The 230,686-nt window shown below is 41.8% G+C and carries 240 protein-coding genes, 4 tRNA genes, 2 pseudogenes, 3 riboswitches and 1 other annotated feature (2 of these 250 only partly in view); of the genes and pseudogenes, 154 read left to right on the plus strand and 92 right to left on the minus strand.

The genetic code is table 11. The annotated features are described in order from the left end of the window. Together ACFSMW_RS01770 and ACFSMW_RS01775 are read right to left on the minus strand one after the other, a co-directional pair. Positions 1-318 carry the 5' portion of a tryptophan transporter gene (locus tag ACFSMW_RS01770; protein WP_390352485.1) on the minus strand. Its footprint begins 201 nt before the window's first position, so 318 of the gene's 519 nt are visible here — the first part of the coding sequence; the start codon lies at positions 316-318; its stop codon lies beyond the left edge, outside the window. A 131-nt stretch (positions 319-449) separates the two neighbouring features. Continuing rightward, the gene (locus ACFSMW_RS01775) at positions 450-884 is read right to left on the minus strand and encodes an HIT family protein (RefSeq protein WP_390352486.1); all 435 of its coding nucleotides are present in this window, start codon (positions 882-884) and stop codon (positions 450-452) included. Positions 885-1,687: 803 nt separating this feature from the next. Between ACFSMW_RS01775 and ACFSMW_RS01780 the strand changes: the two genes are divergently transcribed. Together ACFSMW_RS01780 and ACFSMW_RS01785 are read left to right on the plus strand one after the other, a co-directional pair. Then, positions 1,688-2,431 (plus strand): ABC transporter ATP-binding protein, encoded by a 744-nt coding sequence (locus ACFSMW_RS01780; protein WP_390352488.1) that lies wholly within the window; start codon positions 1,688-1,690, stop codon positions 2,429-2,431. Beyond that, positions 2,424-3,644 (plus strand): ABC transporter permease, encoded by a 1,221-nt coding sequence (locus ACFSMW_RS01785; protein ID WP_390352490.1) that lies wholly within the window; start codon positions 2,424-2,426, stop codon positions 3,642-3,644. The genes ACFSMW_RS01780 and ACFSMW_RS01785 overlap by 8 nt, the downstream gene beginning before the upstream one ends. Before the next feature lie 301 nt (positions 3,645-3,945). Here the strand turns inward: ACFSMW_RS01785 and ACFSMW_RS01790 are convergent, their stop codons facing one another. Together ACFSMW_RS01790 and ACFSMW_RS01795 are read right to left on the minus strand one after the other, a co-directional pair. Beyond that, a complete protein-coding gene (locus tag ACFSMW_RS01790; protein ID WP_390352491.1) occupies positions 3,946-5,124 on the minus strand; it encodes a M20 family metallopeptidase in 1,179 nt (392 codons plus the stop codon). A 174-nt stretch (positions 5,125-5,298) separates the two neighbouring features. Then, positions 5,299-5,733: a ferritin-like domain-containing protein gene (locus ACFSMW_RS01795; protein WP_390352493.1), complete on the minus strand. Its 435-nt coding sequence runs from the start codon at positions 5,731-5,733 to the stop codon at positions 5,299-5,301. A gap of 206 nt (positions 5,734-5,939) precedes the next feature. On the opposite strand from ACFSMW_RS01795, the gene ACFSMW_RS01800 reads away from it, so the two are divergent. The 7 genes from ACFSMW_RS01800 to ACFSMW_RS01830 all read left to right on the plus strand — a co-directional run bounded on the left by ACFSMW_RS01800 (position 5,940) and on the right by ACFSMW_RS01830 (position 11,454). Beyond that, on the plus strand, positions 5,940-6,581 hold the full coding sequence (locus tag ACFSMW_RS01800; protein ID WP_390352495.1) for a phosphatase PAP2 family protein: 642 nt from the start codon (positions 5,940-5,942) through the stop codon (positions 6,579-6,581). Positions 6,582-6,668: 87 nt separating this feature from the next. Next, positions 6,669-7,925, plus strand: a complete 1,257-nt coding sequence (locus ACFSMW_RS01805; RefSeq protein ID WP_390352496.1) for an MFS transporter — start codon at positions 6,669-6,671, stop codon at positions 7,923-7,925. A gap of 2 nt (positions 7,926-7,927) precedes the next feature. Next, positions 7,928-8,707: a cell wall-active antibiotics response protein LiaF gene (gene liaF, locus ACFSMW_RS01810; protein ID WP_390352497.1), complete on the plus strand. Its 780-nt coding sequence runs from the start codon at positions 7,928-7,930 to the stop codon at positions 8,705-8,707. Positions 8,708-8,723: 16 nt separating this feature from the next. Next, positions 8,724-9,785, plus strand: coding sequence for a sensor histidine kinase (locus tag ACFSMW_RS01815; RefSeq protein WP_390352499.1), 1,062 nt, complete (start codon positions 8,724-8,726; stop codon positions 9,783-9,785). Continuing rightward, the gene (locus ACFSMW_RS01820; RefSeq protein ID WP_390352501.1) at positions 9,785-10,414 is read left to right on the plus strand and encodes a response regulator transcription factor; all 630 of its coding nucleotides are present in this window, start codon (positions 9,785-9,787) and stop codon (positions 10,412-10,414) included. Before ACFSMW_RS01815 ends, ACFSMW_RS01820 begins: the two co-directional genes overlap by 1 nt. Before the next feature lie 122 nt (positions 10,415-10,536). Continuing rightward, complete coding sequence (locus ACFSMW_RS01825) at positions 10,537-10,965, plus strand: disulfide oxidoreductase (RefSeq protein WP_390352502.1); 429 nt, start codon at positions 10,537-10,539, stop codon at positions 10,963-10,965. A 3-nt stretch (positions 10,966-10,968) separates the two neighbouring features. Further along, the gene (locus tag ACFSMW_RS01830; protein ID WP_390352504.1) at positions 10,969-11,454 is read left to right on the plus strand and encodes a thioredoxin family protein; all 486 of its coding nucleotides are present in this window, start codon (positions 10,969-10,971) and stop codon (positions 11,452-11,454) included. A 59-nt stretch (positions 11,455-11,513) separates the two neighbouring features. Here ACFSMW_RS01830 and ACFSMW_RS01835 read toward each other — a convergent pair whose 3' ends face one another. Further along, on the minus strand, positions 11,514-12,017 hold the full coding sequence (locus tag ACFSMW_RS01835; protein ID WP_390352506.1) for an antibiotic biosynthesis monooxygenase family protein: 504 nt from the start codon (positions 12,015-12,017) through the stop codon (positions 11,514-11,516). A 250-nt stretch (positions 12,018-12,267) separates the two neighbouring features. Between ACFSMW_RS01835 and ACFSMW_RS01840 the strand changes: the two genes are divergently transcribed. The 4 genes from ACFSMW_RS01840 (at position 12,268) to hemY (ending at position 18,046) form a co-directional block, all read left to right on the plus strand. Beyond that, the gene (locus ACFSMW_RS01840) at positions 12,268-14,442 is read left to right on the plus strand and encodes a transglycosylase domain-containing protein (RefSeq protein ID WP_390352508.1); all 2,175 of its coding nucleotides are present in this window, start codon (positions 12,268-12,270) and stop codon (positions 14,440-14,442) included. A gap of 204 nt (positions 14,443-14,646) precedes the next feature. Then, positions 14,647-15,681 (plus strand): uroporphyrinogen decarboxylase, encoded by a 1,035-nt coding sequence (hemE, locus tag ACFSMW_RS01845; RefSeq protein WP_390352510.1) that lies wholly within the window; start codon positions 14,647-14,649, stop codon positions 15,679-15,681. A 20-nt stretch (positions 15,682-15,701) separates the two neighbouring features. Beyond that, the gene (gene hemH / locus ACFSMW_RS01850; protein WP_390352512.1) at positions 15,702-16,640 is read left to right on the plus strand and encodes a ferrochelatase; all 939 of its coding nucleotides are present in this window, start codon (positions 15,702-15,704) and stop codon (positions 16,638-16,640) included. Next, complete coding sequence (gene hemY / locus ACFSMW_RS01855) at positions 16,637-18,046, plus strand: protoporphyrinogen oxidase (RefSeq protein WP_390352514.1); 1,410 nt, start codon at positions 16,637-16,639, stop codon at positions 18,044-18,046. The genes hemH and hemY overlap by 4 nt, the downstream gene beginning before the upstream one ends. 147 nt (positions 18,047-18,193) lie before the next feature. Here hemY and pepF (ACFSMW_RS01860) read toward each other — a convergent pair whose 3' ends face one another. After that, a complete protein-coding gene (pepF, locus tag ACFSMW_RS01860) occupies positions 18,194-19,996 on the minus strand; it encodes an oligoendopeptidase F (RefSeq protein ID WP_390352516.1) in 1,803 nt (600 codons plus the stop codon). A 161-nt stretch (positions 19,997-20,157) separates the two neighbouring features. After that, a complete protein-coding gene (gene yhfH / locus ACFSMW_RS01865; RefSeq protein WP_390352518.1) occupies positions 20,158-20,286 on the minus strand; it encodes a protein YhfH in 129 nt (42 codons plus the stop codon). Positions 20,287-20,500: 214 nt separating this feature from the next. Between yhfH and ACFSMW_RS01870 the strand changes: the two genes are divergently transcribed. From ACFSMW_RS01870 to ACFSMW_RS01880, 3 genes are all read left to right on the plus strand, one after another. Next, positions 20,501-21,496 carry a lipoate--protein ligase gene (locus ACFSMW_RS01870; protein ID WP_390352519.1) on the plus strand — a complete coding sequence of 332 codons (996 nt, stop codon included), beginning with the start codon at positions 20,501-20,503 and terminating at the stop codon, positions 21,494-21,496. 227 nt (positions 21,497-21,723) lie between these two features. After that, the gene (locus ACFSMW_RS01875; RefSeq protein WP_390352520.1) at positions 21,724-23,259 is read left to right on the plus strand and encodes a fatty acid--CoA ligase family protein; all 1,536 of its coding nucleotides are present in this window, start codon (positions 21,724-21,726) and stop codon (positions 23,257-23,259) included. Between the two features lie 343 nt (positions 23,260-23,602). Then, on the plus strand, positions 23,603-24,121 hold the full coding sequence (locus tag ACFSMW_RS01880; RefSeq protein WP_390352522.1) for a competence protein ComK: 519 nt from the start codon (positions 23,603-23,605) through the stop codon (positions 24,119-24,121). On the opposite strand, the gene ACFSMW_RS01885 is transcribed toward ACFSMW_RS01880, so the two are convergent. After that, positions 24,072-24,458: a YhjD family protein gene (locus ACFSMW_RS01885; RefSeq protein WP_390352524.1), complete on the minus strand. Its 387-nt coding sequence runs from the start codon at positions 24,456-24,458 to the stop codon at positions 24,072-24,074. The genes ACFSMW_RS01880 and ACFSMW_RS01885 overlap by 50 nt on opposite strands. Before the next feature lie 204 nt (positions 24,459-24,662). Between ACFSMW_RS01885 and ACFSMW_RS01890 the strand changes: the two genes are divergently transcribed. The 8 genes from ACFSMW_RS01890 to ACFSMW_RS01925 all read left to right on the plus strand — a co-directional run bounded on the left by ACFSMW_RS01890 (position 24,663) and on the right by ACFSMW_RS01925 (position 36,851). Beyond that, positions 24,663-25,337, plus strand: coding sequence for a TVP38/TMEM64 family protein (locus tag ACFSMW_RS01890; protein ID WP_390352525.1), 675 nt, complete (start codon positions 24,663-24,665; stop codon positions 25,335-25,337). Positions 25,338-25,705: 368 nt separating this feature from the next. Then, complete coding sequence (addB, locus tag ACFSMW_RS01895; RefSeq protein ID WP_390352526.1) at positions 25,706-29,197, plus strand: helicase-exonuclease AddAB subunit AddB; 3,492 nt, start codon at positions 25,706-25,708, stop codon at positions 29,195-29,197. 2 nt (positions 29,198-29,199) lie between these two features. After that, positions 29,200-32,916, plus strand: coding sequence for a helicase-exonuclease AddAB subunit AddA (gene addA, locus ACFSMW_RS01900; RefSeq protein ID WP_390353881.1), 3,717 nt, complete (start codon positions 29,200-29,202; stop codon positions 32,914-32,916). Positions 32,917-33,263: 347 nt separating this feature from the next. Continuing rightward, the gene (locus ACFSMW_RS01905; protein ID WP_390352528.1) at positions 33,264-33,410 is read left to right on the plus strand and encodes a hypothetical protein; all 147 of its coding nucleotides are present in this window, start codon (positions 33,264-33,266) and stop codon (positions 33,408-33,410) included. A gap of 21 nt (positions 33,411-33,431) precedes the next feature. Continuing rightward, positions 33,432-33,893, plus strand: coding sequence for a cytochrome c oxidase subunit II (locus ACFSMW_RS01910; protein WP_390352529.1), 462 nt, complete (start codon positions 33,432-33,434; stop codon positions 33,891-33,893). Between the two features lie 16 nt (positions 33,894-33,909). Next, positions 33,910-35,586, plus strand: a complete 1,677-nt coding sequence (locus ACFSMW_RS01915; RefSeq protein ID WP_390352531.1) for a cbb3-type cytochrome c oxidase subunit I — start codon at positions 33,910-33,912, stop codon at positions 35,584-35,586. A gap of 78 nt (positions 35,587-35,664) precedes the next feature. Next, positions 35,665-36,306 (plus strand): SCO family protein, encoded by a 642-nt coding sequence (locus tag ACFSMW_RS01920; protein WP_390352533.1) that lies wholly within the window; start codon positions 35,665-35,667, stop codon positions 36,304-36,306. Beyond that, complete coding sequence (locus tag ACFSMW_RS01925) at positions 36,294-36,851, plus strand: hypothetical protein (RefSeq protein ID WP_390352535.1); 558 nt, start codon at positions 36,294-36,296, stop codon at positions 36,849-36,851. Before ACFSMW_RS01920 ends, ACFSMW_RS01925 begins: the two co-directional genes overlap by 13 nt. Positions 36,852-36,905: 54 nt before the next feature. Here the strand turns inward: ACFSMW_RS01925 and ACFSMW_RS01930 are convergent, their stop codons facing one another. The 7 genes from ACFSMW_RS01930 to ACFSMW_RS01960 all read right to left on the minus strand — a co-directional run bounded on the left by ACFSMW_RS01930 (position 36,906) and on the right by ACFSMW_RS01960 (position 40,197). Further along, entirely contained in the window at positions 36,906-37,124 is a 219-nt protein-coding gene (locus tag ACFSMW_RS01930) for a spore germination protein (RefSeq protein ID WP_390352537.1), read from the minus strand. Positions 37,125-37,208: 84 nt separating this feature from the next. Further along, entirely contained in the window at positions 37,209-37,589 is a 381-nt protein-coding gene (locus tag ACFSMW_RS01935; RefSeq protein WP_390352539.1) for a spore germination protein GerPE, read from the minus strand. Further along, positions 37,579-37,842 carry a hypothetical protein gene (locus tag ACFSMW_RS01940; RefSeq protein ID WP_390352541.1) on the minus strand — a complete coding sequence of 88 codons (264 nt, stop codon included), beginning with the start codon at positions 37,840-37,842 and terminating at the stop codon, positions 37,579-37,581. The genes ACFSMW_RS01935 and ACFSMW_RS01940 overlap by 11 nt, the downstream gene beginning before the upstream one ends. Beyond that, the gene (gene gerPC / locus ACFSMW_RS01945) at positions 37,842-38,429 is read right to left on the minus strand and encodes a spore germination protein GerPC (RefSeq protein ID WP_390352542.1); all 588 of its coding nucleotides are present in this window, start codon (positions 38,427-38,429) and stop codon (positions 37,842-37,844) included. Before gerPC ends, ACFSMW_RS01940 begins: the two co-directional genes overlap by 1 nt. A 26-nt stretch (positions 38,430-38,455) precedes the next feature. Further along, a complete protein-coding gene (locus tag ACFSMW_RS01950; protein WP_390352544.1) occupies positions 38,456-38,671 on the minus strand; it encodes a spore germination protein GerPB in 216 nt (71 codons plus the stop codon). A 4-nt stretch (positions 38,672-38,675) separates the two neighbouring features. After that, the gene (locus tag ACFSMW_RS01955) at positions 38,676-38,894 is read right to left on the minus strand and encodes a spore germination protein (protein WP_390352546.1); all 219 of its coding nucleotides are present in this window, start codon (positions 38,892-38,894) and stop codon (positions 38,676-38,678) included. A 106-nt stretch (positions 38,895-39,000) separates the two neighbouring features. Beyond that, positions 39,001-40,197: an ornithine--oxo-acid transaminase gene (locus ACFSMW_RS01960; protein WP_390352547.1), complete on the minus strand. Its 1,197-nt coding sequence runs from the start codon at positions 40,195-40,197 to the stop codon at positions 39,001-39,003. Positions 40,198-40,513: 316 nt separating this feature from the next. Between ACFSMW_RS01960 and ACFSMW_RS01965 the strand changes: the two genes are divergently transcribed. Further along, entirely contained in the window at positions 40,514-40,885 is a 372-nt protein-coding gene (locus ACFSMW_RS01965; RefSeq protein ID WP_390352549.1) for a YisL family protein, read from the plus strand. Between the two features lie 256 nt (positions 40,886-41,141). Then, positions 41,142-42,647 carry an alpha-amylase family glycosyl hydrolase gene (locus ACFSMW_RS01970; protein WP_390352551.1) on the plus strand — a complete coding sequence of 502 codons (1,506 nt, stop codon included), beginning with the start codon at positions 41,142-41,144 and terminating at the stop codon, positions 42,645-42,647. Positions 42,648-42,658: 11 nt separating this feature from the next. On the opposite strand, the gene yppF is transcribed toward ACFSMW_RS01970, so the two are convergent. Next, positions 42,659-42,856, minus strand: a complete 198-nt coding sequence (yppF, locus tag ACFSMW_RS01975) for a YppF family protein (protein WP_390352553.1) — start codon at positions 42,854-42,856, stop codon at positions 42,659-42,661. Positions 42,857-43,025: 169 nt separating this feature from the next. Beyond that, positions 43,026-43,886 (minus strand): DegV family protein, encoded by an 861-nt coding sequence (locus ACFSMW_RS01980; protein WP_390352555.1) that lies wholly within the window; start codon positions 43,884-43,886, stop codon positions 43,026-43,028. Positions 43,887-44,112: 226 nt separating this feature from the next. Here ACFSMW_RS01980 and ACFSMW_RS01985 point away from each other — a divergent pair, with 226 nt between their 5' ends. Then, positions 44,113-44,955 carry a YitT family protein gene (locus ACFSMW_RS01985; protein WP_390352557.1) on the plus strand — a complete coding sequence of 281 codons (843 nt, stop codon included), beginning with the start codon at positions 44,113-44,115 and terminating at the stop codon, positions 44,953-44,955. A 56-nt stretch (positions 44,956-45,011) separates the two neighbouring features. Here the strand turns inward: ACFSMW_RS01985 and ACFSMW_RS01990 are convergent, their stop codons facing one another. The 4 genes from ACFSMW_RS01990 to ACFSMW_RS02005 all read right to left on the minus strand — a co-directional run bounded on the left by ACFSMW_RS01990 (position 45,012) and on the right by ACFSMW_RS02005 (position 46,790). Further along, the gene (locus ACFSMW_RS01990) at positions 45,012-45,275 is read right to left on the minus strand and encodes a NifU N-terminal domain-containing protein (protein ID WP_390352559.1); all 264 of its coding nucleotides are present in this window, start codon (positions 45,273-45,275) and stop codon (positions 45,012-45,014) included. Between the two features lie 222 nt (positions 45,276-45,497). Continuing rightward, the gene (locus ACFSMW_RS01995) at positions 45,498-45,695 is read right to left on the minus strand and encodes a DUF3813 family protein (protein ID WP_390352560.1); all 198 of its coding nucleotides are present in this window, start codon (positions 45,693-45,695) and stop codon (positions 45,498-45,500) included. After that, positions 45,696-45,845, minus strand: coding sequence for a hypothetical protein (locus ACFSMW_RS02000; protein WP_390352562.1), 150 nt, complete (start codon positions 45,843-45,845; stop codon positions 45,696-45,698). Between the two features lie 96 nt (positions 45,846-45,941). Next, the gene (locus ACFSMW_RS02005; RefSeq protein WP_390352565.1) at positions 45,942-46,790 is read right to left on the minus strand and encodes a Cof-type HAD-IIB family hydrolase; all 849 of its coding nucleotides are present in this window, start codon (positions 46,788-46,790) and stop codon (positions 45,942-45,944) included. Between the two features lie 125 nt (positions 46,791-46,915). Between ACFSMW_RS02005 and ACFSMW_RS02010 the strand changes: the two genes are divergently transcribed. From ACFSMW_RS02010 to moaD, 5 genes are all read left to right on the plus strand, one after another. After that, complete coding sequence (locus ACFSMW_RS02010; RefSeq protein WP_390352566.1) at positions 46,916-47,683, plus strand: alpha/beta fold hydrolase; 768 nt, start codon at positions 46,916-46,918, stop codon at positions 47,681-47,683. 80 nt (positions 47,684-47,763) lie between these two features. Then, entirely contained in the window at positions 47,764-48,075 is a 312-nt protein-coding gene (locus tag ACFSMW_RS02015; protein WP_390352568.1) for a metal-sulfur cluster assembly factor, read from the plus strand. Between the two features lie 107 nt (positions 48,076-48,182). Continuing rightward, complete coding sequence (gene mobB, locus ACFSMW_RS02020; protein ID WP_390352570.1) at positions 48,183-48,707, plus strand: molybdopterin-guanine dinucleotide biosynthesis protein B; 525 nt, start codon at positions 48,183-48,185, stop codon at positions 48,705-48,707. 122 nt (positions 48,708-48,829) lie between these two features. After that, the gene (locus ACFSMW_RS02025) at positions 48,830-49,303 is read left to right on the plus strand and encodes a molybdenum cofactor biosynthesis protein MoaE (RefSeq protein ID WP_390352572.1); all 474 of its coding nucleotides are present in this window, start codon (positions 48,830-48,832) and stop codon (positions 49,301-49,303) included. After that, positions 49,296-49,529 carry a molybdopterin converting factor subunit 1 gene (gene moaD / locus ACFSMW_RS02030; protein WP_390352574.1) on the plus strand — a complete coding sequence of 78 codons (234 nt, stop codon included), beginning with the start codon at positions 49,296-49,298 and terminating at the stop codon, positions 49,527-49,529. Before ACFSMW_RS02025 ends, moaD begins: the two co-directional genes overlap by 8 nt. A gap of 147 nt (positions 49,530-49,676) precedes the next feature. Here moaD and ACFSMW_RS02035 read toward each other — a convergent pair whose 3' ends face one another. Continuing rightward, entirely contained in the window at positions 49,677-50,369 is a 693-nt protein-coding gene (locus tag ACFSMW_RS02035) for a Crp/Fnr family transcriptional regulator (protein WP_390352576.1), read from the minus strand. A 183-nt stretch (positions 50,370-50,552) separates the two neighbouring features. Here ACFSMW_RS02035 and ACFSMW_RS02040 point away from each other — a divergent pair, with 183 nt between their 5' ends. Together ACFSMW_RS02040 and ACFSMW_RS02045 are read left to right on the plus strand one after the other, a co-directional pair. Next, positions 50,553-50,798 (plus strand): DUF2249 domain-containing protein, encoded by a 246-nt coding sequence (locus ACFSMW_RS02040; RefSeq protein ID WP_390352578.1) that lies wholly within the window; start codon positions 50,553-50,555, stop codon positions 50,796-50,798. 121 nt (positions 50,799-50,919) lie between these two features. After that, positions 50,920-52,053, plus strand: a complete 1,134-nt coding sequence (locus ACFSMW_RS02045) for a TIGR04053 family radical SAM/SPASM domain-containing protein (protein ID WP_390353883.1) — start codon at positions 50,920-50,922, stop codon at positions 52,051-52,053. Positions 52,054-52,131: 78 nt separating this feature from the next. Here the strand turns inward: ACFSMW_RS02045 and ACFSMW_RS02050 are convergent, their stop codons facing one another. Then, complete coding sequence (locus ACFSMW_RS02050) at positions 52,132-52,935, minus strand: undecaprenyl-diphosphate phosphatase (protein ID WP_390352579.1); 804 nt, start codon at positions 52,933-52,935, stop codon at positions 52,132-52,134. Between the two features lie 161 nt (positions 52,936-53,096). Here ACFSMW_RS02050 and ACFSMW_RS02055 point away from each other — a divergent pair, with 161 nt between their 5' ends. Beyond that, on the plus strand, positions 53,097-53,426 hold the full coding sequence (locus ACFSMW_RS02055) for a hypothetical protein (RefSeq protein ID WP_390352581.1): 330 nt from the start codon (positions 53,097-53,099) through the stop codon (positions 53,424-53,426). A 63-nt stretch (positions 53,427-53,489) separates the two neighbouring features. On the opposite strand, the gene ACFSMW_RS02060 is transcribed toward ACFSMW_RS02055, so the two are convergent. After that, the gene (locus ACFSMW_RS02060; protein WP_390352582.1) at positions 53,490-53,669 is read right to left on the minus strand and encodes a DUF2929 family protein; all 180 of its coding nucleotides are present in this window, start codon (positions 53,667-53,669) and stop codon (positions 53,490-53,492) included. A gap of 137 nt (positions 53,670-53,806) precedes the next feature. Here ACFSMW_RS02060 and ACFSMW_RS02065 point away from each other — a divergent pair, with 137 nt between their 5' ends. The 6 genes from ACFSMW_RS02065 (at position 53,807) to ACFSMW_RS02090 (ending at position 59,231) form a co-directional block, all read left to right on the plus strand. Then, a complete protein-coding gene (locus tag ACFSMW_RS02065; protein ID WP_390352584.1) occupies positions 53,807-54,430 on the plus strand; it encodes a hypothetical protein in 624 nt (207 codons plus the stop codon). A gap of 69 nt (positions 54,431-54,499) precedes the next feature. Beyond that, positions 54,500-55,492 (plus strand): DmpA family aminopeptidase, encoded by a 993-nt coding sequence (locus ACFSMW_RS02070; RefSeq protein WP_390352586.1) that lies wholly within the window; start codon positions 54,500-54,502, stop codon positions 55,490-55,492. Between the two features lie 109 nt (positions 55,493-55,601). Further along, positions 55,602-56,540 (plus strand): beta-ketoacyl-ACP synthase III, encoded by a 939-nt coding sequence (locus tag ACFSMW_RS02075; RefSeq protein ID WP_390352588.1) that lies wholly within the window; start codon positions 55,602-55,604, stop codon positions 56,538-56,540. A 156-nt stretch (positions 56,541-56,696) separates the two neighbouring features. Next, positions 56,697-57,938 (plus strand): beta-ketoacyl-ACP synthase II, encoded by a 1,242-nt coding sequence (gene fabF / locus ACFSMW_RS02080; protein WP_390352590.1) that lies wholly within the window; start codon positions 56,697-56,699, stop codon positions 57,936-57,938. 186 nt (positions 57,939-58,124) lie between these two features. After that, positions 58,125-58,331: a YuzI family membrane protein gene (locus ACFSMW_RS02085; protein ID WP_390352592.1), complete on the plus strand. Its 207-nt coding sequence runs from the start codon at positions 58,125-58,127 to the stop codon at positions 58,329-58,331. A 132-nt stretch (positions 58,332-58,463) separates the two neighbouring features. Continuing rightward, positions 58,464-59,231: a YjbA family protein gene (locus ACFSMW_RS02090; RefSeq protein ID WP_390352594.1), complete on the plus strand. Its 768-nt coding sequence runs from the start codon at positions 58,464-58,466 to the stop codon at positions 59,229-59,231. Between the two features lie 33 nt (positions 59,232-59,264). On the opposite strand, the gene trpS is transcribed toward ACFSMW_RS02090, so the two are convergent. Continuing rightward, positions 59,265-60,254, minus strand: coding sequence for a tryptophan--tRNA ligase (gene trpS, locus ACFSMW_RS02095; protein ID WP_390352595.1), 990 nt, complete (start codon positions 60,252-60,254; stop codon positions 59,265-59,267). Between the two features lie 73 nt (positions 60,255-60,327). After that, positions 60,328-60,509: a binding site (T-box leader), on the minus strand. A 252-nt stretch (positions 60,510-60,761) separates the two neighbouring features. Between trpS and ACFSMW_RS02100 the strand changes: the two genes are divergently transcribed. The 8 genes from ACFSMW_RS02100 (at position 60,762) to pepF (ACFSMW_RS02135) (ending at position 69,414) form a co-directional block, all read left to right on the plus strand. Beyond that, entirely contained in the window at positions 60,762-61,124 is a 363-nt protein-coding gene (locus tag ACFSMW_RS02100; RefSeq protein WP_390352597.1) for a rhodanese-like domain-containing protein, read from the plus strand. Between the two features lie 70 nt (positions 61,125-61,194). After that, positions 61,195-61,608 carry a DUF302 domain-containing protein gene (locus ACFSMW_RS02105; protein WP_390352599.1) on the plus strand — a complete coding sequence of 138 codons (414 nt, stop codon included), beginning with the start codon at positions 61,195-61,197 and terminating at the stop codon, positions 61,606-61,608. 238 nt (positions 61,609-61,846) lie between these two features. Continuing rightward, on the plus strand, positions 61,847-63,055 hold the full coding sequence (locus ACFSMW_RS02110; protein ID WP_390352600.1) for a putative glycoside hydrolase: 1,209 nt from the start codon (positions 61,847-61,849) through the stop codon (positions 63,053-63,055). A gap of 590 nt (positions 63,056-63,645) precedes the next feature. Continuing rightward, positions 63,646-64,239, plus strand: coding sequence for a GNAT family N-acetyltransferase (locus ACFSMW_RS02115; RefSeq protein WP_390352602.1), 594 nt, complete (start codon positions 63,646-63,648; stop codon positions 64,237-64,239). 386 nt (positions 64,240-64,625) lie between these two features. Next, entirely contained in the window at positions 64,626-65,021 is a 396-nt protein-coding gene (spxA, locus tag ACFSMW_RS02120) for a transcriptional regulator SpxA (protein ID WP_390352604.1), read from the plus strand. Positions 65,022-65,329: 308 nt separating this feature from the next. Next, on the plus strand, positions 65,330-66,001 hold the full coding sequence (mecA, locus tag ACFSMW_RS02125; protein WP_390352606.1) for an adaptor protein MecA: 672 nt from the start codon (positions 65,330-65,332) through the stop codon (positions 65,999-66,001). A 266-nt stretch (positions 66,002-66,267) separates the two neighbouring features. Next, complete coding sequence (locus ACFSMW_RS02130; RefSeq protein ID WP_390352607.1) at positions 66,268-67,434, plus strand: competence protein CoiA; 1,167 nt, start codon at positions 66,268-66,270, stop codon at positions 67,432-67,434. Positions 67,435-67,605: 171 nt separating this feature from the next. Continuing rightward, positions 67,606-69,414: an oligoendopeptidase F gene (gene pepF / locus ACFSMW_RS02135; protein WP_390352609.1), complete on the plus strand. Its 1,809-nt coding sequence runs from the start codon at positions 67,606-67,608 to the stop codon at positions 69,412-69,414. Positions 69,415-69,496: 82 nt separating this feature from the next. Here pepF (ACFSMW_RS02135) and ACFSMW_RS02140 read toward each other — a convergent pair whose 3' ends face one another. The 4 genes from ACFSMW_RS02140 to ACFSMW_RS02155 all read right to left on the minus strand — a co-directional run bounded on the left by ACFSMW_RS02140 (position 69,497) and on the right by ACFSMW_RS02155 (position 72,342). After that, entirely contained in the window at positions 69,497-69,676 is a 180-nt protein-coding gene (locus ACFSMW_RS02140; RefSeq protein ID WP_390352611.1) for a hypothetical protein, read from the minus strand. A 360-nt stretch (positions 69,677-70,036) separates the two neighbouring features. Then, a complete protein-coding gene (locus tag ACFSMW_RS02145) occupies positions 70,037-70,936 on the minus strand; it encodes a ClpXP adapter SpxH family protein (RefSeq protein WP_390352613.1) in 900 nt (299 codons plus the stop codon). Between the two features lie 18 nt (positions 70,937-70,954). Continuing rightward, positions 70,955-71,353: a globin domain-containing protein gene (locus ACFSMW_RS02150; RefSeq protein WP_390352615.1), complete on the minus strand. Its 399-nt coding sequence runs from the start codon at positions 71,351-71,353 to the stop codon at positions 70,955-70,957. A gap of 401 nt (positions 71,354-71,754) precedes the next feature. Next, positions 71,755-72,342: a CYTH domain-containing protein gene (locus tag ACFSMW_RS02155; RefSeq protein ID WP_390352617.1), complete on the minus strand. Its 588-nt coding sequence runs from the start codon at positions 72,340-72,342 to the stop codon at positions 71,755-71,757. A 287-nt stretch (positions 72,343-72,629) separates the two neighbouring features. On the opposite strand from ACFSMW_RS02155, the gene yjbM reads away from it, so the two are divergent. The 3 genes from yjbM to ACFSMW_RS02170 are packed head-to-tail and all read left to right on the plus strand — an operon-like array spanning position 72,630 to position 74,994. Continuing rightward, positions 72,630-73,262: a GTP diphosphokinase gene (gene yjbM, locus ACFSMW_RS02160; protein WP_390352618.1), complete on the plus strand. Its 633-nt coding sequence runs from the start codon at positions 72,630-72,632 to the stop codon at positions 73,260-73,262. 4 nt (positions 73,263-73,266) lie between these two features. Further along, positions 73,267-74,091 carry an NAD kinase gene (locus ACFSMW_RS02165; protein WP_390352620.1) on the plus strand — a complete coding sequence of 275 codons (825 nt, stop codon included), beginning with the start codon at positions 73,267-73,269 and terminating at the stop codon, positions 74,089-74,091. A 21-nt stretch (positions 74,092-74,112) separates the two neighbouring features. Then, positions 74,113-74,994, plus strand: coding sequence for an RluA family pseudouridine synthase (locus ACFSMW_RS02170; RefSeq protein WP_390352622.1), 882 nt, complete (start codon positions 74,113-74,115; stop codon positions 74,992-74,994). Between the two features lie 9 nt (positions 74,995-75,003). Here the strand turns inward: ACFSMW_RS02170 and prpE are convergent, their stop codons facing one another. Together prpE and ACFSMW_RS02180 are read right to left on the minus strand one after the other, a co-directional pair. Next, positions 75,004-75,744 (minus strand): bis(5'-nucleosyl)-tetraphosphatase PrpE, encoded by a 741-nt coding sequence (prpE, locus tag ACFSMW_RS02175; protein ID WP_390352624.1) that lies wholly within the window; start codon positions 75,742-75,744, stop codon positions 75,004-75,006. 91 nt (positions 75,745-75,835) lie between these two features. After that, positions 75,836-77,014 (minus strand): FtsW/RodA/SpoVE family cell cycle protein, encoded by a 1,179-nt coding sequence (locus ACFSMW_RS02180; RefSeq protein WP_390352626.1) that lies wholly within the window; start codon positions 77,012-77,014, stop codon positions 75,836-75,838. A gap of 403 nt (positions 77,015-77,417) precedes the next feature. On the opposite strand from ACFSMW_RS02180, the gene mgtE reads away from it, so the two are divergent. After that, positions 77,418-78,740, plus strand: a complete 1,323-nt coding sequence (gene mgtE / locus ACFSMW_RS02185) for a magnesium transporter (protein ID WP_390353885.1) — start codon at positions 77,418-77,420, stop codon at positions 78,738-78,740. Between the two features lie 213 nt (positions 78,741-78,953). Continuing rightward, positions 78,954-79,460: a CotO family spore coat protein gene (locus ACFSMW_RS02190; protein WP_390352628.1), complete on the plus strand. Its 507-nt coding sequence runs from the start codon at positions 78,954-78,956 to the stop codon at positions 79,458-79,460. A gap of 118 nt (positions 79,461-79,578) precedes the next feature. Here the strand turns inward: ACFSMW_RS02190 and ACFSMW_RS02195 are convergent, their stop codons facing one another. Beyond that, entirely contained in the window at positions 79,579-80,064 is a 486-nt protein-coding gene (locus ACFSMW_RS02195; protein WP_390352629.1) for a CotY/CotZ family spore coat protein, read from the minus strand. 202 nt (positions 80,065-80,266) lie between these two features. On the opposite strand from ACFSMW_RS02195, the gene ACFSMW_RS02200 reads away from it, so the two are divergent. The 3 genes from ACFSMW_RS02200 to ACFSMW_RS02210 all read left to right on the plus strand — a co-directional run bounded on the left by ACFSMW_RS02200 (position 80,267) and on the right by ACFSMW_RS02210 (position 81,345). Further along, complete coding sequence (locus ACFSMW_RS02200) at positions 80,267-80,605, plus strand: hypothetical protein (protein WP_390352630.1); 339 nt, start codon at positions 80,267-80,269, stop codon at positions 80,603-80,605. A gap of 153 nt (positions 80,606-80,758) precedes the next feature. Next, entirely contained in the window at positions 80,759-80,974 is a 216-nt protein-coding gene (locus ACFSMW_RS02205) for a hypothetical protein (protein WP_390352631.1), read from the plus strand. Positions 80,975-81,090: 116 nt separating this feature from the next. Beyond that, positions 81,091-81,345: a hypothetical protein gene (locus ACFSMW_RS02210; protein ID WP_390352633.1), complete on the plus strand. Its 255-nt coding sequence runs from the start codon at positions 81,091-81,093 to the stop codon at positions 81,343-81,345. Here ACFSMW_RS02210 and ACFSMW_RS02215 read toward each other — a convergent pair. From ACFSMW_RS02215 to ACFSMW_RS02230, 4 genes are all read right to left on the minus strand, one after another. Next, positions 81,342-82,064, minus strand: coding sequence for a DUF421 domain-containing protein (locus ACFSMW_RS02215; protein WP_390352635.1), 723 nt, complete (start codon positions 82,062-82,064; stop codon positions 81,342-81,344). The two genes, ACFSMW_RS02210 and ACFSMW_RS02215, sit on opposite strands and share 4 nt — an antisense overlap. Before the next feature lie 129 nt (positions 82,065-82,193). Continuing rightward, positions 82,194-82,643, minus strand: a complete 450-nt coding sequence (locus ACFSMW_RS02220; protein WP_390352637.1) for a GNAT family N-acetyltransferase — start codon at positions 82,641-82,643, stop codon at positions 82,194-82,196. Next, positions 82,640-83,158, minus strand: a complete 519-nt coding sequence (locus tag ACFSMW_RS02225) for a YjcG family protein (RefSeq protein WP_390352638.1) — start codon at positions 83,156-83,158, stop codon at positions 82,640-82,642. Before ACFSMW_RS02225 ends, ACFSMW_RS02220 begins: the two co-directional genes overlap by 4 nt. Positions 83,159-83,297: 139 nt before the next feature. Further along, complete coding sequence (locus ACFSMW_RS02230; RefSeq protein ID WP_390352640.1) at positions 83,298-84,029, minus strand: alpha/beta hydrolase; 732 nt, start codon at positions 84,027-84,029, stop codon at positions 83,298-83,300. A 219-nt stretch (positions 84,030-84,248) separates the two neighbouring features. Between ACFSMW_RS02230 and ACFSMW_RS02235 the strand changes: the two genes are divergently transcribed. Further along, entirely contained in the window at positions 84,249-85,001 is a 753-nt protein-coding gene (locus ACFSMW_RS02235) for an alpha/beta hydrolase (RefSeq protein WP_390352642.1), read from the plus strand. Positions 85,002-85,090: 89 nt separating this feature from the next. Here ACFSMW_RS02235 and ACFSMW_RS02240 read toward each other — a convergent pair whose 3' ends face one another. The 3 genes from ACFSMW_RS02240 to ACFSMW_RS02250 all read right to left on the minus strand — a co-directional run bounded on the left by ACFSMW_RS02240 (position 85,091) and on the right by ACFSMW_RS02250 (position 88,906). Then, positions 85,091-86,908, minus strand: a complete 1,818-nt coding sequence (locus tag ACFSMW_RS02240) for an ABC transporter ATP-binding protein (protein WP_390352644.1) — start codon at positions 86,906-86,908, stop codon at positions 85,091-85,093. Further along, on the minus strand, positions 86,898-88,628 hold the full coding sequence (locus ACFSMW_RS02245) for an ABC transporter ATP-binding protein (protein ID WP_390352646.1): 1,731 nt from the start codon (positions 88,626-88,628) through the stop codon (positions 86,898-86,900). The genes ACFSMW_RS02240 and ACFSMW_RS02245 overlap by 11 nt, the downstream gene beginning before the upstream one ends. A gap of 205 nt (positions 88,629-88,833) precedes the next feature. Continuing rightward, positions 88,834-88,906: transfer RNA gene (locus ACFSMW_RS02250), tRNA-Val, on the minus strand. Between the two features lie 553 nt (positions 88,907-89,459). On the opposite strand from ACFSMW_RS02250, the gene cspD reads away from it, so the two are divergent. The 9 genes and pseudogenes from cspD to ACFSMW_RS02295 all read left to right on the plus strand — a co-directional run. Next, positions 89,460-89,660, plus strand: a complete 201-nt coding sequence (cspD, locus tag ACFSMW_RS02255; RefSeq protein WP_390352648.1) for a cold-shock protein CspD — start codon at positions 89,460-89,462, stop codon at positions 89,658-89,660. A gap of 279 nt (positions 89,661-89,939) precedes the next feature. Continuing rightward, positions 89,940-90,500: a hypothetical protein gene (locus ACFSMW_RS02260; RefSeq protein WP_390352650.1), complete on the plus strand. Its 561-nt coding sequence runs from the start codon at positions 89,940-89,942 to the stop codon at positions 90,498-90,500. A gap of 302 nt (positions 90,501-90,802) precedes the next feature. Next, positions 90,803-91,138, plus strand: coding sequence for an ArsR/SmtB family transcription factor (locus tag ACFSMW_RS02265; protein WP_390352651.1), 336 nt, complete (start codon positions 90,803-90,805; stop codon positions 91,136-91,138). A gap of 41 nt (positions 91,139-91,179) precedes the next feature. Beyond that, a complete protein-coding gene (locus ACFSMW_RS02270; RefSeq protein ID WP_390352652.1) occupies positions 91,180-92,178 on the plus strand; it encodes an NADP-dependent oxidoreductase in 999 nt (332 codons plus the stop codon). Positions 92,179-92,613: 435 nt separating this feature from the next. Next, positions 92,614-93,135: a TetR/AcrR family transcriptional regulator gene (locus ACFSMW_RS02275; protein ID WP_390352654.1), complete on the plus strand. Its 522-nt coding sequence runs from the start codon at positions 92,614-92,616 to the stop codon at positions 93,133-93,135. Between the two features lie 69 nt (positions 93,136-93,204). Then, a complete protein-coding gene (locus ACFSMW_RS02280) occupies positions 93,205-94,170 on the plus strand; it encodes an SDR family NAD(P)-dependent oxidoreductase (protein ID WP_390352656.1) in 966 nt (321 codons plus the stop codon). Between the two features lie 293 nt (positions 94,171-94,463). Continuing rightward, a complete protein-coding gene (locus tag ACFSMW_RS02285) occupies positions 94,464-94,658 on the plus strand; it encodes a helix-turn-helix transcriptional regulator (RefSeq protein ID WP_390352657.1) in 195 nt (64 codons plus the stop codon). A 2-nt stretch (positions 94,659-94,660) separates the two neighbouring features. After that, complete coding sequence (locus ACFSMW_RS02290; RefSeq protein ID WP_390352658.1) at positions 94,661-95,116, plus strand: DUF3278 domain-containing protein; 456 nt, start codon at positions 94,661-94,663, stop codon at positions 95,114-95,116. Positions 95,117-95,342: 226 nt separating this feature from the next. After that, positions 95,343-95,720 (plus strand): annotated as a pseudogene (locus ACFSMW_RS02295) (GNAT family N-acetyltransferase); the annotation flags it as partial. Positions 95,721-95,814: 94 nt separating this feature from the next. On the opposite strand, the gene sda reads toward ACFSMW_RS02295, so the two are convergent. Beyond that, entirely contained in the window at positions 95,815-95,940 is a 126-nt protein-coding gene (sda, locus tag ACFSMW_RS02300) for a sporulation histidine kinase inhibitor Sda (RefSeq protein ID WP_390352660.1), read from the minus strand. Between the two features lie 169 nt (positions 95,941-96,109). Beyond that, entirely contained in the window at positions 96,110-96,670 is a 561-nt protein-coding gene (locus ACFSMW_RS02305; protein ID WP_390352662.1) for a CBO0543 family protein, read from the minus strand. Between the two features lie 186 nt (positions 96,671-96,856). Here ACFSMW_RS02305 and ACFSMW_RS02310 point away from each other — a divergent pair, with 186 nt between their 5' ends. Beyond that, complete coding sequence (locus ACFSMW_RS02310; RefSeq protein ID WP_390352664.1) at positions 96,857-97,312, plus strand: hypothetical protein; 456 nt, start codon at positions 96,857-96,859, stop codon at positions 97,310-97,312. A 254-nt stretch (positions 97,313-97,566) separates the two neighbouring features. On the opposite strand, the gene tatA is transcribed toward ACFSMW_RS02310, so the two are convergent. Continuing rightward, entirely contained in the window at positions 97,567-97,749 is a 183-nt protein-coding gene (tatA, locus tag ACFSMW_RS02315; protein WP_390352666.1) for a twin-arginine translocase TatA/TatE family subunit, read from the minus strand. A gap of 391 nt (positions 97,750-98,140) precedes the next feature. Here tatA and ACFSMW_RS02320 point away from each other — a divergent pair, with 391 nt between their 5' ends. Further along, complete coding sequence (locus tag ACFSMW_RS02320; RefSeq protein WP_390352667.1) at positions 98,141-98,380, plus strand: hypothetical protein; 240 nt, start codon at positions 98,141-98,143, stop codon at positions 98,378-98,380. Positions 98,381-98,655: 275 nt separating this feature from the next. After that, positions 98,656-99,168, plus strand: coding sequence for a DUF3189 family protein (locus ACFSMW_RS02325; protein WP_390352669.1), 513 nt, complete (start codon positions 98,656-98,658; stop codon positions 99,166-99,168). Positions 99,169-99,416: 248 nt separating this feature from the next. Here the strand turns inward: ACFSMW_RS02325 and ACFSMW_RS02330 are convergent, their stop codons facing one another. Beyond that, positions 99,417-100,016 carry a short chain dehydrogenase gene (locus ACFSMW_RS02330; protein WP_390352671.1) on the minus strand — a complete coding sequence of 200 codons (600 nt, stop codon included), beginning with the start codon at positions 100,014-100,016 and terminating at the stop codon, positions 99,417-99,419. Between the two features lie 188 nt (positions 100,017-100,204). Here ACFSMW_RS02330 and ACFSMW_RS02335 point away from each other — a divergent pair. Both ACFSMW_RS02335 and ACFSMW_RS02340 read left to right on the plus strand, forming a co-directional pair. Further along, positions 100,205-100,942, plus strand: a pseudogene (locus tag ACFSMW_RS02335) (helix-turn-helix domain-containing protein); the annotation flags it as partial. Between the two features lie 126 nt (positions 100,943-101,068). Continuing rightward, positions 101,069-101,551 (plus strand): GNAT family N-acetyltransferase, encoded by a 483-nt coding sequence (locus ACFSMW_RS02340; protein WP_390352672.1) that lies wholly within the window; start codon positions 101,069-101,071, stop codon positions 101,549-101,551. Positions 101,552-101,686: 135 nt separating this feature from the next. On the opposite strand, the gene def is transcribed toward ACFSMW_RS02340, so the two are convergent. Beyond that, positions 101,687-102,262 (minus strand): peptide deformylase, encoded by a 576-nt coding sequence (gene def, locus ACFSMW_RS02345; RefSeq protein WP_390352674.1) that lies wholly within the window; start codon positions 102,260-102,262, stop codon positions 101,687-101,689. Continuing rightward, on the minus strand, positions 102,255-102,446 hold the full coding sequence (locus ACFSMW_RS02350) for a helix-turn-helix transcriptional regulator (protein ID WP_390352676.1): 192 nt from the start codon (positions 102,444-102,446) through the stop codon (positions 102,255-102,257). The genes def and ACFSMW_RS02350 overlap by 8 nt, the downstream gene beginning before the upstream one ends. 153 nt (positions 102,447-102,599) lie before the next feature. Here ACFSMW_RS02350 and ACFSMW_RS02355 point away from each other — a divergent pair, with 153 nt between their 5' ends. Beyond that, positions 102,600-102,956, plus strand: coding sequence for an ASCH domain-containing protein (locus ACFSMW_RS02355; protein ID WP_390352678.1), 357 nt, complete (start codon positions 102,600-102,602; stop codon positions 102,954-102,956). Between the two features lie 239 nt (positions 102,957-103,195). Then, entirely contained in the window at positions 103,196-103,516 is a 321-nt protein-coding gene (locus tag ACFSMW_RS02360) for a YolD-like family protein (protein WP_390352680.1), read from the plus strand. Positions 103,517-103,853: 337 nt separating this feature from the next. Here ACFSMW_RS02360 and ACFSMW_RS02365 read toward each other — a convergent pair whose 3' ends face one another. Continuing rightward, positions 103,854-105,116 carry a cation:dicarboxylate symporter family transporter gene (locus tag ACFSMW_RS02365; RefSeq protein ID WP_390353887.1) on the minus strand — a complete coding sequence of 421 codons (1,263 nt, stop codon included), beginning with the start codon at positions 105,114-105,116 and terminating at the stop codon, positions 103,854-103,856. Positions 105,117-105,246: 130 nt separating this feature from the next. Further along, positions 105,247-105,403, minus strand: a riboswitch (cyclic di-AMP (ydaO/yuaA leader). A 268-nt stretch (positions 105,404-105,671) separates the two neighbouring features. Continuing rightward, entirely contained in the window at positions 105,672-107,072 is a 1,401-nt protein-coding gene (locus ACFSMW_RS02370) for an MFS transporter (protein WP_390352682.1), read from the minus strand. Positions 107,073-107,460: 388 nt separating this feature from the next. Here ACFSMW_RS02370 and ACFSMW_RS02375 point away from each other — a divergent pair, with 388 nt between their 5' ends. Then, entirely contained in the window at positions 107,461-107,724 is a 264-nt protein-coding gene (locus ACFSMW_RS02375; RefSeq protein ID WP_390352684.1) for a phage holin, read from the plus strand. 141 nt (positions 107,725-107,865) lie between these two features. On the opposite strand, the gene ACFSMW_RS02380 is transcribed toward ACFSMW_RS02375, so the two are convergent. Both ACFSMW_RS02380 and ACFSMW_RS02385 read right to left on the minus strand, forming a co-directional pair. Next, on the minus strand, positions 107,866-108,054 hold the full coding sequence (locus ACFSMW_RS02380) for a DUF8096 family protein (RefSeq protein WP_390352686.1): 189 nt from the start codon (positions 108,052-108,054) through the stop codon (positions 107,866-107,868). Positions 108,055-108,279: 225 nt separating this feature from the next. Then, a complete protein-coding gene (locus ACFSMW_RS02385) occupies positions 108,280-108,558 on the minus strand; it encodes a hypothetical protein (protein WP_390352688.1) in 279 nt (92 codons plus the stop codon). Between the two features lie 216 nt (positions 108,559-108,774). Here ACFSMW_RS02385 and ACFSMW_RS02390 point away from each other — a divergent pair, with 216 nt between their 5' ends. Both ACFSMW_RS02390 and ACFSMW_RS02395 read left to right on the plus strand, forming a co-directional pair. Next, positions 108,775-109,326, plus strand: a complete 552-nt coding sequence (locus tag ACFSMW_RS02390) for a histidine phosphatase family protein (RefSeq protein ID WP_390352690.1) — start codon at positions 108,775-108,777, stop codon at positions 109,324-109,326. A gap of 215 nt (positions 109,327-109,541) precedes the next feature. Next, positions 109,542-110,807, plus strand: a complete 1,266-nt coding sequence (locus ACFSMW_RS02395; RefSeq protein ID WP_390352692.1) for a dicarboxylate/amino acid:cation symporter — start codon at positions 109,542-109,544, stop codon at positions 110,805-110,807. Between the two features lie 55 nt (positions 110,808-110,862). On the opposite strand, the gene ACFSMW_RS02400 is transcribed toward ACFSMW_RS02395, so the two are convergent. Next, the gene (locus tag ACFSMW_RS02400) at positions 110,863-112,350 is read right to left on the minus strand and encodes a glycine betaine uptake BCCT transporter (RefSeq protein ID WP_390352694.1); all 1,488 of its coding nucleotides are present in this window, start codon (positions 112,348-112,350) and stop codon (positions 110,863-110,865) included. Positions 112,351-112,870: 520 nt separating this feature from the next. Here ACFSMW_RS02400 and ACFSMW_RS02405 point away from each other — a divergent pair. Beyond that, positions 112,871-114,208: a short-chain fatty acid transporter gene (locus ACFSMW_RS02405; protein WP_390352696.1), complete on the plus strand. Its 1,338-nt coding sequence runs from the start codon at positions 112,871-112,873 to the stop codon at positions 114,206-114,208. A 117-nt stretch (positions 114,209-114,325) separates the two neighbouring features. Here the strand turns inward: ACFSMW_RS02405 and ACFSMW_RS02410 are convergent, their stop codons facing one another. The 3 genes from ACFSMW_RS02410 to ACFSMW_RS02420 all read right to left on the minus strand — a co-directional run bounded on the left by ACFSMW_RS02410 (position 114,326) and on the right by ACFSMW_RS02420 (position 118,232). Then, positions 114,326-115,270, minus strand: coding sequence for a DMT family transporter (locus ACFSMW_RS02410; RefSeq protein WP_390352698.1), 945 nt, complete (start codon positions 115,268-115,270; stop codon positions 114,326-114,328). A gap of 150 nt (positions 115,271-115,420) precedes the next feature. Beyond that, entirely contained in the window at positions 115,421-117,340 is a 1,920-nt protein-coding gene (locus ACFSMW_RS02415) for a vWA domain-containing protein (protein ID WP_390352700.1), read from the minus strand. 16 nt (positions 117,341-117,356) lie between these two features. Beyond that, positions 117,357-118,232: an ATP-binding protein gene (locus ACFSMW_RS02420; protein ID WP_390352702.1), complete on the minus strand. Its 876-nt coding sequence runs from the start codon at positions 118,230-118,232 to the stop codon at positions 117,357-117,359. 220 nt (positions 118,233-118,452) lie between these two features. Between ACFSMW_RS02420 and ACFSMW_RS02425 the strand changes: the two genes are divergently transcribed. The 5 genes from ACFSMW_RS02425 (at position 118,453) to ACFSMW_RS02445 (ending at position 124,896) form a co-directional block, all read left to right on the plus strand. Then, positions 118,453-119,901, plus strand: a complete 1,449-nt coding sequence (locus tag ACFSMW_RS02425; protein WP_390352704.1) for a PTS mannitol transporter subunit IIBC — start codon at positions 118,453-118,455, stop codon at positions 119,899-119,901. Positions 119,902-120,041: 140 nt separating this feature from the next. Next, on the plus strand, positions 120,042-122,123 hold the full coding sequence (locus ACFSMW_RS02430) for a BglG family transcription antiterminator (RefSeq protein WP_390352706.1): 2,082 nt from the start codon (positions 120,042-120,044) through the stop codon (positions 122,121-122,123). 77 nt (positions 122,124-122,200) lie between these two features. Continuing rightward, positions 122,201-122,635 (plus strand): PTS mannitol transporter subunit IIA, encoded by a 435-nt coding sequence (locus tag ACFSMW_RS02435; protein WP_390352708.1) that lies wholly within the window; start codon positions 122,201-122,203, stop codon positions 122,633-122,635. Between the two features lies 1 nt (position 122,636). Beyond that, a complete protein-coding gene (locus ACFSMW_RS02440; protein WP_390352710.1) occupies positions 122,637-123,788 on the plus strand; it encodes a mannitol-1-phosphate 5-dehydrogenase in 1,152 nt (383 codons plus the stop codon). A 199-nt stretch (positions 123,789-123,987) separates the two neighbouring features. Next, positions 123,988-124,896, plus strand: a complete 909-nt coding sequence (locus ACFSMW_RS02445) for an EamA family transporter (protein ID WP_390352711.1) — start codon at positions 123,988-123,990, stop codon at positions 124,894-124,896. 90 nt (positions 124,897-124,986) lie between these two features. Here ACFSMW_RS02445 and ACFSMW_RS02450 read toward each other — a convergent pair whose 3' ends face one another. Together ACFSMW_RS02450 and ACFSMW_RS02455 are read right to left on the minus strand one after the other, a co-directional pair. After that, positions 124,987-125,274: a YxcD family protein gene (locus ACFSMW_RS02450; protein ID WP_390352712.1), complete on the minus strand. Its 288-nt coding sequence runs from the start codon at positions 125,272-125,274 to the stop codon at positions 124,987-124,989. Further along, positions 125,262-125,711 carry a hypothetical protein gene (locus ACFSMW_RS02455; protein ID WP_390352714.1) on the minus strand — a complete coding sequence of 150 codons (450 nt, stop codon included), beginning with the start codon at positions 125,709-125,711 and terminating at the stop codon, positions 125,262-125,264. The genes ACFSMW_RS02450 and ACFSMW_RS02455 overlap by 13 nt, the downstream gene beginning before the upstream one ends. A gap of 278 nt (positions 125,712-125,989) precedes the next feature. Here ACFSMW_RS02455 and ACFSMW_RS02460 point away from each other — a divergent pair, with 278 nt between their 5' ends. From ACFSMW_RS02460 to ACFSMW_RS02505, 10 genes are all read left to right on the plus strand, one after another. Beyond that, positions 125,990-127,327, plus strand: coding sequence for a C1 family peptidase (locus ACFSMW_RS02460; RefSeq protein ID WP_390353889.1), 1,338 nt, complete (start codon positions 125,990-125,992; stop codon positions 127,325-127,327). A gap of 224 nt (positions 127,328-127,551) precedes the next feature. After that, positions 127,552-127,623: transfer RNA gene (locus tag ACFSMW_RS02465), tRNA-Gly, on the plus strand. 6 nt (positions 127,624-127,629) lie between these two features. Further along, positions 127,630-127,706: transfer RNA gene (locus ACFSMW_RS02470), tRNA-Pro, on the plus strand. Between the two features lie 24 nt (positions 127,707-127,730). Further along, positions 127,731-127,803 (plus strand) — tRNA-Ala (locus ACFSMW_RS02475). A gap of 133 nt (positions 127,804-127,936) precedes the next feature. Further along, the gene (locus ACFSMW_RS02480) at positions 127,937-128,095 is read left to right on the plus strand and encodes a hypothetical protein (RefSeq protein ID WP_390352716.1); all 159 of its coding nucleotides are present in this window, start codon (positions 127,937-127,939) and stop codon (positions 128,093-128,095) included. Positions 128,096-128,322: 227 nt separating this feature from the next. Then, positions 128,323-129,600 carry a kynureninase gene (kynU, locus tag ACFSMW_RS02485; RefSeq protein WP_390353891.1) on the plus strand — a complete coding sequence of 426 codons (1,278 nt, stop codon included), beginning with the start codon at positions 128,323-128,325 and terminating at the stop codon, positions 129,598-129,600. A gap of 52 nt (positions 129,601-129,652) precedes the next feature. Continuing rightward, complete coding sequence (gene kynA, locus ACFSMW_RS02490; RefSeq protein ID WP_390352718.1) at positions 129,653-130,507, plus strand: tryptophan 2,3-dioxygenase; 855 nt, start codon at positions 129,653-129,655, stop codon at positions 130,505-130,507. A 103-nt stretch (positions 130,508-130,610) separates the two neighbouring features. Beyond that, positions 130,611-131,954, plus strand: coding sequence for a sodium-dependent transporter (locus ACFSMW_RS02495; RefSeq protein ID WP_390352720.1), 1,344 nt, complete (start codon positions 130,611-130,613; stop codon positions 131,952-131,954). Positions 131,955-131,973: 19 nt separating this feature from the next. Beyond that, positions 131,974-132,603, plus strand: coding sequence for an arylformamidase (gene kynB, locus ACFSMW_RS02500; protein ID WP_390352721.1), 630 nt, complete (start codon positions 131,974-131,976; stop codon positions 132,601-132,603). A gap of 424 nt (positions 132,604-133,027) precedes the next feature. Next, a complete protein-coding gene (locus ACFSMW_RS02505) occupies positions 133,028-134,473 on the plus strand; it encodes a nicotinate phosphoribosyltransferase (protein WP_390352723.1) in 1,446 nt (481 codons plus the stop codon). A gap of 61 nt (positions 134,474-134,534) precedes the next feature. Here ACFSMW_RS02505 and thiE read toward each other — a convergent pair whose 3' ends face one another. The 3 genes from thiE to thiW form a co-directional block, all read right to left on the minus strand. After that, positions 134,535-135,161, minus strand: a complete 627-nt coding sequence (gene thiE / locus ACFSMW_RS02510; protein WP_390352725.1) for a thiamine phosphate synthase — start codon at positions 135,159-135,161, stop codon at positions 134,535-134,537. Positions 135,162-135,268: 107 nt separating this feature from the next. After that, positions 135,269-136,099, minus strand: a complete 831-nt coding sequence (gene thiD / locus ACFSMW_RS02515; protein ID WP_390352727.1) for a bifunctional hydroxymethylpyrimidine kinase/phosphomethylpyrimidine kinase — start codon at positions 136,097-136,099, stop codon at positions 135,269-135,271. 175 nt (positions 136,100-136,274) lie between these two features. Continuing rightward, positions 136,275-136,766 (minus strand): energy coupling factor transporter S component ThiW, encoded by a 492-nt coding sequence (gene thiW, locus ACFSMW_RS02520; protein WP_390352729.1) that lies wholly within the window; start codon positions 136,764-136,766, stop codon positions 136,275-136,277. A 77-nt stretch (positions 136,767-136,843) separates the two neighbouring features. After that, positions 136,844-136,953, minus strand: a riboswitch (TPP riboswitch). 54 nt (positions 136,954-137,007) lie between these two features. Here thiW and ACFSMW_RS02525 point away from each other — a divergent pair. Beyond that, positions 137,008-137,712, plus strand: a complete 705-nt coding sequence (locus ACFSMW_RS02525; RefSeq protein WP_390352731.1) for a TolB family protein — start codon at positions 137,008-137,010, stop codon at positions 137,710-137,712. 185 nt (positions 137,713-137,897) lie between these two features. Next, positions 137,898-139,385, plus strand: a complete 1,488-nt coding sequence (putP, locus tag ACFSMW_RS02530) for a sodium/proline symporter PutP (protein WP_390352733.1) — start codon at positions 137,898-137,900, stop codon at positions 139,383-139,385. Positions 139,386-139,534: 149 nt separating this feature from the next. Here the strand turns inward: putP and ACFSMW_RS02535 are convergent, their stop codons facing one another. Further along, positions 139,535-140,404, minus strand: a complete 870-nt coding sequence (locus ACFSMW_RS02535) for an SDR family oxidoreductase (protein ID WP_390352735.1) — start codon at positions 140,402-140,404, stop codon at positions 139,535-139,537. Positions 140,405-140,545: 141 nt separating this feature from the next. On the opposite strand from ACFSMW_RS02535, the gene ACFSMW_RS02540 reads away from it, so the two are divergent. From ACFSMW_RS02540 to ACFSMW_RS02550, 3 genes are read left to right on the plus strand one after another with little or no spacing between them, the layout of a single operon-like run. Further along, entirely contained in the window at positions 140,546-141,085 is a 540-nt protein-coding gene (locus ACFSMW_RS02540) for an EndoU domain-containing protein (protein WP_390352737.1), read from the plus strand. A 12-nt stretch (positions 141,086-141,097) separates the two neighbouring features. Further along, positions 141,098-141,463 carry a hypothetical protein gene (locus ACFSMW_RS02545; protein WP_390352738.1) on the plus strand — a complete coding sequence of 122 codons (366 nt, stop codon included), beginning with the start codon at positions 141,098-141,100 and terminating at the stop codon, positions 141,461-141,463. Between the two features lie 20 nt (positions 141,464-141,483). Beyond that, the gene (locus ACFSMW_RS02550; RefSeq protein WP_390352740.1) at positions 141,484-142,101 is read left to right on the plus strand and encodes an NUDIX hydrolase; all 618 of its coding nucleotides are present in this window, start codon (positions 141,484-141,486) and stop codon (positions 142,099-142,101) included. 159 nt (positions 142,102-142,260) lie between these two features. Here the strand turns inward: ACFSMW_RS02550 and ACFSMW_RS02555 are convergent, their stop codons facing one another. After that, positions 142,261-143,286: a coiled-coil domain-containing protein gene (locus tag ACFSMW_RS02555; protein WP_390352741.1), complete on the minus strand. Its 1,026-nt coding sequence runs from the start codon at positions 143,284-143,286 to the stop codon at positions 142,261-142,263. Positions 143,287-143,612: 326 nt separating this feature from the next. On the opposite strand from ACFSMW_RS02555, the gene argC reads away from it, so the two are divergent. The 10 genes from argC to ACFSMW_RS02605 all read left to right on the plus strand — a co-directional run bounded on the left by argC (position 143,613) and on the right by ACFSMW_RS02605 (position 151,753). Next, positions 143,613-144,647, plus strand: coding sequence for an N-acetyl-gamma-glutamyl-phosphate reductase (argC, locus tag ACFSMW_RS02560; protein ID WP_390352745.1), 1,035 nt, complete (start codon positions 143,613-143,615; stop codon positions 144,645-144,647). A gap of 148 nt (positions 144,648-144,795) precedes the next feature. Continuing rightward, complete coding sequence (gene argJ, locus ACFSMW_RS02565) at positions 144,796-146,013, plus strand: bifunctional ornithine acetyltransferase/N-acetylglutamate synthase (protein WP_390352747.1); 1,218 nt, start codon at positions 144,796-144,798, stop codon at positions 146,011-146,013. A gap of 16 nt (positions 146,014-146,029) precedes the next feature. Beyond that, the gene (argB, locus tag ACFSMW_RS02570) at positions 146,030-146,806 is read left to right on the plus strand and encodes an acetylglutamate kinase (protein WP_390352749.1); all 777 of its coding nucleotides are present in this window, start codon (positions 146,030-146,032) and stop codon (positions 146,804-146,806) included. Beyond that, positions 146,807-147,964 carry an acetylornithine transaminase gene (locus tag ACFSMW_RS02575; RefSeq protein WP_390352750.1) on the plus strand — a complete coding sequence of 386 codons (1,158 nt, stop codon included), beginning with the start codon at positions 146,807-146,809 and terminating at the stop codon, positions 147,962-147,964. A 530-nt stretch (positions 147,965-148,494) separates the two neighbouring features. After that, complete coding sequence (locus ACFSMW_RS02580; protein WP_390352752.1) at positions 148,495-148,752, plus strand: metal-sensitive transcriptional regulator; 258 nt, start codon at positions 148,495-148,497, stop codon at positions 148,750-148,752. Between the two features lie 65 nt (positions 148,753-148,817). Then, complete coding sequence (locus tag ACFSMW_RS02585; protein ID WP_390352754.1) at positions 148,818-149,114, plus strand: rhodanese-like domain-containing protein; 297 nt, start codon at positions 148,818-148,820, stop codon at positions 149,112-149,114. A 25-nt stretch (positions 149,115-149,139) separates the two neighbouring features. Continuing rightward, on the plus strand, positions 149,140-149,538 hold the full coding sequence (locus tag ACFSMW_RS02590; RefSeq protein ID WP_390352755.1) for a DsrE/DsrF/DrsH-like family protein: 399 nt from the start codon (positions 149,140-149,142) through the stop codon (positions 149,536-149,538). Positions 149,539-149,553: 15 nt separating this feature from the next. Beyond that, the gene (locus ACFSMW_RS02595) at positions 149,554-150,684 is read left to right on the plus strand and encodes an MBL fold metallo-hydrolase (protein ID WP_390352756.1); all 1,131 of its coding nucleotides are present in this window, start codon (positions 149,554-149,556) and stop codon (positions 150,682-150,684) included. A gap of 16 nt (positions 150,685-150,700) precedes the next feature. Continuing rightward, a complete protein-coding gene (locus ACFSMW_RS02600) occupies positions 150,701-150,928 on the plus strand; it encodes a sulfurtransferase TusA family protein (protein WP_390352758.1) in 228 nt (75 codons plus the stop codon). Positions 150,929-150,967: 39 nt separating this feature from the next. Further along, a complete protein-coding gene (locus tag ACFSMW_RS02605; protein ID WP_390352760.1) occupies positions 150,968-151,753 on the plus strand; it encodes a sulfite exporter TauE/SafE family protein in 786 nt (261 codons plus the stop codon). A gap of 22 nt (positions 151,754-151,775) precedes the next feature. On the opposite strand, the gene ACFSMW_RS02610 is transcribed toward ACFSMW_RS02605, so the two are convergent. Continuing rightward, positions 151,776-152,252 carry a hypothetical protein gene (locus ACFSMW_RS02610; RefSeq protein ID WP_390352761.1) on the minus strand — a complete coding sequence of 159 codons (477 nt, stop codon included), beginning with the start codon at positions 152,250-152,252 and terminating at the stop codon, positions 151,776-151,778. Positions 152,253-152,329: 77 nt separating this feature from the next. Beyond that, positions 152,330-152,551, minus strand: coding sequence for a hypothetical protein (locus tag ACFSMW_RS02615; protein ID WP_390352763.1), 222 nt, complete (start codon positions 152,549-152,551; stop codon positions 152,330-152,332). Between the two features lie 123 nt (positions 152,552-152,674). On the opposite strand from ACFSMW_RS02615, the gene ACFSMW_RS02620 reads away from it, so the two are divergent. The 5 genes from ACFSMW_RS02620 (at position 152,675) to ACFSMW_RS02640 (ending at position 157,893) form a co-directional block, all read left to right on the plus strand. After that, positions 152,675-153,058: a YuzC family spore coat inner layer protein gene (locus ACFSMW_RS02620; RefSeq protein ID WP_390352765.1), complete on the plus strand. Its 384-nt coding sequence runs from the start codon at positions 152,675-152,677 to the stop codon at positions 153,056-153,058. Between the two features lie 84 nt (positions 153,059-153,142). Then, positions 153,143-153,595: a MarR family winged helix-turn-helix transcriptional regulator gene (locus ACFSMW_RS02625; protein ID WP_390352766.1), complete on the plus strand. Its 453-nt coding sequence runs from the start codon at positions 153,143-153,145 to the stop codon at positions 153,593-153,595. 242 nt (positions 153,596-153,837) lie between these two features. Next, a complete protein-coding gene (locus ACFSMW_RS02630; protein ID WP_390352768.1) occupies positions 153,838-154,443 on the plus strand; it encodes an alpha/beta hydrolase in 606 nt (201 codons plus the stop codon). A 300-nt stretch (positions 154,444-154,743) separates the two neighbouring features. Further along, a complete protein-coding gene (locus tag ACFSMW_RS02635) occupies positions 154,744-157,491 on the plus strand; it encodes a UPF0182 family membrane protein (RefSeq protein WP_390352769.1) in 2,748 nt (915 codons plus the stop codon). A gap of 159 nt (positions 157,492-157,650) precedes the next feature. Continuing rightward, positions 157,651-157,893: a PepSY domain-containing protein gene (locus tag ACFSMW_RS02640; RefSeq protein ID WP_390352771.1), complete on the plus strand. Its 243-nt coding sequence runs from the start codon at positions 157,651-157,653 to the stop codon at positions 157,891-157,893. Between the two features lie 46 nt (positions 157,894-157,939). On the opposite strand, the gene ACFSMW_RS02645 is transcribed toward ACFSMW_RS02640, so the two are convergent. Then, positions 157,940-159,193 carry a DNA polymerase IV gene (locus tag ACFSMW_RS02645; protein ID WP_390352773.1) on the minus strand — a complete coding sequence of 418 codons (1,254 nt, stop codon included), beginning with the start codon at positions 159,191-159,193 and terminating at the stop codon, positions 157,940-157,942. Positions 159,194-159,405: 212 nt separating this feature from the next. On the opposite strand from ACFSMW_RS02645, the gene ACFSMW_RS02650 reads away from it, so the two are divergent. The 3 genes from ACFSMW_RS02650 (at position 159,406) to ACFSMW_RS02660 (ending at position 163,378) form a co-directional block, all read left to right on the plus strand. Then, positions 159,406-160,569, plus strand: coding sequence for a hypothetical protein (locus ACFSMW_RS02650; protein WP_390352775.1), 1,164 nt, complete (start codon positions 159,406-159,408; stop codon positions 160,567-160,569). 101 nt (positions 160,570-160,670) lie between these two features. Further along, positions 160,671-161,912 carry a metal-dependent hydrolase family protein gene (locus ACFSMW_RS02655; protein ID WP_390352777.1) on the plus strand — a complete coding sequence of 414 codons (1,242 nt, stop codon included), beginning with the start codon at positions 160,671-160,673 and terminating at the stop codon, positions 161,910-161,912. A gap of 170 nt (positions 161,913-162,082) precedes the next feature. Next, on the plus strand, positions 162,083-163,378 hold the full coding sequence (locus ACFSMW_RS02660; RefSeq protein WP_390352779.1) for a M20 family metallo-hydrolase: 1,296 nt from the start codon (positions 162,083-162,085) through the stop codon (positions 163,376-163,378). A 90-nt stretch (positions 163,379-163,468) separates the two neighbouring features. Here the strand turns inward: ACFSMW_RS02660 and ACFSMW_RS02665 are convergent, their stop codons facing one another. Beyond that, complete coding sequence (locus ACFSMW_RS02665; protein ID WP_390353892.1) at positions 163,469-163,609, minus strand: YjcZ family sporulation protein; 141 nt, start codon at positions 163,607-163,609, stop codon at positions 163,469-163,471. Between the two features lie 494 nt (positions 163,610-164,103). Between ACFSMW_RS02665 and ACFSMW_RS02670 the strand changes: the two genes are divergently transcribed. Continuing rightward, complete coding sequence (locus ACFSMW_RS02670; RefSeq protein ID WP_390352781.1) at positions 164,104-164,346, plus strand: hypothetical protein; 243 nt, start codon at positions 164,104-164,106, stop codon at positions 164,344-164,346. Positions 164,347-164,638: 292 nt separating this feature from the next. On the opposite strand, the gene ACFSMW_RS02675 is transcribed toward ACFSMW_RS02670, so the two are convergent. The 3 genes from ACFSMW_RS02675 to ACFSMW_RS02685 form a co-directional block, all read right to left on the minus strand. Then, positions 164,639-164,785, minus strand: a complete 147-nt coding sequence (locus ACFSMW_RS02675) for a YjcZ family sporulation protein (protein ID WP_390352783.1) — start codon at positions 164,783-164,785, stop codon at positions 164,639-164,641. A 181-nt stretch (positions 164,786-164,966) separates the two neighbouring features. Further along, positions 164,967-165,071 carry a YjcZ family sporulation protein gene (locus ACFSMW_RS02680; protein ID WP_390352785.1) on the minus strand — a complete coding sequence of 35 codons (105 nt, stop codon included), beginning with the start codon at positions 165,069-165,071 and terminating at the stop codon, positions 164,967-164,969. Between the two features lie 216 nt (positions 165,072-165,287). Next, positions 165,288-166,064, minus strand: a complete 777-nt coding sequence (locus ACFSMW_RS02685) for a DUF2268 domain-containing putative Zn-dependent protease (RefSeq protein WP_390352787.1) — start codon at positions 166,062-166,064, stop codon at positions 165,288-165,290. Positions 166,065-166,343: 279 nt separating this feature from the next. Here ACFSMW_RS02685 and ACFSMW_RS02690 point away from each other — a divergent pair, with 279 nt between their 5' ends. The 3 genes from ACFSMW_RS02690 to ACFSMW_RS02700 all read left to right on the plus strand — a co-directional run bounded on the left by ACFSMW_RS02690 (position 166,344) and on the right by ACFSMW_RS02700 (position 167,931). Beyond that, positions 166,344-166,616, plus strand: a complete 273-nt coding sequence (locus tag ACFSMW_RS02690; protein ID WP_390353893.1) for a YppG family protein — start codon at positions 166,344-166,346, stop codon at positions 166,614-166,616. Between the two features lie 87 nt (positions 166,617-166,703). Next, complete coding sequence (locus ACFSMW_RS02695; RefSeq protein WP_390352789.1) at positions 166,704-167,414, plus strand: methyltransferase domain-containing protein; 711 nt, start codon at positions 166,704-166,706, stop codon at positions 167,412-167,414. Positions 167,415-167,487: 73 nt separating this feature from the next. Continuing rightward, positions 167,488-167,931 (plus strand): GNAT family N-acetyltransferase, encoded by a 444-nt coding sequence (locus ACFSMW_RS02700; RefSeq protein ID WP_390352791.1) that lies wholly within the window; start codon positions 167,488-167,490, stop codon positions 167,929-167,931. Between the two features lie 104 nt (positions 167,932-168,035). Here ACFSMW_RS02700 and ACFSMW_RS02705 read toward each other — a convergent pair whose 3' ends face one another. Then, the gene (locus ACFSMW_RS02705) at positions 168,036-168,479 is read right to left on the minus strand and encodes an Hsp20/alpha crystallin family protein (protein ID WP_390352793.1); all 444 of its coding nucleotides are present in this window, start codon (positions 168,477-168,479) and stop codon (positions 168,036-168,038) included. 144 nt (positions 168,480-168,623) lie between these two features. Between ACFSMW_RS02705 and coaW the strand changes: the two genes are divergently transcribed. Further along, a complete protein-coding gene (gene coaW, locus ACFSMW_RS02710) occupies positions 168,624-169,424 on the plus strand; it encodes a type II pantothenate kinase (protein WP_390352795.1) in 801 nt (266 codons plus the stop codon). A gap of 96 nt (positions 169,425-169,520) precedes the next feature. Here the strand turns inward: coaW and ACFSMW_RS02715 are convergent, their stop codons facing one another. The 3 genes from ACFSMW_RS02715 to ACFSMW_RS02725 form a co-directional block, all read right to left on the minus strand. Further along, on the minus strand, positions 169,521-171,491 hold the full coding sequence (locus ACFSMW_RS02715; RefSeq protein ID WP_390352797.1) for an acetate--CoA ligase: 1,971 nt from the start codon (positions 171,489-171,491) through the stop codon (positions 169,521-169,523). 551 nt (positions 171,492-172,042) lie between these two features. Then, positions 172,043-173,596 carry a flotillin family protein gene (locus ACFSMW_RS02720; protein ID WP_390352799.1) on the minus strand — a complete coding sequence of 518 codons (1,554 nt, stop codon included), beginning with the start codon at positions 173,594-173,596 and terminating at the stop codon, positions 172,043-172,045. A 47-nt stretch (positions 173,597-173,643) separates the two neighbouring features. Continuing rightward, positions 173,644-174,192: an NfeD family membrane protein gene (locus ACFSMW_RS02725; protein ID WP_390352801.1), complete on the minus strand. Its 549-nt coding sequence runs from the start codon at positions 174,190-174,192 to the stop codon at positions 173,644-173,646. Between the two features lie 233 nt (positions 174,193-174,425). On the opposite strand from ACFSMW_RS02725, the gene ACFSMW_RS02730 reads away from it, so the two are divergent. The 6 genes from ACFSMW_RS02730 (at position 174,426) to dacB (ending at position 182,694) form a co-directional block, all read left to right on the plus strand. Further along, positions 174,426-174,905 carry an RNA polymerase sigma factor gene (locus tag ACFSMW_RS02730; RefSeq protein WP_390352803.1) on the plus strand — a complete coding sequence of 160 codons (480 nt, stop codon included), beginning with the start codon at positions 174,426-174,428 and terminating at the stop codon, positions 174,903-174,905. 118 nt (positions 174,906-175,023) lie between these two features. Continuing rightward, complete coding sequence (gene rsiV / locus ACFSMW_RS02735) at positions 175,024-175,920, plus strand: anti-sigma-V factor RsiV (RefSeq protein ID WP_390352805.1); 897 nt, start codon at positions 175,024-175,026, stop codon at positions 175,918-175,920. Positions 175,921-176,241: 321 nt separating this feature from the next. After that, a complete protein-coding gene (locus tag ACFSMW_RS02740) occupies positions 176,242-176,769 on the plus strand; it encodes an STM3941 family protein (protein WP_390352807.1) in 528 nt (175 codons plus the stop codon). A 226-nt stretch (positions 176,770-176,995) separates the two neighbouring features. Continuing rightward, positions 176,996-178,705 carry a methyl-accepting chemotaxis protein gene (locus tag ACFSMW_RS02745; protein ID WP_390352808.1) on the plus strand — a complete coding sequence of 570 codons (1,710 nt, stop codon included), beginning with the start codon at positions 176,996-176,998 and terminating at the stop codon, positions 178,703-178,705. 382 nt (positions 178,706-179,087) lie between these two features. Beyond that, the gene (abc-f, locus tag ACFSMW_RS02750; RefSeq protein ID WP_390352810.1) at positions 179,088-180,659 is read left to right on the plus strand and encodes a ribosomal protection-like ABC-F family protein; all 1,572 of its coding nucleotides are present in this window, start codon (positions 179,088-179,090) and stop codon (positions 180,657-180,659) included. Positions 180,660-180,840: 181 nt separating this feature from the next. Continuing rightward, on the plus strand, positions 180,841-182,694 hold the full coding sequence (gene dacB, locus ACFSMW_RS02755) for a D-alanyl-D-alanine carboxypeptidase/D-alanyl-D-alanine endopeptidase (protein WP_390352812.1): 1,854 nt from the start codon (positions 180,841-180,843) through the stop codon (positions 182,692-182,694). A 38-nt stretch (positions 182,695-182,732) separates the two neighbouring features. Here dacB and ACFSMW_RS02760 read toward each other — a convergent pair whose 3' ends face one another. Next, complete coding sequence (locus ACFSMW_RS02760) at positions 182,733-183,206, minus strand: DinB family protein (RefSeq protein ID WP_390352814.1); 474 nt, start codon at positions 183,204-183,206, stop codon at positions 182,733-182,735. 678 nt (positions 183,207-183,884) lie between these two features. On the opposite strand from ACFSMW_RS02760, the gene ACFSMW_RS02765 reads away from it, so the two are divergent. Together ACFSMW_RS02765 and ACFSMW_RS02770 are read left to right on the plus strand one after the other, a co-directional pair. Next, positions 183,885-186,062 carry a type IA DNA topoisomerase gene (locus ACFSMW_RS02765; protein WP_390352816.1) on the plus strand — a complete coding sequence of 726 codons (2,178 nt, stop codon included), beginning with the start codon at positions 183,885-183,887 and terminating at the stop codon, positions 186,060-186,062. Positions 186,063-186,165: 103 nt separating this feature from the next. After that, positions 186,166-187,170: a DUF4097 family beta strand repeat-containing protein gene (locus ACFSMW_RS02770; protein WP_390352818.1), complete on the plus strand. Its 1,005-nt coding sequence runs from the start codon at positions 186,166-186,168 to the stop codon at positions 187,168-187,170. Between the two features lie 50 nt (positions 187,171-187,220). Here ACFSMW_RS02770 and ACFSMW_RS02775 read toward each other — a convergent pair whose 3' ends face one another. Then, positions 187,221-187,898, minus strand: coding sequence for a hypothetical protein (locus tag ACFSMW_RS02775; RefSeq protein ID WP_390352820.1), 678 nt, complete (start codon positions 187,896-187,898; stop codon positions 187,221-187,223). Between the two features lie 115 nt (positions 187,899-188,013). Here ACFSMW_RS02775 and ACFSMW_RS02780 point away from each other — a divergent pair, with 115 nt between their 5' ends. The 3 genes from ACFSMW_RS02780 to ACFSMW_RS02790 all read left to right on the plus strand — a co-directional run bounded on the left by ACFSMW_RS02780 (position 188,014) and on the right by ACFSMW_RS02790 (position 191,929). Further along, positions 188,014-188,763, plus strand: a complete 750-nt coding sequence (locus tag ACFSMW_RS02780) for a gluconate 2-dehydrogenase subunit 3 family protein (RefSeq protein ID WP_390352822.1) — start codon at positions 188,014-188,016, stop codon at positions 188,761-188,763. Positions 188,764-188,789: 26 nt separating this feature from the next. Further along, positions 188,790-190,505: a GMC family oxidoreductase gene (locus ACFSMW_RS02785; protein ID WP_390352824.1), complete on the plus strand. Its 1,716-nt coding sequence runs from the start codon at positions 188,790-188,792 to the stop codon at positions 190,503-190,505. Positions 190,506-190,996: 491 nt separating this feature from the next. Continuing rightward, on the plus strand, positions 190,997-191,929 hold the full coding sequence (locus ACFSMW_RS02790) for an LCP family protein (RefSeq protein ID WP_390352825.1): 933 nt from the start codon (positions 190,997-190,999) through the stop codon (positions 191,927-191,929). Between the two features lie 12 nt (positions 191,930-191,941). On the opposite strand, the gene ACFSMW_RS02795 is transcribed toward ACFSMW_RS02790, so the two are convergent. Further along, positions 191,942-192,598: a DNA-3-methyladenine glycosylase family protein gene (locus ACFSMW_RS02795; RefSeq protein WP_390352827.1), complete on the minus strand. Its 657-nt coding sequence runs from the start codon at positions 192,596-192,598 to the stop codon at positions 191,942-191,944. A gap of 98 nt (positions 192,599-192,696) precedes the next feature. Continuing rightward, positions 192,697-193,980, minus strand: coding sequence for a uracil permease (gene uraA, locus ACFSMW_RS02800; protein WP_390352828.1), 1,284 nt, complete (start codon positions 193,978-193,980; stop codon positions 192,697-192,699). A 505-nt stretch (positions 193,981-194,485) separates the two neighbouring features. Here uraA and ACFSMW_RS02805 point away from each other — a divergent pair. From ACFSMW_RS02805 to ACFSMW_RS02870, 14 genes are all read left to right on the plus strand, one after another. After that, positions 194,486-195,691 carry an NAD(P)/FAD-dependent oxidoreductase gene (locus ACFSMW_RS02805; protein WP_390352830.1) on the plus strand — a complete coding sequence of 402 codons (1,206 nt, stop codon included), beginning with the start codon at positions 194,486-194,488 and terminating at the stop codon, positions 195,689-195,691. A 326-nt stretch (positions 195,692-196,017) separates the two neighbouring features. Next, on the plus strand, positions 196,018-196,890 hold the full coding sequence (locus ACFSMW_RS02810; protein ID WP_390352832.1) for a VanW family protein: 873 nt from the start codon (positions 196,018-196,020) through the stop codon (positions 196,888-196,890). Between the two features lie 65 nt (positions 196,891-196,955). Next, positions 196,956-198,092 (plus strand): tetratricopeptide repeat protein, encoded by a 1,137-nt coding sequence (locus tag ACFSMW_RS02815; protein ID WP_390352833.1) that lies wholly within the window; start codon positions 196,956-196,958, stop codon positions 198,090-198,092. A gap of 107 nt (positions 198,093-198,199) precedes the next feature. Next, positions 198,200-199,990 carry a M3 family oligoendopeptidase gene (locus tag ACFSMW_RS02820; RefSeq protein WP_390352835.1) on the plus strand — a complete coding sequence of 597 codons (1,791 nt, stop codon included), beginning with the start codon at positions 198,200-198,202 and terminating at the stop codon, positions 199,988-199,990. A 69-nt stretch (positions 199,991-200,059) separates the two neighbouring features. Further along, positions 200,060-200,160: riboswitch (TPP riboswitch) on the plus strand. Between the two features lie 93 nt (positions 200,161-200,253). Further along, positions 200,254-200,832: an energy-coupled thiamine transporter ThiT gene (gene thiT / locus ACFSMW_RS02825; protein ID WP_390352836.1), complete on the plus strand. Its 579-nt coding sequence runs from the start codon at positions 200,254-200,256 to the stop codon at positions 200,830-200,832. A 151-nt stretch (positions 200,833-200,983) separates the two neighbouring features. Continuing rightward, positions 200,984-201,124 carry a hypothetical protein gene (locus tag ACFSMW_RS02830; RefSeq protein WP_390352838.1) on the plus strand — a complete coding sequence of 47 codons (141 nt, stop codon included), beginning with the start codon at positions 200,984-200,986 and terminating at the stop codon, positions 201,122-201,124. Positions 201,125-201,396: 272 nt separating this feature from the next. Next, a complete protein-coding gene (gene ybaK / locus ACFSMW_RS02835; protein WP_390353895.1) occupies positions 201,397-201,849 on the plus strand; it encodes a Cys-tRNA(Pro) deacylase in 453 nt (150 codons plus the stop codon). Between the two features lie 202 nt (positions 201,850-202,051). After that, positions 202,052-203,461 (plus strand): hypothetical protein, encoded by a 1,410-nt coding sequence (locus ACFSMW_RS02840; protein ID WP_390352840.1) that lies wholly within the window; start codon positions 202,052-202,054, stop codon positions 203,459-203,461. A gap of 235 nt (positions 203,462-203,696) precedes the next feature. Next, entirely contained in the window at positions 203,697-206,642 is a 2,946-nt protein-coding gene (fdhF, locus tag ACFSMW_RS02845; protein WP_390352842.1) for a formate dehydrogenase subunit alpha, read from the plus strand. Next, positions 206,635-207,099 (plus strand): helical membrane plugin domain-containing protein, encoded by a 465-nt coding sequence (locus tag ACFSMW_RS02850; protein WP_390352843.1) that lies wholly within the window; start codon positions 206,635-206,637, stop codon positions 207,097-207,099. Before fdhF ends, ACFSMW_RS02850 begins: the two co-directional genes overlap by 8 nt. 184 nt (positions 207,100-207,283) lie before the next feature. Continuing rightward, positions 207,284-209,017: a carbon starvation CstA family protein gene (locus tag ACFSMW_RS02855; protein WP_390352845.1), complete on the plus strand. Its 1,734-nt coding sequence runs from the start codon at positions 207,284-207,286 to the stop codon at positions 209,015-209,017. A gap of 70 nt (positions 209,018-209,087) precedes the next feature. Continuing rightward, the gene (locus ACFSMW_RS02860; protein ID WP_390352847.1) at positions 209,088-209,339 is read left to right on the plus strand and encodes a cory-CC-star protein; all 252 of its coding nucleotides are present in this window, start codon (positions 209,088-209,090) and stop codon (positions 209,337-209,339) included. 21 nt (positions 209,340-209,360) lie between these two features. Beyond that, positions 209,361-210,299 (plus strand): ArsA family ATPase, encoded by a 939-nt coding sequence (locus ACFSMW_RS02865; RefSeq protein ID WP_390352848.1) that lies wholly within the window; start codon positions 209,361-209,363, stop codon positions 210,297-210,299. A 1-nt stretch (position 210,300) separates the two neighbouring features. Continuing rightward, positions 210,301-211,281, plus strand: a complete 981-nt coding sequence (locus ACFSMW_RS02870; RefSeq protein ID WP_390352850.1) for a zinc-binding dehydrogenase — start codon at positions 210,301-210,303, stop codon at positions 211,279-211,281. A gap of 56 nt (positions 211,282-211,337) precedes the next feature. On the opposite strand, the gene ACFSMW_RS02875 is transcribed toward ACFSMW_RS02870, so the two are convergent. The 12 genes from ACFSMW_RS02875 to ACFSMW_RS02930 form a co-directional block, all read right to left on the minus strand. After that, positions 211,338-211,496, minus strand: coding sequence for a hypothetical protein (locus ACFSMW_RS02875; RefSeq protein ID WP_390352851.1), 159 nt, complete (start codon positions 211,494-211,496; stop codon positions 211,338-211,340). A gap of 1 nt (position 211,497) precedes the next feature. Next, on the minus strand, positions 211,498-212,766 hold the full coding sequence (locus ACFSMW_RS02880; protein ID WP_390352852.1) for a Ger(x)C family spore germination protein: 1,269 nt from the start codon (positions 212,764-212,766) through the stop codon (positions 211,498-211,500). Continuing rightward, a complete protein-coding gene (locus ACFSMW_RS02885) occupies positions 212,750-213,847 on the minus strand; it encodes a GerAB/ArcD/ProY family transporter (protein ID WP_390352853.1) in 1,098 nt (365 codons plus the stop codon). Before ACFSMW_RS02885 ends, ACFSMW_RS02880 begins: the two co-directional genes overlap by 17 nt. After that, positions 213,844-215,358 carry a spore germination protein gene (locus tag ACFSMW_RS02890; RefSeq protein WP_390352855.1) on the minus strand — a complete coding sequence of 505 codons (1,515 nt, stop codon included), beginning with the start codon at positions 215,356-215,358 and terminating at the stop codon, positions 213,844-213,846. The genes ACFSMW_RS02885 and ACFSMW_RS02890 overlap by 4 nt, the downstream gene beginning before the upstream one ends. Positions 215,359-215,431: 73 nt before the next feature. Next, on the minus strand, positions 215,432-216,289 hold the full coding sequence (locus ACFSMW_RS02895) for a DUF421 domain-containing protein (RefSeq protein WP_390352857.1): 858 nt from the start codon (positions 216,287-216,289) through the stop codon (positions 215,432-215,434). 34 nt (positions 216,290-216,323) lie between these two features. Beyond that, positions 216,324-216,521 (minus strand): DUF1657 domain-containing protein, encoded by a 198-nt coding sequence (locus ACFSMW_RS02900; RefSeq protein ID WP_390352859.1) that lies wholly within the window; start codon positions 216,519-216,521, stop codon positions 216,324-216,326. Between the two features lie 21 nt (positions 216,522-216,542). Then, positions 216,543-216,893 carry a stage V sporulation protein AE gene (gene spoVAE, locus ACFSMW_RS02905; RefSeq protein ID WP_390352861.1) on the minus strand — a complete coding sequence of 117 codons (351 nt, stop codon included), beginning with the start codon at positions 216,891-216,893 and terminating at the stop codon, positions 216,543-216,545. Beyond that, a complete protein-coding gene (gene spoVAD / locus ACFSMW_RS02910; RefSeq protein ID WP_390352863.1) occupies positions 216,890-217,906 on the minus strand; it encodes a stage V sporulation protein AD in 1,017 nt (338 codons plus the stop codon). The genes spoVAE and spoVAD overlap by 4 nt, the downstream gene beginning before the upstream one ends. Beyond that, on the minus strand, positions 217,906-218,385 hold the full coding sequence (gene spoVAC / locus ACFSMW_RS02915; protein ID WP_390352865.1) for a stage V sporulation protein AC: 480 nt from the start codon (positions 218,383-218,385) through the stop codon (positions 217,906-217,908). Before spoVAC ends, spoVAD begins: the two co-directional genes overlap by 1 nt. A 22-nt stretch (positions 218,386-218,407) precedes the next feature. Then, a complete protein-coding gene (locus ACFSMW_RS02920) occupies positions 218,408-218,872 on the minus strand; it encodes a YhcN/YlaJ family sporulation lipoprotein (protein ID WP_390352867.1) in 465 nt (154 codons plus the stop codon). A 104-nt stretch (positions 218,873-218,976) separates the two neighbouring features. Beyond that, positions 218,977-219,183 (minus strand): DUF1657 domain-containing protein, encoded by a 207-nt coding sequence (locus tag ACFSMW_RS02925; RefSeq protein ID WP_390352869.1) that lies wholly within the window; start codon positions 219,181-219,183, stop codon positions 218,977-218,979. Between the two features lie 140 nt (positions 219,184-219,323). After that, positions 219,324-219,509: a hypothetical protein gene (locus ACFSMW_RS02930; RefSeq protein WP_390352871.1), complete on the minus strand. Its 186-nt coding sequence runs from the start codon at positions 219,507-219,509 to the stop codon at positions 219,324-219,326. Between the two features lie 283 nt (positions 219,510-219,792). Between ACFSMW_RS02930 and ACFSMW_RS02935 the strand changes: the two genes are divergently transcribed. The 4 genes from ACFSMW_RS02935 to ACFSMW_RS02950 all read left to right on the plus strand — a co-directional run bounded on the left by ACFSMW_RS02935 (position 219,793) and on the right by ACFSMW_RS02950 (position 224,096). After that, positions 219,793-221,088 carry a molybdopterin molybdotransferase MoeA gene (locus ACFSMW_RS02935; RefSeq protein ID WP_390352872.1) on the plus strand — a complete coding sequence of 432 codons (1,296 nt, stop codon included), beginning with the start codon at positions 219,793-219,795 and terminating at the stop codon, positions 221,086-221,088. After that, positions 221,088-222,104, plus strand: coding sequence for a GTP 3',8-cyclase MoaA (gene moaA, locus ACFSMW_RS02940; protein WP_390352874.1), 1,017 nt, complete (start codon positions 221,088-221,090; stop codon positions 222,102-222,104). Before ACFSMW_RS02935 ends, moaA begins: the two co-directional genes overlap by 1 nt. Positions 222,105-222,168: 64 nt before the next feature. After that, positions 222,169-222,588: a YwpF family protein gene (locus ACFSMW_RS02945; protein WP_390352875.1), complete on the plus strand. Its 420-nt coding sequence runs from the start codon at positions 222,169-222,171 to the stop codon at positions 222,586-222,588. Between the two features lie 161 nt (positions 222,589-222,749). Beyond that, the gene (locus tag ACFSMW_RS02950) at positions 222,750-224,096 is read left to right on the plus strand and encodes a TrkH family potassium uptake protein (RefSeq protein WP_390352877.1); all 1,347 of its coding nucleotides are present in this window, start codon (positions 222,750-222,752) and stop codon (positions 224,094-224,096) included. A gap of 510 nt (positions 224,097-224,606) precedes the next feature. On the opposite strand, the gene lepB is transcribed toward ACFSMW_RS02950, so the two are convergent. Next, entirely contained in the window at positions 224,607-225,131 is a 525-nt protein-coding gene (gene lepB / locus ACFSMW_RS02955; RefSeq protein WP_390352879.1) for a signal peptidase I, read from the minus strand. Positions 225,132-225,474: 343 nt separating this feature from the next. On the opposite strand from lepB, the gene ACFSMW_RS02960 reads away from it, so the two are divergent. Together ACFSMW_RS02960 and ACFSMW_RS02965 are read left to right on the plus strand one after the other, a co-directional pair. Further along, on the plus strand, positions 225,475-225,645 hold the full coding sequence (locus ACFSMW_RS02960) for an aspartyl-phosphate phosphatase Spo0E family protein (protein ID WP_390353897.1): 171 nt from the start codon (positions 225,475-225,477) through the stop codon (positions 225,643-225,645). 128 nt (positions 225,646-225,773) lie between these two features. Beyond that, positions 225,774-225,929, plus strand: a complete 156-nt coding sequence (locus ACFSMW_RS02965) for an FbpB family small basic protein (protein WP_390352880.1) — start codon at positions 225,774-225,776, stop codon at positions 225,927-225,929. Between the two features lie 183 nt (positions 225,930-226,112). On the opposite strand, the gene ric is transcribed toward ACFSMW_RS02965, so the two are convergent. Next, positions 226,113-226,811, minus strand: a complete 699-nt coding sequence (gene ric / locus ACFSMW_RS02970; protein ID WP_390352882.1) for an iron-sulfur cluster repair di-iron protein — start codon at positions 226,809-226,811, stop codon at positions 226,113-226,115. Between the two features lie 176 nt (positions 226,812-226,987). Beyond that, positions 226,988-227,905 carry a DMT family transporter gene (locus ACFSMW_RS02975; protein ID WP_390352883.1) on the minus strand — a complete coding sequence of 306 codons (918 nt, stop codon included), beginning with the start codon at positions 227,903-227,905 and terminating at the stop codon, positions 226,988-226,990. A gap of 114 nt (positions 227,906-228,019) precedes the next feature. Between ACFSMW_RS02975 and ACFSMW_RS02980 the strand changes: the two genes are divergently transcribed. Further along, positions 228,020-228,349 (plus strand): hypothetical protein, encoded by a 330-nt coding sequence (locus tag ACFSMW_RS02980; protein WP_390352885.1) that lies wholly within the window; start codon positions 228,020-228,022, stop codon positions 228,347-228,349. Between the two features lie 52 nt (positions 228,350-228,401). Here the strand turns inward: ACFSMW_RS02980 and ACFSMW_RS02985 are convergent, their stop codons facing one another. Together ACFSMW_RS02985 and ACFSMW_RS02990 are read right to left on the minus strand one after the other, a co-directional pair. After that, positions 228,402-228,896 carry a YkyB family protein gene (locus ACFSMW_RS02985; RefSeq protein WP_390352886.1) on the minus strand — a complete coding sequence of 165 codons (495 nt, stop codon included), beginning with the start codon at positions 228,894-228,896 and terminating at the stop codon, positions 228,402-228,404. 105 nt (positions 228,897-229,001) lie between these two features. Then, entirely contained in the window at positions 229,002-229,850 is an 849-nt protein-coding gene (locus ACFSMW_RS02990) for a metallophosphoesterase (RefSeq protein WP_390352888.1), read from the minus strand. 158 nt (positions 229,851-230,008) lie between these two features. Between ACFSMW_RS02990 and fadH the strand changes: the two genes are divergently transcribed. Next, positions 230,009-230,686: the 5' portion of a 2,4-dienoyl-CoA reductase gene (gene fadH, locus ACFSMW_RS02995; protein WP_390352890.1), read on the plus strand. It continues 90 nt past the right edge of the window; the window shows 678 of its 768 coding nt (coding positions 1-678); the start codon lies at positions 230,009-230,011; its stop codon lies beyond the right edge, outside the window.

The following is a 230,686-nucleotide window of genomic DNA, read 5'->3' on the forward strand; positions in this document are numbered from 1 at the left end:
CACGGGTGCGGCAATATTGATATTGACAACATGCTTTAACATCAGAAATAATGCTAAAAATGCAAAAGCAGTAATAGGTTTATCGATCATGTTGGCAATTTGCCCGCCAGGTGCGTCTGTCGTCAAAGCGGAAATGACCCCTGTGGCAATCGCCAATACAATGACATATTTTGGTTTAGGAAAAAGCATAATCCCAAGAAACATCATGGAAAGCAGCATATCGGGCTTCATTCCAAACAACAACGGCGGCATAACCGCATGTAATACAGCACCAATGGCTACCAGTAATGACAAAATGACCAATACTCTTGTTTTCATATTCCATTCTCTCCTCTGCTCTGCTAAGCTCTTTCACTTCCAGCTGTACACTCACTGTCAACTGCAAAGTGTTTGAGTAATAGTATAACAAACTTTTCAGTTAATTGAAAGCATCAATCCAATTTTTTTCATCACTGTGGTACATTGTCATGGATATCTTTAGCAATTTGCTGAAGATCGTTCTGTGTGTATTCTTTTTCATGTATTGTCCAATTGGCGGAATAGCCATCACCTTTGCCGTATCTTGGAATCAAATGCATATGCAGATGAAATACTGACTGATCGGCAGGTGGTTCATTATTATTCAGCAAATTCATGCCAACAGGTTTGTATGTTTTTTTTATGGCATTGGCGATCTTCGGAATTCGGGCGAAAAATTCCTTTGCAACTTCGGCTGGCGTCTCATATATGTTTTTGGTATGTGTTTTTGGCACGACCAAAGTATGCCCTTTCGTAACCTGGCTTAAGTCGAGAAAAGCATACACATGCTCATCTTCATAAACTTTTGCTGATGGAATTTCGCCATTAATAATCTTGCAGAACACACAATCATCATGTTTTCCCATTCTTATCCATCCCTTCATGCTCTTTCTCTCATTGTAGGTTCTAAAGGATAGCCTGTCCAGTGAGGGGAAGGTACGTAATAAGGAAGACCAACCAAAACAAGCTGACCCAATAAGAGCCAGCTTGCAGGGAAGAAAGAGTCAAGTGCTAATGTCTTTTGTAAGTTGTTAAACGTTGCCTGCTTAACTGTCTACAAAAACCTTTTTGTCAGGATCTTAAAAAAGATTGCTGGCAAAAGGGTTTTCTCATTAGTTTTCTTTCGCAAACACCCCATTTGTTTTTAAAACAAATTTCATTGCAGTGATGGATACGCCAACACAAACACCTCATTTGTTTTGATACATTTGTGGTGAAGCAAATCATATCCTCTTTCTTCATTCATTATTGTGGCTCTTTATGCCATCATTTATACCAGTTTTTTTTTATTTGGTTTCATGTATTTTAAAAAGGAAGAAATGGCGAGGATGAGGTCACTTATTGTCATGACATTGTCTATTGATGGACTTCTCCTGTTCGTGCAAATTATTTCCTGTTACATAGGCAGCCCTGCTCGTCTATACGGAGATATCTTATTAGTTCTAATTTATCTTATTCTGGCGCTTGGCACTGTGTGATTGTCTAATCCTGTCGACAATGGCTTTCTGAATGGCTTTTGCCTGTGAAAGGTGTTAAAATTTGGGTACTTGGCGGTAAGGAAAGTATAATGTCGTTTCCTTTGACACAAGTGCAATTAGGCATTTGTCCACCTATAGTGGATGCCATTGTATGTTCAAAATAGATGAAAGCAAGCAGGGGGAGAACGTTTGTGGAACCTTTATTGCATATTGAAAATCTCGAAGGCGGATATACACATAAAAATGTTTTACACGGCATCTCATTTGATGTCCAGCCGAAAGAAATTGTCGGCTTGATCGGATTGAACGGAGCGGGAAAAAGTACAACTATTAAACATATCATCGGTCTGATGCAGCCAAAATCAGGGATAGTCTCGATTAACGGTAAAACATTGCAGCAGGATATGAAGGGGTATCGCAGCCAGTTGGCCTATATTCCTGAAATGCCGATATTATATGATGAACTTACCTTGTATGAACATTTGCGGCTTACGGCGATGGCCTATGAGATTCCCGAAGATATCTTTGAAAAAAGGTTAGAGAAGCTGACGAAAGAATTCCGAATGGAAAAACGGCTGCAGTGGTTTCCTGTCCATTTTTCAAAAGGGATGCGGCAAAAAGTGATGATCATGTGCGCATTTTTGATCGAACCACCGCTTTATATTGTGGATGAACCATTTGTCGGATTGGATCCGCTTGGCATTCAGTCTTATTTGCAGCTGATGAATGATATGAAAAAAGGTGGCTCGGGCATATTAATGTCAACCCATATTTTAGCAACGGCGGAGCGGTATTGTGACAGATTCATTATACTGCATGAAGGGAAGATCCGTGCAAAAGGTACATTGGAAGAACTGCGCAAGCAATTCGGTATGGCTGAAGCCACGCTGGACGAAATGTATGTCCAGCTGACAAAGGAAGATGGCCATGTTTGACGCTCGGGACTTTTTCAGAAAAAGATTTTCTGCCCATTTGAAAGAGACAAGCCGTTATCTGAAATACATATTCAATGGCCATATGGCTGTTGCGATGCTGTTTCTGGTTTCTGCTCTTGCCTTTTATTATCAGCGCTGGCTTGCTCAGCTGCCGGAAAATTTCCCTTCTGCTTTAATTATAGGTATTTTATTTGCTGCAGTGGCCAGCTACAGTCCTGTACGTACGATGCTGCAGGAAGCGGATTTAGTGTTCATTTTGCCTGCTGAGGATAAAATGGGAAGGTACTTCCAAAGTACGCTGATTTACAGTTTTGTAATCCAACTGTATCTAGTACTGCTTGTGGCCGCGGCATTAGGACCGCTATATTTCGCCACTTTTCCACAAAGGGAAGGTTCTGTTTATTTATTGATGCTGCTCGTGCTGCTCATTTTTAAAGTCTGGAACTTGTTGGCTAATTGGTGGATGCTGCAAATCAGGGACAAAAATGTCCGGGTTGCCGAACAGATTGTCCGATTCCTGCTGAATTTCGCCGTCTTTTATTTCGCATCAAAAGGAACGATGTTATTTGCAGGGATGGCCACAGTTTTATTCATTGGTCTGTTTCTGTGGGGGTGGTGGAATGCCAAACAGCAAACAGGGCTTAACTGGAATTTACTTGTGGAAAAAGATACTCATCGTATGCAGACGTTTTATCGGATTGCTAATATGTTTACAGATGTGCCGCATTTGAAAAACAGGGTAAAAAAACGCCAAGCACTCGTCCGCCTTGTCAGTGGAAAAATCCCGATGCAGCAAAAATCGACATTCGATTATTTGTACCGGATCACTTTCATCCGCAGTGGTGATTATTTTGGGATGTATGTGCGCCTGATCATTATCGGCGGTTTGGTTATGTATTATGTACCCAACTTTTGGATGAAAGTAATCTTCGCGATATTATTCTTGTATATGAGCATTTTTCAAATGATGACATTATATCAGCATCACCGCACGATCGTCTGGCTGGATATTTACCCGGTGGAAACGAAAATACGTCAGCAAGCATTGATGAAGTGGCTGTTGCAGTTGGCATTGCTTCAGCTAGTGATATTCACGGTACTGTTACTTCTATTGAAAGCATTTCTTGCCGGTGCAGTAGTGTTTGTCGGAGGAGCGGTTTTCGTTTTTGTGTTTATATTCGGGTATGTGAAACATAAAATTTCCGCGGTGTAACCAAAATAGGTCGGAGGCGGGAAGGTAATCCTTATACTTTTTTGTCTGCGGAGAATGAAGTGGAAAAAGTGAATATAAAAAGAATATTGAAGTTGATGAACTAAATCAGGGAGAAAATACTCCTTGTGTTATTAGAAATCCTTACTAAAAATCCAAAAAAGGAATTTTAGTGGGGATTTTAGTGTACAGAAAACCTATATCATAAAATAACCTTATATTTTCAGTGGCCTCAAAAAATCATAGAAGATTTTTTCTTATTTAACTAAAAGCAGCACAGACAACTAGCGTCTGCGCTGTTTTTTTAAACAGAATGTTTTTTTTGATAGGCCAGATATGCGCCAAATAGTGTTTTGGCCGCAATTGGCATGGCACGTTCATCGAAATCAAAATGCGGATGGTGATGCGGATAATGATTTCCTTCTTTTTGTGCTCCTGTAAAAAAGAAAGCACCCGGCTTTTCCAGCACGTAATAAGAAAAATCCTCTCCGCCCATCACAGGAGCCACATTTTCGACGTGGGCCACGCCGTCTACATCCTCTGCCGCACGTAATACAAGCGCTGCCTCTTCAGCATGGTTGATTAATGGCGGATATCCTTTTTCATAGTTGAACGTATATGTAACTCCATTCGCAAGACAGACACCTTTGACGATTTGTTCTATTTCTTTCATAATACCCTCCTGAGTGTCCTGTTTAAAGTAGCGAACAGTGCCGATTAAATTGGCCGTATCTGCGATGATATTGAAAGCATTGCCGGCAGTGAATTTACCAACTGTTACGACGGCGGTATCCAAGGGATCCATTTTTCTGCTGACAATCGTCTGCAGCTGAGTGACCAGTTGACTGCCTATCACCAGGGCATCTTTGGTTTCATGCGGGTATCCGCCGTGTCCACCTTGTCCTTGAATGGTAACTGCAAAACGGTCCGCTCCCGCCATAAAAGCTTCCTTAGAAGTTTGGACTGTGCCAAGTGGAGTCGTTGCCCAAAGATGGTTGCCAAAGACCACATCAACATCTTTCAGTGCCCCTGCTTCAATCATCGGCTTCGCACCACCTGGAGCATATTCTTCTGCATGCTGGTGGAGGAATATGATTGTGCCAGCTACTTCTTCTTGATGAGCCGCCAGTACCTTTGCTAGAACCAAAAGTGTTGCCGTGTGACCATCATGCCCACATGCGTGCATAACATTTGGGACTTGTGATTTATATGGGACATCCTTCACGTCTTGAATGGGCAATGCATCAAAGTCTGCGCGAAGTGCAACCGTTTTTCCTGGTTTGCCGCCTTTTAGTGTTGCGACCACTCCGTTGCCTCCTACCTTTGTCTGGTACGGTAAACCAAGTTGTTCATAAAAATCGGCAATATACGCTGCTGTTTGATACTCCTGAAAAGATAATTCAGGATGTTGATGCAAGTATCTGCGGATCTCAACCATTTCCGGATACAATGCATCTATCTCTTGCTGGATCTTCTTAAACAAACAAACCCCTCCCTCATTTTGTTCCATTATAATAGTTTCGTCGGAAAAATTCAGCTATTGTAAACTTGCGACAAATTTCTGTAGAGCAAAAGCATTGAATTTCTCGAAAAAATGATAAAACATGAAAAAAGCTGCCGGGAATCTTTGTCCCTAGCAGCTTCCTGTATTTGGAAATCATCCTAATCTTGCATCTTCCAATAAACGTTCAATTTCTTCTTTATGGTGTGTTTCGTCAGTGATCAAATCTTCCAGTTTGACGACAAGCTCAGTCATATGCAATGCTTCAGCTTGTTTTTTACGCTCTTCATAGCGAGTTATGGTGTCTTTTTCAGCTTGTAATGAAGCTTCCAGTAACTCCCTTACTTCTGTAGGCTGAGGAACCTCCGCCGATTCAGTGGTCGGGATGCCGCCAAGTGATTTGATTTTTTCAGATAAATAGAGGGCATGACCCAATTCATCATTGATTTCTGATTCAAAAAAAGGTTTTAAAGCACTGCGGTACAGTCCGCTGACTACGCTGGCGCTGTAAGTGTACTGAATTGCTGCTGCAAATTCATGAGCCAAATCTTCGTTCAAACCTTCAATTAATTTTTCCATATCTTTATCCATAGTATCCCGTCCTTTTTTCTTGTCTTCAGTATATCTATTCTAAAATTAATATTCCCCAACAAGTTCATTTGAAACCTTTTTTACAAGATTGCGGAAAGGAATGACTATACTTCTGATTTCGCATGCTATTGCGATTTTGAAAAAAGGCAGAACCAGAGCGAGAACTTCTCTGCTATAATGGTTACATTGTGAGAGGAGTATGTTTCATGGAACAAAAGAAATTTTGGAGCCGATTTTTGCTATTACTGGTTCCATTCTTGGTTTGCATCATTTGGGTGACTGAAATTAAAAGAGATTTTCTGCCATATACGGATCAACAAACTAGGTTTCTTGTCGACCAAGTGAAGGGAACAGGATTGTACGATTTCTTTCGTTTTGTAACGAATTTCGGTTCTACCTTTTTTATCTTGCCTTTGGTGATATGTATGGGGATTCTGTTGGTGTTAATGTATCGTGACTACTTGCAAGCAGTTGTGTTCGTTGGAGGGGTGCTATTTACATCTCTTATCAATACTGTTGTAAAGATAGCAGTCGCCCGCCAAAGGCCAAGTATCAATATTGGAGCAAATGCGGAAGGGTACAGTTTTCCCTCCGGCCACTCTGCAGTAGCGATCGTGTGCTATGGTTTGCTTACCTATTTTCTAATGAAAAAAGTAGCATCAATAACAGTGAGGCGCGTCGTCTTTGGAACAAGCATCTTGCTGGTTCTATTAATCGGGATAAGCCGTTATTTCATCAACGTTCATTATCTAACTGATATTTTAACCGGCTTTTTCCTTGGCGGTATGGTCTTCGTGGCGTCTAAACGTCTTTATGAAAAAAGTCAAATCCGGCGTTCTCGGTCTTGAGTCTGAATTAAAAGCATGCTGGGGATGGTGTTGCCGTTAGTTTCTGCGAGATAAAATGAAAACAGAAACTAGGAAGAGGTGACATCAATGGATACAACCATTAAACAGGGAAAAGCCATTGAAAAATTTTCACTCATGAAGAACCGTAATTATTTGTTTTTATTGCTAAGTGCCAGTTTTTCAGCTCCAGGGTATTATGTTTACTTGTTGGGCTGTGAATGGCTGATGCTTTCACTGAGCGACAACCGTTTCTATTTCGGAATGCTGTTTTTTGCAGCTGCAGTACCAAGATTATTATTTTTGACAACCGGGGGGCTGCTCGCAGACCGTATGAATAAACGTACCATTCTATTCATTTCCGATTTTTCCAGAGCATTGCTGATTGGTTTGCTGCTGTTGTTTTTATGGACAGATACGGTAACAAGCATTCATCTGATAGTGCTGGCAGCTTTGTTCGGCATCTCGGATGCATTCAGTTATCCAGCTTTGAATTCTATGGTACCAATGCTCTTGCCAGCTGAGCACTTACAGCGTGGTAATTCCATCATTCAAATGACTGGACAGATCAGCCCGATTCTTGGTCCGGCATTAGGAGGCAGTTTGATCGCTTTCATTGGATTCACAGGCGTTTTTACTACAGCTTTGGTAATGCTTTTTATTTCTGCCGTCACTGTGTTGCTGATACGTCTTCAAGAGGAAAAAGAGGTTATGGAAAAGACCCCCGCCTTTGTTGAACTGAAAGAAGGTTTTTCATATGCGCGAAAAAATAAGTTGGTCGTTTCTGTAATGGTCATGGCATTTTTCCTGAACTTCTTTTTTTCCGGTCCGCTTTCTATTGGCCTTCCAGTGATTGTGAAAGACGTATTCCATGGCACTGCAGGAAGTCTTGCAACGGTGGAAGTGTCTATGGGAATCGGTGCCTTAATTGGCGGAGCGATACTTGCAACTGTAACATTGAAAAAACCAGGTAAAGCCATGATCGCTGGATTGATTGCGCTCGGGGTCTTCTTTATGGTGGCTGGTTTCGCCGGTAATTTGTGGCATCTCGCAGCCCTCGTTGCATTGATGGCTTTAGTAACACAAATCGTCAACATTCCGTTGATGACCATGCTGCAGCAAACGACACCGAAGAAAATGCTTGGAAGAATGATGAGTTTTCTTATGACCGTTTCTACTGGTCTCGTTCCTGTATCATACGCAACTACAGCATTTTTACTGGCTACCGGCATTTCTATGCAAACCATTATCATCATCAGCGGAGTGGTTGTGACGCTGCTTGCAGTCTATCAATTAAAGAACAAAAGGCTGGTGGGCTTCACATTTGAAGGAGAAAGGAGGGGATAAAGATGCGCAAGGGGTTGGCAAATTATATCATCGCACTCATTTTGATCGGCATTGGTGTCATGTTAGTGCTGGAAAATATCGGTATTGCCACATTCAATATGAAATCAGCTTGGCTTTACCTTTACCCTGTTCTGTTTATTGTCATCGGGCTAAAGATGCTGATTGAACGGATGAGGTTTCGCGGTGGCAGCTGGATGGGTGGATCATTTCTGATTATCTTTGGAACGTTGCTTTTGCTTGACCGCTTTAACGTCATCGCTTTCACATTCGGGGATGTATTCAAGCTGTGGCCGCTGCTCATTGTTTACGTTGGATTTTTCTTTGTCCGAGGTAACGGCCTCATCATAAAATACAAGCAAAACGATCACCATGGAAAATATTATCAAAATACGACAATGCACGATGAAAACTATGGCAAAGGTTCTTTTTCCATGGTAGGAAATTTTGAGTACAATCAGCCGAATTGGAAGGTAGAGCCGATGAATCTAAGGAGTATGGCGGGAGATTTTTATCTTGATTTTTCCAAAGCCTTCATACCGGAAAAAAAGACGCCAATTCGCATCAACTCTCTTGCAGGCGACGTGCATATCCTTGTACCTGAAAATGTTGCTTTCAGAGTAGAAGCCTATGTAAAAGCGGGAGATATTGAAGTACTTGGTCAAACAGTCGATGGCATCGGCAGGTCCATGTTTTTTGAAACAAAAGATTTTGAAACAGCTGAACAAAAGCTTGATTTCTTCATCAAATTAAAAGCTGGATCGATTCGCATTGATCAGGTATAAAAAAGGGGGGAGAGGCATGTTCAGGCATATCAACGGTATTCGATATAGTTATATTCGTTCACATTTCTATGCCATGTTTATTACGACCGTCACCCTTTTGTCGGTTCTGCTTTCCATTTATGTGTTGTTTGAACCTACATGGCTTAGCGCTGCGAGTATTTTCGTCTTTATTAGTTTATATATTGTACTGACAGTCATCATTTCCATTTATGCTGGGTTTCGGTCGAGCGGCAACTTGAAATCGCGGCTTGATTCTTTGTCTGTGCTGATTACCCAATACGCCAACGGCAACTATGATTCCAGTATTTATACGGATAAGGAAGATGAGGTAACGAGGATAGTCAATGAGCTTAACGAACTGGGGGTTAAAATGCAAAACCAAGTCAAATCCATGCAACGCATGGCGGATGAAAAATCTGAATTTGCTAAATCTGCACACAAAACTGCAGTCATTGAGGAAAGGCAGCGTCTTGCGAGAGATCTACATGATGCTGTCAGCCAGCAACTATTCGCATTGACAATGATGTCTGAAGCAGCCCTGAAACAAATGGATCAAAATCCGCACATTGCTAAAGAGCAATTGCAGGAAGTAGCAGCGTCCGCCCTGCAAGCACAAACGGAAATGCGTGCATTACTGTTACATTTGCGTCCGGTTCACTTGTCGGGAGAACCGTTGACACACGGTGTGAAAAAGTTGATCAATGAATTGCGGCAAAAATGTCAAATCGATTTTCATCTATTATTGGATGATGCACTTGTTTTAAATGAAACGGTTGAAGAACATGTATTCCGCATCATTCAAGAATCGCTTTCCAATATACTGCGCCATGCGAAGGCAACGGATGTCAAACTGGAGCTTTACAAGCGGGAACATGAAGTTTTTGTGCACATTCGGGATAATGGGAAGGGTTTTGATACCACGAAAGACATAGATAAAAAAACATCCTATGGTTTGAAGACGATGCGGGAACGCAGTGAAGAATTGGGAGGCACCTTCACAATACGTTCCATCCCAGGGGAAGGAACATATATTGATATTCGAATTCCATATCAAGTAGAAGAAAGGGGAGTACGCTGATGATACATGTTGTGGTAGTAGATGATCACGAAATTGTGCGTAAAGGGATCATTGCTTATTTGCAGACAGATGATGAAATAGAAGTAGTCGGCCAGGCGGCCAGCGGCAATGCTGGGGCAGAAGAGGTGCTTGCCAAAAGACCGGATGTGGTATTGATGGATTTAATGATGGAGAACGGTACTGGCATTGATGCAACAAAACAAGTCATGGCAACACTGCCATCCTGCAAGATTATCATTCTTACAAGTTATTATGATGATGAACAGGTGTTTCCGGCCATTGAAGCTGGCGCATTCAGTTATATTTTAAAAACATCTTCCGCAGATGAAATCGTTACAGCGATCAAACAGGCATATCGCGGGCAGAATACGATCGAACCGAAAGTTGCCAGTAAGATGGTAAACCGGTTCCGCAATAATACACGGACACTCCACGATGATTTGACAGACAGAGAGATGGAGGTCCTTTTATGTATTGGCAATGGGATGACAAATCAGGAAATCAGCGAGAAACTGTATATTGGCATTAAGACGGTGAAGACGCATGTCAGCAATATATTATCGAAGCTGGAGGTCAATGATCGTACGCAAGCCGCGGTATATGTCCATAGAAATCAGTTGCTGCCATAGGGCGAGAACGCATTTGACAATCACATTATATAAGCTGGTTATTATTTGATAGTTTGTCTTTGTTTTTTTTATTCCCTCCTAGTATAATCAAAGCAGTACATAGAAATGGAGAGAAAAACCGTATGGAAAATGAACGAAAAAATGAAAATCCACTATTATTCATATGGGTCATCGCCTTGCTGGCTACTGCAGGAAGCTTGTATTTCTCCGAGATCAAAGGTTATGTGCCGTGTGAATTATGCTGGTATCAGCGTATTTTGATGTATCCATTGGTCATCATATATGGTGTTGCTTTATGGAAAAAACAGGTAGCGACCGCTTTGCCAGGTATCATATTAAGCGGGATCGGCATGTTTGTCTCCGCATATCATTATCTGGTTCAAAAATTGCCGGCACTGCATGAAGCGGGAAGCTCTTGTGGAATAGTCCCGTGCAATACAGAGTATATCAACATCGGCGGTTTCATTACGATACCATTTTTAGCAGGAGCAGCATTCATACTCATTTTTGCTACACATCTGATATTGCTTGTGAAGAACAGGAGGCATTAAATCTTGCAAAAAAAAATGATAGCCATCATAGCAGTCATTGTCGTATTATTGCTGGCGTTGTTTTTTGTAAATCAATATAAAAACAACAAGGCGATGGATGATAACGAGAATCCATATGGCAAGGAAAATTTAAAGCAATCGACTATTGATCAACTGGACGATCCGAATTATCAAAATCAGATCACCCCTGAGGAACTGCAAAAAAAGCTCGATAATAAAGAAGACATCACAGTTTATTTCTATAGCCCTGATTGTCCGCATTGTCAGCGAACAACACCAAAACTCGTTCCCCTGGCCAAAGAATTGAATGTGGATGTAAAAAAACTTAATATCCTGGAATTTGAAGAAGGATGGGAACAATTCGGCCATATTAGCGGGACGCCGACATTGATTCATTTTGAAAATGGCAAAGAGGTTGCAAGAATTGAAGGAGAACAAGATAAAGCATCCTTGAAGACATTTTTGGAGCAGGATGTATTGCATAAATGATATCCTCATGAAAAACATCCATCAGCACATGCTGATGGATGTTTTTTAGGGACAGATTGTCAATCCGTATTTTCTTCTTTTACCATATGATAGGTGCCTAAGAAAGGCTCATCAGCAAAATAGGCGGGTTTTTTGATAATCTGCTTGTCGTGAGCTGCTTTGAATTGTGGTGAGGCTTTCCAGTCTTCGAAATCTTTGGCAGAATTCCACTGTGTCAGCACGATGTATGTGTGGCCGCTGCACGGCTTCAACAAACGGAAAGCCTGAAACCCTGCTGCAGATTCAATATTTTCCTGGCGCTGCCTGAATTGTTCTTCAAATACAGGCTGTCCTTCTTCCATCACAGGAATGTTATTCATCGCTACGAAGCCTTCTTTCTTGATTTCTCCCTTCGTCAGCAATATCTCAAAATCTCTTCCTGATGAAAAAACACTGTTACCTTCGTCTTCATAATAAGCTAATGTGCCACCAGTACCCTGCATGTATATAAATTGAAGGTTGCGATGCTTTTCTGCGATTTTCTTTAATAATTCATATGATCCGGTTGTCATGAATGCTTTCATGATGATTCCCCTTCCAACATTTTACTTTTACCTGCTTACTACACAGATCGAATGGTATCTCTTAAAATATCTTACTCTCATTTATATCTTACCCGAAAATGATGGGAATTACTCCAGTGTGTTCACTGATTTGCTTGATAATGTATCGCTTTTGCTGTACAGAGATCTGTCGTATAATAGTTGGGTGAATGCAGGGATCAGATAGATATGAATGAAGACGTTTATTGCCGTTTCGTCAAGAGGTGAATAGATGAAAAAATACTGGAAAAAATGCTATGACTGGCAGGCTAAATACTCAAAAAAAGTAAAAATACCTATTGTTATTTTAGTTGCCATTATATGCTTCAGCATTGCAGGATATATGTTCATTTTATATGGTGGTGCGATAGTTGTCGAAAAAGACAAGATGATTCTTCCTGCAAAAACAACGGTGGAGACGACTGATGGGGAAATTTTAGGCGAGATATACCATCAAAATCGCAGTCTGACGGAGATAGAGGATATTCCGGAACACGTCCAACAGGCATTCATAGCTATCGAGGACAGAAGGTTTTTCCAGCATGGTGGTATTGATCTCAAATCGATTTCACGTGCGATATTCAAAGATATTATTGCCCGGGATAAAGTGGAGGGAGCAAGCACCATAACGCAGCAGGTTGTTAAAAATCTATTTCTGACAAACGATAAGACCTGGATGCGCAAAACAAAAGAAGCAATGGCTGCCCTCTATTTGGAAAGGCACTATAGCAAGAAGCAAATTTTGGAATTGTATTTGAATGATATTTATTTTGGCCAAGGCATTTATGGCATTGAAACAGCTGCACAGAAATATTTTTCGAAGCCGGCAAAATCACTGACAGTAGCTGAAGGTGCGTTATTGGCCGGCATGGTGAAGGGGCCTAACGGATATTCACCAGTTTCTCAGCCTGATAAGGCGTTGCAGCGCCGAAATGTCGTTTTAAAAGCGATGAGTGAATCGGGAATGCTCAGCACGAAAAAAAGATTGCAGGAGCAAGGCAAAACATTGGGACTCCATATGCAAAAAAATAAAGATAGACCATGGATGGACAGCTATATTGATCTGGTGATGAAAGAAGCTGCAGCCAACAATCAATTATCACTTGAGGAATTGAAGCGGGGCGGATATCGTATTATTGCAAACGTCGATGAGCAAATGCAAAAAATTGCTTATCAAGCTTTTCACCAAGATGAATATTTCCCTGGAAATACTGATGGAGTGCAGGGTGCGTTTGTTCTGACAAAGAACACATCGAACGAAATACTTGCTGTACTAGGAGGACGCCAATTTACATATGGCGATTTGAATCGTGCGGCCATTCAGAGACAGCCCGGTTCAACGATGAAACCGATTGCTGTATACGGTCCCGCACTGATGAACGATGCTTATCAGCCATATACGTTGCTGCCGGATCAGAAAATGGCGGTGAAAGGTTATACAGTGGGCAACAGTGATGGGAGGTATGATGGATATGTCTCCATGTATGAAGCGGTTATCCAATCGAAAAATATCGCGCCTGTATGGTTGCTAGACCAAGTTGGTATTGACAGGGCAAAAAGTTATTTGGATAAGATGGGCATCGATATTCCAGATAAAGGCTTGGCTATTGCACTTGGCGGGTTGAGCGAAGGAATTACCCCTTTGCAGGTCGCCGACGCTTACCACACATTTGCCAATCAAGGAACATATATCAAAAGCAGTGCGATTTCCAAGATTTTTGATCGGGATGGGCAGGCGATCTACCAATCTAAAATAAAGAAAAAACATGTGTTTAGCAAACAGGTCGCATGGGACATGACTACCATGCTGGAAACAACTGTTAAATCTGGGACGGCAAGTGCAGGAGACTTTTCCAAGGCGCTAGCTGGCAAGACTGGTACCACGCAGCATCCGCAAGCAAAAGGTAAAACAAAAGATGCATGGTTCGCAGGCTACACGCCAAATTTTACTGCTGTCATATGGATGGGGTATGACCATTCTGACAAACAGCATTATTTGCAAGGGGGCAGCAGTTATCCGACTGCCTTGACAAAACATATTTTGACTGAAATCAATAAACACCAAGATATGCAAGCTGCTTTTGATCAACCGGAAAATACAGAAGAGCTGCCAGAGCCAATTCATTTGCCGGAGATACGCGATTTGCGGGCAAATACATCTTTTGGCGGGTTTTCTATATTACAGGGAAAACTGTCTTGGGAAGGTTCAGATGATGACCGTGTCGTTTACCGCGTGTACCAAGAGACAGAAGGTATCCCCAATAAAGTTGGTGAAATCACTGGTAAGCATGAGTACACAATTAAAGGTTTTGACTTGCTTGGAGAGCGCCGTTATTTTATTGTTCCATACGATCCATTGACCAAATTGGAAGGAAAACGCTCAGAAATCGTAAAAATGTCATTTTGATTTGACAAATTCATGACAAACAAGTTGCATTGCTATACAGGTATGACAGAAATCGTTATAGTTAATAATTAGAATAATTATCATTTCATATTGATTGAAAGAAGATGATTCACAGTCTTGAAGGCACGGCTTTAATTCAGGCAAAGACATAAAAATGCTATTTTGGCTGAATGCTTTTAAACACAAAAAAGGGTGAACAATTCGATGAAGAAGACATTGAACGATACAATCATTCAGGCGTACCGCGGAGAACAAACAGGTTATGTTCCTGTTTGGTATATGAGACAAGCTGGTCGTTCCCAGCCTGAGTATCGCGAACTGAAGAAAAAATATTCGTTATTTGAAATTACACATCAGCCGGAGGTATGTGCTTATGTAACACGTTTGCCGGTGGAGAACTATGGCGTCGACGCTGCGATTTTATATAAGGACATCATGTCTCCGCTGCCCGCACTCGGAGTAGACGTGGAAATCAAGTCCGGGATCGGGCCGGTGATTCATAATCCCATTAAAACATTGGGTGATGTGGAAGAGCTTGGCGAAATTAATCCGGAGCGCGATGTACCATATGTGCTGGATACGATCCGTCTGCTGACGCAAGAACAACTGGACGTACCTTTGATCGGATTCAGCGGTGCTCCATTCACTTTAGCAAGCTATATGATTGAGGGAGGCCCTTCGAAAAACTATGCAAGAACCAAAGCGATGATGTACGCTCAGCCTGATGTCTGGTTTGCTTTGATGGAAAAGCTTGGAGATATGGTTATCGCTTATGTGGAAGCACAGGTTAATGCGGGTGCGGCTGCCATCCAGATTTTTGACTCATGGGTCGGTTCCCTGAACGCACATGATTACCGCAAGTATATCAAGCCTGTGATGTCACGCATCTGCTCAGAGGTCAGCAGACATCAGGTACCCGTTGTCCTGTTTGGTATTGGTGCAAGCCATCTCTTGCTTGAGTTTAATGATTTGCCGGTTGATGTAATTGGTTTGGATTGGCGCACATCTATTAAAGAAGCAAGGGAAATGGGCGTGACAAAAGTATTGCAGGGCAATTTGGATCCTGCTATTCTGCTTGCTGACCAGGATACTATTTTGTCAAAAGCAAAAGAGATACTTGACCAGTCATTAGCAGATGGTCGTCACGTGTTCAATCTTGGGCATGGAGTTACTCCGGACATACAACCGGAAACGCTGAAGAGACTGACAGATTTTATTCATTCCTATTCCAAACGATAAATTTTAAAGAGGTGCTCGAAATGGAAAAAAAGAAAATGGGATTATTAGTAATGGCATACGGAACGCCGTACAAAGAGGAAGATATTGAACGATACTATACGGATATCCGTCATGGACACAGACCTTCTGATGCACAACTGCAGGATCTGAAAGATCGCTATAAAGCAATCGGAGGGTTATCTCCACTTGCAAAAATAACCGAAGATCAAGCATACGGTCTGGAAGCCAAATTGAATGCCATGCAGGATCAATATGAATTCAAAGCATATATTGGGTTGAAACATATTGAGCCATACATTGAAGATGCTGTGAAGCAGATGGCAGCTGATGGATACAAAGATGCTGTCAGCATTGTACTTGCGCCGCATTATTCTTCATTTAGTGTAAAATCCTACAATACGAGAGCAGCGGAAGAAGCAGACAAACATGGCATCTCTGTCAAGTCGATTGAAAGCTGGTATAAAGAACCAGGCTTCATCAAATATTGGGCTGATCGCATCAACGGCGAATTCGCTAAAATGGACGATGCGGAACGTGAAAACGCCGTGTTGGTGGTTTCCGCCCACAGTCTGCCGGAGAAAATCCTGCAATATGGCGATCCATATCCGGAACAGTTGAAAGAAACCGCAAAAATGATTGCGGAAGAAGCAGGCATCACGAATTATGTCAACGGCTGGCAAAGTGAAGGAAATACACCTGATCCATGGATCGGCCCGGACGTCCAGGATTTGACTCGTGAACTTTATCATGAAAAAGGCTATCGATCTTTTGTTTATGCACCAGTTGGTTTTGTTGTCAACCACTTGGAAGTGCTATACGACAATGATTATGAGTGTAAAGTTGTTTGCGACGAGCTTGGTGCCAATTATTATCGCCCCGAAATGCCGAATGCAAAGCCTGAGTTCATTGCAGTGCTTGCAAATGCTGTGCTGAAAAAACTGGGCAGTGAAAAGGCATGAAAATGAAGAAAATCCTTATTGCAGGGGGCGGAATTACCGGACTGGCCACCGCTTACTACCTGCAAAAAAGCATGCAGGAAAACAATCTGCCGTATGAGATCAAATTGGTAGAAGCCAGCAACCGGCTTGGGGGGAAAGTTCAGACTGTTCGTCATGAGGACTTCGTGATTGAACGTGGCCCTGATTCTTTTTTGGAACGTAAGCAACCAATCATGCGTTTAATAGAATCACTAGGGATGAATGATCAGCTTGTACGCAATGCAACTGGGCAGTCTTATATCCTTGTGGATGGCAAGCTCCGAAAAATGCCGAAAGGGGCACATATGGGCGTGCCAACACAAATCAGGCCATTCCTGTTTTCCGGCATGTTTTCCACCAAAGGAAAGTTGCGTGCAGCCATGGACTATGTGCTGCCAAAAGGTAAAACTGGAGATCAGTCACTGGGAGGATTTTTCCGGCGTCGCTTTGGAGATGAGCTAGTAGAAAATTGTGTCGAACCTTTGCTTTCCGGGATTTACGCCGGTGACATCGATAACATGAGCTTGCTGGCAACTTTCCCTAATTTCTATACGCTCGAACAGGAACACCGTAGCTTGATTAAAGGCCTGAAGGAGTCGTCTACCGGCAGTAAAAAACAATTGAAAACAAAATCTTCTAAGAAGAAAGGTATGTTTCTGACGCTGCGAAACGGCCTTGAATCGATGATTGAAGAGCTAGAGAGCCAACTCGGCCAAGTCGATATTTCCTTGCGAACCAGCGTGGACCATGTGGAAAGAAAAGAACAAGGATATCATGTGTTGCTTAGTGATGGTACCGTTTATAAGGCGGATGCTATTGTCATGACCACACCACACTACACATTGCCGAAAATTTTCAGCCAGTATGATTATTTCCGGATGCTGGAAGAGGTACCATCAACATCTGTAGCTACGATTGCGATGGCCTTTGATGCAGCAGCCATCAAAAAAGACATGGACGGCACTGGTTTTGTCGTTTCGCGAAACAGTGACTATCGCATCACAGCCTGTACTTGGACGCATAAAAAATGGCCTAATGCCGCACCTGCCGGTAAAGCGCTGGTACGTTGCTATGTTGGGCGACCAGATGATCAGTCGGCAGTTGAACTGTCAGATAAGGAAATAATTGATGTTGTATTAAAAGATTTGAATAAAACGATGAAAATCAAGAAAAAACCGGAATTTTATGTGATTTCGCGCTGGAAAAATGCTATGCCGCAATATACTGTGGGACACATCGACCGGGTGAATCAAATTCGTAACGAATCAGCAATACAATTGCCGGGCATATTTTTCGCCGGCAGCTCCTTCGAAGGAATCGGCCTGCCAGATTGTATCGGCCAGGGCGAACAAGCTGTGGAAAGCGTACTTAATTACTTTCGAGATTGATTTTAAAGACGAGGCTGTCACTTTGTGGCAGCCTGTTTTCTTCTGGGGAAGAGCGGGCTTCGTTTGCAGAAGAATAATGCCTGAAATGAGTGTATACAAAGAGCCTCCATCCTGTATGGATAGAGGCATTAATGATCAACGAGCTATTTATTCGTAGCTTGCTCCCAATTCATCGACAAGTGACCCGACATGCGCAACGGCTTTACGGATGTTATTTGCATCGGTCATATCAATTCCGGCTTTTTTTATCAATTCGAGCGGCTTCAAGGTGCCCCCGGATTTCAGAACATCGAGCCAGCGATCTACTGCAGGCTGGCCTTCTTTGATGATTGCCTGCGAAGCGAGGGTGGATACAGTCAGTCCGGCTGAATATGTGTAAGGGTAAAGACCCATGTAATAGTGCGGCTGGCGCATCCATGTCAAGCCCGCCCCTTCATCAATTTTTACATCGTCTCCCCAGAAAGATTTTAAAACGTCGTAACGCTCTGCGCATAGCACATCTGCCGTCAAAGGGGTCCCGTTTTCAGCAAGGTTATAAACACGGCGTTGAAAGACACCTTCCAGTAAGTGTGTTACAAAATTGTGATAGTATGTGCCAAGTAATTGTGTGATAACCCATCGTTTTTTCTTTTTATCATCTGTCTGCATCAGATGGTTGGCTAGAAGCATTTCATTCATGGTCGATGGCGCCTCAATAAAATACGTGGATGGACGTGTGTTCATCAAGTTTTGGTTTTTGCCTGCCAGGTAAAAATGACCGGCATGTCCAAGTTCATGAGCAAGCACGAAGGCACCACGCATGGCATTGGTCCAGGTAATCAGGATATAAGGATGCGCACCATACGGACTGGAACAAAAAGCACCTGTGGCTTTTCCGATATTGTCAGCCCTGTCTACCCAACGTTCGGATAATGCTGTTTGAACCATGTCACTGTATTCACTTCCCATGATTTGCAATGCATCTTGTATGAGTTTCCCAGCGTCCTCAAAGGTTGTTTCTGGATTGTAAGAAGGATCCAGCGGCGCTTCTAAATCACAATAGCGGATTTCAGAGAGCCCCAATTTTTCCTTTTTCAGTTTTGCGAAACGACGCATATGTGGTGCCAGTTCTTCTCGAATGATATCAAGCTGGTTATGGTACATTTCCTTTGTCACCTGTTGTGAGTGAAGGAGCATGTCTGTCACAGAATCATAACCCCGCAGCTTTGCGATAGTGACCTGCCGTGTTACTTCTGTTGCGTAATTTGCTGCGATGGTGTTCTTGTATTGTTCGAATGTATGAATGAACGAATCATAGGCTGCCCGGCGTACAACCGTATCAGCAGAAATTTCATAACGATCTTCATATAGTGCAGCCGACATTGGCTGTTTTTTTCCATCACCATCCATAATATCATCAAATTGCATATCGGATGATTTGCTGCGTTCATAGAGCATATAAGGTGCATCATGGACCTCACTCAAAGCGGCCAGCACTTCTTCAACGTCGGGAGACAGTGTATAGGCTTTGTTTTCGAGCGTATCTGTAAGCATTTTGCTAAAGTGACGCAATTGTGGCTCTTCCTCCATAAAACGTTCGATTTGTGTCTTTGTTAGTGACAATAATTCATTTTGAACGAAGGCCAATTTAGCACCGATATTCGCCATAGCAGATGCAACTCTCGCTGAATCCCGCTGATTGGCAGAATCGCTGCCGTCCGCGCTGGAACGTAGGCTGGCATATGTAGCTGCAAGGATCAATCTGTTTTGATAGTTTTCCAAAGTTGTGAGGCCATCGCGTAAATTTTTTGCGTTTTCAGTTAATTTACCTTTAAAATGAGTGATTTGATTTACGTCCTTGATGACAGCATTCAATTCTTTTTCCCATTCCGTATGGCTGCTGAATAAAGCTGTCAGATCCCATTGTTGTTCTATTGGCACTTCAGAGCGTTTTTGTCTTGATGTTGGCATTTTGATTCCCCCTGCAAATTTATTTCGGTACACTAAATAAGTATAATATAATTTCAATTATAAAGATATCATTTTTTCGGTAAATTGATGCTGCTGCAGCATAAAAAAACAGCCAGTATGCACTAGCTGCTGTTGAAAGAAAGTTCGCCTACTAATGATGTTTATCTGGCTGGATGATCACATTCGTCACAGACATTGCCGTAGCAATCTGCTTTTTCATTAATTTCGTTACCACAAACTTTGCATTTCTTTTTTGGAAGATTTCTAAAAAACTCGAGCACGTTCTTCATAAAAATTCCTCCTTTAAAATGTGTGGTGATACAGAAGTTGTATTTCTTAATTGTATTATAACAACTGTTGAGATTATTGTATTACAACAGATGTTAAAATGTCAACCCTGTTTTAAAACAAAATTATCGACCTGTATCAGATAATCAATAATAATTGCTTGGCTTCCCCCTTTCCTATACACTAATAGTAGAAAAACGCAGGGGGTAAATTAAAATGAAGTTTATTGATAATCGGGGCATTACAGATCCGACCATCAATTTGGCGTTGGAAGAGTATGTACTTGAGAATTTTGGGGAAAAGGACACTTATTTGCTGTTCTATATCAATTCTCCTTCCATCATCATCGGCCGTAATCAAAATACGGTTGAGGAAATTAATACAGAATACGTTGATAGTAATCATATTAAAGTCGTTCGCCGGTTGTCAGGCGGGGGGGCAGTATACCATGATGAGGGTAATTTGAACTTCAGCTTCATTACCAAGGATGATGGCAACAGTTTCCAAAATTTCGCTAAGTTTACACAGCCTGTAGTGGAAGCGCTGAATAAGCTTGGGGTACCCGCGGAACTAAAAGGGCGCAATGACCTTGTAGCAGAAGGCCGAAAAATTTCCGGCAATGCCCAGTTTTCTACAAGGGGCCGTATGTTCAGTCATGGGACGCTCATGTATGATTCAGAAATTGAAAATGTAGTATCTGCATTGAATGTCAACAAAGCAAAAATCGAATCCAAAGGGATTAAATCAATACGCAGCCGGGTTGCAAACATTTCTGAATACATGGATGAGAAGCTCCCGATGGAACAATTCAAAGATATGATTTTACGCTATATCTTCGATGTGCAGAATGTAGCGGATGTACCTCGCTATGAATTGACCGAAGAGGACTGGAATAATGTAATGGCGCTGTCTGAAAAACGTTACCGCAACTGGGAATGGAATTATGGGAAATCCCCGTCTTTCAATTACCAGGAATCACATAAATTTCCAGCTGGATTAGTAGATGTACGCCTCAACGTAAAAAAAGGCATCATCGAAAATTGTAAAATTTATGGTGATTTCTTTGGGATAGGAGATGTCGGGTTCATTGAGGACAAGCTGGCAGGTGTTCGCCACGAGAGAAAAGCGATAGAAGTCGCTTTGCAGGATGTGGATATCCCGCATTATCTTGGGAAAATACCTAAAGAAGATTTTATCGGTTTATTATACTGATATAATTTTCACTCACTTGAAAGTAATTAAACAAAAGACCAAATCTTCAGCGGAGGTTTTGGTCTTTTTACTTACAGAAATCCTATTTTCTTTAATATTTTGTTATCGCTCCCTTGAAATGTTTGAAAAGTTACTATATACTGTAAAGCGTGTTAACAAATAGTCTCTTTTTGTACCAAAAATGAATGGTTATTCATTCATGTTCACCGTAAAGGGGGAATATTTTTATGAATCTATCCGATCAATTGTGTGAAACAGCAAGAAATCAGCCAGAAAAAACCGCTTATATCTTTGAAGATCGAGAAACCTCTTATGAAGAACTAGAAAGGTCTGTACGGCAATTTGCAGCACAATTACAAGCTTTAGGTTATAAGAAAGGAGACCATATCGCTCTTATTTTGGGGAATAGTCCGCATTTTATCATTGGTTTATACGGGGCGCTTCGGATTGGTGCTATTGTCATCCCTGTCAATCCGCTCTATACCCCCCATGAAATAACGTATATTCTTCAAAATGGGAACGTAAAGTTATTGCTGACAATGGATTTACTGGTGAAAAAAATGGATGCTATTATAGAAAAGCTTCCGCACTTGGAACATGTGATTATCTGCGAAACACGAAGTGATGCTGCATTTAGCCGCAAGTCCGATAAAATGAAATCGTTTACAAAAGTGATGCGGAATACTTCTGGTGAATTTATTCCTCCTGAAACAAAGAAAGAAGATGTTGCGCTGATTTTATACACATCTGGAACAACCGGGAAGCCAAAGGGCGCGATGCTGACACATAAAAATCTATTTTCGAATGCGAAGGATACAGCAGATTATTTACAGATATCAGGGCATGACAGGGTGATTGCCGCACTGCCGATGTTTCACGTTTTTTGTTTGACTGTTTCACTGAACGCGCCACTGATGAATGGCGGAACAGTATTGATTTTGCCGAAATTTTCACCGCAGGAATCGTTTCGACTGGCCAAGAAATTCAAAGCGACGATTTTTGCGGGGGTCCCGACAATGTATAATTATTTATTGCAAAGCGGTAAAGGATCAAAAGACGATCTGGCCTCTATCCGCCTATGCATTTCTGGAGGGGCAGCTATGCCTATTGCATTACTTGAAAACTTCGAAAAGGCATTTGATGTAATTGTTTCGGAAGGCTATGGGCTCTCTGAGGCTTCACCTGTAACCTGCTTCAATCCGCTTGACCGGCCGCGTAAGCCTGGTTCGATCGGAACGAATATCATGCATGTAGAAAATAAAGTAGTGGATGAATTTGGAGAAGAGCTTCCTCCCGGTGAAGTCGGCGAGCTGGTTGTTAAAGGGCCTAATGTCATGAAAGGCTACTATAAAATGCCGGAAGAAACGGCTAGCACGATCATCGACGGCTGGTTACATACTGGTGATATGGCGCGCATGGATGATGAAGGGTATTTTTACATTGTTGACCGCAAGAAGGATATGATTCTCGTAGGCGGTTATAATGTTTATCCGCGTGAGGTAGAAGAAGTACTGTTCAGCCATCCGCAAATAGCGGAAGCCGCAGTTATTGGTGTGCCTGATTCCAATAGCGGTGAGGCTGTACAAGCTTTTGTTGTTTCGAATGATGTGGAAATGACAGAGGATGAGGTGCTCATGTATTGCGGCAGTCATTTGGCGAAATATAAAATACCGACACATATCGTTTTCCTTGAGGAAATCCCTAAAAATACTACGGGAAAAATATTGCGCCGCAGTTTGCGGGAAGCAGTAAACGCCAGATGACTATCCCCTTTGGTTTTATCGAATGAATAGCGGCGTTTGCGTGTTGGACATCCGAAAAAAAGTGTGGGACAGACTCGTCCATGAGTAGCGCAAAACTGAATATTCCTTTCCACACTCCGGGTATCAATACACTCCCAGCAGGTTTTCCTGCTCCCGGCAGGTAAACAGTACCGTGGAGCAGCAGGGCCTGTGTTTTCCATTTGCAAAAAAATGCTGTGATATAGCGACAAGAAGGATAAATTGTTGGAAAAGTATTAATTTGGCTATACTTTTGGGGAGACATCTGGTAAATTAGTAAATAAGTCCTCTTTCTTTTCATTTAAACAATGAAAGGATGAACTAAATGATGAATACTTTCCAATCCTCATCGTATGAAATCACTCCTCTGACAATGGCTGTTATTGCCTGTGCGGACAAGCATGGTAAGACAGCAGCCCTGGCCCTGGAAGAACATGATGAATACAGTATCCGTTCCACCCCTAGCAAGTTGATCGACCAAGCCTGTAAATTTTTTGGCAGCAGCCTGAAAGGCAGGCAGGAAGGAACCAGGGATGTTTACGGTATCACGCATAAAGCCCCCGTCTCGATTGATCCCTTCAGCGGCATGTATTTCCTTCCAACCCTATCACCCACTAATCCCAATTGTTCGTGGATTGCCCATTCACATGTTAAGACATTATATAAAACAAAAAATGGCTGTGCAGAAGTGGAGTTCAGGAACAATCGCAGGGTTGTTTTTGACACCTCGTATGGCATCATGCTGAACCAGCTCGAACGTACGGCTCAATTTCGTTTTTTGCTGGAACATCGCATCAGACATTTGCAGCGGAGGTCTGATATGGTCGCTGAGCCTTTTGCATAAGTTCGCCCAGCAAGTCTTTTACTTTGCTACGAATGGCTGGATTAAAGTAATTACATTTTTCCTCCTTTCCTTGGCAGGTGAATAAATAGGATGTGAAGGATCCGTTCTGGTCAAGAGTTACCACCTGCATATGCATCGCTTGCATCTTTTTGCGGAGCAGCCGTCGTTCGTTAGTGGCCATTGTAATCATTTTTCCAATCAATTCAATGTAATTTTCTTTGATTTTCAGTGGTGATTTGCGAATATAGGCGCTATCCTGGTGCAACACGACAATAGCCATAGACAGAAAAAGGAAACGGTTGGCTATGTTCGCCTCTTCTTCGTTAAGCTGACGCATCTATATCCTCCTCCATGAATGGAACGTTTGTTCTATTATATACGAAACTGCAAAAAAAATACATGAATTATGAATGAATGAAAAGAAAGAGGCGCAGTTTGAAAATACTATCTGTTTTTTCAATTATGTTTTACAATGTATGGAGAGGTTTTCATTAGACAAAAATAGATAGAAAAGATGCTTTTGCCGTAAGGAGACGACCACATGTATGTGTTGAATATAATTGCAGATTTTCAGGTGATGATGGAGCAAGGAAAAATTGATGATTACATACAAGACCTGCTTGACCGTTACCAGAGTTTAGGACCATTGCCGGGGTTGCTGCTGCCATTCCTAGAAGCTTTTATCCCGGTTTTGCCGCTGTTCGTATTTGTATTTGCCAATGCGGCAGCCTATGGATTGTTTTTTGGGTTCATTTACTCTTGGGTGGGAGCTTCGCTTGGTGCAATGGGCGTTTTCTTTCTCATTCGGTATTTAGGCAAGAAATCATGGTTCAGAAGAATCAGGGAAAACAAGCAGGTACGCCGAATAACCCTATGGTTGGAAAAACATGGATTCGGCCCTTTATTCCTGCTTTTATGTTTTCCTTTTTCACCTTCCGCAATCATCAATGTTGTTGCCGGACTCTCAAAAATCAATTTCAAACAATTTGCCCTGGCTGTACTGCTGGGAAAAACAGTCATGATTTTTTCGATTGCCTACGTAGGTTCCAGCATTACATCTTTTGCAAAAAATCCTGTCAAAACTACCGTTATCGGAATATGTATTTTGCTATTTTGGATTTTCGGCAAATTTATTGAAAGAAGGCTGCAAAAAAATACAAAAATCGATTCAGGGGAGGTTCCATACCAAGATTGGCATCATACAAACAACAAATAACTATATGCGTACCCTGGTTTTTGCTAAAATAGTACATAAGGCAGTATCTTGTGGCGACACGTGCGAAAAAACAAGAAATACGTAAGCATGCGAAGATAAATGTCCGCTACGATAGATATGCTTTATGTGCTTTTTCTTTTCACTATTGGCCGGTCTTATTCAACTAGATCTGCTGCTGCATTTCAGAGGCCCTGTTTCAGGCCATTCTGACTGCATATACATCAATATAAGCGCGTCTATATAAAATTTCATGTCACTTGAAAGAAGCGTCTCAAGTGCGTAGAACAAATTACCATCTGTAAATGCATTGAAATAACACAGTTATGAGATAAAACCTTTAATCATTGGAAAAAGGGAGGAGAGTATTTATGGGAATACGGTTCGTCGTGGGAAGAGCGGGTACAGATAAAAATGCCTTTTTGACAGAAGAAATCAAGCAAAAATCGAAGGATGAACCGCAGGGACCGCCAATTTATTATCTTGTTCCAGAACAGATGACGTTTGATCAGGAATATGCATTATTTGGCGACCACGAATTCTGTGGCAGTATCCGTACGCAGGTATTCAGCTTTTCAAGGCTTGCTTGGCGTATTTTACAGGAAACGGGAGGGGCTACAAGGCAATTTATCAGTTCCATCGGTATTCAGATGATGTTACGGAAAATTATTGAACAAAAATCCGAAAAATGGCATATTTTTCAAAAGGCTACTGAAAAACAAGGTTTTCTTGAACAAGTTGAAAAAATGATCACGGAGTTCAAACGCTATCAAGTCACACCGGAGATTTTACAAATGCAGCTTGTCCATATGCAAGGCTTTGTACATAAAGAGCCGGGGGAACGAGCTCTGATTGAAAAGCTGGATGATTTGCTGTACATCTATGAAAAATTGAATCTCGCATTGGCCGGCAATTATATTGATAGTGAGGATCAACTGCAATTACTGGCGGAGAAGATTGGGCAGGCGGATTCATTGAAGCGGGCGGAAATTTATATAGCAGGTTTTCACCAGTTTACCCCTCAGGAGCTGGAAGTTGTGAAGGCTTTATTGAAGCAATGCCGTTGTGTGACAGTTGCTTTGACTACCGATATTGAAACACAAAGCCTGTCAGAGTTACATTTATTCCATCAAACGAGTGAAACGTATCATGCGCTTAAGCAGCTGGCAGAAGATAATGGGATAGCTGTGGAGGATACGGTCATTTTAGATACAAAACAAGGAAAGTTCATCAATCGTCCTTATTTTGCCCATTTGGAAGAAAATTTTGATACCCGCCCAGCTCCTGCGTACCGTGGGGATGTACCAATCAAAATCGCTGAAGCCGTTCATCCACGCGCTGAAGTGGAAGCAGCCGCACAAGAAATTGTCAGGCTAGTCCGGGAAAAAAAGTATCGTTTTCGGGACATTGTCGTTCTCAACCGTGAAGCCCCTACTTATCATGATTTGATTGCCACTATTTTCGGAGATTACGATATTCCGGTTTTTATTGATGAAAAACGGCCGATGATCCACCATCCATTGATCGAATTCATTCGCTCCGCCTTGGAGGCTGTTGAAGGAGATTGGCGTTATGATGCTGTTTTTCGTATGCTGAAAACAGGTTTTGTTCCTGCGGCGGATAAAAAATGTCCTTTAAACAGCGATGCTGTCGATGAGTTGGAGGACTATGTGCTGGAATATGGAATACGCGGCAGAAAACGTTGGTTTTCCGATGAACCTTGGGTTTTTCGTAGATTTCACGGATTTGACCAAAAAGCCCAAACTGACTCAGAAAAGAAGACACAGGAGCGGCTGAATATCTATCGGAAGCAGGTTTTACAAGGACTGAAAGAATTCGATGAAAATGTCAGAGGAAGAAAAACCATTGAAGAACGCTGTATCGCTATTTATACATTGCTGGAGAAAATCGATGTGCCACAGCGGCTTGAAACAATGCGCTCCGATTATGATGATGCGGGCGAGATTGAAAAAGGCAGAGAGCAGGAACAGGTGTGGAACGCACTGATTCAGCTCTTTGATGAAATCGTGGAAATGGCAGGAACTGAAAAAATATCATTGCATGATTTTGCGGCAATGCTAGAAGCCGGATTGGATACCTTGAAATTTGCCCATGTTCCGCCAAGCATGGATCACGTGATTGTTGGATCTCTGGAAAGGACGAGAATTGGCGATAAGAATTGTGCTTTTCTGCTCGGCGTCAATGAGGGAATCTGGCCCATGAAGCCGGCGACTGACAGTGTGATCAATGAACAGGAAAGAGAATTGCTCACATTGCAGGGAATGCAACTTGCTGATACGAGCAAGAGAAAGCTGTTGGATGATTGGTTCTATATGTACTTGGCACTGACCAGTGCAACTGATTATTTGTGGATCAGCTACCCTTTAAGTAATGAGGAAGGCAAAACGCTGTTGCCGTCCACATTGATCAGACGTGTTGGAGAATTATTCCCGGCTTGTGCAGAACATATTCTGATTCAAGATGCCGATGAACAACTGAATACGGAAAGATTCATCACGACGCCGACGAAAACAAGAGCTGCATTAACTGTACAGCTGGCGAGGCAGAGCAGGGGTTATCCGATCGAACCGGTCTGGTGGCATGTACTTAACTGGTATATCAGTAATCATGCAAAATACGGCTCAAGTTATACGGTATTGCAAAGCTTGTATTATAGAAATGAACCGGAAAATTTATCAAAAGAAACAATTGAAAAACTGTATCCAAAACAAATCAATACCAGTGTATCCCGGCTTGAGTCCTATTATCGATGTTCTTATCAGCATTTCGCCAAATATAGCTTGGGATTGTCAGAACGAAGAATGTACAAGCTGGATGCTCCGGATATAGGTCAGTTATTCCACGAAGCATTGAAAATGATAACGGAATGGGTGCAGCAGGAAGGCAGAGATTTCTCCGATTTGTCCAAAAAGGATGCGGGGGGTTACGCACAAAAAGCCATCAGTCAATTGGCGCCGGTATTGCAACATCAAATTTTGCATAGTTCCAATCGATATCAATATATACAAAAGAAATTGCAGGATGTCATTGCAAGAGCTGCATTTGTGCTTAGTGAACAGGCACGTAAAAGTCATTTCTCACCGGTAGGCCTGGAACTGGGATTCGGTAGTAACCAGCCATTGAAACCGGTCCAGCTCCGATTGGCAAATGGCTTCGAACTGGTGCTGCGTGGAAGAATAGACAGGGTGGATAAAGCTCTCCATCAGGATCAGTTGTTATTAAGAATCATAGATTACAAATCCAGCGATAGAGGATTGAATTTACTGGAGGTGTATTATGGGTTGGCATTGCAGATGCTCACGTATCTCGATGTTGTCCTGAGTAACTCGCTGGAATGGCTGGGCGCTCAGGCATCACCGGCAGGGGTGCTCTATTTTCATGTGCATAACCCCATGATCAATCATAACAATAAGCTTCATGATGATGATATCGAACAATTGATTTTCAAGGATTATAAGATGAAGGGAATGCTGCTGGATGATGTACCGGTTGCAAGAATGATGGACACGTCATTGGATAGCGGCCGCAGTGATATTTTACCGGTAGCCATCAGTAACAAAGAAAAATTTTATAAGAATTCCAAGGTGGCGGATGAAGAAACATTCCATGTCCTTCAGCAGCATATCCATGAGTTGATGATGCAAGCGGGCATTGATATCACAGAAGGCAAAGTAAATTTGAATCCATTTCAGCATAAACAAAACATTGCTTGTACGTTTTGTCCGTTTCTGTCAGTGTGCCAGTTCGATCCGCAGCTTGAAAGTAATAACTACCATCGTTTCATGGAAATGAAAGATGAAGACATTCTGCAAAAATTGAAAAAAGAAGGGGGAGAAGCGTGAATATGGTGAAGTGGACGAAGGAACAGGAAGCAGCAATCTATACAGCAGGGAAGGATGTGCTTGTCGCAGCAGCTGCTGGTTCGGGAAAGACAGCAGTCCTGGTAGAAAGAATCATCCAAAAGCTGATCAGCCAGCAGCAGCCAGTCGATATTGACGAATTGCTTGTGGTGACATTTTCCAACGCAGCCGCTCAAGAAATGCGAACAAGGGTGGGAGCGGCTTTAGAAAAAGCATTATCGGAAAATCCTGGCTCAATGCATTTGAAAAAGCAGCTCTCCCTGTTGCCAAAAGCATCCATATCGACACTGCACTCATTTTGTTTGGAGGTTGTCCGGCAACACGCTTATTTGCTGGATATTGATCCCGGATTCCGCATTTTGGATGAAATGGAAGCCGACTTGCTGCGCCAGGAAGTGATGGATGATTTGCTGGAATCCTGGTATGGCGGAGAGGGAGTCGATCAGAAGAGCTTTTTTGCCGTGGTCGACCGTTTTTCCAGTGATCGCAACGACATGGAGGTGGTTAAATTGATAGAGGATTTGTATCAGTTTTCCATTCAAAACCCATGGCCGGAACAATGGCTAAATGGGCTGGCAGCCCTGTATGAGATTCCGGATGACTGGCAAGAAGCAGATTTGGCATGGCTGGATATGATGAAAAAAGAAATTGTCGAAAAACTCGAAGGCATTATGCAAGAAATGGCATCGGCAATGGAAATCGCAAGAGAAGCGGATGGCCCGTATCTATATATCGATGCCATTGAAAAGGATCAAGTGATGGTGAAACAAGCAAGCAAGCTGTCATCTTGGCGTGATTTGCAGCAGTTTGTTGTGGAACAGGATTTCACAAGACTTTCCGGCAAGAAAATGGATTGCGACACAGATAAAAAGGAAAAAGTCAAAGCGCTTCGCAATGCATATAAAAAAGACTGGCAGGACTTGAAAAAACATTATTTCACCAGAAATCTGGAAGGGCATGTTCAGGATATGCAGGAGCTGGCACCAGTGATCAAGCAGCTTGCAGAGCTGGTGAATATATACAGCAGCCATTTTAAGAAACTGAAACGGGAAAAAGCAGTCATGGACTTTTCCGATTTGGAGCATTACTGTCTTGCATTATTGCTTGCTGATACGGCAACACCTGAAAATATCGAGCCCTCTAATGTCGCCCGTAATCTGCAGCAGCAGTTTTCGGAGGTGCTAGTAGACGAATACCAGGATACAAACCTTGTCCAAGAGACTATTTTGAAGCTTATCAGTGATCAGAACGGGGCTGGGAACATGTTTATGGTCGGTGATGTAAAACAAAGTATTTACCGCTTCCGGCATGCCGAACCGGGGCTTTTCATTGATAAATATAAACGATTTGCAGATGAGGGTATAGCAGCTGAGCGCATTGACCTAGCCAGCAATTTTCGCAGCAGAGAACTTGTCCTTAGGGGAACGAATTATATATTTCGGCAAATCATGGATGAAAGGCTAGGAGAAATCACATACGACCAGGACGCGGAACTGATTTATGCGAACCATATGTATGATGAGTTGCCATATCAACTGCCAAACCCTGAGTTGCTGATTATTGACAGAGAAAAACAAGAAGAAAAAGAAACGGAAGACGATGGGGAAAATTATTTGGATTTGGAAAAAGCCCAACTCGAGGCCAGGGTCTATGCGCAAAAAATCAAGCGATGGATTGGCAAAGAGGGCGAGAAGCCGCAGCAAATTTTTGATAAGACGACACAAGCGCAGCGCGATGTGCAGTACCGTGACATTGTCATTCTTATGCGCTCCATGACATGGGCGCCTGCTATCGTCGATGAATTGAAAAAACAAGGAATACCTGTCTATGCGGAACTTTCTTCAGGGTATTTCGCAGCAATTGAAGTGAAAGTGATGCTCAGCTTTTTAAAAGCGATTGATAATCCAAGACAGGATATACCACTTGCCTCAGTTCTCAAATCACCAATTGTCGGTATGAATGAAGAAGAATTGAGCTGTATTAGGCTTGCGAGCCCAAGAGGGTCCTATTATGATGCATTGACAAAATATAGCAGAGAAAATAATGGCGTATTATCTGAAAAGGTGAATCGCTTTTTATTGCAGCTGAACGACTATCGCAAGCTTTCCAGAGACGGTGCACTTTCAGAGCTGATCTGGCAAATATACAGGGAAACAGGTTATTATGATTTTGTTGGTGGGATGCCGGGAGGAAAACAGCGTCAGGCAAATTTACGTGCATTGTACGACCGGGCCCGCAGCTATGAAGCATCCTCATTTCGCGGATTATTCCGCTTTCTGCGATTTGTGGAAAGGATGGAGGAAAATGATCAGGACCTTGGTGCAGCTCGTGCATTAAGTGAACAGGAAGATGTTGTGCGGATTATGACGATCCATAAAAGCAAGGGGTTGGAATATCCGATTGTCATTGTAGGGGCGATGGACAAGGAATTCAACCAAAGTGATGTGAAAAAACCTTATTTGTTGCATAAAAATCTGGGGTTCGCCAGCAAGTATATCGACCCCGTCAAAAGGATCAGTTATCCAACATTGTATTATCATGCAATGAAGGATCAATTAATGCGGGAAGCACTTGCGGAAGAAATGCGTGTATTGTATGTAGCGCTGACAAGAGCGAGAGAAAAGTTAGTCATGGTCGGCAATGTGGCTTCATTGGAGAAGAAACAAGAGAAGTGGCAAAAGATGGCAGATCATGAAGAGTGGGTATTGCCTGCCCATTATCGGACAAAGCTAAAAACGTATTTGGATCTCGTCGCGGCGGCTTTGATTCGCCATGAAGATAATGGGCCCTTACGCTTAGAGTCAGTATCTGAGTACGTGCCAGAAGATATTCGCCTTGATTCGTCGCAATGGGATATTGCCATCATGCACGGCAGTGAATTAGCTAACCTGGAAGAAAATATCAAGGAAGAGGAGCAACAATTGAAGGCCAGTATCACGAAGTGGGAGCCCTTGCCTGTGGATAGTGCAAACTTGGATAGATTTGTATCTGACCGATTAGCATTTAAATATCCTTTTGCTGAAGCGGCTGAAGCGAGGGCTAAGCAAACTGTGACTGAAATCAAACGACAGCAGGAAGCAAAAGATGAATACAGTTCTGATCAGCTTGTTGCGGGCTTTCAAGCACCGATTGTAAGAAGGCCTGCATTCTTGCAGCGCGAGAAAACTTTTTCCGCTGCTGAACGAGGGACTGCCATGCACACCGTCATGCAGCACATTCCATTTGGCAAGAAAATGAATGCCGCTGAGATTGCGGAGTTTGTCCAAGGTCTTGTCCATAAAGAAATTTTATTGCAAGAAGCTGCAGAGACGATCGATATAGAAGCGATTGAACGTTTTTTTGAAACAGAGCTTGCTTCCTATATGGCAGAAACTGCCACCTGCATTTACAGGGAAGTTCCTTTCAGTCTTGCATTACCCGCTTCGGATGTATATGCCAGGTGGCAATATACATCTGAAGAGCATGTTCTGATTCAGGGGGTGCTTGATTGTGTCATACCAAAAAACGATGGCTGGATCATTTTGGATTATAAAACAGATACTGTCCCGGCAGAAGTGACGCCAAAGGTGAAAGAAAAATTGGCGGAACGTTATGCGGTGCAGCTGCAACTATATCGTAAAGCTTTGACACAAATCTGGCAGCAACCGGTTGAAAAAATGTATTTATATTTCTTTTCCGGCCAGTTACTGTTGGAAGTATAGATGAAATGGAACGGGGTACAAAAAGTGACCCCGCTCTTTTTTTTGGTAAACATAGAATGAAAAGTATTATGGAAGGCACGAGAAGAAATTGCCTGCAGTGGCGAGTGAGGAAATATTTCATGAATTACAGCACAATATGGGGTGCTGTTTTTTTGATGTAAAAAAACCGTTTTTGCAACAATTCATGCGAATGCTGCAGTTAGTGACTCATTACAAAACGCTTGGAAAATTGAATAGTCATGAACGGGTGTTGCCTAAATCACACCCTCAAGTGATGCAGTTCACAGAAGTGAGAAACACTCTCAATTACAATGGGGTTAACAAGAAGGAAAAGGGGGCTGATTGGTATGCACTCACAAAAAACTGCACAGGGAAAACCGGAGAATTATGACGAGGATTCACAAAAAGGCGCTTTTGTTTCGGTGCTGTTTGTCGGTGGATTCATTGCTTTGTTATACATTCTTTTTTACGCCATTTATTTAGTCAGATTCTAAAAATAAAAAGGAGGGAGTCTCATGCACCGATATGAGAAATTGTGGCTTATTCTTAGCAGTGCACTAATTATTGGATTTATGTCATTGACAGGGTATCAGGCGTTTGCCAAAGAAATGGGTCCAGCAACCCACAAGGAAATTATCGATTCGCAAAAAGTTGACCAAACGAAACCATTTGATCAACCAGGCGTCCATAAGGTTGGAAAGAATGAATACGAAGTTGTCATGACTTTGCAGATTTTTAGTTTTACACCAAATAACATTGAAATACCAAAAGGTGCAAAAGTAACGTTTATTATGACATCAAAAGATGTTGTTCATGGGTTTGAAGTGGCTGGTACCAATATCAATGCCATGGTCATGCCAGGATATATCCAAAAAGTGACCCAAACGTTTCATAAGCCTGGGGAATATTTGGTTCTCTGCAATGAATACTGTGGATCGGGTCATCAAATGATGAGCACGACCATTACGGTGAAATAATAAAGGGGGGTACAAAATGGCTGCAGTACCACATCTAATCAAGGAAAGAACGGGCAAAGTCATGGGGATTAATCCCAAGGATGCCCAAATTACGAAATCATATATTTCTGTTTCTTTTGCTGCACTGCTGTTTGGCGGATTGCTGGGACTTCTGCAAGGCTTGAACAGGGCTGGCGTACTGGAACTGCCTTCGTGGTTCAGCTATTATCAAGTATTGACCAGTCATGGTTTATTGCTGGTTGTTGTATTCACAGCTTTTTTTACAATTGGATATTTTAATGCCGCCTTATCACATACACTTGGAGGGTTGCTTCCAAAAGTAAGGAAAATGATTTGGACCGGTTTTGCCCTGAAACTTGCAGGTTTTGTCATGGCAGTTATTCCGATTGTTATGAACGAGGCATCTGTACTATATACTTTCTATCCGCCCATGGCTGCCTCTCCAATGTTTTATATCGGACTGGTATTCATTGTGCTCGGCATATGGATGAATGCTTTCGCGGGATTCATCAATGTCGCCAATTGGCGGAAAGCCCACAAAGGTGAACACCTGCCAATTCTTGCATTCTTCGGAACTGGTTTTTACGTATTACTGTTCTTTGGCACTTTGCCGGTTGCCATTGAGGTATTTTATATCATTCCATGGGCTTTCGGCTGGATAGACGGCATCAATGTCATGCTCACCAGGACGCTGTTCTGGGCATTCGGCCACACGCTGGTTAACATTTGGTATTTCACTGCCGTTTCTGCATGGTATATTGCTGTGCCGAAAATCATTGGCGGCAGAAGATTCAGCGACTTGCTGACAAGAGTAGTTATTATTCTATTAGTCATCTTAAATATCACCGGTGGTTTTCACCATCAGATTGTGGACCCGGGGATTTCGCTGCCAGTTAAATTTATGCATGTGTTCATGAGCTTGTCGATTGGTTTCCCATCTTTAATGACCGCATTTGCAATGTTTTCTGTATTTGAAAAAACGGGCAGGGCAAAAGGGGCGAAAGGATTGTTTGGCTGGGTGAGAGTGCTGCCTTGGAAAGATGTCCGCTTCCTTGCCCCAATGATTGCGATGATTTCGTTTATCCCGGCAGGTGCAGGGGGTGTCGTTCAGACAACAAACCAACTGGACAGTATTGTGCATAATACAATGTGGATTGTCGGCCACTTCCATCTGACAATCGGTATGTCTGTTGTTCTGACATTTTTCGGTATCAGTTACTGGCTCGTGCCGCACATTTCCGGACGTGTGCTAACGTCAACTATGAATAAATTCGGTGTAATACAGACGATTTTGTGGACAGTTGCCATGGGTCTGATGTCTGTATCGATGCACATTGTTGGATTATTCGGTTCACCGCGACGTACATCATTCACGACTTACGGCGATAATGCGACGGCCCTTGGCTGGAACCCGTATATGCTGCTTATTGGAGTCGGAGCGACATTACTGCTTATAGCAGTAATCATGCAAGTGTATGCAGTGTTTTATTTAATGTTCAAAGCACCGAAAGGTCAAACAGAATTCCCTATGGCAGAGGTTGAGGACGGTGCAACAAAGACACCGTACTGGACAGAACGCTGGAGCCGCTGGATTGTGTTGATGCTGCTTATCGTAGCTATGGCGTATGTTATTCCGATTGTGGATTTCATCAGCAACGCACCTCCGGGATCACCGCCATTTAGGACCTGGTAAATATAGTGAAGGGAGATGGACCTGATTATGGCGGTTATCTCCCTTTTCAAATAAGTCAAAAGGCTGGAAGTGATTTTGATGAAAAAGAACCGTCTGGCAGCAATCACTACTGTTTTGCTATTTGGTTTCGGATTATTCTTCTTTTCAACTGATGGATTCCAATCATTCACTGCAGAAAATGCCCGCACGCAAAAGCTGATAAAAGAAAAACCAGCGTTTCCGGATGTCACCCTGCAAGATAGCAAGAACAGAACCTATGCATTTGATACATTTAAAGGGAAATATGTACTGATCACATTTATTTATACTGCTTGCACAGATGTCTGTCCAAAAATCGAGATGAACATGGCCGATGTTTATAAGCAGATCCCCAAAAAATACATGGGCAAGGACATCGTGTTTTTAAGCATCAGTTTTGATCCAGAAAGAGATAATCCGCAAACACTGGAAAAATACAGACATTCCTATGACAGCGATGGGGACACATGGCGAATGGCACGTATTACAAACAAGCAGGAGCTTGATAATTTGCTCGATGCATTCGGAGTTGTCGTCATCCCTGATGACAGTGGCAACTTCACGCATAACGCTGCTTTTTATCTGGTGGGTCCGGATGGGAAATTGGACCAGGTGATGGATTATCAAAAAACGGATGATGCTGCCCGCCAAATTAAACATATGTTGCGACAGAAGGGCGGGGAAGTGGCATGGAACAAGTAAAATACGGCATTATACTGTTTATGCTTTTGACAATTCCGCCAGTTGTACATTTGATGGAATCCATTATGATTATACACATGCATATGCAAATGCCAATGATCGTAGTTGCGGGATTTTTGATGGCTCCGTTCTTTCAGAAAAAGTTTCCTCATTTTTTCTCGAAGTGGAATCAAAGCGGTATCCCGGGGATTCTGCTATTTTCCATTATTATGCTTTACTGGATGCTGCCAATAACCATGGATGAAGCATTAACAGAATTAGGAATGGAAGTATTCAAGTTTTTCAGTCTGGCTTTTTTAGCGGGAGTTCCGCTCAGAGATAGTTGGAAAAAGATGACAGATATGGCTAAGAACGTATTGCTCAGTGTTTTTTTAGCTGTATTTTCTCTGATGGGGTTGCTATACCTTTTTGCCCCGGTACAGCTATGCAATAATTATTTACGAATCGAGCAGATTACATTAGGTTGGGGATTTGTTGCTACTGCTCTGTGTCTCTTGATTTACTTATTGCAGCTGTACTTTATAGACCCCTCAGAATATGAGTGATTAACCATGATGAAAAGACCATACCCTATTGCTTTCTAATAGCGGTACGGCCTTTTACGTATTTCCAGTAATTAGCTGGTCAAATAAATCTGGATCAACCGGATTGGTGGAACTGAGCCCGTTATTCGTATTGATGAAATCGCCGGTATTGAATGATCCGGAACCGGATGCGGTCTTATCAGTACTTTTCGGAGATGCATAAAATGTATCACCGAAATTCACGACACCGCCTCCAACACTGTTGATTTTGACTGGTCCTACAATTGCCGGCATCAAAACCCACCTTCTTAAACTGATCTCAATAATAAAATATGAAAAAAACTATAAACCGTGCAGCAATGGAAAAACTGTTACGTGCTACGAGTGGGCGAGGCGAATGTGCATGATCCTGGCCTCTGCAGCAGCATGGTTCAGGCTTCCAATCTGTACCATTGCGCTTTGTGAGATTTCCCTGATTCCGATATTGCCAACACAAATCTTGTCATGGCGAGCGAATGTCCTTTTATTAACCTGATTTTCAGACTGCATGTGTCTGGTTTTACGAAAAAACACCGGATAGTTGTTAAAATCCGCTTCGCGCTGTGGGAAAAATACGGCGGTGGGCTGCTGGACTGAAAGAGCTTTCGACTCAGCGGTGGCAAAGTTGGCATCGCCTATTTCAAAAATAGAGCTGAAGGCGACTGTAGTGACAAAGATGTCATCGACAGACGCCGTGCGTTTTATCATGCTATCTCCCATGGACTCCCGCTCCTGCACCAGCGGCTGCTCCCCCAGCAACTCCCGTGACTCCAGGCACTGTTACAGCTCCAGTTACACCAAGCGGAGACAACGGAACGATATGCTGTAATGGATAAGACTCTGGAGGGGTATCGAATAAGGAAGATAACTGAAAAGATTCATTATCACCAACTAAAAAGACAGAAGAGGTGGCCACCGCATTGACTTGAATATTACAAACATCTAAATACCAATTATGGACATCCATTTGCATTACCTATCATCTCCTTTATGTGGTTGCTGCTGCTGCAAATAGCTAGCAAGCGATTGATCAATTTCTTTTTTTAGGGCTTCCATGACGTGTTGGTGTATATCCTCTTCCTTTGCTACGCCATTTTTTCTGGCTTCTTCCGTATGATAAGAAATTCTGGCGGGTAATTGTTTTTCAATATCCTGCAGCATTAAGGCAGTGTATCCTTGGTCGACAGGATACTGATAATTTTCGGCCAGACTGCGGATGGTTTGCGGGCCGTTGCGATACAAATGATTACTGATTTCGGTTAGTGTTTTCTGCATGGCACCAGCGTTCTGCTGCTGTCCGTCATTTTGTTTCATTGCTTGTAAATTTTCGATGTCCTCCAAGTTTTCGGGAGAAAGGCCGATGTGTAATGTGCCATTCAAATTCTCGATTTTAAGCTGATCAAATTTATATTCTATTTTTTCCACGCCCTGTCCCGGGAGTGTTCCCAACGTGTTTTGCATGTCATTGATTTGTTGTTTCAATGCACGGATTTCATCACTTTGTTCCTGATGCATTCTGTACAAATCATGCAAATATTGGTCATAATGCTGCATATGCATGCTAATGCCTCCCTTAATAATGGATTTCATTTACCAATTGCGGCCAAAGGAACAATCGGCCCGGTTGTGGGTGGTTCCGTGTAGGGAATCTCTCCTGCTGGCTGCGTGAATCCTCCTGTGTTATATGATTCAGATAATGCCTGTATGCTACCGGTGCTTCCAATTTGCAGGACAGAAGAGTTGGTAATTGCTCCGACCTTGATACTATGGATATAAAAGGACTGATGTATAATCAGTTGCAAGTGATCACGTCCCTATAATGGTTTGATCGAATTTATCGTTATCATTGACATATGTGTGGGAATCTGAGAGCTGGATGTGGATGCCGCTTCCTGTATTAAAAGAGCCTCCGCCAGCATAAGTTTTGGCGCTGCTTTTTGGGGCCATGGCATATACATCACCAATATGGAAAATAGAAGAGGCTGAAACATTGATTACTTTGACTGCACCGACAATCGCTGGCATATCGAACCCTCCTTCTCACCAGTTTATGTGGGCGCTGCAAAATTGTTCGCAGAGTAAATGAAAAGCACCACAGCGAATGTTTACTGTGGTGCTTGCTATCTTTTATCTAATTTTTCAACACTTCTTTGATTTTTTCAAGCGCCCAATCCAGCTCTTCTTCTTCGATAATGAGCGGAGGGGCAAAACGAATCACATTTTCATGTGTTTCTTTACAGAGGAGCCCTCTTTCTTTTAAAGCCTCGCAGTATGGACGGGCGGAAGTAGTCAGTTCCACCCCGATGAATAACCCTTTGCCACGTACTTCCTTGATCTTCGGATTATTGATTTTTTTCAGTTCATCCATCATATAATTTCCGAGCTCCAAGGATCGTCCGGGAAGATTTTCATCAAGAATTACATCGAGCGAGGCGAGCGACACTGCGCTTGCCAGGGGATTCCCTCCAAAAGTGGAGCCGTGTGACCCTGGATTGAAAACTCCCAGGACCCCTTTGTTTGCAACAATGCAGGAAATCGGCATCACTCCTCCGCCAAGTGCTTTCCCAAGGATGATCACATCGGGGGTGACTTTTTCCCAGTCACATGCAAATAATTTCCCGCTGCGTCCGAGACCGGCTTGGATTTCATCGGCAATATAGAGCACTTTATTTTGCTTACACACCTCATATGCTTCTTTTAGAAATCCTTCTGGAGGGATATTGATACCAGCTTCGCCTTGGATCGGTTCAAACAGAAAAGCGGCTGTATTTTCATTGATGGCGGCTTTCAATGCTTCCACGTCGCCAAAGGGAATTAGTTTGATGCCTGGTAACAGTGGATCGAAACCACGTTTGTATTCTTCCTCGGAGGAAAGGGATACAGCGGTCATAGTTCGTCCATGGAAGTTGCCCTCACATGCAATGATTTCCGCTTTTCCTGCTTCCACACCTTTGACATCATACGCCCACCGTCTGGCCGCCTTAAATGCGGTTTCGACTGCTTCGGCACCGGTATTCATTGGAAGTGCCATATCCTTATTGGTGAGCTTGCAGATTTTTTCATACCAGAAGCCAAGCTGGTCATTATGGAAAGCGCGTGATGTCAGCGTGACCTTTTCAGCCTGTTGTTTCAGCGCTTCGATAATCCGGGGATGACGATGACCCTGATTGACTGCAGAATAGGCACTCAACATATCCATATATCGATTGCCTTCCGGGTCTTCCACCCATACTCCTTCAGCGCGGGAAATGACTACTGGAAGCGGATGGTAATTTTTCGCGCCATACTCTTCGGTTTGTTCAATGATATCTTCACTCGTTATTGCCATATTATCCCTCCAGATGGAAAAATTGGTGAATTTCAAACAATCACAAGGTTAGTATAACAAGAAAAGGGACGAACTTGAAATATTCTTCATCGTATCACTTGAATTCCCAGTTTGTTTTTCACTTTTTTGGATAATTGCCATTACACATTTCAAATGTATAGTGCTTTCGCTTTATAAAAAAGCAGCAATTGGATGTAGAATCTGTTAAAATTCCACTAAACATTCTGGGAAAAAACCTGTTGAATGAAGTTTCACTTTATGCTTTGTCCATGGTATGATAGGTAGGAAATGCCATTTCTAATTGAGGTGAAAAAATATGACTACCCATTTGCACATAACTGCATGGGCACTAGCTTTGATTTTGTTTCTCATCATTCTGATTATGGGCAAGGGAAAAGGCGCGAAAATCCTGCAAATGATTTTGCGGTTGGACTACCTGCTAATATTGTATTCTGGCGGTGCATTGCTTTCGTGGTACTTTAAAAATGTGTCTGGAGCCATTTTGGGGGAAGCGATAGTCAAGGGTTTGGCAGGACTTTGGGTCATTATCGCACTTGAGATGATCAGTGTGAAAAAAACAAAGGGCAAACCGGCAAAGAGCTGGTGGATTCAGTTGATTATTGCATTGATTATTACATTGATTCTCGGTTTTGGCCGCTTGCCGCTCGGACTGCATTTTATGTCTTGATATGTGTGAAAAGGCTGTTCCATTCAGGTGGAATAGCTTTTTCTTGTTTTAGAGGAATACGACAAGGTTGCTAATCATTATGAAAATTTTTTGTTTGCGACACAAACGATTAACGCAATAAGGAATTCCGTCAGCGAGATGCGGACCATTTTTAAAAGTATGTCGTATTTCCAACAATTTTCATCATAAGATTGACTGGTGTTCCCAACAGTCGATAATGGTAAAAGGACACTATTGTTTTGGAGGATATGGAAAGATGAAAAAATCATTAGTAATGCTTTTTATATTGGCTTGTACATTTTATATGATCCCTTCAGCTGTTTCTGCGGCCCCAAGTGCCAAGGCATATGAAGAAAATATATATGATATCCTTGTCGATCGTTTTAATAATGGTGGACAGGTGCTATCTGAACAAGTCGATTTAAAAGATCCGAAAGCTTATCATGGTGGAGATTTAAAGGGGATCATCGAGAAGCTGGATGATTTGCAGTCTTTGGGATTCACGATGCTCAGTCTGTCACCGATCATGGCAAATGCTCCTGGAGCATATGAAGGTTATCAGCCGGTGGATTTTAAAAAGCTGGAAAAACAATTCGGTTCAATGAATGACTTGAAAAAGCTTGTAAAAGAAGCGCATAAACGTAAAATGAAAATCATGCTGGAATTCCCGCCAAGTTATGTATCAAAAGAAAGTAACCTATACAAATCCCCTGATAAACAGGATTGGTTCAAAGGCGGTACAAGTTCCAGCACTATCAAGAAAGCCCCGTGGCTTGAGAATACTGTGGTAATAAATCAGGATAATCCTGACGCGGCAGCATATTTAATGGCATCAGCCGATTTCTGGATTGACCAGGCTGGTATAGATGGCTTGAAAATAGTTGCTGCCGATCAAGCCTCTCACCGGTTTTTACATGCCTTTACCGATCATGTAAAACAAACAAAGCCTGGGTTAATTTTAGCGGCGTCTACATTATCCGGGCATGATGCAAAGCTGATCAGGGATCAACAATTCGATCTGGTTGAAAATGACACTGTCCATCAAGCTGTCGCAAATACATTTTTGAAACCGGACCAGCCAGTGAGCAGGATTTATGATACTTGGGAAAAATCCCAGAATAAAGGCGGGCTGGTTTTTGTTGACGATAAATTCAGTAAACGTTACACAGAAGCTTTTGCGGAGAATGGCCGGAACACGATGACGGTATGGAAATTGGCTTTGACTTATTTATACACGGCCCCAGGGGTACCAATCATATACCAGGGCACAGAAATCCCGATGCTGGGAAAAGATTACCCGGACAATCAGCATCTTGTCGATTTCAATGCCGGGGATTCGGATATGAAAGAATTTTTCACTCGGATTTCCTCCTTGCGATCACAATTTCCCGCTTTACGTCATGGCGATTTTTCAATGGTGGGCTCTGATAATGGAATGAGTGTCTTTAAACGGACATACAAAGATGAAACGGTTTATATTGCGATTAATAATGACAGCGAGTCAAGGGCCGTCACTATAGACGGCGAAGATTCCGGTGGACGTTTGCGTGGGCTGCTGGGTGACAATCTTGTAGGTGAAAAAAATGACCAATACAAAATCGGACTGGCCAGAGAAACTGCTGAAGTTTATGTTATCGAATCCGATAAAGGACTGAATTGGGGATTCATTCTGCCCATAGTCATCATTTTTTTGGCCTTTTTATTTGCAGTGATCGTGCTGAGCATGAAACAGAAAAAGCACAAAGAAGAAGAGGGTGCTTGATTAATCTGGAGCTATGACATGTATTGCGAATAATCATGAGAAGAGACGGCACCTCGTCCGGTCAAAAAACCTAATATTGTTTTATATTCATAGATATCCATTTTTCCTGATACGTATTTACACTGGTAAAAATCGAGAAGCATGTGGATGGTATCTGGCGTTTGTTCCTTTTCAGTGACATAGACGGAAATGAGCTTATTCATTTGCATATAGACATTCTCCTTCAGCTGTTTAGGTTCAATAGTAAATATATGTGGGAATCGCCCGAGACATGCCCTATATATTTTCTGAAGGAAAGGGAAGGGACTTGGAGAAAAAAGGCCGTCCTTTCGTCCTGGACGGCCTTTTTAACAAACGGAGAATCTAATTCCAATAAAATTATTGATACGTATCATTTAAAAAAAACAACGCCAATGTACCAGGCCCGGAATGGGAGCCTATTGCAGAACCGACCATTTCAATGATGATTTCCTTGCATCCGGTAGTTTCCTGAACCATTTCTGCGAGTTGCTGTGCCCGAGGTAAGTCATCACCGTGGCTAATGCCGATCACCTGGTTTTTTAGATCAACACCGCGCTGTTGCATGATTTGGATCATACGCCCAAGTACTTTTTTTGAACCACGGATTTTTTCAAGTGGAATCAGTTTTCCATTATCGACGTGCAGTATGGGTTTAATTTTCAATAAGGAACCAACAAAGGCGGCTGTTTTGCTGACCCGACCGCCGCGATAGAGATATTCCAGGTCGTCCACTGTGAAAATATGCTCCATATGCTTGGCATGATAGGCAGCCATGTCGATAATTTCCTGGACTGTTGCACCGTCTTTAGCCATTTTTGCTATTCTTAAAACGACGAGGCCGTAGCCAATGGAAGCGCATTTGCTGTCAATCACATGCAAATCTGCATCTGGATAGATTTCTTTCACTTCATTTTCCATCATTTTCGCAGTTTGATATGTACCGGAAAGCTCCGAAGAAAAGGCAATGTAGACCAAACTTTGTTTTTTCTCTGCATAAGACGTGAAGATATCTTTGAAAGATTGCGGTGAAACCTGCGATGTTTTAGGTTTTTTTCCGTTTCTCATGGCATCATATACTGATTTCGGAGTGATATTTTTACCGTCCATGAATACTTCTCCATCTAATTCAACTGTCAGTGAAGCAATTTCAATGTCATATTGCTGATATTGCTTATCAGCTAAATCACTGGCTGAGTCAGCCATAATTTTAACGTTCATTTTTTCACCTTCATTTACCATGTTTATATTTATTAATTTAAGTTTATAGCTATATAGAAATATAGTCAAAACAATTGAGCAAGTAAGGCGAAATGTTGTAGTATTACAGCTTGGGTGTTTATTTTGGCAGCGAAAAAATAAAAATCCTTGTTGCATTTGTGCGAAAAATGCACTTAAATTAAGCTTGGCGATTGCCAGGTGTTTCTATTTTTTTGGAGGTGAAGCGATGTTCTTCATGGAAACCAAAAGGTTTATCATCGTGGTATTGGGGGCTTTATTGAATGCCGTTTCATTAAATTTATTCCTGATTGGCGCGAATGTATATGCTAGTGGATTCGCTGGGGCAGCTCAGCTTGTTTCCAGCATATTCACCGATTTTTTTGGAATCGGAGTCAGTACTGGTGTGCTTTTGCTTTTATTCAATATTCCGGTTGCTATTATTGGCTGGCTGAAAGTCGGTAAAGGTTTTACCATTTACAGTATAGTTTCGGTCATTTGTACAACTGTGTTCTTGTCCATCATACCGATTTACAGTGTTTCAAACGATATTATCCTCAATGCTGTATTTGGGGGGCTTATCGGTGGAGCTGGTGTAGGTCTCACATTGAAATGGGGAGCATCTACCGGAGGAATGGATATTGTGGCAATGATTTTATCCAGAAAATCTGATAAACCTTTAGGTATATACTTTTTATCGCTTAATGCCGTCATTACGGCGATGGCAGGAATTCTTTATGAACCCGAGAATGCGTTATATACACTGGTAGCTCTTTATGTTTCTACCCGTCTCATTGATGCCATCCATACAAGACATGAAAAAGTGACTGCGATGATCATTACAAAGAAAGCAGCAGAGCTGCAAAAAGCGATTCATTACCGCATGGTACGCGGGATCACTATATTGCCCGCAAAAGGTGCATATTCCAATGAGGATAAAAGTATGCTTTATTTGGTCATCACCAGGTATGAATTATATGATCTGGAAAAGGTGATCAATGATGTGGATCCCCATGCATTTACGAATATTGTACAGACTGCAGGTATTTTCGGCTTTTTCAGGAAAAGCTAGTCAAAAAAGCGCCGCCATCCTTTTTACAAGATAGCGGCGCTTCTTTTGGGTATGTATCAAAGACCATGTTTTTCAAAAACTTCTTTTACTTTCGGTGTAAGCTCGTCCCATTCCACATCAAATTCTTTATTGACTGTGATAAAGTTTTGATAGCCGAATACATTTGCTACCCCATCCACGTTCATTAAGTCATTCATAATATCGTGTTCGCTTTCCTCACCCGGCATAACAGATATACTGTTCGTCCCTTCGAAAATCAGTGAATCTGTAGTGAATTTCAATGCATTAGGGTTTGGTGTTGCTTCTGCACGTACACTCATTTTAAATCCTCCATTCCAAACTTTACATGCTTATACCTATATTAGCAGATAAAGACATGTTAAAAAAGGGGAAAGAACCAACTTGGATATGTCTTCGTTAGAAAGGGGATAATCCCCCGCCAAAAGTAACACGGGGGATTATCAAATCCTGCTTGAAGCAACTCTTTGTCATTTTTGAAATGAATTAGCAATTGCCATCACAGTTATGAAAAGATATTTGTCCTAGCTGAAGTTCTCTTCTTGCAAGTGTTGCTCCAATTGCTGTAATTGCTGCTTTTCTTCAGGCGTGCAATCCTGATAAGCGGCTTGAATGGCTTGTTGTACTGCTTGTTTTTCTTGTTGGTCCGAGCCTCTATCTCCTTGCATGTTCGTGAAATTCATGACAGCATCTTTTGCTTGCTGGAATAGGTTGTTTTCCATTTAAAACCCTCCTACAGTTTGGTCTTCAGCTTCCTCTTGTTTACGTTCCGCTTCGGTGAAAGTTGAACGATAAGGAAAACGTTCAGCGTGCTTTTTCACTGCGTCTGAACCATGTTGAACGAATCGCTTGGATTTGCTGTTTTTTCCCATCGGAGATTCCTCCCAACAAAAAAGTGAACGTGTTGATACGCTCACTCCTAGTATGTGACAGCTCAGTTGTTTTATCGCTGGTCATTTCTCCCAATATCATTCCGTTATGGAGATAGATGCAGCAGCATCTAACTTTAGATAATCTGTCAGAAAATTACCGATGCCGTCTTTTTCATTTGTATCGGTCACGACATTGGCGATCGATTTCAATTCGTCAATCGCGTTCCCCATCGCCACGCCAACCCCGGCATAATCAATCATTTCCAGATCGTTATCTTCATCCCCAAATGCAATAATACGTTCTTTCGGGATATGATAGTAATAAGCGATTTTATCGACCCCAACCGCTTTATTAATTCCTTTTTTTACAATCTCGATAATATTCCACGGTGCACCCCATTTGCGGTGTTCAATCACTTCTGCATGATGGTCGTCCAGATTTTGCCGAAGATCGTCGATATAATCCGGGTGAGGATGGATCAGCAGGGAAGTCGGATCAGTATCCAGTTTGTTTTTGAGATTGCCGATAGTGTATGGCACATCGTCAGAAGTCTGGCTGAAAATATCAAGGATTTCCTGATCGTATTTATCCAAATAGACACTATCTTGCACTTCAGCGAGAATATTTTTTGCGTGCATGTTGTAGCAAGCTTCGACAATGCTCAATGCAGTACGCTTTGGCATCGGATTATGCAGTACATCCCACTTTTTATCATACGGATGATGGATAAGTGCGCCGTTGAAATTGACCATGGGTGTATCGAGTTTAAGCTCATGGTAGTATTGAATGCTGGCACGGTGCGGTCTTCCTGTTGAAATGATAACAATATGTCCTTGCTGCACCGCCTTGGCAAGTACTTGTTTGGTTTTGGTACTAATCTTTTTGTTATCGTTTAATAACGTTCCATCTAAATCAAGTGCAATCAAATGTTTTTTACTGTTCATACATTTCACCTCATTGACACAAGTTTATAAACAATTTACTAATAAGTAAAGGAGAAAATGCTTTTCAGTATTTTAAAAAGGTATTATCATGATGTTACACGTATCTTATGGGAGGAACCTTTGACATGATTGGGATTAATCCATTAGCAATAGCATCCATACCGGCTTTGGAAGTTGTCGATATAGATAAAAAAGATATTGCACTTCCGGTCGTTACATATTTTCACGGCTTTACAAGTGCTAAAGAACATAATTTGCCGTTGGCTTATTTACTAGCCGAAAAAGGGTTTCGTGTCATGCTTCCGGACAGTAAATGGCATGGACAGCGGGAGAATGGCGCGTCAACCCTGAAAAAACAGCTGTCATTTTTTGAAATTGTGCTGCAAAACGTTGCTGATTTGGAGACGATTAAGAACTACCTGCAGAAAAATCAGCTAATGAAGGGAGATAATTTTGGGATCGCCGGGACCAGCATGGGCGGTATCACCACCTGTGCTGCATTGACGAAATATCCATGGATTAAGGCGGCTGCGTGTCTGATGGGCTCACCGAAGCTGTCGGCATATGCGGAAGACTTGATTGCCGAAGTTGGAAAAAATATGCCGTTGCCAATTTCTGATGCAGAAATCAGAGGAATTTTAGTGGAACTATCCAAAATCGATTTATCTAAACAACCGGAAAAACTGCAGGATAGACCACTTCTGTTCTGGCACGGAGATGCCGATCCGGTCGTGCCGTTTAACCATTCGTCAGGTTTTTATAAGGAAGTGAGCATGCAGTATGGTGACCAGGAGAAAATCCATTTTATAAAGGAAGAAAAACGCGGACACAAGGTCAGCCGATTCGCCATATTGGAAACGGTGGACTGGTTTGTCACGCACTTACAAAGTTGAACTGTGATTTATATCATTGGAAAATAGACATAAATATGTTTAAATAATGATAGCTGGAAAAAAAGGAGGGCAATCATATAATGGAAGAAGCATTACAGGAAAATATTATTGGTGCTTTGGAAAATGTCATCGACCCTGAATTGGGAATCGATATTGTGAATCTCGGATTGATCTATCATGTCGATTTGGATGATAATGGTGTATGCAAAGTGACTATGACACTAACAGCAATGGGTTGTCCGCTTAGTGCACACATTGAGGCAGACATTAAACGCGCCTTGGCAGATATTCCCGAAATCAAAGAAGTGGATGTCGAAATTGTCTGGAGTCCGCCTTGGGGCAAAGATAAAATGTCACGTTATGCGAAAATCGCATTGGGTATACCTGACTGATTTTAAATTGCAACTATTTCTAGGGGGTTCATGATTGAACGCCCTTTTCATGTAAGAAGAAATAAACAAGCACGTAGGTTTTGAAAGAGGAGGGGAGAGAGTCCCGCATGCGGCAGGAATCTTTTTTAGTGATACAGGTTGTCGGGTATAAAAATGCTGGTAAAACGACATTAATTTCTGAGTTGATCAGCTGTTTGACTGCGCGGAATTATCGGGTGGCAACTTTGAAACACCATGGGCACGAGAGCAGCCTGCAAACAGTAGGAAATACCGACAGTACAAAGCACCACCAAGCAGGTGCTTTCATGGCCGGAGTGCGCTCTTCCTCTGAATTCCTGATGCATATCGATGGTGCGCAACCTTTGACAATGAAACAAATAATGACTATCTACGCCATGATGGATATTGATATTTTGCTGCTGGAAGGGTTCAAACAAGCAGAGTATCCAAAAATTGTTCTTCTGCGTGAGGAAACAGACAAAACATTATTGCAGCTCTCGAACATTATCGCAATTGGTGCCAAGAGAGATAACTTATTGCAAAATACCATATATGAGACGTTTTCGCTGAATGATCTGGACAAAGCAGTGCCACGACTTGCAGATTTATGTCTGGCAAATAAAGAAATCTGATATGTTCTTATACAATAAAATCTTTTTCCTGCATGCGGGGAATGTAAAGCACGGAGAGTAGGAGAACACAGGAGTTCTGAGCATCTGTTTTCAACGAAGGGGCTTTTCAGAAAGGGGAAACAATGAAAAAGAAATTCTGGCTGACGACTGAACCCATCACGATAAATGATGTGTATGAAAAAGTCGTCCGACCCGAGGCAGGGGCGGTTGCTACCTTTATAGGAACTGTCCGCGAATTTACAAAAGGAAAGCGAACACTCTTTTTAGAGTATCAGGCATATGTACCTATGGCTGAAAAAAAGCTTGCCCAAATCGGAGATGAGATTGCTGCAAAATGGGAAGATACACAAACAGCGATTGTCCATCGGACAGGAAAGCTTGCAATTAGTGACATTGCCGTAGCTATTGCTGTATCGACACCGCATCGTAAGGATGCTTTTGAGGCCAGCAGATATGCGATTGAACGAATAAAAGAAATAGTACCAATATGGAAAAAGGAAAATTGGGAAGACGGGACAAAATGGATCGGTGACCAAAAGGAAAAGGTTTCTTATGCCGATGAATTGCCTTCAAAGGAGGAAATGGAAAATGATTGAGGTTCTGTTTTTTGCTGAACTCCAAGAGGAGATAGGCAATAATAAAATATGGATGGAAGCAGCGGGTATGACTATTGCCGATCTCAAAAAACGATGCTTGGACAGATATAAGCTAACACAACTGGATCATGCTATGATTGCTTTGAACGAGGAGTATGCAACGGACGATATGTTGCTTGCCAATGGCGATACTGTCGCATTCATCCCTCCTGTAAGCGGGGGCTGAACAAAATAACGCCAAAGAAAAGGGGCTGTTTTGGAAACAGCCTTTTTGAAGCAGTGAAGCAAATTTTTTCTTCATAGAGATAAACTATTCGACTGACCTATAGTGATTGCCGGTTTTCGATATGTTGAAAAGAATATACTTCCGTTTTCAAATGATTTCCTCGTGCAGTTTATGAAAATCAATCACGATTTTATCTTGTCCAGTGCTAAGGACCATATTTTTTTTCTTAAGCTGGGTTAGTGTGCGGCTAACTGTTTCACGACTGGAACCGATCATGCTTGCTAGTTCCCGATTGGTAAATTGCGTCGTGAGCTGATAGATACCATCTTTTTTTTCCACGCCATGGCTTTTGCATAGACGCAATAGCAGTTTGATGATTTGTTCATACGTATTATCCAGTATTTTTTCCTCCAGCCTGGATTGTAAATCAACAATAAGATCGCCAAGCACACGGAATAACTTCACGCAAATCTCCGGATGAGTAATCAAAAAATCCTCGAATTGTGCAATCGGAATATAAATTAATACAGCATTTTCAGCAACTTCAGCATGTGCGGGATAATTGTCTTTACGAAAAAATCCTTGATGCGGAAACATATCTCCAGGCTGTAAAATATTTACGATTTGCTCCTTGCCATGAAAATCTGTTTTATAAATTTTTATTTTTCCCTCATAGATAAAGTATACGTTTGTTAGCGGATCATCTTGCATGAATATATGGGATCCCTTGCGGAAAGGCCGGTTTTTAGCCAAATCGACTATCGGTTCCATTTCAAAATCTGTTAAATCCTTAAAAATCATGAACCGATGCAAAAGATCTTTTATCGTTTCTTTCTTCAATTTTCAAAGCCACCTTTCTTCAGCTATGTCCTTAATGATATTCTACCATGTTTGTTTTCTATCGAATCAATCTTTTATGGCGAAAAAGTGGAAATGTGATATAAGTCATCACTATTTGATGTCAGTGCTCACAGCCGCAGAGAAAAAAGTGTTATATATTGGTGCCATAAGGAGGTTATAACAATGTACGAGAAGGGTGATTTTTCAGTCAGGATTTTTGCTCCTGCCATCGAGTCAAGCGTTCGCCACGAAAAAATATTCGCTGCATTTGATTTGCTGCGTCCTGGTCAGGTGCTGGAGCTCACTAATGATCATAATCCCAAGCCATTGCAATACCAATTTGCAATGGAGAGAGAGGGTCAATTCTCATGGGAGTATTTGCAGAGAGGCCCAGAAACTTGGCGTGTAGCAATTGGTAAGGAAAAATGATTATTTTTATGTTTGTATCAAGAGTATAACAGGTTTCTTAGGATGCTCATAAGTGCAACGAACGTATTCACTATTGTTTGGCAAAAATCATGCTTTCAATGATGAAAAGGCTGTGAAACAAATGAAAGAACGGGATTACAATCGAAATCCGTTTATTGTGATTTGGGAATTGACTAGAGCTTGTCAATTGAAATGTTTGCATTGCCGCGCTGAGGCTCAGTATCATCGGCACCCATTAGAACTGACTTTTTCAGAGGGAAAAAAACTGATTGATGATATCTATGCAATGGATAATCCAATGTTGGTATTCACTGGAGGAGACCCATTGGAACGAACAGATGTGTTTGATATTGCAGCATACGCGGTGAAAAAAGGTGTGCGTGTTTCCATGACGCCATCCGCCACACCGAATGTGACAAAAGAAGCAATGGAAAAGGCAAGAGATGTCGGTCTGGCAAGATGGGCATTCAGTATCGATGGACATTGCGCAGAAATCCATGATCATTTTCGTGGAACAAAAGGATCCTTTGACTTGACGATGGACAGGATCGCATATCTGCATGAACTTGGCATGCCTTTGCAAATCAATACAGTCATCTCCAGATATAATTACCATTATTTGGATGAGATGGCAGGTATGGTAGAAAAGCTCAAATGTGTACTTTGGAGTGTATTTTTTCTCGTTCCGACGGGGCGTGGAAAACAAGAGGATATGATTTCACCTGTTGAACATGAGAAAGTGTTCATATGGCTGAACAAACTGGCCAAACGTGTGCCATTCGATATAAAGACGACTGCTGCGCAGCATTATCGCAGGGTTGTTATCCAAAGTAAGATACGTGAACATAAATCTCTGAGCGGTAGAAATGATATCTTTTATGAAGATGCATTAAGAATGGGGAAGACAGGCTGGATTGATGGACTAGGCAGAGCACCTCAAGGGGTGAACGATGGCAATGGTTTTGTTTTTATTTCCCATACTGGCGATGTATTCCCAAGCGGTTTATTGCCAATCAAAGCGGGAAATGTCCGGCAAACACCATTAGCAGAGATTTACAGGGAGTCGGAGATATTTCGTAATTTACGCAATCCTAATAAATATAAAGGGAAATGTGGTATATGTGAATTCCGCCATGTATGCGGCGGATCAAGGTCAAGGGCATTCCACGCAACGGGCGACTATATGGAAAGTGAACCCTACTGTGTTTATATTCCAAGAGCCATGCGTGAACGTAAAAAAAAGATAGATTTCTGATTGCAGATGAGCTGGATCGTATTTCAGCAATTTTAAAAAGCTTTGAGAGCTGCCCGCTTTCAAAGCTTTTTAATTAGTTCACATAAAGATAAGTATCAATAATCCAGCTGCCAAGCAATAGTAAGCAAAGTATTTCAAATTTCCGCGAGCCATGATTCCCATAAACCACTTCAATGCATAGAAGGTGGCAAGCAGAGAAACCAGAAATGCAATGATGCCGGGAATCCACAGGAAATCAGCATCGCCTAATATATCAGGAATAGAAAGCAGCCCGGCACCGAAACTGACAGGAATATATAGCATGAATGAAAAACGGAGCGCGGTTTCCTGTTTTAACCCCAGCAGCATTGCCGCAACAAGGGTAGCGCCGGAGCGGCTGATTCCGGGTATCAGAGCCACTGTCTGAGCCAGTCCGATGATAATAGCATCCTTTAGCGTAATATCGCCATCTTGTTTCTTTCCACGCAAGTTTCGGATTATCCATAGCGCCACGCATGTTACGAGTAAAGTTACCCCTACTGTAAAAGGTTTGCTTATATCGCCTATTTTGTCTTCCAGTAGAAAACCAAAGATCCCGGCAGGAAGTGTAGCGATGGCCAGGTAGATAACAAATCGAAAATCGGGAGCAGCGTGTTCTTTTCTGGTCAGTAAAAAATGACAGGTGTTCTTTGTCAAACGGATTAAATCCTTGCGATAAATAATTAATATGGCAAGCAGTGATCCAAGGTGCACCAGCACCTCAAAAGACAGTCCTTTGATATCTACATGAAACAGATGACGAAAGATGATCAAATGCCCGCTGGAAGATACCGGGATTGGCTCAGTGAATCCCTGGATAAAGCCTAGGACGATATATTTCAGTAGGATATAAAAATTTTCCATTGTCTCTATATGTCATTCCCCCTTTTGGTGGGGACAGCTTTACCGTAATCATCATGTAAAACTGTCCCGGTAAAAAAACTGCTTGTACTTTAATTATGCTGATTTTCGTTTCACTTTCCTTTGGGCCAATGAATAGTCTATCGCAAGGAGGTTATGTGAAAATGAATCAGGGTCATAAACATATATACGATTTATGCAAGGATCATATGCATGCATATGTACTTGCGGAGCTGGAAAATGGAGATAAAATTGACGGCATTATCACGGGTTTGGACAATGAATATGTATATTTTGCTGTGCCTGTTAATGGAGAACAGGATATGGAATCCCATTCTATGGATGAGAGCCGTATTTTTGGCTATCCTGGCTTTGGATATGGGCCAGGATTTGGTTATGGAGGTTTTTATGGCGGATTTCCGCCCCGGAGATTCCGCAGAGTCATTCTCCCGCTGGCGGCTTTGAGTGCATTAACATTGCTGCCGTGGTATTAAGTACTTTCCACGAAAAAGAACCCTTGCCTGTATTCAGGCAAGGGTTCTCTTCAAGATTGGATATCAACTTTGCTTGTCTTCTTTCAAAAACCCTTCACCGATCACCCAGACCGCAATACAAAAAATGCCGGCCATGACGAGTGTAGCGGTTAAGCTGAAAGATTCTCCAGCCATACTGGAAAGCACGTATGAAATGGTACCGCTTAATAAAACAGCCCAAATGATTGTCCAAATAAAGCGCATGTTTCACACCTCGTTTACAAATTGCATGGATATAATCGTTACATTTAGTATATCATAGAATTTCTTTTTCCTCATATAGTGTATCAAAATTGTTCATAAATGGAAAGTAGTTATTTTTTGTGAATGGAGGGATTATCGTGAGTTATGCTGTCACGAATATATATGAATGGATGGGATTCGAAATTGCGGATTGTCTGCTAGCCTCAGGAAAAGAAGTGGTTGGAGCCGGTACAGCTGAAACAGACCAACAAAAATATTTGGAAATGTTTTTCGGGCGCAATGCAAATTTTCAGCAGGTGGATCAGCTTGTTTCTGCAGCACACCATGATGTGATTTTTGATGTGGGAGATATGCAAAAAGGAAGTATCTATTACGAACCTTCCACAAGAAAATTTGTAATTGGAAAAGAATCAGAAAATAGACCAGAGATGCAAGTGGTTATTCATATACCGATGTTGGTTGGAAGGTGGATGCCAATGAACGAAGAAGGGGTTTTCGTAAACGAACAACACATCCCTTTTTTCGATGAAAAGTTCCGAAGAAGTATAGCAATTGATTCGTTGGTCCTCTCCCTGTTGCAGTTGCCGGCCATCTCGAAGCTGCCTGAAGCAATCACGATTCTGCCAAAGAGCAGTCCGACACATGCAAATGAAGAAAGACAAACAATTTACATGATTGACGATTATAATGCTCAAGGGAAAAAAACGCGTTTACTTGAACATTTCCATGATCATCCTGAATTTTTTCAACTTTGCCACTGATTGCATCCCGCGACCCGACTCATTTTTGCTATAATAAATGCAAGATAGACAGTAAAGGGAGGCCTGTTCATGTTAGCCAAAGGAAAACATAATGATTTGACTGACGTTGCCGGCGTCAAAGTCGGACATGTGACACTATATGAGAAGTTGAATGAGCAAGATACAATATGTACAGGTGTGACAGCTATTTTGCCGCATAGTGGTAATTTATTCCTGAAAAAAACCCCAGCCGCGAGTTATATTATCAATGGCTTTGGCAAAACGTGCGGACTGGTGCAAATGAACGAGCTGGGGGTTTTAGAGTCCCCGATCATGTTGACCAATACTTTTTCCGTTGCACCAGTTCTTCAAGGCACATTAGCATACATGCTAAAAGAAAATAAAGAAATAGGGGATACCACGAGTTCGCTCAACATTGTGGTCGGTGAGTGTAATGATTCTTATTTAAACGCAATGCGCCTGCAAGCAGTTACCCCTGAACATGCAGAAATGGCAATCGCAAATGCGCGGGGAGAAGCTTTTTCTCAAGGTGCGGTCGGGGCTGGAAAAGGGATGGTCTGCTTCGGCCATAAAGGTGGTATCGGATCTGCCTCAAGACAAATCCCAAGGCAAGATGGCAAGTATTATACTATAGCGTGCCTTGTTTTAAGCAATTTCGGCAAAGCGGAACAGGCAAGGTTCGCCAATTTGACTAAAAAGAAAATCGAGATGGAAACTGCGGATGGATCCATCATGATGATTGTTGCAACAGATGCGCCTGTCTACGATCGGCAATTGCAAAGGATTGCCAAAAGATGTGTTGTTGGATTATCGCGGACTGGAAGTATCATAGCCAATGGAAGCGGAGACATTGCTATTGCCTTTTCAAATGCGAATCTGCAGCCACATTATACAGATTCATCTATTGGACAGATGGCTTTCATCCGTGATGACAGTGAAGAGATGGAGATGATTTTTCAAGCTATTGCGGAGGTTGCAGAGGAAGCGATCTTTAACGCTTTGCGGTATGCCGAAACAACAAACGGCCGTAAAGGGAGAACCGTTAAAAAAGCGCCAATATGATATTGCCGATGAAGGTATATTACAAGTAATGATTGCAAGAAGGGCAGATATACGATAAAATTAGTACCAAGTCATAATATTTGATAATAAGCGGTAAGGGGATGGAAATATGGGAGTAGGCGTTTTGGGATTAGCCCACTATGTACCTGAAAAAATTTTGACAAATGCTGATTTGGAAAAAATGGTTGATACAAATGATGAATGGATTCGTACACGTACGGGAATCGAAGAAAGAAGAATTGCCGGCGATGATATAGATACATCAGATATGGCATTTTTCGCGGCTGAAAAAGCGCTTAAGGATGCTAATGTGAATGCGGAAGAGATCGATCTGATTTTAGTGGCTACGGTTACGCCCGATTCACCATTCCCTTCTGTCGCTTGCCTTATCCAGGACAAACTGGGGGCGAAGAATGCTGCTGCGATGGATATTGGCGCTGCATGTGCAGGGTTCATGTACGGGATGATCACAGGAAAACAATTTATTGAAACAAAAACATATAAAAAGGTATTAGTCATCGGTGTCGAAAAACTTTCCAAAATAACTGACTGGGAAGACCGTAACACTTGCGTACTATTTGGTGATGGTGCAGGTGCTGTCGTATTAGGCGATGTTTCTGACGGGAAAGGTATTCTGTCATTTGAGCTGGGAGCGAACGGCGGCGGTGCAAAACACTTATATGAAAACGAAAATGGCCATATTATCATGAATGGACGGGAAGTATTTAAATTTGCTGTCAGACAAATGCCGGATTCATCGGTCAATGTTGTGGAAAAAATTGGTTTAAAAAGAGACGATGTCGATTACCTGATTCCACATCAGGCCAATATTCGTATTATGAACGCAGCAAGAGAGCGTCTTGGCATATCCGAAGAAAAAATGGCAACTACCATCAAAAAATATGGCAATAATTCTTCAGCATCAATTCCGATGGCTCTAGCAGAAAGTGTAGCAAATGGTAAAATAAAAGATGGCGATTTAGTTGTATTGGTCGGTTTTGGCGGGGGGCTTACTTGGGGAGCTGTCGCCATGCGCTGGGGAAAATGAAGTAGCATGCTGTCTCCAGGAAGCTTTGGAAGGTTAAAAAATTGCTTATGTCCTAAACTTAAAGTAGGATATTAAAGAAGGATAATTCGTATATAAATAAACTTAAACTGTCTTTATTTTATAGGATTTATTTATTGCAATAGGAGGATTGCAAAAATGGAACAAAGAAGAGTTGTAGTGACAGGGCTGGGAGCAGTGACACCAGTCGGTAATGATGTCCAGTCGATGTGGAAGAATATTGTAGCTGGAAAATCTGGTGTTGGCCTTGTAACGAAGGTCAATAGAGATGATTTTCCTGCAAAGGTCGCAGCGGAAGTGAACGACTTTGATCCGCTGAAATACATGGAAAAGAAAGACGCACGCAAGATGGACCCATTCACACAATACGCTGTAGCAGCCGCAAAGATGGCTGTGGAAGATGCAAATCTGGAAATTAATGAAAGTAATGCCGATCGCATTGGTGTATGGATCGGTTCCGGTATTGGCGGAATGCGTACGTATGAAGAACAGCATACTAAATTCATGGAAAAGGGTTATCGCCGTGTAAGTCCGTTTTTTGTCCCTATGATGATTCCGGATATGGCTGCTGGCCAGGTATCCATCCAATTGGGAGCAAAAGGGATAAACTCTTGTACAACCACAGCATGCGCATCCGGTGCCAATGCGATTGGTGACGCATATAGGGCGATTCAGCGCGGAGACGTGGATTACATGATTGCTGGCGGTACAGAGGCACCAATCACCAATATGTCATTTGCTGGTTTTTCGTCCATGAAGGCATTGTCTTTTAACGAAGATCCAAATACAGCCAGCCGTCCATTCGATAAAGACCGTGATGGGTTTGTCATGGGTGAGGGTGCTGGGCTGTTGATACTGGAAACGTTAGAGAGTGCACAGCAGAGGGACGCGAGAATTTATGCTGAAATAGTCGGCTATGGCTCCACTGGTGATGCATATCATATTACCGCTCCCGCCGAGAATGGGGAAGGTGCCTCACGGGCTATGAAACAAGCACTGGAAAATGCGAATATGGAGCCGTCAGAGGTAGACTATATCAACGCACATGGGACAAGTACAGATTTGAATGATAAGTTTGAAACGGAAGCAATTAAAAATGTATTTGGTGACCATGCATACAAGCTGGCGGTTTCATCTACGAAATCAATGACTGGTCATTTGCTTGGTGCATGCGGCGGCGTGGAGTCGGTTATTTCTATTAAAACGATTGTTGACAGCATTATGCCACCAACAATCAATTATGAAACACCGGATCCATTATGCGACTTGGATTATATTCCAAATGAAGCAAGAAAGCAAGACGTCAATGTAGTGATGAGCAATTCGCTCGGTTTTGGCGGTCACAATGTTTCATTACTATTTAAAAAATTTGTGGGTTGATGTGTAAGGAGTATGTTGACTCGCCTGATTGCAGGCGGGTCTTTTTTTGTTTCTTGACAAAGGGGAAAAGGGGTTCAGACCTCGGAAAAAGTTCCATTCAGAACCGCCACACTATTTTCATGTATTTTCCTACATGTATCCTCATAGATTTGTAATAGGACATGGACGAGCATTGGTGGTGTATATGTGGGAATAATCATTGTTTTTTTGGTTGGTTTCGGTTTGACTGTTTCCGGTGGAGTGACTGTAATAGCATATTTGAATTTTCTTCCTGCAGGTGTCTCCTGGATGGAATATCTGCTGTTCATCAGTACAAGAGTGGAGTGTTACTTTTTGCCTGCCGGGATCATCATCATGGCACTTGCTATTTCTCGTTTTCCCTCTAATTCATAAGCAAGCCTAGAATATAATTTTCTCATTTTGGTCATAATGTAGGATACATACAGGTTCAAAAGCGGCGCAATATGCTGACTCCCTTGGAGACATGAGCTTGTTTTAGACTGATTCCAAAGAGAGGGTTGTACAATGTTATATTTGCATGATGTCTGGGTGAACTGGTTTGAAGGAGAGGAAAACGGTTATAGTGTATGTCATTTTCATGAGTGGCGCAAAGAAGACAAAATCGAATTGCTGGATCAAGTTCCACTGCTATACATAACAACGCCGCTATTTAATTACATTGAAAATGACATGCAGGATTTGCCCAAAGCATTGCTGGATACGATACACAAGCGTGCGTTCATCCGCAAAGGGCCGCAGCGGAATGTGCTTGAATATGCTTGCGTGATAACGGATGGAAATGATGTATTGGCTTTGGATACTGTTGGATATCAAATTCCGATTCGCAAAAGCAGAATTATACCGAGACAAGAAATGCTTGTTTATGACATGATTGAAAACACCAAACAGCAAAACTTCAGATTTGATGAAAAATCGTATCAAAAAGAATACCACATGCTCTCCATGTCGCCGGAATTGATTTATGGGCTCACAAGAAGAGAGCGGCAGCTGAAGCAATTGTTGATGATGGCATTAGACCAGTTGAAAACGAGTGATAACCTGGAAGAGTTGCGTTATTGGCTTACGGAATGGGACCCCAAACAGTATCCTTATATACGCTACATGGATGAAAATCAGGCATGGGATTCATTATATGAAGGAGTCAAACATGGCTGGAGCCAAGCACATGAGGAACTCTGCCATAAGCTGGTGAAAGGGCAGCCATTCCTGGAGAAGATCTGGGAACTGGAAAACGACCAGGCAAACCAAAAGCAAAAATCAAAAAATCAGTGAGATGCCTCACTGATTTTTTCTATTGTATCTACATTATTTTCTAACTCGCCCAAGCCCCATCGCTTTTTTTGCTTTGGCAAGCATTTTATTTGCTTTTTTAGCTGCTTTTTCAGCACCACGATCAAGAATATCATCTAGTTCAGGTGAGTCGATCAATTCCGCGTATTTTGCTTGTATAGGCTGCAAAACACTGATGACAGCTTCTGCCACACCTTGCTTGAAATCGCCATACCCGCTTCCTGCATACTTCGATTCCAACATTTCAATCGATTCCCCCGTGCAAACAGACTGAATGGTCAGCAGGTTAGAGACACCAGGTTTGTTTTCTTTATCGAATTTTACTACGCCTTCGGAATCCGTAACGGCACTTTTTATTTTTTTCTCGATTTTTTTTGGCTCATCGAGCATGGAAATAAAAGCTTTATCATTTTCATCTGACTTGCTCATTTTCTTTGTCGGCTCTTGTAACGACATGATACGTGCCCCGACTTTTGGAATGCTTGCTGTTGGGATGGTGAAAATATCGTTGAACTTATTGTTGAAGCGCTGAGCCAGATTTCGCGTCAGTTCCAAATGCTGGGTCTGATCCTCGCCAACCGGTACAAGGTCTGTTCCATAAAGCAGTATATCTGCAGCCATCAGGTCTGGGTATGTCAGCAGTGCGGATGACACCGCGTTTTTCCCTGCAGATTTATCTTTGAACTGGGTCATTCTTTCCAGTTCCCCCATATAACTGATTGATTGCATCATCCATCCTAGCTGCGTATGGGCAGGGACTTCGGATTGAATGAACAGCGCTGATTTTTCCGGATCGATTCCCGAAGCGATATAGAGAGCCGCTAAAGAACGGATATTGTGACGCAGCTTGAGCCGATCCTGTGGGACAGTGATTGCATGTTCATCAACAATGCAGAAATAGCATTCATAGTCGTTCTGCAGCTTGGCAAATTGCTGCAGTGCCCCCAGATAATTTCCTAAGGTCAATATTCCACTTGGTTGAATTCCTGAAAAGATTGTCTTCATTTGCTTTGCTCCTCTTGAAAATAGTTTTAAATCAGGGGAGAAAGGCATAAGAAAAGGCCCATTCATCCCCTGGAAAAGGGACGAATGAACCGCGGTGCCACCCTTAATTATCTCACTGTAAATCAGTTAGATCGCTTGAATAGTTAAATTAGCTCCAAAGCCCAATTCCAATTTACCTTGATACTTGTTTGCACCAGCCACAAGCTCTCTAGAATTCAGCGGGTAATTGTACTCCATCTTTTTCATTGCTAAATCGTATTGATTTTATCTTATTATATACGATTTATGGAAAATAAATCAAGTATATGGAATGTCTCGCCTAGCATACAGTCTTTTTCCAGCAGTTTCCCGCACTGCTTTGAATCACAGAGTTAGAGCAAGCAATTGAAACGATAAGTGTTGCTGGAAGCATACACACAAGTTTTCAAGATTGCAATCATTTGGTTGACGTCTGGGTGTATATCGGCTATTATATACCCATGCGGGTATAAATGAAGGGGTGAGAGAATGGGCACGATAATCCAATGGATAATCGTTTTGGCAATCATTATCTATATCGCAAGCCGGTTCATGCCGGTAAAAGGGATTGAAAATATAACAGCAACTCAGGCCAAGCAAAAATGCAAGGATAAAAATGTACAATTTATCGATGTACGCACCCCTGGTGAATATCAACGAAATCATCGTAAACCGTTTCAGAATATTCCATTGTATGAATTGAAACAACGTTCGTCAGATTTATCTAAAGACAGAGAGACAGTAGTCATTTGTCAAAGCGGCCTGAGAAGTGCTAAAGCGGCGAAGATCCTGAAAAAACAAGGATTTCGAAACATATCCAATGTCAAAGGCGGTATGAGTGCCTGGTTATAAGGGTATAACGTTTGTATGCACCCTGTCAGTGACCAGGCAATCAATCGAATAGTGAAAGGAGTAAAAATGCATGTTTGATTATACGGTGGATACGAAACAAAGTGTGGCACAAGCAATTGAAACGTTGACAAGGCATTTGAAAGAAGATTCGTTTGGGGTGTTGTGGAATTTGGACATGAAGGCTACATTGGAAGGGAAAGGGTTTGAGTATGACCATGACTATCATGTGCTGGAAGTATGTAATCCAGAGGCAGCTAAGAAAGTACTTACTCAAAACCAGCTTGCCGGTTATATTCTGCCATGTAAAATTGCCGTGTATGAAGATGGCAGCACAACAAAGATAGGAATGCCCAAACCGACTGAACTGATCAATCTGGTCGGCGACCGCGCGTTGCTTGCATTTGCAAGCGACTTTGAAAAACGATTGAAATCTTGTATTAAGGCCAGTGCCAATGTTGATACGCGTATGAATGAGGATGAATGAAATGAAGAGACAATAAAGATGGTAAATCGTCTTTATTGTTTTTTTATGTCCGAAATCCGATAAAAGGAAAATATTACGTATGGGATTGAAGGATTGAAATGCGATTGGTGGCAAAAACTAAAGGATGAATAAATAAACAAAAAAAGACAATATTCTTCAAAGTTCATTTCAAAATACTGGATACTTCTCTATAATAGATTCATAATGTCAAAAAATTGAAAGAAAGGAGATCACATCTATGAAGAAACAAGCATATGCAGTTATCATCTTGGCCTCGATTTTATTTATCGTATCGGTGTCAGCTACCAAGCATGTACAAGCTGCGGATACGCTACCCTCCATTTTGCATTCGAAAATAAAATCCAACATTCAATTGCTTGATGAAAACCGGCCTTCCAAACGATACACATTTTCTTCCGGATATCATTTCGAATACCCGGACGCTGTCAAAGGGATCTATGTTACCGGAAATTCGGCTGGCGGGAGTCGTTTTCAATCTTTATTAGGCATGATTGAAAAAACGGAACTTAATACAATGGTCATTGATATCAAAGACGATTATGGTAATATTACTTTTCAGCCAGACAAAAATTCGCCTTATGCTGATGTGGCCACTGATTTTATCAAGGATCCAAAAAAAATGATGAAGGTCCTTGAAGAAAAGGGAATTTATCCAATCGCCAGGGTGGTTGTTTTTAAAGACACTCATTTAGCCAATAAACATCCAGAATGGTCTTTTAAGGAAAACGGAAAAGTTTGGGTGAATGGCAAGGGTGAAGCCTTTGTCAGTCCATTCCAAAAAGATGTGTGGAAATACAATGTAGGCGTCGCAAAACTTGCGGCAGAAATGGGTTTTCAGGAAATTCAATTTGATTATGTCCGTTTTCCGGAAGGATTTGAATCCCTGGATAAAACACTGGAATATAACAAAGGGGATTATGCTGACGGAAAACAAAATGATGTGAAACGTCGGGTGCAGGCTGTGACAGATTTCGTCTCATATGCGAAAAAAGAACTTTCTCCTTACAATGTGAAAGTCGGTGTCGATATTTTTGGATATGCGGCCACGATACCGGAGACACCAGGTATCGGCCAGAATTTTTCCAAGATATCAGAAAATGTCGATGTCATTTCATCTATGATTTACCCAAGCCACTGGGGGAATGATTATTTCAACATCTCCATGCCGGACAAAGAGCCTTACCGATTAGTCGATGAATATGCGAAGGTGGAGAAAAGGGTGCTTGGTGCACTTGACAATCCACCTGTTTCCAGGCCTTGGATCCAGGATTTCGATGCACCATGGTTGTACAGCGGACCACCGACCCATTACGGAAAAGCCGAAGTGGAGGCTCAAATCAAAGCATTGAAAAAACATGGTATCAACGAATTCTTGTTATGGAATGCTGGAAACACCTACACACAGAACGTTAACTATTCCCCATGATATGGCTAAAAAAATCAATCAGCTCTAATGGTAAAAAGGGCAGCAAATGCGATCGAGCAATGGCAGTTTCTCTCCATTGCTTTTTTGCATAGGAAAACTTTCGTATGCAATGGTCCAGGTACCTTTATTCCCGTGAAGGATATCGATCAGATTTTCGACAGGTTTTATCGGTGTGATCCCTCACGTAACAGGGATTCGGGTGATCCGGGACGAGGATTAGCCATTCAAAAGAAATGATAGAGCATATTATCATATTATGGACATATTGGCTGTGAAACGGATGGTAGAAAACTTCACTTCTGGTTTGAAATACCTGTCAGTCAGTAAAAACAGCACTGATGATTCAAAAATGTACAGCAAAGTTTTGCTCTTTTTCAAACTCAAGAATAAAAAAAACGGATAGTAAAAAAATAAAATGTATCTTTTAAGGGACATTTTAAAGCCATGTTGGTTTTTATTTTATTCGCTATGATTGCCGGCAATATAGGGGTTCCAGAGGACTGGGATTGGCTTGGAATTGGAAAACGATTTAACAAACAGTCAGAACTGCGTTATAATTAAAACCGACTAAAAAAATAAGGAGTAGATCAATGAATTGGTATGACAGGCTAAAAGAATATTTTCCAGTAGAAGAAATGAAGTCGAAAAGACATATGGACATTTTGCTTGACGAAAAAGGAGATGTCTATTACAAGGATGAGGGACCGCATCATGTGCTGATGTACGCGGAGTTCGATTCCTTTGTGTTTATCGATTATCTTTGGGTGTCATCAGCATCAAGAGGGCAGGGAATCGGACGTAAGCTCATCGAAAAGATGAAGGCAAAAAACAAGCCGATCATCCTAGAGGTGGAACCAATTGATTATGAAGACACAGATACTGAAAAAAGGCTTCGTTTTTACAAGCGCGAAGATTTCACCCACGCACAGTCCATTGGCTACATTCGGCGTTCATTGGCAACAAATGAGAATACCACATTGGAAGTCCTTTATTGGTCTCCAGATGAAGAATCAGAAAGATTTATCTTTAAACAAATGAAGAAAATGTATGAAACCATCCACACATATAAGGATGAGGAGATATACGGAAAGAACTACCAGGACGTTGATGAAGTATTAAGATTCAACGAAAAAAACAAAACAGAGGATTTATTCGAAGCTTTGGAGGCGCCTAAGAAAGCCTAATTATCAAATTTAGTAAAGAATATGAATCCATTACAAACAGCCAGCGTTTGATTTTTATCCATTGGAAACTGGCTGTTTTTCTTTTTGGAAGGACGATGGTACACGTTTTCTCTACAGGACAATGATGTAGGGACTGATTATACAGCATCGCAAGCGCGAAGCAATGTATTTCCTAAAAAAATATTGAAAGAAAGCGTTTATCCCATTCAGGATTAGGGTATCTTAAGGTTAAGAAAGAAAGTGAGAAAAGATTTAGAAATACCCTACCTTTCCCTTGACAACTGTAGTATAATTATACATAGGTTGTCGTATACGTTTAACAGCTGTTGTCATTTGCAGCCAGATTCGCATAAAGAAAAATATAGATATATGAGGAGTGAAGTACCATGGTAACACTTTATACCTCACCAAGTTGTACATCTTGCAGGAAAGCAAAAGCTTGGCTTGAAGAGCATAATATTCCATTTAAAGAGCGCAACATTTTTTCTGAGCCTCTTTCACTTGATGAAATAAAGGAAATTTTGCGCATGACGGAAGACGGAACAGATGAAATCATCTCGACTCGTTCCAAAGTTTTCCAAAAGCTTGATGTAAACATTGAACAGCTTCCGCTAAAAGAGCTGTTTTCACTGATTCAAAAAAACCCGGGCTTGTTGAGAAGACCAATTATTCTCGATGAAAAACGCCTGCAGGTTGGTTATAATGAAGACGAAATACGCCGATTCCTTCCACGCACTGTTAGGACTTTCCAACTGCGTGAAGCACAAAAAATGGTTAATTAATCGGAGTTAAATTATAAAGTGGAGTTCCATATAATATGGTCTCCACTTTTTGTTTTGATGAAAAGAAAAGAAGGATGACAAAACACAGTTTATACGTTAAAATTAGTATTCATTCAGAAATATAGGCATTTGGATTTTCAAATACACATAAATCGCATAATATAGAAGTATACAGAATCAACAGATGACTTTTAACCTGTTGCAAATTCGGGTATAGAAATGTAGAAGAAATATGCAACCGGTATTATTGTAACAAGAAGGTGTTTTTACTCCCACCTGCGTAAAAAAGAAGAAGGGAGAGTTACGCGATGGAAATTGAAAGAATCAATGAAAATACGGTAAAATTTTATATTTCATATGTTGACATAGAGGATCGCGGTTTCGAACGGGAAGAAATCTGGTATAACCGTGAGCGCAGTGAGCAGCTGTTTTGGCAGATGATGGAAGAAGTCAATTACAAAGAAGACTTCAATGTCGAAGGTCCTTTATGGATACAGGTGCAAGCATTGGAAAAAGGGCTGGAAATCATTGTAACCAAGGCCCAGCTTTCGAAAAACGGAGAAACGCTTGAATTACCGTTAGATGACGGAAAAACAGTAGGTGCTGTCAATGAAAAAGTGGAGAACATGCTGGAAGAAAAGTTTGGAAAATCTCCCCAACAGGATGAAGACCAGGATGAAGAGGATTATTTCTGGATGATTTCCAGTTTCAAAGAATTCGAGGATGTTATCCAATGGAGTCACAACTTCAGTGATGTGAAAGAACATATGAAACAAGAGCTCTATGCACATCAAGAAAAGTATTTCATTTACCTGGAATTTCCTGAAGACGCGGATGAAAGCCGTCAGGAGGATTTGATTAGTCGTGTCTTGGAATTTAGTGAAGATACGGATATGAGCTACCATGTACTCAGTGAATACGGCAATAAAATCATGGAAGGCAATGTCTGTGAGCAAGTAAGGAATTACTTTCCTCTCTAGTTTATACACGGACTGCAGCAGTACGGCTGTCTGAAAACAGGACAATCCATCTGGACGAAAGTCCCGGTCTCGGTTATTTTATTCCGATGCCGGGGTATTTTTTTGTTCTAACATGCTTCGTGCCACAGCATTTCTGCAAATGGTTCGGTCGATTGCCAGGTGAAAACAATATAAACCTCCAGATAGACGAGGCAGAAAAAATGTCGCTTGCAAGCAGGAGAAAAGTAATTCATGTCGAATATTATTAACAGGAGGTGTTTAAAAAATTGCTGCAAGCAATGAATCAAGAAAAACATATGATCACATTGGCTGCGCTATCTAAGGCGGAAATACAAACATGGCGCGGACAAAAGTTCTTTTGTCCAGCATGTCATGAACAAGTAATTGTAAAGGCAGGAGAGCGGAACATCCCCCATTTTGCCCACCAAAGAAATTCCCGCTGTCCAGCTGTTCATAAAGGAGAAGGCCCGTTTCATGAGAAGGGAAAGCTGCGTTTGTTCCAATGGCTGAGGAACCAATTCGCTGATGTTGGATTGGAAACTTATTTACAGAAACTCAAACAGAGACCGGATATTTTGTTGCGTATTGGACAAAAAACAATAGCTGTTGAATTTCAATGCGCGAAAATCCCCCTCCGGGAGATAAGAAAAAGGAATAGCCGCTATCAGCTTGCCGGTATTCGGCCAATATGGATTCTTGGTGCGAATTTATTCCAGCGCAAAGGGAAAAGGTATCTTAGCGTAAACCCCTTCATACTCACTTTTCTCCATCAATTCCGATCTTCTCAACCCACCGCATTGTACTTCTACTGCCCTGATTCGAACATAATGATCCAAGCTTCCGACCTTCACCTGATAAGCCCGCACAGAGCAATCGCATGCTTTTCTTATTTTCCACTTAGTGCGATTCGATTCACGGACATCTTTCATCACTTTTCTTTTCAGCGTCCAATGTTAATACGTCACTGGTTCCAAGAAAAACGAACTTTCCGTCTTCGTAAACGAACTTATGCGAAAGGAAGGGGAAAACAGTGGCAGCATTGGCTTTATCAGCAGCGTTCAACCATTGACAATCTGCCAGCGGTCGTATATCTTCCTGTTCCATCCGCTTATTTGTTCCATACTGCACTTTGGGATTGGCAAAGCAGGATCTGTTTGGGATTGCTGCAATATGTCCCCCTCAACGCCCATTTTACCACCACCGCCTGCGAGGAACTGCTGCAAAATCAACTTCAGGCTCCCTCAAACTTTCCAATGGTAAAGCCTCTTCAGCATCCCATTTCGGAGTACCTTTCCATTTTGTGTCAGCTGCAAATCATCAAGGAAGAAAAACCTGGCTGCTTCCGTAAAGTGAAGGAATTACAACAGGCGAAAAATATCGAATCTGCATTGCATGAGGATCAAAAATTGCTGAATATCCTGCTTCGTCAGTGAAATGTAGTATGAATAGCACACTGATTCATATACTAGGCAATATGCAAAAACTTTTCCCAAGATGACGGTTGACCGCCTGAAAAAAACTTCGAAACACGAAAGGTATATGTTTTGAAAGAAGCTTATGAATAAAGTAAAATTGACTATGTATATTGAAAAGGAGTGATCCATATGGCAAAGGCAGCAAAAGAATTGCCAAAAAGAAGTGAAATACCAGAAGAAAAAACGTGGAGATTAGAAGATATATTTCCAACAGATGAGGCATGGGAAGAAGAATTGGCGAGTTTGAAACAGGATATTCCGCAAATGGAAAAATTTCAGGGGAAATTAGCAGATTCATCTGAAACTGTGTATGAAATGTTTCAGATGCAAGATGAATTATCGGAGAGGCTCGGGAAGTTGTTTGTATATGCACATATGCGTAATGACCAAGATACAACCAATTCCTTTTACCAGGCGTTGAATGCCAAAGCGCAAAGTTTGCTGACGCTAGCGAACAGCTCTATGAGCTATATTGTCCCGGAGTTGCTGGAAATCGATTCTGACAAGATGAAAGCGTTTTTGGAGGAAAATGAAAAATTGCGGGCGTATCAGCATACGATAGATGAAATCGGCCGCCAACGCGCGCATGTTTTGTCAGAACGCGAGGAAGCTATTCTGGCAGCTGCATCTGAACCATTATCAGGTTCTTCACAGACATTCGGTATGCTTAATAATGCTGACTTGAGCTTTCCAGCCATTATGAATGAGGAAGGGGACGAAGTGGACCTGACACATGGCAGGTACAGTACATTTATGGAGTCCAAAGACCGTCGTGTCAGGAAAGACGCTTTTAAAGCGATGTATGATACATACGGCTCTTTTAAAAACACTTTCGCTTCTACACTTATCGGTGATGTGAAGGCAAATAATTTCAGCGCAAAAGTACGCAACTATGATTCCGCTCGCCAAGCGGCTTTGGACAGTAATAACATAGATGAGCAGGTATACGACAATTTGGTGGAGGTCGTCAATGAAAACCTGCCATTGCTGCATCGTTATATGAAATTGCGCAAAAAATCATTAGGTGTCGACGAACTTCATATGTACGATATTTACACACCGCTTGTTAAAGATGTCGATATGAAAATTTCTTATGAAAAAGCGCAGGAGTATGTGCTGGATGCTTTGAAACCGATGGGCGGTGATTATCTTGATAACGTCAGGAAAGCTTTTGAAAGCCGCTGGATCGATGTGGAAGAGAACAAGGGAAAACGCAGTGGCGCATATTCTTCGGGTACTTATGGTACGAACCCTTACATCTTACTGAACTGGCAAAATTCCGTGAACGATCTTTTCACGCTGATTCATGAAATGGGTCATTCGATGCACAGCTATTATACAAGAAGCAACCAGCCATTCAGATATGGCGATTACTCGATTTTCGTAGCGGAAGTCGCTTCCACATGCAATGAAGCTATTCTTAGCGATTATATGTTAAATCATCTTGAAGATGAAAAACAAAAGCTATATTTGCTTAATCATTTTCTAGAGGGTTTCCGCGGTACCGTTTTCCGTCAAACAATGTTTGCTGAATTTGAACACGATATCCATGTTCGTCAGCAACGTGGTGAAGCACTGACCGCAGAAGAGTTGACGGCGATCTATTATGATTTGAATAAAAAGTATTATGGTGATCAAGTTGTTTCCGATGAGGAAATTGGTCTGGAATGGGCAAGGATCCCACACTTCTATATGAATTATTATGTGTACCAATATGCTACCGGATATTCGGCGGCAACAACGCTGGCGAATAAAATCCTTTCTGGTGAAGAGGGAGCGGTTGAACGATACCTGAATTATTTGAAGTCAGGCAGCAGTGATTATCCGATTGAAGTGCTGAAAAAGGCAGGCGTGGATATGACATCGAAACAGCCAATTCGTGAAGCCATGAAAGTATTTGAAGAAAAGCTGGCAGAAATGGAAAACATGCTGGATTAGACGTAAGTATGTGAAAAGCCCTGCAAATACAAACTTTGCAGGGCTTTTCATCTATAGTGAGTTGTACAAAAAACTGATATTGTTAGCGTATCCTGCCTCGGTAAACATTTTTATGTGTTGATGTGAAAATGGTAAGGTAAACAGCCAGAAAAAACAATGGAAGTGTGATGTACAATGGCATCAGGCCAATCAAGGCTAAAAAGTTCAAAACAAATGCGAAGATGGCGATAATTAAAAACAAAACAGGCAGAAATTCCTTCATAAACTACCTCCTTTTGAAGCAATCTTTATATCCGCCCTTTTTAAATATATAAGGGTCTTATTGGGATGTGTTACATGAGGCATTATTGTCTGCTTCCCCAAAATAGTGCTCTACTATACATTATGCGAGGGAGCAAAACATAGAAGTGACAAATTTGTGAAACTATGAACAGAAGCATTGCATATGACATATAATCTTGCTAATATAGTAATTGTGAGATGAATCACAAACAAACCCCTTTGTTTGATCATGAATCTTTCTCCCATCCCCCTTTGTTATATACAAAGAACGTGAGAAATAGAAAGAGGATATACGCTGCCCCGTATATCCTCTTTCTTGCTGTATGATAAAAATGAAAATTTATGCCAGGTACTTCCAAAAGCAACCGTACTTTGCTGGAATTTTTTCCACGATCTGTCTTAATTGCAGTTTTTTCAGTTCCTTTTCAGCTTTTGCAATCGACCAGTCATATACTACGGAAACCTCTTTACTTGCAACAATACCGTAGAAAGCCAGAAAATCTTCGAGTGAAGGCTTTTCGGAAGGGATAGGATGTTTCTGCAGTACTTCACATAAGACCTTCACGTATATTTCATATGGATATAGTCCAGAAATTTTTATTCCTTGTTCGTCAATCCTTTGGTTGAAAAATACAATGGTGGGAATGTAATCGACTTCCATTTCTTTCGTCAGCTTGATATCAGCTTGCAGCGCCTTTTTTGCCGAAGTGGAATTCAAATCGTTTTGAAATTCATAAAGATCCAGCTTGGAATCACGTCCGCATTGAAGCAATACTTCCTCATCTGTAACGTCCGCATTATGAAGGAATAAATATTCCTGTACTTTGCGCAAAAACACTCTGCCTGCTTTTTTCCCCTGTAATTCGGCAGCTTTGATTGCCAATGGAGTGATCCAAGGAGAAATAAATGGCTTTTCCAGCCATAGGTTTCCATCACAGCTCATACCAGTTCGCTTCGCTGTTTTTTCCCAGATTTCTTTCAGCTTTCTAGGTGTTTTAAATTTCTCATTGGTCATAGGCATCAAATAATTGCTCAGTACTGGACGGATGGTAAAGAAACGGCCGTATTCTAAAGACAGCTTCTTCAAATAAGGCTCAAGCGACCAGCATTCAGCGCATAAAGGATCGACAAATACATACATTTCCAGCGGCTTTTGCATCACATCGAAATAGCTGTATGTCGACGATGTGTCTGTCTTTGTTGAGGATGAGCCAGTCAACCCTTTGCGATCCCAACTCACATCGAATTCTCCTTTCCTTCATTCTGGTGTGTTCATCATATGGTGTGCAGTCATGGTCAATTTTTCAAAAATAGCGCTACGGTATGGTTCCGCAATTCCAGCTTCCTCCAATGCGCCATCCATGCAAAGAAGCCATGCATCTTTGCGTGTTGGTGTGATTTCAAAAGGAAGATGTCTCCGTCTGAGCATCGGTTGGCCCCGGTCTTCTGTGTAAAGTTTCGGGCCTCCGAAAAACTGCGTTAGAAATAAACGTTGTTTCCTGGCGGTCTCCGTTAAATCGTCTGGAAAAATTGGCACAAGATCTGGATGTACACCAATCCGTTTATAAAGCCCGTCAACTATTTTTTCAATAGCATCCGCTCCGCCAATCGCTTCATACATTGTTCCGGGCCGTTCTATTGCATGATTCGTTTTCATGTCTGTATAATCCTCCAAAAGGTAACAAATTTAAATGCATCGTCTAGTCTTAGAGTGAAAAAAGCTGGTAATCTGTTCGATACATTGAAACTGCCTTTTTATATAAATTTGGCATTTACTAAGCCTGCTTGAAATTTTTCTAAAGAAGACCGTACACATATAGCCGTTATCATATTGCTTTGGTGGCAGCAGTTTCTTAAGCCTCCACCAAGTTTTCCCAGCAGCTTTGCTGGCATTCGCTGGGGCGAGTAACTACTTTCATACGTTTCTATGACAGCGAATAATGGTGCTTGCCCTGTTCTTATTCTATAAAGCTGCGGTGAAAAATATTTCACCGGATTCCTTTATGCTAATAATAATTCGTTATCTTCATTGTAGCAAGCGGCACATAAGTGGGCAAATTATCCGTCTTTTGCCCCATTTAATGCAATAGCTTTAAAAAAACGCCGGATTTTGTTCGGAGTCTCTTTTGCAGTGATGTGATAATCCGAGAGAATCCGCTGTAAAGCCTGCTCACCAGAGGTTTTATCAGGCGCTTCAATTTCGAGTTCGTAATCGGTGATACCATGATAATAACTTTGGTCCAGGACATACAGCAGATTATCTGCTGCGAACTGGCGGCGTTCGGTAGTGAGTTTGCCATAATATTTGAGCTGAGGAGCTTTAACACCAAGAACCATAAGACGTTCTCCAGTATGCTCTTTTATTGTGCACGCACCCGATAGCCAGTCTTGCGCTTCAATTTCTGATAGCACATCATGCGTTTCCAGCAAACCTTCTCCGTAAGGTTCCTTTAATGTTAAGTAGTAAACACCATTTTTCTTGCGAATTCTGAGAGCACTTCCTTGCTGCTTCAATTTGAAGTCCCTTGTTTCAAAATAATAGTTGGTTTGCGTTTGTGCAGCGGCGGGAAAAGGAAGCCGGGACAGCAGCAGACGGAACTCCGATTCTGTAAGTAAATTTTTCAATTCAATCTCTATTTCTTGCATTTCCTGTAGCTCCCATCAATTGACAGAATATTTAGATGAACTATGATGAATCATGCTCCCTACATGCATTTTAGTGTATCCTTTATTAAAGCTTGTATATCGATTATGTCCAATCTATTCGTTTTATGCAAAGATTATCCATTTGCCTATGTTATGTTAGAATATAGGAGGAAGAGACAATCTATTTTTAAAAAAAATGGTATTTATCAAGCCTTGCTCACACTTATGCAGAAAGGGAAAAATAATTCTAACCTTCCTGCCAAACGAAAGAATCAGGTGGTGTTTTGATGAACTGGGAAGCAACTTTAGCACCATATGCACAGGTCGTTGAGGAATTGAAAGTGAAACTGAAGGGGATGCGTTCCCAATTTGAGATTGAGTCCATGCATTCGCCAATAGAATTTATCACTGCTAGAGTCAAACCGGTAGAGAGCATACTGGCAAAAGCAGAAAAAAAACAAATCCCACTGGATGGGATCGAAGATGGGATCCAGGATATTGCTGGCGTGCGGGTAGTATGCCAATTTGTTGATGATATCTATACCGTCGTGAATATGCTCCGCTCCAGAAAAGATTTGATGATTGTGGAAGAAAAAGACTATGTATCCGAAAAAAAAGACAGTGGGTATCGCTCGTTCCATATGATTATTACATATCCGGTCGAAACTATCCATGGGATGAAGAATGTTTTAGCAGAAATACAAATCCGCACATTAGCCATGAATTTTTGGGCTACTAATGAGCATTCGCTCAATTATAAATATAAAGGAAGAATCCCGGAGGCAATCAAAGCCAGATTGAAGCTTGCTGCTGAAGCAGCTTTCATGCTCGATGAAGAAATGTCCAAAATAAAAAGTGAAGTCCAGGAAGCTCAGCGAATTTTTCACAGAAAACAGAAACATGAAGGCAAAAGTAGGTGACAGAATGAAATTTAAAATTGTATCCAAAGGAGATCAACGCTCCAATAATATTAAAGCGACCATGAAACAATATCTGACCGGTTTTGATCTGGTGTATGATAAAGAAGAACCAGACCTCGTTATTTCTGTCGGCGGCGATGGTACATTGCTGGAGGCGTTCCATCGTTATGTCCATCGGTTGAGTAAAACAGCATTTATTGGGATCCACACAGGGCATCTGGGTTTTTATGCTGACTGGCTGCCAAGTGAAGTGGAAAAATTGATTATTGAAATAGCAAAAACGCCTTTCCAGGTAGTTGATTATCCACTGCTGGAAGTGATCATCCGCTCCAAAACGGGAGGGAAAGAAGACCGCTTCCTTGCGGTCAATGAAACAACTATCAAAACGGCGGATGGTTCTGTCGTCCTGGATGTGGAAATTAAAGGAGAACATTTTGAGACTTTCAGGGGAGACGGTTTGTGCGTTTCTACGCCATCGGGGAGCACGGCTTATAATAAAGCGCTTGGCGGGGGCATTATTCATCCGTCCTTGGAAGCGATCCAACTGACGGAAATGGCATCTATCAACAATCGTGTTTTCCGGACAATCGGATCACCATTGATTTTGCCTAAGCATCATACATTGATGTTGAAGCCGATTGCCGATAGAAGTTTCCTGATCACGATTGACCACTTTACCAAAACGTATGCGAACGTTAAATCGATTCAATGCCGTGTAGCGAATGAAAAAATTCGTTTCGCCCGGTTTCGCCCATTTCCTTTTTGGGACCGTGTTCGAGATTCCTTTGTAGCTGAAGAAAATATAGATGCACATTTGAAGGAAAGATAAGCTGAATGAAGGGTGAATGGATTGGAAATAACCATCAAAGATATATATGACGGTATGTCGATCAGAGATTTTATCAAAGGGGAGCTCCGTTTTTCCAGAAGATTGCTGAAAATTATCAGAGAGACGGATTCTGCCATCACTGTTAACGGCTTACAAAGAAATCTCTGGGAAAGATTGGCAGCAGGTGATGTGCTGCGCGTCACTTTTCCAGAGGAAAAGAAGGCGCCATATTTGGCCGCTGAGAACATGGAATTGGCTATCGTATATGAAGACGAGGCCGTACTTGTTATCGATAAGCCGGCTGGTGTCGCAACCATTCCCTCAATGAATCAGCCAACAGGAACGATAGCTAATGGTATACGCGCTTATTATGAAAAAAAGAAACTGCCTTATACGGTACATATCGTAACGCGGTTAGACAGGGATACCTCAGGTTTGATGCTGATTGCAAAACACAGGTACAGTCATGCTATTTTATCAGAAATGCAAAAAGCTAAAAAAGTGAATCGGCAGTATTTGGCAATCGTGACGGGTGACTTGCAAAAGGAGCAAGGGACGATTACCGCTAACATCGGTCGAAAAGAAGGCTCGATTATTGAACGTGCAGTTGTTGCAGCAGGACAAACAGCAATCACACACTACAAGTTGCTGAAAGAAAAGAATGGAATGTCTTTGGTGGAGATTCAACTGGAAACTGGGAGGACTCACCAAATACGTGTGCATTTTTCCGCCATGGGCCATCCGTTAGTAGGGGATGATCTATATGGCGGATCAACTGCAAGGATGAAAAGGCAGGCACTTCATTCAGCAATGCTGACCTTCACCCATCCGATGACCCATCAGTTGTTGCATTTCACTTCCGAACTGCCGAATGATATGGTGCAATGCATGATGGAGGCTTGAAAAAAAGATTCAGCCTTCAAATACGGTGAACTTATCCGGAACATAGGGTTGCCTCGATGGAATGGAAACAATTTCTTTTTCAGGCAGTCGAAATGCCGATAAAGCATTACCGAACACACACCCGGTATCGATGTTGATTGTATGGTTGACCTGCCGCGGTGTTTTGACAGGAGTGTGTCCATAGACGATCCAGCGCTGACCATGGTAATCTTTTGCCCAGTCAAGTCTGACGGGCATTCCCCGATAATCGAATTTTCCAGTGGGCTCGCCATACAGCACAAAAGATTTTGTTTTTTTATCATGCCGTCCGATGTACGACGCTTTGATACCTGCGTGAGCGACTACCACATTGACCTCAGGCAATTCCAGATAAAGCGGAGCATTTTCATATATTGTCATGAACTGTTGCCGGATGGTCTGTTGTTTCTTCCTTGGCTGCTGCTGTAATTCTGCTACTGTTGTTTCTAATCCATGGGCAATTTGGACTGGATTGCCAAGAAAGTAACGATAAAGTTTGTTACAATGGTTGCCTGGAACGTACATCGCTTTTTGTTGTTCCAGGAGATGATAGACAAGCGAAATAGTTTGGACTGAGTTTGGTCCGCGATCGGTGATATCCCCCAAGAAAACAGGAATTCGCCCTTCATCATGGAGGTAGAGGCCGTTTTCCTGCTTGTAGCCCAAATCGAAAAACAGATGAATCAGTTCGTCGTAACAGCCATGTATGTCGCCAATAATATCGTATTTCAACTGTTTCACATCCTTTTTATATCAACTGTAGTTTCCCTCGTAGAAACAAAGGCATGCATCCGATACATTCATTATCGGTGCATGCCTTTGTTTAAAACATGAATTTTCTTGTTCTGGAATAGACGTTCAAGGCAATGCCGATAGCGACCAAATATGTCAATGTGGAACTGCCTCCATAGCTAAGAAATGGAAGTGGCAGTCCTGTGATTGGCAAAATTTGAATGGACATACCGATATTTTGGAAAATCTGATAAGAAAACATTCCAATCAAACCTGTTACCAGATAACTGCCATATCTGTCATTGCTTTGTATAGCGATATAGATCAACCGGTAAATCATCAAGAAAAATAATGCAATCACAAAGCTTGCTCCAATGAAGCCAAATTGCTCGGAAATTCCTGTGAAAATCATGTCGGTATGTCGTTCGGGTACGTTAACCTGCAGATGCGACATGCCCTTACCGAATAATTCACCAGATCCAATCGCTTGCATGGCCAGGATGAGCTGATATCCCGAATCAAGATATTTTTCGGGATCCATCCAGCCATAAAATCTGCTGGCAACATGGTTGAACACGGATTGCTCAAAAAAAGCGGAGAGCTTATCGGGAATCAAATAGTAAGCAGTCACTATCGATCCGATGGCGAGTGCAGCAGCAGTAATGATTGGCAATATGATTTTCCACTGTACACCTGAAACTAGAATCATGGCGCCGCTGATGGCCGATAGGACTAAGAATCCCCCCAAATCAGGCTCTACAGCTACTAGACCAGCTGGAAGCATCGTCACTAATGCTATTTTTATGATGAGCCAGATATCGCTTTTTAGGGTCTGTTTCATGTATTTTTGATGGTGATTATCAATAACATGTGCGTTAGAAAGCACCAGAATGACCTTCATGATTTCTGAAGGCTGCAACGTACCCAGAATCGGGAATTTGAGCCAGCTGACTGCATCATTCGCTTCAATGATGAGTGGACCAGGAAAACGAAAAAACAGCATTAACAGCAAAATGATACCAAAACCGTAGATCCACCAAGTCAGTTGTTTAAAGCGGTCATAATCGATAAGCATGATAAGTGCTATAAAACCGCCACCAACAACATACCAAATAGCTTGTTTCAGTAAAAAGTGGGAGTTGTCATACTTAGCTGGTAAAAAAGGCGCGATTGAATAAAGTGTGAAAAGGCTGGTGGCCCCAAGCAGGACAATGATTCCCACCAGTGTGTAGTCAATGTTTATATTAGAATTGGAAGATTTATTATTCATAGGGAGAACCTTGCTTTCTATAATTTTGCTTTTCGTTATAACAACAAAAAAAGACATATAGCTTCGATGTTTTCTGCGAAAGCTATATTTGCCTTTTAAATAAATTGCTTTGCCTCTTAATAGTGTACACGAAAACTGTTCATTTTTTAAGTGCTTACGTATGGAAATTACAAGCCAAACAGATCGGCTTTAAAAATTTGGCTAGATTTGTGGAATACGGTATGGTATAAATAGTAGTGGATTTTCAATAACGATAAAGATGTGACGAAAAAAGCAATTTTATCATAGGATGCATACGGAAGTGTTTTGTCCATCTTTATGGTTCCATATTGAAAAAAGAAAAATCGAAAGGAGGGTGTTTTTATTGGAAAATAATCAAACACAGCTTTCAAATATCCAGAATATGCAAAAAGCATTGAACGAAGGTGATATCAACTTATTCAGGCAATATTTTCTTGATGGGCATCCATATGATCAGGCAAGCTTTTTTAAGGAGCAGCAGGAAGAAAACAGGATGAAAATCTACACGTTTTTGTCTCCTGAGGAAACTGCTGATTTGATGGAGCACATTGAACTGAATGATACAGAGGAGTATTTCTCTGAAATGGATCCAAGATTTGCCTCATCGGTGCTGGCCGAAATGGCAACAGATGACGCAGTAGACATTCTGAATGAGATGGAAAAGGAAAAGGTGGCCAGTTTCCTGACGATCATGGATAAGGAAGCCACTGAAGAAATTAAGCAGCTGTTGCATTATGAAGAAAAGACAGCCGGAAGTATCATGACGACTGAATTTGTCGCACTTCATAAAACAAGTACGGTTGCTGAGACCATGAAGCAGTTGAAAGAAGAGGGGCCGGATGCGGAGACGATTTATTATCTGTACGTGGTCGATGCGGATAAGCGTTTAGCAGGAGTGCTCTCATTACGGGATTTGATTATCGCTGATGAAGATACCCTCATTATGGATTTGATGAATGAAAAAGTCGTATATGTGACAGTTGGAATGGACCAGGAAGAAGTAGCCCAGATGATGAGAGACTACGATTTTCTTGCCGTACCAGTAATCGATTTTCAAAAACACTTATTGGGGATTATTACTGTCGATGATATCCTGGACGTCATCGATGAAGAAGCAAGTGATGACTATTCGAAGTTTGCAGCAATCACTGATGTTGATTCGACTGCGGAAGAAAATCCGCTTAAGGCAGCAAAAAAGCGGCTTCCATGGCTTATTATCCTGCTCTTTTTGGGGATGTTTACAGCCAGCCTGATCAGCTTGTTTGAGGACACGATTGCTCAGGTCGCTTTGCTCGCGGCGTTCATTCCAGTTATTGCGGGCACCGCCGGAAATTCGGGAACCCAGGCACTCGCTGTTGCTGTCCGCGGCCTGGCTACGAGCGATTATGGAGCCGGGGGAAAGATAAAATTAATGTTCAAGGAAATAGGAACAGGGATGATTACGGGAGCAGTTTGCGGTATTGTGGTTACATTTGTCATATTTTTATGGAAGGGCGAACTTTTTCTAGGGTTGTTGGTAGGACTGACACTGCTTATTACAATCACTATCGCAACGCTTTCGGGTTCAGTCATCCCGATTGTCATGGACAGGATGCATATTGATCCAGCTGTTGCATCAGGCCCATTTATCACAACCATCAATGATGTGATTTCAACGATGATTTATTTTGGTTTGGCAACATTTTTTATGCAGCTTTTACTATAAAAGCGTGTCATGATGTTCTCCCCGAATAAGCCGGATTTTCTACTCCGGCTTTGGGCGGGACCACCTGATGCGTTTTTTTGTATATGTACTATAGAATGGAAATGGGCAAGGGAAATTTACTAAAACTGAGTGATCAGCCGTGGCAAAGCCGAACACATTTTGTTCTTGGGTTCATATAATATGTTGAACAGCGGAACAAAGGAGAGAGCGCTTATGTCTGGTAAAAAAAACAAGTTTGCACGAAAGCCTTTAATGTATATACAACAGCCATCCATTAGCAGCCCGAAAGCGAAGATGCAGCATTCCTATCAAACTTCCCGAAAGTCGGCGCGTAAGCAAGAACAGAATACGCTGCCACAATCAGCTCAGGATAAATCTGTTACCAAACGGACTAGCAAGAGAAAGCCAGTCACGTTGGAACAAAACGAAACCAGTGCAGAGAATAAAGAAGTAATGCAGCAAGCTGAAACAGAAAACCCCGCACCAATGGAAGAAAAACCAAGTTTTCAGGATATGACCCTGGAGGAAAAAATAGGGAGATTGACAAAATCAACAACACATATGATCCCCAAAATGAGGTGTGCGGTTGAAACGCCAGGTAGAACGTACCGAGGCATTATTACGGATTATGCGGAAGCAATCGTGTATATGCAAGTAAATCGTAAATTAGTGAAAATCCCCTTTGAGGAGATCAAGGATATTCGCATGCTGGGCTTTTGATAAAAAGAAAACACCATTGAAAGCAGGAAACTCCTTTTCAATGGTGCTATTTTCATTGGGAAAAAACGCCTGATTATCTATGACTTTTCTTCCCAATGAAGGTATTTCTTGTTGAAAATTAGTTATTGAACAACGAGATGGCAGGCAAGCAAGTTATATGGCAGAAGCAGCGCAAGTTCACCGTGATACAGATACCGGTTGCTTCCAAATCAGTCGTGTTTTGCTCGCATGGGCTTTTGAATCCGCAATCTTCTCCTGGGCAGGCAATCAATTCCAAAACGGCGCAGTCATCTGCAAGCACTTTTTTTGCACGGAATACAAAGCTTGATACAAGACAATCAAGCCCGCTAGGTGTATCCGCGTCTGGAAGAGCCCCATAACCTTGAAATGGTTTGCAGCCATCTTTACAGTACAAAATGATCGGAACAGTGTCCAACCCGTTCCCTGGTTCTGTTTCTCCCAGTAAATCGTTGATGGATTGTTCACAGCTAGTCGTACAGCAATTTTCTACAACATCATTTTGTGCATCGACGATTTCCTGTACGATGTCGACTACACAGCTTCCTGATGGTGAGATTTCTCCTTTTTCACATCCGCAACCCATGAATGAATTCCCCTTTCAAATGTTTATTGACTTATCTGTCCCTACTAGACTATGTACAGAGTAAATGATGGTGTGGGCAGGCGTTGATGTTTATGAAATATTCGTCTACGCAAAAGGAACGATCTGCCAGGGCTGATGTCTATACACGAATGACCTAATGTTCATAGTATGTTAAAGAATAAAATGAACAGAGGTGAGAAAAATGTCCGAACAGGACCAAGAAAAGAAAGAAGTGCATGTTGATAAGCTGACCATTTATGCTGACCAAATTTTCCTGGAGGGATCCAGAGTGCATAGAGGGGATTCATTTTTCTTTGGATCAAGAAAGAAAGAAGAAGCTGCTGAAATAGAAGATGACACAAATCAACCTATACGAAGACGGTATAACCCATTCCTTAATGATGCTGTATTCAGGCCAAAGCCGTTTAGGGAAGCGGAGCTTAAGGAATCTGGTTCAACAGAAGAACTGAATGACCAAAATCAAGTGATGGATGCTGGAAACGGCCAGGCAGAACCGCATCGTCCATTTTGGCTGAGATAAGCCTCTGAAAAGCTTCTGCATGATCATTCGCAAAGCAGCTGCCAATCAGCTGCTTTTTATGTAGAGGCTATCACTATGAAAGGATGAACTGGAGAGTCAGTGCTAACAGTATGAGTTTAGTGACTCATATGGATAGGGAGGTTATCTGCAAAAATGGCAGGAGAAAATAGCAAAAAATCGTTGCCGTTGCAAAAGAGAATGGAAAACTTGGAACGCCAACTTCAAAAGCACGAAGAAATGTTTGATCGCCATGAGAAAAATATCAATGAACTGGAAAAAAACATGGGGGAATGGCATACGGATTTTTTGAAGGAAACAGGCGGCGTTGCGGATTTCATGCGGGACTTGGAAAAAAAATTCGAAGGATAGTTTCATTTTCACGATAAAAGGGTAAACAAGAATAGGAAATTTTTTTTGCAAAGCGACAGCCAAAAAGTATTTGTAACTTTCGAATTATATAAATAAAGCAGGATGGAGGAGAAGACATGGGCTATATATTGCCGATCCGTTTTGAACAATATGAAAATTATCAACAGTGTATCAGCAACAGAACAAAAGACAAATATCCTATCGAAAAGCCCTTCAAAACAATATTAGAAACACAATATGAAGAGGTGAAGGGTGCAGTCCCTGAACAAAGGAAAAACCATTCTGAGGCACTTGACCGGCATAATCAGCAGATCAGCCAGTCATATGCTCAGTTTACAGGGAAAGGAATTCATTTTAGCGGAATAGTTTAATCTGAATCATCACGTTTAGCTTGCTCAACGTAAGGCTGAACATATAATTTCTTGTTTTCAGTGTACTCCGCGTACAATACATCCTCTACGTTGGAGAAATTTTGGCGCTGCAATTCCTGATACAGCCATTCTTCGGTCAGATTTTTTTCCCTAAGTGTATCGTGAATGATTTCACCATCTGAGATAATGGTTGATGGCAAAAATACAGGATCTGGATAGACATTCAAATCCTTTTTATTCGGGGTTTGATACGGTGCCTTTTTCAAAATGGAAAGCTGGCCGTTCGTTTCCAAAATTGCATACTCGACTTCTTGTACGGAAAAAACATCTTTATTGCGCAGCATATGCTGGAGTTGATCGATATCGACGCGGTTTCTTTTCAGTTCTTCAAAAATGATATTTCCATTATGGATGAGTATAGAAGGTCGTCCTTCCAGAAAAGAACGCGTCCCTTTAAATTTCATTGTGATGATTTCCACTATGTAGAGCATTCCGCCCCAAATTAATACAAGAAATGCGATTTCAGTGATCCCACTGTTTTTATCAAACAGGGCGGTCCCGACAAGTTCCCCTAATACGACAGCAGAAATGAAATCAAACGGAGTAAGCTGTGACATATGTGTTTTTCCCAATACCTTTGTTAAAACGAAAAGCGCGATGAAACCGAAAACAGAATCAATGAACATAAAAACATATTTCATTATCACTTCTAATTTCACTCTCCTCCTGACTCACTACGATTAGACTGCCCAAATCAGAGCCAGTCATTCGCAACAGGGAACCGAGACAAAGAAAAAAAGAATCCGGCCAAATATGGCAGATTCTTCATTTAGTAAGATGTGCAGAATTTAACATGCTGATTCAGCTTGTTTAGTGGAAAGTTCTTTTACCATGGAAACATGTGGAATGCCTGCGTCCATAAATTCCTCTGAAACAACTTTATATCCGAGCTTCTTATAAAAGCCGAGTGCATGGGTTTGCGCATGCAGCTCTGCTTTATGAATATGCTGGTTAGCAAGTTCTTTTTCCATTGCAGCAATCATTTGTTTGCCAAGAGACTGATTCCTGTAATCTTTGTGGACACAGATACGTTCTAGTTTACCGTGGTCGCCAATGATGCGGAATCTGCCTGCAGCGACAGTTACGTCATCTTCCACCCCGATGAAGTGAGTGGCCGTCTGATCGAATTCATCCAATTCGATTTCAGGAGACACATGTTGTTCTTCAACAAAAACCTTCATGCGGATGTCGAAAGCCTGTTTCAGTTCAGCTTCGGACGTTACTTTGATGATGTTCATACGAATTCCTTCCCGAATACGAACGTTTCATATACTGTCCACGAACCGTTGTCCAGTTGATACAATAATTGGAAACGATCGACTTCATCACCAAGATCATATTTTTTCATCTTCAAACTTCCAAATACATCAGAGTACTCTTGGTCGACCAGATCCTGCGCTAACGTGATATGCGGCACAAATGGATGATCTGCATCATCGGAAAATTTACCGCTATGCAGCTTATCAAACAGTGTTTGCAATTCTGGTGACGGGTTGATCTTCAAGTATATTGTATTAGAAATCGGTGCGAAAGAACTGACCTTATTGATGGTGATATTGAATGGGTCCGTCTCATTGGCGATTTTCTTCAATTCGGGAATCAGGCTCTCAATCTCAGCATCATCTGCTGTGAAGCTTTCCTTTAAAGTAAGATGTGGAGGAATCAGCGCATAATGGGAATCATAGCGTTTTCTGTATGAATTTACTTCATCTTGGATTTGCTTGCTTGGAAAATATGCGATACCATATTTCATTTTTGTTTACCTCCTGTTTTTAATGAAATCATTTGATCTGTAAAATAAATATATTTAAAAGCATGATTGGTACTTACTATTATAACAAAAAGAACCGTTCTTGCAGTAATATTTATCGAACTGTTTCAAAAAATTCAAATCAGTCTGACCCAAACATGGTAGTCAGTGCATTTGATAAGTCATTTTGCCAATATTTCCAAGTGTGCTCGCCCTCAGGCAATTCACGATAGTAATAGCTGGTATTCTTCGCTTGAAGCGCATCGTGCAGCCGTCTGTTTGAAGCAAGAAAATCAGCACGCTTGTTATCTGTCATTGTCACATCTGTTTCAGCGGTACCGATCGTATGATAAATTTTCAGACCATCCATCGCAGGTGCATCCTTTACGGCTTGCAACACTTTTTCATCGACATAGGGAGACTGCATAATGATTTTTCCGAATGTGTGTGGATACTTCAGGGCTGTCATCAATGCGATGGTTCCCGCGAGCGAATCTCCCAATAGCGCGCGTGTCTGCCCCATTAAGTAGGTGGGGAGCAGATCATCCAGGAAGGGAACGACCTCCTTTGCCAAAAATTTAACATAGTTATTTTGTTCCGCACCATCGGGATGGTATTTTTTTCTGCGGTCAAATTTATCTTTGTAGTGAATTCCGGCGAAAACAGTGTTTTCCATTTTTCGAGCTTCATGCAGCCTGTCACTGAAGGTTGCTGCTCTTCCAAGCTGATAGTAATCGTTGCCATCCTGCATGATGCATAAATTTTGTTTATATAGGCTTGAATAATTTTCTGATTGGTAGATTTTCAGTGTCATAGTCTCCTTTAAATAGACACTGTCTATCTTATGTTCTGTCATTTTACCTTTTCTGCGCAAAAGATTCACCTCTAATACAACTTTCCCACTTGGGAAACACGGTACACCTGACGGGAAGAAGTTATTTATGAAAATCGTACCATGAAATGACAAAAAATGCACTGCCGGGGGCAGGCCTCAATGTTGTAACGTGGTCAGCAAATGGGATTATTCGAGAATCAATCGTAAATTTCTGATAGAATGAAAGTAGATAGACAGAACATTTGGAGGAGGATGGCAATGTCAGATTTTCAGGTAATGGAGGAAGCAGAAGCGTTTTATTTTAAAGGTAATCATATCGGTGTCCTTGTCATTCATGGTTTTACCGGCTCAACGCAAAGCATGCGCTACTTAGGCGAGCAATTTGCGAACCAGGGATTCACTGTATATGGACCAAGGTTAAAGGGTCATGGTACTGCTCCAGAGGATATGGAAAAAGCTACCCATCAGGATTGGATTGATTCCGTGGAAAATGGTCTGCAAAAATTGAAAAATACATGTGATCTGATTTTTATAACGGGTCTTTCTATGGGTGGTACATTAACATTATATCTGGCTGAAAATCATCCTGATATCAGAGGAATCATGCCAATCAACGCAGCCGTAGAGATGCCGGAGCTGAAGCTGCAGTATGAACAGTTGAAAGATACAAATACAAGATTCATTGCAGGAATCGGTTCAGATATTAAGCAGCGCGGGATCAAAGAATTGGCTTACGAAAAAACACCAGTGAGATCGATGGGAGAAATCATCAAACTAACTGAAATGGTGAAAAAAGATCTAGGTAAAATCACTGCACCTGCAATGGTTTTCTCGTCCGTGGAGGATCATGTCGTTCCTCCGGAGAATTCCAGGGATATCTTTGATTCGATTCAATCTAAAAATCGTGCTTTGATTATGCTTGATAATAGTTATCATGTGGCCACGCTTGATCATGATAAAGCATTGATCGCCGAAAAATGTATTTCATTTATAGATGCTTTGAAGAAGTGAGGGAGGCGATCCCGAGCAGAATTAACAAAGCGTGATGCCAAACCACCTTGTTTGGCATCACGCTTTGTTCGGTTATTGTGTGTTTTATGTTATCCTGCCGATTCCTGGAGCTGGCTATGGTAAAGTTCATAATAATCGCCTTTTCTTTCCAGTAATTCTTGATGGCTGCCTTGTTCCACTATCTTTCCGTGGGCCATCATGATAATTTTATCTGCCTGCTGGATCGTGTTCAATCTGTGAGCGATAATGAAACTTGTTCTGCCAACCATCAATTTTTGCAATGCTTCCTGGATATGCAATTCCGTTATGGTATCAATATTGCTCGTCGCTTCATCTAAAATCAGTATTTCTGGCTCGGCGATAAAAGCTCTTGCAATTGCCAGAAGCTGCCGCTGTCCCTGGCTGATTCCGCTGTTTTCCTGATCTAAAACTGTATCATAACCTTTTGGCAGCTGCATGATGAAATGATGGGCATTAGCTTGTTTTGCTGCATTGATTACTTCCTTATCCGTCGCATGCAATCGGCCATAACGAATATTCTCCCTTACTGTGTCGTGGAAAAGAAAAGAATCCTGGAGCACAAAACCAAGGTGGCTGCGCAAGCTTTTCCTTGTGATTTGTTTTAAATCCCTGCCATCAAGCGTTATTTTTCCCGAATCATAATTGTAGAATCGGGCAATCAGATTGATGATGGTTGTTTTTCCAGCACCAGTGTGTCCGACAAAGGCAATTGATTCACCTGGATGAGCGGTAAAGCTGATACCTTTTAAAATCGGAGTTTTTTCATATGCAAATCCAACATTCTCAAATTCAATTTTGCCATTCGTTTTTGTCATTTCCATCGCGTTCGTTTCGTCGGTTTCTTCCTGAGTTTCATCAATGACTTGAAAAACACGTTCCGCACCTGCGATAGCAGAGAGAAGGATGTTGAATTGGTTGGACAGTTCATTCAGGGGTCTGGTGAACTGTCTGGCGTATTCGGTGAAAATGACAATGATCCCGACCGTTACAATACCTTTAATGGCCAACAAACCGCCGACCAGAGCAATCAGCCCGAAACTTAAGAAATTGAGCATATTCATCACCTTGGGAATACACCCCGAGATGGTTTGGGCCCAGAAGCCTGCATGGCGTAAACGGCTGTTGCGTTCGTCAAATTCACTCAACACCCGGTCTTCTTGAGAAAATGCCTTGACAACGTGCTGGCCGGAAACAATTTCTTCTACGTAACCGTTCATCTCTCCAATGTGGCTTTGCAACAGTTTGAATAATGGACCCGTCCGATTTGTGATCCAACGGATGGACACAAGCATGACAGGGATGATGACCGCTGTGACAAGTGTCAGCAGCGGGCTAAGCGTAAGCATGACAGCAAGCGTTCCGACTAATGTAAGCACACTGGAAATAATTTGGATGACCGACTGATTCAAAGTGTTATTGACATTGTCGATATCATTGGTTACGCGACTCATCAATTCACCATGTTGTCGCTTGTCAAAATAAGCGATTGGAAGAAGGTGGAATTGTTTGAACAGTTGCTCCCGCAATGTATACACTGTGTTCTGAGCAATGCCTACCATCCAATAGTTCTGTAAGAAAATGGCTAGCGAATTGCCCAAATAGATGGAAATCAGCCAAATGATCAAAACAGCGAGACCTTTCGTTTCTTTTGTCACGATAAATTGGTCTATAGCGCTTCCGATTAAATAGGGTCCCAACAATCCAAGTACTGTACTGCTGATAACCATAAGTATTACCAATGTAAGCCAGCCCTTTTGTTTGGTTAAATATCCACTCAGGCGTTTGACCGTTCCCTTGGTGTCTTTTGCGCGTTTTTTCTGCACAGCAATTTCTTCTACAGCAATTTTGTCGTATTGAAAGGGCGCTTTCAGTTTATCACTCAGCATGCATATGCTCCTCTCCCAGCTGTGAGGCAGCTATCTCTCGATAAAGCGGTGATTTTTCCAGTAACTGTTCATGTGTGCCCTGAGCACTCAGCTTGCCTTCATCTAACAGAAATATCCTGTCTGAGCGAATGGCCGTTGAAACTTTTTGTGTAATGATCAATGTCGTACAATGGTATTTTTCGATAGCTTTTAAGAGTCTCGATTCTGTTGTAAGGTCCAATGCGCTTGTACTGTCATCAAGCATCAGTATTTTGGGCTTGCGGATCAGTGCACGTGCAATCGAAATACGCTGCTTTTGCCCACCCGACAAATTGACTCCCTTTTGCCCGATTCGGGTTTCATACTGGTTAGGCAGTTCAAGAATCGTTTCATGAATTTGAGCATCCTTGGCAGCTTGTATAATTTCTTCTTTGCTGGCAAAGTTTTTCCCCCACGCAATATTATCTGCTACGCTGCCGGTGAACAAGAGGGGAGATTGTGGTACATACCCAATTGCCCTGCGTAAATGCTTCAATTTAAAATCGTTAATTTGTTTATCATCAATTTCAATGATTCCCTTCATTGGCTCATATAAATGGGGGATCAATTGAAAAAGTGATGTCTTACCGGCGCCAGTCGCACCGATAATAGCAATTTTTTCTTTTCCTTCGATGGTAAAGCTCAAGTCATGCAGCACGTGTTTGGTTGATTTGGAATAAGCAAATGTCACATGATGAAACGCAATTTGTCCATGTTGAATATGTAGCTTTTCGTCGGCATATTCTGCATCCAGTATATCCCTATTCGAGCTGAGCACGTGGTTGATTCGTTCTGCAGATGCCTTGGCCCGAGAAAATCCCATAATGATAAAGGTGAACATGGAAATGGACATCGATACACGCATTGCATAGTTAATGACAGCTACCACGTCACCAACAGCAATTGTTCCTGCTATGGATTGCTTGTGCCCAAACCATAAGATGAACAGCAAGCTTACATTCATGATAAAAAGCAACACAGGCATAGAAGATTCCACAAAACGGACCGTATGGCTCGTGACGTCTGCCAGTTGCCGATTGGCTTTTACAAATCGTTTTTCTTCATGGTTACGCCGGAAAAATGCCTTGATCAGGCGCATGCCAGCCAAATTTTCCTGCATTACCATGTTGACGTTATCAACTTTATGCTGGAGGTTATCAAAATAACCGGATGCTTTCTTGAATATCCATAACAAAAATATAATCAATAAAGGTACCGTGATAATAAAAATGGATGCAAGCTTCACATTGACGATGAAAGCCATGACGACACCGCCGATAACAAGCAGCGGAGCCTTAGACATGATGCGCAACACCATGAAAATCGTATTTTGCACTTGTCGGACATCATTGGTAAATCGTGTAACAAGGCCGGAAGTAGGAAACATATTCAAATTGGCTACAGAAAAAGATTGCACCTTTTCAAATAATTTTTTCCGAATGTCATACGAAAAACCATAGCTTGTGTGTGATGCATAGAAGGAATTGATGATACCGGCGATAAACGCAAGAAACGCCATCCCGATCATGATGCTGCCCCACATCAGAATATTATTGATATCCTGATGGACGACCCCGGCATCAATCATTTTCCCAAGAAAGAAGGGCAGAAGTAGCTCAACGAGCAATTCGACCATCGTCAGACTGAATGCGATGGTCATGTGTAATCTATATGGACGCAAAAAAGCAAGCACATGTTTCACGCGGAACCCCCCAAGTTGTCAGCAGGACCTTTCATTTGTTATTAATTATAAGCTAATTTTAAAGGTGATACCAAAAGATTGATTCGAGACTAGAAACATTTAGGGGGGCAGTATTGATAACCACTTGTTAACAATGTGGGCAAAAAAATCTTCATAGACCAATAAAGCGACTCCTGAAATGTTCAAGAGTCGCTTTATATCAAGATGATTCCGATTGGGCTCGAACCAACGACCTCTACCCTGTCAAGGTAGCGCTCTCCCAGCTGAGCTACGGAATCGTATGTAGTTGTCCAACACAATTTATTATAGGCAGATTTTGCTTATAAGTCAATAACAATTTGAAAATATTTTCCCCAAACACTTATCGATGTTTCGAAAAACGTTTCCATCAGGTGCAATACTTGATGGATGGGAGGGTTCACCGTTTTCGTGGCACAAGGGGAAAAATGCTGTTCCATTTCCCACAGCTGCTCTTTTGGAAAATTAGCGCGTTCTCTCTAAATGCTGACCCATCTTACATCATGGAAACACGTACAAAGCGCCATTATAAGCATGAAATGAATATGTATGGTCATGTACATTTATGCAAGCAATTGAAAGAACATCGGGGCTTGCGTTGTTGGTTGCAATAATCGTATAAGAGGAATTTCTGTGAATGCAAAAAGAACAGTATCTTTTTAAATTGATATATGTTATACTAAAGTTACTTAATTGTTCGTGTTAGCAATACAGGATCTATGTCATAACTTAAAATGTTTATCATCGTCTTGAATTATTATCAGAACAACCAAAGGAATAAACGTGCTTCTATGCACAATGGAGGAATTTCATATGAACACAGGTTCAGTTAAATGGTTTAACGCAGACAAAGGTTTCGGTTTCATCGAAGTTGAAGGTGGAGACGATGTATTCGTACACTTCTCAGCAATTCAAGGCGATGGTTTCAAAACTTTAGAAGAAGGTCAACATGTCTCTTTCGATATCGAAGAAGGTAACCGTGGACCACAAGCAACTAACGTTGTTAAATCTTAATTTATGATAAAAAGTTCTTCCGTAACGGAAGGGCTTTTTATTTTTGTTTTAAATAAATTTATTTGGCCGAATGCCATAGACAAATGGGGTGTCAGTTCAACGGCAATTCAGTCATGTTGAGATTGAGATATATCCCATTTATTCTATTAAAGCGCACAATTGTTTAATAATAAAAAGAGCCCTTGCTAAGGCGGTACCGACCCATTTGGCACTTAATTCTTGCAGTAGTTGTTTTCAGCATATTTGAAGAGATAAACTCAAAAAGGAGGGCTTCACATAATGATTACTGTACATACAAATACGCTCATTTCAACGTTACTGTTGGATGATGATTTACCCAGTGATTATACGAGGCGTCCAGAAAAATATATTGTATCGCTCAGCAATATTAATGCAAAAAAGTATACGGAGTCCCATTTGAAGGATAACCATACTGGATTCGTTCCAGGGGTCGTTTTATTGCGCAACGGAGAAACACCTATTTTAGATTTGGAACATGAAACTGCTGACGTCATTTCCACTTGGGTTGAATTACTGGCCCTGACTCGAAGTTGCTGTGAAGGCGCCGAGCGCTTAACTTTTATATTCGATTCTCCGTACGAACTTAGCATGGATAAAAAGAGTGATTTTTTTATTTTAACAGTGCACGACCGATCTTATGCAAAAGGAACTTCAAAAAGTTATGCTTTACAAAAGAATCCTTTTTTACAAGAAATTATAAAGGGTGCTAGTGTTGCTCATGGGTTTTTCGAGGGTATTACGAAAAATGCTGAATTAGAAGAACTTAAAGACAATATAATCTTCCTTAAAGATATATACTACTGTACAAATGACGAATAAAGTATCCCGCAAAATAAAAATTAAATGATTTTTTAGAACGTACTCCAAATATAAGATGCCCTTCACCGTGCCTCACATAAGAGCATGATCCACTGTGACGCTATCTATTAGACTTGAATAAAGATGGCAGTGCAATTCTTCAGCCCACTGTAAGGTTAATGAGGATTCTTCGCTCTAATATATATTCGTCTCGATTTGCTTTCTCCATATTGCACCTAACATAACAATCGTATATTGTTGTATTCAGTAACTAGGTTCATCAAATTAAACGATTAAACTAATCGTTGGAGGTGTTTTACTGAATGAATAAACAGGACCAACTAAAAATGATCAAAGAGGATTTTATGAATTGCCAAAAAGTACTATTGGCAATTGGTGATGAAACCCGTCAATCGATCTTGCTAGTTCTGATGGGGACGGATTGCCAAACAGGATTGCGTGTGGGTGAAATCACTGAACAAACACATCTTTCTCGTCCTGCTGTATCCCATCATCTGAAGGTCTTACGAGATGCTGGTGTTATTTTAATGCGTAAGGAAGGGACAAAAAACTTTTATTATATTAATGTACGTACAGAATTAGGTTTATTAAGGACGCTTGTATTGGATATTGATAAGTTTATGCAGAATTTTTATTGAATTGATGGCGTGTAAACATACATTATCTGGAGGTATAGACTATGAGAGCAATGGTGATTGATCGGTATGGGAAAGTTCCAATGCGTTTGGCAGAAGTAGCCACACCTGAAATTGGTGAATATGAGGTACTCGCAGAAATTCATGCAGCTAGTATTAACCCTGTTGATTTTAAGATACGCGATGGGAAAGTGAAATTGTTAATCAAATATAAAATGCCTCTTATCTTAGGAAATGACTTTTCTGGTGTTGTGGCGAAGGTTGGTGCAAAAGTGACTCGTTTTAAAGTTGGTGACGACATATACGGACGCCCACGTAAGAGTAGAATCGGTACTTTTGCTGAATACATTGCTATTCATGAAAATGATATCGCCTTAAAACCTAAAAATTTGAGTTTTCCAGAAGCAGCATCGATCCCGCTGGTTGGGCTAACATCTTACCAAGCCTTAAAAGACATTTTGCAACTACAAAAGGGGCAAAAAATTCTCATTCAAGCTGGGGCGGGTGGTGTCGGTACCTTCGCTATTCAACTGGCCAAATTAATGGGTGCCACTGTCGCTACGACTGCCAGTGAAGCTGGTACAAATTTAGTTAAATCTCTTGGTGCAGATGAAATTATAAATTACAAAACAGAAAAATTTGAAGAGATATTGAAAAACTATGATGCGGCATTTGATACACTTGGGGGCAGGGCACTCGAAAAATCGTTTAAAGTGATAAAAAGTGGCGGAAAAATTGTTTCCGTTTCGGGATTACCGAATGCTCGTTTTGGTAAAGAATATGGTTCCGGATTTTTAAAAACGTTGTTGTTTTCAGCGGCAAGTCATAAAGTTACTGCGCTTGAAAGAAAGCATAATGTTCAATATACATTTTTGTTTATGAAGCCAAGTGGAGAGCAATTGCGTATAATCGCAAATTTTGTTGAGACTGGTAAGATAAAACCTATAATTGATAGCGTATTTCCTTTTGAAGACGCCCAAAAAGCGATGGAATATTCAGAGTCAGGAAAAGCAAAAGGAAAATTAATATTAAAAATCAGATAGTTGTAAACGAAGCAAAAAAATATATCCTTACTTTCCAAATTTCTTTTTCATGATTATATGTGGCTCCCTTTAAGATACAGGTATTTAATGTGCTTCTGTCCCAGGATTTCCATGCCTGCCAGTTAACTTGGCGCTTTTAATATACAAATAGACAGACCACACGAGGGGATCGCGGGGACGATTCAATGTGCGGTCTGACAAAGATATTATTCGTTCCAATTTATGGAAATTAAGGGGGTCCATCAATTATAAAAAATAAAAGCGTTTGGGGAAGTTTCTATGGCGGGGGGTCATGACGCCTCAGCAAATAATAAAATCCTTTTCATTTTACAAGCTTTTCCCTAAAAATTTAAAGTATAACACTTGAATTAGATATTAGAGTCAGTTATTATGTAATTGATCAATCAATAATTAACTGTGAGCAGGTGTTTATGCATGGTTAGACCAAAAAAGGAAAATCGTAAAGAAGACATTCTCGAGGCGGGTTTGGAAGTTTTTGCGAAAAGAGGTTATTATAATACAACTACTGCGCTCATTGCAGAAAAAGCGGGCATATCTCAACCTTATGTCTTTAAATTTTTTAAAACAAAAGAAGAGTTGTTTATTGCAGCGTTAGATAGAGCATTTGAACGAATCCTTCAAACTTTTGAAAATGTAGAGGCTGCCCCAGACCATCTGGTCACCAATATGGTTGCCGCATATGAAGAATTGTCTGAATCAAACCCCAATGAAATTTCATTACAGGTCATAGGTTTTTCAGTGACAGAAGAGGCAGTACAACAATCTATGAGGAGAGGCTTATCCCGTATTAAAAGTTATACGCTGGAAAGATTTCATGCTGCAGGAATTCCAAATGCGAATCGGGAAGTCACGACCTTCTTGGCAAGGGGAATACTCTGTAACATTTCCTTTTTTATGGATTTACCTGAACTTATTGACGATGAACAGAGCCGATGACGAATTATCATCGGTTTTTTCACTCAAGTTTATTTATTGATTAATCACTAATTGAAAGGGGATGAGATGATGAAAACTGCCATAGTATTAGGAGCAACTGGTGGAACTGGGCAGGCTATTGTTTCGGAATTACTGGAAAGACAAGCAGAGGTCATTGCTTTCGGGCGTTCTGAAAGTAAATTGAAAACATTAATGGAGAACCACAATTTTGATCAACGGTTGTCATACCAACTGGGCGATATATTTGATTACCGAACTATTATTGCCGCAGCAAAAGACGCAGACGTTATATTCCAATGTGCTAACGTTAAATATCAAGAGATGGAGGCAAAGCTTCATTTACTTGGAGAAAGTGTAATGAAAGCAGCAGATACGCTGAAGACAAAGATTGTTATTGTAGATGGGATCTATGTTTACGGGCATCAAGTCGCAAAAGGGGATGAAAATCATCCAAAACAGCCACATACGAAAAAAGGTAAATTACGAGTGGAATTTGAGAAATTAATATTTAGTAACAAATGGAAGAATGCAGAAGCATTAATTGTAAGATTGCCGGATTATTATGGCGCTACTTCCCAGAATTCCTATTTGCAGCCCACGTTAGAAGGGATGGCTGCTAAAAAGATTTCAATTTTTATTGGCAATATGAGTACGGCACGGGAATATGTATATTTACCAGATGCAGCTAAGATGATTGTAAATATCGCAGAAAAAGACGATGCTTATGGAGAAAATTGGAATATACCTGGTGGAGGAATGATATCAGGGAAGGAAATTATTCAGATAGCCCGTAAGGTAACTGGAAATCATAAGATGATTATCCCTCTAAATAAAAGTGCTATTGGTTTCATCGGGTTTTTTGATCCGTTTATGAGAGAAGTGGTGGAGATTATGTACCTTACTAAAGAAGGATTTGTTTTGAATGGGGAAAAATATGAAAAACGTATTGGCCCCGTACCAGCTACTCCCTTCAAAAAAGGCCTTGAAGAAACATTACTATTCTTAATGCATAATAAAAAAATGACATCAAACTGAATAGGTTATCAGTAAAGAACTGAAATTGTTTCAAAAACAACGGGATTTTTGAATAAGTCCAAGAAAAAGGGCCCTCCCATTTGTGGGGACCCTTCTACTTCATATTGATAGGTAGAACAGGAGGCAAAGTTACATATTTTCTTTTTCTAAATAAAGGTGCAGGCTTTTCAGAAACAGTAGCCCGATCATTTCTCCCTGTATGCGATGGATAGCTCCATATTGACTTTTGATACACTTAATGTAATATATAACTAACATTTGTTATATATATATTTCTTATTGTAGGTGACTTGATGAAAAATAACGTGAAAATAACACGAATAAAATTATCTATGAACCAGCAGGAATTAGCTCAAAAGGCTGGTGCCACTAGACAGACAATTGGACTCATTGAGAAGGGGGAATATAACCCGAGTTTAAACCTCTGTATAGCTTTAGCAAAAGCACTGAATAAAACGTTAGATGAATTATTTTGGGAGGTTGAATAAAGATGAAATCCTGGATATGTTTTTTACTACCTGATGATGAATATAAACAACAAAAGATGTTGTATTTCTACTCAGAAGGTGCAATAATCCTTGTTATATCGCTTATTATCATGATGATCTGCAACACCTTTTTTAATTTGGATGCAGGAATTGTTTTATTGTCATCTATTGCCATTTTCCTTTTTTACATCACTGCAAGATATATTGTGTCTGGGATTGAATACACTGATGTTGCAACAGAAAAAGCATTTAAGAAAGAACTGAAAGTAATATTTGTCAGGGTTATCAGCTTTGTCGTTATTTTTGCATTGATGTATATAATTTGGAGCGGAGTTCCCGATGTACGTAGTGAATGGCTAAATATGATTGGCTTACTACTTAGCGTTGGCTTAATTTGGTTCTTTTCAAGCTTTATTTCTTTAAAGCGTTCATTCAAAAAGAATAGAGATTTACTGTAAAAAATAGCTATGAACTACGACTGGCGGATCGATAATACCATCGGGACGTGATTGCTTAAAAGCAAAGCAATAGTATTCATTTATAGGGTGAAACGGTGTGGAGCAGGTTCCGTATTTAGGCAAAAATTACAAAGAATGTTGACTGACTGTGGGTTTAACATGTGATTACTAATTTATTAACCGACTGCCTTATTTTATGAGGATTTTAGATTTTGGCAGAAACGATAGATTGGATTGGTTTGAGGACCATATTCCCAACAAAAGACCTTTATGGGCTGTTGCATGTGGAGGTGAAATTTATGGCTGGGTAAGTTTTCAGTCTTTCTACGGCAGACCAGCATATAATAGGACTGCCGAAATCAGTATTTATTTGAATGAATACGCTAGAGGTAAAGGTCTTGGAAAAAAGACCTTAGCCAAAGTAATTGAGGCTTGTCCCAAGTTGGAGATTGATACTTTACCTGGATTTATCTTCGCGCATAATGAGCCAAGTATTAAACTGTTTTCAAGTTTTGGTTTTGAGAAGTGGGCTCACTTACCAGAAGTTGCTGATTTAGATGGAATGAAGAGAGATTTGCTTATCGTAGGTAAGAAAAATTTTTGACGCATGCATGGGGCGCGATTAGAAGTGAGCGTAAAGTAACAAAACCATTTAAGCTTTTAACAAATAGTCTTTTGCCAATTTTGTTGGGTTCTCATTAAATAGAGCGGTTTAATATTTCATTTTTCAGCAACAACAGAAATTCATTATCAAGTTTCAGCTCTTTCGCTTTATTGTATGTAAGAACAAGTAATTTGTCTGGCATGCTCTTCATTGCTGACATGTACCTCCTGTGTATAATCCAGTCCTAAATATTTGCTATGATACAATATTTCGATACATTGTTAAAGCAAAAAGGTCTTTTGATAAATTGACGCAAAAAATTTAAAAGATAGTGTGCTTCTCATTGGTGAAGATAAAGGAAGGGATAGTCTATCATCTCCCTTCCTTTATTACTGCTGCACCTTTTTAAAACTATCCATGTTACTGAACCAATTCGCTACAAGATAAAGAAATAAATAAATGAAAAAGTCATAAATGCTAAGCCATTTTTTTGGATCATAAAAATCGATTTCTTCAAAAATCTTCATAGCTATGAAAGCTCCAATAGCACCAAATATTGCTCCTTTGATAAGTGCGTTAGCATGTGGTTTGATTTGAAGAGTAAACATAAGCGCCACTGGAGTTAGGGAAAAATGATAGGGGAGAAATAGCAATGCCCCTATAGGTGAAAACACCATCGGGTATGACCAGAGCCCGCGCGATAAAGCAATTAAGTCAATCATCAATGATAAAAGTATGGTTATAAACCCAGCAAAGAGAAGTCTGCCTGTACTTGCCTTTTTTCGAAATAACAACCATATAATCCAAGGAAAAATAAATAGTGCAATTCCGAACCACCATTGCCATGTAAACATAAATCCATTAACCACCGCATCGGACATTATTTTATCCATTTCGATTAGTTTTTGGTAGGATTTTTCAACCTGATCGATTCCTTCTTTAAATGACATGCTTTAGCTGCCTCCGTATACATCCAAGTCTTTTTGTTTTTCACACATGTTATTAGCTTTTGCAATTTCTTTGTATTTTATGAGGGGGATTCATTAGCTGAAGTTATTTTTAGGCAGATTATGAAGAACTGTGGTGAATATTTTTGAAGAAGGGAAAGAAGATATGAATAAAAAGGAAACTATCTAATGATCGGAATGCTTATTGCCATTGTTGTTTTTAATGTCATAGCTTTTGCAACAAACCAACGCCTTACTAAAAATCAAATTATTCATATATGGACTTTTACAATGGTTTTTCAAATGCTCGTTGATCATATTATTGATGGGAAATACCATGGATATTGGTATTTTGGAGAACAACCTGAATGGAAGGATTTGCTTCCAATAACCGTGCTAATTCCTCCAGTAAATATGATATTCCTTCATTGGTATCCATTCGCGAAAGGGATATATAAGCGCATAATGTACGTTGCTGTATGGGTTTTAGTCATTACATTTTATGAACTAATTACCTTGTTGCCTGAACCGTGGGGTTACTTTAGTTATGGTTGGTGGCATACATGGTATTCAGCGATTGTTAATCCTTTTTTGCTTATGAGCGTAATCTTATATTATAAATGGATTAGGAAAATGGAGAAGTGATGCCACTAATAAATGCTGGGAGGATCTTATTCAAGGGAGTACGGTCTCAAAAAATGCACTCACACAGGTGGGGCTGTGTCTTATTTAATACATCCATCGTTCTTGATAAAAGAGTTATTCATCTACTGGTTGTTAATGGATCATAGCTTAATACTTCATAGAAGGCAATTCAGCGACCAAGCTTCCCGCAATCAAAGCACTTGACGGTGAAACATCACTTTTACCAAGCTTATCTATTTCAAATTGTTGATAATTCATTTTGAATGATCATCTTTATTTTTTTCCTCATCACTCATTAATTCCCGTGCTGATTTTTTAAACTCTGATAGTGCTTGTCCTACAGATTTGCCAATCTCCGGAAGTTTACTTGGGCCAAAAACAATCAGGGCAACTATCAAAATCAATATGAGTCCAGGTACGCCAATATTTGAGAGCATGGGTCTCCTCCTTTGGATTACGTGGAAAATATTTCATGTATTGTTTCACTAATTTTACCACGAAAAGTTCTTGCATATACCAAGATTTATAACAGTAGTGGAACTTTTTATTACTGCCTGATGTGTTGCCTCATATGAAGATACATCACAAAGCTTCTTCTTTTTTATATCAGGTTAAAGTAAAGGCTGGGCGCCTATACTGTCATCACACCTTCACACTGGCAGAGGTGTTTGCGTATTCTTATAAGTGCAGTTTTTTCTTTGTTTAATGACTCATAATGTGATAAAAGTAATATAGCGTTGTTTTGCAAACAGAACATTATTTTTGAATTTTGGTACGATAAGACCATTGTATTTTTTGATAAAGATCAAATGATAGGGAGGAAAAAGGATGGAGTTGACTCCAAAACAACGAGTGGTGTTGATATCTTTAACCACTGAATGGCAGACGCCGATACAGCTTACCAATCAACTTCCGAAAGCATCAGGGGATCTCCCTGATGTACAAGAAGCACTCAAAGAACTTTTGTCTGAAGGGCTGGTTCAGACTAATCCAGTTGTAATTGGTCTATATCGACTAACCACGAAGGGTATAGCCACCAAGGGAGCGGAGTTGGATAAGTCCCAATAAATTTTAAAGGCAAAAACTCCGGCAGCCTTGGCTTCTTAACATGTATAACTTGCAGATATAGCTTCTGAATCGAAGCATACTGCAGCATTATTCATCCTCCTTCAAAAACAGTAACCCCTATGCTATAAGCCTTGAAGGCTTCTATCTGCCCCTTGCTTTTTTGGCAAGGGTTTTTTAGTGCTGGATAACATCAAACTAAATAAATAGCGGAATGAATAGAAACGGTCTAAATACTTACAATAGAAACAGATGAAACGACAAAGGGTGGTTTTCCAATGATTTATATTTACAATGACTATGGCGGGACGCATACTACAGCTTTGGCTGCCGCATATCACCTGAAACAACTGCCTCAATCCGAAAAAACACTGCCATCGGATGAAATATTAAATGTAAGATACTTTAATCAACTGACTAAAAAGGATTTTGGGAAACTGATTTTTCACGGTAAAGATGAAGACGGCAACGAAGTATATACGATTGGACGAAAGAGGAACAAACTTGTTGTTCCGGCATTAAAAGAATTGACTTTATTACTTCAAAGCAAATTTAATCATCATGAAAAAATTATTTTCTCCAACACATCCCCGACCGTTCCGATTGTTATGTCATTCGGAGGATTTTTCTCGAGAGGACTAAAAATGGATTTTATAGGTGTACCATTATTAGTAAAAGGGGCGAAACAATGTTGTGATAATATTTACCGTTTAGTAGAAAACACGAAACAAGTTGCAAAAGATTCTTCCACTGAGCGTGTGATTATCCTGGAAAATAAAATGTATAAATAGGAAGCATGTTCAAATAAAAAATGAACCTGCAAAATATTCATGAAGACAGCATCGATATTGCAGGGTTATATGACGGAATCCTGTCCTGGAGAAGAAGCCTGCAAATGATATGAAATAACAACTGATGTGGTTGAGGGCAGTCACTTAAAAGTCTTGCCACGTAAGTAAACCCAACTTCTTGACAAAAAAGGAAGTTGGGTTTTTTAGATGGTGGGTCTGCATTTTGGAATTCATGTTTAAGGTTCATCTTAATAAATTTCATAACTTTTCCCGGTCTGCACACCTTCCACGCTTTTTCTAAAGGCCAAGGCAACTTTACTTAATGGAACTGGTTCAAATCCAGGAAAGAATTCACGGAGCTTTTCCGGTGATTCCTGAAACACAGTTGGACTGACGCTGTTAAGCCGTATTCCTCTTGGTGCTTCTGTTGCTGCCGATTTTACAAAGGCCTTTACAGCACCATTTGCCATAGCGGAAGACGCGCCTTGGTAAATGGGCTCATCCATGATGACACCTGTAGTTAAGGTGAAGCTGCCTCCATCATTCACATGACTCATGCCAAGTAACACAAGGTTGATTTGTCCTTTTAATTTGCTCTCAATGGTGATTTCGTTCAATTCTGGAGTTATCTCTTCCAAAGGTCCAAAATGGGCGTTTCCTGTCGCACTGATGACTGCATCTACTTTTCCAACCTGTTCAAACATTTCCTTTATACGATGAGGTTTGGTAATATCCACTTTTACATCTGCGTTATGGCGTGCAGCCCGAATGATGTCATGTTTTCCTTCTAATTCTTTACTGATGGCCTTTCCCAATAGGCCGGTAGCTCCGATTAATAGTATTTTCATAGATACTGATCCCTCTTTCCCATTTGTTATATATCCTAGATTATACAATGCGGTTATACATCAGTAAAACGAGTTATCTCGATTGAATCAATCAATAAAATTGACTTGTAAAGGGGAATGAAATGGGAAAACTAAAAACTGATCACATTGAAATTTTGCTCAATCAAGTGTAACATCCCAAATCCAAGCTGGTTGTAAAAGGGGAAGCAATCTTTCAAATAAACGAAGAAAGAATAGTGGTACAAAAAGGTGATGGACTATTTATTAACAGCGGCTGTCTGCATATGGCTGAAGAAAAGAAACAATCAGGCTGTGTTTACATTTGCTTAAATGTCTCCCCGTATTTTATCCTTTCACAAGAACTTTACACTACCTATGTAACTCCTTATACGCGAGCAACTAATTTACCTTACGTGATCGTAGATACGAATGAGATTTGGGGGAAAAGCATACTAGATGCCATTTTAAAAATCTAACAGCTGATTGAGCGAAAACCCCAGCACTATGAAATGGATATAACCATGCAATTAACATTCATTTGGAAAAACTTAATTTATAATGGTTTTCAACCGGAATACGTTCAAACGGAAATGTTAAAGAACCAGCGGATGAAGCAAATGTTAAGCTGGATACACTTGCACTATGCTGAGAAAATCCTGTTAGAGGACATTGCAAGGGCTGGCCAATTGAGTCGCTCTGAATGCTGTCGATATTTCAAACGAATATTAAAAACTACACCAGTAAATTACATGATGGATTATCGTATTCAAAAAAGTCTGGTCCTGCTGCAGCAAGCAGATTTTAATATTACAGAAGTTGCCTATCAAGTGGGTTTTAATAGTACAAGCTATTTTATTGAGAAATTCCGAAAGTCGATGAACATGACACCTTTAGCATACAAAAAATATAAAATAAATGCGTATTAAAACATGGCCCAACAATGGGGGAAGTTGTAGGGGAAATCACCATTAAATCTTACTTTGATTGTATAATTCAAACTATGTGCAAATAAAAGCTTTGTAAAATTAGTTTTACCAAGGAGGCTAAATAAGATGGTCATACTAAGAAATGTTCAACCAGCAGATCTAGAACAGTTGTTAGCAATTGAGAATGAAGGTTTTCCAACAAATGAAGCCGCTACAAAAAAAGCACTTGAGGAGAGAATTCAGTTGATACCTGATACCTTTATTGTGGCAGTAAAGGAAGGGGGTCTACTAGGGTATATCAATGGACCTATTATTAACCAGCTTTACCTTACTGACGATCTATTTGAAAACATTACAACAAACCAAAAAACAGGAGGATATCAAAGTATTTTAGGACTAGTAGTGTCTAAACAAGCAAGAAATATTGGAATTGCTACGCGCTTAATTAAAAAAATGGAAGAGCTTGTAAAAGAAAATGAAAGAAAAGGCATTACTTTAACGTGCAAACAAGATTTAGTTTCTTTTTATGAAAAACAAGGGTTTATTAATCATGGCATCTCTGCATCAAAACATGGTGGAGTAAGCTGGTATAACATGGTTAAGTTATAAAACAGCACAGATTTAAACGAAGGGAATCATTGATGAATGGAAAGGGGTACGTATCAAAAACAACCATATCAAAAACGTTCCCCCCTTATTATTTAGAAGGAACGAGTGAAAATTGAATGATGGATGTTTTGGACTTCAATATAAACTTCTGCTGTTTTCTGGCAGCTTAAATGGGTTTTCTTTATTAATTCGGTCATAAAACATGATGCCATTTAAATGATCTATTTCATGTTGAATAACAATAGAGCTGTATCCGCTAAGCTTCAACATGATTTCCTCCCCGTCTAAATTAATTCCTTTGACTTTTATCCGCTCATATCTTGGCACGAACCCCTGAATTTCCCTATCAACAGATAGGCAGCCCTCACTTGGAGGTAAATAAATCATGGATACAGAATGGCTGATTATTTTAGGATTAACCAGCATATATTCATGTTTTCTATCGTTTTCATCTGTTAAATAAGCAGCGAACATACGCTTATTTAAACCAATTTGGTTTGCTGATAAACCTACACCTGCACGTAATTTATGTTTTTTTGCAATGGTTGGATCTTGACTGTTTTTTAAGAAGTTCCTCATACAGATTAACGTTTCTTTATCTTCAGAAGAAAGGGGAACTGCCACTTTGTGTGTAGCTTGGTGTAAAATCGGATTTCCTTCTCTTACAATATCTTTCATCGTTATGAAATAATTCGAATCAAATTTACTCATAAGTAAATAATTCATCCACCTTTACGTTTAAAATTTTGGCTAATTTAAAAGCCAATTCTAAAGTAGGGTCATATTTGTCATTTTCAATACAATTTATCGTTTGTCTAACTACACTGCATTCTTTGGCAAGCCGTTCTTGTGTTAGCCCCATTTTTTTTCGTAATGCTTTGATTTTATTTTTCAATATTGAATCACCCATGTCAAAAGTATTAGTCAATATCAATATAACAGACTTGAATAAGATGTCAATACTTTTGGACATAATTGGGCTGCTTCTTTGTCTTCGTCGTTCATCAATTAACTGGCAATGAATGAAACCTTGGTGGTATGATGGTAGATGAAGATAGAAAGGAAGTGTTCCGATTTGAGCAGTTTACCAGAAAAAACTTGTACAATTGAAAAACTTGTAACCATACCGAAGGATGTAGAAAAAGTGATAGCAGGTAAAAAAACAGCCACTCGGCGAAATGGTATATATGCTGATATTGGAGAGATAATGGAATTGGATGGCAAAAAGTTTAAAGTGGATGCGATATATCCGCAATATTTGGGAGATGTAACTGAAATAGATGCAAGGAGAGAAGGCTACGATGATTTAGAGAGTTACAAACAATCTATTTTGAGTATGCACCCTGGTATGCGCTGGGCTCCGAAAATGCAAGTATGGGTACATGAATACTCCCCGATAAATTAATAGAAGATACTTGCGGTCAAAACTAAAACGACAGTTTTTTGTTTCACCTAATAGGATGGCATTTCAGGTTTATCATATATCCCTAAAAAGCAAGGCATAGCGCCTTGCTTTTTTATGGAGAAGAATAAATTACCATTGTGGAGGAATGTATATTCTTTTATAATAAAGCATATGATGAAAACAAATGTTCGTTCGTTTTGAGGTGTATGATGATGGGTAAACAAAAAGAGGGCAGGAGCATGAAGAATGCGAATGATCGCGGGACAAAGAAATGGTCTGCTATGATGCTTACCGAGCATCAGGAGGCGCTGACTAAATTATTTCATTACGATAAACACACAGAAAAACCATTTTTGTCAGAAGACCAGGTTGCAAAAATAGATTTTATGCTGCGCAGAGCTGTATCGGATGATTTATCGATAGCCATTACATATTACAGTGAAGAAGGGTTTCACAATATCAAGGGAAAAATCACTTCAATAAATGCTTATAATAAGACACTCCTAATGAAGGGATATATGATTGATATGGAAGATGTTACTGAGGCAGAAATCTTATGATGTTGTTCAATCCCAGCACCCAATTAGTGGTGCTTTTTTTATGCCTTGTTCTGAGACACCGGTTTGCTAGGCGAACGCGTGACTGATTTTTGAATACTCGGCCTTTGCAAAAGGTTTTTTCGAAACCAGTTTGAACGCTTCTTTTCATTTTTTCCTCCTATAAAGGAAGCTCACCAATACATGTACCTTGCATTTAAATTAACTATGGCTTTCGACTTATCCGAAGTCCTGGAGAAGAATATTGTGGCAGACGTGAATTAAAGGAAGGAAAACTGCAATACGTAAAGAAACACGCATAAATAGTTAAGTGATGTATGCGTGTTTCCCAAGTATAGTATTAAAATGTTTGTTCAGCTATATTTTCTTCCACTGGAGGATTGAATTGACCTTCCCATTTAGCAACCACAATGGATGCAAGGGAGTTACCTACCACGTTTACAGCCGTGCGGCCCATATCCAGGATACGGTCGATGCCGGCGATGAATGCTAATCCTTCAGCAGGTAATCCAATTGTACTAAAGGTTGCCAGCAATACAACGAAGGATACGCCCGGTACACCTGCCATCCCTTTGGAGGTAACCATCAGTACCAGCATCAAGGTGATCTGTTGTCCGATACTTAGTTCTATTCCATACATTTGGGCAATGAATAATGACGCAACAGCTTGATATAAAACAGAACCATCCAAATTAAAGGAATATCCAGTTGGGATAACGAACGTAGCAATGTGTTTGGGACTGCCAGCTTGCTCCATTTTGTCCATGAGCCGCGGAAGTACAGTCTCGGAGCTTGCTGTTGAAAATGCCAGAATTAATTCTTCTTTAATCATTTTTAACAGCTTAAATATGCTGAAACCGACAAGTTTCGCCATCAACCCTAATACAACCAGAACGAAGAAAATCATCGTTCCATAAACGGTGATTGCCAGTTTTCCTAATGGAATTAAAGAAGAAAAACCATATTTGGAAATCGTTACACCGATTAATGCGAACACACCGATTGGGGCGTATTTCATAAATAGGTTTGTGACGTAGAACATGGCCTTTGCAGTACCTTCAAAAAACCGCAGTACAGGTTTTCCTTTATCGCCAATTGCTGCGATACCCAGACCAAATACGACTGCAAAGAAGATGATAGCGAGCATGTCGCCATCAACCATCGCTTCTACCGGGTTGGTAGGAACGATATGCAGTAGCGTGTCGGCTATGGACTTGTCTTCTTGTTCTTCCGTTGTTTTCACATAGGTTGAAATGTCTGTTTGCTGCAATTCTTGCTTGTTCAAGCCGCTTCCTGGCTGGAAGATATTTCCCGCTAACAGACCAACAGCGATGGCGACCAATGTCATACTAACGAAATAAGTTAACGACTTACCGCCAAGCTTGCCAACAGATTTCAAATCCCCGACGCCTGCGATGGCGACGATAATACTAGATAGGACAATCGGAACGACGATCATTTTAATCAAGCGTATGAACAGGTCACCGAACGGTTGCAAAAAATTTTGCGCCGTTTCATTTCCATAGAAAATACCACCGACAATAATACCTAAAACCAATCCAATAAAAATTTGACTAGCTAAACTCAATTTCATTTTTTTCATCAATTACCCTACCTTCTTGTTAGTTATCTATGTTGCTTAGGCAAGGGAAACAAAGATGATTTGAATAAAACGAATAATGCCAAACAAAAAAGACACGGTCGGTGTCGATTCGCATTCAATCATATGTTCATTTGTTTCCTTTAATCGCTGACGAGGTTAGCTTTCGGGTTAGGACTATGGAAACAGCAAAGCAAGCCCATCCCAGGAATAGGGATTCACCCCAAACGGAAATTCCGCTATAAATATTGGGTCCCCCGTTCTTAAAAAAGATTAAGCGAAGTAATATAAATGGCTCTACTATTATACTACTAAAAAATTATTTTTGTAAATAGCAGAAATTACCATTTTTCGACAGCTTTATCTTTGTAATATCGTGCAGTGCCAAGGAAGTATAAGATTTCACCAATAAATATTATTCTAAAGGGGAAAAGGATCAGTGCGTTATGCTCTTTCTCTTTGAAGACATCGCTAGCGTGACACTTTTTTAGAAAATAAAAATCCGCAGCACAGAGGCTCATTATGGAGTATCTGCGCTGCGGAAGTCATGGGCATAATTTATTTATCTGTCTCATCTGCTTCCCACCATAACGAATCTTTTGGGTTTTCCACAGCTTCCTTGTACTCAGACTTAGAAGCAACAGTTGGATAAGAACCTTTAAGTGATTTTCCTGAAGTGCTGCTGAACAAGAATAATATTACTAAAAACCCGATAATACTCACAATTGTCAGATAAAATCCCGGTGCCAAGTTGTTTCCGGTTTTGAGAACGAGCCACGTAGAAATTAATGGGGTGGTTCCGCCAAATAATGATACAGAGACGTTAAAGGTCACAGCTAGTGTTCTATATCGAATATCCGTGTAGAACATTGTTGGCAACGTTCCAGGCATTGTGCCCTCATATGTTGCAAGCAGCACGCCCAGAATGAATATGCCTAAAGAAATAAGGGCGAAGGTGTTCAAATTTATGAAATAAAAAGCAAGAGCGGAAAATAAGGTCAATCCACCTAAACCAATTAAGAGTACAGTCTTGTTCCCGATTTTATCACTGAGTCTTCCGAACATAAGGGCAAGCGGGACCATGATTATCATCGTAATAGTGATCAATACGGTACCCACTGTACTGGATAATCCGATAATCTCATCCAAATAGGAGGGCATGTATGACAATAACATGTAGTTTGTGATGTTAAAGAATGCGACAGCAACAAAACATACAAGAATATCCTTTTTGTGGTTTTTTAAAATGGAGAGGAAACTTTCCTCTTGAACCCCATCATGAGAAATTTCATTTTCAAAGATAGGCGTTTCTTCTAAACCGTTTCTTAAGTAAAAGCCGATAAGCCCTAAAGGTAAACCAAGCAAAAATGGTATTCTCCAGCCCCATGTGGCCATCTGCTCATCAGAAAGCGTGAGAAAAAGTGTACTTGCTAGCAGGGAAGCTAATATATACCCGGCGAGTGTACCGACTTCCAGGCCACTTCCAAGCATATTACGCTTATTGTCCGGAGAAGATTCTGCAATATAAACCATTGCTCCTGCGTATTCGCCGCCAGTAGAAAAACCCTGAATAATTCTGGCTATCAGTAAAAGGATGGGGGCCCACACACCTATTTGCGCATACGTGGGCAATAAACCAATCAATAATGTGGATATTGCCATTAATATAATGGTGGTTGTCAGAACAACTTTTCTGCCTAGCTTATCCCCGATTCTACCGAAAATAATACCACCTAATGGTCGCATTAAAAAGGCAATCGCAAACGTACCAAATGTGAATACTAATTTTAATTCGTCATTTTCCACAGCACTAAAAAAGTTTTTGCTAATTATAACAGCAAGATAGGAGTATAGGCCAAAGTCGAACCATTCCATCGCATTTCCTACCCCTGTGGCAAACACGCTTTTCCTTGTCTGTTTAATATCTACGATGTTGATTTTTTTCCTGTTAAATTTCATTTTATCACATCAACTCCCTGCCACTGTATGCGTGTGCTATTATCCATGAATGAGAAATGACTGCTCGAATACCGGTTTACATGTCGGTGATTTTTGCAAAAGTTGTAGGTGCGATAACCAAACATGAATCATTTTGTTATGGATTATTTTTTCTATTTTTCCTTAGTTGGCAGAAATTATTCCTTCTTAGCACAATGCACAAGAGCCTATTGCAAAGATGTCAGAGAAGGGCGTGGGTTTCGGAAGTTTGGGCAGCTTAAAGTTTTAAACTGAGGGGATATGACGGTTTAAATTCGACTTGGGACATGTGGCTTGTACGACTGTTTTATCAGGATTCGCATACATATTGTAGAAAAGGATTTGAGAAAACAGAAGGAGGATCAATAGCATGTATGAAAAGCAGGTGAAAAATGATAAGGTCAAAGGAATTGTCATTTTAGTGGTTGGTTTCCTGCAAGCGCTGATGGGATTTTTGGCTACATTGAATATTAGGTTTGAATGGCTCTCTAACGAAAGTATTAATGCATTTGGTGTCTTGTTAACAGCGTTTATCATGTTAGTTGCCGGTGTATATGCAGTTTGGAAAAATACATTTACAGGGAAAAAGGCACAGAGACAAAATGAAGAACTGCATAAAAAAGGTTTGAAGTGAGGCATCCCCATCCGGGTGCTTCTTTTGTATGGCGAAACAAGTCTGATCGTATGATCTGCCAGTCGCATAGGCTGATCTCGAACTATCGGGCATGAAAATACCCAGTGCCATATAAGACACTGGGTGCTTTAGAGGATATTTTTATATGCTCTTCTTCATGCCGCATTTCAGACATTCACGAATGAAAACGAAGTCTTTCACACTGCTTTTAAAATGGGTGTTTCCGCAATTATCACAGGCCCCTGACCTGATATCCGGATATTCATTGTAATCATAAATAATAGATGTATCAAATGTGCCATAACGGCTTTCATCTTTTTGAACTGCCATATTATCACCTTCATTAAAAAGTGGACATCATCTGATGTCGACACACCTATTATAACATAAAGATGCCGATAAAAGAAAAACGGATGTTAAATATGCCCCCCAGTCCCAGGATAACCGGGAGCAGTGATGGGGGGCATTGTTCTAACAACTGTTTGATTTCCCAAGTAATACATTTAAGTTCGTCACAATAGCAATTGCCAATACGAAATAAGCATACAGTCTCTTTTAAAATAAGGGGTTGTTGTTGTTTTGTGTCGTTTCATTCAATTGCTGCCTTGTGTCATGCAGCTTTTCATTTGCTTGCTGAAATTGCGGATTTTGTGTGGCAGTCTCACCAAATTCTTGCTGCACCTGTTTCAATATTTGTTCAGCTTGATTCAGATCCTGGTAAGATTGTTGTAGTGAACCATTGTTCACTCCCTGAGCATCCACCATCGCTGTTGCGGCTTGCTTGATTTGCCTGCTTACCGTATCGAGCTGTTGCTGCAGATTTTTCTCTGACATCGAATTCCCTCCATATTGCATCAAGTTGAAATTATTTTGTCTCAGTTTTTCTGAAATATGTAGGTACTCCCGGGATGATCCCAAGCATTTGTTAACATTTCGGTTGAGTACGAACAAGGTAAGGTTTGTGGATCGCTTCCTTGTTGATTTGCTAAAAGTTTAGGATAATATTGTGTAATCGAAAAACTGCCATTTATTCAAAGAGGAGGTTGCTGGATGCAAACAGATTTATACTTGGTTAGGCATGCACATTCTATATATACCCCTGATGAAGTAAACAGACCGTTATCAGAGAAAGGTATGGCAGATGCACAAAGGGTAGCTGCAATTTTTCATGAACAAAAAATTGATCATATCTATGCCAGCCCTTATAAAAGGGCGGTACAGACTGTTGAAGGAATAGCAGTCTTTCGAGGAAAAAAGGTACAGATCGAAAAGAATTTTAGAGAGCGTAAATTAGCGGGAAAACCAGTTGTTGATTTCGATTATGCCATTAGGAAAGTGTGGGACGAGCCTTCTTTTTCCTGGGAAGGTGGAGAGTCGAATATTGCAGCGCAAGCGCGTGGTGTTGATGCAATACTTCGGTTGCTTGAATGGCATATGGACCAGCGGATCGTCGTTGGTACACATGGTAATATCATGGTATTGATCATGCAATATTTCGATCAAAAATACGGATTTGATTTTTGGGATAAGCTTGGCATGCCGGATGTTTATCGTCTGTGTTTCCATGGACTGAAATTGGCTGATGTGCAGCGATGCTGGTGATTCATCTATCTTATTGCACAAAGGAAGGAATTATCGCGGTTGTCGTTCGATAAATCTCTCTTTAACCTAAAAGCTGGATCAGAGGTATTTTTCAGGTCATTCAGTACTTTCTATGACTCCTTTTGAAAAACATGTCCTCTTTAAATGATAAAAATGTATGCAAACGCATACATTTGATTGTGATCATCTAAATGACTGAAGAAGGGGAGTGGATCATGGGGCAGCTATGGCGTTGGTATAAAAAGAAATCCTTCATGTTGAAGATAACTGCCGGTTTTGTGATCGGGATTGCTGCTGGCTTGATATTAGGACCAGCAGCTGATGTTTTGTCTCCGTTTGGTACATTATTTTTAAATTTGCTTAAAATGATTGTCGTCCCACTAATTTTGTTAACGTTAATTGTATCTGTCAATAATTCGAAACCAAAGGATCTCGGGCGAATTGGAGGGAAAATATTTCCTTACTACCTGATCACGACTGCCATTGCGGTATTATTGGGTATTTGGATCGCGAAGCTGATTCATCCCGGTGCGGGGTTGCGCATCCCGAGTACAGATGTGGAGGTGCCAGATGCTCCGGCGACCATCGATGTATTATTGCATATTGTACCGGAAAACATATTCGATTCGTTAGCGAATGGAGACATATTGAGCATCGTATTTCTGGCAATCATCACAGGCTTTGCTATTTCCTTCATGAGATATGCCAAAGATGCAAAAATGAATGCAATGGGAGAACTGCTCCTTCACATTTCGGAAGCAGGAAGTGAGGTGACATTTAAAATATTGAATGGCATTTTGCAATATGCTCCGATAGGTGTACTTGGTATTACTGCATCATCCATTGGCAACCAAGGTTTCCAAACACTATATTCGCTTGGTAAATATGTAACAGCCTCTTACGTGGGGGTCGCTATTCAAATGTGCTTGTTTTTTCCACTTATGCTTTTCATTTTCCGTGTGCCGGTACTGCGATTTTTCAAAAACATCAGTGAAGCTGTTATGACAGCATTCTTGACCTCCAGCAGTTTGGGTACGCTACCGGTAACATTGAAAGCGGCGCAGAAAGCCAAAATCAGTGATCGTGTGGCAAACTTCACATTACCGATTGGAGCTACAGTTAATATGAATGGATCAGCTATCCATTTTGGTGTAGGTGTTGTTTTTGCGGCTGATATTGTTGGATATGATTTGAGTATTGGTATGATCATCAGCATTATACTGACAGGAACACTTGCGGCTGTCGGAACAGCTGGCGTGCCCGGCGCGGGCTTGATCGGGATGTCCATTGTCTTCACCCAAGCAGGCCTGCCGATCGAAATCGTCGGGCTGACAGCGGGGGTAAATGTCATCACAGATATGGTATTTACAACATGCAATGTGACGGGAGATTTAGTCGGTGCAGGAATTGTTGATAAAAGCGAGCGGCGGCACCTTGAGCAAGTTTCTTCGAGGGTGATGGAAGACAGTATGGCAAAATAAACATGAAAATAACGAGGCCCCCATCCTTCAAAAGAATTGGGACCTCACGATATGTTTAATTTCTTCTCATCATTTTCACTTCTGCCCGCAATGCTTTCAATAGGGCGAAAATCATGAGTATCATGACGAATGAAAACGGCAGGGCTGCAGATATGATTGTATTCTGGATTGCGGTCAGTCCCCCCACATAAAGAAGAATGACAGCAACGGCTGATTGGGCAATCCCCCAGATGACCTTCACGCTATTTGGCGGTGTCAAAGACCCATTGGTAGATTGAATGCCAAGCACGAAAGTCGCTGAATCTGCTGATGTGATAAAGAAAGAAGCAATAAGCAGAATTGCTATGATAGACAGAACGATTGCCATCGGCATATTGTCAAACATGTTAAATAAGACAAGTTCGGTGGCATATTTGCTTAAGTCGACCCCGCCGTCTTGCATGTGATCGGCAGTCGTACCAAATACTGCATACCATACAGAAATAAATAGTGTCGGGACCACAAGCACCCCGATGAAAAATTCACGAACCGTGCGGCCCTTGGAAATACGGGCAATAAACATACCGACGAATGGAGCCCAGGAAATCCACCATGCCCAGTAGAAAATGGTCCATCCATCAACCCAAGCTCTGTTGTCGCCGGGCAGGGGTGCTGTCCGGAAACTCATTTTTAAGAAGTTTTGCATATACAGCCCGAATGTTTCTGTAAACATATTCAATATCAGCAATGTCGGACCGATAATGAGTACGGCAATCAAGAGCAGGATTGCCAACCCCATATTCAAGTTGGAAAGGTATTTGATCCCTTTGCTAAGACCAGACCAGGCTGAAGCAAGGAATAAGATGGTAACCACCAAAATGATGAAAAATTGTGCTTCAAAACCTACTTCGATGCCAAATAAGTGGGCAAGCCCGCCATTGATTTGTACAGCGCCAAAACCAAGCGATGTGGCAACACCGAATACGGTGGCAAATACAGCAAGCACATCAATCAATATACCGAATGGCCCGTTCATCCGATCCCCGAAAATCGGTTTCAATGTAGACGAAATAAGGCCAGGTTCTTCCTTGCGAAATTGGAAATAAGCGAGAGAAAGTGCAACGATACCATACATTGCCCAAACATGCAGTCCCCAATGGAAGTAAGTGTAACTCAAACCTTCCTTCATGGCTTCGTTCGTTCCTGGTTTAGATGTAGGTGCGTCACTGATGTAATGAAACAGCGGTTCTGCCGCTCCATAAAATACTAATCCGATTCCCATGCCTGCAGAAAAAAGCATGGCGATCCACGAGGCGGTCGAGAAATCCGGCCGCTCATGATCTTTTCCCAAACGGATTCTCCCATAAGAACTGAAGGTTAGAAAAATGGAGATGCCGACCATGGCAGTCATTAGCAATGTGTAGTACCAGCCAAATGACGTGGCCACGAATGACGTGATGTGACCCGTGATATTTTCAAATTGGGCCGGAAAGACAGCTCCAAGAAACACGGAAATAACGACTAAGACGACAGTAACATAAAACACTTTTGAGATTTTCTTCATGATTCCCCCTGCAAAAATTTAGTTAACACGGTTAATAACGATACCAGATTGTTTCGGGCAATTCAAATAATCTTTCTTTTATTGCTAGAAGACCTATCGCTGCAAAAAGGGGAACAAAGGCGCCAAAAAAGCTTCCGTCTGAAGTGATCCCGGACGGCGGTGATAGCACATATTCCATCATGACGTAATTATATATTTTTTGAATGAAATAAAGCTATCTTTGGAAGACGTATTGCTTGGTAGAATGGCAAGTTTCGACTAAGGATAAACTGTCTAAGGCAAAACAGGTAAATTTCATTGCATAAGTTGTGATTTTAATATTATTAAATATAAAATGTTCCTAAAAATAAGTATAATAGACACTGGTGATTTGGAAGTAGTCCCAAGACAAGACAGTTTATGGAATGCAGCCTGTATGTCCAGGTTTCGTTACGCTTTTCGTAGATAAGAAATGAGAAGGGAGGGAAGCAGCAGGTAATTATATATTAAGAAGCAAAATAATGGAAAGAGGGAAGTAAGCATGGGAGCAATCACTTCTTTTTTTGACCGGATGGTGCAGCGTTTTTTACCTGATGCATTTCTATTCGCTATCATTTTAACATGTATTGTATTTCTGATGGGGACTGTATTCACGGATAGTTCTCCAGTAGATATGGTGAATTACTGGGGGACGGGTTTTTGGGATTTGCTGGCTTTTGCCATGCAGATGTCGCTGATTGTTGTGACGGGATACATATTGGCCAGTACGCCAATCGTGAAAAAGCTTTTGACCAAATTGAGCAGACTTGCTAATACACCTGAGCAGGCGATTCTTGCAGTCACATTTGTGGCATCGATTGCTTGCCTGATTAATTATGGTTTTGGTCTGGTGGTGGGCGCTTTGTATGCGATACACGTCGCCAAGCGGGTGCCTGCTGTTGATTATCGTGTGTTGATGGCAAGTGCATACAGTGGTTTTTTGCTTTGGCATGGGGGATTATCTGGATCAATTCCATTGCTGATCGCGACTCCGGGACATTTTTTGGAGGATTCTATCGGAACCATTCCTGTAACAGATACATTGTTCAGCGGATTCAATATATTTATCGTTTTGGTGTTGCTGTTCACGCTTCCGTTTTTAAATAGATTTTTAATGAAATCCAAGAAGCCTGAAAAAAATACAGATGCAGCACATTGGCAAACAGAAACGATTGGAGAAATGGGAGCGGCGGAACGGAAAGGAAGGGAAAAAAACGAGACGCCCGCAGAACGATTGGAAAACAGCAGAATCGTTTCCTATCTGATAGGGGTCCTCGGTCTGAGCTATGTGGTATACTTTTTCGTGCAAAATGGATTCGACTTGAATATTAACATCGTCAATTTCATCTTCTTATTCATGGGAATCATTTTCCACCAAACACCGCGGCGATTTTTACACAGTGTGAATCATGCCGTGAAAAACGCTGGAGGTATCATCATTCAATTCCCGTTCTATGCCGGCATCATGGGGATGATGGTCACTTCTGGTCTGTCAGAGCAAATGTCTCTATGGTTTGTCCATATTTCCAATGCTACAACCTTGCCGTTATTCACGTTCATTTCTGCCGGCATTGTCAATTTCTTTGTCCCTTCAGGCGGGGGGCAGTGGGCAGTTCAAGGACCGATCATGGTTCCCGCAGCTCTTGAAATTGGCGCTGATACGGCCAAAACGGCGATGGCAGTTGCATGGGGAGATGCCTGGACAAATATGATACAGCCGTTCTGGGCGTTGCCATTATTAGCGATTGCAGGGCTGAAGGTGAGGGATATCATGGGATTTTGCGTGATGATTCTGATATACAGCTTCTTTCCGATTGCAATTGGTTTGTTACTCTTTTGATTCCCTGTTCGTTTTCAGCCCCTGTAGAATTATGGTTACGAATAGGATTTTGAGGGAAGGTTGCTTAGCTACCTTTCCCTCTTTAAAAAGAGCCTCCAAAATGAAATTGGGGGAGGATTATGTTTTTGACCCAACGTGTTGGCGAATTTTTCCTGAAACTTGTGCGATAATAATGCCTGCAATAATCAGGCAAGAACCAGTGATGACTCCAGCAGTCATATTTTCTCCGAGGACCAGACTGCTGAACAATAAACCAAAGATGGGTACAAGCAATGTAGAAATTGTTGCCGTCACCATATCAATCATACTCAGGATCAGGAACCAGACAGAAAAGCAAAGCGCGGAAGCTAAAATGCCTGTGAACAGGATGTAATAGCCGCTGTGGAGATTTAATGCAATTGGCTCGCCCCACTCGGTAAAGAAAGTAGCTATTAAAATACCGATTGTACCGAACAGCATTTGATATGCGTTTGTTTCAAGTTTGGGCAGGTGCTGCAGCTGGAGACGATAATATACATTGGAAATTCCCCAGGAAACCGCAGCAAGGATGATGAGCAATTCTCCAATGATGACTTTCCAGTCATGTCCTAACCAAATGTCCCATCCTAAAATGGTTAGCAGGCCAAGCATTCCAATCAGCAAGCCGGCCCATTTTGCAGGGGTTAATTTTTCGGAAAGAAACTTCACTGCCAGTATGCTGCTCCACATTGGCATGGAATAAAGCAGCACTGAAGATTTGCCAGCATCTACAAAACGGAGCCCATACATGACAAGCAGGAAAACAATGGCTGTTTGCAAGATACCGAGAAGCAACAGCTGTCTCCAGTATTGGCGGAGCGGGAACCTTTTCCTGGAAAGCCAGACAATTAACAGCAATACGATAGAGCCAGTGCCGAAACGAAATGAAGAAAAAGTGAAAGGCCCCATATAGGTTAACACTTCCTTCATGAGCACCCACGCGTAGCCCCACAGTACAGTGATAATAAGAATGGGTACCCAGATCAGCAATTTGTTTTTTTGCAGTATGCTTGTAAAATACGGTTTGTCTATTGATTTTTTCATGATTTCTCCTCAAATTGGAAGTGATAAGGCAACCATTATGGTATATACAAGAAAAGTTTAATGCAATAGTCTATTCCACAGCAATATATTTGCCGGGGGCTGCTTTTTCTTAAATGTAATGCCAATAAGTATCTATGCTTTGCGATGCACTTAAATGGCTCTTAATAGCAGTTTTTTCAGAATCGGGGTAAATAACTCAGGAAGCTCAGATACATCTGGAACCATTAAACGTTCCCGTCCGTAAATGTTTTCCATCATTTTATCTTCTCTTTCATCAATCACACCATCTGACAAGAACATACCGACAACCTCAATGCCTCTTTTTCTTGCTTCTGAGACCGCTACATGTGTATCTACAATACCGTTTTGCTCATAGTGGGCAGCAGCTGGTTCGCCATCGGAAAATACAAGCAAAAATTTATGTTTTTCTCTTCTTGCCAGCATTTTCTCTGCCATGACACGGATACTGAAGCCATCCCGATTGTCCTCTTCGGGTTCGAGCTGCATGATTTTTGCCCCATTTTTCTCATAAAAAGAATCTGTAAATGAATGGATGACGTGGAAATAGTTTGGTTGATTACGTTCTTTGCCCACAGTTGCTTCTTCCCAAAAACCTACAATGGAATGAGGGATTTTCAAATGGTCCAACACTTCATGAAACAGCACAATCCCGCGTTTTGTTTCATTCATTTTTTGATTCATAGAGGCAGAACAATCGATGAGCAATGTAAAGATTGCGTCTATTTCTTTGGAATCTTGATCTTTTTTATAAAAAAGCCTTGGGTTTTCCTCTGTGAATATAGGCAGTAGGTTTTTAGACATCCTGCCAAACAACAAATCTTTGCGTGGCGTCGTCTTTTTATGTTCGAGCACTTTTTCAATCGTGTTGGACAGCTTGCGTTTATGATTTTCTACAGTGCTAACATATTGCTTGTAGAGAGCGATCTCATCAAAAGTCGGTGGCAAAGCTTCTTTGAAAATAGCAACAGCATCTTTATTTTCTTCGCCATAGGGTGCTTCACTTTTTTGCCCGGAACGGTTACCTGCTTGTTTATCCAATGTATCCAGTTTTGAATAATCCTGATGCTGGCTTTTTCCCGAGCTTCCTTGGATAGAAGCCATTGCTTGATCGGCATCCTCTGTTTCTCTTGCCCCTCCGCCTTTTAGATTGGTTTTTGTCCCGACATCAAGATCCATTTGTAAAAAGGTTTGTTTTCTATTCGCATTTTCATTTTCACGATGCCAAGTGGAAAAAGTTTCATCGATATATTCGTTTTTATCCTGGTCGACTTCTTCACAATCCTCATTGGACACATCATCTGTACGGGTCAGTTCATCAAATAGTGTGTCTCTTTCGTAATCCTCCCAATGGAATATCGGATGGGTGAAATAGATATTGACGGTGTCCTTATAATGTTCGGTCAATTGCCAAATGATTTGAGTCGCGATCCGGGCTGTATCCGCTGTGCTTTTCGCCTCAAAACTTTGAAAGAGGATTGGCTTTAATCGTTCCAGCTGCTCAAGCTGCTGTTCATTTGCCTGTGAAAATGACGGATCGGGTCCGTCTGCTTGCAATAGCAGATAGATCATGCAAAACAGTTCGTCTGATGCATAACTCCTTGTCATATTCGTTGCCAGCTGTGTTGTGAAATAATGCTTCAGATAGGATTTTCGAACCTGAAAATCTTTCTTTGTGCCTGGCCGGGAGTGTTTAATTATCTCTTCAAGGCGTAAATCTTCAAGCAATGTAAACAATTGGGAAGCAAATTGCGGCAGACTTGAATCGTCTACATCAGCTTTGTAATGATGGAAAGCTGACAGCTGAGAATCGTGCAATGTTCCGATGGCACGCAGAAAAACATCTGTTTTATATCCAGAACGCCGGATGGTCGCATCAGCGACATCCCATAATTTACTGCCGGTTATTCTATTTCCTATTACATCGATGAAGGAACCGTAAGCATATTCGAAATTGAATTCCGGTACCTGTGACAAGGTTGACGTCAAATCCTGCAATTGAAGGAAAAGATTCGTGTCAACAACTGAATTATCCCAGCGATTGTAATTCATGCAATTGCCCCTTTCGCTAAAATAACGTATCTGAGATGTTCATTACAAATTCCCGTTCGCGTTCTTCGTCCAATTTATCCACGATCGCCCTGAGAATGGCTCTTTTTGCCGGAATCATCGTGCTTAAATCACAGGCATCGAGCAATGCTCGTATCGAAGCGGCATCCTCTGAGAGATTGCCCTGTCCAACTGCTGTAATTAGGTCGCCCGATAATTTGACGAAAAGATTTATCGTGTCAGTATCGGTCAGTCTTGTTTGGTCAGAAATCAGCTGTTTCAGCTGTTCCCCCTGAATATAAGGGACATCGATAATAATAAAACGGTTTTTTAACGCTTCGTTCAGGGGAACGGTACCAATATAGCCTTCATTAATTGCGGCAATAACATTAAAATTGCCATTTGCAGTAATGATATCGTTTGTGAACGGGTTAGTAACAGTCCGGCGATAATCCAGGACACCATTGATCAGGGGAAGTGTTTCTGGTTTAGCCATATTAATTTCATCAATATATAGGAAGGTGCCATGTTTCATCGCATTGGTCACTGGCCCTGGAACAAAATCGATAACCTGTTCATCATCACGATAGGCTAGTGTTTTGAACCCCATAAGGGCCTCTGCGTCTAAATCAACAGAACAATTGACACTATACATTGGCTGATGAAATAAATTGGACAGGGTTTCTGCGAATTTCGTTTTTCCTGATCCTGTAGGTCCTTTCAATAATACATTTTTTCCTAAGGCCAATGCGGAGACGGCGTCAATTATCAAGTCTTCACTCGGAGGAACATAGCCGCCGTTTTGGATGAGCTGCTCCAGACTTGTGTCTTTATTTTGAGAGGATGTAAGCATGTTTAATACCTCTTTGGGCAGATTATAATCATGATTTTGCATTTGGTTTCTCCTTTCTCTACAAACATTTTAAAGGTTTATGGATACTTGGGCAAAGTTTGCGTCTCATTTGTTGCTTCCAGTGATGGTTTTGTATGTTTTTAAATTTTGACAACAACTATTTTGCCATTTTCGCATTTAGATTGTATTGTGAATACGCTTTAATGGTCATAGAATTTATTTATAAAGATATTATAAATTTATGTACAAAGGGGAGTTAATGATGGCAGAAAAAAGAGGCTTAAGAGCAGGTGTTCAGCGCTTCGGCAGTTATTTGAGCGGCATGATCATGCCGAACATCGGTGCGTTCATCGCCTGGGGTATCATCACAGCTTTATTTATTCCGGACGGCTGGTGGCCTAACGAACATTTCGCAACAATGGTGGATCCGATGATCAAATATTTGCTGCCGCTTTTGATTGGTTATACAGGTGGTAAAATGGTATATGATGTCCGTGGCGGAGTGGTCGGTGCCACAGCAACGATGGGTGTGGTTGTCGGAGCTGACATTCCCATGTTTTTAGGTGCAATGGTCATGGGACCGCTTGCTGGTTATTTGATGAAAAAAATCGATCAATTGTTACAGGATAAGATCCGTTCGGGATTTGAAATGCTTTACAACAACTTCTCATCAGGAATACTGGCTGCAATTCTTGCAATCCTCGCTGCATGGAAAATAGGCCCTATTGTAGAAGGACTGAACCATTTGCTTGCATCTGGGGTGGAGGGGATTATCAGTGTAGGTTTGCTCCCACTGGCCAGCATAATTGTGGAACCAGCGAAGGTTTTGTTCTTAAATAATGCCATCAACCATGGTATTTTAACACCACTTGGTATTGACCAGTCCAAGGAAATTGGCAAATCTATTCTGTTTCTTGTGGAAGCCAACCCTGGACCGGGGCTTGGTATATTGCTGGCATTTTCTATATTTGGAAAAGGGATGACAAAAAGCTCCGCTCCTGGTGCTGCAATCATTCATTTCTTTGGCGGTATACATGAAATTTATTTTCCATATGTCTTGGCAAAACCAGCTTTGATTCTCGCAGCAATTGGTGGAGGCATCAGTGGCGTCTTTACTTTAAGCTTGCTAGGTGGCGGTTTGAAAGCACCCGCTTCACCGGGAAGTATTATCGCAGTATTGGCGATGACACCAAAAGGACTCTCGAATTATGCGGCTGTCATTGCAGGTGTGCTGGTAGCTACTGTGGTATCGTTTGTCATCGGTGCACTCATTTTAAAGACAAGTAAAGACAAAGGTGAAACAGATCTTTCAGAAGCAACTGATAAAATGGAACAAATGAAAGGAAAGAAAAGTTCGGTTGCAGACACTTTGCGTAAAGAAGATGAAGAAATAAAAAGTACTGCTGACAGTGAAGCGGGAGTTGAAAAAACGCGTAATGATGTTCATAAGATCATTTTTGCTTGTGATGCTGGAATGGGATCAAGCGCGATGGGTGCGTCCTTGCTGAAAAATAAATTTAAGAAAGCAGGAATTGATATTGCTGTTACCAATAAATCCATCAATGAAATTCCTGAAGATGCAGATATTGTCATTACGCATAAGGACCTGACACAAAGAGCAAAACAAAAACAACCGAATGCGGAACATATTTCGGTGGAAAACTTCTTAGGAAGCCCGAAATATGATGAACTTGTTGATCGGCTGAAATAAAATTTAATCTGTGAGATTACTTTCCCACAAATGGTTTGCAGCGGAACGAACCAGGCTTCTGCTAGTATCAATTCCCCGCATACAATTCAGTATTGTCGTGCTGATGAAAGCGGGGGAAAAAAGTTGACGAGGGTGAGTACATGTATATTTCAGCTAGGGAAAGAAAAATTCTGGAGCGGTTATTACACACCCGAACCACAACTACCGTCAAAGAGATTGCAGATATGCTGGACGTTAGTCAGCGAACGGTGCATCGTGATTTGCGCGGGATAGAAAAAATCATTTCTGAATTTCATTTGGAATTGCATAAAAAAGCGGGAGTAGGGTTCCGGATTTCTGGAACACCGGAGAACAAGAAAAGGTTGAAAGAAGCGTTAGGAGAAATATCAGCCGTGGAATTTTCTCCCAACGAACGTAAGATGATTATTCTGTCTACTCTGTTGGAATCAGATGGTCCCGTCAAATTGTTTGCGATGGCAAATGAATTGCATGTTACAACTGCAACGGTGAGCAATGATTTGGATCAATTGGAAGAAGAGATAAAGCGGAATCAGCTCTCATTGGTCCGCAGACGAGGGTATGGGGTGGAAATCAAAGGCGAGGAGGCAAATAAACGTGCTGCACTCGCGAATTTGATTTCTTCCTTTCTTGACCCGTTTGATTATATTTCGCAAATTAAGGAAAATATTCAGCAGCGCAACAAAGATCCAATCAGTACAATTTCAAATCGATTGCTTGGGCTTGTTAACCCAGCAAGTCTTGAAGTGATTGAACGAACGGTTCAGGAAGTAAAAAAACAGCTTCCGCATGAGTTGGCTGACAGCTCATATGTTGGGCTGGTTGTGCATATTGCACTGGCGCTTGAAAGGCTGCATAAAGGGGACAGTATTACGTTTGATCGTTCTTACTTGTCACAATTAAAAAGTACACTGGAGTACAGGATTGCCGGGAAAATGATTCAAGAATTGGAAAAAGAGTTCCATATTCATATTCCAGAGGATGAGATTGGTTATATTACCATGCATCTTCTCGGTGCCAAACTCCGTGCTGGCGAAGACTTTCTTTTGGAAGATACAAGCCTGGATACAGCCTATCGGGCGAAAGAACTGATCAGTTTTGTCAGTAATGAACTGAACCTGGATCTATCAGCAAACAATTCATTGCTCACTGATCTTGTTGCGCATCTTAAGCCAGCTGTTTTTCGAATAGCTCAGGGCATGAAAATAAAAAACCCACTAATGAATGAAATTAAAACGGATTATGAAGAATTGTTCGAAGTAATTTTGGCAGGAACGAGAGAGGCATTTTCTGGCATGGATTTTCCTGATGAAGAAATTGCATATCTTGTGCTCCACTTTGCATCAGCGATATTGCATGTAGAATCATCACACGGCTTGAAAGCACTTGTTTTATGCTCAAGCGGTATTGGGTCTGCCAAAATGCTTGCGTCACGTCTGAAGCAGCACATCCCTGAAATTCAGGAGGTAGTCAATCAATCTGTGTTTGAAATGGGCGATATCGATAAGAATTCATATGATCTGATTGTTTCAACCATCCCTTTAAGAGAGCTTGAAGAGGATGAATATATTCTGGTTTCTCCCATGTTAAACAAACAGGAAGAACATAAAGTGAAAAAGGCTGTTAGAAAGCAACTGATTTCCAAACCAACTGCACGTAAAGTGTTAAATAACAACAGTGAAGAAAATACTCATTTTCAAGAGCTGCAGGGGCTGCAGCAATATATGCATGTGTTTATTGACTTACTGCATGCATTTTCTGTTAGCAAGGTCGATAAACAGCAAGATATTCCATCTGTTCTGCAGCAAATATGCTTGAATTTGGAACGCAAAGGGAACATAACCAATAAGACAGCTGTGCTGGAAAAGCTATTGCAGAGAGAGAAGATTGGCGGTCTGGGCATTCCAGGCTCAACATTGGCTCTTTTCCATACCCGTTCAGATGATATACTTACAGCTGTATTTCAAATTTACGATTTGGAAGAGGCATTGCACCTCCGGGGGATGGATGGAAAAGTAATGGAAGTAAAGCGTTTATTAATCATGCTTGCCCCGCAAGAAGCGGATGAAAAAGTATTGGAGGCTGCCAGTTTCTTAAGCGGATCCATCATCCAGAGCAAAGCGAGTATTCAATTGTTTGAAACAGGTGGTCAGGAAGAAATAAAAAGTTATTTGGCAGAACAATTTTCCAAAAACATTATGTAAAAATTTGCCGGATGAGTTGTATTCAACTTTTTCACGTAAAATCGAATATCCTAAAATATTGAAGGAGTGCATGTAAAATGGCAAAAGAAATCTTAGGCGAAGACAACATTGAATTGAATGTGGAATTGAACACCAAAGAAGAGGCCATCCGTTTTACAGGTGAAATCCTAGTTGAAAATGGTTATGTGGAAAGTTCTTACATTGACAAGATGCTTGAAAGAGAAAAGGTGACGTCAACATACATGGGTAATTATGTGGCAATCCCACATGGTACAGAGGACGCCAAATCATCAGTCATGGAAACAGGCATCTCTGTTGTAACAGTGCCACATGGAGTTGATTTTGACGGCAACGTCGTAAAAATTCTAGTCGGTATTGCCGGGAAAGGCGATGACCATTTGGAAGTATTGTCCAAAATTGCTATCGTGCTCAGCGAGGAAGAAAACATTGATAAAATTGTCAATGCTGGTTCAAAAGAAGAAATCATTCGCATTTTCGATGAGGTGAATTAACATGCAAGCAGTACATTTTGGTGCGGGAAATATCGGCCGTGGGTTTATCGGAACACTACTTTATCAGGCGGGATATCACACAACCTTCGTAGATGTGAATGAAGCAGTGATTGCAGAGATAAATCGCAAGAAACAGTATGAGGTAGTCCTAGCTGCTGAACAAAAAGAATCACTTATGGTAAAAAATGTATCCGGAATTAACAGTGTGGCGAAACCAGAAGCAGTGGTGGAAGCAATTGCCCAAGCGGATATCATCACAACTGCGGTCGGTCCGAACATCTTAGCAGTCATTTCCGAATTGATTACCGAAGGGCTGCGAAAACGTTTGGAAACAAATCAACAGCCTGTGAACATCATCGCTTGTGAAAATATGGTTGGCGGCAGCTCTTTACTGAAAGAGAAGGTTTACGCTCGTTTAAATGACCAGGATCAAGCAGCATTTTCTAATCATTTTGGTTTTCCAAATGCTGCAGTCGATCGGATCGTACCGAATCAGACAAATGAAGATATGCTCACTGTGTCTGTAGAGCCATATTTTGAATGGGTTGTGGAAAAGCCAGCCATAAAAGGGGAAATACCAGTAATCCCCGGTATCACTTATGTGGAAGATTTGGCACCGTATATTGAAAGAAAACTGTTTACTGTCAATACAGGACACACTGTGCCAGCCTATGTCGGTCATTTGCTTGGATACGAAACAATCAATGAAGCAATGAAAGATGAAGGAGTGCAAGAGGTAATTGAAGGAGCATTGGGGGAATCCGGTGAAGCGCTCATACGTACTTATGGTTTTGAACGTAACGACCATGAGATGTATATTCAAAAGATTATTCAACGTTTTAAAAACCCTTATATTTCTGATGAGGTCACAAGGGTCGGACGTGGGCCAATTCGTAAACTCGGACCCAGTGATCGGCTGATTCGTCCTGCTAAGCTCTATATCGAAACAACGGGAAATGAACCGAAATATCTCAGCAAGGTGATCGCTGCAGTGCTGAAATATCATAATCCAGCGGATGAAGAAGCTGCTCAGCTTCAAAAAATGATAACTGATGAAGGTTATAAAAGAACACTGCAGGAGGTAGCAAAGTTGGATGAAAATGATCCACTTATTGCTGCAGTCCTGAAAGAAGTAGAAAAATTGGACAGCTAAAACCTAAAACCTCCTTTTTTCAGTAGGGGGTTACAAAAGAACTGCCAGTGCGATGGAAGCATGGTGGTTCTTTTGGTTTTTATAAGCGACTGAATTAGGGCATTAACAGCTTTTAAAATTTTATTAGATTTGTCAGCTACTTTGCAGTATAATAAACAAGGTTTTTATATCCTATTTTAAAAAGCAAGGAGAATTTTTTGTGTGGTTCATTTTTTCTTTGATTACAGCATTAGCATGGGGCGGAGCTGACCTTTTTTATAAAAAGGGAACAAATAGCGACGATAAGTACAGCCATTTAAAAATTGTTGTTATGGTCGGACTTGTCATGGGGATACATGCGACAATCTATATGTCTATCAAAGGGATTGCATTTGATCCGTTTGATATGATCCGGTATTTTCCGGTTTCGTTCTTTTATATCCTATCCATGACAGTAGGTTATATCGGTTTAAGATACATCGAGTTATCAATTGCATCACCCGTGCAAAATTCATCTGGCGCGGTGACGGCAATTCTGGTGTTGATTTTCTTCCCAAAAGAACTGGGTATTGCGCATTTTGTAGGAATCGGGTTAGTAACATTGGGGATAATGGGCCTTTCCGCGCTTGAGAAAAAAGAAGAAATCGAGGCGCATCGGCTGACTGACCAACCATTGGATAAAAAATATCAAATTAGTTTTTTGGCGATTATATTCCCGCTGCTTTATTGTTTAATTGACGGGATGGGTACATTTGCCGATGCCATTTATTTGGATGAGTTGAAGTTGATCAGTGAGGATTCGGCATTACTCGCATATGAGTTTACGTTTTTCATTGCTGCGGTAATCTGTTACATATTCCTGAAGTTCATCAAAAAGGTTGATTTCCATTTGTTGAGGGAGCGGGATAAGGGGGCTGCGGCGGTCCTGGAAACTGCAGGACAATTTTTCTATGTTTTCGCGATGGCGAAAAATGCAGTAATTGTAGCTCCGCTTATCGCCTCGTATAGTATTTTTTCTGTTATTCTATCAAGGATATTCTTGAAAGAGAAACTTTCGCCAAGACACTATATCATGATCATTGTGGTCATGTTCGGGATTGCATTGCTTGGTCTGGCGGATGAATTGTAGATGGAATGAAGCTTACTTAGCTTACTTTGATTCTGTCATCTGAAAATTAAAAGGAAGCCGGAATTGCTCAGCAATTCCGGCTTCCTTTATTCAACCGACGAAGGCAATGATCCCTTGATTCTCATCAAGTTCCAGTTTGATACCAAGAAACGGATCCTCGTTCATATATTCTTTGAGCCAAAGCCGCAGTGCTTCAACCAAATTGACCATAATCAGTACTTGCTTTCTATTTGCCCAACATACTTCGGCAGAAAATCCTGTGTCTTCATCATAAATCAGCTCGGCTTCCACCTGTTCGGGAGCTATTTGTTTGTTACGTGCAGTATACACACAAAGTGCATTGATGATATCTTGCTCGGATAAGATTAATTTTGCCATGGATTGATATTCTCTTTCTTTTTACGCTTGAACAAAGATATTATTTTTCCGAGGATAGTGATGAAGATGAAGATCGCCAATACATTTATCATCAGTCCCAGCATAGATCCCAGTATCCCCATATGGCCAAGGAAACCACCAAAAATCAGGCCTGCTAATCCACCTAGCATCATCCCTTTCATGAAACGGCTGGACATGAAATTTCCTTTTTTATTCGTATTCATGGTTGAACGGTTGTTCTTCACTGAGTTTTGCTTTTTGTTCTGGAAAAATGAACCATTATTATTTTTGTTGAAATTGTTATTGTAATTAAAACCTCTTTTGCCTGATTTATAGCCCCTTGCATCCACATGTGTAGTTTGGTCTTGGAAAATGGAGGCTCCAATTGGGCCGAATACGAGTGCTGCTGTGATGAATGCAGCTAAGATTTTCTTCAATTTTTTTGGCTCCTTCAGTTAAATATTTTTCTATTGCCATCAATTATACAAGAATAATCGAGGTGCATGAAAAGAAAATGTGTCGATTCACGAACTTTTGCATCTCGTTTCCAATACAAGCTGGTGGGCGGTTCATATCCAAATTACAATCCTGTTTTGTCGCCTGGTAAAACTGGCGGCCGCCGATATAAAATTATAAATTTCAAGATGGCTTCTTTGTATTTCACAGTAAAGAGGCATACAATAAATAAAAAGTGCCTAGGGGGAAATCGAACATGATGCATAAAGAAATTTCAGAAGATATGGTCAACAATTTTTCACAAGCAGTTCATGAGAAGCCGGAAAATGATGTCATTGCCCATGCTATAAGGAAGAATGGTTTGCAAGCGACAACACAGAATGCAGCTTCATCTGTTGCTATGAACCATGTATTTTCCAATGAAATCGATACAGGTAAAGTATCTAATCAAGAACAAAGCGGCCGCTGCTGGATGTTTGCCGCGCTGAATACATTTACGCATAAATTAAGCAGTGCTTTTCAACTGAAGGATTTTGAACTCTCGCAGAACTACGTGAATTTCTGGGACAAATTCGAAAAGGCGAATTATTTCTATGAAAATATATTGGAAACTGCTGCCGAACCATTGGAGGGCAGATTAGTTTCGTGGCTGCTGGAAACTCCGCAGCAAGATGGCGGGCAATGGGATATGTTAGTGTCACTGATTGAAAAATATGGTGTGGTACCGAAACAAGTGATGCCAGAAACATTCCACAGCAGAAAATCAGGACAGCTGAATCAGCTGCTGAATGCAAAATTGCGTAAGGATGCAATCAAACTCCGTCAATTACATGAAGACGGGAAAAATGAGGCTTTGCTGCAAGAGAAGTCAGAGATGCTTTCAGATGTTTACAGGTTGTTGGTTTATACATTAGGTGAACCACCGAAAGTATTTGATTTTGAATACAAAGATGATGAAGGGAGATTTCATCGCGAACAGGATCTTACACCACAAACGTTTTATATGAAGTATGTAGGTGTCGACCTGCATGATTATGTGAGTATCATTAATGCGCCTACTGAAAATAAACCATTTGGCAAGACCTATACGGTGAGGCATCTTGGAAATGTTGTTGGGGGAACACCGGTCAAATACTTAAATGTGGACATGGACACATTGAAAAATCTCGCGGTTCAGCAACTCCAGGAAAATGAAAGTGTTTGGTTTGGCTGCGATGTGGGGCAAGATTCTGAACGAAAAGAAGGTATTATGGATACAGCAATTTTCGACTATGAAAAGGCATTGGGATTCGCTGCGCGGATGTCAAAAGCGGAGCGACTGGATTACCACGATGGCATGCTGACGCATGCGATGGTACTTACTGGTGTGAATCTTGTTGATGATAAACCAAACCGCTGGAAGGTAGAAAACAGTTGGGGAGAAAAAGTTGGGGATAAGGGATATTTTGTCATGAGTGAAGATTGGATGAATGAATACACGTACCAAGTAGTTATTCACAAGAAATACCTTTCCGAAGAATTGAAAAAAGCCTGGGAACAAGAGCCAGTTGCTTTGAAACCATGGGATCCAATGGGTTCACTGGCATTGATGGTATAAGGAATTTCAATAGGACTCCGTTAGCTTTTGTGAAAACATACTAGCTGACGGAGTTGTTATTTGAACTGTCTCAAGGCTTGTCAGTTAAGGTAACAGCCAAGCAGTTCGCAGAATCGGCGAGAGAGTGGAAGGTTACCTTATTGCGGTATATGTCTAAGCAATCTGTTTGACATCCTTTCTGCACAGGATTATCATAAATTTTGCAAGACGCTTGCTGCAACATTGCGGAAGTAGTTTAGTGGTAGAACACCACCTTCCCAAGGTGGGGGTCGCGGGTTCGAGTCCCGTCTTCCGCTTTATATCGGGAAGTGGCTCAGCTTGGTAGAGCGCCACGTTCGGGACGTGGAGGCCGCAGGTTCAAATCCTGTCTTCCCGACCATAACCATAACATTTATATAACAACGGGGCCTTAGCTCAGCTGGGAGAGCGCCTGCTTTGCACGCAGGAGGTCAGCGGTTCGATCCCGCTAGGCTCCATCCAAACAGGGAGGCAATTTTTGTCTCCCTTTTTCTGTCTGGGAACTGTACTTACAGCTGAATATTTTATGTATGGATTGATCCTTTCGGGTTAAAATAATCTTGAAATTAATTCGAAAGAAGAGGTGTCATCATGTCTGAAGCAAATAGGCATCGCGACAAGGATAAGGGAAACCAGAGAAACGTAAAAAAATACGATACGTCACCAAAAGGAAAAGATGATGTGGAAATCGCCGAGGATACGGAGTTCCTCAATATCAATAACAAAAAGAATAAGAGAAATGGCAGATAATGTACGAAACAGTGCGTTCACAAATTGAATTAATAGATAGTTCTATTGTGGAGGAAAGTTACATTAGATTATCGTTGGGGCTCATCTTAGATGGGCTTTTTTATGTGCAGAAAGGCAGAATTGCCTCTGAACGAAGAAGATTCTTTGACAAGAGATATAATAATAATTATAATAAATTCAGTCAATTAACATTATTTAGATTTGAGAATAGGAGGGCCGCTATGCACATGAGAAAAGATGTTTCGCAGACGTACGCGGCTGAACTCGATGCACAAGACAGCCTGCAGCAATTTCGTGACGAGTTTTACGTACAGCCAGATAAAATCTATTTTGATGGCAATTCGCTTGGATTGCTGTCGAAAAGGTCTGAAAAAGCGTTACTGGACATATTGAACTCCTGGAAGACAAATGGTATTGACGGCTGGGTGAAAGGGGAAAATCCTTGGTTTTATCTTTCAGAAAAGTTAGGGCAGAAAAGCGCCCCTTTAATTGGTGCTAATTCCAATGAAGTGATCATTACTGGCTCGACAACTGCCAATCTTCATCAGCTTACCGCAACCCTTTATCAACCAGCTGGTAATAAAACAAAAATACTGGCAGATGAATTGAATTTCCCGACGGATCTGTACGCACTGAAAAGTCAATTGGAACTTCACGGAAACGATCCCAAGCATCATCTCATCCAAGTGAAAAGCAGCGATGGACAAACGTTGAATGAAGAAGATATCATCGCAGCCATGACGGAAGAGGTGGCGTTTATCGTTTTGCCAAGTGTCCTGTATCGCAGCGGACAAATACTGGATATGAAAAGACTGACGAAAGAAGCGCATCACCGTGGCATAATGATTGGATTCGATTTATGCCATTCTATTGGTGCCATTCCACATGCACTCAGTGAGTGGAATGTCGATTTTGCCTTTTGGTGTACATATAAGCATTTAAATGGAGGTCCCGGGTCAGTTGCCGGCCTTTATATCAATCAAAAACACTTTTTAAAAAAGCCGGGACTTGCAGGGTGGTTCGGATCTGCGAAGGAGAAACAATTCGATTTGACGCTTGATATGCATCCGGCTGTTGATTCTAGTGCTTTCCAGGTAGGGACGCCGCATATGTTAAGTGCTGCTCCATTAATAGGGTCCCTGGAAATATTCGAGGATGCCGGCATCAATCATATACGGCAAAAATCATTGCAGCTGACTGATTATATGATGATGCTGGTTGACGCTGAACTGCAAATGTTTGATTTCTCGGTAGGAAGCCCCCGGAACCACGAAAAAAGGGGAGGACATATATTATTGCGTCATAAGGAAGCTGCCAGGATTTGTAAAGCTTTAAAAGAAAATGGTGTGATACCTGATTTTCGGGCGCCGGATGGCATCCGTCTTGCACCGGTTGCATTGTATAATACATTTTCGGAAGTTTGGCAAACCGTACGTATCTTGAAAAATATCATGATGGAAAAACAATATAAACAATTTGCCAATACGCGTGATGTAATCGCTTGATTTTTAGGAACAGCAACAATGAGTTCGCTTACAAAGGAGAGGGTGATACGCATTGTCTGAATCAACCACAGGGATATATCAAAAAATACAAGCCGAAAAGGGCGTATACACAGATTTCCGTGAAAATATGACGTATAGTGAATATCTGCATCTGGACCAGATACTTTCCAGCCAGCATCGTCTGTCCGGACATCATGATGAAATGATGTTCATTATCATTCATCAGGTCAGCGAATTATGGATGAAACTGATGCTTCATGAGCTGCAGGCTGCCACAAACGCGATTGGAAATGACGAAATGCAGCCTGCTTTTAAAATGCTTTCAAGAGTGAGCAAGTTACAGGCACAAATTATTCAAGTCTGGGATGTCTTATCAACGATGACACCTTCTGAATATCTGGAATTCAGGGATAAGCTTGGAAAAGCTTCTGGTTTCCAATCATATCAGCATCGTTTGATCGAATTTCTTTTAGGCTATAAGACAAAACAAATCCTGAAAATCTATAAAAAAGACGAAGCGGTTTATGAAATGCTGGAAAATGCTTATCGTATGCCCAGTGTTTATGACGTATCCATCAAGGCACTGGACAGAGCTGGTCTTACAATCAATCCGGCTTTGTTGACACGAGACTTTTCGAAGACCTATCATGGTGATGGGACAGTTGCCAAAGCTTGGGAGACAGTATATCTCGATGTCGATAAATACTGGGATTTGTACCAGTTGGCCGAAAAGTTGGTCGATGTCGAGGATTGGCACCAACAATGGCGTTTTCGCCATATGAAAACAGTGGAAAGAATCATTGGCTTTAAAAAAGGTACTGGCGGATCATCAGGCGTACAGTATCTGAAAAATGTGCTTGATCATCGCTTTTTTCCTGAACTGTGGGATCTGCGCACAAGAATATAGTTTTTATACGGCAGGAAAGTATAAATCTTTTTCCGTATAAGCGCAAGACAGGCATTCGCCAGGCAGTGGTGAATGCCGAGTCTTTTGAAAGAGAGGGAAAGCGATGAAAGAAAAAAATCAATGGTCATCGAAATTCGGATTTATCATGGCCTCTGCAGGTGCCGCTGTGGGACTTGGCGCCATATGGAAATTTCCATATATCACAGGTATGAGCGGCGGCGGAGCTTTTTTCATTTTGTTTATTATTTTTACGTTGCTCATCGGACTTCCTTTATTGATTTCGGAATACATCATTGGCAGAGGGGCAGGCGCTGAAGCAATCAGTGCTTATAAGAAATTAGCTCCGAAAACCCTTTGGGTATGGATTGGGCGCTTCGGTGTGCTCGGTTGCTTTTTGCTGTTGTCTTTTTATAGTGTGGTTGGCGGATGGGTTGTAATTTACACCGGGCTGTCTGTTTCGGGGAATTTGTTGCATGCAAGTGCCGACTATGCTGATATTTTCGACAAAGTGACAGGATCTGCCGGGATCACGATACTGGGACTGCTATTATTCAGCCTTATCAATGTGATTGTCATTGCACTAGGTGTTCGCAATGGGATTGAAAAAGCGAACAAATACATGATGCCATTATTATTTCTGTTTTTTATCATATTGGTCATTCGTTCGGTGACACTGAGTGGAGCTATGGAAGGGCTAAAATTTTTCTTAGCACCGGATTTTTCGAAAATTACGCGGGAATCACTTTTGTATGCACTGGGACAATCGTTCTTTGCTCTTGCTGTTGGCTTTTCCTGCCTGGTCACGTATAGTTCCTATTTAAAAAAAGATGTCAGTCTCCCATTTTCGGCAGGTTGGGTTGTCAGCATGAATATTTTTGTTTCATTACTGTCAGGTTTGGCGATTTTTCCGGTGGTTTTCGCTTATGGCTACCAACCGACAGAAGGTCCGGGTTTATTGTTCATGGTACTTCCGGCAGCTTTTTCCCAGATTCCGCTGGGCGGTGTATTCCTGAGTCTGTTTTTGCTGCTGTTTTTATTTGCGACATTGACTTCATCATTCAGTTTATATGAAATTATTGTTGCAGCATTTACAGCAAATCGTTTCCGCTCCCGAAAAATAGTAGCTTGGATCACAGGTTTGATTGTCTTTGCAGCGGCAATCCCTGCAGCTTTATCTTCCAGCTTGCTTAGGGATTTCAAGATCTTTAGGAAAAGTGTATTTGATGCGACGGATTACCTTGTCAGCAATCTAATGCTTCCTATCGGATGCCTGCTGATCGCAGTATTTATTATTCATAAGATGGACAAAGCACTTGTCAGGGAAGAATTTTTCCTTGGCGGCACTGCTAAAGCATCCTTGTTTTCCCTCTGGCGTTTTTTGATGACTTGGATTGTGCCGCTAACCATTGTCATTGTATTTTTGAGCATGCTTGGTATCTTAAAATAATGAATTGGAGGTGTGTCAGATGAGCAAAGGAGAATGGATGGACATTTCCTTGCCATTGACAAATCATGTCAGAACCTGGCCTGGTGATGAGCCGTTTGTTTTTCAACTGTCAGCAACCAAGGAAGAAACAGGCTCAGCTAATATTGGCTGTTTGAAAACAAGTGTGCATACTGGTACACATATTGATGCCCCATTCCATTTCGAGGAGCAAGGCAGAAAAGTGCATGAACTGGATGTGAATGTGTATGTGGGGAAGGCGAGGGTGATCGATGCGACGGGATATGAGATGGTCGGCAGGGAAGAACTGGAGAAGTTCGATTTAGAAGGAGCTCACCGGATTTTGCTGAAAACCATGGAACATAATCAGCCCTCTGTTTTTCCAGCAAAATATACCGTTTTGCGGGAGGATATTGGAGCCTACTTGAAAGAAAAAGGGATTGTCTTAATTGGTGTCGACTGCCCTTCTGTTGACCCGGTCGATAGTAAAACACTATTAGCGCATCATGCTCTGCATCAGAATGGCGTGCTCATTTTAGAGAATGTCATGCTGGACAGGGTTGAGCCTGGGGATTATGAACTGATCGCCTTGCCACTGTCAATAGAAGGAGCGGATGGGAGCCCGGTACGAGCAGTCATTCGTAAGCTGTGAAAGGTGTGAAAAAGTACGGTATCAGTATGCTGATACCGTACTTTTTACATGTTTGTATATTGAAACCTGTCCAATATTTATAAAGTACGAAATGAAAGAGTATATTTGTATGCATGAATTGGCATGCAGGTGTTATAATGTAAAGAAATCAGATAGAATCTGCCATCAAGAGGGCGTTCTAAAGGGCTGGTTGAAATTCGTGTCGAAACTTGCTTCCTATTTTTTCTTTCGCATTGGACGATGCGCCGCCTACCCGCAAAGTGGTTTTGAGGAAGTTTTATGATGCTTGAAACTGCGGTGCTTCGATATTGATCAAAAATTTTTTTGCTGGGGCTTGATTTCGGTGTGACCGGTGCTGGATTTTTTCAGCCATATCTTAGAATAAGCGCGCAAACATGGTATAGAAAACGTTGGGGGTTATTTTATGTCTTATCAGGATGACAGTCTGGCATTGCATACGGATTTGTATCAAATTAATATGACACAGACTTATTGGGAAGATGGTATACATAATCGTAGGGCGGTATTTGATTTATACTTTCGGAAAAGCCCATTTAATAACGGGTTTGCGATATTTGCGGGATTGGAAAGGATTATTACATATATACGCAACTTCCGTTTCCATGAATCTGATCTTGTATTTCTGAAAGAGGAACTTGGCTATGATGAGGCATTTCTTACATATTTGAAAACGATCCGTTTCACGGGAGATATCAAGGCGATTTGTGAAGGGGAGGTTGTTTTTGGAAATGAACCGCTTCTAAGGGTTGAGGCTTCTTTGGCGGAAGCACAATTGATTGAAACAGCTCTGTTAAACATTGTGAATTACCAAACATTAATTGCCACCAAGGCGGCAAGAATTAAGCATATCGTTGGTAATCAAACGACGATGGAATTTGGAACAAGAAGAGCCCAGGAAATGGATGCTGCTGTCTGGGGGACGCGCGCAGCGTTTATAGGCGGTTTTGATGCGACGAGCAATGTCAGAGCCGGTAAGCTATTTGGAATACCTGTAGCTGGTACGCATGCCCACGCGATGATTCAAGCCTATAAAGATGAGTATACGGCATTTATGAAATATGCTATGTCTCATCAGGACTGTGTTTTTTTGGTAGATACATACGATACGCTTCGCTCTGGCGTGCCCCATGCGATTAGAGTCGCCAATGAACTGGGGAACCGTATTAATTTCCTTGGCATTCGTCTGGACAGCGGGGATATGGCTTATCTTTCCAAGGAAGCCAGAAAAATGCTGGATGATGCCGGCTATCCGGATGCGAAAATTTATGCCTCCAATGACCTGGATGAATCAACTATCCTGAGCCTGCAGGCACAGGGAGCGAAGATTGATGTATGGGGTGTAGGGACCAAATTGATCACAGGGTATGATCAGCCGGCGCTGGGAGCGGTGTACAAGCTGGTTGCGATAGAAGACGAAAACGGTAAAATGCAGGATACAATCAAGATATCGGGCAATCCGGAAAAAGTGACAACACCCGGAATAAAAAAATTGTACCGGATTGTGAACACATTGAATAAGCGTGCTGAAGGCGATTATATCACGTTGGAGTCTGAACAGCCCAATCAAGAAGAACGTCTGAAAATGTTTCATCCTGTGCATACATATATTTGCAAGTATGTAACTGATTTTGAGGCGGTTAATTTGCATCACGATATTTTTGTGAATGGTAAACAGGTATATGAGAGTCCTGATTTATATGAAATGCAGGCATATGCGAAAAATCAGCTTGGCTTATTCTGGGAGGAATACAAACGGACTATCAATCCAGAAGAATATGCAGTGGACCTCAGTCAAAAAACATGGGACAACAAAATGGCTAATATCCGTGCGATAAGAAGAAATATATAACCAGCTGGGACAGTCCCCACCGCTGTGTCACTTGAATTTAGTGCGGCGGGGATCTGTCCCTTTATATGTTTGTGACAGCTTCTTCGATATTGTCAGCCTTTGTGATGACGCTGATGACAGCTACTCCATTCGCACCTGCTTCGATTACTTTCGCTGCATTGCCAGTGTCTATACCACCTATACCGACAATGGGAAGTTTAGGATATTTGGAGCGAAGGCTTTCCACCCATTTTGTCCCAGTCACTTGTTTGGCATCTTCCTTGCTTGTCGTCTGATAAATTGGACCTGCGCCAATATAATCAATGAGCGACAAGGGACTGACAGCCAGTTCGGCATCATTGAACACCGATAACCCTATTGCCAAATTTGGGTGTTTCTCGCGTATCTTTGCTGCGGAAATATCATCCTGCCCAATATGAACACCATCCACTTGTAATAATTCGATCAAGTCTACATCATCGTTGATGAAAAATGGTATATCCTCGTTATAGCAGATGTCACGCAGTTTCATTGCCATTGCTATCTTCGCTTGTCCTGTCAGCGAGCCTTTTCCTTTTTCGCGAAATTGAAATGCAGTAATACCTCCAGAAATCGCTTCCCTCAGAATTTGTTCCGGATCCTGTTTTATGCAATTTTGTGTACCCATAATGAAATATTTTCGTAACCATTCTTTTTTGAAAAGTTTCATGATATTCTCCTTACTGTTTCGCTAGAGTACCTTAACGGGAGCTTATTTGCCGTGAAATGTGCGGCAGTCTGATTTGCCAAATGATATATATCATTGGCTTTCTAGTATTATAAGTCCTGGATGGTTTCTCTTTCATGGAATAGCATTTCCTCTCGTGCTGCCCAATGGTTGGTTGGGCCGTTGCCATTGCCGATATCAAAAGAATTCCTTATTGCTGCTGTAACAAACATTTTGGCTTTGCGTACAGATGTCAAGAGTGGCATGCCCTGGCTTAAAAATGCTGTTACGGCTGCGGAGTAAGTGCATCCCGTACCATGTGTATTTTCTGTTTCAATTCGTTTGGCAGTGAAAGTGTGCATTTCTTTTCCATCATATAAAAAATCAACTGCGTCACCTTTCATATGTCCGCCTTTTATCAGCGCAGCGCCGGCACCGTATTTATCAACAAGCAGTTTTGCCGCTTCCTGCATATCTGTTGTGGTTTCGATTTTCTTTCCCGTTAAATATACGGCCTCGTGTATATTTGGCGTAACCAATGTTGTCAAAGGAAGCAGGTGGTCCCTTAGGTACAGACGGGAATTTTCCGCAATCAAGGCATCACCACTCGTGGCTACCATCACCGGGTCCATCACATAAGGAAAATGGCCTTCTTGCAAATATTGTGCGACTGCTTGCATCATTTCCTTATCGGCGATCATTCCGGTTTTTACTGCATGTACCGGCATATCTGAAAAGACACTGTTTAATTGACTGCTGAGCATTGAAAGCGGTATATGATGTAATTCCTGTACGCCTGTCGTATTTTGTGCGACCACAGAAGTGATAACCGACATGCCATAACTCTTCAACTCTTCAAACGTTTTTAAATCGGCCTGGATTCCTGCCCCGCCAGTAGGGTCTGTCCCAGCGATGGTAAGCGCGCAAGATACTTTTTTCATTTGATTGCCTCCTTAGAAGCCACTAGTCAAGTTCCGTCTATGTAAGCCGCTTCCCAAGTTGCAGCTCCAGCCGACAGCTCTTACGGAAGGCTTCAGATAAAAATTTATAAAATTTCGCTTTGCACTACGCAAGCACAATGGGATATATACACCATATCTTTGAAATGTGTATCTATTAATGGGGTGGGAAGATTGGGCTTTTCCCTTTGAGTCTTGAAACGATAATCAGGCCGATACATGCCCCTGTCACGCTGCTTACGAGGAAAGATGGAACAAAAAACATGGCGCCATCATTGCTGCCTAAAAACAGCTTGGCAAATGGTACGGAAAGAAAAGCGCCAATGATACCAGTTCCAACTATTTCGCCGGCGGCAGCCCATATGGCATGGTGGAATTTCCTCGCAAGCAGCCCTGCCAGCAAAGCACCAATCATACCACCGGGAAATGCTATCAGCGTGCCAATACCAAGCATGTTGCGGAGTAACCCGATCATAAATGCGATCACAACTGCTGGGAATGGTCCGAGTGTCACTGCGGCCATTACATTTACCGCATGCTGCACTGGATAGGCTTTTGCTATGCCAGCGGGAAACCATAATAACTGTGAGCCGATTGTTCCAATTGCAATAAAGACGGCCATTGTCGTGAGTAAACGTGTTCGGTGCAAAGACAACCTCCTTTCCGGGCGCAAAAAAGCCAGATTCTGTGAGAAGAACCTGGCTTGTGTAAGCTGAAATAGCATGGACTACTGTCCGACTACTTCCCTCCGCTGGTATTAACCAGATCAGGTTCATAAGAGTCGGAAAGCTCGGTGCTTTCCTCTCAGCCCGCTTAGGGCACCCCTAGTAGTATTACAAATATTCACTTCTTTTTTAGGATAACAAAAGATTAGCAGTTTGTCATGAGAAATGGATAGTATCATTGAAATAAGTTTTTCGCGCTGCGCCTGCCAAATGATTTCAGCAGTGAATTACCATGTCATTCGAGACGATGATCCTTATCGGCATTTTACCGGTGTAGGTGACAGTATCTCCATCTCGCCAGATGATCAGACAATCATCTTCTCTTATTATGTAAACGGCAAACAATCCATATACAAGGCCGATATTGATGGCAAGAATGTAAGCAGAATAGTCGTTTCCAAAGATGAACAACTGCAACGCCCTGTATTTGCGAACGATGGAAAGCATATGCTATATCTTGCCAAATCTGCAAACGGTGTAAATGAGTTATATGTAGCGGACGAAAACGGCAGGGAAGTGAAAAAAGTGGGGCCTGCTGATATGCATGTGGCAGCAGCAGCTTTCGCACCTGATAGCAAACAAACCTATTACGTTGGAATGGATGCGAAGGCGTACAGTAAATTATATGAGACGGGTGCCGAAAATGAAGGAGCTCCACAAGAAGACTTTGATATCTACGTTGTTGCACTTGATGGGGGACATAATGAGCGATTGACAACGAGACATGGTTTTGCGCTGTCAGATCTTCAGGTATCTACAGATGGAAAGCTGCTTTATTACAGCAGTTTTAATGGCGAAAAGCAAGAGGTGCATGTCTTAGAGCCATTTCCAGTAGGGCAATGTAGTGTTTTTAGCATATGTAAAAGCTGAAATAACACTGTTTTCTTCGCTGTAGCTGACTAAAGAAGGTGAAAGGGGCATATATTTATCTGTAGAAAGCAATTTACCGAACGTTGCGAGCATCGTTATATATGTTGTCGAATCTGACGGGGAAAATTTACTAACCTTACAGCTTTTATGCTATTCTATAAGTATTCAAAAAAAGGGGGAAGAAGATGACAGATTACACATACCAATTACTGGCTATCATCATTTATTTGGCTGGCATGCTGGCAATTGGCTGGTATGCGTATCGCCGTACAGCCAATTTGACAGATTATATGCTTGGCGGCAGGTCACTCGGCCCAGCTGTAACAGCGTTGAGTGCGGGAGCCGCTGACATGTCAGGCTGGCTGCTGATGGGGCTTCCCGGCGCCATCTATGTATCTGGACTCAGCGAGGCTTGGATGGCAATAGGGTTGACCATCGGCGCTTATTTGAATTGGCTGTTTGTCGCGCCGCGTTTGCGTGTATATACGCAAGTATCGAGCAATTCCATCACCATCCCAAGTTATTTAGACAGCCGATTGAAGGATAACTCGAAAATCCTGCGAATAGCTTCCGGACTAATCATCCTGGTTTTTTTCACTTTCTATGTTTCATCAGGTATGGTAGCAGGCGGAGTCTTTTTTGAAAGCTCTTTCAATATGAGCTATCATGGCGGTTTGCTTTTGGTTTCGGCTGTAGTGATTGCTTACACGCTTTTTGGCGGCTTTTTGGCTGTGAGCTACACGGACTTTGTACAAGGACTAATCATGTTCTTAGCACTTATTCTTGTGCCGCTCTTCGGTTTCTTTCTAACGGGAGGTTTTGGCGAAACAACCGAATCTATTCGTTCGGTGAACCCGCATGCTTTCAGCTTGGTTAAAGGAGTTTCTTTTGCTGCTATCATATCATCAGCAGCCTGGGGACTCGGCTATTTTGGACAGCCGCATATCATCGTCCGCTTCATGGCTATCAAATCGGTAAAAGAAACGAAGCAAGCCAGAAGGATCGGGATTGGCTGGATGGCGTTAAGCTTGATTGGAGCATCTGCGACTGCTCTGATAGGCATCGCGTATTTTAAGCAACATCCGGGTGCTTCGTTAAGTGATCCGGAAGCGATTTTTATTGCGCTGGGTCAAATTATTTTTCACCCATTTATCGCGGGGGTTCTCTTGGCAGCAGTGCTGGCAGCAATCATGAGCACTATTTCTTCCCAATTGATCGTTACTTCATCCGCTTTGGTGGAAGATCTGTATAAAGCCATCATCAAAAATGATGAAGATGATAAGAAGTACGTGTTCTATGGCAGGATGGCCATTCTGATCATTTCATTGATTGCGATGTATTTCGCCTGGGAAAAAAATGCTACCATATTGGACCTCGTCAGCTTTGCCTGGGCCGGTTTCGGAGCAGCGTTTGGACCGACTATATTGCTTTCACTGTACTGGCGCAAAATCAACTCTATCGGTGCGCTTTCCGGAATGGTTATCGGAGCGGTGACGGTTATCGTATGGGGGAACATCGAAGCATTATCTTCCACCTTGTATGAAATCATTCCGGGTTTCATTTTAAACTTTATCGTTACTATGGCAGTGAGCGCACTTACGCATAAACCTAATAAAGCGATTGATCAAGAGTTTGAGGAAGCATTGGAAATGCTTGATAGAGAAAGAAAATAAAAATAAAGAAAGTACAAGGAAAGAAGAAGTTAATCCTTTGTACTTTCTTTGTTATAGAAAAGGGATAGCGCATTTTTTCAGGGGTTTTTGCATATCTCAATTGCAAGTTGACTCATTACCCTCCCAATGATGTTCCGTGCGTTTCTATATCATGAAGATGTCCACGATCCTCCATTGATATGAATGGCTTGGCCAGTCATATAAGAAGATTCCGGAGCAGCCAGCATAACATAGGCCCAGGCATGTTCCGAAGGCTGGCCTGGTCTGCCCATCAAACTGTCCTGCCCGAACTTCTCCACTTGATCTTCATCAAATGAGGATGGGATGAGTGGTGTCCATACAGGACCTGGAGCTACTGTGTTCGCCCTGATGCCTTTCTTGGCTAAACTGATGGCTATACTTCGAATGAAAGCGGTGATAGCCCCTTTGGTTGCTGTATAGTCCATCAGTACGGGGTTGCCTTTATACGCATTGATTGAAGAAGTACTGATAATCGCGTCTCCTTCTTGCATATGCGGAACCGCTGCTTTGATGGTCCAGAAATGGGAAAAAAAGTTTGTCCGGAAAACATCTTCGAATTGATCAGAAGGAATCTGCGTAACATCCTCATTGACATATTGTACAGCAGCGTTATTTACGAGGATATTGATACCCCCAAATGATTCTACTGTTTTTTTTACCAAATCGACACAGTGGGATTCTTCCTTGATATCTCCGGGCATAAGCAGGCATTTCACGCCTTCCGCTTCTACCATTCGTTTCGTCTCTTCTGCGTCTTCGTGTTCATCCAGGTAAGAGATAGCGACATTCGCCCCTTCCTTTGCGTACAAAATGGCGACCGCACGTCCGATACCGCTGTCACCACCTGTAATCAGAGCGTTTTTATTCTTCAATTTACCGGTCCCCTGATATGCTGTTGGTTGTGCAGGCAGTGGATTCATTTTCGATTCGATACCTGGCTGTTTTTCTTGTACTTGTCTTGGTGTTTTATCATTTTGCATATGGCGAGGTTCTGTCATGTAAAATCATTTCCTCCTTCAATTTTTTCTTTGTACTAGTCCATTTATTCCACCTAAACAGCAAAAACAAACATTACCTCTTTTGCCAAAGGACTGTAATAAATAGTAAAATGAATTTGAACTTGAATAGGAAGTGAAAGCATGAAGCGGAAAAACAAAAAGTGGCTGATATGCTTTTCTGTAAGCTTGATACTGCTGCTGGCTGGATGTGGCCTGTCTCCGGGGGAGACCGGCGGCAGTGGCGACATGTCAACCCCACATACGGATATTGCATCGATATCAGATTTGCAGGATACGGGACATTTCCGACATGGTGCGCTCGCCCATATCTTTGAAGGAGAAATAAACCGACGCGGTGATGCGGTCGGATTCCATTATGATGGGTTGCCGACGAAAAAGGGTCGTGTGATCAGCGGAACGAAAAGCAAGCCTAATCGCTATGGTGTGTACGAAGCCAAAGTAGAAGTAAATGGTGTAAAAAAGAAAAGCAACAGGGGAAAATCTACCTTATACCCTGAAGATTGGGATGCTCAGCAAGTGGTTGATGCTATCAACGAAGCTTATGAAGCAAAAACATTCGTTTCTGGCAATACATATGAGGGGCTAAGCCGCGAAGGCATGCGGATCCGCATGTACCTTGATAACAATGATAAAATCATTTCTGCATTTCCTATATATTAGGGAGGGTTTGCCTTGTATCATTTTAGAGAAGAGACATTAAAAAACGGCAACAAAACCGAGAAAGTACTGATTATCGATTTTGATGAGCCGGAACTAGCACTCCTAGGTGAATATTTGATGGCAGATGCCAGTTTACTTAGCGGCGAGATTATTCATGATTTCGATCAAGTCCTGCATGGTGAAAAAGAACAGATCCATATAAGCGGTAACCGCTGTGGACTGGAAATTGCCCAGGAAGAAACTTTCGTCTACGATTTGTTTGAAGATATGGGTGTGGATAGTTATCCAGAAGTCTGTATTCAAACAAGAAAATTACGTGAATTGACGATTATTTGGCTCGAAAGGTTACAATCGTTCCGAAAAAAATATAATCCGTGAAGGAGAAAAGAGGGGAGAGCATGGATCTGCAATGGCTGAAGTGGGCGAAACGGATTCAAGCGATATCCCAGGCGGGCCTTGCCTTTTCAAAAGATGAATTTGATAGGGAAAGGTATGCGGAATTACGGGAAATCAGCTGTGACATCATCGCAAAACACACGGAGATGAAGATAGAAGATGTAAAAAAATTTTACATCAGTGAGACAGGCTACCCGACACCTAAAGTTGACGTTCGGGGAGTCATTTTTCAAAAGGGACGGCTGCTGTTCATTAAAGAGAAAATGGACCAACGCTGGGCCTTGCCAGGGGGGTTCTGTGAGGTCGGACTGTCACCTGCAGAAAACGTAGTAAAGGAGATAAAAGAAGAAGCCGGCTTTGATACAAAAGCGAAAAAGATGTTAGCAGTACTTGATATGAATAAGTATAGCAATGATCCGCAGCCCTATGACTATTATAAGTTATTTATCTTGTGTGATATAGTGGGGGGAGAGAGGACAGTGGGCTTAGAAACAAGCGATATCCAGTTCTTTGCTGAACATGACCTTCCACGACTGTCGACGAGACGGAATACACTTTCACAAATCCGGCTCCTCTTTGAATTTCTCCATGACCCTGAAAAAGAAACAGCATTTGATTAGTTTTGCACAGAAGCGTACATTCATCTTGAATGTACGCTTTCTATCATTTACCTTATGACTTGATTAGAAGTGGCAGTTGTGTCAACTGCCTGGGCTTGAATCATTTTTCAGGGCGGGGACCTATGATTTAGTGTATAGACACCTTTTATAACGAAAGAGTCACTTTTTCCCCAAAGATTCCAGCTTGTCTTTGAGTGTTTCCACTTCGTTTTGATAGATCTTCCATTTGGTGTCAGCTTCTTGTCGCCATGCATCATTTTCTTGTTCTTTGGCTTTTTTTTGAAGTACCAACGCGTTCAGGCTTGTTTCTGTAGCTTTCTGTAGCTGGTGCAATGTATCATGCATTTGTTGTGGATCCTCTTTCAGTTCTGTGTTACGGTTAAAAATTTGATCCAGATCAGGCGATAAACTTTTTTCAATATTTTTTATGTCGTCATTGCCGTGAACTTTATTCTCACTGGAAATCTTCTGGAGTGCCTCCAAGCTATTCTGGTTTGATTCGATCAAATGTTTCAGCTGTTCGGTGGAAAGCTGTGTCTGCTGTGCCAGTTGGATCCCCCCGAGTAGTTGTCGCTTTAATAGTTCTAAAGTTTTCCAATCTGCTTGCAAGTCATATTGTTGATTTAACTTTTCCAGTTCCTGATGAAAATTTTTCAGTTGTTCCAGATAGCTTTCTGTCAGTTCGTCCGCTTCGCGCTGCAATTCTTGCTTATCTCTCTTGATTTCGCTTTGTGCTGCCTGTACTTGTGCTTCTGTTGCTCTTTTCAGAGTTTCCAGTGGCTTGATTAATTTTGATTGCAAGAGTTGCAACTCTTTTGGCTGCTGTCCGGCTTTAAAAGTTTTGGCATCCTTTAATGCCTGCTTGGCTTGCGGCAATGCTTCTTGCAACATTAATGCTGTCTGTTCTTTGCCGCTTTTCAACTTTTTAGCTTTGCTGAGGGCAGTAGAAGCTTTATTTTGGGCAGTGATAGCATCACGCATACGCTCATCGCCGTATTGCTGTATTTTTTGCTTCGCTTCATTGAATTCCTTACTCGTTTGCTGTTGAGAGTTGTTGCCATCCTCAGTCGCAGTTGCATTATCATTCCTTTCTACAGGAATCTTCTTATCTTTACATGCTGCAAGCGCGATTAACAAACTAAGCATAGTGAACGTTAATAGAAATAACCGGATGCTATTTTTCATAAAGTGAAACTCCTTTTCTATTATATGTTACATCTAAAAGAAGATTGAAATGAACCTTCTCAATTTTTATCGAATATGTCAATGTTCATCGACCTTTTGACGATCTCCGTTCATACGATTGTGTTCTTATTATACTTGAAGGAAAAATAACAATCTAGTAAAAGTAATTTGTGAAAATGTATATAAAATGCATAAAAATAACCTTTTTCATCTTTTTGTCTAATATTTATAGTCTAAATTATTCTATTTATTTATAAATATACCCTTGACTTTATTTTTATTCACTTTATAATAATGGATAATATTTTACGGAAGGAGAGCGGATAATGAAAGCTGCTATTATTGGTGCTACTGGATACGGTGGTGCAGAGTTGATTCGCATACTTCATCAACATCCTGAAGTACAGATAGCTTCTATACATTCTACAAGCCGGCAAGGGAACCCGGCTTATGCCAGTTATCCACATTTACAAGACGTGCTTTGCCTGGATTTTGATGATATTGCAACAGAACATATCATGGGTACTGCAGATGTTGTCTTTACTGCTACACCATCTGGGGTATCTTCCAAACTTATACCGGGGTTAATGAAAACTGATGCGAAGGTCATTGATTTATCGGGAGATTTCAGGATTAAAAATCCAGAAAGTTATGAAATGTGGTATAAGAAACCTGCAAGTGACCCACAATTGGTCAATGATGCAGTGTATGGACTTTCGGAATGGTATCAAGCTGATATTCAGCAGGCGCGCTTAGTCGCCAATCCAGGATGCTATGCAACTGCGGCTCTTCTGGGATTGGCACCGCTGATTCAAAAGGGGTGGGTCGATCCGGCTTCGGTCATTATTGATGCGAAATCAGGTGTAAGTGGAGCTGGAAGAACACAATCTGCGGTGGCGCATTTTCCGGAAATGAATGATAACTTCAAGATTTATAAAGTCAACCAGCATCAGCATATTCCGGAAATTGAACAAGTGTTGTCGCGCTGGGGCGGTCAGATGCCGCCAATAACTTTTTCTACACATTTGGTGCCGATGACCCGTGGCATTATGGCGACTATTTATGCAAATGTCGCTAAAGAGACCTCTCTAAAACAGCTTTATGAGTTGTATCACCAAGTATATGACAACAATTATTTTGTCCGGCTTCGAGAGCATAATTTCCCGGGGACCAAGGAGGTTTACGGCTCGAACTTTTGCGATATCGCACTAGCATTTGATGAAAGAACCAATCGGATCACGATTGTTTCCGTGATCGATAACATAATGAAGGGGGCCTCAGGGCAAGCAGTCCAAAACATGAATATCATGTTCGGACTGTGTGAAAAAACCGGACTCGAATTTTTGCCGGTATATCCTTGAATGGAAAGTGGATTCAGGTGAGCCGAATAATAAATATAAGGCCTCTGTCTAGAAGTTCTATCCAATGGATGCTCTCACGGCACTTATATAGGGAAAATAAGATTTTTAACCTATCCTTCATATCAAGAGAAAGGGCGGGCTGTCATTCATGAAGACAATAACGATTAAAGAAATATCCGGAACGATCACATCTCCAGCTGGTTTTCAGGCTGCCGGCATCCATTGCGGTGTTAAGCGCAAGCGAAATGATTTAGGTATCATTTATTCTGAAATCCCTGCTAGCGCGGCAGCCGTATATACAAAAAATATCATTCAAGCCGCTCCGATCACGGTCACAAAAGAAAGTCTGGAGCAATCAGGGAATATTCAGGCTGTCATCGTGAATAGTGGCAATGCCAATGCCTGCACCGGCAAAAAGGGTTTAGAGGACGCGAGAGATATTCGGGATGCCGTCGCTAAGCATTTTCAAGTGCTTTCGAACCACGTGGCGGTCGCCTCGACTGGCATTATCGGACTTCCCATGCCAATGGAAAAAATCATGCCAGCGATTTCGATGCTGAAGCCATCAGGTAAAAAAAACGCTGCTGCACAATTCGCTGAATCTGTCTTGACAACGGACACTTTCAAAAAAAAGATTTGCTACCAAACGGAAATCGAAGGAAAAATAGTCACAATGGGCGGTGTAGCAAAGGGCTCCGGTATGATTGAACCTAACATGGGTACCATGCTCGGGTTTTTGACGACAGATGCGAATATTACCCCTTCCGAACTGCAGAGAGCATTGAAACAAGCAGTGGACGGCACTTTCAATTGTATTACTGTTGATGGAGATACATCTACGAATGACATGGTGCTTGCTTTGGCAAATGGACTCGCGGAAAACGACAGTTTATCACCTGAACATCCGGATTGGGAAGCTTTTACTGGATTAATTCACCATGTTTGCGAGGATTTGGCGAAAATGATCGCTCGGGACGGGGAAGGAGCAACAAAATTAATCTCGGTGGAAGTGGCAGGGGCGAAGGATGACTGTGAGGCGAGGAAGGTTGCCAAAACAGTTGTTGGCTCCTCCTTGGTAAAAACAGCTGTTTTTGGTGTGGATGCTAACTGGGGAAGGATTATCGCAGCTATTGGTTATAGCGGAGCAAATGTCAATCCGCAGACTATCGACGCGGCAATCGGACCGATAAAAATGCTGGAAGACAGCCAGCCGCTGCCATTTTCTGAAAAAGATGCCAAGGCTTATTTACAGAAGGATGATATCCATATCGCTATCGATTTGAAGAATGGTCCTGGACAGGGAAAAGCATGGGGATGCGACCTCACTTATGATTACGTTCGAATCAATGCCAGTTATCGTACATGAAAGGGAGTGGAAGACGATGAGCAGATTCATTGTTGTGAAATGTGGCGGGAGCGTCATAGAGCAATTAACTGAAGCATTTTTTTTCAAAATCCATCAACTCAAAAGTAATGGTTATCAGCCTGTCATCGTTCACGGGGGAGGGCCAGCCATAAAAAACAATCTCGATAAACTGCACATACCCTCTGCATTCCAGAACGGACTACGTGTCACCCCGTTGGAAGTTTTGGAAGTAGTGGAAATGACGCTGGCAGGCTCAGTCAACCAAGCATTGACAAGAGCCGTGAACAAAGCAGGCCTTCAAGCGATCGGGTTGTGTGGCTCTGACGCTGGCTTGCTTCAAGCGGAAGCCTTAGACTTCGAATGTTATGGCTATGTAGGTCATGTGACCGGCATCAATAAACAACTGTTGGAGAAGATAACGAGCGTAGGAATTATTCCGGTGATCGCATCGGTTGCCATTGGAAAGGACAATGCCCGTTATAACATTAATGCCGATACGGCTGCTGCTGCTATCGCAGCAGAATTGCAGGCCAAACAATTGGTTTTTGTTACAGATGTACCTGGTATTCTTCATGACGAAAGATTGCTGGAAACTGTTACGGAAGAACAAGCGAAAACCTTTATTGAGACAGGTGTCGTACACGGTGGCATGGTCCCTAAAGTCAAAGCTGCCCTTGACAGCCTGACAGATAATCTGCAAGAAGTGATGATTGTTGATGGAAAGCAATTGACAAAATCAAAAGATGATTTTTTTGCTGGGACAATCATACGTAAAACGATGGAGGTGGTGTAGATGTCAGCTATTTTTCCTACATATGGAAGATTCGATCTTATGGTAGAGCGGGCAAAAGGGACAACGGTTTGGGATGACACCGGAAAAGCCTTCCTTGATTTTACTTCTGGCATCGGTGTTGTCAATTTGGGGCATAGGCACCAGAAAGTACAACAGGCTGTGACAGAGCAGCTGGATAAAGTATGGCATACTTCTAACCTCTTTCATATATCACTTCAGGAAGAAGTGGCTGAGAAATTGGCGGCTAGCAGTTCCGGGGACAGGGTCTTTTTTTGTAACAGCGGCGCGGAAGCAAATGAAGCTGCCATCAAACTTGCCAGAAAGGCTACTGGAAAAACGAAAATAATCACATGCAAGCAATCATTCCACGGTCGTACTTTCGCTACTATGGCTGCAACCGGCCAGGAGAAAATTCATCACGGCTACGGGCCGCTTTTGGAAAGCTTTGTATATGTCCCATACAATGACATAAGTGCCTTGGCAGCAGCGATAGATGAAAATACGGCAGCTATCATGCTGGAAACGATACAAGGTGAGGGTGGTGTGATTCCGGCGACCAGCGGCTTTATGAAAGAAATAGCTTCCATTGTAAAAGAAAAGCAGATATTGCTGATTATTGATGAAATACAAACAGGCATCGGGCGCACGGGAAAACCATTTGCTTATCAGCACTACGATATTTCTCCAGATATCATTACAACGGCTAAAGCGCTTGGGAACGGTCTGCCAGTAGGTGCAATGATTGCCAAGAAGGACCTGGAAGCATATTTCGGGCCTGGCAGCCACGGTTCCACTTTTGGAGGCAATCCCTTAGCTATGGCAGCCGCTAAACAGGTATTACAAGAAATTTCTAAAGAGGCATTTTTGGAAGATATAATTGAAAAAGGGCAGTACCTTCATGAGCAACTGAGTGAAAAGTTCTCTGATGAAAGTTTTGTGAAGGAAGTACGCGGGAAAGGGCTTATGGTTGGCATTGTCTGCGATGGAGAAGTCCAGAAGGTCATTCAGTCAGCTTTAAAGGAAGGACTGCTTGTCCTGCAAGCGGGCAGTAACGTGTTGCGGCTATTGCCGCCGCTGGTTGTCACGAAGGAGGAAATAGATACCGCTGTATCGATTCTCTATCAATGTATACAAGCACAGCATGTTGAACAAGGGTGAGACAAAACCCCAGGAAATGTAAAAAAGTTGAACGGTACCATCTTGACATGGAACCGCCCAACTTTTTTTATCTAGCTTAGTAATTTCGTTGATTTGCACGCCAGGCGCCCCGACAAGGGGTGTGCAAGCGTTGGCCGCAAAGGCCGTATGCAGCTTGCCTTCCCTCATGTACTTTCTAAGAAAATCACTTCCTGCGGGGTCTTCAGACTCGTGCTGGGACTGCGATTACGCTTCCCATCGAAAACCATTGTTCCCGCAGGACAAGGAACGCTTCGGCAGCATTCACATCGCACGCAGAAAAAGCGAATTACTTTTTCAAGGAGTCAGCCGCCTTTCGCTCCAATCCACTAGATATGAAATGGCACTTTATAGCTGTTTTTGGATAGTTCTGTCCCTCCCTCGTTTTTTCTGCGGGTGAAACAATATAACACACGCTGGCCCAGGGATAATTAAATAACATGGCATAGGTTGACAATATACCTACAGGGGTATAAAATGTGGTTTAGTAATGTGAAGTGAGGTGAAAAAATATGGAGTATGATGAGCAAGTCAAAAATAGGGTGAAGCGGATGGAGGGACAATTGCGCGGTATTTTAAAAATGATGGACGAAGATAAAGCATGTAAAGAAGTCATTACGCAATTGTCGGCAGTCCGCTCCGCATTGGACAGAAGTATCGGGCTCATTGTGAGTTCCAACCTGGTAGCTTGCGTCCAGGAAGCGGACTCGGAAGAGAATAGTGAGGAATTGATAAAAGAGGCAGTCGCATTATTAGTCAAAAGCCGATAGTGATCTATATATCATTTTTTTTTGGCGGTTAATATACCCCGTATCGTATAAAGGAGAGTGCGAAAATGAAAGAAATTTCAACAAGTGAATTAGCTGAAAAAAAGAAAACAGAACCATCAATCAGCATTGTCGATGTGCGTGAAGATGAAGAAGTAGCTGAAGGCAAGATCCCGGGGGCAAAGCATATCCCATTGGGAGAATTATCGGAACGACAAGGGGAACTGGATAAAGATAAACACTATTATATCGTTTGCCGTTCAGGAGGAAGAAGCAGCAGAGCATGCGAATTCCTAAATGCACAAGGGTTTCATACAACCAATGTGGCAGGTGGTATGCTCGCATGGGAAGATGATGTAGAATAATTTTTTGAATAGAGGAGATTGTAGTATGGCTAAAAGTAAAGTCGCTATCATTGCTGCGAATGGCAGCATGTTTGATGCATATAAAGTTTTTAACATCGCTACAGCAGCCGCAGCTTCAGACGCGGAGGTAGGAATATTTTTCACATTCGAAGGATTGCAGTTGATTCATCAAGAAAGTCACAAACAGCTGCCGATGCCAGAAGGAAAAGAACATTTCCAAAAAGGCTTTGAAAAGGCGAATGTTCCTCCCATTGCAGAGCTAGTTGAGGTGGCCCAAGACCTGGGTGTAAAAATGATTGCTTGCCAAATGACCATGGATGTCATGAATCTTGCATTGAAAGATTTTGTTGATGGTGTTGAAGCAGGTGGGGCAGCATCGTTCATAGATTTTGCAAAGGATGCGAATATTTCGCTGTCATTTTAACTGGAGGGAAATAGGTTGGCAGAAATAATTACTGCAAAAGAGTTGGCCGATAAAATCATCAATAATGAAGAAATTTTCCTGTTGGATGTTCGGAACCCAGAAGAGTTTGCAAAATGGAATGTGGCAGGAAAGTATGTGCACAATGTGAACCATCCGTATTTTGATTTACTTGACGGACTTGAGCCCATCAAAGGTAAACTTCCTGAGAACAAAGAAATAATCGTTATTTGCGCCAAAGGCGGATCATCAGAAATGGTGGCAGAGTTGCTGGCTAAAGCTGGCTACCATGCACGCAGTCTGACTGGCGGCATGAAAGCATGGAGCGAGCATTTACAGCCTGTGAAAATTGGTGATCTGCCAAGCGGGGGAGAGCTGTATCAGTTTGTTCGTCTTGGGAAAGGCTGCTTGTCCTATCTCATCGTATCTGACGGAGAGGCTGCAATCATTGACCCAGCACGTATGATCAATATCTACCAGGATTTCGCACATGAAAAACAAGTGAAAATAAAGGCCGTCCTGGATACGCATTTACATGCGGACCATATCTCAGGTGGACGATCCTTGGCTGAAGAGATAGGAACGTCCTATTATCTGCCGTCAAAGGATGCTGAAGAAGTCACATACGCTTATACCGCACTTGAAGAAGGTTTAACATTGAAAATAGGTGCAGCCTCAGTTGCTGCTATCGACCCAGTTTACTCGCCTGGACATACGAAAGGAAGCACCTCCATCATAGTCGACGATAAATATTTGATGACTGGAGATATCCTTTTTGTCAAATCCATTGGCAGACCTGATTTGGCTGGGAAAGCTTCAGATTGGGTCGATGATTTACGCCATACACTTTATAAGCGTTTCACTCACCTGGACCAGGATCTTATCGTATTGCCTGCCCATTTCTCTTTCCAGGAGGAGTTGCATGGAAACGGCAGTGTGTGGGCACGTTTGGGAGATTTGTACAAACAAAACAGTGGTCTGCAAGTGAAGACAGAGCAAGATTTTCGTAAGCTGGTGACAGAGAATCTTCCGCCGCAGCCCAATGCTTATCAGGAGATTCGAAAGACTAATATGGGGAAAATTGATCCTGATGAAGACGAAAAAAGTGATATGGAAACAGGTCCGAATAATTGCGCTATCGAAGCATAAAAAGGAGGGGTTGAAAATGGAAGCAGATAAAGTATTAGATGCCACCGGGTTGTCATGTCCGATGCCGATTGTAAAAACAAAAAAAGCAATGGATGAGTTACAGACTGGTGAAATTCTGGAAGTCCATGCAACAGATAAAGGTTCCAAAAATGATTTGACTGCTTGGGCTAAAACAACTGGTCACAGCTTGCTGCAAAGCAACGAAAATGATGGTGTGTTCACATTCCTGATCAAAAAAGCTTAAATCGTGAATAAGCCAATTCGTTAGTAAGAAGGTGTAAGCATGTCCAGTTTGATGTTTATATTGACGATATTCATCATTGGATTCCTTGGCTCCTTCATCTCCGGGATGGTAGGTATTGGAGGAGCCATCATCAATTTTCCAATGTTATTATACATTCCCGCAATGCTGGGCGTCGCTCATTTCACATCATATGAAGTTTCCGGCATCACTGCCATTCAAGTGTTTTTTGCATCGGTTAGCGGAGCCCTTGCGTATCGTAAGGGAGGCTATCTGAACAAAACGATCGTGATGTATATGGGTATCAGCATCCTTGCGGGCAGTTTGGCTGGTGCATATCTTTCATCATTCATGGCTGAAAATGAAATCGATATGGTCTATGGCCTGCTTGCGCTGGCAGCTGCCGTGATGATGTTTGTCCCCAAAAAAGGGTTGGACAGCAATGAATATGATATCTCCAGATTCAACGGGATTTGGGCATCAATTCTTGCTTTCATCGTTGGAATCGGTGCAGGTATTGTAGGCGCAGGAGGCGCATTCATGCTTGTTCCTATCATGCTGCTGGTTTTGAAAATTCCTGTCCGAATGACGATTGCAGCATCACTCGCTATCACATTCATTTCATCGATTGGTTCTGCTGCAGGAAAAATTCTTACCGGACAAATTTTATATGGACCTGCAGCCATCATGATCATCGCCAGTTTAATATCCTCACCAATGGGAGCGAAGCTTGGCAAAAAAATGGATACCAAAGTGTTGCAAGGAATTCTTGCTGTTTTGATTTTGGTTACGGCAATTAAAATTTGGCTTGATCTTTTTGATGTATAACGCGTTCTGCCTCCCAACAGGGTCACAGAATGATGTGGATAAAGATGAGGAAAAAAAGCAACATCCCCAAATAAATGTGCAGATAGCGTTTTTTGACAGAGGGCCAAAATAATCGCAGCCAGCCTGATAAGACCATGAACAAAAGGATGATGGCTGCAATCAAACCCATCCACATTTTTGGCCAGCGGGACACGAAACCATAACGATAAAACATAGAGACAGCATGAATGACAACAAGCAACAGTGCAGTGGTGCCCATATAACGATGGTAGGGCACCACTTTTTTTGAAATCCTGGCGAGCCGGATTTTCGTTTCTCTCCTTGGATGGCTGCGTATTGTAGAAAAAACTGCGTGTCTTGTCCAGTTAAAAAGAAAAAAAGCCAGGCCCATAAACCCGATCCAGATTGATGGGGTCAAAGTGGTATGTAAAGCATGACCGATGATTTTCCATACAGCGATGACGAATAGACCAAAATTGAGATAAAACCATTTGCTCATAAGATCCTCCTGAAAAACAGATCTGAACTATCTTCTATTGGGTTTAAAAAGCGGGACTTTTGGGATATGTATTCATTTTATGCCGGAGAACGTTTTGATACAAGTAAATAAAAAGAATCGTTCTCCTGGGCTGGAAAATGACGATTCTTGTGTTTTGTTCGATAGATATGATCTTTTTTTGTTTTGGTTTTTCGCGAGGCTAAATTCAGCAAGGCGAATGGGCTTCGATTTAATTGCGGATCTCTTTTACCCGCGCGTATGCGCTGTTCACGTATTTTTTGTGCTTGAGATTTACTCAATGTAAAACATCCTCCTTTTGATCATGTTATGAGTATAACATACGTTCGTGTGATTTTCACTATAGGCTGCCGACACGTGACAACAGCCTTTCACATAAACTATCTTAGTTAAGGAGGGGTATCATGTATCCGGTATTTTATGCTTATTATCCTGTTTACGCATATCATCCGTATCGATATAAAAGCCAGAATATTGATGTGGCACGTCCGCAGTATCCGCCGGTGGACATAAATGTTTTTTCAAAATCCGCGGCATCTTTCCAGACATTAATGAAAGACGCAGAACTTTTTGTGAAAAGAGTTTCTACGTCCAGCACATTTGCACGCGAGATTATGAATGCGGCGCAGCAGGGTGATAAACCCAAGGTACAGTCCCTGGTATCTTCCACTGGGATTACAGAAAAGGTAGATGTGCAATACAATCCAGACCAATTACGGATTTCACTGACTTCCAAAGCGGAACAGCCAGAATGCTGCAAGTTGACACTTGCTTTCCGCTGGCGCTGATCTTCGGACGGGCACTTGACAGGAAAGGGGAATAAAGATATAATTATCTCGAATTCGAAGTAAAGTTGTTAGGAGGCTAACAAAATGGCAAAAACAGATGAATATGATATTGATTTGTCTTTGAAATTATTCGTGGTATTGACCCGTGCGTTGCAATCAGTGGAAAAACAGGTGGTCCGTGATATTAAAAAGCATCAGCTTAATTTGACGGAATTCGCTGTATTGGAGCTGCTATATCATAAAGGAGACCAGCCAATCCAAAAAATAGGACAAAAAGTGCTGCTTGCCAGCAGCAGTATTACTTATGTCATTGATAAATTGGAACAAAAAAAATGGCTTATCCGTAAAACCAATGCAGAAGATCGCAGGGTAACGTTTGCGAGTTTGACATCCGAGGGAAAAATGTTAATGGATGGTATTTTCCCGGAGCATAGCCAAGCGATCTGCCGAATTATGGGAGGGCTGACTCCAAAAGAAAAAGAAGAAATGATTGTCCAGCTTAAGAAACTTGGCTATCATGCAGAAAAAATGGTCTGACCTTTCTTTTTCGACAGTTAAGCTACTATTTTTCTACAAAACTCGAATGAAGAATATATGAAATGGGTACAAAATAGCATGGAAGGTATGAAGTGGAGTAGATTTCTTTATTCCAATGGCGAACCAGCTTTTGTGACAATTGGTTGGTTGTGAATGTGTCACGCAAAGGTTGATTCTGCTCATATAGGAAGCTTTATTAAGAAGCTTTATAAAAAATGAAGGTTGCGGAAAGGATGTTCAGAATGAAACATATTTTCAAGAAATATGGTGATGATGCAAAAACAACGCTGCTATTGCTGCATGGAACAGGAGGGACTGAGGAAGACCTGTTGCCGCTGGCTGCAAAAATCGACCCGAAGGCCAATGTGCTTAGTGTCCGGGGCAACGTTCTGGAAAATGGCATGCCTCGTTTTTTTAAACGTTTGGCCGAAGGGGTTTTTGATGAAGCAGATTTGCAGTTGCGTACGAAGGAATTGTATGATTTTATTCGGGAAGCCGCAGCTAATTATGACTTTGATGGCGAGAATGTAGTGGCTATTGGCTATTCTAATGGGGCGAACATCGCTGCCAGTTTATTATTCCATTATCAAAATGCGTTACGCGGAGCCATTTTACATCATCCGATGGTACCAAAAAGAGACATGGAGCTTCCGGATTTAAACGGGAAAGAAATATTCATTTCCGCTGGGAAAAACGATCCGATTTGTCCGGTGTCTGAGTCTGAAGAACTTCAATCTCTCCTGACTGGTGCCGGCGCAAACGTTCAAATGTGCTGGCTTGACCATGGCCATCAGTTGACGATGCAAGAAGTGGAATCTGCTGCTAAATGGTATAAGGATCATATATAAAAAGATATTTCCGCATGGCTGACAATAACCAGTCTTGCGGATTTTTGTTTACACTAGCTCCTTAGCGTGAGATTTCCTTCAAATGCAAGTTCAGGGAGCTATGCTTCTTTTTGCACCTTTCATCCAGTTGAAACTTTTTTTGAACCAATTCGTATTACAAGCGGCAAGTGTCAGACGAATCTGATATGATGATAGTAAGCGGGGACCGCACTGTTGCCAGGTTTGGCTGCTGGCATAGCGAAAGAAGGTCAATGACTGCAGGTTGTTGGCTGAAAGATACATAGAATGAGGAGGGGCATATTGGATTATCGCGGAAATTTATCTGAGAAACAGATAAAAAAAATCAAAAAATTTGGCTGGGGATTCGGCATTGCCATCGCTGTTTTGATAGTATTGCTGACGGTTGTGCTATCAACGTTCCATTGGATCACGGACTATATTTGGATGGACTCACTCGGATTTGAAAAAGTTTATACTACGATATTGTCAAGCCGTATACTGCTTGGTTTGGCAGGTTTTGTCTTGTTTGCGGTACTGACATACTTCACCTTGTCATGGATCTTGCGGGTGTATGTGCATCATTTTGGCCCGCAATCTTTGCCGGGGTATTTTCCAAGTAAGAAACTCGGTGTGTTGATAAAGACAGTTATTTCTATTTTAGTTGGTGTCGTCGGCAGCGAGATTGTCAAGGGTGTAGGATGGGAGCCAACGCTCAAAGTACTGAAACATGCATCCTTTGGAAAAACAGATCCATATTTTCATATGGATGTTTCTTTTTACATGTTTATATTGCCATTCATGAAGTTCGTATTATTTGTATTACTTGGTTTAGCGATATTTTTCCTTTTGATTGAAATCGCAGCATACGCCATGTTCCATATATACAGAATGAACCGATCTGCACAGGTGCATATGGGATTGACACTTGGTATTGTAGGCATCCTGCTTGCCGCGCTTCATATACTTGGACCTTATGGCACAATGCTGACAGACCAGGTCAACATTTTTCAAAAAAGTGTTGTGCATGGTCTAAGCTACACGGATAAATTGATCAATAATCCGGCATCTTACGTTTTAGCAGCTGTCGCTATTCTAGGTACAATTTGGATGATCATGGCGATGGTCCGTGGAAAACTAGAATCGATGGCTGTACCAATTGTTGTCTATCTTGGCGTTGTCATTTTGGCGCAAGGCGCTTCGGTCATCGTGCAGAGCTTTGTGGTGTCGCCAAATGAGTTTTCCAAAGAGAAGCCGTTTTTGGAGCATAATTTGAATTATACAAAAGCTGCTTACAGTTTGGATGACATAACCGTCAAGGAAAACCCCGGCAATGATTCACTGGATGAGGATATGATCAAGCGTAACCAGCTCACGATTGACAACGTAAGGCTGAATGATTCCCGTCCATTGCATGATATTTATAACCAGCTTCAGACGTTCCGGACTTATTATGAATTCAACGATATGGATATCGACCGCTATCGTATCGATGGTGATTATCAACAGGTTTTTGTCGGTGCAAGGGAACTGAGCACGGACGATTTGCCCGCACAGGCTAAAACTTGGGTGAACCGTACGCTGAGATATACCCATGGCTATGGGGTAGCCATGAGCCATGTTAACAAGGTGACTAGTCAAGGGCAGCCGGAATATATGATAAAGAATCTCCCGCCAGAGGGGGTTTTGGACATCAAACGTCCACAAATTTATTTTGGGGAAGAGGATTATCCTAATGTCATCGTCAATTCCAAAGTGAAAGAGTTTGACTATCCATCCGGCGATGACAATAAATCAAATGAATATCAGGCGCGTACCGGCATTCCACTGAAAGGAATCAATCGCTTCCTGTTCGCAATCAAGGAAGGCTCCGTACGCATGATTACATCCGAACAGCTGACGAAAAAAAGTCAATTTATGGAAACGCGTAATATCGTGGATCGTGTAAAGCGGATCGCTCCGTTTTTCGATTATGACGATGATCCATATTTGTTCGTTCGCAAAGATGGCACACTCTCTTGGATGATTGATGCTTATCTGAAGGCGGACAGTTATCCGTACGCTGAGCCACATCAGGGAAATCAAAACTATGTACGCAATGCGGTGAAAGTGACCATTGATGCATATACTGGAGAGGTTAAATTCTATGTAGTCGAGCCGAAAGATCCGTTGCTGCAAACATACATGAAGATTTTTCCGGAACTTTTCACAAAAGATATCCCTGCGGATGTGCGGGACCATTTCCGCTATCCGGAAGACTTGTTTAAAATTCAGGCGAAAATGTACGGCACTTATCATATGTCCAATCTGGAAGTATTTTATAACAGGGAAGATTTCTGGCAGTTCCCGACAGAAAAGTATTTCAATGAGGACATTACGATGGAGCCTTACTATATCACGATGAAACTGCCGGAAAATGATAAGGAAGAGTTTATTCTTATGCAGCCATATACCCCGAAGAAGCGTCAGAACATGATTTCCTGGATCGGTGTTCGTAATGACAGGGAACATTATGGCGAAATGTTTGTTTATCGTTTTCCGAAACAGAAAAATATTTACGGGCCACAGCAGATAGAAAATCGAATCAACCAGGATAGTGTGATTTCACAACAACTGAACCTGTGGGCACAGGGGGGTTCTGATGTCATTCGCGGGAACTTGCTGGCAATTCCGATGGAAGACACAGTACTGTATGTCGAGCCTGTATATATTGAATCATCCAATGAAACTTCGCTTCCTGAAGTGAAGCAAGTGATTATGGCATATGGTGATCATATCGTGATGGAAAGCACGTTTGAAAAATCACTTGATAAGATTCTTGCGATGATTGACCCCGATCACAAAACGGGGAAAAAAGAGGAAGACAAAGAAAATGAAAAAACAAAAGGAGGGGAAAAAGAAGAGAAAGCCCCTTCTCAAGATGCACAGACCCAGTTGCATAATATTGCAGAGCTGTTTGATGATTACCAGAAAGCCGCTTCCGAAGGTGATTGGGAAAAGGCAGGAAAAATCATGGCAGATATTCAAAATGAATTGGAAAAGATTAAATAACCGAATAGGGTGTAGTATGCATTTGCAAGTGCTCAACTTCAGGGGGAGCACTTGCTTTTTTTGCGTAAGAAAATAGAATTCCTTTTTTCTGTATATAGGCACTTTTCTTTTGACGTGACATAGGATGATACGAATAGAGGAAAAAAGGAGCTGGGCCAAATGTTTTATGATGGCTATTATTACCCTCCTGTCAACGGATATTCCGGCATGAGACGGGTTACGATAGAAGAGGCGATGCATACGGCGCTGCAACAGGTACCTGGGCAGGTTATCAAAATCGAACTGGATACGGAACATGGTATTCAAGTGTATGAAGTAGATATTGTGACTGCCCAGGGCGTGAAATACGAGGTGAATGTCGCGGTAGATACAGGGGAAATTGTCAATATTGAATTGGATTGAACGTATTTTTTTGCACCTGTCACTAAACATAAAACCGGGGGTCATGTCATGCGAAATGGCCCCCGATTTTTTTACTGCGATCGATCGCTATCCCTCCCGGCAGATAACTCGATGCCCGTAAAATGGCAGTAGATCCGTATTTTTCCCGAATATTGTCCATGACAAAACCAAGATTTTTACGTTTAGAGATGTCTTCGAACAGATTCAATTGTGTCTGATCATCGTCATATAAATGTCCCAGAGTGACGTACACTCTGCGAATGCTGCTGCTTCCATCGTAAAATGTTCGGAACAGCTGCATACAGACTTCATACATATCCATTGTGATATTTGTTGGTGTAATGATGGATCGGGAACGGCTGAAGCCGCCGCTGCTCTCTTTGGAATAGCCAATGCCAAGATGAATGGTTTTGCCTGCTTGTTTTGCTGTTCTGGCACGGCGGCAGGTTTCTTCACATAATTCGAGAATGCAGATTCCTATTTCTGATTCGCTATAATCGCGCAGCAGTGTCATGCCATGACCAAAACTTTTTTGTTCTGTTTTTATAAAATCGCCGAAAACTGGACTAAGGTCTATGCCCCAAGCATGCCAATACAATTGTTCCCCCATGACGCCAAAACGCTTTTTTAAATATTTCAAGTCTGAGCCGGCAAGCTGTCCCAGTGTGATGATTCCCATACGGTTCAGGTTTTTTTTCATCCGGTTGCCTATACCCCAGATTTTTTCAATAGGAGCAGGCCACAATTTTTCAGAGACATCTTCATATCTGCATACAGCAATACCTTGCTTTTTTGCGTGCAAATCCATGACGACTTTAGCCAGGAATTTATTATCTCCTATTCCAATGGAGCAAGTAATACCAAAGCTTTCCAGAATCTCTGCCCTGATTTTGCGAGCGATCTGGCAAGGGTCGCCGAATAGTTTTTCAAGTCCATTGACAGTTACCCAGATTTCATCAATAGAATAAGGGTGTATCGCTTCTTTTGGCGCATACTCCATTAATAGCTTGGTGATTTCAACGGAAACATGAATGTAATCCCCCATATGCGCTTGGACGATGATGAGTGCGGGATCATGTATAGGCAGCTCAAAAAAACGGCTGACATTGCTGATACCATACTTTTCCTTTAAAGCTGGGGAGGCGGCAAGGACAATACTTCCTGATCTATTTGGATCGCCGACCACAGCAAGTAACGCTTTCATCGGATCTAAGCCGAGCTTGACGGCTTCCACACTGGCATAAAAAGAACGCATATCGATGCATAATACATCATTTCTTGGATAAGCAGTGTAGTCCATTTTGTCTCTCCTCCCGCAGGAACGTTTGTTCTCATTATATGCAACCCAGCTTGTAATAACAATGGTAATTTTTTCTGGATTATACCTTCTGACAAGTGAAAACAAGTATCGTCAGGAATAGTGAAAAAATAATGGACATACTGAATTTATAGTGATATATTACATATCATCACGAATTATTTATCTCATCACGATTCACAGGAGGAAGGCGAATGTTAAGTAACCCATTAATTGCAACTGTATGCATTTTTGCTTTAATCGCGCTTGGGGAGATGCTGTCCATCATTTCCCGGGCAAGAATTCCTATGTTGCTGACAGCTATGGTCGGCTATCTGATTTGTATCTGGACAGGCATTTTCCCAAAAGATATCATGGACAAATCAACATTCGCCGCGCTGGGAGCCATTTTGATTGGTCCGGCGATTACACACATGGGTACACTGATTCCATTTTCACTGCTAAAGAGCCAATACAAAGCGGTATTGATAGCGCTGGGAGGTGTAGTCGTTTCCGGTTTGCTCATTCTGGGACTTATCACACTTTTCTTTGATTATCCCACTGCGGTGGCTGGTGTAGGTCCAATCAGCGGAGGGATTATCGCACTATTGATCACCTCTGAAAAATTACAGGCGCTTGGACTTACCAGCTTGGTTGTCATCCCGGCACTTGTTGTTGCTTTCCAAGGTGTGATGGGGATGCCACTAGCAATGAATTTCATGCGTAAATATGCATTTAAAATGCAGCAAGCCATGGATAGCGGCACATTCATGCCAATGGTCCAGGAAGACGAGACCGCTGCCATGAGTGAGAAGGAACAACATCCGATCAGGCAAAGTATGACGATTAAATTATTTGTAGTTTTTGTCGGTGCAGCAATCGGGGTCATGCTCGGTGAACTGACGCCAATCCATTACAGCCTTTGGTGCCTGGCTATCGGTATTATTGGTACCAAGACCGGGCTGCTGGAAGAAAAGTCTTTGGAAAGAGCCAATTCATTCACGATTACGATGATTGCTATTATCTTTGTTGTTATCGGTACAATGGCGGATGTGACACCAAGCGAGGTGCTGCACAATCTGCCAGCCATTCTGGCCATTTTGATTATTGGTACAGCAGGCATTGCATTGGGCGGATATATCATGTCGAAGCTGATGAAATGGGATCCGTATAAAGGTATGCCGGTAGCTCTTACTGCATTATTCGGCTTTCCGGGTGATTATTTACTATGTGAAGAAGTCAGCAGAAGCATGGCAAGAAATAAAAAGGAGGAAAAACTTATCTTCAATGAACTGCTGGCACCGATGCTGATTGGCGGATTCACCACTGTAACAGTCGCGTCTGTCATTGTTGCCGGTATTCTGATACAAACATTGTGAAGCAAATGAATTACAAGTAAATTTTAAATACGTTTCAATAAAAAGAATATATTTTTTCAGAACAGTTAATTTGACAAACAATAATGAAAGAGGGATGAAAAATGAGCAAAACAATCATTAGGAATGGCCTATTCATTGACGGCAATGGGGGAGAACCGCAAAAAGACGCCACCGTCGTGGTTGAAGATGAAAAGATAATATACGCCGGTTCAACAGACGGGTATGAGGCAACAGGAAATGAAAAAGTCATTGATGCGGCAGGCGGAGCGATCTTGCCGGGCTTCATAGACACACATGTCCATATGATGATGGAATATAAATCGGTCGCCGACAGGCTCGCGACCCCATTTTCTTTCAACTTTTATCAAGCAGCAGAATATTTAAAGACAACATTGCATGCTGGTATCACTTCGGTCAGAGATGCGCTTGGGACTGACCTTGGTGTGAAAAAAGCAGTTGAAGAAGGATTGATCGCTGGTCCAAGGTTGCAATTAAGCATCAACGCCTTGACCATTACCGGCGGTCACGGTGATGGTTATACGGTATCAGGCAACGTTTTGGATTTGCAAGCGCAGGATTATCCGGGAATGCCGAGCGGCAAATGTGATGGTAAGGAGGAAGTCCGCAAAAAAGTCCGTGAGATGCTCCGTGCGGGTGCGGAAGTCATTAAAGTCCATGCTACCGGCGGGGTGTTGAGTGCGACAGACCATCCAGAATTCACGCAATTTTCGCCTGAGGAGCTGGCAGTAATCGTGGAAGAGGCTAAGTTCCGCAAAGGGGTTAAAGTGATGGCGCATGCCCAAGGCGCAGAGGGAATCAAAAATGCAGTCAAAGCTGGGATCCATTCCATAGAACATGGCATTTTTCTTGATGATGAAGCAATTGAATTAATGCTCGAAAATGGTACGTTCTTAGTACCGACCTTATTGGCTCCAGTCGCTGTTTTGGAAACAGCTAAAGATGTAGGAATGCCTGATACAGCAGTGCAAAAATCCAAAGAAGTGATTGAAGCACACAAGGCAAGCTTCACGAAAGCTTATAAGGCCGGTGTGAAAATCGCAATGGGAACTGATGCCGGTGTGATGAAGCATGGGACAAATTTGCGGGAGCTTGCCTTGATGACCGAAGGAGGCATGTCACCGATGGAAGCGATTGTTGCTACGACAAAAACAGCGGCAGCGTGTTTGGGGTGGCAGGACCGCCTAGGCACTATTGAAGAGGGAAAACTGGCTGATATCATTGTAGTGAAAGGAAATCCTTTAGAAAATATTGAATCGCTTGCGGATAATAACAATATCCAGGTTGTTGTAAAAAATGGAAAAGTAGAGAAAAACATATTGTAAGGCAGAGCATAACTATACCGTAAAACAAAAGATGGTATCATGCCTATCTTGATGATACTATCTTTTTGTTGCGGTACGAAGGAGAAAGTTGCTGTACCATATTGCCAGGAACGCCTCTGCGTTATTGGTGCATGAAAGCTTTCAGCAAGGTGCATAAAGGAGGAGAAGACATGTGGCCGACAGATACATTTTTACAAGATAAATTATTAAAAAACTATGACCCGGCTTTCGATAGGGAAGGGCTTTCCGGCAAGCGAGTCGCCAAACGCTTTAATGAATTGGCCAGGATAGGACTGACGGCAGAAAATGGCTCTAATCGTCCTGGTTACACCTCTGAGGAAAGAGAAGCGAAAAGGCTGGTCTCTGGCTGGATGAGGCAGGCGGGGCTGGCGGTACGTGAGGATGGTGCAGGTAATATATTCGGTATACTGGAAGGCAAAAATCCAGACATTCCAGCTATCGTGGCTGGTTCGCATGTGGACAGTGTACCTAATGGCGGTCATTTTGATGGTACACTTGGGGTCATTGCTGCGATGGAAGTGGCGGAAGCTTGGCTGCAAACTGGATTTGTTCCGGAAAGAAATTATGAAATTGCTGTTTTCTCAGATGAAGAGGGGGCGCGTTTTAATGGCGGGTTAAACGGCAGTGAAGCTGTCACTGGCAATTATGAGCTTGCTGCAAAGCGCCAGCTCAGGGATTCTCAGGGATTAAGCTTTCGGGAAGTATTGGAGCAAAACGGGCTGGATGAGGAAAGCTATGTTATGGCAAAACGCGCGCCTGATGATATTTCCTTGTATGTAGAAACTCATATAGAGCAAGGAAAACGCTTGGAAAAAGCGGATTTGCCTTGTGGGATTGTCACTGGCATAGCCGGCCCTTGTTGGATTGAATTCACTTTTACAGGTGAAGCCGGACATGCAGGAAATACACCAATGTCTGATCGAAAAGACGCCCTTGTTGCGGCAAGTACGTTTGTTACAGCTGTGAATAAATTACCCGCAACGTTCAGCGAAACAGCAGTAGCTACCGTTGGCAAGCAGGAAATTTCTCCAAACGGTGTGAATGTCATCCCGGGTGCAGTAACACTGTATGTAGATATACGTGATATCCATTTGGAAGCGCGGGATGCATTAGTGGCAGAAATTAAAGCGGCTGCGGAAGAAATTGCAAAAGATTACGATGTGAAGGTCAGCAGCAAAGAAACTCTCCGTGTTGAGCCTGTCCCAATTGCAGAGGAAACACAGCAGTTATTAGCTGATGCCTTGGAGGAACTTGGTATCAAACCGTTCAGGCTGCCTAGCGGTGCAGGTCACGATGCGATGATTATCGGCGCAATGGTACCGATCGCCATGTTATTCACAAAAAGCAGGGATGGCATCAGTCATAGCCCTGAAGAATGGTCTGATTTGAATGATTGTATGCGAACCATTCATGTGATGCAAAGGTTTATTGAAAAAAGCCAGTGAATTTTCTTTTACAATGAACAGAGAAATATAGATATTCATTCAGTGGAGGATGAATGCCTCCACTGAATGAAGCTTACCCATGTTTTTTCATTAGCACCAGCAAGCACCAACGATAATCAACAGGATGAATAACACCACGATTAATGCAAAGCCTCTGCCGCCGCCACCGCAGCTAACCGGTTGTGCGTAGTTTTGGCATCCGCATCCATATCCCATTCCGAAGCCCATAATTATCCCCCCTTTCAAAGCTGAGAATACATTTGTATGCATGTGTGATAACAGTGAATGATGTTTGGCGTACTGAGCAGTTCTCATAAGATGCATCATCATCACTATCATATTTTCATAGACAGGCATGTGTGAATCCGACTGATTGGCAATACAAGAACCCGCAGACAATGCATGTGACGAAGAACCTAGAGTGAGCGTCAATGGGCAGGGCAGCTGGCACCACAGCCTGAACCCAGCTATTGCATGAAAATGATTATGATTCACATCTTGGGTCTTCGTATACAATTAATATATGTGCCCCAGACAGATGTGACTGGGGCATCTGTCACGATTTGCAAAAAATGCGGAGAATAGGCAATGGAAAAAAGAAGGAGATTCCGCAATGATACAACGGTCTTAGCAGTATCCGCTAAACACCTGGTCCGTTTATCCCTTACGCCTTTCATTGAACCATCATAAACTGTCGTAAGCTCATAAATAATGGGGGTGGAAGGATGTCAGCTGAGCATTATTATGGACTTTGCAATCGATATAGAGGCAAAGCGGTAGAAATCAGGACACGGGATGGCAGGGTTCATCGCGGGATTATCCAGCACGTTGACCGAAGAATGGTTTATTTGCGCCCGTTAGGGAATACTCGCGGTTATAATTACGGTTGGGGCTGGGGTGGTTTTGGCTGGGGGGTTGCCCTTGGTGCAATAGGCACATTGGCCGTACTGCCTTGGCTTTTCTGGTAATTCGATGAAAGCAGATAGATATTATATCTATCTGCTTTTTTGCATATGTGTTAGGGATAAATGAGGCCTTTTCAAATATCACAGTGGATGAATATATAGCGAATTACAACAGGGAAGGCTTGTCCCAAAAACAAAGGGTCAGTCTCTCACTGCTGCCATCTGCTTATTGCATAGAAACAGATGATGACAGCCTGATGAGGGAACAGACCCTGGTGAAACATGACCCCTTAAGCAAAGGGGACCTGGAAAAGTTGTCAAAATTTCTCCAGGTTCTCATGCTTCTCTTATTGGCTTAGCACCATGCAGCGCCAACGATGATCAAAAGAATGAACAATACGACAATCAGCGCGAACCCTCTGCCAGCGCCACCGCCGCCATAGTAGGCAGGCTGTTGGTATCCACCGCCGCAGCCGCAGCCGCCAAATCCTCCGAAGCCCATATATAATCCCCCTTTCAATGGTTTCTGTTTAGCATACGTAGGAAGCATCAAGAGTGTTAAGCGAAAACGGTCCAGTTAAAGCGAACGTGATCATCTCTTGTTTGCTCTGAATGCAACATCACGATGTGGTTCAGCTTTTTACATGATACATTGTGAGGCACTTTTTCTACAGTTGTTTAGATTACCAGCCTACATATGCGCTCCCGACAATAATCAAAAGAATAAAAAGCACGACAATAAGGGCAAAGCCACCGCCGTAGCCTGCACCTCCAACACCTTCACTCATCCAAGATCACCTCCAGCTCCTTTTGTCATTATCATATGTGAGTGTCTCCACTTTGACAGGGATAAATATCACGTTTTTTGGATTTTCAAAGTGGGACTATATCTGGCTGGAAAATTCGTGTTCATAAAAGCAGAATGGAATACCGCAGGAGTTGAATTTGTATATGGCCAATTATCGTGGCATAGACGATAAGCTGCTGCAAAGCGGTATAAAGCATCAGCCCCCTGCAAGTTGATAGGAAGGGGTATGCAGCAATTCTTTGGAAGAGCTCTTATGTTTCTGGATATATTTTTCCACGAGGAAATATCCGACACAATAACCGAGCATTTTGGGGTAAAGACCTGTGCCAAACAGCAGATCAAAGTGCTTATGCCGAAATTTGGGCAAGTCCTTGTTCGGTTTGACCCACTTTTTCCAAAAGCCATCCAATTGTTTCGAAGAATAATAGGATGTCCAACCCGCCAAGTGTGCTTTTCCGACTTGTTCGCTGACAGCATGTTCAGCCAGCCCCTCCATGATGATGGAATCGATCAGGCGGTTATTCGCTTCGTTTTTTGAAAAAAGTTTCATCCTACAGACATGATTGTATTCATGAGTAAACAATGCCTGTATATCCTCTTTCTCATTATAATCTGAGACGAACAGAAAAATTTTATCAGGAAACGTAATTCCGGCTTTTCCATGAAAGTCCCGTTGAATCATACGATTTTGCGGGTCCGCGGGAAAAATGAAGATGGGGACATCAGGACCTTCCCAAAGTTTCTGCAAATGTTTCCTCTGCTCATCGACTATTTTCCAAACATGTTGGTGATGCATTTTGTCTACCATATCTTTATTTTCGCTAGCAGGCCTGTGGTACATGCCATTACTGGTTAGATAATAATGAATATCCTGCGGTGAACTATCTTGGAAATATGGTTTCAACCGTTTGCAAAGACTGATAGGATCATCGTAACTGTCCAGCAGCCATTCATCTGTTTGCATGATGCCCATAGTTATTCCTCTCTTTCTATTCGATGCAGTTAGCAGCCAATATCAAAAATACTTCAACTGATAACGCGTCGTCATTGCTACACCATATGATGAAGGAAAAAGAAACGATACCAGATGGAAAGCTGAAATAATACGTTTTTGCATAAATTTCTGCTGCTAATATAGGGGAATGGCCTTCTCGTTTTAAAACCCTTCGAATAAGCTGTGTTATGAAAGTTATGGAAAGGAGGATTTCGCATGCAATTATTCAATAAGCCTCCACGCCAAATGCCCCGTGCAATGCCACCTGGGCCAGGATTCAGAAGGCCTGCGGCTCCACAGAACCCGTTTTTCGGGAGGCCTCAAAGGTATATGCAAAATCGGCAGGCTCCACAGGGGCAGCAAAGGCTTCAATCAATGGGACAGAAGGCGAATGGTCTGATGTCGTCATTCATGACTGAGGATGGAAATATGGACTTCGGTAAAATATCGCAAACAGTTTCCCAAGTGCACGGTATTTATGGGCAGGTCAAACCGATGATCAGTCCATTGATTTCCCGCTTTATAAAATAGAGATTGCCCATTATTTTATGTAACAAGGCTCCCCCGTGTTTCATATGGTGAAAAATAAAATCATTTTTTACAGAGAGCGGGAATAAAATGGAACAAACCTATTTAGATTGCTTGGCCAAATTAGGTGTGGGTGGAGCACATCCCGGCGGTTTGCAGCTTAGCAGGCAGCTTTTGTCGAAAGAGGATATTCATGCAGATATGTCTATTTTGGATGTCGGCTGCGGGACTGGGCAGACAGTATCCTATATTGCACAACATTATCCATGTCGTGTAATCGCAATGGACAACGATGAACGAATGGTAAAAAAATGCAAACAACGGATTGCAGAGAATGGCTTGTCTATTGATATCACTCAGAATAATGCAGAAAACTTGCCACTTTCGGATAACACCATAGATATTATCCTGGCAGAATCCATCATTGCTTTTACCGATGCTGAACAGACAATTAAGGAATTCAGAAGGGTTTTAAAGCCGGGTGGCCGTATGCTTGCCATTGAGGTCTCCAAGCTTGGATTACTGCAGCCGGAAGAAGAAAAGATGATTTGTGATTTTTATGGATTTACCAGCCTGCGGACCTCATATGAATGGCACAGCCTTCTTACAGCGGGAGGATTTTCGGAAATAGATATGCGGGAGTCGAGTATAGCATTCATACAATTAGATCCGGAAGACGCACCGGACTTTCGGATAGATAATGATATTGAAACAGAATGCTTTGATATGTTGGGCGAACATGAACACTTGACGAAGGCTTACCAGGATGAGTTATCATACCAAGTCTTCCGCTGTAAGTGAATTACCAATTCATAGCGCTAATACGATAAATGACGGTATATTAAACGAAGAAATGACAGGAGCTGTTGTATAAATGGAGATTCGCAGAGCTACATTTAAAGAAGTGCAAAAAATACGCAAGCATGCCCTTTCTGTTTTGAAGGAATCAACCATGGACAGGGTAAGGCCATCGATTGAAAAAGCACGTCATATGACATCAGCTTCTCTGGATGGAAGTTCGTATTATCTGGTTTATGTGGAGGAAAGCGAAATCAAGGGGTGGGCCGCAATAGGAGCGACTTTTGATTTTTATACAGATAAGATGGTTGGTATCATTACGGAGTTATATGTATTCCCGGAAGAGCGAAGGAAGGGGATTGCGAAGAAATTATGCAGACAATCATGCAACCATCTACAAAACAAAGGATTCCAAAAAGTACAATTAAATGTGTTCGCAGGGAACGATGCCATAAAATTGTATGAAAAACTCGGTTTTTATGAAGTATCACGCCTGCTGGAAAAAAAACTGCATGACTAAACAAGACTGGCAGCAGCGTTGTCAGTCTTGTTGTCGATAAAAAGGCATGGAATTTTTTTCTGTGCGCAGCAACGAAATTATTCATAAAGAGATAGAGGAATACATTAGACATCGATGTCAATAAAACGGCGATTAGCGTTTTGTTTTGGAATAACAATCTTCAACAGACCATTTTTGAAAGATGCAGTTGTTTCATCTTCAGGGATATCAAATGGAAGGGTTACTGTCCTTTCCATTTTTTGCTGGGATTTTTTTAGAAAATCGCCATTATTATTGAATATCTTATTCACATTGTCTACTGTGATTCTTAATTGATTGCCGAAAATTTCAATAGCAATCTGATTGCGGTTATAACCCGGAAGTTCGGATTCGATGATGAAACTGTCATGAGTTTCCCTTGTTTGCAGCTGAAATGGCCTGAAGTGGAACACGTCATTCATCTGTCTGAAGGACTGATTAAAAAATGTATCCATATGCGAGATGAAATCACGAAACGGGGACATATCAATATCAAATTTTTTCGATGGATCATTGTTGTTCTCAGTCATTAGATATCACTCCTATTTATCGTGGATGTAAACAAAGCTCGGATTCATCATTAAGATATGCAAGTGAGCAAAAAAAGTCCGGGCGGATGTTTATGTTATAATGTCAACAACACAGACAGCCCATGAGGGAAGGGGATTGAAGAAATGAAAAGGAGAATTGGAATCGATGCTGGTGGCACGTTGACCAAACTGGTATATAGTGAACGAAACCGTTTGCATTTTAAAACCTATCAAATGGATGAGACTAGTGAATTGATTAATTGGCTAAATATGGTGGGTGATGACTGTGAACTATGTCTGACAGGCGGGAAGGCTCCGCAAGTGGAAAAGAAATCGATGCGGACTTGGCGGCACATAGATGAGTTCACGGCATTGGTGAGCGGCACACAGTATTTGTTGGAAACTGAACAAAGGTCATCTATCAAGGAATATATATTGGTTAATATAGGGACAGGAACTTCTTTTTTTTATGTCACCCCCGATGGGTTTGAACGTTTGCTTGGCAGTGGCTTAGGCGGTGGGACATTGCTTGGACTCGGAAGGCTGCTGACTGGCAGCGAAGACTTCCGTGATTTGACAGCAATGGCTACAGAAGGAGACAGCAGCCGGATAGATTTGCTTGTGAAAGATATCTATCAAGGAGATACTCCGCTTATGGATGGATTGACCGCGGCAAATTTCGGCAAAGCTTATTCGCAGAAGGTGATTGCAGCAGATCGGGCAGCGGGCTTGTTCAGAATGATTGGCGAAAATTTGCTCCTATTGGCTAGCCAGGCAGCCATGTTGAAACAAAGTAAGTATATTGTATTTATTGGCAGCACATTGAAGAGCAATGCCCCTTTGAAGAAAATACTGGCAGGTTTCAAAGATATGCTGCCGTTGGAGAAGGTTTTCCCGGAAAAAGGTTCACATGCTGGTGCACTGGGAGCATGGCTGGATAGATAGGGGAATGGCAGGAGAGAAAGGGAGCTCCTGCCATTGAAGGTGTAAGCTAAAGAGCATGGCGAGGGTATCACCTGCTCTTAAAAACAAATATCGAAATCAGCCATGTAACGTTGTTTTTTTATTGGTAATTTCCTGGATATGCTTCACAGTGGAAGGGTCCTCGAGTCCTGTCACATCTCCCGCGACCGTCCCGCTTGTGACAACTTCTTTCAAAAGCCGGCGCATGATTTTTCCGCTGACTGTTTTAGGCAGTGTTTCAGCAATAATGATATCACCTGGCTGGGCGATCTTGCCTATCTGTGTCACGATGCTGTTGCGAACAGATTCTTTTATCTTGTCATCTGCTTTATGACCATCAGCCAAGCGAATAAACACAAGGGGAACTTCGCCTTTGATTTTATCAGGGACGCCAATTACGGCCGCTTCTGATATACCCTTGACTTCAAGCACACAGCTTTCCATTTCCATTGTGCTTAGGCGATGTCCTGCAACATTGATGGCGTCATCAGAACGGCCGACTACCCAGAAATGACCATCCTCATCTTTTATCGCCAAATCACTGGCAAAATAAGATCCGTCAACCTGGCTGTAGTAGGAGTTATAATATCGTTCTGGTTCCTTCCACAGTGTGCGGCAAAGCATTGGAAAGGGGCTGCGAATAACTAAATTCCCCAATGTGTTCGGCGGCAGCGAGTTTCCCGCCTCATCCACAACATCCATATCCGCTCCTAAAAATTGCAGCCCCGCCGATCCGGGTTTCATAGGCGTCAGCCAGGCAGCCCCAGCAAGCGGTGTTCCTGCAGTTTCGGTTTGCCCCCAAGTATTGTTAACACAAATTCGTTCTTTTCCAAGCACTTTATATGTCCAATTCCACGTTTCCGGGTCGAATGGTTCGCCGACGAGCGAAATGACGTCCAAGGATGACAGGTCGTATTTTGAGAGCTCCGCTTCTCCCATACTTTTTAGCATACGTAATGCGGTAGGCGCGGTGAATAATTTGTTGATACGATATTTCTCAATCATTTCATAAAAACGTCCCTTGGCGGGGTAGTCCGGCGCACCTTCATATACAATGGTTGTCACGCCGTTAGCTAAGGCGCCTGCAATACCCCAAATATGCATGGTCAGCCAGCCGATATCCGCTGAGCACCAAAAGACATCATCTTCATGGTGATCCATATGATATTTTCCATAAATGTAGTTCTGCAACACAAATGCGATACCGGAATGGACCACACCTTTGGGCTTGCCAGTCGTCCCGCTTGTGTAGAAAACAATTCCTGGTTCATTTGCTTCTATACGTTCAGGCTCACAATTGATACTTGCTGTCCTTCGCAGTTCATGCCAATAATAATCGCGATTTTCAGTCATTGGAATATCTGTGTGAAGTCTGTCTACTACGATTACACCATGTAGTGATGCAATATTGGGCACAACCTTGTCCGCTTTTGTTTTTAGTGCGATTATTTTGCCACGGCGCTGGGTAGCGTCCGCTGTCACAAGCACTTTCGGTTCAAATTGGACGAGCCTGTCTTCTAAGGATTTCTCCGAAAAGCCGGAAAAAATCGCATTATACACTGCGCCAATTCGAAAACACGCCAGTACCGCGATGAAAGCTTCTGCTAAATTGGGAAGAAAGATGGCTACGCCATCCCCTTTTTTAACACCAAAATCCTTTAAAACATTGGCGAAACGGTTTACTTCAGCAAGCAGCATGTTATATGTATAGAAGCCTGTATCACCATTCTCTCCTTCCCAGATTAATGCACATCGATTTCCAGCCCCATTCTCTATATGGCGGTCGAGCAAATTGACACAGGGATTGCTGATGCCATTAACAAAAAACTTAAAATCCGGCAATGAGCCGCTGATAGTCTCTGTCCATGGCTCATACCAAACAAGCTCTTTTGCCACATCGCTCCAGAATTTCTCGGGCTCCTGGCAAGATTTCTCAAGCAATTCCATGAAAGCCTCGGTGCTTCCCAGACTGGTCTCTTCCGATTTATTTTTATCTGGATGGACAAGTCGGCTGTTGTCGATAACTTGCAAAATACCATTCAAATCCATTGGCTTCACCCTCCATGTATGATTGTGTGGAAAACGCTTACAAAAAGCTGTTTGAAAACAAAAAAATGAGTTGAATTCAAGTATTGTATGTTACTAATCAAGTTACTATTATTCTTATTATATACAAAATTTCAAATAAATGAAATGATAAGCAAAACTTTGCACTCAAGCATAGAAACAAGCAGGTGATATACTATGATAAGCTAAGAAATAAAGCAGTAATCGATGTTTTGGGTCCTTGCCCCGGGCATCATTTTTCTGTTTAAAATATATAAGAAAGGATCTTTACCTGGAGAAGTGACTACACATGCAGGTGAAACGGAGGGATCACAGTGTCAATATGAAGCAAGCCGGTAGTGATTCATACCTAACTTTCGGCTGTGATCAGCCTATTCGATTAGAATCGATTACTTTACTGCTGCGAGGAGCCCGCAAATAGCGGATCAAAAGTGAAGAGCTTGCAGAACAAACGAGGTTGATAATCTGGTAATGCAAACATACACCGCCTTGGCGGTGTATGTATTTTATATGGTTTCGATATCTCGAATATATCATTGTTCTTTTCTGTCGGCAATATCAGCTGCCAGCTGTTCGCCGCTATCTTCTACTTCATAACGTAATGGATTGCTGCGATCGAAATCATGTTGTCGTTTACCGGAAATGTTTTCTAACAAATCTTTTACATCAATTCCTGCCGAGGCTTTTAATGATTCCTGCAAAGTCGCCATCAGGTTAGTGGCATATCCGCTCACCTTGTTTGCGCCGCCATTGCTGTCACTGCTGCCTGTATCTACTACGGTAATAGAGTCGATGTTGGATAGCGGACTTGCAACCTGTTTCGCGTATTCAGGCAGCATCTTCATCATCATATCCAGGATAGCCGCTTCGCCATATTGTTCGAAAGCTTCTGCGATTTTTCGTTTGGCTTCGGCTTCGGCCAATCCTTTCAGGCGAATGACTTCTGCTTGTGACTCACCCTGCGCACGTTCTGCATCAGCTTTTGCTACACCATCGATCCTGACTTTTTCGGCTCCGGCTTTTGCTTCTGCCTCGATTCGATATTTGTTAGCATCCGCGTCTGCAATTTGTTTGGCTTTTTCAGCGACAGCAGCCTGTTCCACTGCATAGCGATCTGCGTCGGCCTTCTTTTTAACCTCGGAATCGTATTGGCGTTCACGGCGTTGTATCTCTTTTTCTTCCAGTTCGATTTGTTTTTCACGTTCTATAATCTTGATTTGCATTTGCTGTTCTGTGACTTCCTGCTGTGACCTGGCAGTTTCCAAATCATAAGCCTGATCGGCTCGTGCTTTGGCTCTGTCTTGCTCCCTGCGGTATTCCGCCGTTTTTAACTGATTTTCCTTTTCCGCCTCGGCAATTTCTGTGGCACGTTCAAGCTCTGCACGTTTCGCATCTTTGGCGGCCTCAGCCTGCTTGATTCGTGTTTCTTTTTCAGCTTCAGCTGTCGCAATATCTGCATCGCGTTTGACTTGTGCAATTCTTGGCTTACCAAGAGATTCCAGATAACCATTTTTATCCTGCACATCTTTAATTGTGAAGGAAACGATGATTAATCCCATTTTTGCCAGGTCTTGTGAAGCGACACGCTGGACTTCTTGTGAAAATTTGTCGCGATTTTTATAGATTTCTTCCACTGTCATGGAGCCCAGAATGGAACGAAGATGACCTTCCAATACTTCCTTTGCTTCATTTTCACGGTCTTCTTTGGATTTACCCAGGAATTGCTCTGCGGCGGTGGCGATTTCTTCAATGGATCCGCCGATTTTGATAATAGCTGTTCCATCTGCCGCAACAGGAACGCCTTGTTCGGTGTACACTTCCGGAGTAGTTACATCCAATTTGCTTGAAAGCAGACTGAGTGGCTGTGCCTGCTGAAAAACCGGCAGGACAAACGTACCTCCCCCGCGAATGATTTTTACTTTGTTTCCGGATTCATCGCGGTGGACGTTTTTTCCACCCAGATAGCTTCCAGTGACAATCAATGCTTCATCAGGTCCTGCGGTGCGGTATTTTGTAATGAATAATCCCAATAAAGCAAGCACTAGTACCGCAGCAATGCCGATGATAATCCAAATACCTTCAAACATTTATTTTCCCCCTCTTGTCGAGATGTCGTATATAAATGGAATCTGTCTCATGTACCAGATTCGGGCGCATCCAAATCATCTTCATATGGGACAACATAAAGTACTCCTTGTCTGGTTTCCAAAACCAGCACTCTCCGGCCTTCTTGGATGGCACGCTGCTCATAACTTGCAGCAGGTTTGGATATTATGCCGCTCTTGCTCTGGATGAAAATCTCCCCGAATCCATTTTCCGGAATGGAGATGATTAGCTTGCCAACCCGGCCAACAAGTGACTCTTCGGTATAGCCAAGTGATTCCTCTGCCGAAGCGAGCGGGACAAGCACGAAAACATGCAGCACTGTTGTAAGCGCCAGCGAAATAACTGCGGAAACAGCCATGATAATCCAACTGGATAATCCGGTGGCCCATTCCAGTATATAACCTGTTGCACTGAAGAAAATAATGAAAGCAAGAATAATCACTGGATTTAAAAAGACAGAGACTTCTCCAACCGCTTCCAAGACATCACCGAATAGCAGATATAAAATGGTAAAGACACCGGCGATGATCAGTAACCAAACATAGATGTCCGCAATCGGATAATCAAAAACTGTCATATGTACCACACCCTTTGGACTGGACTATCTCCATTTATAATACTATTACGTATCTATCATACCAAAAGTTTCAAAAAATTTTTCCTGTATTGAAAAATGAAATGTTATTTTTGAAAACTTTTTTTGTTGCTCATTCGTCTTATCTGTGATGTGAAGATTTATGCATGAAATGTATCATCGGGCAGATAGTAGAACGCCTGCCAGCTTAAGCAATAAAAGGAGCCTTATTCTTCATGAAGAAACAAAGAACAGACAAATTTGTTGAATATATAAAAGAAAATAAAGCGGCTATCTATCGTTTGGCCTACAGCTATGTAAAAAATGAACAGGATGCGTTAGACATCGTGCAGGATGCTATACACAAGGCGATTACTTCCTTGGATACATTAAAAGATGCAGATGCGATGAAGAGTTGGTTTTATCGAATAGTCATTAATACCGCATTGGATTTCTACCGTAAAAACAAGAAGATCATGCCGATGGATGACCAAATACTGGAAATAATGCAGCAGGGAAAACGAGATGCCTACCAAAACTTGGATTTGAATAAAGCATTGGATGAACTGCCATTCAAGTATAAAAGTATCATCATCCTGAAATTCTTTGAGGACCTGAAAATTGCGGATATCGCCGCTATTTTGCATGAGAATCAAAGTACAATTAAAACCCGACTTTATAAAGCTCTGAAGTTACTGCGTGTAAAAATGGAATGAATGATAGCGTATGTTTACATTCTGGAGAAATGCCTGTAAAAGTGCAATGAAGATGTTCGCTAACCCTAATGCGAATGCGAGTTTTCTATAAAAAGCAAGTTGAGGAGACGAATGTGATATGGATAGAAAGTTGAAACAATTAAAGGATGCTTATGAGCGTATACCTATTCCTGATGAATTGGATGAAGTCATTGAAAAAGCGCTGCGGCAGAATGGTTCCCGTCATAAACGCTCCTACCCATATAAATGGATATTCGGATCAGTGGCAGCAATATTCCTCCTATTCGCCGCAACCTTGAATGCGAGTTCTGCCTTAGCTGAAAGTCTGGCAAAAGTTCCTGTACTTGGGCCGATCGTCAAAGTGGTCACAATCAGAGAGATCAAAGAAGACCGCGGAAATTATCATGCAGATATCAATACGCCACACCTGGAAGGATTGCATGATAAAAAACTGAGCCAAAGCCTTAATGAAAAATATATGCAAGAAAGCAGGGAATTATATGAACAGTTCAAGGAGGAAACGGACGGCAAATCCTTGAAAGGACATATGGCGGTCGATTCAGGATTCAAGGTCAAGACGGATGATGCAACATTGCTCTCCATTGAAAGATATGTGGAAAGAACACAAGCTTCTTCCGAGACGAAATTATACTATGACACAATCGATAAGAAAAATGGGCTGCTTCTCAAGCTGCCGATGCTGTTTAAAAACCATGACTATGTCCAAGTGATCAGCCAAAACATCAAGACGCAGATGCAGGAACAAATGGACAATGACCCAAATAAAATATATTGGCTGCCTGGCTATGACAAAGAAACGGATGAAGAGCTCACATCGGACGAAATGTTTCAGCAAATTGATGCTAATCAAACGTTTTATATCAATAAGCAGCATAAACTCGTCATCGTATTTAACGATTATGATGTCGCGCCAGGCTATATGGGGACAGTGGCGTTTGTCATCCCGACAAAAACGATTGCTGATTTGCTTGTTGGCAATGGTTATATTCGATGACTGAAGCAAAGGAGAGCTGCAACATGCGTCGTTCCTGCCATTATTTTAAAAAAATATGCAGGTTATTCACCATCGAACAGTGGCTTGTTCTAATCATTGGTATTGTGCTAGTATGCATCTCGACAATTAAGTAAGAGTGATGTTTAAAAAAGTGACAGTATGCTGTGTTGCGATAAAAGCAATTGGAAATCTCTCAGGTTGTCCGCATGTTCTAAAAAGGATATGCGAACAAACCTTTTTGTTTGATATCCCTGAAGGGGGACTTTGGACCCTTGCAGCTAGATAAGCATCGTATGTATGATATAGAAAAAAGGATGAGGTATGGTGGGGGATTTTGTCATTTTTCCCAAAAGGAAAAGGATGATCGTGCTTACTGTTTTTTCTATTATTTTCATGTTACTCGGGGTCTTATTTATTATCGGAGCGACAACAGATGAAAGCAGTGCCAGCATGGCAATACTGCTGCTTATAGGTGTTTTGTGCATTGTTTTTTTCGGTTTCGGTGCTACTTATTTTATCTATGTGCTCATCAAGCGAAAGCCTGCGATGATTGTTACGAGGGAAGGAATTATTGATCACTCCAGTTTTATTGAAGCCGGCCTGGTAAAATGGGAAGAGATTGCCGATCTGCAAATTTATCAGTATGGGGGCCAGGTTTTCCTGGGAATTTTCACACATGATCCGAATTTGATAATCAATCGCACAAAAGGTATTAAAAAAGCATTGAACGCCGTAAACAAAAAGTTGATCGATGCACAGGTTAATATTCCAGTGAAAAACTTGAACTGTGACATAGATGAACTGATGCACACGATTGGTACGAGGTGGGAACAAAGTTCACAAATGTAATCATGGGATGCTGAAGATGTCTATAAGGCCGTTTCTTTTTTGGAGGCAATGGCCGATGCAAGGAATTTGTCTTCGCCATAATAACAGAGGTATTCGCTGTATGCTTGGCGAATATCTTTATTTTTATATTATCAGGTCAAAAGAACCATTTTCCCTCTTTAAATGGAAGGGCTTTCTGTCGATATATATGGCAAAGAGACAAAATATAGTGAGATGAGGGATAAGGGTGGGGGAGAAAAAACGTTTTCGTAATATACCAATCAGCAAAAAGTATGGATTGGTATATATGGTCATTTTATTATTGTTTGTGGTTTCAGCCGGAATTGTGTTCCAATTGGTCCAAGGTATCGGTGGGAAAATCGAGACATTAAACCAAAAGTCAAAGCTTTCTAAGGATTTAATAGAAATCGGGTCCCTGGAGAGAGAAAAGGGATTCCAAATTGTCAGCTACTATCAAACCGGCGACAGCATACATAGTAAGGCGTATGATCAGCATAGCCGACAATTCAACCAATTAAGGGAAAGTATAGAAGCAAAGATCCAAGGTAAAGAAAACCAGAAAGAATTTGAAGCTGTCATAGACCATAACCTGGAATTGGATCGATTGATGGAGAACTATATTCGTCCCGCAGTTTCTTCTCAAAACCAGAGTGCAGCGGATATGTATGTTACACAAGCTGATAATATTCTTTCAGATAGCATTTCAAAGCTGAAAAATTTGACCAAACGTCTGAACATAGATGAACAAACAGCGACAAAAGATGTCGACCAGAAAAAAAGTGAAACATTATTTGTATTGATCATTGCTTTCTTACTGTCATTGGCTGCCGGCTGTCTGCTGCTGGTTTTGGTAAATCGAAGCATAACAAAAAATTTAAATAAAATAGTAAATACAAGTTACAAAATCGCACAGGGAGACTTGACTGTCGAATCTATGGGTTACCAAGGAAAAGATGAAATTGGCAAACTTTCTTATTCTATGAATGCCGTTCTGAAGCATTTGCAATCCATGATCGGACAAATGACCGCAGTCTCACGGACACTTGATAGACAGAGCTCAGCGCTGCATCAATCTGCAACGGAAGTGAAAGGTGGCTCTGAACAAATCGCAGGCTCGATGCATGAACTTGCAGCTGGTGCAGAAGAGCAGGCTAACCATTCACAAAGTCTTTTGCTCCAAATGAAAGACTTTACGCAGCAAGTGCAGACATCCAGTAACCACGGTGCTTTGATTGAACAGGCTTCTGGTGAGGTACTGGCAATGTCTCAGGAAGGAAGCGAGTTGATGGATGCGTCCACGAAACAGATGACAGTGATTGACGGGATCATGAAAGAAGCAGTGGAAAAAGTCAAGGGTCTCGATACACAGTCGCAAAGGATATCGCAGCTCGTCCATGTGATCAAGGAAATAGCTGATCAGACCAATTTGCTTGCACTAAATGCGGCCATTGAGGCAGCAAGAGCAGGAGAGCATGGCCGGGGATTTGCTGTTGTTGCCGATGAGGTTCGCAAACTGGCAGAACAGGTATCTGTATCTGTGACGGACATAACAGATATAGTTTCGAACATTCAACAGGAATCAGCCTCTGTCACCCTTTCATTGGACGCAGGCTATGAAGAAGTCACGAAGGGAGCAAGTCAAATCAAAACAACCAGTGACACATTCAGTGGTATTGATATTTTTGTCTCTGAAATGGCAAATAATATTAAAGAAGTGACGGGCAATCTGGTTCAGATGGCCGACTCCAGTCAAGAAATGGAAAAAGCGCTGGCAGAAATTGCTGCAATCTCTGAAGAAACCTCTGCCCAGGTCGAGGAAACCTCTGCCTCTTCCCAACAGTCAAGCGCCACTATGGAAGAAGTGACACAAAGTGCTGAACAACTGGCTGATTTGGCGGAACAACAAGGCCAGTTGCTGAAAACTTTTCGTATATGACAAGAGGAGTTCCGGACCTGTCTTTCCGGATGCCTCAGATAACATTGACGTCCAATAAAATTATATATATAATAAATCTGACAATGATAAAGGGGTGACACTGGGCAGATGAAATATTAATCCTATTTTAAACGTGATATGCATATCTGAAATACCTCGAGCTAAAGGGCTATTTCACATGGAAAATATTGCATGAACGGAGAATAGGATGGAATTCACTGCTTGGACACCCGACGAGCAAGAGAATCGTGGGCATTTTTAAAGTAACCTTTCTTTTTTATTGAGGTTGACGAATGACCGAATCTCCAAGCCGGGTTTTTATACAGTTTCTTCCGACTGCCTATTCTTCGTGAATCGGCAGTTTTTTTGCAAGGAGGAATATATGTTGGAAATCATAACGGCTCAGAACATCTTATATGAAATCAAAGAGAGGCAGCTTTTACACATCCCGCAAGTGGCTATTGCAGCTGATGCCAAAATCGGCATCGTGGGTAAAAACGGCACCGGAAAGACCACGTTGCTGAATATTTTGGCAAAACAGATACTGCCGACAAGCGGCAGCGTACATGCAGATGCAACGATGGCTTTTGTGCCGCAACTGAAAGCTGCTTGTTCGACTATGAGCGGTGGAGAATGGACGCAAGCCCATCTTGATCGGGTCCTCAGTCAACATACGGATGTGTTGTTTTTAGACGAACCAACAACGAATCTGGACATTGACCATGTTCGAAAACTGGAAAAAACGTTACGGCGAAGGCATGGAGCTCTTGTCATCGTTTCCCATGACCGTGCTTTTTTGGATGCACTTTGCACGATGGTTTGGGAAATTCATGACGCCCAGCTGAACATCTATAAGGGAAATTATTCGGATTATGTTAGACAAAAAGAACAGGAAGTGCAGCAGCACCATAATGCCTATGAAGCATACATGAGCAAGAAAAGGCAGCTGAAAGAAGCGTTGGAGATTAAAAAGCGCAAAGCAGCAAGGGCTACAAAGAAGCCCAAAAAAACTTCTTTGTCCGAAGCGAAGCAAACAGGGGCGAGACCGTATTTCGCAAAAAAACAAAAGAAGCTCGATACGGCAGCAAAGGCCTTGGAAACAAGAATGGAGAATCTGGAAAAGATTGAAAAACCGTATGAAGAGCCGCCAATCCAGATGCGTATCCCTGGAGCAGAGAGATTAAAATCGCGCGTCATTATCCGTATGGAAAATGGTTCTTGTACAATTGGCGAAAAATTATTGTGGGAAAATGCTACATTCCAGATCAAAGCCGGAGAGAAGGTAGCCATTGTCGGCAAAAATGGTGTCGGTAAAACGACATTGCTTCAAAAAATATTGGGGAACAAAGAAGAAGCCATCCGTTGCTCGCCCGCAATAAAAATAGGATATTTCAGTCAAAACCTGGATATTTTGCAACTTGGTGCAAGCATTTTGGAAAATGTGGAAGAATCTTCTGTTCAACCACCTGCTCTTGTCCGAACGGTTCTGGCAAGACTGCATTTTTTCAAGGATGATGTTTACAAGCTTGCACAAGATCTAAGCGGCGGGGAGCGGGTAAAGGTTGCCCTGGCAAAATTATTCGTCAGCGATGTGAATACGTTGATTCTGGATGAACCTACCAACTATTTGGATATCACTGCCATGGAAGCACTGGAGAGATTACTGGATGACTATGAAGGGACAGTCATTTTCGTTTCACATGATCGGCAATTTGTACAAAACGTTGCAAAACGTAAGATTTCCATTGCCCAGCAGGAAATTCATTCGTTTAGCGCGACGACAGGTTTGCCAGAGGTTACAGAACGGTCTGCAGAAAAAAATGTTTCGGACGATGTGCGCATGGTGTTGGAAACAAAAATAGCCGAGGTACTCAGCAAACTGAGTGTGGATCCTAAGCCTGAGCTGGAAGAGGAATTCCAACGGCTTATAAAAGAGAAGAAAAAGTTGCAATAGTATAAGTCGAATGAGCCGCGCTTCCACTGGATAACTAACTATTCGTGGAAGTATCCGGCCTTCGTTTTTTACCATATGTTCTCTTCAAACATTCCTTGCATATGATAGTATACTATTATATGCGGAAATAATTGAAAAGCGGAATAAAAGAAAATACTTATGTGAAAACTGGAGGGGTTGGATGAGGTGTGAGAGGATAAAAGCATTGCAAGCAACGGTCGCAAAAGTGGAAGTTTTGAGGTGCATTCCCGATGCTATGTTGACTGAACCTATTCGAACGGGAAAATGGTCCATCCGTGAAATAATCGGACATATGTATTATTGGGACAAATATAATGTGGAAAAAATGATTCCAGAGATGCGCAATCATGCCATTTTGCCAGCATTTCCAGACCATGATTCACATAATGCGGAGGCGATAAGATACATCGATACATTTGATTCGCTAGAACGGATAATAGATGTGTTTATACATACAAGAAAGGCGTTGGTCCAAGCGCTGTCCTATGTGGATAGCGATATCACTTTTTATATAGCCGATGAGTCTGGGGAATATACGGTTGAACGCTTTATCAGTATTTTTACGGAACATGATTTGCACCATATCCGGCAAATCGAGAATCATTTGGCAAAGAACGCAGTTGAAACGCAGCCGGACAGCTCTTCCGCCCCTCTGGAGCAGCTGGACCGACTCATTGGGCAACATCCACGCCTCCATGGGGCGCTCGCCGGTATCAGTATTTGTGATGCGATAACAGGTCGAACAATTTATGAACACATGGCTGCAACCCGCCTGCATCCTGCATCTAATATGAAATTGCTTACAGCTGCAGCAGCACTGGAAACTTTAGGGGAAAATTATGTCTGGAAAACGGAAATTTGGATTGACGGTGAAATCGTTGGCGATGAATTATGTGGCAGTCTATATATCAAAGGCAAGGGAGATCCAACGTTGCAGCCGTCAGATTTGGAACAGTTTACAGCAGATTTGTACCATCGCTTTGGAATCAGAAAAATTACCGGTGACATCGTGGCCGATGACACATGGTATGATAATGTTCGCTTATCGCCGGATATGATGTGGTTAGATGAACATTGTTATTACGGTGCACAGGTGAGCGCACTGACTTTATCCCCTGATAATGATTATGACGCAGGAACGGTCAAGATTAATGTTCGGCCGGGCCTTGGTGACGGGTCACCAGTGGAGGTTTCTCTCTATCCGGATACAAATTATATCCACATAGAAAATAATGCCATTACTGTGGCGGAACAAACCAATGATGTTGGAATAGAGTTTTTGCGCAAACATGGTGAGAATACGGTGATAATGAACGGGGCAATTCCACTAACGGCTGAAAAGGAAAGCGAGTGGATTGCTGTCTGGGAACCGACAGCATATGTGTTGTCGGTGTGGGTGGATAAGCTGAGACAAAAAGGCATACATATATCTGGAAATGCAAAAGTCGACGCTGTTCCTGAAACAGGTAAACTTCTGATGCAGCATGAATCAATTCCACTTTGCGAACTGCTTATCCCTTTCATGAAGCTGAGCAACAATGGACATGGTGAAATACTTGTCAAGGAAATGGGAAAAGTGGTCCGGGGAGAAGGGAGCTGGGACCTTGGCATGGAAGTGGTACTGGAAAACGCCGCATCATTTGGAATAGACACAGATAACATTTTACTTCGGGATGGGTCGGGCATCTCACATGTGAATTTGATTGCTCCGCAACAGCTGACAAATCTACTATTTTTTATCCAGAAAAAACCTTGGTTCGATACTTACTACCGAAGTTTACCAATTGCTGGAAAAAAAGAACGGATGGCGGGTGGGACATTACGTGAACGCCTGACCGGTAGAAACGTGGCGGCGAAAACCGGCACAATTTTCGGGGTGAGCACCCTTTCTGGTTATATGCGTCCCAAATCGGGCAAAAGGTTGATTTTTTCCATCATGCTGAATAATCTCCTGGATGAAGAAGATGGCCCTGATATAGAGGATAAGATGATTGACATACTTGATTATATGTAGAAAAAACGGCTGTCTTTTAGAGCAAGACAGCCGTTTTTTTATTGATCTTCTTTGGTAGGACCCATCACACCTGGCACATGCAACCCTGCCTGACGCAGGAGCACAGTTATCTGTCCGCGGTGATGTGTTTGATGATCGATCAATTTTCTTAGGATCGCACCGCGTGGCACTTGTTGTCCAAACGCTTCCACGGTTTCTGCCATTTTTTCATCTGTCAATTTCTTTTCCGCTTCATGATGGATATCATCAGCGATTTTCTTGTATGCAGCCACCATTTTTTCTGATTCCCCTGGAACATTTTCTTCTTGTTTTGCAGCCTCCACATCGAGACCGGTCAAGCCTGCGAAAAAAGCTGGGCTTGTAGCCAGATGCCACCCGAGCCAGCGCAATGTATTATGCCCTTCTACAATGGCTTGATCCAGTTTTTCATCTCTAAAAGCTTGCAGTGCTTGTGTGGTACCTTTTGCCGCTTCGTCCCAATCTGATAGAAAATCAGTAACCGTTCTGTACATATACAACAGCTCCTTTAATTTATCTATAACTTTATTATAAGTAAGCGGAAGTTTGAAAACAAATATTCTATTTGGCCTGTCAGCAAGCAGCTATAAAATGGCTCCAAACCTATCAATTACCTTTTCCATGAATAGATCTCCTATGGCCATACTAATCTTCGAAATCATTCTCCTAAAAATAAAACGATTCTCATTATCAAGTATCGTCAAGTTATTACGAAGTTATTTGAAAATGGGCTGGCAGCTACAAAGGAACTTTTGGACGATGATGTCATCATCATTGCTGTTTACACATGAATTGACGGAGACTTACCATACGAGAATGTGAGGGTCAAGAGCTGTCAAGATACAGCTGGTTCTAATCTAGATAGGTGATCGTTAATCAATATGGTTACAGATTGACTTTTTCAGTAGTATCATCCAAACTGGAAGAAGGGAATTCACGTTCGTATTGTTGCAGGCCGTAAAGTGAAGTGGTTTTCTTAATGGATATGCAGCATCCCATATTTCACTGATGTGTAGCACTATATTGATAGTCTGCGATAAATGAGTGTGGTTGCAGGGATCACTTCGGTGAAAGCATTTCGTTCGGGGGAAGAAACGAATAAATATGGTTTTAGTTATTCGGCAAAAGAACCCCAGTCAAAAAATATTATGGTAAGGGAGCTGGGCCAGTAAATGGGACTTACATTCATACTCGCAGAAAAACCTTCTGTAGCCAAGAACATCGCTGATGCGCTATCTATAAAAACAAAAAAAGAAGGTTATTATGAAGATAAGGGGTATATTATCACTTGGGCTTATGGCCATTTGCTGGAGTTATATGATGCTAAGGATTATGATGCCAAAATGGCCCGGTGGAAAATGGAAAATTTTCCTTTCATTCCTGCCCAGTTCCAGTATAAATCAAAAAAATCCTCATCACGTTCCAAAGGTTCATCAGGTCCGAGTGCGGCTAAACAACTGAAGACGATACATCAGCTTATGAGACGCCGGGATGTGGAAACCATCATTTCAGCCTGTGATTTCGACCGGGAAGGTCAATTGATCGGAGACAGCATCATCTACCAGGCTAAGCCAAAAAAAGCTGTTTACAGGCTTTTACTGAATGAATGGACAGAAGATGCAGTACTGGAAGGCCTGCGGTATGTAAAACCCAACCAAGAGTTGCGTCCGCTACTTGATGCGGGAATGAGCAGACAATGGGCAGACTGGCTGATTGGCATTAACTTGACATCCGTAGCGACATTGAAATATCAAAAAGGCCGCGGGATGGTACTGAATATTGGCAGGGTACTCATGCCTACACTGAAAATAATTTACGATCGAGACAAGGAAATCGCTGCTTTTGTTCCAGAGGATTATTTTAAGTTATCAGCAACTTTTCAGACGAACAGCAATCAATCTTATGAAGGTACATATACTGTCGGTAAAAAGGATAAGTTTTCTGCACAAGCCGAATTGGAGGAAATACGTGAAAAGCTTCAGGGGAAAGATGGAATTATCACCGACAAAAAAGTGGAAAAACGTAAAGAGTTGCCGCCATTATTGTTCAATCTTTCCAATTTACAAGGTTACATCACGAATAAATATAATGGTTGGACGGCTGGCAAAGTGCTCAAGTTCGCGCAATCTTTGTATGAGAAGAAGTTCATCACATACCCTAGAACATCCAGTCTAGCTTTGGAAGAAAGCCTGACAGGAAAAACGAAAAAAGTATTGGATGCCTTGTCAGTGAACCTATCTTATAGGAGCAGTATCAAGTTTTCCAAAAGCAAGCGGATATTCAACAATGCAAAAGTGGAAAGCCACAGCGCTATCACACCGACTTATAAACTGCCTAAAAGACTGGGTGCAGACGAGAAAATTGTCTATGAAACAATCAAAAACCGTTTTATCATGCAGTTTATGCCGCCAGCACTTTATGAAGAAACCATGCTGCAAACGACAGTTCCTGAAGCTGGTGTCAAGGGCGTATTTGTTTCCAAAGGAAAGGTATTGTTGGAAGCAGGCTGGAAGCAAGTGGAAAGTATACCAGCAACAGACAAGCATCTGCCATACGTGGAGGAGAGTGAACAGACCCAGCTGATAAAAGCAGATATCAGCAAGCACGAGACAAAGCCGCCAAAGCGGCATACGGAAAAAACATTACTGAAAATAATGGAAACATGTGGAAGAAGCTTTAAGGAAGAGGATTCAGCTGCAATGATGGAAAGCATTATGGCGGGATTCTCTATAGGGACAGCTGCAACGCGAGCCGAAACGATCGCAAAACTGAAAACGGCAGGATATATTGCTGCGGATGGAAAACATTTAACTTGTACAGATACTGGAAAAAAACTGGTAGAAATGTTCCCCGTCCCATCCTTATTTGATTTGGAATTTACCGGCCGACTTGAAAAAACGCTTGCAGATATCGAAAAAGGCCGTGTCAAAAAGTCGGCCTTTATGACGTTGATCAGCGATTTCACCCGCAGTGCAGTAGACCAAATCAAGCAGGATCAAGATGCAGTCATCCGAACGGTCACAAAGCAATCCGGTACCAAGCGGGGCAAAGCTTTCGAGGTGCTTGGAAAATGTCCTGCATGCGGGGGTACCATAACTGAGAATTCTAAGGGGTTTGGATGCAGCAACTGGAAGAAAGGGTGCAAATATGTCATTTGGAAAAATGATAAATACCTCGCTTCGATGAAGAAAAAACCAACAAAAACAATGGTGAAAGAACTGTTGCGACAAAACCGGGTACTCGCTAAGGGGCTGACCAGCAAGCAGGGGAAAAAGTTCGATGCGTTTTTACGATATGAAAAGAACGAAGACAGCAGCTATTATAACTGGAAAATGGACTTTAGCAATTAACATTCCCCAACCAGAGGCGGAGGATGTCTACTACCTGGGAATGTGGCAGAGTTTCCCGTTCAGGGGTATGATGAGAGCAATCATATGAAACGGGGTGGACAGAATGGGAAAACGGGCAACACTAAAATCTTTCATCAAACATACGGTTCAAGAAATGGTGCCTGAATCAAAGCTGCAAGAAAAATACCTTGATCCTGGAGACATACACACGATGCGTATTTTTTCTGATACGGTCGATATGGAAATCATCGGTAAAGATAGCGGACAAGATACGATTGACGTCTCATTGATCACTTATAAAGATGGCCCTGAAATGAGCATCATATCAGCAGATGGCCACTGCGACATACATGTATTTTCAAAAGAGCGTACAACTCTTCCTTTTATCTCCGTACGACCTGGAAGTAAGTTGAAAATGGTTGTGCCAGCAGGTATCATCCAAAAATGGTTTATAGACGGTGGTACAGGCGACATCGTATTTGCTGCCAACAAAACGAAAACCATCCACATTAAAACAGGTTCCGGTGAGGTGCGCGCTGATAGTTTATTTTTGGACACCATACGTGTCGAGACTGCTTCGGGAGATGCGGAAATAACCGAAGTAAGTGGGAATATAGACTGTACGACCAACTCAGGCGATATTGATATGGTCAACTTGCGGAGTCCTTCCCTGTCGTTAAGCGCTTCATCGGGAGATTTGGAAATGAAGCATCTATACGTTGACAAAGCAGACATGCGCACAGCTTCTGGCGACATCAAGGGCAAACATATACATATTGGGGATCTAAAGATGAACGCATCTTCAGGTGACATCGAATTTGAGAATTTTTCCGGCAGAGCCGCGGGCCGGGCTTCATCAGGCGACGTATTGTTTATGATGCAGGAAAATGGTTCGCTTGATTTGAGTACAAGCAGCGGCGATATCGAGGTAAAATTGGACAATCCGGAATTAGACATACAGTTGGAATTGAATACACTCAGCGGAGATATAACGACGAATTTGGATCAGCAATCAGATTCCACTGCCAATCTTTCGGATTCAACCAGTGAAGATTTCCATCTGATAAAATTGTATTCCACATCGGGAGATATCGACGTGCATGGTTGAAATAGAAGAGAGGCTGTCCTATTGCCATGGGACAGCCTTTGATTCACCACTTATTCTGTCATGTCCAAAAGTTTCAGCAGCTGCTGAGAAGCCTGGCTGTATTGTTTGTTTTCTACAGATTTCTTAATCCCTTTAATTAAATCATTTGCGCCTTGCTGTGTCACTGTCAATATGGTCACATGCCCATCGAACATTTCATGCATTTTCTGTTTTGCCTCTTGCAGGTTGTCATGGTTGTCAGCATTCTGTTGATTATCCGGTTTTACGCCTTTTGCTTGTCCTTTTCCAGATTCCCCTTCATTTCCGCTTAACAATTGCTTTTGCACGTTATCATACGAATGATTCGTGTTTTCAGCTTTGTCTCTTGCTAAAATAACTGCATCATCCACAACAAACACACTGACACCATCAATTCCTTCCCCTTTTAAAATGGATTCAAAATAAGAGGAGACTCCTCCTTCGTGAATCCCGGATGTCCCAATGGAACTATAGATGTTTTTTCCAACACCTGGGTATGTCTCCCCATCCCTGTCTGTTGTACGGATTTTCTCACCGGTCTCACTGGGAATAATGTCAGGGTTGCTTAAACTTCTGTCATGCTGAGGCGGGTTGGCTACTTTTGATACGTTGTTTCGTTGATTATTCATATCATTGGCTGGTGCCCCTTGCTGATTTGAACAAGCAGCCAGAAACAGAACAATCATCACTGCAAACAATAGTTTCTTCATGTATGAACCTTCCTTTCTTCCATTTCTCTTTAACATGCCCTGAAATATTTAATGTATGAATGGTTATTATTGGAGCACTATAACATTAAAGATAAAAAACGGGAGGTCAGAAAAATTGGCAAATGATAATGAGAAAATGTCCGAAGAAGAAAGTTTGTCCAGAAGAAGATTTCTAAAAAACTCGGGAATAGCTGTCGGCGGTCTTGCCGTTGGAGGAGTAGTGGGGGGCATGATCCCGTGGAGAACGAAGGAGCAACCTGGTCAGCAGACGAAGAACCAAAAAGCACAAAACCCGAACCAGGCATTGATGTTCTTCTCCCAAGATGAGTTTAAAACTACAGAAGCAGCTGTTGAGCGTATTTTTCCAAAAGATGATAATGGCCCAGGTGCGATCGATTTGGGTGTTGCCTATTATATTGATCATCAATTAGCGGGTTCCTATGGATTTAATTCCAGGGACTATATGGAGCCGCCATTTTATCACGGTGAAAAAGAACAAGGATATCAAGGCAGGCTCAAAAGGCGTGAGATTTTTAGAATCGGTCTGCGGGAACTTCAAAATTACGCCAAACAAAAACACAAGAAGACTTTCAGAGAACTGGAAGCAGAACAACAGGATGAAGTACTGTCTGATTTTGAAAAAGACAAAGCGAAAATATCTACTGTATCCGCAAGCGGATTCTTCTCTATGCTCCGCAGTGTCACTTTGGAGGGATTATACAGCGATCCGCTTTATGGCGGGAATATCAATATGGATGGCTGGCGAATGCGGAATTATCCAGGAGATCAAATGAACTATATCAATATTATTGAAAAAGACTTCCAAAAAATTGAACCACAGAGTCTGCATGACCATATGTCATAAAAAATAGATGTTGAGGTGAAACGGAAATGGTAAAAAAACTTCCTAAAACGGATGCGGTGATTGTCGGGGTAGGTTGGGCCGGTGGAATTATTGCTTCAGAACTGACAAAAAAAGGCATGAGAGTAGTCGGGCTCGAAAAGGGGCTGGAGAGAAGTACAGAGGATTATTACATGGTACATGACGAATTGCGTTATGCACTTCGGTATGAACTTTTTCAAGACTTATCCAAAGATACGCTTACCTTTCGAAGTGCTGAAAAAAAACGTGCATTGCCAATGCGGCAATACGGTTCATTTTTGCTTGGAGAAGGTCTCGGAGGAGCTGGAGTGCATTGGAATGGCCAGACATTTCGATTTCTCCCTTATGACTTTGAAATATATAGTAAAACGGTGGATCGATATGGGAAAAAGAAAATACCTGATGGCATGACGATTCAGGATTGGGGTATCACTTATGATGAATTGGAGCCTTACTTCGATAAGTTTGAGAAGATGGCAGGGATTTCTGGTGAAGAAAACCCTCTGGCCGGAAAACGTTCAGATAAGTATCCGACACCGCCAATGAAACATTCCCCGCAAATGAAAATGTTCAAAGATGCTACAAAGAAAATGGGTTATCACCCATACACCGTTCCATCCGCCAACTTATCCAAGCCGTACACGAACCCGGACGGTATTTCTAGAGCGGCTTGTCAATATTGCTCCTTTTGTGAACGATTTGGCTGTGAATATGGCGCTAAAGCGGATCCAGTTGTGACTGTTATCCCTGTGGCAAATAAAACAGGCAAATTTGATTTACGTACACATTCATGGGTTAGACGTATTTTACATACCGGTGGAAAAGCGACTGGCGTAATGTATACGGATTTAACGACTGGAGAAGAGATCGAGCAGCCCGCCGATATTGTTATTGTCACAAGTTATGTTTTTAATAATGCAAAACTGCTTTTGACTTCAAATATTGGCAAGCCTTACAATCCGTCAAGTGGCACAGGGGTCATTGGCAAAAATTATGCATACCAGGTTGTTAAAGGCGCTGCAACAGGGTTCTTTGAAAAGCAAGAATTCAATAATTTCGCTGGTGCAGGGGCTTTAGGTATGGCTATTGATGACTTTAATGGAGATAATTTTGACCACACGGATGTAGGCTTCCTTCATGGAGGATATTTGTCGTTGACGCAAACAGGGGCCCGGCCGATACAAAATAACCCAACACCGGCAGGAACTCCAAGCTGGGGTAAAGATTTCAAGGAAAAATCCCTGAAATATGCCAATCGCGCACTTTCTGTGGGAGCAATGGGGGCAAGCATGCCTTTTAAGCATCATTATTTGGATCTTGATCCGACATATAAGGATACCTTTGGTGATCCTTTGTTGCGTATGACTTTTGATTTTGAAAAACAGGACCGGGAATTGGCTGCATTCACAGCCAAAAAATCGGAAGAAATTTTGAAAGAGATGGGAGCGGATCACGTAGATACCATGAAGGAGCTTGGGCCATACGATATCACGACTTATCAATCTACGCATAATACAGGTGGTGTGATCATGGGAGCCGATCCGAATACATCTGCTGTCAATAATTATCTGCAGATGTGGGACATGGAAAATGTATTCGTAGTCGGAGCATCTGCTTTTGGGCATAACAGTGGCTATAATCCAACTGGTACAGTTGGTGCACTTGCATATCGCGCCGCCGAGGGCATAGAAAAATATCATAAAAAAGGCGGTATGCTTGCTTGACTATGATAAATGCGAAAAACTCTTCATCATGAAGGGTTTTTCTTTTGACGTTATACAGATTTAGATAAAACAACATGCGTATAAGGGTATTGTTATCATCAAAAAATTAGTGAGTCACGCTCTTTTTTAACTGTAGACATACCTATGTGAGTATGTGGGGATAGCGGTTCATGCCAGCTCTTAGAAAGGAAAAAACACAAATAGCGAAAATGATGATATGAAATGGAGGAACTTGTATGGCTGTGAGTAATTTGATGTCCTTCAGCGTGATTTTGGTAAGTGTTGTCATATGTTTTTTTGTCTATTATTGATCAAGCCCGCTATCTCTGATTAAGTTATGAAGCTCCATGAAAAAGATAAGATGAGGCAGAGGTAGAACCGCTGGGAATAATATCTGTCATTACCAGATATACTTCCTTTCATATTTGTCAACACTGTTATTGGGAGAAACATGTTTTTTCAATACAGCGCGGGACGAAAGCGGGGGTTTCATGAAAAAGCGAAACATATTTTTAATTGTAATGATAACAATATGTATACTAATTGCTGGAGCGGTCGTTTATGGCATGGTGATGTTTAAACAGGGGATGGCTGAAGGGGACAACCAACAAGATAAAAAACATAAACCAACAAAAGAGCTTCCTTTTCAGGAGGAAGAAGTCTCATTTGGAGAAATCAAGGTGCTGTTGCTGGGCGAGGACTCAAGAGAAAAAGAGGCTGGCCGCTCAGACACCTTGATGATCGCGTACTATAATCAGCAGACGAAGGAAGCCAAAATAGTTTCCATCATGCGTGATAGTTACGTCAAGGTCCCCGGCCATGGGATGCAAAAAATCAACGCAGCATATGCCTTTGGTGGGCCGGAGTTAGTCAGGCAGACAATTGCTGAAAATTTTGGGGTGGATGTGAACTATTATGCGATTGTTGATTTTGCAGGGTTTCCCAAACTGGTCGATTTGATTGCGCCAGATGGTATCGAAGTGGATATCAAACAAAAGATGTCAGAAGGAATCGGCGAGACATTGTATCCCGGCAAGCAGGTGCTTCACGGAAAAGAATTGCTTGGCTATGTGCGATTCCGCCATGATGCAGAAAGCGATTTTGGGCGTGTAAAACGCCAGCAAGAAGTCCTTTCCAAACTTAAAGACGAAGCGATGCGGCTGCAAAGTTTGGTGAAGCTGCCTAAAATCATGGGTGTTGCGGAGGCATATATCGATACAAACATTGATAAAGCAACAATGTTTTCTGTTGGCAAAGGGCTATTGACCACAAAAAAACAATTGGAGAAACTTCGTTTGCCTGTAGATGGATCGTATACAAACGAACGTACTCAAGCAGGGGCTGTGTTACGTGTAGACATGAAAAAAAATAAAGAGATACTGCAGTCATTTTTTGCGGAACAGCAATCAACATCAAAAAAATGATTAGGTTCACCATTACAGCTTCAGTTCTTCGATCGTTAATGGCTGACTGACCAAATTATGATGAACCGCTTCCCAAAGGTAAAATGAAGCAATGGTATAGTGTCCGTGCCATAGCTTGCTTTTTGCAGCCAAGATCCTGCGTCTTTCTCCATCGGGAACCTGGTATAGCCATTTTGCTCCGCGCTGCAGCCCTACGTCATCCAATGCCAAAACATCTTTTCTGCCCAACGAAAAAATAAGAAACATCTCCGCCGTCCATCTTCCAATCCCTTTTATATTTGTCAACTGCAGAACAGCCTGCTCATTTGACAAATCTTGCAAACGTGACAAGACGAGGGAACCTGTGGAGACTTCTTGCGCCAGGGAATGGATGTAAGCGGCTTTCCTTTTTGGCATTCCTACTGCCCTTAATTCCTCCTCGGTAAGGTTACTTATGGACAATGCACTTATATCACCGTGGAGAAGTGCTTCCAAACGTGTAAAAATGGTGTCCGCTGCTTTGCTTGAAATTAATTGACCAATGATTGAACGTGTGATGGAAAGAAAGTAATCGGTGCGCATCTCCACCTCGATATCGCCAATATACTGAATTAGCCTCTCCATCTTCGGATCACTGTTTCCCAGTTCCACAACGTCTGGATCACGATGATCTATTTGCCAAATTCCCATCAGCACAGTACCCCTTTCAGAAAGTATCCATTTAATTTCAATTTATTACTTGTAGTATACCATTAAAAAAGCCTCCACAAGGGAGGCGAAACGTAACATCATTCATTGGACAGTTTCAGTACATCAAGCAGTTTGAAAAATATATTAAGCACAATGGCAACGATTGTTGCGAGTCCCATCCCGGTCAATTCGATGGCTCCGATATGAACAGCGGCCCCACTAAGTCCAATGACCAATACTACACAAGTCAGAATCAAGTTTTTTGATTGGCTGTAGTCGACTTTTGCTTCAACAAGCATACGCAGTCCACTGACAGCAATGATACCGAAGAGCAGTAAGGATATCCCGCCCATGACCGGTCCTGGTATCGAGGATATCAATGCGGCCAGTTTTCCGAAGAACGATAATATGACCGCCAATACTGCAGCCATGCCAATGACCCATGTGGAATACACCCGTGTAATGGCCAGCACGCCAATGTTCTCTCCATACGTCGTATTTGGGGTAGAGCCTACAAAGCTGGAAATGATAGTTGATAGACCATTTCCTAGAAATGATCGATCTAGGCCGGGATCTTTCGTCAAATCTTTTTTGACGATATTTCCTGTCACAAACAAATGCCCAATGTGTTCAGGAATAATCACTAAAGCAGCAGGTAATATGATCATTATTTCAGACCAGTCAAACTTGATCTGATAAATAGTTGGCATTGCAATCACTGCTGCTTCGTGCACCTTGCCAAAATCAACGATCCCGGCAAAATATGCAATGACATAACCGGATACAATACCGAGCAGAATAGGGATTATTTTCAAAAATCCACGTAATGTCACCCAGCAAATGATGGTAATACCAAGCGTTAGCAGAGAAACCATGATCAATTTCGGATCAACTGACCAATTCGCAGGAGCATCCTCCGGAGCAATCAATCCCGCCATCTGAGCGGCTACGGGGACCAATTCCAGTCCAATGACAGCAACGATGGCTCCCATCGCTGCCGGCGGGAACAGAATGTCTATCCACCCTGTTCCAGCAAATTTGATAACCAATCCAATCAATGTTAGGACAATCCCTACCATCAAGTAACCGCCAAGCACATAACCGAAGCCATCCAGTCCGTGAAAATGGCCGAGGACTACCATTGTTGGAGAAATAAAAGCAAAACTCGATCCCAGATATGCGGGAATTTTACCTTTAGTGATCAGAATGTATAACAACGTGCCAATGCCGTTCATGAATAAGACTGTCGCGGGATCAATGCCAAATAATACCGGTACTAATACAGTGGAACCGAACATCGCGAATAAATGCTGAAAACCTAGTGGCAGGCTCTTAAAAAAAGGCAGCCGTTCATCTACTTGTATTTCTCGAATTTCCCTCATCTTTTCCGCTCCTCAATCATTATGATTCATTTGTCCATAGCAGCCATTCCGACAATATCGAAAACCTGGCATACGATATGCTATTTGTTTTTCCTTCACTGACAAAAAAAGACACTTTGCCAAATTATGACAAGGTGTCCTTAGTAGACGTTGTATCGAGCAGCCGAGTGCACGAATTTCCGCTCTTCCACCTTGTCAGCCTCACAGGACCGAATTAAAGGAAAGCTTATGAACTTGAAAATATTATAGCATAAACGAATTGATTTGTGGGGTGTTTTTTTGCAGGAAGAAATAATAAAGAGACAGAGGGTGACATCAAGGAGAAAATAGAAGGCGAAATGTGACATTTTGGTTAACTTTATTAGCCTATTTGCCTAAATTTTGTTATGATAGACGTGTATTTGCAAAGGTACTTCTTTATCATTAATATTATCTTGGAACAGGCAAAAATGGCAATCTACATAAGTAATACTCATTTTTGCCTTAAAAGGAAGGTGGATTTGTCATGAGCAAGCCAAAAATTGTTGTTTTAGGCGCAGGATACGCCGGAATGATGACAACGAAGAAATTAACCCAGCAGCTAGCCCCCGAAGAAGCAGAAATCGTTTTGGTGAACAAGCATAACTACCATTACCAAACGACATGGCTTCATGAAGTGGCTGCGGGAACAATCAACCATAACCAAGCACGTATCATGATCAGTGATGTTATCAACCCAAACAGAGTACGTTTGGTTTATGATGCTGTTCAAGAAGTGAAAAAAGAAGAGAAGAAAGTCATCTTGGAAAATAGTGAGATTTCTTATGACTACCTCGTCATATCACTAGGATTTGTTACGAACACATTCGGTATCAAAGGAATGGATGAAAATGCATTTTACATTCAGGATATCGATGGTTGCCAATTGATTCGTGACCATATTGAATACCAATTTGCAAAATATAAGAATGATCCCGACAGTAAAGATAGCGACTTGAATATCCTTGTTGGCGGAGGCGGATTCACTGGTATTGAGCTGGTTGGAGAACTGGCGGAAAGAGTTCCACAGCTTTGCAAAAAATACGATATCGATCGCAGAAAGGCAAGAATAATCAACGTGGAGGCAGCTCCATCTATCCTGCCTGTATTTGATAAAGACCTTGTCAGTTACGCAAAAGCATCGTTAGAGCAGCGGGGAGTAGAGTTCCGTATTGGCGCCAAGATCACAGAGTGCACGAAGGAAGGATTCATCGTTGGCGATGATTCTGAATTGATTGAAGCAGGTACAGTTATCTGGACTGGCGGCGTAACGGGCAACCCTGTTCTGTCTAAATCCGGCTTTGAATTGACAAGAGGCAAAGTAACTGTCAATGGCGATCTCCGTGCGCCTGGTGAAGAAGATATCTTTATTCTTGGCGATTGTGCATGGGTTATGAACGAAGCGGAAGGACGTCCTTTCCCTCCAACAGCACAATCAGCTATGCAGCATGCTGACACTTGCGCCAAAAATATCAAGGCTGTCATGTACGGCCAGCCAACAGAAAAATTCGTCTTCAGTGATAAAGGAACTGTGGCATCACTTGGTATTACAGACGGAATTGGAACTGCTTTTTCAAAAAACTTCTCCGGTAAAACGGCAGCAACTTTGAAAAAAGTAGTTGATAATCGTTACTTGTTCTTATTAGGCGGGCCAAAGCTATTCCTTAAAAAAGGAAAGATCCGTCCGTTCTAACAATCTCTTAAAGGAGATTGCTTTTGAAAATGAAGCATCACCCATTTTTTGAGAAGGACGAAATTGTATGCTGGATAAAAGGGAATGCCCCGGTATTTCCTTGAGCCGAAAATAGGGAGGACTCGCAATGAAAAAAGGATTGTGCTATTTCCTTTTTGCACTGGCATCCGTCGCAGGTTGGATGATTGCCAGCAGAAAAATGGAAGATAAAAGAGACTTTAGATAAAAATAAGGAAGGCAGTCCTGTATTGACGGGATTGCTTTTTTTCTTCTATTGGATGAGAAGCATTCCACTTGCAAATACTATGCAAGAGGAGTGAAGCAACGTGTTGAAAAAAGTGGTTTTTATACTTGCCGCAATCGGCTGGCTGTTTACTAATTCTGTAGGTGCTCAAGGAGCCATGATCATTCACGATAAAGGAGTCAATGAAACGATTTATCGTGATGATTTTACAATTCCCGCAACCAACCATATGTTGATGGACATCAAAAAAATACACATCTTGCTTGAACGACTAAGTCGACAGGTCCATCAAGAACCAGTGGATGCAAAGCTTGACGCAAATAGGAAGATCATACCGGAAATCACTGGGAAGAAAATGGATGTGGATAGCTTCATGACTGTCTTTCAAGAATTTTTATATCATGGTTCAAGCAAAAGAATCAGTGTGCCTAAAACAGTGGTTTATCCGAGGGTTGACAGTGAACTGCTTTCCAATATAAGCGCCAATAAGATTGGAAGTTATGTAACGCGGTATAAACAAAGTAACAAAGAGCGAAGTCATAATATTGTGCTGGCTGCGGAAGCCATTAACAATCACGTTTTATTTCCGGGAGAGAGTTTTTCATTTAATAAAGTAGTCGGGAAAAGGACAAAAGAAAGAGGATATAAAAAAGCACCAGTAATTGTCAAAGGTGAATTATCTGAAGATATTGGCGGAGGTATCTGCCAGGTTTCTTCCACTTTATTCAATGCAGTGAATTTACAAGGGATTCAAATTGTTGAGCGTTATACCCATAGCAGAGAAGTTCCATATGTTCCCCCTGGAAAAGATGCAACCGTGAGCTGGTGGGGGCCGGATTTTGTATTTAAAAATAAATATAAGCAACCTATTTTGGTAAGGGCCCAGGCGGGCAATGGCAATATGGCTGTTGAAATCTATGGCCCCGATGCTTTGCATCAGGAAAATGCCAGCTAACATCCTGTTAGGGATGTGACCCCTAAACGTGCTACACTTATCTCAGGATGTTTGGAGGGATAGGAATGCAGGATAGGGAATTGATGGATTTACTGCAAGAACTTGAAAAAATAAAAGATGGTGAAATGTCTGAGGCTGTATCGGAGATGACCGAAGAATTTAAACGCGGCCATTTCCCGAACGTCGTGTATAAAATCGGAGAGCTTCGTGAACAGTATCAGTTAAATGACGAGACAGAAAATATTTTATCTCTTTTATCAGCGGTTTGTTATATACAAATGAAAGAGTATGACAAAGCTACCGCGATAATTCGCACATTATTTGAGAAAGCTGAAGCAGATGATGCGGACAATTTATTATTTCTTAGTGAAATGGCATTTATGTGCAGTGTTAAATTGGCTAGAAGAATAGCAACGGCCGCCTTGAAGCAAATGGAAACAAGCGATTTTTCAGATCGTTTTAAGCTTGCCAGATGTTTTTTAATCTTAGGCGAGTCAGAAGAAAAAATGGACAAACTTCCGAGATCTGCTAAATATTATCGCAAGGCACTGGAACATTTTCACGGTGGAGAGGAACGTGATCAACATATGATCCTTTTTCTTCATTTTAAACTCGGAATGCTTTATGCAGCAATGAATCAGGTGCAGGATGCGGTGAATTTTCATTTGAAAGTGATTGAAATGTCCCCGGAAAAAGAGCAGGAAAATTTACGCATACACAGTTTGATCAGCATTGGGAAAATATATGGGAGCAGAGAAGCAGATGAAAAAGCTGTAAGTTATCTAAAACAGGCTCTGGATGAAATTACAGAGACTTCATTGGAGGAAACCTACACGCACGCAGAAGCATTAACAGAAATGGCATTTTATTATTTTGATAAAGGAATGCTTGATGAGGCGTTGCCCCTATACGAGCATGCTATTCGAATTTATGCAGACAGTAAGCAGAGTGAAAATCGGAAGCTGGGAATGATCTATATGCAATACGGATATTGCCTGGAACATAAGAAAAAATCAGAAATAAACCGTGCTGCACAGACTTATGACAAAGCAATCGCGGCGCTTGAAGCTGCGAATGATCCAGAACTGCTGGAGAACGCCCTAGCAGATGTCATTGCTTTTTTTGATATGCATCTGCCCAAACAGAAAAGAAAATATGAAAATAAATTAGTAGAACAAAGCAAAAAATCGCAAGGATTTTAAGGACAGACAACTTTTATGCGTTGTCTGTTATTTTTAAGTCTAGTTTTTAGTCTTTTGTCAGATATATCGTTATAATGAAAATATATTTTTCTAGGAGGAGAGATTGGATGGAAGTAACCGAGGAATACATACCAACATGGGATTTGGATCAAATTTTTACCGGAGGAAGCAAGTCTGGGGAGTTAAGGGATACCATGTCAGCTTTGACGCAAGAGATAGCTAGTGTAAAGGATGAAATCGATCGATTTCATCCATCATCTGCTACAGGAATGAAACTGGTATCCATTATAGAACAGTTGACACCAATTCGAAAAAGACTGCGCGATGTTTTCGCTTATATCAGCTGTCTCAGTGCCCAAGACGTGGATGACAGCAATGCTGCTGTTTTGGTCGCGAAACGCGGTGATTTAAGCGCAAAGATGGGAGCTGTTGGCACGAAGCTCGACCAAAAACTAAAAGAAATTGACGATGCTTCCTGGGAAAAAATGATAAAAACCCCGGAATTGGAAGAAATTGCTTTTGCGCTTACAGAAGCAAGGCGTGAGGCCAAAGAATTATTGCCTTCGGATCAAGAAATATTGATCAATGATTTAGCAGTCGATGGCTATCATGCGTGGAATCAAATGTACGAAACTGTTGTTGGCAGTATGAAGGTCAATGTGGAGGAAAATGGTAAAACAAAACATTATTCTATGGGCCAGGCCTCCAATCAGATGTCCAGTGCTGAGCGACGTAAGCGAAAAAATATGTTTGAAAAAATCCAGAACGAGTGGCAAAAAAATGCGTCCTTGTTTGGGCAAACGTTGAATCATTTGGCTGGCTTCCGTTTACAGATGTATCAACACCGCGGCTGGGATGATGTATTGAAGGAACCACTGACAAACAATCGTATGCAGCAGGCAACACTGGACGCGATGTGGGCGGCGATTGAACAAAATAAAGCACCATTTGTGGCATTCTTAAATAGAAAAGCCAAACTGCTCGGCTTGGAAAAATTAAGTACGTTTGATATAGGGGCACCATTAGGAAAAAATGAAACAAAGGTTTCTTTCACGTCGGGGGCACATCTCATCGTTGAACAGTTTAAACAATTCAGTCCGAAAATGGCCGACTTTGCGAAAATGGCTTTCGAAAACCGCTGGATAGAAGCCGAAGATAGAGCAGGCAAACGCCCGGGAGGGTTTTGTACCAGTTTTCCAAATAAAAAGCAGACCCGCATCTTCATGACATTTTCCGGATCCAAGTCTAATATCGCTACGCTGGCACATGAACTGGGGCACGGTTTTCATCAGCATGTGATGAATGATTTGCACATCATGAACCAAGGCTACGCCATGAATGTGGCTGAAACTGCTTCAACATTCGCTGAAATGATATTGGCAGATGCAGCTGTGAAGCAGGCCGGGACGAAAGAAGAAAAAGTAGTATTGCTAGAAGACAAAGTACGACGGGGAATCACTTTCTTCATGAACATCCATGCCCGCTTCCTATTCGAATTAAAATTTTACGAAGAAAGAAAACTTGGTATGGTACCAGTAGATAAACTAAATGAATTGATGCTGGAAGCCCAAAAAGAAGCTTATTGTGATGCGCTTGATGAATATGATCCAATGTTTTGGGCGTCAAAACTGCATTTTCACAAAACCGGCACACCGTTTTACAATTTCCCATATACGTTCGGATATTTGTTTAGCCTGGGCATCTATGCTCACGCTTTGGAACAAGGAAGCGAATTCGAGGATGCGTATATTGCGCTTTTGCAGGATACTGGCCGAATGAAAGTGGAAGATTTGGCGAAAAAACATCTGAACGTCGATCTGACAAAAACGGATTTTTGGGAAAAAGCTATTCAGCTATGTGTAGAGGATGTGGAGGAATTTCTCAAACTGACAGAATAGTTTCGATACAGCTTGATTTTTAAGTGTTTACAGGCTACAATGTAAGTAACAAGAAAAGCGAATATGCAAGAAGCCTTCAGGGGGAGCCAAATGGCTGAGAGTGAACATAGCGTTCAGACCCTTCGAACCTGTTAGTTAATTCTAGCGTAGGAATGGTGGCTTTTTTGATGGATAATAGCAATGCCGTGAGCGAAATCCCCATCAGGAAAAGCTTCCCCTGGCATTGCTTTTTTTGTGTTTAAAAAAAGGGGGATTGATGGGATATGAATTCTAACAAGACATTATTCATGATAGAAGTAGCCATTTTTACGGCTTTGGCATTGGCACTTGATATGATACCATTTTTGCAATTTAAAATTTGGGCCCAGGGAGGATCGATTTCCTTCGCAATGATTCCAATATTCATTGTGGCATTCCGCTGGGGATTAAAAGGCGGGCTAACGGCAGGATTTCTGTGGGGAATCTTACAGATTCCATTTGGAGGTTATGTACTAGTACCATTGCAAGGCCTCATTGATTACGCCGTCGCATTTACTGTACTTGGATTTGCAGGTATATTCGCCGCTAAAATCAAAGACGCTGTCAAGCATGGCAATAAGAAAGCGTACTTCACTTACATCATGCTTGGCGTTTTGCTTGGTTCAATTTTACGAATGGCCGCGCATCTGATCGCTGGTGCCGTTTTCTTTGCCAAATTTATGCCGGCAGGCTGGAATAATATTTGGATTTATTCACTTGTTTATAATGCATCGTACATGGTTCCGTCATTTATCATTTGTACAGTTGCGATTTTTTTCCTGTTTCACAAGCAGCCGAAATCGCTTTTGCATGCTGCTGCCTGACTGAAATATACTTCTTCGCTCACACGAACGACTGCTGTTTCAAATGGCAGTCTTTTTTCTGTGGATGATCGAACAGAAAATTTATGGAATACTGAATCATTGAATTAACTGTTTTCATTTTTATTGTATAATAGCATCAGGAGGGATTTGTATGAGAGAACTAATTGGCCAATGCCATTGTTGTGGTCAGAATGTTTATTGTGAAAATGGTTTTTTTGATGGGGAGCAAAAGGATGGAAAACTATTATGCAATGAATGTGCGATAAAAGAGGCAGCAGTGAAAAAGAATTAGCAAACCTTTAACTTGGGATTTGGCATATCATGGGGGTATTTCATATAACAGGAAATACTGTGAGCGTGACAAGGAGCAAAAATTATAGAAGGGATATATGGTTCCACTTGGAGAGGAAACAGGTACATTGCTTTGTTTAGGCTTTTCAAGAAAAGAGATCATATATTTTAAACGGTAGCTAACCGTGTCTCATTTATAGGCCGAATTTTATATAATCCTGATACTTGGGAGGAATGAAATTGAAAAAGAAAAAAATCCATAAAACAAATGTAATGCGCATTTTGGATAAAGAAAAAATCAATTATTATATTCATGAATACCAATGGGACGAAAAGCACCTGGATGCTATGTCAGTGGCGGATAAAACAGGTAAACCATACCACAAGATTTTTAAAACATTGGCCGCCGTGGGGGATAAAACAGGTGTGATCATCGCGTGTATCCCTTCTGAGAGGGAGTTGGATTTAAAAGCAGCCGCTAAAATCAGTGACAATAAAAAAGTGGACATGCTACCGATGAAAAAACTGGAGGAGACAACCGGTTACATCCGGGGTGGCTGTTCACCCATCGGAATGAAAAAGCACTATCCGACCTATTTGTCATCTGATGCTGAATCACAAGATACGATCATCATATCCGCTGGGAAAAGAGGCCTGCAAGTAGAGCTGTCACCTGATGACTTACAGCAAATGACAGATGCAGTATTTGGAAACCTTACCATGTGATTTTGCATGGGTTGAGAAGCATTTTGAATAACCCGAAGATGTCCTCTAATTATTAGGCTTCTCTAAAGAATTCTGCCACGCTGCCTGATTTCACTTCATGCAACATGCCAAATCTCTGCAACACTTGCATAAATATCTCCGCACCGCATTTGGCTCATCCGCATAGACTAAAGCACAGTTGATGTGAAAAGGTGGGTTGAATGTGGAGTTGACACTTTCTCATTGGGTATACGGTTTATTCACATTGGTGATTATCCTGACGATGATATTCCGCAAAGGGGTTGTGCTGCCTACCTTGGTTGGCACGTTTGTCATCGCTCTTTGTTATAAAGGCAGTCTTCTTGCTGGTTTTACAGCGATTTTCCAGGCAAATCTGGTAGCAGCACAAGAATTGTTCAATATTTTCCTGATCATTACTTTCATGTTGGCTTTGCTACACTCCTTACGTGATCTGGGAGCTGATGAAAAAATGATCAGACCGATCCAAAAGACGATGGTCAATGGCCATGTCTCTTATTTTATTTTGGCTGTGGTCACGTATGTCATTTCATTGTTTTTCTGGCCGACTCCGGCCGTGCCGCTCATTTGTGCACTGCTCGTACCAGCAGCGATTCGTTCAGGCCTGCCGGCGATAATGGCGGCAGTCATTATTGCGATTGCGGGTCAGGGAATGGCGTTATCTTCCGACTATATCGTTCAAGTGGCACCAAGTTTGTCTGCCAAAGCTGCTGGCGTCGATGTGGACACAGTTGCGGATAAAGCGATGATCCTGTCACTCATTTCAGGAGTGGTTGCAATTGTGCTGGCGTATGTATTGAACCGTAAATTAATCCGAAAACAGGGGGATCCGTTCATACAGAAGGACTTGGAAAAATTGGAAACGGCCACCAATAAAACCAACAAGCCGCATACAAGATATCTGCACGTTTGGAGCAGCGTGTTTGCTATCCTTGTTCCACTAGCGCTAATTGGCGTCGTAGTTTATATGATGTATACGAAGCTGGCTTCAGGTAGAATGGGCGGGCTTGAGGGCGGTGACGGGGCAGCCTTCATCGGGGGAGTAGCAGTCATCCTTCTTGTATTGACCACTGTAGCATTCGGCAAGCAGCATGCACTCGATTATATCAGTACCCATATCACGAATGGATTTGTGTTTGCTTTCAAGGCGATGGGGCCAGTCATTCCAATAGCTGGTTTTTTCTTTCTTGGCAGTTCGGATTTTTCCGGAAGGATACTTGGCGTTGAAAGTGGGCCGGCGTTTTTATTCGACCTTGTACAGTCCACACAGTCATTTCTGCCGCAGAATGATTTTTTGTCAGCATTCAGTATACTAATTATAGGAATAGTTACTGGTTTAGATGGATCCGGATTTTCCGGATTGCCGCTTACCGGGGCGCTTGCCTCTTCCCTCCCGATGGACACCTCCACATTGGCTGCCATTGGCCAGATGGGTGCTATCTGGACTGGAGGCGGGGCACTCATTGCATGGTCTTCCTTGATCGCAATAGCGGGGTTTTGTGGGGTTTCAGTCATGGAGCTGGTACGTAAAAATTTCCTGCCTGTTATGTTTGGTTTATTCATCTCCACCCTTTTAGCTGTATTCCTCTGGTAGAGCCAAAGGGAACGCTTCATAATTTGAATTTTGCAGAATATTATATTATAATGCAGTCAGGTTAAATAAGTAAAAAGGGCGTGATCAGAATTGCACGCCCTTTTAATTGATTTCCCCATTGAAAGAATACTTTGCGGCTTGCGGCAAGCTAGGTTCTCTACACAAGTATGTTTAAAACGGGTTTGTTCGGGAAAAAGGAAATAAGTATTCAAAGAGCAAAAGGGGAGGAGATTATGTGCAAAACCATTTAATTGTGACAATTAATGGCGAACAGTATTTAGCTGAGCCAGGGCAAAATTTGCTGGATTTGATCAATACGACTGGCGAATTTGTACCACAAATATGCTACAATGAGTCACTTGGACCGATCCAAACGTGTGATACCTGTATGGTGGAGGTAAACGGAGAAATCACGCGTGCTTGTGGTACAACAATTGAAGAGCCAATAGAGGTCAAAACGGATTTGACTCATGTGGAGGCTGCTCAGAAAGAAGCGCTGGATCGTATATTGGAAAATCACGAGTTATATTGTACGGTATGCGACTATAATAACGGCAATTGCGAGATACATAACACCGTCGCGGAGTTCGGTTTAGAACACCAGTCTTATGATTTTAAAGCAAAACCTTATGAAATTGACAGCTCGGGTCCTTATTATCGATATGATCCAGATCAGTGCATACTTTGCGGGCGCTGTGTGGAAGTCTGCCAGGATGTAGAAGTAAACGAGACGCTGCTGATTGACTGGAATAGAGAAAGACCCCGTGTTATCTGGGATAATGATGTGCCAATTGATCAATCATCCTGTGTCGGATGTGGACAATGTGTCACTGTTTGTCCTTGTAATGCACTGATGGAGAAGGATATGCTACGCGAGACTGGTTATATGACAGATCATGAACCAGGGCTTTTGCGCTCGATGATTGAAGCTACCAAAACAGCTGAAACCGGCTATGAGCCTTTATATGCTATTTCCAACACGGAAGCTTCCATGCGGGAAGATAGAATCGAAAAGACAAAAACCGTTTGTACATATTGCGGTGTCGGCTGTTCGTTTGATGTATGGACCAAGGATCGTAAAATATTACGCATTTTGCCGCAAAAAGATTCTCCTGCCAATGGGATATCTACATGTGTCAAAGGCAAGTTCGGATGGGACTATGTGAATTCTGAAGAAAGGCTGACAAAACCACTCATCCGAAGAGGAGACCAATTTGAAGAAGTAGAATGGCCGGAAGCGCTTGAATACGTTGCTGAACGTTTCAATCGGATCAGGGCAGAGCATGGAGCTGATTCACTTGGCTTCATCTCCTCTTCCAAGGCGACAAATGAGGAATCTTATTTGATGCAAAAATTGGCTCGCCAGGTAATCGGAACGAATAACGTGGACAATTGTTCCCGTTATTGCCAGTCTCCCGCAACAAAAGGGTTGTTCAGGACAGTAGGACACGGCGGCGATTCAGGATCTATTGATGATATTGCTGCGGCTGATCTGGTGATCACTATTGGGTCCAATACTGCAGAATCGCACCCAGTGCTTGCTTCAAGAATCAAGCGTTCTCATAAACTTCATGGGCAAAAGCTATTCGTGTTCGATTTACGTAAGCATGAAATGGCAGAGCGCGCTGACAGATTCATCAGCCCTAAAAGCGGAACAGATCTTGTCTGGCTGTCAGCTGTTTCAAAATATATTATCGATATGGGTTGGGAAGATAAGCATTTCATTAATCAATGGGTGAATCAATTTGAGGACTATAAACAGAGTCTTGAAAAATTCACAATGGATTATGCAGAAGAGGTTACTGGAATTTCACAAGAAACACTGAAAGAAGTTGCTAAAGAAATCGCTGAAGTAGATAAACTCGCTATTTGCTGGGCAATGGGAGTCACACAGCATCAGTTAGGCAGTGATACAAGCACAGCGATATCGAATTTGCTGTTGCTGACAGGGAATTACATGCGCAAAGGCACTGGGGCTTATCCGTTGCGAGGCCATAATAATGTACAAGGATGCAGTGATTTCGGCAGTATGCCGAATTATTTCCCAGGCTATGAATTGGTGACAGATGCTGAAGTTAGAAAACGGTATGAAAAAGCTTGGGATTGTGAAATTCCGGCAGAGGCAGGTAAAGATAATCACGAGATGATGCATGCGATTCATGCGGGAACACTTAACAGTCTGTTCGTAATCGGTGAGGATACAGGAGTAGTTGACTCGAATATCAATTACGTCACAGCCGCCTTTGAGAAATTGGATTTCTTTGTAGTACAGGATCTGTTTTTCACAAAGACTGCGGAATATGCTGATGTCATCCTGCCAGCCTCACCAAGCTTGGAAAAGGAAGGTACATTCACGAATACGGAACGTCGCATCCAGCGGCTTTACCGTGCATTGGAACCAACAGGTGAGTCTAAACCCGACTGGGAAATCCTTCAGGCTATTGCCAACCAGATGGGATACGACTGGTCTTATAACCATCCATCGGAAATCATGGATGAAGCCGCTGGTTTGGCGCCATTGTTTGCGGGAGTCAGCTATGACTTGCTTGAAGGATACAATAGTCTGCAATGGCCTGTGGCGGAAGATGGGACAGATACGCCTTTACTTTATAAGGATGGTTTTCCTTTTGACGATAACAAGGCCAGGTTCTATTTGTTAGATTTTGAACTGCCTTATAAAACCGATGATGAATATGATTTGCATGTGAATAATGGCCGTTTATTGGAACATTTCCATGAAGGAAATATGACATACAAATCGAAGAAAATATCTAGTAAAACACCGAATTCCTTTATTGAAATTTCTCCTGAATTGGCAAAAGAAAGAGGTGTGCAGGAGGGCGGAGAAATAAAACTGACCTCTCATGCAGGATCGGTTACAGGTATAGCCCATGTTACCGATCGCGTATCTGGGAAAGAATTATATCTGCCGTTGAATGATAATGGAAAGACTGCTGTCAATTATTTGACCGATAACCGTGTAGATAAGGATACAAACACACCTGCTTATAAGGAAATCGCTGTAAAGATGGAAGTACTCAAGAAGAAGGGCAAGAGTCCGCTTCCGTCAAATAATCATCGCCGTGGAAACCCGCAGCCGCAAATCAGTGTGAAGGTAGAAGAAAAGTGGCAACGGGATGACTATATTTTTCCAGGAAGCAAGGTGAAACAACGTGGCTGAACCAATTACGAAAATTAAACGAATGGAAATTACAAAAGAAGCGGTACAAGAGCAAAATCTTCAGGAAATCAATGAAGCGGTGGCTGATAATAAAGAGGCGATATTGGAAGGTATCGAGCTGCTGGCCAGCCTCCATGAAAAGGGATTTCTGGAAATGGGCAGTGCGCTTGTTCGACATAAAGAAGATGCATTGGCAAATGTGATGGAGATATTTGATAAACCGAAGTATTCCGCCATCCTGGGGAATTTAAGCAAGCTCCTGTTGCTTTTAGGTGAAGTCAAGGTAGATGAGATGGCTTACTTGCTAAACAAACTGAATAGCGGTATGCAAGAAGCCGCAGCTGCTGATGAATCTGTCAAAACAGGCTACTTGGATTTGGTCAGGGCTGTCAACAACCCGGATATCAATCGAAGTCTGACAATGCTTCTGGCATTCTTAAAGGGCATGGGCAGATGATCAAATCAATCGGGAGAGCTGTTTCCAAGAGAAACAGCTCTCTTTTTGTGTCGTGTGGGGAGAGACGATATCACCTGCATGAGAAAATGAAACTGGTTATGAAGACCGATAGGCTTGCATACCTATCAATTATAAGCGTCCAACTATGGGAGAATCTTTCATTTCATCGAGGGAGGTTAAAAAATTGAATGCAATACTGATTGCTTTTTTAGGTATGTTTGTCTTGGCTTTAGGTTACCGCTTTTATTCAAAATTTGTTGCTGAGAAAATCTTTCGCTTGGATTCCAATTACATCACTCCCGCACACCGCTACAAAGATGATGTCGACTTTGTTCCTACGAATAAATTCGTTCTATGGGGCCATCATTTTACATCTGTGGCTGGCGCGGCACCAATTCTTGGACCTGCCATTGCGGTCTATTGGGGGTGGCTGCCAGCGTTGCTTTGGGTCGTTTTAGGGACTGTTTTCGCTGCTGGTGTACATGACTTTGGTACGCTGGTTCTTTCAGTTAGACATAAGGGCCATTCAGTGGGGACAATAGCTGATAAATTAATAGGGCAACGAGCGAAAATCTTATTTTTGTTTATCATTTTGATTCTTGTACTAATGGTTAACGCTGTCTTCGCCTGGGTGATTGCCAATCTATTCATCTCTTTTCCTTCCAGTGTGTTCCCTGTCTTTATCCAGATCCCTCTGGCGGTATGGATTGGCGTTACGGTGTATAAGAAACAGAAGAAAATGCTTGGGCCTTCATTGATCGGATTGATTGTCATGTATGGCGCAGCAATTCTTGCAAGTAAAGTAGGTTTTTTACAAATTGATTTGGTGCAATATATGGGTGGTGAAGGTGGTACTGGATTATTCGGATTAGGAACAGTTTCCACAGCGTTCTTTATTTGGATTGTCATTTTGATGATCTATGTGTATATTGCATCTACACTGCCCGTCTGGAAATTACTGCAGCCCCGTGATTTTATCAATTCGCACCAGCTTGTTGTCGGCTTGGCTATCTTATATTTGGGCTTATTGTTTACGAACCCTGAAATCACTGCGCCGGCAACAAACCCTGGGGCTGGCACATCGTGGTTCCCGCTATTATTCATTACTATTGCTTGTGGGACAATCTCAGGTTTTCATGGACTGGTGTCTTCCGGTACGTCTGCTAAACAATTGAACAATGAGAGGGATGCGCGGTTCGTTGGGTATTTGGGAGCAGTAGGAGAAGGAATACTTGCCCTGATTGCTACACTGGCAGTTATTACTTTTTTTGCATCAAAAAGTGAATTCCTCTCGAATTACACAAGTTTTACAGAAGCGAATGGAATTGGCTTGAACGTCTTCGTCCAAGGCGCAAGCAAATTGGCATCAGGGCTGATGATTCCTGCAGACATCGCAACCACCATCGTGTCAATTATCGTGGTAAGTTTTGCTGCAACTACGTTAGATACTTCTGTTCGGCTCATGCGCTATATCATCGCTGAATTGGGCATGGAATATAGAATGCCTGTGTTGGCACGCCCGCATGTGGCTACCTCAGTAGCGGTTGTATCGAGTGCAGCACTAGTTCTGCTGCCGCACGGACCGAAAGGATTCGGTTCAGGAGGCTATCTGCTATGGCCATTATTCGGTACTTCCAACCAATTATTAGCCGGAATCAGTTTGTTATTAATCAGCGTCTGGCTGAGGCGGCTTGGCAGAAATTATGCAGTGACATTAATTCCGATGATTTTTGTTATGTTTATGACATTGTACGCCATGTTTCAGCAGGTAGTCTTTGAATGGTCTTGGTTTGGTACCGGCTCGAATATGCTGCTGTTCATCTTTGGCGCAATTATTTTCGTTTTTGCCGTTTGGATTACACTGACAGCATTCTTTGTATTGACGAAAGAGAAAAATCAGCCGATTGACTCGAAATAATGGGAAGCGATGACTAATTTGAGAAGGGGTCCATTCCAGATCCCTTTTCAATTGCGGGGGAGGAAATTGCATGAAACTTAAAAAATTGCTCGATTGGTACGAAGAAGTGTTAAGTATGCCACACCGTCAGGAGATTGCCCGTGAATTGCGGGCAGAAGATGATTTGTTCTTATTGCTTCTCTATTCCGAGATGCTCGGCATTCCAAATCCCGTTTACTTTTATACATTGGAGCTATATCCATATATGATTGGAAAATTCCACGACTGGCATTTGCGTATGGGGATGGACAAATCTCCACTTTCGGGCATGCGTTGCTGCTAGATGTAAAAAGGGGGGAGGACCATGGAAGAAATTTATAAGAAGCTGCTGTTCGTTGGCGGCAAGGGCGGAGTGGGCAAGTCAACTACCGCAGCGGGAATCGCATTCAACGCTGCAAACCAAGGCCTGCAGACATTATTGGTCTCTACTGATCCAGCACATAATCTGGGAGACATTCTTCATGAAAAGATTTCTTCACGTATCACACGTGTAAGCAAGTATCTGTCTGCGATTGAAATTGATGCTGAAAAAGAAACAGATACATACATTGCGAGCATTCGGGAAAATATGGCAAATGTTGTACAAGTCAGCATGCTTGAAGAAGTGAACAGACAATTGGATATCGCAAAAGCGTCTCCGGGAGCTGATGAAGCAGCTTTATTTGATAAAATTATTTCGATCATTCTGGAAGAGGGGCGGCGTTTTGATACAATCATCTTTGATACTGCACCTACAGGGCATACCATCAGACTGTTGTCGCTTCCAGAATTAATGGGTGTCTGGATAGATGGACTACTTGAGAAAAGGGAGAAAACGAACAGAAATTACTCGCAGTTGCTTTATGATGGAAAGGAAGTGGATGATCCGATTTATGAAACTTTGAAAAATAGACAGTATCGTTTTCGAAAGGTTCGGGAAATAATGCTTGACCCCGCTCAGACCGGATTTGTTTTTGTGCTTAATCCGGAACGTCTGGCAATTTTAGAAACAGAAAAGGCAATCAAAATACTTGATAAATATCAGTTACGTGTGAAATCATTAGTGATAAATAAGGTATTGCCTGCATTTGCAGACGGAAAGTTCCTGGCTGAGCGTCGTTCTTCTGAAAAGCTTTATATCAAGCAAATTGAAAACCTATTTTACAAACAAAACCTGTATTATGTACCATTATTTTCTGAAGATATCTCCACTATGAGATCACTGGAAAAGTACAGTGCATATTTGGTTAAAGGAGCGAAGTGATATGAAGGCATTTGTTTTTGAACATGGTCATTACAAAATGAAAGAGATGACAAATCCAACAGCTGGTCATGGGGAAGTTATCGTATCCCTGAAGTGTGCAGGGCTGAATCATAGGGATTTATTTATAGGGAAAAGATTGGGCAATGATAAGGATGCGCTCATACTAGGTTCTGATGGTGCTGGTGTGATCACAGCGGTTGGAGATGACGTGAAAAATGTCAGCGTGGGTGATGAGGTCATTATCAATCCATCACTAGGCTGGCCCGATAATTCTGTTGTGCCGCCAGCTGGTTTCGACATCCTTGGTATGCCGGACAATGGAACTTTCGCTGAAAAAATAGTCATAGCGGCCTCCCAAGTTGAAAAAAAACCGGCGTATCTCACATGGCAAGAAGCGGGAGTTTTAGCTCTATCCGGCATGACGGGATATAGGGCTATGTTTACAAAAGGGGAATTGAAAAAGGGACAGACTGTTTTTATACCTGGAGCAGGCAGCGGCGTGGCCACATACTTAATTTCTTTTGCTGCAAGTATTGGTGCAAAAGTGATTGTTACATCTCGTAGTGAACAAAAGCAGCAGCTTGCCAAACAACTCGGTGCCCACATCGTACTTGACTCTGATAGTGATTGGTCCGAAGCTTTGAAGAATGAAACAATTGACTTGGTGATCGACAGCGTGGGTCAAGCAACTTTCAACAAGTCTTTCGCGTTGTTGAAGCCTGGAGGCAGATTCGTTGTGTTCGGCTCCTCAACAGATGATACAGTGGAGTTGAACCTCCGTCAATTCTTTTATGCTCAGCAGCGGTTGATCGGAAGTACGATGGCTTCAAGGGAGGAACTCCTTGACATGCTCTCCTTCATGGACAAGCATCAGATCCATCCGGTGGTGGATACGGATTTTGAATTAACAGATGCTAAGAAGGCAATGGAGCATTTGGAAGGTGGAAAACAGTTTGGGAAGGTAGCCTTGTGTATATCCTAACGAATGATAATAGAGACATTCCAAATCATCATATGGAATGTCTTTTCCATTTATCGTTAAGATAACGTGATGAAAAAAGGGGAAATGAAAATGGCAATCGCACATATCAGCATCGCAATTGCGCCCGGTTTGCTTTTTTCTTTCCACAAAGCGTAAGCAAAGAGGACCGTGTAAATAAATGATGCAATTGTGATAAACCACAATAGCAGGCGCATACTATTCCCTCCCTTCCTTAAAATGGATAGACTTATCCTGCCTGCCGAATTTTTGAATAGATAGTTCCACTTTCACATTTACCTTCATATGTGGGTATTGTTTCATCCAGTCGAACCTCTCGTATTCTGGGTTAGTCAGGAATTCCCTGCGGGCTTTCAACGACCATCCGAAAGGTTCCACACCATAAACTCTCTGTGTTTTTTGAATTAATTTTTTTGCTCTAGTCTCGATATCCTTTTCTAATGCATGCTTTAAGATGTGTTGTTTTTCCAAACTTGCTGCATATTGCTGCAGACTGTGCACGGAAACAACATCAGCGATGAGGGGGATGGTAACATCGATTTCAGGCTGTTTTTTTTCCAAGTTCATCTGTATGCTGTTAGATTCATTTTTCCTTAAACGTACACCGACTTTGTAGTGTCCATTCAAAGGGTCTGGAAAAGTGGTCAATACATCACTTGCTTTTGCGATGTTACTCAGTTCTATCGCTATCCTGGTCTCCTCTGCGGTAAGCTTGCCTATCATCCTGCCTCTTTTGAAAATCGCTGATCCGGCAAAAACAGCGGCGTTGGTTTCCCCTCTGTAACGGAATTGATCCGCAGTGAAATAGCCCTCTTCTTGATGTTTATTTTCCTTCTGGCCACTCCTGATGGTTGTGCTGTAAATAGCTAAAAATGCATCAGCATCCGCTTCCGTAATACGAAAATAATGATTCAATAGTGAATTCGGGATAGTAGCAGTTTCAGTACCACGCTTTAACATAAACTCAAAATACTTGTGTGGGCGACTCTCCAATCTTGGACGATTATTTTCAAAAAAATCAATGACGGGTTCATGAGAGACTACTAGGCGAATATCTCTCCTTATATCCGGATCTCTGGAGCCATCGTACATCCACCTGATAAACCGTTTATCTTTGGCAAATGTTTCCGACACAATCATCGTTCGAAGCAGACTGTAGGATATTTTTTTGGCGATGACCGTATTGGCAAGATTTCTAGCTGTAGAGACATCATTTGCTTCGAAGGAAATGAGTTCTACAGGTGGTTCATCAGTACTTGCACCTTCTTGTTGGCTTCCGTATTCAGGATTGGCAATCAGGAAGCTTATTTGAACGGCATCTTTCTTTTTGGCTTTATCTATACCAATAGCGATTACATATGCATTGTTTTCCAATTCGCTTCTGTCCCCACAGCCTGTGAGCATTGCCGCGAATATGACCAAAACAAGCAAACACAGATATTTATTCCGTTCAGTCTGAAGAAACACGTTTCTCACCCCGCCATTTAGCAATCACAAAAAGTAATACAGGATAAAGGAAGAATACAGGTGTTGCTGCAAGCAGCTCCAACTCCCTTAGCTGATTCAATATATCGGGTGTAATGGGCAGGATCATTCCGCAAAGAAGGGTCAAAGCTGCAAGAACAGGTATGATGTATTCAAAGTTTTTTATTCCCAAAATATTACCGAGAAGTATTGCACTCAAATATAAGTAAGCTGCAAAACGAATAAAAGCTCCAACCAGCCAAAAAGGAAATATTAATATTTCTACATTTGTCAGAAAGCCAAATTCGACATAAAAAATACTTTCGTGAAATGGATAGCTCATCATTTTTACAGAATGATAGTCGAATAACAGCACATAAGAAGCAAGTGCGATAGCAGCTTCCACCAGTATGATTCCGAACGAAATCCATGTGCCTTTTTTTAGGTCTTTCATATTCTTCACTGCAGGCGCGATAAGCAGAATAAACGTAAAATCAGCAAAAACACTCCCTTTAGTCACGCTATTCTTAATCACCGTCCACTCGCTAGGACCGAAGAATGGAAACAAAAAATCAAAATTCCCCTGCAACATACATAGTGCCAGTGCTAAAACAAAAAACGTTTCCACATAAGGAAAGAGTGCCCAGGAGACTGAGCCGATTTGTTCGATCCCTTTTTTTCCAATGTACGCACAGACCCCGATTAATACAGTCAGTACCAAGAAGGTCGAAGAATTCGGGAAATATGTCGATGTAATGATCTCACTGTATACGGAGGAGTCCAGCACAATGGCACTGAATAATATTGCCCATAAAAAGAATAAGACAATTTTGCCAATAAAGTTACCCAATAATCGACAAGTAATTTCCGCCAGGTTCATTCCTTTATACAAAGTGAGGACCTTGATGAATAAAGCTATTGGGAGGATAGCGGCCAGACCGTTAATGAGTGGCGACATCCATGCTGCATTGTCCAATTGCTTAAAAAAAAGCGATGGCGTATCGTCAGCTATTTTTGCTCCAATCATGAACACGACAATGGCAATATATTCCTTCATGCCAATCTTGCCATTGGATTGTTTCATTCCTGTTCACCCTTCTTTTTTTGCGCATCTTTCAGCTTTAAAAACCCCGCCCGGATTAACTGATGAGGCAGCAGCCCCCTAAAGATGGTCTGACTGTATGGTTGGTAACTTGGTGTAAGAGGTGCCAAGTAGGAGATGCCAAATGATTTGATAGAAACCAAATAAGCTACTGCCATTGTAAATATAGCGGTTAAACCGTATATGCCATATAAAAAAGCAGAGATCATCAGGAAATAACGGCTGATTCGTACTGCGAAATTCAGACTGATGTCACCGATGACAAACGAGCTAAGCCCACCAAGAGCTACAACAATAACGATAATTGGGCTGACAACGTTAGCCTGTACAGCGGCCTGTCCTAAGATTAACGCTCCCACAATACCGATGGTTGGCCCAATTGGTGCCGGAACGCGAATCCCGGCTTCCCTAATCAGTTCGAACGCCAGCTCCATCACCAGCACTTCGATAATGATCGGGAAAGGGACTCTTTCCCTCGTAGCAGCGATGGCCAACAATAAATCCGGGGGAATCATTTCCGAGTGAAAATTGGTCAATGCAATATAAATGGCCGATGTAAACAAAGTGACAAACAGGGAGATAATTCGCAGCACTCTCGTGAAATTTCCATAAAAAAAGCGTAGATACTGATCTTCGGGACCGTGAAAAAAAGACCAGAAAGTGGCTGGGGCGATTAAACAGTCGGGAGAGTTATCCATTAAGATAGCAATGTAACCACTTTGGATGAATGCAGCAGCCCGGTCAGGCCGTTCGGTATATAGCACGGTTGGAAGGATTGAGAACGGTCTGTCCTCAATATATTGTTCAAGTAAAGATAAGTTTTGCACCATATTGACATCCAGATCATTTACTCTCTTTTTCACTTTCGTTAGCAGATCCTCATCAACAACTCCTTTGATATATGCTATGAAAATGGTGTTTTCTGAGCGTTTGGAAATCTTGCTCTTTTCAAAGACCAGTTTTTCGTCCCTGATTTTCTTTCGCACCATGGAAATATTTGTGCTGACCAGCTCATTGAAAGCCTCTTTTGGTCCTTTAACCACTTTTTCCGTTTCAGGTTTGTCGATGCTTCTGCCGGCAAAATTTGCCGTTTCTGCCAGAAAGGCTTCCGTGTGGGTGTCAGTAATAATTGCTGTAAGACCTTGATTTATGCCGTCCGCAATATCGTTAACAAAGGTTTTGACCTGAAGTGAAGATACGTTCAATAATTCTTCCTGTTTTTCGATATCTTTTTCTTCTTGTAAAGGTTTGATAATATCTTTGTCAATCAAATCTGTATTGCTAATCGTTTTGATAAATATAATTGCAGCTTTTTTTTGTATCGAAGGGAGGTGGATGGTGCGCAGCACAACATCCGCGTTTTCCGGGATCGAGTACAATTGCTTGAAGGTCTGAATATTTTCGTCAATGTGGGGACTCAGCTTTTTTTTCATTCGTTCCCTATCCCTTTTTTGAGTGGTTTTATCATATTTTCTACGCAAATATTGTTTCAATTAAACCCCTCCGCAGCAAGATACTTTATTTTTAAGGTGCTACATTTTTCCTTATTTATGTAAAGCAAACAACTCACTTCAGATAATCCTCAGTGAGTTGAATCACTTTTTGCATTTGTTCACTTTGCTTCGTATAGAGGTTTTTGGAAGTGTTGTTATCTGTAGCTAGCGCGAAAAGTTCCAAGTCAGCTTGCACTTTTTTCATTGAGGCCATAAGAAGTTGTTTTTGTGCTGGGGCAGGGACAGTCAGTTTGTCATCGAATAAGTCGACGGTGAGCTGTCCATCGCTGTCTACCTGGCCGAGAAAAATATTCTCTATGCTGACTTGCAGCTTTTCCAGTTCCGTTTCCAGCCAATTTATGTTTAGTGAGGCATTGGCAAGACCCTCATGGATCACTTTACCGTCCATCACGACTATCTGCGGTTCTTTTTTTGGCGCTAGTTTAATGTCCAGATCCTTGGCAGTTAATGGCTGTTTTTCAGTTTTAGGTAAAACATTGATTATACCGGTGGGTTCCAGTACAGCGAATTCAACATCGGCTGCCCGGAAAATGTTTCTATTGCGCAGATTTTCCATAAGATCATCAGCAGTATATCTTTCCTTTTTCAAATTTTCTTCCATAATCTTTCCATTTTGGATGATGACGGTACTTTTTCCCTGCGTGAAATCTCTCACTTTCTTACTTTTCAAACCAAGATATTCTAAGCCGAATGGAATGAGGAACCAGACAAGCATGGCAAGTAAACCGTAAATCAATGGAAATTGCAATGTACTTGCGTGGATCGCTACTATACCCCCAAGCACGATACCGGTGATATATTCAAATATATTCAGCTGTGAGAGTTGTTTTTTTCCCAACCATTTGGTTAAAAAAAATAAAACGACAATGAGGATAGTTGAATTCATGATGATACGGACCCAGTCAGGCATGATTAAAATTCCTTTCTATTTTCCGATATCCTTTTTAATATTGTGGTTCTTCATTGGAAATTTTTATCACTTGTTTAGAAAAATCATTTTTCATCTGTTTCACGATTTCATGCGCATCGTGAAAAGCTTGTTTAGACGATTGGTTGACGGTTTGTCCTGCCAACATTTCCAAAGAAGCTTCAATGCTCTTCATGCTGGCAAGACAAGCTTTTAAATCGGAACCGACTGTCATGGTGAAAAATCTCCTTTCAAATTACCCTTTGGGTTTGAAAAGTAAGGCACCAACAAAACCAAAAACAATTGCTGCAGAAATACCTGAACTGGTTACTTCGAACATCCCCGTCACAACACCTATTAGTCCGTGTGCTTGGGCTTCAGCCATCGCACCCTGGACAAGCGCATTTCCAAAACTGGTAATAGGAACAGTAGCCCCGGCTCCTGCAAAATTGACGAGTGGCTGATACCACCCGAAACCAGAGATGATAGCTCCTGCAACCACCATTCCTGATAAAGTATGGGCTGGAGTCAGTTTGAAAACGTCGAACATGATTTGCCCGATTACGCAGATTAATCCGCCAATCAGGAAAGCCCAGAAAAATATCATACATCATCACTTCCAGACTCGATGGACACAGCATGGGCGATGCATGGAATAGATGCCTTTTGTTTGATGGACAGCGGAGAGTGTAAAGCACCGGTTGCAACAGATAATATTCTTTTCACTTTCTTCTCTTTCATCAGTTTAAGATAATGGCCATAAACACCGACTGAGGAACATGCTGCACCGCTGCCTCCTGATAATACTGGCTGATCTTCGCGATAGATGGTCAGACCGCAATCGACATATTGTTCTTTTTTTACGTGGATGCCGTTTTCTTGCAGCAAATCAAAAGAAACCTTATTGCCGATTTTTCCAAGATCCCCTGTAATGATCAAATCGTAGTACGATGGATCGATATTTCTTTCTTTTAAATGTGCGATAATCGTATCAACAGCTGCTGGAGCCATTGCCCCGCCCATGTTGAAAGCATCGGTAATGCCCATGTCGACTATTTTACCTATAGTGGCAGAGGTCACAGCCGGCCCATTCCCATGCTGCGCCAGCAAACTGCAGCCTGCTCCTGTCACTGTCCATTGTGCAGTCGGAGGTTTTTGGCCGCCATATTCGGTAGGATAGCGAAATTGCCGTTCGGCCGCTGCGTTATGGCTGGATGTGCCGCTCAAAATATAATCAGCTCCGCCGTTATTGACAATGCATGCGGATAAGGCTAAAGCCTCCATTGAGGTGGCACAGGCATTGAACAACCCGAAATATGGTACGCCAACAGATTTGGCAGCAAAAGTGGTAGGTGTGATCTGGTTCGTCAAATCCCCGCCGATGAAAAAATTGACTTGTTCTTTTTGAATTGAACTATTTTTAATAGCATGCTGGCATGCTTCTTCCATCATCGTTTGTTGTGCTTTTTCGAAAGAATCTTGCTGTAACCACATATCGTCATGAAGGATATCGAAACTCTCCGGTACATTGCCATTCGCCTCAAATGGACCACCGACTGTACCAGTTGAAATGATTACCGGTTTATTTTCGAATATCCAAGTGCGGTGTCCTTGCAGCATCACAGGCCACCCCACTGAATTAAAATTGTTTTGATCAAGGCGATGATAAAAGCACTGAACACGCCAAATACAATGACTGGCCCAGCGAGCTTGAACATGCTGCTGCCAACTCCCAGTACGAGGCCCTCTGGTCTGTCTTCTATCGCAGAAGAGATGACTGCGTTGCCAAATCCTGTTACAGGAACTGCTGTACCTGCCCCTGCAAATTGGGCAAGCCGGTCGTAAACACCGAAACCAGTCACCAGCATTGTAATGAAAATGAGCGTTGCTGTTGTCGGATTTCCTGCAGTTTTTTCGGTGAAATCGAAAAAATAAATATAAAATGTTGAAATTGCCTGGCCGATGCAACAAATCAGGCCGCCAATCAAAAAAGCCTTACAGCAGTTTTTCACTACGGGTCTTTTAGTTTCTCTTTGTTTCTGGAAAGCTTGATATTTTTGTGCTTCTGGAGGCAGGTTTTTTTTCTTTTTATCAGCCATGACCAAATCCCTCATTTCTGTCTTAGGTTTCTTCTTTAGAAAGTTTGATGATGTGTTTGAGTTTTTTGCTCAGTGTTTTTTGTGAAAGTTGTTGATTATCCATTTCTTTTTGAAGCTGCTCCAGCTCCAGTTGAATTTTTTTGTCTGTTGACAAAGTGACGTGATGGTTCTGGAATTCTTTTTTCATCTGCTTGTCCAGTCTCTTTTTTGTTTTTTCCAGTTTAAAGCGCTGCAGATGGGGTACAGATACAGCAATTACGAGATGCTTATCATCATTTATCGCTTGAACACTGGTGATTCTCTCATCTTCGCCTAGCAAGTTCTTTGCTTTGGCTGATATGCCTTGGTCAACAGGGGCTTTTTTTACTGATGTATTGGTTATTCCTTGATTATGTTCAGTTGTTTTATGATAATCGGGATCTTTCTGGCAACCTACGATTAAAAAGGAAAAAATAAATAGTATTAGCGTCAATCGAAGATAATTCATGCTACTCACCCGTTTTTCCTTGTATGGAAATTTGTTTTAAAATTAATTTGTGAAATACGCTGTATTTGATCTAAGGGAAAGGGGGGATACTGTCCCCCTTCAGGTTAAAATCCTTTATACTGCGGTTCTTCCTGTTCGATTTGCTGAATGCGCGGTTCTATTGTCTGCAGTATGCTTTGCGTTTGCTGGGCTGCATTTTCATAAAGCTTTTTCGCTTGTTTATTTTCGGTTTGCAAAGCGAACTGTTCCAGGCTGGCCTGGGCGCTTTTCAGACCTGCCAGGGTTTGTTTCAATTGGCTGCCTACTGTCATGTTATTTCCTCCTTTAACCTTTCATTGTTATGTTTTATTGCTGAACACTTATTTATACTTGCTATTTTTTTCCTTGGCAGTAAATAATGTGTAAAAATTTTGGGGGCAGGATGCGTAATGAAGTCTATTATTTCCTGGATTTAGAGCTTTTCCGGGTCTTTTCTTCCATCCGTAATACTGTGCGAAATGTAATCCTGTCTGAGTATTTCTTTTTGTTCTTCTGTCAGACGGGAATCGCTGTCGGCGCCAGCTCTGGTACTGCTTTTAAAGTGGACCAGCAATAGCAAAAACAATACAAAAAATAGCAGTAAGAATAAATAGGCCATTTGTTTCACCCCAGTTTATGCCTTTTTGGTCAGTATGTCCGGAAACATAGGAATTATTTATTTGAAGGAACGTCAAGTTTTGCATGGGCAGGCATCATCCGCAGCTACAGGCAGCAATACGCTTAAAAGTCTATATAAGCCATAGAATTGTCGGAGAATAAGTGTCATTTGCCTGATAAGTTTGTTAAACTGGAATTAGGTGCAGACCTAAGAAGCAATAGCTGAAGCAAGGTTAAAAGTAAAATACGGCATAATGTAAAATACATATAAGGCTGGTGATCTTATGGTTGAAATACGCAAACCAATTTTTGTTGAAACTGCAGTATCAGCAGTGATGGAGCACCAATTAAAAGCAGTCAGTGAAGTCATTTCCATACATGCATGTGATAATAGAAGGTTATCGGAACCGATATATGCGACCAACGCGATCCCTTCTTTTGATAAATCTCCATATGATGGTTTTGCGATCAAGTCAAGTGATACGAATGGAGCCTCGAAAAACTGTCCGGTAACTTTCCAAGTTGTAGATCATATAGGGGCGGGGGAATTACCGACGAAAAAACTGCAAGTGAATGAGGCGACCAGGATTATGACTGGGGCTAAGATTCCAGAAGGAGCGGATTGTGTTGTCATGTTTGAAATCTGCCACGAATTCGAGCAAGACGGCCAGCCATTCATAAGGCTTAAACGGGAAATTCCTGAAGGCGATAATATAATGAAGGAGGGTTCTGAGATACAGAAGGGAGATTTGCTTGTCGAAAAAGGCACTTTAATCAATCCCGGTATCAAAGCCCTTTTGGCCACATTTGGATATCACCATGTATCAGTCGCAAAAAAACCACTCGTAGGTATCATCTCTACTGGCACGGAGTTACTTGAAATCGAGGAGCCTTTACAGCCGGGAAAAATTCGCAATTCCAATGCATACATGATTGCATCTCAGGTTAAACGCGCAGGTGCTGAATACCGTTATTACGGCCAGCTTGCTGATAAGCTGGAAAGCAGCTTCGGCAAAATCAAGTCCGTACTGGATGAGGTCGATATACTGATTACAACGGGGGGCGTATCTGTCGGCGACTATGATTTGATGCCGGCCATTTACGAAAAACTTGGTGCCGAGGTATTATTCAATAAGGTTGCAATGCGCCCTGGCAGTGTCACGACGGTTGCCTCTATGGGTAGTAAGCTGTTATTCGGATTGTCCGGAAATCCATCTGCATGTTATGTTGGGTTTGAATTGTTTGCCAGGCCAATCATTCAAACCAGCTTATATAACCCGAATCCTTTTTTAAAGCGGACGAAAGCTATCATGGCAACCAGCTTTTTGAAGGCGAATCCTTTTACGAGGTTTGTTCGTGGTTACATCCATTTTGAAAAAGGTACGATGGTAGTGCATAGCGCGGGCATGGACAAATCCAATGTAGTTTCGTCGCTGGCGCATACTACCTGTCTGATGGTTCTTCCTGGGGGGAGCAGAGGGTATAAGGCGGGCAGTGTTGTCGATGTATTGCTGCTGGAAGATACGGAAGGTCAACAAAGCTTTGAAGCATTCAGGAAATTAAAGAAGGAGGAATCGTGATGGATAATACTCCAGTACGGGACCATTTCGGCAGATTGTTGAAGGATTTGCGGATTTCAGTCATTGATAAATGCAATTTCCGCTGCACGTATTGCATGCCGAAGGAAATATTCGGCCATGATTATCCTTTTTTACCAGAAAGCGAGCTTCTCAGCTTTGAAGAAATTGTCCGTCTTGCAAGGCAGTTTGCTGCACTTGGTGTGACTAAAATCAGAATAACTGGTGGAGAACCTCTCCTGCGCAAAGATTTGCATGAATTGATTGAGGAGCTCTATCAGATTGATGGCATAAAGGATATCGCGTTGACGACGAACGCTGTACTGTTGCCCAAACAAGCGAAGAAATTGAAAGCTGCAGGTCTGCAGCGCGTCAATATCAGTCTGGATGGAATCGAGGATGAAGTGTTTAAACAAATCAATGGCCGTGGAGTAGGTGTCCAGCCAGTACTGAAAGGAATTGAAGCTGCCATTGCAGCAGGCTTGAAAGTTAAATTAAATATGGTTGTCAAAAAAGGAATGAATGAAAGCCAAATCCTCCCTATGGCGAGGTATTTTAAAGACAAAGACGTCATTTTGCGCTATATTGAATTCATGGATGTTGGAAATCACAATGGCTGGGATATGAAAAATGTCATTTCAAAACAGGAAATAATTAATAAAATCCATACAGAAATGCCTGTGGAGGCGGTCGAACCGAATTATGAAGGTGAAGTTGCGTCCAGGTTCCGTTATCTTGATGGAATAGGGGAGGTAGGCGTCATATCTTCTGTAACAGACTCCTTCTGTTCCTCGTGTACGCGTATCCGGCTTTCCGCTGACGGCAAACTGTATACATGTCTATTCGCCTCCGGTGGGTATGATATCAAATCAAAGCTTCGTGAAGGTTGTGATGACCGGCAGCTAAGGTATGATTTGGCACGCCTTTGGGGGAGAAGGAAAGACCGTTATTCAGACGAACGGGCAGAAAGCGGAAAAAGCAACCGTAAAAAAATAGAAATGTCTTATATTGGCGGCTGATTTTTTCTTCATGAAAATGATTATATCGCAGTTAACTCATTAAAATTAGAGGAAGGTGGTGCCGATGAAAACTTTTAAATTGAAAGGATTGCGCATTTTAGAAGGTTCAGGTGAGGAACTGCTTCACCACAACATTGAAATGTTGGATGGCCTGATTATCAACAAAGAGGATGATCAGGACCGGTGGGTGTTAGAGGTCTACACAAAACGGGATCAGCTTCCTTTATTGCGGAGACTGCAAAATGAACGTGATGAATTCATGCTGGAGGCTGTCATTACCAAAGAGAATAATACACCAGTCGTATTTATCAGTAAGATAGTAAATGTCAATGAAATGAAAGAAAATATAAACGTATTGTTCATGGGAAAAATCGTTGACCAGCGGAAAAGTAAAATCGAAGCATTGCTGGAAACGTTAATTGTTGATGGTTATCAGGGTGCCTCCTTATTAAAACAATTCAAGAAAGAAATCAATAGTCAATAGGCCGGAATCACAGTGAGTCACATTCACTGTGATTTTTTAAAAAGTTTAATAAATGAGTCAGTAAAAAAATGATAAAGATAGGAAAAATCCATTACAGCCTGCTATAATAAGTTGTAGGTTTTTGATGAAAGAAATAAACAGCTTAGTCAAAGGGGTTTCATATGTCTAATTTCTCAAAACAGATAAGGCGTTTATCACCTGTGCAGATGATATTACTATATTATTTTATTGCAGTTGCTTTTTCGACTGCTCTGCTATGTATGCCAGTTGCCTATCAGCCGGGTGTACATATCGCATTTATCGATAAATTATTCGTAGCTGTCAGCGCATTGAGCGTCACAGGACTGACACCTATATCAATTGCATCTTCGCTGAGCACAACAGGGATTTTCTTCCTTGCATTGATTCTTCAGCTCGGTGCTGTTGGTATCATGGCAATCGGAACATCTATCTGGCTTTTGCTTGGAAAAAAAATCGGATTTAAAGAACGTCGATTGATTATGACTGATCAGAACCAGACAAAGTTCGAGGGCATGGTTCGCCTGATCAAACAGATTATTGTCGTGGTATTCGTAATCGAATTTATCGCGTTTGTCGTGCTGGGCACCTATTTTCTAAAGTATTACGCTCCAGGCAAAGCATATTTGAACGGTTTTTTTAGTACGATCAGCGCTATTTCAAACGGGGGATTCGATATTACAGGGGATTCTCTCATTTCTTATCAACATGATTATTTCATTCAGTTTATTACAATGCTGCTGATTATTTTTGGTGCCATTGGTTTTCCAGTGTTAATCGAGGTAAAGGAATATCTTTTTTCTAAAAATAATACATTCCGGAGATTCTCACTGTTTACAAAAGTAACGTCGATCACTTTTTTTATTTTGATTGTCGTTGGAGCATTGCTGATTTATTTACTGGATGCCAAGCACTTTTTCGCGGGTAAATCCTGGCATGAGGTTTTGTTCTATGCCTTATTTCAGTCGGTGACGACAAGAAGCGCTGGTCTGACGACGATGGATATTACACAGCTGACAGAACCAAACCATTTAGTCATGTCTTTGTTGATGTTTATCGGGGCATCTCCCAGCAGCGCGGGAGGGGGGGTTCGGACCACTACTTTTGCACTTGTGGTTATTTTCATCATCACCTATGCAAGAGGAGGAAACAATATCCGCATATTTCGCAGGGAAGTGCACGAGGAAGATTTGTACAAGGCGGTTGTTGTGATGCTGCTCGCAATCATGATTGTGTATATTTCGACGATTACCATTTCAGCAATTGAGTCCATTTCGGTCACTACAGCGTTTTTCGAAGCGACTTCCGCTTTTGGTACGGTCGGGCTGAGCCTTGGCGTCACACCGCAACTAGGTATCGTAAGTAAACTCATCCTTATGCTGTTGATGTTCATTGGAAGAGTGGGGATCATCACTGCCTTATTCATGTTTAAAAGGAATAGAGGTGGCGGCAAATACCATTATCCGAAAGAAAGGATCATCATTGGATAGAGCGCTTAAAGCCGCATTCATTTGCTTTAACAATGTTCTCGTAGCCCCCATTAATATAGCGTGAGGGTTACAGTCCCGATGAGCAGGCAAAGCCTTAGAAAGAGCGATTAATCCCGTACAGCTTTCGTTAGCCCATAAAAAAGTATCATTAAGCCATGCCCTGCTTCCATTGGCCAAATGGTAAATAAGTGGAGGTAGGGTGGTTCACTAAAAGGGATAAGATGTGGTATGATGAAGTATAGGAACAATAGGCTTGACAAAAGATAAATTGTACTGATTTCAGGAGGTGTAGGAAATGTGGGAAGCAGTTTTTGCTATTATTTGTGTGGCTATTCTTTTGTTTAATATCGGTTCATGTGTATTCGATAACGAGAATTGACGCCATTCCTTGAGCTGGTTTACGAGACAGACGTACATATCGATAAAATAGCCACCGTAATACGGTGGCTATTTTATCTTGCGATTCAGCGTTACGAGTCATCTTACAGTATCACAGCGTTCACTGTTTCGTTATCTGGTTCTCGACCACTCATTGAACGGATAAATGATCAATTCAGATTTACCGATGATATCCCCGCTATCTATAAACCCAAGCCCATTGCGGCTGTCTTTGCTGATTGCACGGTTGTCCCCGATTACAAAATAGCTTTCCTTCGGTATTTTAATGGGTCCAAAATTGCCGGTATGATTGATCGCGTCCTGCGAAACATAATTTTGGCTGACTTTTTTGTTATTGATGTACAACTGATGGTTTTTCATTTCAATGACTTCTCCAGGCAACCCAATTACACGCTTTACGTAATTCTTGATTGGCCTTTCTATAATGACAATATCTCCTCTGTCAGGTTTTTTTATCAAATATATGAATTTGTTGAATAAAACCCGTTGATCATCTTGCAATGTCGGGTACATACTGTCTCCTTCAACAATGGAAGTTGCGAAAACAAAGGTTTTTAAAATTAATGCAAGCAAGACCGCTATAATGATTGCTTTCAGCCATTCTTTCCATTCAATTTTCTTTTTTTCTTTTGCCAAAAAAAGACATCCTTTCACCATGCATTCCGCACAACATCTTTCCAGCCAGAAATAGTTTAAAATCCAGTTAAACGGGAATGTTGGGTCTTAAGCGGCAAAATAGCATGTTCTACGTCCTATTCTTATCATAGCAGAATTTTCTTTTAAACAGCAAACTAAATGAGATATCGTATACCTGAAAATCGTGTGGCATATTTTCAAGCAGGGTATAAAAAAAACCGTCCTGCAAATGAGAATGAGAGACGTTTTATCGTGTGATCAGATGATATTCGTTAACACATTTTCCGTGTTGAAACATCGAATCTATATACGTGTCGAATGGAAGGAGGTATCCGCTTTGAAAATGGAATTCGTGAACGAAATTGAACTTTTGCGTAGAAAAACGGCTTCAGTTGCTTTAGAAAAAGGTTTTACCAGCTGCGAATCCATCGCTTTGAGCCAAGAATTAGACAGATTACTGAATTTGTATTCGAACAAAAGTTTATCTTTCGAAACTGAGGGCTTGAAACGATGAAACAATAAATTAGAATAGTCTGATTCGAGGAAAAATGACAATATGTTATAAAATGTTCAAAAATTCAAGGTTCATAGACAGCTATATTAGGGTATAATCATAATAGAAAATAGTTAAGGGGTGGAAATATGCGTATTAGAAAAACACGCTTTGAAGAACTAGTTGAAAAAAATAAACAGGAGCTTATGGAAGATGAAGAGCTGCTGGCAAAACTGGAAAGACGATTGGAACAAAAACAGATTGATTTGGTAGCAAGAAAAAGGAAACAGCTGAAAATGACATGATCTTATTCATCCAATTTGATAAAGACCATGATGGGAAATAAAAATGCAAGAAAAGAATGTGTAGGCTTCTTTTCTTGCATTTTGCGTTCATATTAGCTAATTAAATCATCATGTCTGCAAGATTCGTGATGCAATCATCTTCACTGAATGGAGATCGATAACCTCACGAAATTTGAGATGAACTTATCCATACTTTGGAAACAGGATATTATTCTCCAAATGAACATGCTGATAAGTATTTGATTCCAATTCCTCCAAACGTGCGTAGACCATCCGATAGGTATTGCAAGCATCTTCGGGCGCATTATAGTCGTTCGTCACCTTGCGCATTTCCTTTAAAATATTTCCAGTTGCTTCATGTTCCGCTTCTAAATCTCTGTTTGCATGCTTTATCTGCTCCAGCAACTGATCAGAAGGACTTTCCTCGTATTCTTTTATAAATGGAAATACGTTTGCTTCTTCATCTCCTATGTGCTCCAGTAATTCTGTTTTCAATTCATGAAAAAGCTTGTGCAACAATTCCAAATGTGCATGTTTTTTACCATGGACTTGAAAAACCTTGTCAACATAAGTTGCTATAGGCTCCAATTCCCTGCGTAAATATTCATGGTGCGTTTCAAGGATGTAATCAGCTAGATTAGTTGGAGACCAAGCATCGTAATCTGTTGGTTGCTCATCTTCCTTTCGACGCCATTCCAAATAAGAATCATTCAGCTCTTTCAGTATAGATCCCTCATTCAATTGCAGACTTCGTAAGGATTCACTTAATGGTTTATTGCCGCCACAGCAAAAATCTATCCGGTGCTTTCTGAATAAATCACTTGCCTGCGGATAAATCTTCACAATATCAACTGGGGTGTTTGCAGCATGGAACATAGTCATAACTTGATACCTCCTGAAGGAATTTTCAACTTCAGTATACGTGCAGGGCATCTTTTTTTCCGTGAGCTACATCACTGTTTCGTTCAGAGAGCAAAAACTCGCCGAAACCGAAATGCTTTCCTCATAAAAAGCACAATTCGTCATGAATGGTAAAACCTTCGCTCTTCCGTTATATTCTATCCAGTGCGGCTAATACATTTTTTATTAGCTGCAGAACCTCTTACGGTGGAGAGCTGGATCATAATGACTGCTGCAATAATGCAACACATGCCCAATAGCTGTAGTCCTGAAAAAGGCTCTGTAAAGACGAACACTCCTATGACCGTTGCCACAACCGGTTCGACCGTAGTTAGAATCGATGCGCTGGATGCTTGGGTATGCAGCAGTCCATACGTATAGATAATATAGGCGAACGCGGTTGGCAGGAAGCCTAGACCGATTGCAAATAATAAAACTGCGGGATCGGCAAATAAATGGCCTTTGTCTTTAAACGGGAAAAATGGGAGCAGTGATACGGCAGCTACTAAAAAAGTGTACGTCGTAATTAGCAAGCTGGTATATTTTTTGAGTGCGAACTTGCTGATAAGACTATAAAGGGCGTAACCAATACCTGACCCAAGCCCGAATAGAATACCAGCTGGCTGCAGCTTATTAAGATCGACTGGTATTACTCCGACAATCAGACAAGTACCAACCAAGGTCATCATCAAAGCTGCGATCTTCGTTTTCGTCATTGATTCTTTGAATAAAAATATCGATAAAATGCACACGAAAGCTGGAGCTGTATATAACAATGCAGTAGCAACAGGAATTGTCGTAAGCTGGATTGCGGAAAACATGCAGTAATTAAAAAATATGATACTGCATATGCCTGTACCCAAAAAGTAACTGATATCTCTTACCTGATCCAACCGCATTTTCCTTGGAGCAGTTGTGAGCATATACACAACCAGAATGGCTGCGGCGGAAAATGCCCTGATGCTGACAACTTCCATCGGTGTGAATCCATATGTATACAAGTGTTTGACAAACCACCCGATTGTCCCCCATAATGCCGCTCCCAGCAGTATGCAGCTCAATGCTCTCCATCTCAATAATCCTCACTCCTTATAGTTTGATATTATCAAAGTATCAGAAACTTAACAATATCATGTTTATCACAAGAAAAATCAGTTGATAATGAAGTAGTATAGAAAGGAGTTAACAAAATGCTGGCATCATTAATTTTCCCTGAAACAGTCAAAGGACTACGTTACTTTGGTTTAAGTGATGACGCGATATTTATTGTTTTGTTGACCGTCGGGATGCTTGTCAGCTATTTCGTGCTGCGGCCGGTTACGAGACTGCTGTTAAGATGGCGCGCTGAGACATTGATGAACTATTTGCTTTCCAGTCTTGTAGTTATTATTCTGCTGCTTACCTGGTTGTCTTTGGATAATCATATGCTGCGGTTTCGACTGGCATTGCTGTTTTTAGCGGGGTTTGGCGTTATTCTGATGGTAGTACGCATCATTGGCAGGATATGGCGTAATGCATAATCAAAAAATACATTTGCCTTCTCAGCAAATGCATTTCATCAAATTCATATAGTTATTTTGGTTTTTTAGGTGTTCTTTTTTGATTCGGATATCTTTTTCTGTGGGGGGGCCATTCCATCTTCCCTAAAGATGAAGGGGTGAAATATGAAGGTTTGCGAATTTGTTTTTGTCGTTCTTCTTTTTCAGGGTGCCAGTCAATGTATTGATAGACGATCCGTTTTGCTTGAGAAAGAGACATTTTCGATGGAGGATTGCGAAAATTTTCGTCCAAATTCCCCAAGTGTTCCAGCTTTTGAAAATCTCCCTTAGAAGGAGGGATGTGAAAATAGTAATCTGACACTTTTACAAGTAATGTGGAATGCTGGTTACTGAATTTAGGATTGTCGGAAAAATGCAAGCCGATTTTTTTGGCATGTTTTTCCTGTAATAATTTATTAATTGTTTGTTTTTTGATCCAGTATAAATGCTGGGGCTGAAGCGCTGTCTTCGCATGCCGGTTTACCGTGTAAAGTGCTTGTGCTAATTCAGAAATGCGAATATTCTGCATGTTTTCACCTCCTCAATAAATTTTTATTATAACCTATCGTATCGTAAAGCCTGTACATAATCAATGAAAAAAAAGGCTGCAGAGGAACACATGATATGACACCCACTATCCTTGCAGCAAAGTATATACATGTATTTCAGGCTCACATAAAAATCGATAAGGAAGTCTGGTCGTGCCGATGCCCTTATCGACAAAAAGCGTCAAATTCCTTTCGATAATATGTTTTCCTTGAATATATTTCTGTGCATAGGCTGGGGTATACAAACTTCCGATGAATGGCATGCGAACCTGACCGCCATGGCTGTGACCTGATAGTTGGACATCCACCGGATGTTGTGCAGCCGTATCTGCATAGTCAGGCTCATGTGCCAATAAAATGGTGAACAGGTCTGGGTTTGTAGTTCGCAATGCCGCTTTCACATCTGGTTTCCCAAGAATGACATCATCGATACCTGCTATTAGTATTCTGTCGTTGTTTTTCTCGATGGCTTGATGACTGTTCTGCAGTAACTGAAAACCGCCTTGCTTCATCACTTTTTTTAATATATCCGTGCCATATCCACCATGGTCATGGTTCCCGTATACCCACAACTTTCCATATTCAGCACGTAAACCTTGGAGCAAATGTATCAGTTCATTGCCAAAAGTATATGTATCTGGATTATCGACTAAATCACCAGTGAACACGATTAAATCAGGCTCTAGCGCATTAATCCTTTTAACCAACTTACTGAATTGGTCCAGCGTATATTGGAATCCGATATGCGTATCCGAAAATTGAATGATTTTAAAGCCGCTGAATGTAGATGTGATTTTTGGTGAAGTAATTGTTTCTCTTTGGACATGGAGCATGGATGTTTCTATATTATGGGCGTAAACGTAGGCCGAACCGCCAATTCCAAATAATGTGAGCAAGCTTCCAAAAGCTCTTTTTAAAAAAGCCCTTCTGTTCATTTTTAAACATTTCCCCTCAAACAATCTGATATGAAAAGTATACCACGCAAAGTCTTCCTCAGAAAGAAGGCAAGACAAAAAAGAATAACGCCGCAATTTTTTGACTCCGTGTTCAAAATGGAATAGTATGAAAATAGAAAAATGAGGAGTGATTCAGTTTGAAAGGAAAAACGGTAATCATTACAGGTGCTTCAAGTGGTATGGGGAAATTCATGGCAAAAAAATTCGTTGAGGAGGGAACTCATACTGTCATGACGGGAAGGAGCTTGGAGCGTCTGCAAGCTGCTGCTGAAGAACTTGCTGCAACTGCGCAAGGTGAAATCCTGACCATTCAAATGGATGTGCGCAAGCCAGATGATGTCAGTCGTATGGTTGATGAAGCAGTCCGTCAATTTGGTAAGATTGACTGTTTGATTAATAATGCAGCAGGTAATTTCATCTGTTCTGCAGAGGATATGTCAGTGAACGGTTGGAACGCAGTGATTGATATCGTGCTAAATGGGACTTTTTACTGTAGCCAGGCCGTTGGAAAGCATTGGATAGAGCAAAAGAGCAAGGGAGCAATTCTCAATATGGTCGCAACATACGCTTGGAATGCAGGTGCAGGGGTTTGTCATTCTTCTGCAGCCAAAGCAGGCGTGCTTAATTTGACAAGGACTTTGGCTGTAGAGTGGGGAAGCAAATATGGTATTCGCACAAATGCCATTGCACCTGGCCCCATTGAAAGAACCGGCGGTGCCGAAAAGTTATTTGAATCTGAAAAGGCAGCAAAGCGGACAATCTCGTCTGTTCCGCTAGGGCGTTTGGGAAAGCCGGAGGAAATTGCAGATTTAGCT

The sequence above is a fragment of the Tigheibacillus halophilus genome (genome assembly GCF_042683165.1).
GTDB classification, from domain to species: domain Bacteria; phylum Bacillota; class Bacilli; order Bacillales; family Amphibacillaceae; genus Tigheibacillus; species Tigheibacillus halophilus.

Coding starts and splice junctions, on each gene's coding strand:
- ACFSMW_RS01870 (WP_390352519.1), top strand. CDS start 20,501: ATGAAGTTTATTGATAATCGGGGCATTACAGATCCGACCATCAATTTG.
- ACFSMW_RS02935 (WP_390352872.1), top strand. CDS start 219,793: ATGGTTGAAATACGCAAACCAATTTTTGTTGAAACTGCAGTATCAGCA.
- ACFSMW_RS02275 (WP_390352654.1), top strand. CDS start 92,614: ATGGTTAGACCAAAAAAGGAAAATCGTAAAGAAGACATTCTCGAGGCG.
- ACFSMW_RS02265 (WP_390352651.1), top strand. CDS start 90,803: ATGAATAAACAGGACCAACTAAAAATGATCAAAGAGGATTTTATGAAT.
- ACFSMW_RS02000 (WP_390352562.1), bottom strand. CDS start 45,845: ATGGGAAAAAACAGCAAATCCAAGCGATTCGTTCAACATGGTTCAGAC.
- ACFSMW_RS02260 (WP_390352650.1), top strand. CDS start 89,940: ATGATTACTGTACATACAAATACGCTCATTTCAACGTTACTGTTGGAT.
- ACFSMW_RS02155 (WP_390352617.1), bottom strand. CDS start 72,342: ATGCAAGAAATAGAGATTGAATTGAAAAATTTACTTACAGAATCGGAG.
- ACFSMW_RS02270 (WP_390352652.1), top strand. CDS start 91,180: ATGAGAGCAATGGTGATTGATCGGTATGGGAAAGTTCCAATGCGTTTG.
- thiT (WP_390352836.1), top strand. CDS start 200,254: ATGAATTCTAACAAGACATTATTCATGATAGAAGTAGCCATTTTTACG.
- ACFSMW_RS02820 (WP_390352835.1), top strand. CDS start 198,200: ATGGAAGTAACCGAGGAATACATACCAACATGGGATTTGGATCAAATT.
- ACFSMW_RS02055 (WP_390352581.1), top strand. CDS start 53,097: ATGAATCAGGGTCATAAACATATATACGATTTATGCAAGGATCATATG.
- yjbM (WP_390352618.1), top strand. CDS start 72,630: ATGAACTGGGAAGCAACTTTAGCACCATATGCACAGGTCGTTGAGGAA.
- ACFSMW_RS02395 (WP_390352692.1), top strand. CDS start 109,542: ATGGGGCAGCTATGGCGTTGGTATAAAAAGAAATCCTTCATGTTGAAG.
- ACFSMW_RS01915 (WP_390352531.1), top strand. CDS start 33,910: ATGGCTGCAGTACCACATCTAATCAAGGAAAGAACGGGCAAAGTCATG.
- trpS (WP_390352595.1), bottom strand. CDS start 60,254: ATGAAGACAATCTTTTCAGGAATTCAACCAAGTGGAATATTGACCTTA.
- gerPC (WP_390352542.1), bottom strand. CDS start 38,429: ATGCATATGCAGCATTATGACCAATATTTGCATGATTTGTACAGAATG.
- ACFSMW_RS02235 (WP_390352642.1), top strand. CDS start 84,249: ATGTCAGATTTTCAGGTAATGGAGGAAGCAGAAGCGTTTTATTTTAAA.
- ACFSMW_RS02580 (WP_390352752.1), top strand. CDS start 148,495: ATGGAGTATGATGAGCAAGTCAAAAATAGGGTGAAGCGGATGGAGGGA.
- ACFSMW_RS01980 (WP_390352555.1), bottom strand. CDS start 43,886: ATGAACGTTAAAATTATGGCTGACTCAGCCAGTGATTTAGCTGATAAG.
- ACFSMW_RS02900 (WP_390352859.1), bottom strand. CDS start 216,521: ATGACAGTCGGTTCCGATTTAAAAGCTTGTCTTGCCAGCATGAAGAGC.
- ACFSMW_RS02415 (WP_390352700.1), bottom strand. CDS start 117,340: ATGAATTACAATCGCTGGGATAATTCAGTTGTTGACACGAATCTTTTC.
- ACFSMW_RS02600 (WP_390352758.1), top strand. CDS start 150,701: ATGGAAGCAGATAAAGTATTAGATGCCACCGGGTTGTCATGTCCGATG.
- ACFSMW_RS02290 (WP_390352658.1), top strand. CDS start 94,661: ATGAAATCCTGGATATGTTTTTTACTACCTGATGATGAATATAAACAA.
- ACFSMW_RS02760 (WP_390352814.1), bottom strand. CDS start 183,206: ATGTACAGAACGGTTACTGATTTTCTATCAGATTGGGACGAAGCGGCA.
- ACFSMW_RS01775 (WP_390352486.1), bottom strand. CDS start 884: ATGGGAAAACATGATGATTGTGTGTTCTGCAAGATTATTAATGGCGAA.
- ACFSMW_RS02060 (WP_390352582.1), bottom strand. CDS start 53,669: ATGCGCTTTATTTGGACAATCATTTGGGCTGTTTTATTAAGCGGTACC.
- rsiV (WP_390352805.1), top strand. CDS start 175,024: ATGGATAGAAAGTTGAAACAATTAAAGGATGCTTATGAGCGTATACCT.
- ACFSMW_RS02525 (WP_390352731.1), top strand. CDS start 137,008: ATGGATAGTATCATTGAAATAAGTTTTTCGCGCTGCGCCTGCCAAATG.
- ACFSMW_RS02420 (WP_390352702.1), bottom strand. CDS start 118,232: ATGCAAAATCATGATTATAATCTGCCCAAAGAGGTATTAAACATGCTT.
- putP (WP_390352733.1), top strand. CDS start 137,898: ATGACAGATTACACATACCAATTACTGGCTATCATCATTTATTTGGCT.
- ACFSMW_RS01965 (WP_390352549.1), top strand. CDS start 40,514: ATGACTACCCATTTGCACATAACTGCATGGGCACTAGCTTTGATTTTG.
- ACFSMW_RS01910 (WP_390352529.1), top strand. CDS start 33,432: ATGCACCGATATGAGAAATTGTGGCTTATTCTTAGCAGTGCACTAATT.
- argC (WP_390352745.1), top strand. CDS start 143,613: ATGAAAGCTGCTATTATTGGTGCTACTGGATACGGTGGTGCAGAGTTG.
- moaD (WP_390352574.1), top strand. CDS start 49,296: ATGATTGAGGTTCTGTTTTTTGCTGAACTCCAAGAGGAGATAGGCAAT.
- argB (WP_390352749.1), top strand. CDS start 146,030: ATGAGCAGATTCATTGTTGTGAAATGTGGCGGGAGCGTCATAGAGCAA.
- ACFSMW_RS02930 (WP_390352871.1), bottom strand. CDS start 219,509: ATGGCCTATTTATTCTTACTGCTATTTTTTGTATTGTTTTTGCTATTG.
- ACFSMW_RS02775 (WP_390352820.1), bottom strand. CDS start 187,898: ATGAAGAAACTATTGTTTGCAGTGATGATTGTTCTGTTTCTGGCTGCT.
- ACFSMW_RS01970 (WP_390352551.1), top strand. CDS start 41,142: ATGAAAAAATCATTAGTAATGCTTTTTATATTGGCTTGTACATTTTAT.
- spxA (WP_390352604.1), top strand. CDS start 64,626: ATGGTAACACTTTATACCTCACCAAGTTGTACATCTTGCAGGAAAGCA.
- kynB (WP_390352721.1), top strand. CDS start 131,974: ATGAGCAAAGGAGAATGGATGGACATTTCCTTGCCATTGACAAATCAT.
- ACFSMW_RS02430 (WP_390352706.1), top strand. CDS start 120,042: ATGTATATTTCAGCTAGGGAAAGAAAAATTCTGGAGCGGTTATTACAC.
- ACFSMW_RS01955 (WP_390352546.1), bottom strand. CDS start 38,894: ATGCCAGCGATTGTCGGTGCAGTCAAAGTAATCAATGTTTCAGCCTCT.
- ACFSMW_RS02220 (WP_390352637.1), bottom strand. CDS start 82,643: ATGAACATCATCAAAGTAACGTCCGAAGCTGAACTGAAACAGGCTTTC.
- ACFSMW_RS02630 (WP_390352768.1), top strand. CDS start 153,838: ATGAAACATATTTTCAAGAAATATGGTGATGATGCAAAAACAACGCTG.
- ACFSMW_RS01960 (WP_390352547.1), bottom strand. CDS start 40,197: ATGGCAATAACGAGTGAAGATATCATTGAACAAACCGAAGAGTATGGC.
- ACFSMW_RS02380 (WP_390352686.1), bottom strand. CDS start 108,054: ATGGCAGTTCAAAAAGATGAAAGCCGTTATGGCACATTTGATACATCT.
- ACFSMW_RS02460 (WP_390353889.1), top strand. CDS start 125,990: ATGCATAAAGAAATTTCAGAAGATATGGTCAACAATTTTTCACAAGCA.
- yhfH (WP_390352518.1), bottom strand. CDS start 20,286: ATGAAGAACGTGCTCGAGTTTTTTAGAAATCTTCCAAAAAAGAAATGC.
- ACFSMW_RS01795 (WP_390352493.1), bottom strand. CDS start 5,733: ATGGATAAAGATATGGAAAAATTAATTGAAGGTTTGAACGAAGATTTG.
- ACFSMW_RS02740 (WP_390352807.1), top strand. CDS start 176,242: ATGGTGGGGGATTTTGTCATTTTTCCCAAAAGGAAAAGGATGATCGTG.
- ACFSMW_RS02650 (WP_390352775.1), top strand. CDS start 159,406: ATGTTAAGTAACCCATTAATTGCAACTGTATGCATTTTTGCTTTAATC.
- ACFSMW_RS02870 (WP_390352850.1), top strand. CDS start 210,301: ATGAAGGCATTTGTTTTTGAACATGGTCATTACAAAATGAAAGAGATG.
- tatA (WP_390352666.1), bottom strand. CDS start 97,749: ATGCTCTCAAATATTGGCGTACCTGGACTCATATTGATTTTGATAGTT.
- ACFSMW_RS02480 (WP_390352716.1), top strand. CDS start 127,937: ATGTCTGAAGCAAATAGGCATCGCGACAAGGATAAGGGAAACCAGAGA.
- thiE (WP_390352725.1), bottom strand. CDS start 135,161: ATGAAACTTTTCAAAAAAGAATGGTTACGAAAATATTTCATTATGGGT.
- ACFSMW_RS02985 (WP_390352886.1), bottom strand. CDS start 228,896: ATGCAGAATATTCGCATTTCTGAATTAGCACAAGCACTTTACACGGTA.
- ACFSMW_RS02860 (WP_390352847.1), top strand. CDS start 209,088: ATGAAACTTAAAAAATTGCTCGATTGGTACGAAGAAGTGTTAAGTATG.
- ACFSMW_RS01920 (WP_390352533.1), top strand. CDS start 35,665: ATGAAAAAGAACCGTCTGGCAGCAATCACTACTGTTTTGCTATTTGGT.
- ACFSMW_RS02700 (WP_390352791.1), top strand. CDS start 167,488: ATGGAGATTCGCAGAGCTACATTTAAAGAAGTGCAAAAAATACGCAAG.
- ACFSMW_RS02140 (WP_390352611.1), bottom strand. CDS start 69,676: ATGAAGGAATTTCTGCCTGTTTTGTTTTTAATTATCGCCATCTTCGCA.
- ACFSMW_RS02075 (WP_390352588.1), top strand. CDS start 55,602: ATGGGAGTAGGCGTTTTGGGATTAGCCCACTATGTACCTGAAAAAATT.
- ACFSMW_RS02765 (WP_390352816.1), top strand. CDS start 183,885: ATGGGACTTACATTCATACTCGCAGAAAAACCTTCTGTAGCCAAGAAC.
- pepF (WP_390352609.1), top strand. CDS start 67,606: ATGGCAAAGGCAGCAAAAGAATTGCCAAAAAGAAGTGAAATACCAGAA.
- ACFSMW_RS02875 (WP_390352851.1), bottom strand. CDS start 211,496: ATGCGCCTGCTATTGTGGTTTATCACAATTGCATCATTTATTTACACG.
- ACFSMW_RS02340 (WP_390352672.1), top strand. CDS start 101,069: ATGGTCATACTAAGAAATGTTCAACCAGCAGATCTAGAACAGTTGTTA.
- ACFSMW_RS02585 (WP_390352754.1), top strand. CDS start 148,818: ATGAAAGAAATTTCAACAAGTGAATTAGCTGAAAAAAAGAAAACAGAA.
- ACFSMW_RS02015 (WP_390352568.1), top strand. CDS start 47,764: ATGGAAGAAGCATTACAGGAAAATATTATTGGTGCTTTGGAAAATGTC.
- hemY (WP_390352514.1), top strand. CDS start 16,637: ATGAAAATGAAGAAAATCCTTATTGCAGGGGGCGGAATTACCGGACTG.
- ACFSMW_RS02690 (WP_390353893.1), top strand. CDS start 166,344: ATGCCACCTGGGCCAGGATTCAGAAGGCCTGCGGCTCCACAGAACCCG.
- mobB (WP_390352570.1), top strand. CDS start 48,183: ATGCGGCAGGAATCTTTTTTAGTGATACAGGTTGTCGGGTATAAAAAT.
- ACFSMW_RS02725 (WP_390352801.1), bottom strand. CDS start 174,192: ATGACAGTTTTTGATTATCCGATTGCGGACATCTATGTTTGGTTACTG.
- ACFSMW_RS02105 (WP_390352599.1), top strand. CDS start 61,195: ATGTTTGATTATACGGTGGATACGAAACAAAGTGTGGCACAAGCAATT.
- ACFSMW_RS02365 (WP_390353887.1), bottom strand. CDS start 105,116: ATGAAAAAAATGAAATTGAGTTTAGCTAGTCAAATTTTTATTGGATTG.
- ACFSMW_RS02605 (WP_390352760.1), top strand. CDS start 150,968: ATGTCCAGTTTGATGTTTATATTGACGATATTCATCATTGGATTCCTT.
- ACFSMW_RS02440 (WP_390352710.1), top strand. CDS start 122,637: ATGCAAGCAGTACATTTTGGTGCGGGAAATATCGGCCGTGGGTTTATC.
- ACFSMW_RS02785 (WP_390352824.1), top strand. CDS start 188,790: ATGGTAAAAAAACTTCCTAAAACGGATGCGGTGATTGTCGGGGTAGGT.
- ACFSMW_RS02355 (WP_390352678.1), top strand. CDS start 102,600: ATGAAGATAGAAAGGAAGTGTTCCGATTTGAGCAGTTTACCAGAAAAA.
- ACFSMW_RS02965 (WP_390352880.1), top strand. CDS start 225,774: ATGCGTATTAGAAAAACACGCTTTGAAGAACTAGTTGAAAAAAATAAA.
- ACFSMW_RS02720 (WP_390352799.1), bottom strand. CDS start 173,596: ATGTTTGAAGGTATTTGGATTATCATCGGCATTGCTGCGGTACTAGTG.
- ACFSMW_RS02360 (WP_390352680.1), top strand. CDS start 103,196: ATGAAGAATGCGAATGATCGCGGGACAAAGAAATGGTCTGCTATGATG.
- addB (WP_390352526.1), top strand. CDS start 25,706: ATGGGAATACGGTTCGTCGTGGGAAGAGCGGGTACAGATAAAAATGCC.
- ACFSMW_RS02100 (WP_390352597.1), top strand. CDS start 60,762: ATGGGCACGATAATCCAATGGATAATCGTTTTGGCAATCATTATCTAT.
- ACFSMW_RS02205 (WP_390352631.1), top strand. CDS start 80,759: ATGGCAGGAGAAAATAGCAAAAAATCGTTGCCGTTGCAAAAGAGAATG.
- ACFSMW_RS01925 (WP_390352535.1), top strand. CDS start 36,294: ATGGAACAAGTAAAATACGGCATTATACTGTTTATGCTTTTGACAATT.
- mgtE (WP_390353885.1), top strand. CDS start 77,418: ATGCAAAAAGCATTGAACGAAGGTGATATCAACTTATTCAGGCAATAT.
- ACFSMW_RS02400 (WP_390352694.1), bottom strand. CDS start 112,350: ATGAAGAAAATCTCAAAAGTGTTTTATGTTACTGTCGTCTTAGTCGTT.
- ACFSMW_RS02715 (WP_390352797.1), bottom strand. CDS start 171,491: ATGGATTTGAATGGTATTTTGCAAGTTATCGACAACAGCCGACTTGTC.
- ACFSMW_RS02685 (WP_390352787.1), bottom strand. CDS start 166,064: ATGGGCATCATGCAAACAGATGAATGGCTGCTGGACAGTTACGATGAT.
- ACFSMW_RS02815 (WP_390352833.1), top strand. CDS start 196,956: ATGCAGGATAGGGAATTGATGGATTTACTGCAAGAACTTGAAAAAATA.
- ACFSMW_RS01805 (WP_390352496.1), top strand. CDS start 6,669: ATGGATACAACCATTAAACAGGGAAAAGCCATTGAAAAATTTTCACTC.
- ACFSMW_RS02555 (WP_390352741.1), bottom strand. CDS start 143,286: ATGAAAAATAGCATCCGGTTATTTCTATTAACGTTCACTATGCTTAGT.
- ACFSMW_RS02885 (WP_390352853.1), bottom strand. CDS start 213,847: ATGAAACAATCCAATGGCAAGATTGGCATGAAGGAATATATTGCCATT.
- ACFSMW_RS01880 (WP_390352522.1), top strand. CDS start 23,603: ATGATGAATACTTTCCAATCCTCATCGTATGAAATCACTCCTCTGACA.
- ACFSMW_RS02045 (WP_390353883.1), top strand. CDS start 50,920: ATGAAAGAACGGGATTACAATCGAAATCCGTTTATTGTGATTTGGGAA.
- ACFSMW_RS01985 (WP_390352557.1), top strand. CDS start 44,113: ATGTTCTTCATGGAAACCAAAAGGTTTATCATCGTGGTATTGGGGGCT.
- ACFSMW_RS02005 (WP_390352565.1), bottom strand. CDS start 46,790: ATGAACAGTAAAAAACATTTGATTGCACTTGATTTAGATGGAACGTTA.
- ACFSMW_RS02330 (WP_390352671.1), bottom strand. CDS start 100,016: ATGAAAATACTATTAATCGGAGCTACCGGCCTATTGGGAAAGGCCATC.
- ACFSMW_RS02200 (WP_390352630.1), top strand. CDS start 80,267: ATGTCCGAACAGGACCAAGAAAAGAAAGAAGTGCATGTTGATAAGCTG.
- ACFSMW_RS02805 (WP_390352830.1), top strand. CDS start 194,486: ATGAGCAAGCCAAAAATTGTTGTTTTAGGCGCAGGATACGCCGGAATG.
- pepF (WP_390352516.1), bottom strand. CDS start 19,996: ATGCCAACATCAAGACAAAAACGCTCTGAAGTGCCAATAGAACAACAA.
- ACFSMW_RS02040 (WP_390352578.1), top strand. CDS start 50,553: ATGTACGAGAAGGGTGATTTTTCAGTCAGGATTTTTGCTCCTGCCATC.
- ACFSMW_RS02110 (WP_390352600.1), top strand. CDS start 61,847: ATGAAGAAACAAGCATATGCAGTTATCATCTTGGCCTCGATTTTATTT.
- ACFSMW_RS02495 (WP_390352720.1), top strand. CDS start 130,611: ATGAAAGAAAAAAATCAATGGTCATCGAAATTCGGATTTATCATGGCC.
- ACFSMW_RS02375 (WP_390352684.1), top strand. CDS start 107,461: ATGTATGAAAAGCAGGTGAAAAATGATAAGGTCAAAGGAATTGTCATT.
- ACFSMW_RS02195 (WP_390352629.1), bottom strand. CDS start 80,064: ATGGGTTGCGGATGTGAAAAAGGAGAAATCTCACCATCAGGAAGCTGT.
- cspD (WP_390352648.1), top strand. CDS start 89,460: ATGAACACAGGTTCAGTTAAATGGTTTAACGCAGACAAAGGTTTCGGT.
- thiD (WP_390352727.1), bottom strand. CDS start 136,099: ATGAAAAAAGTATCTTGCGCGCTTACCATCGCTGGGACAGACCCTACT.
- kynU (WP_390353891.1), top strand. CDS start 128,323: ATGAGAAAAGATGTTTCGCAGACGTACGCGGCTGAACTCGATGCACAA.
- moaA (WP_390352874.1), top strand. CDS start 221,088: ATGGATAATACTCCAGTACGGGACCATTTCGGCAGATTGTTGAAGGAT.
- ACFSMW_RS01835 (WP_390352506.1), bottom strand. CDS start 12,017: ATGAAAGCATTCATGACAACCGGATCATATGAATTATTAAAGAAAATC.
- ACFSMW_RS02610 (WP_390352761.1), bottom strand. CDS start 152,252: ATGAGCAAATGGTTTTATCTCAATTTTGGTCTATTCGTCATCGCTGTA.
- ACFSMW_RS02115 (WP_390352602.1), top strand. CDS start 63,646: ATGAATTGGTATGACAGGCTAAAAGAATATTTTCCAGTAGAAGAAATG.
- ACFSMW_RS02280 (WP_390352656.1), top strand. CDS start 93,205: ATGAAAACTGCCATAGTATTAGGAGCAACTGGTGGAACTGGGCAGGCT.
- dacB (WP_390352812.1), top strand. CDS start 180,841: ATGAGGTGTGAGAGGATAAAAGCATTGCAAGCAACGGTCGCAAAAGTG.
- ACFSMW_RS02705 (WP_390352793.1), bottom strand. CDS start 168,479: ATGACTGAGAACAACAATGATCCATCGAAAAAATTTGATATTGATATG.
- ACFSMW_RS02070 (WP_390352586.1), top strand. CDS start 54,500: ATGTTAGCCAAAGGAAAACATAATGATTTGACTGACGTTGCCGGCGTC.
- ACFSMW_RS02425 (WP_390352704.1), top strand. CDS start 118,453: ATGGCAGAAAAAAGAGGCTTAAGAGCAGGTGTTCAGCGCTTCGGCAGT.
- ACFSMW_RS02050 (WP_390352579.1), bottom strand. CDS start 52,935: ATGGAAAATTTTTATATCCTACTGAAATATATCGTCCTAGGCTTTATC.
- ACFSMW_RS02790 (WP_390352825.1), top strand. CDS start 190,997: ATGAAAAAGCGAAACATATTTTTAATTGTAATGATAACAATATGTATA.
- hemE (WP_390352510.1), top strand. CDS start 14,647: ATGAAGAAGACATTGAACGATACAATCATTCAGGCGTACCGCGGAGAA.
- def (WP_390352674.1), bottom strand. CDS start 102,262: ATGAGTAAATTTGATTCGAATTATTTCATAACGATGAAAGATATTGTA.
- ACFSMW_RS02655 (WP_390352777.1), top strand. CDS start 160,671: ATGAGCAAAACAATCATTAGGAATGGCCTATTCATTGACGGCAATGGG.
- ACFSMW_RS02550 (WP_390352740.1), top strand. CDS start 141,484: ATGGATCTGCAATGGCTGAAGTGGGCGAAACGGATTCAAGCGATATCC.
- ACFSMW_RS02010 (WP_390352566.1), top strand. CDS start 46,916: ATGATTGGGATTAATCCATTAGCAATAGCATCCATACCGGCTTTGGAA.
- ACFSMW_RS02575 (WP_390352750.1), top strand. CDS start 146,807: ATGTCAGCTATTTTTCCTACATATGGAAGATTCGATCTTATGGTAGAG.
- ACFSMW_RS02920 (WP_390352867.1), bottom strand. CDS start 218,872: ATGAATTATCTTCGATTGACGCTAATACTATTTATTTTTTCCTTTTTA.
- ACFSMW_RS01820 (WP_390352501.1), top strand. CDS start 9,785: ATGATACATGTTGTGGTAGTAGATGATCACGAAATTGTGCGTAAAGGG.
- ACFSMW_RS02090 (WP_390352594.1), top strand. CDS start 58,464: ATGTTATATTTGCATGATGTCTGGGTGAACTGGTTTGAAGGAGAGGAA.
- ACFSMW_RS02240 (WP_390352644.1), bottom strand. CDS start 86,908: ATGCTGAGTGATAAACTGAAAGCGCCCTTTCAATACGACAAAATTGCT.
- ACFSMW_RS02390 (WP_390352690.1), top strand. CDS start 108,775: ATGCAAACAGATTTATACTTGGTTAGGCATGCACATTCTATATATACC.
- ACFSMW_RS01800 (WP_390352495.1), top strand. CDS start 5,940: ATGGAACAAAAGAAATTTTGGAGCCGATTTTTGCTATTACTGGTTCCA.
- ACFSMW_RS02770 (WP_390352818.1), top strand. CDS start 186,166: ATGGGAAAACGGGCAACACTAAAATCTTTCATCAAACATACGGTTCAA.
- ACFSMW_RS01885 (WP_390352524.1), bottom strand. CDS start 24,458: ATGCGTCAGCTTAACGAAGAAGAGGCGAACATAGCCAACCGTTTCCTT.
- ACFSMW_RS02535 (WP_390352735.1), bottom strand. CDS start 140,404: ATGACAGAACCTCGCCATATGCAAAATGATAAAACACCAAGACAAGTA.
- ACFSMW_RS01990 (WP_390352559.1), bottom strand. CDS start 45,275: ATGAGTGTACGTGCAGAAGCAACACCAAACCCTAATGCATTGAAATTC.
- ACFSMW_RS02625 (WP_390352766.1), top strand. CDS start 153,143: ATGGCAAAAACAGATGAATATGATATTGATTTGTCTTTGAAATTATTC.
- ACFSMW_RS02680 (WP_390352785.1), bottom strand. CDS start 165,071: ATGAGTGAAGGTGTTGGAGGTGCAGGCTACGGCGGTGGCTTTGCCCTT.
- ACFSMW_RS02945 (WP_390352875.1), top strand. CDS start 222,169: ATGAAAACTTTTAAATTGAAAGGATTGCGCATTTTAGAAGGTTCAGGT.
- ACFSMW_RS02450 (WP_390352712.1), bottom strand. CDS start 125,274: ATGGCAAAATTAATCTTATCCGAGCAAGATATCATCAATGCACTTTGT.
- ACFSMW_RS02305 (WP_390352662.1), bottom strand. CDS start 96,670: ATGTCATTTAAAGAAGGAATCGATCAGGTTGAAAAATCCTACCAAAAA.
- addA (WP_390353881.1), top strand. CDS start 29,200: ATGGTGAAGTGGACGAAGGAACAGGAAGCAGCAATCTATACAGCAGGG.
- ACFSMW_RS02590 (WP_390352755.1), top strand. CDS start 149,140: ATGGCTAAAAGTAAAGTCGCTATCATTGCTGCGAATGGCAGCATGTTT.
- uraA (WP_390352828.1), bottom strand. CDS start 193,980: ATGAGGGAAATTCGAGAAATACAAGTAGATGAACGGCTGCCTTTTTTT.
- ACFSMW_RS02435 (WP_390352708.1), top strand. CDS start 122,201: ATGGCAAAAGAAATCTTAGGCGAAGACAACATTGAATTGAATGTGGAA.
- ric (WP_390352882.1), bottom strand. CDS start 226,811: ATGACTATGTTCCATGCTGCAAACACCCCAGTTGATATTGTGAAGATT.
- ACFSMW_RS02695 (WP_390352789.1), top strand. CDS start 166,704: ATGGAACAAACCTATTTAGATTGCTTGGCCAAATTAGGTGTGGGTGGA.
- ACFSMW_RS02980 (WP_390352885.1), top strand. CDS start 228,020: ATGCTGGCATCATTAATTTTCCCTGAAACAGTCAAAGGACTACGTTAC.
- ACFSMW_RS02990 (WP_390352888.1), bottom strand. CDS start 229,850: ATGAACAGAAGGGCTTTTTTAAAAAGAGCTTTTGGAAGCTTGCTCACA.
- abc-f (WP_390352810.1), top strand. CDS start 179,088: ATGTTGGAAATCATAACGGCTCAGAACATCTTATATGAAATCAAAGAG.
- ACFSMW_RS02540 (WP_390352737.1), top strand. CDS start 140,546: ATGAAGCGGAAAAACAAAAAGTGGCTGATATGCTTTTCTGTAAGCTTG.
- ACFSMW_RS02660 (WP_390352779.1), top strand. CDS start 162,083: ATGTGGCCGACAGATACATTTTTACAAGATAAATTATTAAAAAACTAT.
- ACFSMW_RS02620 (WP_390352765.1), top strand. CDS start 152,675: ATGTATCCGGTATTTTATGCTTATTATCCTGTTTACGCATATCATCCG.
- coaW (WP_390352795.1), top strand. CDS start 168,624: ATGAAAAGGAGAATTGGAATCGATGCTGGTGGCACGTTGACCAAACTG.
- ACFSMW_RS02385 (WP_390352688.1), bottom strand. CDS start 108,558: ATGTCAGAGAAAAATCTGCAGCAACAGCTCGATACGGTAAGCAGGCAA.
- fabF (WP_390352590.1), top strand. CDS start 56,697: ATGGAACAAAGAAGAGTTGTAGTGACAGGGCTGGGAGCAGTGACACCA.
- ACFSMW_RS02865 (WP_390352848.1), top strand. CDS start 209,361: ATGGAAGAAATTTATAAGAAGCTGCTGTTCGTTGGCGGCAAGGGCGGA.
- ACFSMW_RS02310 (WP_390352664.1), top strand. CDS start 96,857: ATGATCGGAATGCTTATTGCCATTGTTGTTTTTAATGTCATAGCTTTT.
- ACFSMW_RS01935 (WP_390352539.1), bottom strand. CDS start 37,589: ATGGGAGATAGCATGATAAAACGCACGGCGTCTGTCGATGACATCTTT.
- ACFSMW_RS02410 (WP_390352698.1), bottom strand. CDS start 115,270: ATGAAAAAATCAATAGACAAACCGTATTTTACAAGCATACTGCAAAAA.
- ACFSMW_RS02950 (WP_390352877.1), top strand. CDS start 222,750: ATGTCTAATTTCTCAAAACAGATAAGGCGTTTATCACCTGTGCAGATG.
- ACFSMW_RS01890 (WP_390352525.1), top strand. CDS start 24,663: ATGTATGTGTTGAATATAATTGCAGATTTTCAGGTGATGATGGAGCAA.
- yppF (WP_390352553.1), bottom strand. CDS start 42,856: ATGCAAATGAATAAGCTCATTTCCGTCTATGTCACTGAAAAGGAACAA.
- ACFSMW_RS02180 (WP_390352626.1), bottom strand. CDS start 77,014: ATGAATAATAAATCTTCCAATTCTAATATAAACATTGACTACACACTG.
- ACFSMW_RS01875 (WP_390352520.1), top strand. CDS start 21,724: ATGAATCTATCCGATCAATTGTGTGAAACAGCAAGAAATCAGCCAGAA.
- ACFSMW_RS02675 (WP_390352783.1), bottom strand. CDS start 164,785: ATGGGCTTCGGAGGATTTGGCGGCTGCGGCTGCGGCGGTGGATACCAA.
- ACFSMW_RS02320 (WP_390352667.1), top strand. CDS start 98,141: ATGGAGTTGACTCCAAAACAACGAGTGGTGTTGATATCTTTAACCACT.
- mecA (WP_390352606.1), top strand. CDS start 65,330: ATGGAAATTGAAAGAATCAATGAAAATACGGTAAAATTTTATATTTCA.
- ACFSMW_RS02150 (WP_390352615.1), bottom strand. CDS start 71,353: ATGAAAACGAATCATGCAATAGAACGGCCCGGAACAATGTATGAAGCG.
- ACFSMW_RS02370 (WP_390352682.1), bottom strand. CDS start 107,072: ATGAAATTTAACAGGAAAAAAATCAACATCGTAGATATTAAACAGACA.
- ACFSMW_RS02795 (WP_390352827.1), bottom strand. CDS start 192,598: ATGGGAATTTGGCAAATAGATCATCGTGATCCAGACGTTGTGGAACTG.
- ACFSMW_RS02730 (WP_390352803.1), top strand. CDS start 174,426: ATGAAGAAACAAAGAACAGACAAATTTGTTGAATATATAAAAGAAAAT.
- ACFSMW_RS02225 (WP_390352638.1), bottom strand. CDS start 83,158: ATGAAATATGGTATCGCATATTTTCCAAGCAAGCAAATCCAAGATGAA.
- ACFSMW_RS02165 (WP_390352620.1), top strand. CDS start 73,267: ATGAAATTTAAAATTGTATCCAAAGGAGATCAACGCTCCAATAATATT.
- ACFSMW_RS02210 (WP_390352633.1), top strand. CDS start 81,091: ATGGGCTATATATTGCCGATCCGTTTTGAACAATATGAAAATTATCAA.
- ACFSMW_RS01815 (WP_390352499.1), top strand. CDS start 8,724: ATGTTCAGGCATATCAACGGTATTCGATATAGTTATATTCGTTCACAT.
- sda (WP_390352660.1), bottom strand. CDS start 95,940: ATGTCAGCAATGAAGAGCATGCCAGACAAATTACTTGTTCTTACATAC.
- ACFSMW_RS01785 (WP_390352490.1), top strand. CDS start 2,424: ATGTTTGACGCTCGGGACTTTTTCAGAAAAAGATTTTCTGCCCATTTG.
- spoVAE (WP_390352861.1), bottom strand. CDS start 216,893: ATGATATTTTTCTGGGCTTTCCTGATTGGCGGATTAATCTGCGTAATC.
- hemH (WP_390352512.1), top strand. CDS start 15,702: ATGGAAAAAAAGAAAATGGGATTATTAGTAATGGCATACGGAACGCCG.
- ACFSMW_RS01825 (WP_390352502.1), top strand. CDS start 10,537: ATGGAAAATGAACGAAAAAATGAAAATCCACTATTATTCATATGGGTC.
- ACFSMW_RS02190 (WP_390352628.1), top strand. CDS start 78,954: ATGTCTGGTAAAAAAAACAAGTTTGCACGAAAGCCTTTAATGTATATA.
- spoVAD (WP_390352863.1), bottom strand. CDS start 217,906: ATGCTGCAAGGACACCGCACTTGGATATTCGAAAATAAACCGGTAATC.
- ACFSMW_RS02325 (WP_390352669.1), top strand. CDS start 98,656: ATGATTTATATTTACAATGACTATGGCGGGACGCATACTACAGCTTTG.
- ACFSMW_RS02285 (WP_390352657.1), top strand. CDS start 94,464: ATGAAAAATAACGTGAAAATAACACGAATAAAATTATCTATGAACCAG.
- argJ (WP_390352747.1), top strand. CDS start 144,796: ATGAAGACAATAACGATTAAAGAAATATCCGGAACGATCACATCTCCA.
- ACFSMW_RS01905 (WP_390352528.1), top strand. CDS start 33,264: ATGCACTCACAAAAAACTGCACAGGGAAAACCGGAGAATTATGACGAG.
- ACFSMW_RS02645 (WP_390352773.1), bottom strand. CDS start 159,193: ATGGACTACACTGCTTATCCAAGAAATGATGTATTATGCATCGATATG.
- ACFSMW_RS02505 (WP_390352723.1), top strand. CDS start 133,028: ATGTCTTATCAGGATGACAGTCTGGCATTGCATACGGATTTGTATCAA.
- ybaK (WP_390353895.1), top strand. CDS start 201,397: ATGCGCATTTTGGATAAAGAAAAAATCAATTATTATATTCATGAATAC.
- ACFSMW_RS02640 (WP_390352771.1), top strand. CDS start 157,651: ATGTTTTATGATGGCTATTATTACCCTCCTGTCAACGGATATTCCGGC.
- spoVAC (WP_390352865.1), bottom strand. CDS start 218,385: ATGGCTGATAAAAAGAAAAAAAACCTGCCTCCAGAAGCACAAAAATAT.
- ACFSMW_RS02405 (WP_390352696.1), top strand. CDS start 112,871: ATGGGAGCAATCACTTCTTTTTTTGACCGGATGGTGCAGCGTTTTTTA.
- ACFSMW_RS01995 (WP_390352560.1), bottom strand. CDS start 45,695: ATGGAAAACAACCTATTCCAGCAAGCAAAAGATGCTGTCATGAATTTC.
- liaF (WP_390352497.1), top strand. CDS start 7,928: ATGCGCAAGGGGTTGGCAAATTATATCATCGCACTCATTTTGATCGGC.
- ACFSMW_RS02925 (WP_390352869.1), bottom strand. CDS start 219,183: ATGACAGTAGGCAGCCAATTGAAACAAACCCTGGCAGGTCTGAAAAGC.
- ACFSMW_RS02830 (WP_390352838.1), top strand. CDS start 200,984: ATGAGAGAACTAATTGGCCAATGCCATTGTTGTGGTCAGAATGTTTAT.
- ACFSMW_RS01940 (WP_390352541.1), bottom strand. CDS start 37,842: ATGCAAATGGATGTCCATAATTGGTATTTAGATGTTTGTAATATTCAA.
- ACFSMW_RS02960 (WP_390353897.1), top strand. CDS start 225,475: ATGGAATTCGTGAACGAAATTGAACTTTTGCGTAGAAAAACGGCTTCA.
- ACFSMW_RS02025 (WP_390352572.1), top strand. CDS start 48,830: ATGAAAAAGAAATTCTGGCTGACGACTGAACCCATCACGATAAATGAT.
- ACFSMW_RS02895 (WP_390352857.1), bottom strand. CDS start 216,289: ATGCCTGACTGGGTCCGTATCATCATGAATTCAACTATCCTCATTGTC.
- ACFSMW_RS01930 (WP_390352537.1), bottom strand. CDS start 37,124: ATGCCGGCAATTGTAGGACCAGTCAAAATCAACAGTGTTGGAGGCGGT.
- ACFSMW_RS02670 (WP_390352781.1), top strand. CDS start 164,104: ATGTCAGCTGAGCATTATTATGGACTTTGCAATCGATATAGAGGCAAA.
- ACFSMW_RS01840 (WP_390352508.1), top strand. CDS start 12,268: ATGAAAAAATACTGGAAAAAATGCTATGACTGGCAGGCTAAATACTCA.